The 230686-nt window shown below is 64.0% G+C and carries 196 protein-coding genes and 1 pseudogene (1 of these 197 only partly in view); 81 read left to right on the forward strand and 116 right to left on the reverse strand.

Annotation, left to right across the window (positions count from 1 at the left end; translation table 11 throughout):
* From ACZ0AJ_RS13545 to rpsF, 5 genes are all read right to left on the reverse strand, one after another.
* On the reverse strand, window positions 1–1306 hold the 5' portion of the coding sequence (locus tag ACZ0AJ_RS13545) for a replicative DNA helicase (protein ID WP_183555512.1). The gene continues 83 nt to the left of window position 1, outside the view; only the first 1306 of its 1389 coding nucleotides appear in the window; it begins with the start codon at window positions 1304–1306; its stop codon lies beyond the left edge, outside the window.
* Between the two features lie 119 nt (window positions 1307–1425).
* Window positions 1426–1878 (reverse strand): 50S ribosomal protein L9, encoded by a 453-nt coding sequence (gene rplI, locus ACZ0AJ_RS13550; protein WP_183555513.1) that lies wholly within the window; start codon window positions 1876–1878, stop codon window positions 1426–1428.
* A 36-nt stretch (window positions 1879–1914) separates the two neighbouring features.
* The gene (rpsR, locus tag ACZ0AJ_RS13555; protein WP_183555514.1) at window positions 1915–2205 is read right to left on the reverse strand and encodes a 30S ribosomal protein S18; all 291 of its coding nucleotides are present in this window, start codon (window positions 2203–2205) and stop codon (window positions 1915–1917) included.
* 28 nt (window positions 2206–2233) lie between these two features.
* A complete protein-coding gene (gene priB, locus ACZ0AJ_RS13560) occupies window positions 2234–2533 on the reverse strand; it encodes a primosomal replication protein N (RefSeq protein WP_258835148.1) in 300 nt (99 codons plus the stop codon).
* Between the two features lie 37 nt (window positions 2534–2570).
* Window positions 2571–2978, reverse strand: coding sequence for a 30S ribosomal protein S6 (rpsF, locus tag ACZ0AJ_RS13565; RefSeq protein WP_183555516.1), 408 nt, complete (start codon window positions 2976–2978; stop codon window positions 2571–2573).
* 294 nt (window positions 2979–3272) lie between these two features.
* On the opposite strand from rpsF, the gene lexA reads away from it, so the two are divergent.
* On the forward strand, window positions 3273–3902 hold the full coding sequence (lexA, locus tag ACZ0AJ_RS13570; RefSeq protein ID WP_183555517.1) for a transcriptional repressor LexA: 630 nt from the start codon (window positions 3273–3275) through the stop codon (window positions 3900–3902).
* Window positions 3903–3965: 63 nt separating this feature from the next.
* Here lexA and ACZ0AJ_RS13575 read toward each other — a convergent pair whose 3' ends face one another.
* From ACZ0AJ_RS13575 to ACZ0AJ_RS13670, 20 genes are all read right to left on the reverse strand, one after another.
* Entirely contained in the window at window positions 3966–4670 is a 705-nt protein-coding gene (locus tag ACZ0AJ_RS13575) for a tetratricopeptide repeat protein (RefSeq protein ID WP_499455034.1), read from the reverse strand.
* Window positions 4671–4846: 176 nt separating this feature from the next.
* Window positions 4847–6088, reverse strand: a complete 1242-nt coding sequence (locus tag ACZ0AJ_RS13580; protein WP_499455035.1) for a cystathionine gamma-synthase family protein — start codon at window positions 6086–6088, stop codon at window positions 4847–4849.
* A gap of 2 nt (window positions 6089–6090) precedes the next feature.
* Window positions 6091–7611, reverse strand: coding sequence for an amidophosphoribosyltransferase (gene purF / locus ACZ0AJ_RS13585; protein ID WP_183555519.1), 1521 nt, complete (start codon window positions 7609–7611; stop codon window positions 6091–6093).
* A 76-nt stretch (window positions 7612–7687) separates the two neighbouring features.
* Window positions 7688–8176 (reverse strand): CvpA family protein, encoded by a 489-nt coding sequence (locus tag ACZ0AJ_RS13590; RefSeq protein WP_183555520.1) that lies wholly within the window; start codon window positions 8174–8176, stop codon window positions 7688–7690.
* 13 nt (window positions 8177–8189) lie between these two features.
* A complete protein-coding gene (locus tag ACZ0AJ_RS13595; RefSeq protein ID WP_499455036.1) occupies window positions 8190–9203 on the reverse strand; it encodes an SPOR domain-containing protein in 1014 nt (337 codons plus the stop codon).
* A 12-nt stretch (window positions 9204–9215) separates the two neighbouring features.
* Window positions 9216–10514, reverse strand: coding sequence for a bifunctional tetrahydrofolate synthase/dihydrofolate synthase (gene folC, locus ACZ0AJ_RS13600; RefSeq protein ID WP_499455037.1), 1299 nt, complete (start codon window positions 10512–10514; stop codon window positions 9216–9218).
* 139 nt (window positions 10515–10653) lie between these two features.
* Window positions 10654–11526 (reverse strand): acetyl-CoA carboxylase, carboxyltransferase subunit beta, encoded by an 873-nt coding sequence (gene accD / locus ACZ0AJ_RS13605; protein ID WP_332531550.1) that lies wholly within the window; start codon window positions 11524–11526, stop codon window positions 10654–10656.
* Window positions 11527–11912: 386 nt separating this feature from the next.
* Complete coding sequence (locus ACZ0AJ_RS13610; RefSeq protein WP_499455038.1) at window positions 11913–12197, reverse strand: hypothetical protein; 285 nt, start codon at window positions 12195–12197, stop codon at window positions 11913–11915.
* Between the two features lie 321 nt (window positions 12198–12518).
* Entirely contained in the window at window positions 12519–13319 is an 801-nt protein-coding gene (gene trpA, locus ACZ0AJ_RS13615; protein ID WP_499455039.1) for a tryptophan synthase subunit alpha, read from the reverse strand.
* 75 nt (window positions 13320–13394) lie between these two features.
* On the reverse strand, window positions 13395–14648 hold the full coding sequence (gene trpB / locus ACZ0AJ_RS13620) for a tryptophan synthase subunit beta (RefSeq protein WP_482899646.1): 1254 nt from the start codon (window positions 14646–14648) through the stop codon (window positions 13395–13397).
* On the reverse strand, window positions 14617–15324 hold the full coding sequence (locus ACZ0AJ_RS13625) for a phosphoribosylanthranilate isomerase (RefSeq protein ID WP_499455040.1): 708 nt from the start codon (window positions 15322–15324) through the stop codon (window positions 14617–14619). Before ACZ0AJ_RS13625 ends, trpB begins: the two co-directional genes overlap by 32 nt.
* Window positions 15325–15332: 8 nt before the next feature.
* The gene (gene truA / locus ACZ0AJ_RS13630) at window positions 15333–16133 is read right to left on the reverse strand and encodes a tRNA pseudouridine(38-40) synthase TruA (protein ID WP_499455041.1); all 801 of its coding nucleotides are present in this window, start codon (window positions 16131–16133) and stop codon (window positions 15333–15335) included.
* A complete protein-coding gene (locus ACZ0AJ_RS13635; RefSeq protein ID WP_499455095.1) occupies window positions 16130–19195 on the reverse strand; it encodes a motility hub landmark protein FimV in 3066 nt (1021 codons plus the stop codon). The genes truA and ACZ0AJ_RS13635 overlap by 4 nt, the downstream gene beginning before the upstream one ends.
* 298 nt (window positions 19196–19493) lie before the next feature.
* On the reverse strand, window positions 19494–20621 hold the full coding sequence (gene asd / locus ACZ0AJ_RS13640) for an aspartate-semialdehyde dehydrogenase (RefSeq protein WP_499455044.1): 1128 nt from the start codon (window positions 20619–20621) through the stop codon (window positions 19494–19496).
* Between the two features lie 26 nt (window positions 20622–20647).
* A complete protein-coding gene (gene leuB / locus ACZ0AJ_RS13645; RefSeq protein WP_499455045.1) occupies window positions 20648–21718 on the reverse strand; it encodes a 3-isopropylmalate dehydrogenase in 1071 nt (356 codons plus the stop codon).
* Window positions 21719–21772: 54 nt separating this feature from the next.
* Window positions 21773–22420, reverse strand: a complete 648-nt coding sequence (gene leuD, locus ACZ0AJ_RS13650; protein ID WP_499455047.1) for a 3-isopropylmalate dehydratase small subunit — start codon at window positions 22418–22420, stop codon at window positions 21773–21775.
* Window positions 22421–22430: 10 nt separating this feature from the next.
* Entirely contained in the window at window positions 22431–22553 is a 123-nt protein-coding gene (locus ACZ0AJ_RS13655) for a hypothetical protein (RefSeq protein WP_258835162.1), read from the reverse strand.
* A gap of 66 nt (window positions 22554–22619) precedes the next feature.
* Window positions 22620–24020, reverse strand: coding sequence for a 3-isopropylmalate dehydratase large subunit (leuC, locus tag ACZ0AJ_RS13660; protein ID WP_499455051.1), 1401 nt, complete (start codon window positions 24018–24020; stop codon window positions 22620–22622).
* Between the two features lie 269 nt (window positions 24021–24289).
* Window positions 24290–26200, reverse strand: coding sequence for a chemotaxis protein CheA (locus tag ACZ0AJ_RS13665; RefSeq protein ID WP_499455052.1), 1911 nt, complete (start codon window positions 26198–26200; stop codon window positions 24290–24292).
* Window positions 26200–27093, reverse strand: coding sequence for a protein phosphatase CheZ (locus ACZ0AJ_RS13670; protein WP_499455053.1), 894 nt, complete (start codon window positions 27091–27093; stop codon window positions 26200–26202). Before ACZ0AJ_RS13670 ends, ACZ0AJ_RS13665 begins: the two co-directional genes overlap by 1 nt.
* A 155-nt stretch (window positions 27094–27248) precedes the next feature.
* Here ACZ0AJ_RS13670 and ACZ0AJ_RS13675 point away from each other — a divergent pair, with 155 nt between their 5' ends.
* From ACZ0AJ_RS13675 to ACZ0AJ_RS13690, 4 genes are all read left to right on the forward strand, one after another.
* On the forward strand, window positions 27249–27467 hold the full coding sequence (locus tag ACZ0AJ_RS13675; RefSeq protein WP_183555536.1) for a hypothetical protein: 219 nt from the start codon (window positions 27249–27251) through the stop codon (window positions 27465–27467).
* A gap of 11 nt (window positions 27468–27478) precedes the next feature.
* Complete coding sequence (locus ACZ0AJ_RS13680) at window positions 27479–27943, forward strand: universal stress protein (RefSeq protein ID WP_183555537.1); 465 nt, start codon at window positions 27479–27481, stop codon at window positions 27941–27943.
* A gap of 141 nt (window positions 27944–28084) precedes the next feature.
* Window positions 28085–28729 (forward strand): response regulator, encoded by a 645-nt coding sequence (locus ACZ0AJ_RS13685; protein ID WP_183555538.1) that lies wholly within the window; start codon window positions 28085–28087, stop codon window positions 28727–28729.
* A gap of 424 nt (window positions 28730–29153) precedes the next feature.
* A complete protein-coding gene (locus tag ACZ0AJ_RS13690; RefSeq protein ID WP_258835976.1) occupies window positions 29154–29948 on the forward strand; it encodes a Crp/Fnr family transcriptional regulator in 795 nt (264 codons plus the stop codon).
* Window positions 29949–30017: 69 nt separating this feature from the next.
* Here the strand turns inward: ACZ0AJ_RS13690 and ACZ0AJ_RS13695 are convergent, their stop codons facing one another.
* From ACZ0AJ_RS13695 to ACZ0AJ_RS13800, 22 genes are all read right to left on the reverse strand, one after another.
* On the reverse strand, window positions 30018–30779 hold the full coding sequence (locus ACZ0AJ_RS13695) for a hypothetical protein (RefSeq protein ID WP_499455055.1): 762 nt from the start codon (window positions 30777–30779) through the stop codon (window positions 30018–30020).
* An 83-nt stretch (window positions 30780–30862) separates the two neighbouring features.
* A complete protein-coding gene (pdeM, locus tag ACZ0AJ_RS13700) occupies window positions 30863–31513 on the reverse strand; it encodes a ligase-associated DNA damage response endonuclease PdeM (protein WP_499455057.1) in 651 nt (216 codons plus the stop codon).
* Window positions 31510–33969: a ligase-associated DNA damage response DEXH box helicase gene (locus ACZ0AJ_RS13705; protein WP_499455058.1), complete on the reverse strand. Its 2460-nt coding sequence runs from the start codon at window positions 33967–33969 to the stop codon at window positions 31510–31512. The genes pdeM and ACZ0AJ_RS13705 overlap by 4 nt, the downstream gene beginning before the upstream one ends.
* Window positions 33966–35600: an ATP-dependent DNA ligase gene (locus ACZ0AJ_RS13710; RefSeq protein WP_499455099.1), complete on the reverse strand. Its 1635-nt coding sequence runs from the start codon at window positions 35598–35600 to the stop codon at window positions 33966–33968. The genes ACZ0AJ_RS13705 and ACZ0AJ_RS13710 overlap by 4 nt, the downstream gene beginning before the upstream one ends.
* Window positions 35593–36669, reverse strand: coding sequence for a ligase-associated DNA damage response exonuclease (locus tag ACZ0AJ_RS13715; protein WP_499455059.1), 1077 nt, complete (start codon window positions 36667–36669; stop codon window positions 35593–35595). Before ACZ0AJ_RS13715 ends, ACZ0AJ_RS13710 begins: the two co-directional genes overlap by 8 nt.
* Window positions 36670–36677: 8 nt before the next feature.
* Window positions 36678–38384: a RecQ family ATP-dependent DNA helicase gene (locus ACZ0AJ_RS13720; RefSeq protein WP_499455061.1), complete on the reverse strand. Its 1707-nt coding sequence runs from the start codon at window positions 38382–38384 to the stop codon at window positions 36678–36680.
* Between the two features lie 463 nt (window positions 38385–38847).
* Window positions 38848–40422: an alkyl hydroperoxide reductase subunit F gene (gene ahpF / locus ACZ0AJ_RS13725; protein WP_499455063.1), complete on the reverse strand. Its 1575-nt coding sequence runs from the start codon at window positions 40420–40422 to the stop codon at window positions 38848–38850.
* Window positions 40423–40522: 100 nt separating this feature from the next.
* Window positions 40523–41086 carry an alkyl hydroperoxide reductase subunit C gene (gene ahpC, locus ACZ0AJ_RS13730; protein ID WP_258835175.1) on the reverse strand — a complete coding sequence of 188 codons (564 nt, stop codon included), beginning with the start codon at window positions 41084–41086 and terminating at the stop codon, window positions 40523–40525.
* A gap of 146 nt (window positions 41087–41232) precedes the next feature.
* Complete coding sequence (locus ACZ0AJ_RS13735; RefSeq protein WP_258835176.1) at window positions 41233–42435, reverse strand: hybrid sensor histidine kinase/response regulator; 1203 nt, start codon at window positions 42433–42435, stop codon at window positions 41233–41235.
* Entirely contained in the window at window positions 42432–42593 is a 162-nt protein-coding gene (locus ACZ0AJ_RS13740; protein WP_499455103.1) for a chemotaxis protein CheB, read from the reverse strand. Before ACZ0AJ_RS13740 ends, ACZ0AJ_RS13735 begins: the two co-directional genes overlap by 4 nt.
* 13 nt (window positions 42594–42606) lie before the next feature.
* Window positions 42607–43038, reverse strand: coding sequence for a chemotaxis protein CheB (locus tag ACZ0AJ_RS13745; protein ID WP_499455105.1), 432 nt, complete (start codon window positions 43036–43038; stop codon window positions 42607–42609).
* Entirely contained in the window at window positions 43035–43826 is a 792-nt protein-coding gene (locus tag ACZ0AJ_RS13750) for a CheR family methyltransferase (RefSeq protein ID WP_499456791.1), read from the reverse strand. The genes ACZ0AJ_RS13745 and ACZ0AJ_RS13750 overlap by 4 nt, the downstream gene beginning before the upstream one ends.
* Before the next feature lie 35 nt (window positions 43827–43861).
* Window positions 43862–47380, reverse strand: a complete 3519-nt coding sequence (locus ACZ0AJ_RS13755; RefSeq protein ID WP_499455107.1) for a response regulator — start codon at window positions 47378–47380, stop codon at window positions 43862–43864.
* A gap of 154 nt (window positions 47381–47534) precedes the next feature.
* A complete protein-coding gene (locus ACZ0AJ_RS13760) occupies window positions 47535–50078 on the reverse strand; it encodes an excinuclease ABC subunit UvrA (RefSeq protein WP_499455109.1) in 2544 nt (847 codons plus the stop codon).
* Window positions 50079–50165: 87 nt separating this feature from the next.
* On the reverse strand, window positions 50166–51134 hold the full coding sequence (locus tag ACZ0AJ_RS13765) for an IS1595 family transposase (RefSeq protein WP_499455065.1): 969 nt from the start codon (window positions 51132–51134) through the stop codon (window positions 50166–50168).
* A 116-nt stretch (window positions 51135–51250) separates the two neighbouring features.
* Window positions 51251–52120, reverse strand: a complete 870-nt coding sequence (locus tag ACZ0AJ_RS13770; protein ID WP_499455067.1) for a phytanoyl-CoA dioxygenase family protein — start codon at window positions 52118–52120, stop codon at window positions 51251–51253.
* Entirely contained in the window at window positions 52113–53282 is a 1170-nt protein-coding gene (locus ACZ0AJ_RS13775) for a TIGR03088 family PEP-CTERM/XrtA system glycosyltransferase (RefSeq protein WP_499455068.1), read from the reverse strand. The genes ACZ0AJ_RS13770 and ACZ0AJ_RS13775 overlap by 8 nt, the downstream gene beginning before the upstream one ends.
* Window positions 53269–54495: a glycosyltransferase gene (locus ACZ0AJ_RS13780; protein ID WP_499455069.1), complete on the reverse strand. Its 1227-nt coding sequence runs from the start codon at window positions 54493–54495 to the stop codon at window positions 53269–53271. The genes ACZ0AJ_RS13775 and ACZ0AJ_RS13780 overlap by 14 nt, the downstream gene beginning before the upstream one ends.
* Window positions 54496–54611: 116 nt before the next feature.
* Complete coding sequence (locus ACZ0AJ_RS13785) at window positions 54612–55874, reverse strand: glycosyltransferase (RefSeq protein WP_499455112.1); 1263 nt, start codon at window positions 55872–55874, stop codon at window positions 54612–54614.
* Window positions 55875–55893: 19 nt separating this feature from the next.
* Window positions 55894–56430: a pyridoxamine 5'-phosphate oxidase family protein gene (locus ACZ0AJ_RS13790; RefSeq protein WP_499455073.1), complete on the reverse strand. Its 537-nt coding sequence runs from the start codon at window positions 56428–56430 to the stop codon at window positions 55894–55896.
* A gap of 135 nt (window positions 56431–56565) precedes the next feature.
* Window positions 56566–57048: a cyanophycin metabolism-associated DUF1854 family protein gene (locus tag ACZ0AJ_RS13795; protein ID WP_499455075.1), complete on the reverse strand. Its 483-nt coding sequence runs from the start codon at window positions 57046–57048 to the stop codon at window positions 56566–56568.
* The gene (locus ACZ0AJ_RS13800; protein ID WP_499455076.1) at window positions 57045–59324 is read right to left on the reverse strand and encodes a cyanophycin metabolism-associated ABC transporter; all 2280 of its coding nucleotides are present in this window, start codon (window positions 59322–59324) and stop codon (window positions 57045–57047) included. The genes ACZ0AJ_RS13795 and ACZ0AJ_RS13800 overlap by 4 nt, the downstream gene beginning before the upstream one ends.
* A gap of 300 nt (window positions 59325–59624) precedes the next feature.
* Here ACZ0AJ_RS13800 and ACZ0AJ_RS13805 point away from each other — a divergent pair, with 300 nt between their 5' ends.
* The 5 genes from ACZ0AJ_RS13805 to ACZ0AJ_RS13825 all read left to right on the forward strand — a co-directional run bounded on the left by ACZ0AJ_RS13805 (window position 59625) and on the right by ACZ0AJ_RS13825 (window position 69359).
* A complete protein-coding gene (locus ACZ0AJ_RS13805; protein WP_499455077.1) occupies window positions 59625–61802 on the forward strand; it encodes a cyanophycin synthetase in 2178 nt (725 codons plus the stop codon).
* A gap of 87 nt (window positions 61803–61889) precedes the next feature.
* A complete protein-coding gene (gene cphA / locus ACZ0AJ_RS13810) occupies window positions 61890–64463 on the forward strand; it encodes a cyanophycin synthetase (protein ID WP_499455079.1) in 2574 nt (857 codons plus the stop codon).
* A gap of 120 nt (window positions 64464–64583) precedes the next feature.
* Entirely contained in the window at window positions 64584–65360 is a 777-nt protein-coding gene (locus tag ACZ0AJ_RS13815) for a MaoC/PaaZ C-terminal domain-containing protein (RefSeq protein ID WP_499455116.1), read from the forward strand.
* 364 nt (window positions 65361–65724) lie between these two features.
* Window positions 65725–68394 carry a DNA mismatch repair protein MutS gene (gene mutS / locus ACZ0AJ_RS13820; protein WP_499455118.1) on the forward strand — a complete coding sequence of 890 codons (2670 nt, stop codon included), beginning with the start codon at window positions 65725–65727 and terminating at the stop codon, window positions 68392–68394.
* Complete coding sequence (locus ACZ0AJ_RS13825) at window positions 68394–69359, forward strand: hypothetical protein (protein WP_499455120.1); 966 nt, start codon at window positions 68394–68396, stop codon at window positions 69357–69359. Before mutS ends, ACZ0AJ_RS13825 begins: the two co-directional genes overlap by 1 nt.
* A gap of 55 nt (window positions 69360–69414) precedes the next feature.
* Here ACZ0AJ_RS13825 and ACZ0AJ_RS13830 read toward each other — a convergent pair whose 3' ends face one another.
* A complete protein-coding gene (locus ACZ0AJ_RS13830; RefSeq protein WP_183555563.1) occupies window positions 69415–69948 on the reverse strand; it encodes an FKBP-type peptidyl-prolyl cis-trans isomerase in 534 nt (177 codons plus the stop codon).
* A gap of 77 nt (window positions 69949–70025) precedes the next feature.
* Between ACZ0AJ_RS13830 and ACZ0AJ_RS13835 the strand changes: the two genes are divergently transcribed.
* The 3 genes from ACZ0AJ_RS13835 (at window position 70026) to ACZ0AJ_RS13845 (ending at window position 72201) form a co-directional block, all read left to right on the forward strand.
* Complete coding sequence (locus ACZ0AJ_RS13835) at window positions 70026–71147, forward strand: JmjC domain-containing protein (protein WP_499455088.1); 1122 nt, start codon at window positions 70026–70028, stop codon at window positions 71145–71147.
* 2 nt (window positions 71148–71149) lie between these two features.
* Window positions 71150–71626, forward strand: a complete 477-nt coding sequence (locus ACZ0AJ_RS13840; protein WP_499455090.1) for a DUF7931 domain-containing protein — start codon at window positions 71150–71152, stop codon at window positions 71624–71626.
* Between the two features lie 293 nt (window positions 71627–71919).
* Window positions 71920–72201, forward strand: coding sequence for a hypothetical protein (locus tag ACZ0AJ_RS13845; protein ID WP_183555566.1), 282 nt, complete (start codon window positions 71920–71922; stop codon window positions 72199–72201).
* 255 nt (window positions 72202–72456) lie between these two features.
* Here ACZ0AJ_RS13845 and bamC read toward each other — a convergent pair whose 3' ends face one another.
* The 10 genes from bamC to ACZ0AJ_RS13895 all read right to left on the reverse strand — a co-directional run bounded on the left by bamC (window position 72457) and on the right by ACZ0AJ_RS13895 (window position 81205).
* The gene (gene bamC, locus ACZ0AJ_RS13850) at window positions 72457–73650 is read right to left on the reverse strand and encodes an NlpB/DapX family lipoprotein (protein WP_499455091.1); all 1194 of its coding nucleotides are present in this window, start codon (window positions 73648–73650) and stop codon (window positions 72457–72459) included.
* A 40-nt stretch (window positions 73651–73690) separates the two neighbouring features.
* Window positions 73691–74575 carry a 4-hydroxy-tetrahydrodipicolinate synthase gene (gene dapA / locus ACZ0AJ_RS13855; protein ID WP_183555568.1) on the reverse strand — a complete coding sequence of 295 codons (885 nt, stop codon included), beginning with the start codon at window positions 74573–74575 and terminating at the stop codon, window positions 73691–73693.
* Between the two features lie 55 nt (window positions 74576–74630).
* Entirely contained in the window at window positions 74631–75218 is a 588-nt protein-coding gene (locus ACZ0AJ_RS13860) for a class I SAM-dependent methyltransferase (protein ID WP_499455124.1), read from the reverse strand.
* Window positions 75219–75222: 4 nt separating this feature from the next.
* A complete protein-coding gene (locus ACZ0AJ_RS13865) occupies window positions 75223–75876 on the reverse strand; it encodes a site-2 protease family protein (protein ID WP_183555569.1) in 654 nt (217 codons plus the stop codon).
* An 81-nt stretch (window positions 75877–75957) separates the two neighbouring features.
* A complete protein-coding gene (locus tag ACZ0AJ_RS13870; RefSeq protein WP_183555570.1) occupies window positions 75958–76581 on the reverse strand; it encodes an L-threonylcarbamoyladenylate synthase in 624 nt (207 codons plus the stop codon).
* Window positions 76582–76595: 14 nt separating this feature from the next.
* On the reverse strand, window positions 76596–77477 hold the full coding sequence (gene htpX, locus ACZ0AJ_RS13875) for a protease HtpX (RefSeq protein WP_499455127.1): 882 nt from the start codon (window positions 77475–77477) through the stop codon (window positions 76596–76598).
* A gap of 220 nt (window positions 77478–77697) precedes the next feature.
* Entirely contained in the window at window positions 77698–78861 is a 1164-nt protein-coding gene (locus ACZ0AJ_RS13880; RefSeq protein WP_499455093.1) for an extracellular catalytic domain type 1 short-chain-length polyhydroxyalkanoate depolymerase, read from the reverse strand.
* Between the two features lie 11 nt (window positions 78862–78872).
* Window positions 78873–79289, reverse strand: a complete 417-nt coding sequence (locus ACZ0AJ_RS13885) for a ribbon-helix-helix domain-containing protein (RefSeq protein ID WP_229424778.1) — start codon at window positions 79287–79289, stop codon at window positions 78873–78875.
* Between the two features lie 152 nt (window positions 79290–79441).
* Window positions 79442–80275: a 3',5'-nucleoside bisphosphate phosphatase gene (locus tag ACZ0AJ_RS13890; RefSeq protein ID WP_499455094.1), complete on the reverse strand. Its 834-nt coding sequence runs from the start codon at window positions 80273–80275 to the stop codon at window positions 79442–79444.
* 42 nt (window positions 80276–80317) lie between these two features.
* Window positions 80318–81205, reverse strand: coding sequence for an alpha/beta fold hydrolase (locus tag ACZ0AJ_RS13895; RefSeq protein WP_499455096.1), 888 nt, complete (start codon window positions 81203–81205; stop codon window positions 80318–80320).
* A gap of 163 nt (window positions 81206–81368) precedes the next feature.
* Here ACZ0AJ_RS13895 and ACZ0AJ_RS13900 point away from each other — a divergent pair, with 163 nt between their 5' ends.
* Together ACZ0AJ_RS13900 and hslO are read left to right on the forward strand one after the other, a co-directional pair.
* Window positions 81369–81893, forward strand: coding sequence for a gamma carbonic anhydrase family protein (locus ACZ0AJ_RS13900; protein ID WP_183555575.1), 525 nt, complete (start codon window positions 81369–81371; stop codon window positions 81891–81893).
* 3 nt (window positions 81894–81896) lie between these two features.
* A complete protein-coding gene (gene hslO, locus ACZ0AJ_RS13905) occupies window positions 81897–82877 on the forward strand; it encodes an Hsp33 family molecular chaperone HslO (RefSeq protein ID WP_499455097.1) in 981 nt (326 codons plus the stop codon).
* Window positions 82878–82904: 27 nt separating this feature from the next.
* Here the strand turns inward: hslO and ACZ0AJ_RS13910 are convergent, their stop codons facing one another.
* The gene (locus tag ACZ0AJ_RS13910; protein WP_499455098.1) at window positions 82905–83303 is read right to left on the reverse strand and encodes a VOC family protein; all 399 of its coding nucleotides are present in this window, start codon (window positions 83301–83303) and stop codon (window positions 82905–82907) included.
* A gap of 236 nt (window positions 83304–83539) precedes the next feature.
* Between ACZ0AJ_RS13910 and ACZ0AJ_RS13915 the strand changes: the two genes are divergently transcribed.
* The gene (locus ACZ0AJ_RS13915; protein ID WP_183555578.1) at window positions 83540–84055 is read left to right on the forward strand and encodes a Dps family protein; all 516 of its coding nucleotides are present in this window, start codon (window positions 83540–83542) and stop codon (window positions 84053–84055) included.
* A gap of 188 nt (window positions 84056–84243) precedes the next feature.
* Here the strand turns inward: ACZ0AJ_RS13915 and ACZ0AJ_RS13920 are convergent, their stop codons facing one another.
* The 5 genes from ACZ0AJ_RS13920 to pyrG form a co-directional block, all read right to left on the reverse strand.
* On the reverse strand, window positions 84244–84519 hold the full coding sequence (locus ACZ0AJ_RS13920) for a helix-turn-helix domain-containing transcriptional regulator (protein ID WP_258835204.1): 276 nt from the start codon (window positions 84517–84519) through the stop codon (window positions 84244–84246).
* Between the two features lie 10 nt (window positions 84520–84529).
* Entirely contained in the window at window positions 84530–84889 is a 360-nt protein-coding gene (ftsB, locus tag ACZ0AJ_RS13925; protein WP_258835205.1) for a cell division protein FtsB, read from the reverse strand.
* A gap of 74 nt (window positions 84890–84963) precedes the next feature.
* Window positions 84964–86250, reverse strand: coding sequence for a phosphopyruvate hydratase (gene eno / locus ACZ0AJ_RS13930; protein WP_258835206.1), 1287 nt, complete (start codon window positions 86248–86250; stop codon window positions 84964–84966).
* Window positions 86251–86347: 97 nt separating this feature from the next.
* On the reverse strand, window positions 86348–87202 hold the full coding sequence (gene kdsA / locus ACZ0AJ_RS13935; RefSeq protein WP_183555582.1) for a 3-deoxy-8-phosphooctulonate synthase: 855 nt from the start codon (window positions 87200–87202) through the stop codon (window positions 86348–86350).
* The gene (gene pyrG / locus ACZ0AJ_RS13940) at window positions 87199–88896 is read right to left on the reverse strand and encodes a CTP synthase (RefSeq protein WP_499455100.1); all 1698 of its coding nucleotides are present in this window, start codon (window positions 88894–88896) and stop codon (window positions 87199–87201) included. Before pyrG ends, kdsA begins: the two co-directional genes overlap by 4 nt.
* A 287-nt stretch (window positions 88897–89183) precedes the next feature.
* Here pyrG and ACZ0AJ_RS13945 point away from each other — a divergent pair, with 287 nt between their 5' ends.
* Entirely contained in the window at window positions 89184–90995 is a 1812-nt protein-coding gene (locus tag ACZ0AJ_RS13945) for a methyl-accepting chemotaxis protein (protein WP_499455101.1), read from the forward strand.
* 360 nt (window positions 90996–91355) lie between these two features.
* Window positions 91356–92690, forward strand: a complete 1335-nt coding sequence (locus ACZ0AJ_RS13950; protein ID WP_499455102.1) for an MFS transporter — start codon at window positions 91356–91358, stop codon at window positions 92688–92690.
* 5 nt (window positions 92691–92695) lie between these two features.
* Here the strand turns inward: ACZ0AJ_RS13950 and ACZ0AJ_RS13955 are convergent, their stop codons facing one another.
* Window positions 92696–93379, reverse strand: a complete 684-nt coding sequence (locus ACZ0AJ_RS13955; RefSeq protein WP_499455134.1) for an outer membrane beta-barrel protein — start codon at window positions 93377–93379, stop codon at window positions 92696–92698.
* A 166-nt stretch (window positions 93380–93545) separates the two neighbouring features.
* A complete protein-coding gene (locus ACZ0AJ_RS13960) occupies window positions 93546–94796 on the reverse strand; it encodes a DUF2254 domain-containing protein (protein WP_499456792.1) in 1251 nt (416 codons plus the stop codon).
* Window positions 94797–95001: 205 nt separating this feature from the next.
* Between ACZ0AJ_RS13960 and ACZ0AJ_RS13965 the strand changes: the two genes are divergently transcribed.
* Window positions 95002–96378 (forward strand): MFS transporter, encoded by a 1377-nt coding sequence (locus ACZ0AJ_RS13965; RefSeq protein ID WP_258835211.1) that lies wholly within the window; start codon window positions 95002–95004, stop codon window positions 96376–96378.
* Window positions 96375–98744: a GH36-type glycosyl hydrolase domain-containing protein gene (locus ACZ0AJ_RS13970; protein ID WP_499455106.1), complete on the forward strand. Its 2370-nt coding sequence runs from the start codon at window positions 96375–96377 to the stop codon at window positions 98742–98744. The genes ACZ0AJ_RS13965 and ACZ0AJ_RS13970 overlap by 4 nt, the downstream gene beginning before the upstream one ends.
* A gap of 19 nt (window positions 98745–98763) precedes the next feature.
* Here ACZ0AJ_RS13970 and ACZ0AJ_RS13975 read toward each other — a convergent pair whose 3' ends face one another.
* Both ACZ0AJ_RS13975 and ACZ0AJ_RS13980 read right to left on the reverse strand, forming a co-directional pair.
* A complete protein-coding gene (locus ACZ0AJ_RS13975; protein WP_499455108.1) occupies window positions 98764–100545 on the reverse strand; it encodes a glycoside hydrolase family 16 protein in 1782 nt (593 codons plus the stop codon).
* Window positions 100546–100887: 342 nt separating this feature from the next.
* On the reverse strand, window positions 100888–101400 hold the full coding sequence (locus ACZ0AJ_RS13980; RefSeq protein ID WP_332531443.1) for a gluconokinase: 513 nt from the start codon (window positions 101398–101400) through the stop codon (window positions 100888–100890).
* A gap of 251 nt (window positions 101401–101651) precedes the next feature.
* Between ACZ0AJ_RS13980 and cynS the strand changes: the two genes are divergently transcribed.
* Window positions 101652–102101 (forward strand): cyanase, encoded by a 450-nt coding sequence (gene cynS / locus ACZ0AJ_RS13985; RefSeq protein WP_499455110.1) that lies wholly within the window; start codon window positions 101652–101654, stop codon window positions 102099–102101.
* 6 nt (window positions 102102–102107) lie between these two features.
* On the opposite strand, the gene gntR is transcribed toward cynS, so the two are convergent.
* Together gntR and ACZ0AJ_RS13995 are read right to left on the reverse strand one after the other, a co-directional pair.
* Window positions 102108–103136, reverse strand: coding sequence for an HTH-type transcriptional regulator GntR (gene gntR / locus ACZ0AJ_RS13990; RefSeq protein ID WP_499455111.1), 1029 nt, complete (start codon window positions 103134–103136; stop codon window positions 102108–102110).
* A gap of 288 nt (window positions 103137–103424) precedes the next feature.
* Window positions 103425–106616 (reverse strand): error-prone DNA polymerase, encoded by a 3192-nt coding sequence (locus ACZ0AJ_RS13995; RefSeq protein WP_499455113.1) that lies wholly within the window; start codon window positions 106614–106616, stop codon window positions 103425–103427.
* 208 nt (window positions 106617–106824) lie between these two features.
* Between ACZ0AJ_RS13995 and ACZ0AJ_RS14000 the strand changes: the two genes are divergently transcribed.
* Complete coding sequence (locus ACZ0AJ_RS14000; RefSeq protein ID WP_499455139.1) at window positions 106825–109230, forward strand: TonB-dependent receptor plug domain-containing protein; 2406 nt, start codon at window positions 106825–106827, stop codon at window positions 109228–109230.
* Window positions 109231–109357: 127 nt separating this feature from the next.
* Window positions 109358–110089, forward strand: a complete 732-nt coding sequence (locus tag ACZ0AJ_RS14005) for a hypothetical protein (RefSeq protein ID WP_499455117.1) — start codon at window positions 109358–109360, stop codon at window positions 110087–110089.
* A gap of 92 nt (window positions 110090–110181) precedes the next feature.
* Here the strand turns inward: ACZ0AJ_RS14005 and ACZ0AJ_RS14010 are convergent, their stop codons facing one another.
* Window positions 110182–111312 carry a branched-chain amino acid ABC transporter substrate-binding protein gene (locus ACZ0AJ_RS14010; RefSeq protein ID WP_499455119.1) on the reverse strand — a complete coding sequence of 377 codons (1131 nt, stop codon included), beginning with the start codon at window positions 111310–111312 and terminating at the stop codon, window positions 110182–110184.
* 155 nt (window positions 111313–111467) lie between these two features.
* Here ACZ0AJ_RS14010 and ACZ0AJ_RS14015 point away from each other — a divergent pair, with 155 nt between their 5' ends.
* A complete protein-coding gene (locus ACZ0AJ_RS14015; protein ID WP_499455121.1) occupies window positions 111468–111956 on the forward strand; it encodes a hypothetical protein in 489 nt (162 codons plus the stop codon).
* Here ACZ0AJ_RS14015 and ACZ0AJ_RS14020 read toward each other — a convergent pair.
* From ACZ0AJ_RS14020 to ACZ0AJ_RS14035, 4 genes are all read right to left on the reverse strand, one after another.
* Entirely contained in the window at window positions 111953–113305 is a 1353-nt protein-coding gene (locus ACZ0AJ_RS14020; RefSeq protein ID WP_499455142.1) for an ATP-binding protein, read from the reverse strand. The two genes, ACZ0AJ_RS14015 and ACZ0AJ_RS14020, sit on opposite strands and share 4 nt — an antisense overlap.
* Entirely contained in the window at window positions 113302–113964 is a 663-nt protein-coding gene (locus tag ACZ0AJ_RS14025) for a response regulator (protein ID WP_258835222.1), read from the reverse strand. The genes ACZ0AJ_RS14020 and ACZ0AJ_RS14025 overlap by 4 nt, the downstream gene beginning before the upstream one ends.
* Window positions 113965–114016: 52 nt before the next feature.
* Window positions 114017–115561, reverse strand: coding sequence for a Do family serine endopeptidase (locus ACZ0AJ_RS14030; RefSeq protein ID WP_499455144.1), 1545 nt, complete (start codon window positions 115559–115561; stop codon window positions 114017–114019).
* 228 nt (window positions 115562–115789) lie between these two features.
* Entirely contained in the window at window positions 115790–116260 is a 471-nt protein-coding gene (locus ACZ0AJ_RS14035; RefSeq protein ID WP_183555607.1) for an Hsp20 family protein, read from the reverse strand.
* A 211-nt stretch (window positions 116261–116471) separates the two neighbouring features.
* On the opposite strand from ACZ0AJ_RS14035, the gene ACZ0AJ_RS14040 reads away from it, so the two are divergent.
* The 3 genes from ACZ0AJ_RS14040 (at window position 116472) to ACZ0AJ_RS14050 (ending at window position 120666) form a co-directional block, all read left to right on the forward strand.
* On the forward strand, window positions 116472–118388 hold the full coding sequence (locus ACZ0AJ_RS14040; protein ID WP_499455146.1) for a M61 family metallopeptidase: 1917 nt from the start codon (window positions 116472–116474) through the stop codon (window positions 118386–118388).
* 238 nt (window positions 118389–118626) lie between these two features.
* Window positions 118627–119850, forward strand: coding sequence for a tyrosine--tRNA ligase (tyrS, locus tag ACZ0AJ_RS14045; RefSeq protein ID WP_499455125.1), 1224 nt, complete (start codon window positions 118627–118629; stop codon window positions 119848–119850).
* Window positions 119851–119916: 66 nt separating this feature from the next.
* Entirely contained in the window at window positions 119917–120666 is a 750-nt protein-coding gene (locus ACZ0AJ_RS14050; RefSeq protein WP_499455126.1) for an AAA family ATPase, read from the forward strand.
* Between the two features lie 55 nt (window positions 120667–120721).
* On the opposite strand, the gene ACZ0AJ_RS14055 is transcribed toward ACZ0AJ_RS14050, so the two are convergent.
* The 9 genes from ACZ0AJ_RS14055 to ACZ0AJ_RS14095 all read right to left on the reverse strand — a co-directional run bounded on the left by ACZ0AJ_RS14055 (window position 120722) and on the right by ACZ0AJ_RS14095 (window position 127773).
* Window positions 120722–121084: a hypothetical protein gene (locus ACZ0AJ_RS14055; RefSeq protein WP_499455128.1), complete on the reverse strand. Its 363-nt coding sequence runs from the start codon at window positions 121082–121084 to the stop codon at window positions 120722–120724.
* A gap of 131 nt (window positions 121085–121215) precedes the next feature.
* The gene (locus ACZ0AJ_RS14060; RefSeq protein WP_499455129.1) at window positions 121216–121536 is read right to left on the reverse strand and encodes a monovalent cation/H(+) antiporter subunit G; all 321 of its coding nucleotides are present in this window, start codon (window positions 121534–121536) and stop codon (window positions 121216–121218) included.
* The gene (locus tag ACZ0AJ_RS14065) at window positions 121533–121799 is read right to left on the reverse strand and encodes an MrpF/PhaF family protein (protein WP_499455130.1); all 267 of its coding nucleotides are present in this window, start codon (window positions 121797–121799) and stop codon (window positions 121533–121535) included. Before ACZ0AJ_RS14065 ends, ACZ0AJ_RS14060 begins: the two co-directional genes overlap by 4 nt.
* Entirely contained in the window at window positions 121796–122143 is a 348-nt protein-coding gene (locus ACZ0AJ_RS14070; protein ID WP_499455131.1) for a Na+/H+ antiporter subunit E, read from the reverse strand. The genes ACZ0AJ_RS14065 and ACZ0AJ_RS14070 overlap by 4 nt, the downstream gene beginning before the upstream one ends.
* Window positions 122140–123609 (reverse strand): proton-conducting transporter transmembrane domain-containing protein, encoded by a 1470-nt coding sequence (locus ACZ0AJ_RS14075; RefSeq protein ID WP_499455150.1) that lies wholly within the window; start codon window positions 123607–123609, stop codon window positions 122140–122142. The genes ACZ0AJ_RS14070 and ACZ0AJ_RS14075 overlap by 4 nt, the downstream gene beginning before the upstream one ends.
* The gene (locus ACZ0AJ_RS14080) at window positions 123606–123992 is read right to left on the reverse strand and encodes an NADH-quinone oxidoreductase subunit K (RefSeq protein ID WP_499455135.1); all 387 of its coding nucleotides are present in this window, start codon (window positions 123990–123992) and stop codon (window positions 123606–123608) included. The genes ACZ0AJ_RS14075 and ACZ0AJ_RS14080 overlap by 4 nt, the downstream gene beginning before the upstream one ends.
* A complete protein-coding gene (locus tag ACZ0AJ_RS14085; RefSeq protein WP_499455136.1) occupies window positions 123989–124414 on the reverse strand; it encodes an MnhB domain-containing protein in 426 nt (141 codons plus the stop codon). Before ACZ0AJ_RS14085 ends, ACZ0AJ_RS14080 begins: the two co-directional genes overlap by 4 nt.
* Window positions 124411–126663, reverse strand: a complete 2253-nt coding sequence (gene mbhE, locus ACZ0AJ_RS14090) for a hydrogen gas-evolving membrane-bound hydrogenase subunit E (RefSeq protein ID WP_499455153.1) — start codon at window positions 126661–126663, stop codon at window positions 124411–124413. The genes ACZ0AJ_RS14085 and mbhE overlap by 4 nt, the downstream gene beginning before the upstream one ends.
* Window positions 126664–126672: 9 nt before the next feature.
* A complete protein-coding gene (locus ACZ0AJ_RS14095) occupies window positions 126673–127773 on the reverse strand; it encodes a calcium/sodium antiporter (RefSeq protein WP_499455138.1) in 1101 nt (366 codons plus the stop codon).
* A gap of 187 nt (window positions 127774–127960) precedes the next feature.
* Here ACZ0AJ_RS14095 and ACZ0AJ_RS14100 point away from each other — a divergent pair, with 187 nt between their 5' ends.
* A complete protein-coding gene (locus tag ACZ0AJ_RS14100; RefSeq protein WP_499455140.1) occupies window positions 127961–128137 on the forward strand; it encodes a hypothetical protein in 177 nt (58 codons plus the stop codon).
* Window positions 128138–128153: 16 nt separating this feature from the next.
* Here the strand turns inward: ACZ0AJ_RS14100 and ACZ0AJ_RS14105 are convergent, their stop codons facing one another.
* Complete coding sequence (locus ACZ0AJ_RS14105; RefSeq protein WP_499455141.1) at window positions 128154–129707, reverse strand: Y-family DNA polymerase; 1554 nt, start codon at window positions 129705–129707, stop codon at window positions 128154–128156.
* Window positions 129637–130344, reverse strand: coding sequence for a translesion DNA synthesis-associated protein ImuA (gene imuA, locus ACZ0AJ_RS14110; RefSeq protein WP_183555614.1), 708 nt, complete (start codon window positions 130342–130344; stop codon window positions 129637–129639). Before imuA ends, ACZ0AJ_RS14105 begins: the two co-directional genes overlap by 71 nt.
* Window positions 130345–130557: 213 nt before the next feature.
* Between imuA and hepT the strand changes: the two genes are divergently transcribed.
* The 4 genes from hepT to ACZ0AJ_RS14130 all read left to right on the forward strand — a co-directional run bounded on the left by hepT (window position 130558) and on the right by ACZ0AJ_RS14130 (window position 136439).
* Window positions 130558–131001, forward strand: a complete 444-nt coding sequence (hepT, locus tag ACZ0AJ_RS14115) for a type VII toxin-antitoxin system HepT family RNase toxin (protein ID WP_499455143.1) — start codon at window positions 130558–130560, stop codon at window positions 130999–131001.
* 121 nt (window positions 131002–131122) lie between these two features.
* On the forward strand, window positions 131123–131713 hold the full coding sequence (locus ACZ0AJ_RS14120; protein ID WP_499455145.1) for a DUF2760 domain-containing protein: 591 nt from the start codon (window positions 131123–131125) through the stop codon (window positions 131711–131713).
* Complete coding sequence (locus ACZ0AJ_RS14125) at window positions 131710–133611, forward strand: Hsp70 family protein (RefSeq protein ID WP_499455147.1); 1902 nt, start codon at window positions 131710–131712, stop codon at window positions 133609–133611. The genes ACZ0AJ_RS14120 and ACZ0AJ_RS14125 overlap by 4 nt, the downstream gene beginning before the upstream one ends.
* A complete protein-coding gene (locus ACZ0AJ_RS14130; protein ID WP_499455148.1) occupies window positions 133608–136439 on the forward strand; it encodes an Hsp70 family protein in 2832 nt (943 codons plus the stop codon). The genes ACZ0AJ_RS14125 and ACZ0AJ_RS14130 overlap by 4 nt, the downstream gene beginning before the upstream one ends.
* An 18-nt stretch (window positions 136440–136457) precedes the next feature.
* On the opposite strand, the gene ACZ0AJ_RS14135 is transcribed toward ACZ0AJ_RS14130, so the two are convergent.
* A complete protein-coding gene (locus tag ACZ0AJ_RS14135; RefSeq protein WP_499455149.1) occupies window positions 136458–137129 on the reverse strand; it encodes a class I SAM-dependent methyltransferase in 672 nt (223 codons plus the stop codon).
* 122 nt (window positions 137130–137251) lie between these two features.
* Between ACZ0AJ_RS14135 and ACZ0AJ_RS14140 the strand changes: the two genes are divergently transcribed.
* The 3 genes from ACZ0AJ_RS14140 (at window position 137252) to ACZ0AJ_RS14150 (ending at window position 140090) form a co-directional block, all read left to right on the forward strand.
* Window positions 137252–137908 carry a DUF4230 domain-containing protein gene (locus ACZ0AJ_RS14140; protein WP_183555622.1) on the forward strand — a complete coding sequence of 219 codons (657 nt, stop codon included), beginning with the start codon at window positions 137252–137254 and terminating at the stop codon, window positions 137906–137908.
* Between the two features lie 129 nt (window positions 137909–138037).
* Window positions 138038–139015: a Bug family tripartite tricarboxylate transporter substrate binding protein gene (locus ACZ0AJ_RS14145; protein ID WP_258835240.1), complete on the forward strand. Its 978-nt coding sequence runs from the start codon at window positions 138038–138040 to the stop codon at window positions 139013–139015.
* Window positions 139016–139295: 280 nt separating this feature from the next.
* Complete coding sequence (locus ACZ0AJ_RS14150) at window positions 139296–140090, forward strand: DUF8692 domain-containing protein (protein WP_499455151.1); 795 nt, start codon at window positions 139296–139298, stop codon at window positions 140088–140090.
* A 37-nt stretch (window positions 140091–140127) separates the two neighbouring features.
* Here ACZ0AJ_RS14150 and ACZ0AJ_RS14155 read toward each other — a convergent pair whose 3' ends face one another.
* Window positions 140128–140601: a transposase gene (locus tag ACZ0AJ_RS14155; RefSeq protein WP_499455152.1), complete on the reverse strand. Its 474-nt coding sequence runs from the start codon at window positions 140599–140601 to the stop codon at window positions 140128–140130.
* Window positions 140602–140821: 220 nt separating this feature from the next.
* Between ACZ0AJ_RS14155 and ACZ0AJ_RS14160 the strand changes: the two genes are divergently transcribed.
* A complete protein-coding gene (locus ACZ0AJ_RS14160) occupies window positions 140822–141862 on the forward strand; it encodes an SDR family oxidoreductase (protein WP_499455154.1) in 1041 nt (346 codons plus the stop codon).
* Between the two features lie 279 nt (window positions 141863–142141).
* On the opposite strand, the gene ACZ0AJ_RS14165 is transcribed toward ACZ0AJ_RS14160, so the two are convergent.
* A complete protein-coding gene (locus ACZ0AJ_RS14165; RefSeq protein ID WP_499455155.1) occupies window positions 142142–143983 on the reverse strand; it encodes a DEAD/DEAH box helicase in 1842 nt (613 codons plus the stop codon).
* A gap of 230 nt (window positions 143984–144213) precedes the next feature.
* On the opposite strand from ACZ0AJ_RS14165, the gene ACZ0AJ_RS14170 reads away from it, so the two are divergent.
* Entirely contained in the window at window positions 144214–144876 is a 663-nt protein-coding gene (locus ACZ0AJ_RS14170; RefSeq protein WP_499455156.1) for a PRC-barrel domain-containing protein, read from the forward strand.
* 64 nt (window positions 144877–144940) lie between these two features.
* On the opposite strand, the gene hrpA is transcribed toward ACZ0AJ_RS14170, so the two are convergent.
* Window positions 144941–149068 (reverse strand): ATP-dependent RNA helicase HrpA, encoded by a 4128-nt coding sequence (hrpA, locus tag ACZ0AJ_RS14175; RefSeq protein WP_499455157.1) that lies wholly within the window; start codon window positions 149066–149068, stop codon window positions 144941–144943.
* A gap of 54 nt (window positions 149069–149122) precedes the next feature.
* Between hrpA and argA the strand changes: the two genes are divergently transcribed.
* Together argA and ACZ0AJ_RS14185 are read left to right on the forward strand one after the other, a co-directional pair.
* The gene (argA, locus tag ACZ0AJ_RS14180) at window positions 149123–150436 is read left to right on the forward strand and encodes an amino-acid N-acetyltransferase (RefSeq protein ID WP_332531416.1); all 1314 of its coding nucleotides are present in this window, start codon (window positions 149123–149125) and stop codon (window positions 150434–150436) included.
* Between the two features lie 48 nt (window positions 150437–150484).
* The gene (locus ACZ0AJ_RS14185; protein WP_183555634.1) at window positions 150485–150757 is read left to right on the forward strand and encodes an oxidative damage protection protein; all 273 of its coding nucleotides are present in this window, start codon (window positions 150485–150487) and stop codon (window positions 150755–150757) included.
* 75 nt (window positions 150758–150832) lie between these two features.
* Here the strand turns inward: ACZ0AJ_RS14185 and ACZ0AJ_RS14190 are convergent, their stop codons facing one another.
* Entirely contained in the window at window positions 150833–151159 is a 327-nt protein-coding gene (locus ACZ0AJ_RS14190) for a hypothetical protein (RefSeq protein ID WP_499455158.1), read from the reverse strand.
* A 14-nt stretch (window positions 151160–151173) separates the two neighbouring features.
* Window positions 151174–151851, reverse strand: coding sequence for a ribose-5-phosphate isomerase RpiA (gene rpiA / locus ACZ0AJ_RS14195; RefSeq protein ID WP_332531414.1), 678 nt, complete (start codon window positions 151849–151851; stop codon window positions 151174–151176).
* 280 nt (window positions 151852–152131) lie between these two features.
* Here rpiA and ACZ0AJ_RS14200 point away from each other — a divergent pair, with 280 nt between their 5' ends.
* Genes ACZ0AJ_RS14200 through ACZ0AJ_RS14210 form a run of 3 tightly spaced genes read left to right on the forward strand, consistent with a single transcriptional unit; the run spans window position 152132 to window position 155288 of the window.
* Window positions 152132–153337 carry an efflux RND transporter periplasmic adaptor subunit gene (locus tag ACZ0AJ_RS14200; RefSeq protein WP_499455159.1) on the forward strand — a complete coding sequence of 402 codons (1206 nt, stop codon included), beginning with the start codon at window positions 152132–152134 and terminating at the stop codon, window positions 153335–153337.
* Entirely contained in the window at window positions 153334–154068 is a 735-nt protein-coding gene (locus tag ACZ0AJ_RS14205; protein WP_499455160.1) for an ABC transporter ATP-binding protein, read from the forward strand. Before ACZ0AJ_RS14200 ends, ACZ0AJ_RS14205 begins: the two co-directional genes overlap by 4 nt.
* Window positions 154065–155288 carry an ABC transporter permease gene (locus ACZ0AJ_RS14210; RefSeq protein WP_499455161.1) on the forward strand — a complete coding sequence of 408 codons (1224 nt, stop codon included), beginning with the start codon at window positions 154065–154067 and terminating at the stop codon, window positions 155286–155288. The genes ACZ0AJ_RS14205 and ACZ0AJ_RS14210 overlap by 4 nt, the downstream gene beginning before the upstream one ends.
* A gap of 15 nt (window positions 155289–155303) precedes the next feature.
* On the opposite strand, the gene ACZ0AJ_RS14215 is transcribed toward ACZ0AJ_RS14210, so the two are convergent.
* Window positions 155304–156020, reverse strand: a complete 717-nt coding sequence (locus ACZ0AJ_RS14215) for a helix-turn-helix domain-containing protein (RefSeq protein ID WP_499455162.1) — start codon at window positions 156018–156020, stop codon at window positions 155304–155306.
* A 137-nt stretch (window positions 156021–156157) separates the two neighbouring features.
* Between ACZ0AJ_RS14215 and ACZ0AJ_RS14220 the strand changes: the two genes are divergently transcribed.
* The 9 genes from ACZ0AJ_RS14220 to ACZ0AJ_RS14260 all read left to right on the forward strand — a co-directional run bounded on the left by ACZ0AJ_RS14220 (window position 156158) and on the right by ACZ0AJ_RS14260 (window position 170444).
* Entirely contained in the window at window positions 156158–158206 is a 2049-nt protein-coding gene (locus ACZ0AJ_RS14220) for a serine hydrolase domain-containing protein (RefSeq protein ID WP_499455163.1), read from the forward strand.
* Entirely contained in the window at window positions 158206–159216 is a 1011-nt protein-coding gene (locus ACZ0AJ_RS14225) for a dipeptide epimerase (protein WP_499455379.1), read from the forward strand. Before ACZ0AJ_RS14220 ends, ACZ0AJ_RS14225 begins: the two co-directional genes overlap by 1 nt.
* Entirely contained in the window at window positions 159213–160514 is a 1302-nt protein-coding gene (locus ACZ0AJ_RS14230; RefSeq protein ID WP_499455381.1) for a peptide MFS transporter, read from the forward strand. Before ACZ0AJ_RS14225 ends, ACZ0AJ_RS14230 begins: the two co-directional genes overlap by 4 nt.
* 25 nt (window positions 160515–160539) lie before the next feature.
* The gene (locus ACZ0AJ_RS14235) at window positions 160540–162777 is read left to right on the forward strand and encodes a TonB-dependent receptor (RefSeq protein ID WP_499455383.1); all 2238 of its coding nucleotides are present in this window, start codon (window positions 160540–160542) and stop codon (window positions 162775–162777) included.
* On the forward strand, window positions 162777–163811 hold the full coding sequence (locus ACZ0AJ_RS14240) for an N-acetyltransferase DgcN family protein (protein ID WP_499455165.1): 1035 nt from the start codon (window positions 162777–162779) through the stop codon (window positions 163809–163811). Before ACZ0AJ_RS14235 ends, ACZ0AJ_RS14240 begins: the two co-directional genes overlap by 1 nt.
* Window positions 163808–165385: a serine hydrolase gene (locus tag ACZ0AJ_RS14245; RefSeq protein WP_499455385.1), complete on the forward strand. Its 1578-nt coding sequence runs from the start codon at window positions 163808–163810 to the stop codon at window positions 165383–165385. Before ACZ0AJ_RS14240 ends, ACZ0AJ_RS14245 begins: the two co-directional genes overlap by 4 nt.
* An 8-nt stretch (window positions 165386–165393) precedes the next feature.
* Complete coding sequence (locus ACZ0AJ_RS14250; protein WP_499455167.1) at window positions 165394–166581, forward strand: dipeptidase; 1188 nt, start codon at window positions 165394–165396, stop codon at window positions 166579–166581.
* 271 nt (window positions 166582–166852) lie between these two features.
* A complete protein-coding gene (locus tag ACZ0AJ_RS14255; protein WP_499455168.1) occupies window positions 166853–168529 on the forward strand; it encodes a methyl-accepting chemotaxis protein in 1677 nt (558 codons plus the stop codon).
* A gap of 259 nt (window positions 168530–168788) precedes the next feature.
* Complete coding sequence (locus tag ACZ0AJ_RS14260; RefSeq protein WP_499455169.1) at window positions 168789–170444, forward strand: methyl-accepting chemotaxis protein; 1656 nt, start codon at window positions 168789–168791, stop codon at window positions 170442–170444.
* Between the two features lie 46 nt (window positions 170445–170490).
* Here ACZ0AJ_RS14260 and ACZ0AJ_RS14265 read toward each other — a convergent pair whose 3' ends face one another.
* Window positions 170491–171432 (reverse strand): LysR family transcriptional regulator, encoded by a 942-nt coding sequence (locus tag ACZ0AJ_RS14265; RefSeq protein WP_499455170.1) that lies wholly within the window; start codon window positions 171430–171432, stop codon window positions 170491–170493.
* A gap of 129 nt (window positions 171433–171561) precedes the next feature.
* Here ACZ0AJ_RS14265 and ACZ0AJ_RS14270 point away from each other — a divergent pair, with 129 nt between their 5' ends.
* From ACZ0AJ_RS14270 to ACZ0AJ_RS14285, 4 genes are read left to right on the forward strand one after another with little or no spacing between them, the layout of a single operon-like run.
* A complete protein-coding gene (locus tag ACZ0AJ_RS14270; protein ID WP_499455171.1) occupies window positions 171562–172881 on the forward strand; it encodes a CitMHS family transporter in 1320 nt (439 codons plus the stop codon).
* A 32-nt stretch (window positions 172882–172913) separates the two neighbouring features.
* The gene (locus ACZ0AJ_RS14275; RefSeq protein ID WP_499455172.1) at window positions 172914–174251 is read left to right on the forward strand and encodes an acyclic terpene utilization AtuA family protein; all 1338 of its coding nucleotides are present in this window, start codon (window positions 172914–172916) and stop codon (window positions 174249–174251) included.
* A gap of 1 nt (window position 174252) precedes the next feature.
* Window positions 174253–174555, forward strand: a complete 303-nt coding sequence (locus ACZ0AJ_RS14280; RefSeq protein WP_499455173.1) for an AtuA-related protein — start codon at window positions 174253–174255, stop codon at window positions 174553–174555.
* A 46-nt stretch (window positions 174556–174601) separates the two neighbouring features.
* Window positions 174602–175678 carry a porin gene (locus tag ACZ0AJ_RS14285; protein ID WP_499455174.1) on the forward strand — a complete coding sequence of 359 codons (1077 nt, stop codon included), beginning with the start codon at window positions 174602–174604 and terminating at the stop codon, window positions 175676–175678.
* Between the two features lie 61 nt (window positions 175679–175739).
* Here the strand turns inward: ACZ0AJ_RS14285 and ACZ0AJ_RS14290 are convergent, their stop codons facing one another.
* The 4 genes from ACZ0AJ_RS14290 to edd are packed head-to-tail and all read right to left on the reverse strand — an operon-like array spanning window position 175740 to window position 179510.
* Window positions 175740–176417 carry a penicillin-insensitive murein endopeptidase gene (locus ACZ0AJ_RS14290; RefSeq protein WP_499455391.1) on the reverse strand — a complete coding sequence of 226 codons (678 nt, stop codon included), beginning with the start codon at window positions 176415–176417 and terminating at the stop codon, window positions 175740–175742.
* On the reverse strand, window positions 176414–176950 hold the full coding sequence (locus tag ACZ0AJ_RS14295; protein ID WP_499455176.1) for a Rhs element Vgr protein: 537 nt from the start codon (window positions 176948–176950) through the stop codon (window positions 176414–176416). Before ACZ0AJ_RS14295 ends, ACZ0AJ_RS14290 begins: the two co-directional genes overlap by 4 nt.
* 20 nt (window positions 176951–176970) lie before the next feature.
* Complete coding sequence (gene eda, locus ACZ0AJ_RS14300; protein WP_343025066.1) at window positions 176971–177594, reverse strand: bifunctional 4-hydroxy-2-oxoglutarate aldolase/2-dehydro-3-deoxy-phosphogluconate aldolase; 624 nt, start codon at window positions 177592–177594, stop codon at window positions 176971–176973.
* Window positions 177591–179510 carry a phosphogluconate dehydratase gene (edd, locus tag ACZ0AJ_RS14305; RefSeq protein ID WP_499455393.1) on the reverse strand — a complete coding sequence of 640 codons (1920 nt, stop codon included), beginning with the start codon at window positions 179508–179510 and terminating at the stop codon, window positions 177591–177593. Before edd ends, eda begins: the two co-directional genes overlap by 4 nt.
* Before the next feature lie 230 nt (window positions 179511–179740).
* Here edd and pgi point away from each other — a divergent pair, with 230 nt between their 5' ends.
* Window positions 179741–181384, forward strand: a complete 1644-nt coding sequence (gene pgi, locus ACZ0AJ_RS14310) for a glucose-6-phosphate isomerase (RefSeq protein WP_499455395.1) — start codon at window positions 179741–179743, stop codon at window positions 181382–181384.
* Between the two features lie 24 nt (window positions 181385–181408).
* Window positions 181409–182305 carry an SMP-30/gluconolactonase/LRE family protein gene (locus ACZ0AJ_RS14315; protein ID WP_499455397.1) on the forward strand — a complete coding sequence of 299 codons (897 nt, stop codon included), beginning with the start codon at window positions 181409–181411 and terminating at the stop codon, window positions 182303–182305.
* Between the two features lie 35 nt (window positions 182306–182340).
* Here the strand turns inward: ACZ0AJ_RS14315 and ACZ0AJ_RS14320 are convergent, their stop codons facing one another.
* Together ACZ0AJ_RS14320 and ACZ0AJ_RS14325 are read right to left on the reverse strand one after the other, a co-directional pair.
* Entirely contained in the window at window positions 182341–184749 is a 2409-nt protein-coding gene (locus tag ACZ0AJ_RS14320) for a TonB-dependent receptor plug domain-containing protein (RefSeq protein WP_499455179.1), read from the reverse strand.
* A gap of 154 nt (window positions 184750–184903) precedes the next feature.
* Complete coding sequence (locus ACZ0AJ_RS14325; protein ID WP_499455399.1) at window positions 184904–186337, reverse strand: methyl-accepting chemotaxis protein; 1434 nt, start codon at window positions 186335–186337, stop codon at window positions 184904–184906.
* Between the two features lie 260 nt (window positions 186338–186597).
* Between ACZ0AJ_RS14325 and zwf the strand changes: the two genes are divergently transcribed.
* The 4 genes from zwf to tal are packed head-to-tail and all read left to right on the forward strand — an operon-like array spanning window position 186598 to window position 190413.
* Window positions 186598–188067 (forward strand): glucose-6-phosphate dehydrogenase, encoded by a 1470-nt coding sequence (gene zwf, locus ACZ0AJ_RS14330; RefSeq protein ID WP_499455181.1) that lies wholly within the window; start codon window positions 186598–186600, stop codon window positions 188065–188067.
* 9 nt (window positions 188068–188076) lie between these two features.
* A complete protein-coding gene (locus ACZ0AJ_RS14335; protein ID WP_499455182.1) occupies window positions 188077–188931 on the forward strand; it encodes an SIS domain-containing protein in 855 nt (284 codons plus the stop codon).
* A gap of 35 nt (window positions 188932–188966) precedes the next feature.
* On the forward strand, window positions 188967–189464 hold the full coding sequence (locus ACZ0AJ_RS14340) for a GAF domain-containing protein (RefSeq protein WP_499455402.1): 498 nt from the start codon (window positions 188967–188969) through the stop codon (window positions 189462–189464).
* Window positions 189465–189483: 19 nt separating this feature from the next.
* Window positions 189484–190413, forward strand: a complete 930-nt coding sequence (gene tal, locus ACZ0AJ_RS14345) for a transaldolase (protein ID WP_499455183.1) — start codon at window positions 189484–189486, stop codon at window positions 190411–190413.
* A 320-nt stretch (window positions 190414–190733) separates the two neighbouring features.
* On the opposite strand, the gene ACZ0AJ_RS14350 is transcribed toward tal, so the two are convergent.
* Window positions 190734–191225 carry a TetR family transcriptional regulator C-terminal domain-containing protein gene (locus ACZ0AJ_RS14350; protein WP_499456794.1) on the reverse strand — a complete coding sequence of 164 codons (492 nt, stop codon included), beginning with the start codon at window positions 191223–191225 and terminating at the stop codon, window positions 190734–190736.
* Window positions 191226–191351 (reverse strand): annotated as a pseudogene (locus ACZ0AJ_RS14355) (TetR family transcriptional regulator); the annotation flags it as partial.
* A 163-nt stretch (window positions 191352–191514) separates the two neighbouring features.
* Here ACZ0AJ_RS14355 and ACZ0AJ_RS14360 point away from each other — a divergent pair.
* The 3 genes from ACZ0AJ_RS14360 to ACZ0AJ_RS14370 are packed head-to-tail and all read left to right on the forward strand — an operon-like array spanning window position 191515 to window position 197495.
* The gene (locus ACZ0AJ_RS14360; protein WP_499455185.1) at window positions 191515–192837 is read left to right on the forward strand and encodes an efflux RND transporter periplasmic adaptor subunit; all 1323 of its coding nucleotides are present in this window, start codon (window positions 191515–191517) and stop codon (window positions 192835–192837) included.
* Window positions 192838–192861: 24 nt separating this feature from the next.
* Window positions 192862–196050, forward strand: coding sequence for an efflux RND transporter permease subunit (locus tag ACZ0AJ_RS14365; protein ID WP_499455186.1), 3189 nt, complete (start codon window positions 192862–192864; stop codon window positions 196048–196050).
* A complete protein-coding gene (locus ACZ0AJ_RS14370; protein ID WP_499455187.1) occupies window positions 196047–197495 on the forward strand; it encodes an efflux transporter outer membrane subunit in 1449 nt (482 codons plus the stop codon). The genes ACZ0AJ_RS14365 and ACZ0AJ_RS14370 overlap by 4 nt, the downstream gene beginning before the upstream one ends.
* 102 nt (window positions 197496–197597) lie before the next feature.
* Here the strand turns inward: ACZ0AJ_RS14370 and ACZ0AJ_RS14375 are convergent, their stop codons facing one another.
* The 5 genes from ACZ0AJ_RS14375 to ACZ0AJ_RS14395 form a co-directional block, all read right to left on the reverse strand.
* Entirely contained in the window at window positions 197598–197858 is a 261-nt protein-coding gene (locus tag ACZ0AJ_RS14375) for a PAAR domain-containing protein (protein ID WP_499455406.1), read from the reverse strand.
* Entirely contained in the window at window positions 197851–199233 is a 1383-nt protein-coding gene (locus ACZ0AJ_RS14380) for a T6SS immunity protein Tli4 family protein (protein WP_499455408.1), read from the reverse strand. Before ACZ0AJ_RS14380 ends, ACZ0AJ_RS14375 begins: the two co-directional genes overlap by 8 nt.
* Window positions 199230–200969 (reverse strand): PGAP1-like alpha/beta domain-containing protein, encoded by a 1740-nt coding sequence (locus tag ACZ0AJ_RS14385; RefSeq protein WP_499455190.1) that lies wholly within the window; start codon window positions 200967–200969, stop codon window positions 199230–199232. Before ACZ0AJ_RS14385 ends, ACZ0AJ_RS14380 begins: the two co-directional genes overlap by 4 nt.
* Window positions 200970–201043: 74 nt before the next feature.
* The gene (locus ACZ0AJ_RS14390) at window positions 201044–203776 is read right to left on the reverse strand and encodes a type VI secretion system Vgr family protein (protein WP_499455191.1); all 2733 of its coding nucleotides are present in this window, start codon (window positions 203774–203776) and stop codon (window positions 201044–201046) included.
* Between the two features lie 396 nt (window positions 203777–204172).
* Window positions 204173–204928, reverse strand: a complete 756-nt coding sequence (locus ACZ0AJ_RS14395; protein ID WP_499455411.1) for an NlpC/P60 family protein — start codon at window positions 204926–204928, stop codon at window positions 204173–204175.
* A gap of 369 nt (window positions 204929–205297) precedes the next feature.
* Here ACZ0AJ_RS14395 and ACZ0AJ_RS14400 point away from each other — a divergent pair, with 369 nt between their 5' ends.
* A complete protein-coding gene (locus tag ACZ0AJ_RS14400) occupies window positions 205298–206113 on the forward strand; it encodes a zinc-binding metallopeptidase family protein (RefSeq protein ID WP_499455193.1) in 816 nt (271 codons plus the stop codon).
* Between the two features lie 13 nt (window positions 206114–206126).
* Here the strand turns inward: ACZ0AJ_RS14400 and hemW are convergent, their stop codons facing one another.
* From hemW to ACZ0AJ_RS14425, 5 genes are all read right to left on the reverse strand, one after another.
* Window positions 206127–207377: a radical SAM family heme chaperone HemW gene (gene hemW, locus ACZ0AJ_RS14405; RefSeq protein ID WP_499455194.1), complete on the reverse strand. Its 1251-nt coding sequence runs from the start codon at window positions 207375–207377 to the stop codon at window positions 206127–206129.
* A gap of 1 nt (window position 207378) precedes the next feature.
* Window positions 207379–207969: an RdgB/HAM1 family non-canonical purine NTP pyrophosphatase gene (rdgB, locus tag ACZ0AJ_RS14410; RefSeq protein WP_499456795.1), complete on the reverse strand. Its 591-nt coding sequence runs from the start codon at window positions 207967–207969 to the stop codon at window positions 207379–207381.
* Window positions 207970–208048: 79 nt separating this feature from the next.
* Window positions 208049–208780: a ribonuclease PH gene (rph, locus tag ACZ0AJ_RS14415; RefSeq protein ID WP_499455195.1), complete on the reverse strand. Its 732-nt coding sequence runs from the start codon at window positions 208778–208780 to the stop codon at window positions 208049–208051.
* 11 nt (window positions 208781–208791) lie between these two features.
* Entirely contained in the window at window positions 208792–209721 is a 930-nt protein-coding gene (locus tag ACZ0AJ_RS14420; protein WP_499455196.1) for a PP2C family protein-serine/threonine phosphatase, read from the reverse strand.
* An 8-nt stretch (window positions 209722–209729) separates the two neighbouring features.
* On the reverse strand, window positions 209730–210740 hold the full coding sequence (locus ACZ0AJ_RS14425) for a serine/threonine-protein kinase (RefSeq protein WP_499455415.1): 1011 nt from the start codon (window positions 210738–210740) through the stop codon (window positions 209730–209732).
* Between the two features lie 94 nt (window positions 210741–210834).
* Here ACZ0AJ_RS14425 and ACZ0AJ_RS14430 point away from each other — a divergent pair, with 94 nt between their 5' ends.
* The 4 genes from ACZ0AJ_RS14430 (at window position 210835) to ACZ0AJ_RS14445 (ending at window position 215154) form a co-directional block, all read left to right on the forward strand.
* Complete coding sequence (locus tag ACZ0AJ_RS14430; RefSeq protein ID WP_499455198.1) at window positions 210835–211722, forward strand: YicC/YloC family endoribonuclease; 888 nt, start codon at window positions 210835–210837, stop codon at window positions 211720–211722.
* 171 nt (window positions 211723–211893) lie between these two features.
* Window positions 211894–212541 carry a guanylate kinase gene (gene gmk, locus ACZ0AJ_RS14435; protein ID WP_183555679.1) on the forward strand — a complete coding sequence of 216 codons (648 nt, stop codon included), beginning with the start codon at window positions 211894–211896 and terminating at the stop codon, window positions 212539–212541.
* 78 nt (window positions 212542–212619) lie between these two features.
* Complete coding sequence (rpoZ, locus tag ACZ0AJ_RS14440; RefSeq protein ID WP_019922806.1) at window positions 212620–212823, forward strand: DNA-directed RNA polymerase subunit omega; 204 nt, start codon at window positions 212620–212622, stop codon at window positions 212821–212823.
* A 78-nt stretch (window positions 212824–212901) separates the two neighbouring features.
* Window positions 212902–215154 (forward strand): RelA/SpoT family protein, encoded by a 2253-nt coding sequence (locus tag ACZ0AJ_RS14445; protein ID WP_499455418.1) that lies wholly within the window; start codon window positions 212902–212904, stop codon window positions 215152–215154.
* Window positions 215155–215286: 132 nt separating this feature from the next.
* Here ACZ0AJ_RS14445 and ACZ0AJ_RS14450 read toward each other — a convergent pair whose 3' ends face one another.
* Entirely contained in the window at window positions 215287–215904 is a 618-nt protein-coding gene (locus ACZ0AJ_RS14450) for a biliverdin-producing heme oxygenase (RefSeq protein WP_499455199.1), read from the reverse strand.
* A 28-nt stretch (window positions 215905–215932) separates the two neighbouring features.
* Window positions 215933–216499, reverse strand: a complete 567-nt coding sequence (gene greB / locus ACZ0AJ_RS14455; protein ID WP_183555681.1) for a transcription elongation factor GreB — start codon at window positions 216497–216499, stop codon at window positions 215933–215935.
* Window positions 216500–216546: 47 nt separating this feature from the next.
* Between greB and ACZ0AJ_RS14460 the strand changes: the two genes are divergently transcribed.
* The 11 genes from ACZ0AJ_RS14460 to ACZ0AJ_RS14510 all read left to right on the forward strand — a co-directional run bounded on the left by ACZ0AJ_RS14460 (window position 216547) and on the right by ACZ0AJ_RS14510 (window position 227571).
* Window positions 216547–217239 (forward strand): sensor histidine kinase, encoded by a 693-nt coding sequence (locus ACZ0AJ_RS14460; RefSeq protein ID WP_499455421.1) that lies wholly within the window; start codon window positions 216547–216549, stop codon window positions 217237–217239.
* Entirely contained in the window at window positions 217232–217879 is a 648-nt protein-coding gene (locus tag ACZ0AJ_RS14465; protein ID WP_183555683.1) for a response regulator, read from the forward strand. The genes ACZ0AJ_RS14460 and ACZ0AJ_RS14465 overlap by 8 nt, the downstream gene beginning before the upstream one ends.
* Before the next feature lie 101 nt (window positions 217880–217980).
* The gene (locus ACZ0AJ_RS14470; RefSeq protein WP_499455201.1) at window positions 217981–219579 is read left to right on the forward strand and encodes a GGDEF domain-containing protein; all 1599 of its coding nucleotides are present in this window, start codon (window positions 217981–217983) and stop codon (window positions 219577–219579) included.
* A gap of 192 nt (window positions 219580–219771) precedes the next feature.
* Window positions 219772–221229 carry a flagellin N-terminal helical domain-containing protein gene (locus ACZ0AJ_RS14475; protein ID WP_499455202.1) on the forward strand — a complete coding sequence of 486 codons (1458 nt, stop codon included), beginning with the start codon at window positions 219772–219774 and terminating at the stop codon, window positions 221227–221229.
* 85 nt (window positions 221230–221314) lie between these two features.
* The gene (locus tag ACZ0AJ_RS14480) at window positions 221315–221659 is read left to right on the forward strand and encodes a flagellar protein FlaG (RefSeq protein ID WP_499455203.1); all 345 of its coding nucleotides are present in this window, start codon (window positions 221315–221317) and stop codon (window positions 221657–221659) included.
* A gap of 189 nt (window positions 221660–221848) precedes the next feature.
* A complete protein-coding gene (fliD, locus tag ACZ0AJ_RS14485) occupies window positions 221849–224473 on the forward strand; it encodes a flagellar filament capping protein FliD (RefSeq protein ID WP_499455204.1) in 2625 nt (874 codons plus the stop codon).
* 25 nt (window positions 224474–224498) lie between these two features.
* The gene (gene fliS / locus ACZ0AJ_RS14490) at window positions 224499–224951 is read left to right on the forward strand and encodes a flagellar export chaperone FliS (RefSeq protein WP_499455205.1); all 453 of its coding nucleotides are present in this window, start codon (window positions 224499–224501) and stop codon (window positions 224949–224951) included.
* Between the two features lie 20 nt (window positions 224952–224971).
* The gene (locus ACZ0AJ_RS14495; RefSeq protein ID WP_499455206.1) at window positions 224972–225301 is read left to right on the forward strand and encodes a flagellar protein FliT; all 330 of its coding nucleotides are present in this window, start codon (window positions 224972–224974) and stop codon (window positions 225299–225301) included.
* 22 nt (window positions 225302–225323) lie between these two features.
* The gene (gene fliK / locus ACZ0AJ_RS14500; RefSeq protein ID WP_499455207.1) at window positions 225324–226472 is read left to right on the forward strand and encodes a flagellar hook-length control protein FliK; all 1149 of its coding nucleotides are present in this window, start codon (window positions 225324–225326) and stop codon (window positions 226470–226472) included.
* Entirely contained in the window at window positions 226441–226809 is a 369-nt protein-coding gene (locus ACZ0AJ_RS14505; RefSeq protein WP_499455208.1) for an EscU/YscU/HrcU family type III secretion system export apparatus switch protein, read from the forward strand. The genes fliK and ACZ0AJ_RS14505 overlap by 32 nt, the downstream gene beginning before the upstream one ends.
* 9 nt (window positions 226810–226818) lie before the next feature.
* Window positions 226819–227571, forward strand: coding sequence for a flagellar brake protein (locus tag ACZ0AJ_RS14510; protein ID WP_499455209.1), 753 nt, complete (start codon window positions 226819–226821; stop codon window positions 227569–227571).
* Window positions 227572–227582: 11 nt separating this feature from the next.
* Here the strand turns inward: ACZ0AJ_RS14510 and ACZ0AJ_RS14515 are convergent, their stop codons facing one another.
* Window positions 227583–228392, reverse strand: a complete 810-nt coding sequence (locus ACZ0AJ_RS14515; protein ID WP_499455210.1) for an alpha/beta fold hydrolase — start codon at window positions 228390–228392, stop codon at window positions 227583–227585.
* Between the two features lie 158 nt (window positions 228393–228550).
* Between ACZ0AJ_RS14515 and ACZ0AJ_RS14520 the strand changes: the two genes are divergently transcribed.
* The gene (locus ACZ0AJ_RS14520) at window positions 228551–230080 is read left to right on the forward strand and encodes an HD domain-containing phosphohydrolase (protein WP_499455211.1); all 1530 of its coding nucleotides are present in this window, start codon (window positions 228551–228553) and stop codon (window positions 230078–230080) included.
* Here the strand turns inward: ACZ0AJ_RS14520 and ACZ0AJ_RS14525 are convergent.
* Window positions 230077–230661, reverse strand: a complete 585-nt coding sequence (locus ACZ0AJ_RS14525; RefSeq protein WP_499455212.1) for a PEP-CTERM sorting domain-containing protein — start codon at window positions 230659–230661, stop codon at window positions 230077–230079. The genes ACZ0AJ_RS14520 and ACZ0AJ_RS14525 overlap by 4 nt on opposite strands.
* Window positions 230662–230686: the final 25 nt, after the last annotated feature.

Genomic DNA, 230686 nt, shown 5'->3' on the forward strand with positions numbered 1-230686 from the left:
CAATCGGGCCGTTACGCTGCTTGCCGATAATGATTTCGGCCGTGCCCTTGTCGGGCGAATCGGGATTGTAGACCTCGTCGCGGTACAGGAAGATGATAACGTCGGCATCCTGCTCGATTGCGCCGGATTCGCGCAAGTCGGACATCACGGGGCGCTTGTTCGGCCGTTGTTCCAGCGAGCGGTTCAGCTGCGACAGGGCCACCACCGGGCACTGCAGCTCTTTGGCCAGGCCCTTGAGCGAACGTGAAATTTCCGAGATTTCGGCGGTGCGGTTGTCGCCCGGCTGGCTACCTTGCATCAGCTGCAGGTAGTCGACGATGATCAGGCCGAGCTTGCCGCACTGGCGCGCCAGGCGCCGCGCGCGTGCGCGCATCTCGATCGGGTTCAGCGCCGGCGTTTCGTCGATGTACAGCTGGGCATCGTTCATCTTCTGGATGGCGTGCGTCAGGCGCGGCCAGTCCTCGTCGTTCAGGCGCCCCGTACGCAGGCGGTGCTGGTCGAGCTGGCCGACCGAACCCAGCATACGCATCGCCAGCTGGGTGCCACCCATCTCCATCGAGAAGATCGCGACCGGCAGACCCGCTTCAATGGCAACGTTCTCGCCAATATTGACCGAGAACGCCGTCTTGCCCATCGACGGACGGCCGGCAACGATGACGAGGTCGCCCGGCTGCAGACCCGACGTCATGCGGTCGAGGTCGATGAAGCCGGTTGGCACGCCGGTGATTTCGCCCTGGTTTTCGCGGCTGTAGAGCTCGTCGATGCGCTCGACGACCTGCGTGAGCAGCGGCTGGATCGGATTCCAGCCCTGCTGGCCGCGCGAGCCGGATTCGGCAATCGCAAAGATCTTGGACTCGGCTTCGTCGAGCATCTGCTTGACTTCCTTGCCCTGCGGGTTGAACGCATTGCCCGAGATTTCATCGGCCACCGTGATCAGCTTGCGCAGGATGCCGCGGTCGCGCACGATCTCGGCGTAGCGCCGGATATTCGCGGCGGACGGCGTGTTCTGCGCCATCGCGTTCAGGTACTGCAGGCCGCCCACGTCATCGGCCTTGCCGAGCTGGTTGCAGGCCTCGTAGACAGTGATCACGTCGGCGGGTTTGCCGCCGTTGATCAGGCGCACCATCTGTTCGAAGATGATGCGGTGGTCGTAGCGGTAGAAGTCTTCCGCATTCATGAAGTCGGCGATACGGTCCCACGCGGCGTTATCGCGCAGCAGGCCGCCAATGACGGATTGCTCGGCTTCGATGGAGTGCGGGGGGATGCGCAGGGCGTCGAGTTGCGGATCTGGAGATGCTGCGTTCATGGGCGGGATTATACCTTTTCCAGTCCTGTGACTGACATGGTTGGAAAGCCGAAAAGCAAAAAAGCCGGGCGAACCCGGCTTTTTCAGAACTGCGTGCTCAGCACATGTACAGCGTGTGCTTAGGCAGCTTCGCCCACAACAGCGACGGTGATTTCCGACACGACGTCGGTGTGCAGAGCGACTGCAACCGGGAATTCGCCGGTGGTTTTCAAAGGGCCGGTCGGCAGGCGCACTTGCGACTTCTCGACAGCGAAACCTTGCTTGGTCAGCGCTTCGGCGATGTCGAAGTTGGTGACCGAACCGAACAGACGGCCATCAACGCCGGCCTTCTGGCCGATGGTGACGGTCATGCCGCTCAGCTTGTCGCCTTCAGCCTGGGCAGCCGACAGCTTTTCAGCTGCTGCTTTTTCCAGTTCAGCGCGCTTGGCTTCGAACTCGGCGACGGCGCCGGCGGTAGCGCGGCGGGCCATTTTTTGTGGGATCAGGAAGTTACGTGCGTAACCGTCCTTGACCTTGACGACGTCGCCCAGGTTGCCGACGTTGACTACTTTTTCCAACAGAATGATTTGCATAGTGATCTCCAGATGTCTGACTGTCGTGACCGACGATTAACCGTGGTGCAGGTCGGTGTACGGCAGCAGCGCAAGGTAGCGTGCGCGCTTGATCGCGGTGTCGACCTGACGCTGGTAGTGCGCCTTGGTGCCGGTCAGACGTGCTGGCATGATCTTGCCGTTTTCCTGGACGAAGTCCTTCAGGGTGTCGACGTCCTTGTAGTCCACCTGCTCAACGCCAGCGGCGGTGAAGCGGCAGAATTTCTTGCGCTTGAACAGCGGGTTTTGCTGTTTGCGCTTCTCTTTGAGTTTCGCTTTGTTTTTGTCGAACTTTTTACCGAATGCCATTTGAGGCTCCTGTATCTAAATTGCCGGGTTAAGCGGCACTGAAATCAATGATGTGAAACACCAGGGCTTTGCTGTTGCGATTTTTCCGTGCAAGAAATCCGTTGAACCTGTAGCTGGCGCCCAATTCGGCGCTGGCAAACCTGCCCGAAATCTCGCCCGCGGCGAACGCGGGGACTTCGAACGCGACCGACCTTTCGACTCCGGCCTCTTCCTGCTGCGATTCGTGCATCAGGACGGCTGAAACGATTGGCACACCGGCCGGGGTGTAACGCAGTACGTCGCGCTCGGCGATGGTCGCCATGAGCTGGAGGTGGTTTGCGTTATGCACCCGGTGTTACTGGTTACTACGAATAACTGGGAAAAACTTAAGCAGCAGCAGGCGCTGGCGCAGCGGCTGGAGCGGCTGCTGGCGCAGCGGCTTCGGCACGGTGGCTCTTGGCTGCGTCTTCGCGCTGCACCGATTTCATCATCGGCGACGGTGCGGTTTCAGCTTTTTTCAGCTTGACGGTCAGGTGACGCAGAACCGCATCATTGAACTTGAATGCAGTTTCCAGCTCGACCAGGGTCTCGTTGTCGCATTCGATGTTCAGGCAGATGTAGTGTGCTTTTGGCAGCTTCTGGATCTGGTACGCCATCTGGCGGCGGCCCCAGTCTTCAACGCGATGGATGTTACCGCCGCGGCTGGTCACCGTGGTCTTGTAACGCTCGATCATCGCCGGGACTTGTTCGCTCTGGTCCGGATGGACGATAAAAACGATTTCATAATGACGCATGCATTACTCCTTGAGGACGTTTAACAAATGCCCACCTCGGCGTCAAGACGAGTGTGGGAAGGGAAAGCCGGCAATTATAACCTGAATATCGGTGACTTGGAAACCCCCGATGATGCGTTATCGCCTCGATTGACCTCGCATTTGGCATATCTGACTCGACAATTCCAGGGTTTTGACGGCTGTTTGCACTCTGAATCGCGATTTTCGCGATATTTTTTGCGTTTCCCCTTGCGCGCGCGAGAATACTGTACAAAAATACAGGTTACATACATAACCGGTTGCTGTAACACATTTATGCTAAAGCTCACTGCACGGCAAGAACAGATCCTGAACCTGATCAAGGAAGCGATCGAGAACACCGGTTTCCCCCCAACCCGGGCTGAAATCGCTTCTGAATTGGGTTTCCGCTCGGCCAATGCGGCTGAAGAACATCTGCAAGCACTGGCGCGCAAGGGCGCCATCGAAATTTCGCCCGGCACGTCGCGCGGCATCCGCCTGATCGGCGCGAGCGTCGAGGCGATCCCGATGCCGCCACCATCGTTCATGTCGCTGCCGCTGGTCGGGCGCGTCGCGGCGGGTAATCCAATCCTCGCGCAAGAGCACGTCGAAGCCACCTACAACGTCGACGCGGCCATGTTCGCGGCGCGGCCCGATTTTCTGCTGAAGGTCAAAGGCTGGTCGATGCGCGATGCTGGCATCATGGATGGCGACTTTTTGGCGGTCAAGAAAATCGACAGCGCCAAGAACGGGCAGATCGTCGTTGCGCGCCTGGGCGACGAAGTCACGGTCAAGCGCTATCGCAAGACGGGCGATCTGGTCGAACTGCTGCCGGAGAACCCTGACTTCGACATCATTGCCGTCTCGCCGGACGAAGAGTTCGCGCTCGAAGGCCTGGCTGTCGGCTTGATGCGTAGCTGGAACTGATGTCACGGCGCCGGCCTCCCCGGCCGGCGCCTGCTTTACGCTGCCCTGTCCTGCCTACCCCTCTCAGTTCGACGCCTTCTTCACCACCGCATTGTGCTGGTTGATGAATGCCTCGGTGGCATTGCGCCACGCGGCAAAATCCGCCAGGATCATCTTTGAATTGACCTTCGCGCCTTCCGCGATATTCTGCCGCACCTGTTCCAGGTAGGCTGCCGAGGCGTCCGCCTCCTGCTTGTTCATCAGCTTGGCGATATCGGCCGGAATCTTCTTCGTCAGCGGCGACTGCGCGTTCAAATTCGTCACCATCTTGTTGTAGCAATCCTGCCAGCCAGTCACCAGCTTGTTGACCCGATCGATCTCGTCATTCACCTTCGACACGGCCGGAATGCGCGGTGACGGGCAACGGTATTCGCCCGACTGCAGCTCGGCGCCGTCGTAGCCCTTGATCCAGTAATCGATCTCGGCGCGTTTGGTCACGCGCTGCTGCATGACGACCAGCGATTCGGCCGCGACCTTGTTGCCCTTGGCTGCCGACTTCTCGAACAATGCCCTGGCCGCCGCTTCGTCGACGGTGCCCGCTTCGCCATACCAGTACATCTGGCCCAGTTGCTGCTGCGCCTGCGGATTGCCGGCATTGGCCAGCTTGGTGTACAGCTTGAGCGCGCCCGCGTAATCCTTTTTTTCGAACAGCGCATTGGCGTCTTCCAGCTCGCCCGCATAGGCGGTGCTGGCAATAGTCAGAGAAAGGCAGAGCAGGAAACGTTTCATGGGCATCCGAAGAAAATGACAAGCTGACGATGGGGCATCATAGCCCCCTTTTACAGCGGGACTCAACCGTAAAAATGACAAGGCCGGCATCGCGCCGGCCTTCTTTGCATGGCTTTACGCCGCGCGGTAACGCCACGCGGTAACGCCGCGCGGTTACGCCACGCGGTAACGCCGCCTTACGCGTCCAGCGCCTGGCGGAAGTCCTCGACCAGGTCATCGGTATCCTCGATGCCCACCGACACACGAATCAGCGACTCGGCAATGCCCATGCTGGCGCGGCGCTCGGCGCCCATCTCGAAGAAGATCGTGTGCGCCACCGGGATGACCAGCGTGCGGTTATCACCCAGGTTCGAGGCAGGAATCGCCAGCTGCAGGCGGTTGAGGTAATCGAACGGATCGATGGACTCGTGCAGCTCAAAGCTGAGCAGCGAACCGCCAGCGCGGAACAGCGACGTGACGATACCGTGCTGTGGATGCGACACCAGGCCCGGGTAGTGGACCTTTGCCACACGCTCGTCCGCCTCGAGCATTGTGGCCAGCGCCAGTGCATTGGCGCAGGTACGGGTCATGCGCAGCGCCAGCGTCTCGGCGCCAACAGCGATGTGATGCGCCGCTTCCGGCCCGAGCGACGCGCCGAAGTCGCGCAGCGCTTTCGCGCGCAGCTGCGCCATGCCCTGGGCGTGCGCCGGCTGCTTGCGGAAGTTCGGTGCGATGTTCGGATACGCGCTCCAGTCGAACAGGCCGGTATCGGTCAGCGCGCCGCCCAGCGCGATGCCATGGCCGCCAATCGACTTGGTCAGCGAATTGACCACGAGCCCGGCGCCCACGCTTTTCGGGCGGAACAGCCATGGCGACGTCATCGTGTTGTCGACCACGTACAGGATGCCCCGCTCACGGCACAGCTCGCCGATGCGGGCCAGGTCCGCCACTTGCGTGCGCGGATTGGCGATCGTCTCGACAAACACCATGCGCGTGTTCGGTGTCAGGGCCGCTTCGACTTGCGCCACGTCGGTGGGATCGACAAAGGCAACATCGACGCCCTGCCCCGCCACCGTCTGCCACAGGCTGTTGGTATTGCCAAACAGGAAGCTCGAAGAAACGATGGCGTCGCCTGCTTTGAGCAGCGCCTGGAACAGCGCGCCGATGGCTGCCATGCCGGTGCCGAAGCACAGCGTGGCGACGCCATCTTCCATCTTGCTGACCTTGTCCTCAAGCGCGCTGATGGTGGGATTGCCCTGGCGACCATAACGGAAGCCCGGCTCCTTGCCCTGGAACACGGAGGCCAGCTGACGCGCATCCGTGTAGCCGAACGCGACCGACGTGTGGATCGGCTTGTGCAGCGAACCGTGCTCGATCGGCTTGTGCCGGTCGTTGTGCAGGATCGTCGTGGTAAAGCCGTAGGTCTTTTTCTCGCTCATGCTTACTCGGCTGGAACGGCAGGGTTCAGATTCAGTTGGGTGCGGACCTGGTCTTCATCCTTGGCAGCAGGATTGTGACGCGCGGTTTCCTGGCGATCGAGGTATTCCGGGGTCACGTCGCCCGTCACGTAGATGCCGTCGAAGCACGATGCCTCGAAGTTCTTCAGTGCCGGATTAACGTCCGAAATCGAACGCTTGAGGGCGTCGATGTCCTGGTAGATCACGCGATCGGCCGTGATCTCGCGGCAGACTTCTTCGGTCGTGCGGCCGTACGCGATCAGCTCGTCGCGGGTCGGCATGTCGATGCCGTACACGTTCGGGTACAGCACCGGTGGCGCGGCCGAGGCGAAGTACACCTTGCGCGCGCCGGCTTCACGGGCCATCTGCACGATCTCGCGGCTGGTCGTGCCGCGCACGATCGAGTCGTCGACCAGCAGCACGTTCTTGTCCTTGAATTCGGAAATGATCGCGTTGAGCTTCTGGCGTACCGACTTCTTGCGCATGCCCTGGCCCGGCATGATGAAGGTGCGGCCGATGTAGCGGTTCTTGATGAAGCCTTCACGGTATTCGACGCCCAGTTTCAACGCCAGCTGGATGGCAGCCGGACGCGACGAATCGGGAATCGGCATGACGACGTCGATGTCTTCGACCGGGATTTCACTGAGCACCTTGTCGGCCAGGTATTCACCCATGCGCAGGCGCGTGGCGTAGACCGAGGCGCCGTCGATCACCGAGTCCGGACGGGCCAGGTAGACGAATTCGAACGCGCACGGGTTCAGCGACGGGTTCTCGGCGCACTGGCGCTCGGACAGCTTGCCATCGTTGGTAATGAAGACCGCTTCGCCCGGCGCAATGTCGCGCATGAAGCGGAAGCCCAGGCCCTCGAGGGCAACCGACTCGCTGGCCACCAGGTATTCGTTGCCGTTTTCGGTTTCATTCACGCCCAGGCACAGCGGACGGATGCCGAACGGATCGCGGAAGGCCAGCATGCCATGGCCGGCGATCTGCGCAACGACAGCGTAGGCGCCACGCACGCGGCGGTGCACAACAGCAACCGCCTTGAAGATCGCGTCGGCGTCGAGCGAGAAGCCATCGGCGGCTTCCTGGATTTCGTGGGCCAGCACGTTGAGCAGCACCTCGGAATCGGAGTCGGTGTTGATGTGGCGGCGGTCGTTGCGGAAGAGCTCATCCCTGAGCTGGGCCTGATTGGTCAGGTTGCCGTTGTGCGCGAGCGTGATGCCGAATGGCGCGTTGACGTAGAACGGTTGCGCCTCTTCTTCGCTCGACGAACCTGCGGTCGGATAGCGGCAGTGGCCGATTCCGGTGTTGCCCTGCAGCGAACGCATGTTCCGGGTACGGAAAACGTCACGTACCAGGCCGTTGGCCTTGAACATCGAGAACATGCTGCTGTGATTGGTCGCAATGCCCGCAGCGTCCTGGCCGCGGTGCTGCAGGAGCAGCAATGCATCGTACAGAAGCTGGTTGACGGGAGACTGCGAAACGACGCCGACGATGCCACACATGAGGTGCTCCTAAAAGCTTGGGTGCAAAATGACAGAAAACTGCGAATACAGCGAATACGGGTCTGGTAATACGGATTCAGTAATTAATATGCTCCGCGAAGGCAGCTGGCAAGAATGGTTTGACGGTACGCGCGCCGGTCTCGGCAATGGGTGACAACAGCGCCTCGCGCCAGAATGCCTGCTGCGGAATTGCCGTCATCCCGCACAATATGACGCCGGCCAGCACGATCACAATACCCCGCGCCAGGCCGAACAGGCCGCCCAGGCCCCGGTCCGCCAGCGACAGGCCGGTGGCAGCAACCACCGCACCGATCGCCATCGACAGCAGGCCCATCAGGATTCGTACGCCCAGGAACAGCACGATGAAGGCCGCCATCAGGCGCGCGGACCCGCCCGGAATGACCTCGGGCAACAAGGGTGCGAGCTGGGCGCCGTAGACATTGGCCACCACGAAGGCGACCACCCAGCCCACCAGCGACAGGATTTCCTTCACCAGGCCGCGCAGCGTGCTGATCACGACGGAGGCGATCAGCACGAACAGCACCAGGTAATCGAACATCGTCACGCGGCGGCAAGGATCAGAGTGGCACCATCGAGCCGGACAGACCGATGCCGCTCAGTTTGGCGCGCACTTTCTCTGCTTCTTCCTTGCTGAACGGGCCGACCCGCACGCGGATGAGTTCGCCAGACTTCTGGGTGAACGATGCCACGCCGGCAGCGCGCAGGCGGCTTTGCAACTCGGTGACTTTTTCCTGGCTGGCCAGCGCGGCAACCTGCACCACGAAGCGCGGTGCCGGGCCTTCGGCCTTGACCGTTTTCGGCTCGGGCTTGTCGGCCGGCTTGTCTTCGAGGATCGCGATGGCGCGGGCAGCGTCGTCCGGACGGGCCGGCTTGGTGACGTGCTCGGCTTTCGGATGCGACTCGGCGGCTTTCTCGGCGACCTTGACCGGCTTTTTCTCGGGCTCTGGCTTTTTCTCGGGCTCGGGCTTGCGCTCGGCCTTGACGGGTTCAGGCTTGGTCACCGGCTTGGCTTCGGGTTCTGCCTTTGGCTTGGTTTCAGGCTTCGGCTTGACAGTTTCGACTGGCTTGACGGTCTCGACTGGCTTGGCTGGCTCGAGCATGCGCATCGGTGGCACCTCGCTGGCGGTTGGCGCTGCGGCCACCGCGACCGGCGGCGTGCGCGTGCCGGCCGGCGGCGCCGGGACCGGATCGATGATCTCTTCGTCGCTGTCGACGCTGGCGGTTGGCGCGACCTGCTCGGACGGCACCGGCAGCGGCGCAGCCTTGTCCTTGTCCGGGATGTGGATCGCGATGTCGGTGGCCAGCGGCTTGGGCTCGGAATCGAGCAGCATCGGCAGGGCCACGACGGCGGCCAGGACCAGCGCAATGGCGCCGACCAGGCGGCGGCGCGCGCGTTTTTTCTCGGGCAGGATCGGATCGCCACGGCTGGAGCGGCGACCGCCCTCACCGGCCGAGCTGGCGCGCTTGGAGCGTGCGCGCTCGGTGTAGGCGGCCTCGTCGTCCTTGACGAAGTGACCGCTGTCGCGAACAGTTTCTTGCTTGTTTTTAGTGCCGAACGAGAACAAGCCCATGCGATTGAGGTATCAGTGTAGTGAGGATTTACGGGCCGCCATCACGCCGGCAACCGTGTAGAACGAACCAAAGACCACAATTCTATCATTCTCCTCAACCCGGCTCAGCGCATTCGCGTAAGCGTCGGCGGGCGAATCGAAGACAGTCACTGAAAAATCGCCCGCCTTCGCGCCTGCTGGCTTCAACTGGGCGATCTTCTCGGCCAGCGCCACAGGATCGGCCGAGCGCGGCGAATCGAGGCGCGTGACGCACCAGTGATCGATCACCGAGGCCATTGGCGCGATGACGGCGTCGATGTCCTTGTCGTCCATGATGCCGAACACCGCGTACGTGAATCGGTGAAAGCCCATATTGCCGAGGTTCTGTGCGAGCGTCGCGGCGGCGTGCGGATTGTGGGCCACGTCCAGCACCTGGGTCGGGCGGCCGGCCAGCACCTGGAAGCGCCCCGGCAGCTCGACCAACGCCAGGCCCGCGCGGGTTTCCTGGGCGCCGCACGGCAAGGTCATGCGCAGCGCCTCGAGGGCGGCCAGCGCTGCGGACGCATTGAGCAACTGGTTGGCGCCGCGCAAGGCCGGATAGGCCAGCGAATTGCGGCGGCCAGTGCGGCCGGCAAAGCTCCACTGCTGCTGGTCGCCCTGGTAGTTGAAGTCGCGGCCGAGCAGCCACAGGTCGGCGCCGATGCTGGTCGCGTGGTCGATCAGCGACTGGGGCGGCACCGGGTCGCTGCAGATCGCAGTTTTTCCGGCGCGGAAGATGCCGGCTTTTTCGAAGCCGATTTTCTCGCGCGTGTCGCCCAGATAGGCCGTGTGGTCGATGTCGATGCTGGTGACGATCGACACGTCGGCATCGATCACGTTGACGGCATCGAGTCGCCCGCCCAGACCGACTTCGAGGATGGCAACGTCGATCTCGCGCGTCGACAGAAGGTGCGCGATGGCGAGCGTGGTGAATTCGAAGTACGTGAGGTCCGTGTCCCCGCGCGCGGCTTCCACGGCGTTGAAGGCGGCGATGAGAACGTCATCGGAGGCCATCTCGCCATTGATGCGGGCGCGCTCGTTAAAGTCGAGAAAGTGCGGCTTGATGTAGAGGCCGACGCGGTAACCGGACTGCAGCAACACCGACTCGAGCATTGCGCAGGTCGAGCCCTTGCCGTTGGTGCCGGCCACCATGATCACGGGACACGAGAACGCGAGCTGCAGGCGCTCCTTGACGGCGCGGACGCGGTCCAGGCCCATGTCGATATGGGTTTCGGCATGGCGCGATTCGAGCAGCGCCAGCCAGTCGGGCAAGGTAGTCGGAAGTGGGGACATGGGGCTCAGAAAAGAGGAAATCGGCGGGCGGTGCGGGGAATATAAAAGGCGACCGCAGGGGCCGCCGTCTGGCATGCCCGCGCCGGTCGCCTCTGGCGATCATGCTCGCGGGTTGCCCTCGCGGCGGCCTGTGAATCGATCAGGCCAGGACTTCAGTCGCCTGGTTTTGCAGCAGGGCCAGCAGGCGCGCAATTTCTTCGCGCATCTTGCGGCGGTCGACGATCATGTCGACAGCGCCCTTCTGGACCAGGAACTCGGCGCGCTGGAAGCCTTCCGGCAATTTCTCACGCACCGTGTTCTCGATGACGCGCGGGCCGGCAAAGCCGATCAGGGCCTTCGGCTCGGCGATGACGACGTCGCCCATGAAGGCGAACGAGGCCGAGACACCGCCCATCGTCGGATCGGTCAGCACGCTGATGAACGGCAGCTTCTTTTCGGACAGCTTGGTCAGCATCGCCGTGGTCTTGGCCATCTGCATCAGCGACAGCAAACCCTCTTGCATGCGCGCGCCGCCAGTGGCAGTGATGCAAATGAACGGCACCTTCTGCTCCAGCGCGACTTGCGCGCCACGCACGAAACGCTCACCGACCACCGAGCCCATCGAGCCACCCATGAATTCGAATTCGAAGCAGGCCACGACGACCGGCAAGCTCATGATCGAGCCACCCTGGACGATCAGCGCATCGGTCTCGCCGGTGGCTTCCATCGCAGCCTTGAGACGGTCCGGATACTTCTTGCTGTCCTTGAACTTCAGGGTATCGACTGGCAACGTCTCCTGGCCAATGTCGTAGCGACCGCCCTCATCGAGCAGCGCATCCAGACGCGCACGGGCGCGGATCCGCATGTGATGCGAGCACTTCGGGCACACGTGCAGGTTGGACTCGATATCCGCCCGGTACAGCACCGACTCGCACGACGGACACTTGACCCAGAGGCCCTCGGGCATGGTCTTGCGGTTAGCGGCATCGGAGCGCTGGATCCGAGGGGGCAGCAGTTTTTCCAACCAACTCATATTCTCTCCTTTGCGGCAAATCTTACAGTGGGGCGTAGTGTAGCCGCTCGGAGGCAGCTTGTCGAATCGTAGCAAGCCACCAATATTGCCAACAAAACATCACACGCCGCCAGCACCCTGCGCCCACGGCGACCACCACCAAACAATGAGGGTCAGAGTCGAATTGTTTGACAACTTTCGACAATTTCCCAATAAATAGCACCGATCCTCGGCTGAATGAACGCCGAGTTTGATCTCCGAAGCAAAATGAGGGACAGAGTCAAGCTGATGAGCTAAATAATCAATTTCTCAACAATTAGGGTCAGAGTAGACTTATTGGGCAATTCCTCAAAGTTGTCAAACAATTCGACTCTGACCCTAATTTATTTACGCGGCAATGTTGGCGATTATTTTGCTGGCGACGCGATTTCGTTGACCGTGTATTCAATACCACCGAGGCGGGCAGCGACGACGTTGTATATCCAGGCGCTGAGCATTCCGGACAGGTACCCGATGACGATATACGCAACGGCCACCATAAGGACTACACCGACACCTATGGACGGCATATCCAAGCCCGTCAGGAAGGCAAGGAGAACGATCGCCAAGACGGGTAGCGAGATAACGAAATAAATTGCTGCCAACATTTTCCCAAATTGAGCAACTGCAATATGCTTGACACGCTTTTTCATTGGACACTCCCTCAGATTGCGCTACGGAGAGATCAATTTACTGAGGAAAAATGAAAAAGCTTTAAGCTGGCGCAACTAGCAGGAGAGATTTGGCAATACGCCTGTCAAAAATCCAGCGGCCATAACCATCGGAACCGGACATTGAAAAGATTTACCGGACAATCACGAAAAGTTGTCAAACAATTCGACTCTGACCCTAATTGGATTGCAAGAGCTTGGAGGCAATCGCAATGAGGGGCAGTGTCGAATTAAGTGACAACATTTTCCGAAGAAATTGCTCAATAATTCGACTCTGACCCTAATTGAAATGACGGTGGCGGATTAGCGCGCGTCGAGGGCGGTGCGGATGGTGGTGGTGAAGGCGCGGACGGCGTCGACGGCCTGGTCTGGTGGGCTGTTTTCGATTTCCTGGATGATGCGGCTGCCGATCACGACGGCGTCGGCTACTTCGGCGACGGCTCTCGCCGTGGCGCCGTCGCGGATGCCGAAGCCCACGCCGATCGGCAGTTTGACGTGCTCGCGGATCGCGGCCACGCGGCGGGCGACGTCAGCGGTGTCGATGGTGCCGGCGCCCGTCACGCCTTTCAGCGAGACGTAGTAGCTGAAGCCGCCACCATACTGGGCCACTTGCTTGACGCGCTCCGTGGTCGACGTTGGCGCGAGCAGGAAGATCAGGTCCAGGCCGTTGTCGCGCATCTCGGTCGCGAACGCGGCGCATTCTTCGGGCGGGTAGTCGACGACGATGGCGCCGTCAGCACCCGCCTCTTTTGCGCAGCGGATGAATTCGGTCTGGCCGATGCGCTCGATCGGGTTGGCGTAGCCCATCAGGACAACCGGCGTGTCGGGGTCGTTCTTGCGAAATTCGCGCACGAAGCCAAACACGTCTTTCAGGCCGACATTGAATTTCAATGCACGCTCGCAGGCGCGCTGGATGACCGGGCCTTCGGCCATCGGGTCCGAAAACGGCACGCCCAGTTCGAGGACGTTGGCGCCGCCCTCCACCAGTGCGTGCATCAGCGGGACGGTCAGTTCGGGGCCGGGATCACCTGCCGTGATGAAGGTAACGAGCGCGGTCTTGTTGTCCGCTTTAAGTGCGGTAAAAGTCTGTGCGATGCGGGACATGCTGGGTTCCTCTGAGAATCGGAAAAGGCGACTGCCCCGGCTGACCGGGGCACGATGGAAAGATTGACGCCGGCATCAGCCGAAATCAAGCCCCATCCGCTGCGCCACCGTGTGCATGTCCTTGTCGCCGCGGCCCGACAGGTTGACCAGGATGATCTGGTCCTTCGGCAGCGTTGCCGCCAGCTTCACCGCATACGCGATCGCGTGCGACGATTCCAGCGCCGGAATGATGCCCTCGATGCGGCAGCAATCGTGGAACGCCTGCAGCGCTTCATCGTCCGTGATCGACACGTACTCGGCGCGCAGCGTGTCCTTCAGCCACGCGTGCTCCGGCCCGACGCCCGGATAATCCAGGCCCGCCGACACCGAATGCGTCTCGATGATCTGCCCGTTCTCGTCCTGCAGCAGATAGGTGCGGTTACCGTGCAACACACCTGGCAGGCCGGAGGTCAGCGAGGCGGAGTGCTTGCCCGAGTCCAGGCCCTCCCCCGCCGCTTCGACGCCCACCAGCTTGACGCCAGGCTCGCCGATATACGGATAGAAGATGCCCATCGCGTTCGAGCCGCCACCGATGCAGGCGACGACGTAGTCGGGCTGGCGACCCGTCATCGCAGGCATCTGCACGCGGCACTCTTCGCCGATCACCGCCTGGAAGTCGCGCACCATCATCGGATACGGGTGCGGGCCGGCCACGGTGCCGATGATGTAGAACGTGTTTTCGATGTTCGTGACCCAGTCGCGCATCGCTTCGTTCAGCGCATCCTTGAGCGTTTTGGAGCCCGATTCCACCGGCACTACGGTCGCGCCCAGGAGCTTCATGCGGTACACGTTCTGGGCCTGGCGCTTGACGTCTTCGCTGCCCATGTAGATCACGCATTCCAGGCCGAAGCGCGCGCAGATGGTGGCGGTGGCCACGCCGTGCTGGCCGGCGCCGGTTTCGGCGATGATGCGTGGCTTGCCCATGCGCCGCGCCAGCAGCGCCTGGCCGATCACGTTGTTGATCTTGTGCGCACCGGTGTGGTTCAGGTCTTCGCGCTTCAGGTATACCTGCGCGCCGCCGGCCATCTCGGACCAGCGCCGCGCGTGGTACACGGGCGATGGGCGGCCGACGAAGTGGGCCAGCTCGTAGCGGTACTCTTCGAGAAACTCGGGGTCTTGCGCATACTTTGCGTAGGCTTCGCTCAGCTCGGCCAGCGCGTGGGTCAGCGTCTCGGCGACGAACGAGCCGCCGTAGGGGCCGAAGTGGCCCTGCGCGTTTGGCAGGGCGTAATCAGGGGTCTTGAACAGCGGGGCGGCGTTAGGCGCTGCCTTGAAGGGGGTGTTCTGCATGGTATGTCTCGCTATGAATGGTGGCATCGGCTGCCCGCACGGCCGCGACAAACGCGGCCATCTTGCGGGCGTCCTTGATACCTTTTGCGGCTTCGACACCACTGCTGATGTCGACGGCAAAAGGCCGAACGCGTACGACACCGTCAGTGGTGTTGTGTACGTTCAAGCCACCACTCAAAACGACCCGAGGCGCGAGCTCTTTTGGGATGAGAGACCAATCGAAGACCTTTCCTGCGCCGCCATAAGCGTCTACGTAGGTGTCAAGCAGAAGGCTTGAAAACCATGGACTGGCGGTGCGGTATGCAAGCTCACATTCTAGCAGCGTGCCAGGGATCGTGTCAGGCTTGACCCGAAACGCGCGCATGAACGGGCGCTGGACGGCCGCCGCAATCGCTGCGCACTGCTCGACCGTCTCATCGCCATGGAACTGGATCAGCGCGAGTGGCATCGCCGCCGCGACTTCCTGCACCTCGGCGAGCGTCGGATTGACGAACAGCGCGACGCCGCTGACAAACGGCGGCAAGCCGGCGCACAGGGCGCCGGCGCGCTCTGGCGTCACGTAGCGTGGGCTCTTCGGATAGAACACGAAGCCCAAAGCATCGGCGCCCACGCCAACAGCGGCGCTCAGGTCTTCTTCGCGGGTGATACCGCAGATTTTGATACGGGTGCGTTGCATATGCTTCCTTACAGCCAGGGCAGAGGCGCGACCGCCTCCTGCGGCAGCTTCCAGCTTGGATCGTACTCGATCTTCGCGAAATACAGGCCGTCGGGCATGAAGGTTGGCGCGGCCACGTCGCGCGAGCGGCTCTCGAGCACCTCGTGCATCCAGTCCGGCTCTTGCCGCCCCAGCCCGACATACACGAGCGAGCCGACGATATTGCGCACCATGTGATGCAGAAATGCGCTGGCGCGCAGCGTGAAGACGATGATGTCGCCATGGCGCTCGATGCGCACTTCGTGCATGTCCTTGACCGGGGTCTTGGCCTGACAGCTCGACGCGCGAAACGCCGAAAAGTCGTGCGTGCCGATCAGGTGGCGGGCGGCGTCGATCATGCGCTCGACATCGAGCGGCCGGAACATCCAGCCGGCGCGGTTCGACAGCAGCGCCGATGGCGTCGGATGGTTGTACAGCACGTAGTGATAGGTACGCGAGCGGGCCGAAAAGCGGGCATGGAATTCCAGCCCGTCTTCGCCCAGCGGCACCTCTTTCGCCCAGCGCACGACGATGGAATCGGGCAGGAAGGTATTCACGCCGCGCACCCAGGCTTGCGTCGGGCGCACCAGATCCGTGTCGAAATGGACCACCTGCTCGATCGCGTGCACGCCGGTGTCGGTACGGCCGGCACACGTGGTGGCCAGCGGCGTGCAGGCGAACTTCTCGAGCGCCATTTCAAGACGGTCCTGGACCGTATTGCGCTCCGGCTGTTTTTGGTAGCCGTTCCAACCGGTGCCGATGTACTGGACACCCAGAACAATCCGCGTCACGCCAGCAGCTCTCGCATCGCGCTGGCACGGCCAACCTGCTCGGTGCTGCCGCCCTTGATGACTTCATCGAGCAGTTCGCGCGCGCCTTCCTTGTCGCCGATCTCCTGGTAGGCCACGGCCAGATCGAGCTTGGTTTCCATTTCCATGTGCTCGGGCGAGAGCGGCGCCGGCGCTGCAGCCATGTCGTCGACCGGGTCAGCATCGAACGCCGCTGGCGTCGGCGCATCGGCCGTCGCCGATGCCGGCAGATCCAGATCGAAGTCGAGCGTGTCGAGCGAGTTGCGCTGCAACGTCGGTACATCATTGACCGGGGGCGCAGACAATTCTTCGGGCGCCGGCACGGGTGCCGGGGTATCCGGCAAATCGAACATGTCGAACGGATCGTCCTGACGTGCCGCGAAGTCTTTCGGTTCGGCGCCGCCCGATGCACGTGGCTCGGCCGGCACACCAAAGTCCATCGCGTCCAGATCGAACAGCGGATCTTCAGACACATTCGTGTTCGAGGAAGCACGCACGGCAGGCAGCGGATCGTTCACGGGTGCTGGCGTGGCCGGTGTGACCGGTGCGCCAAAGTCCATCGAGTCAAGGTCGAACAGCGGATCGCTCGGCGCCGCAGTGGCGTCCGCCGATTGCGCCGGGCTGGCCGGCAGCGACGGCAAACCGTCGAAGTCCTTGGCCAGACCCGCCATGTCGACCGGGGTCGCCTGCACTTGCGGCTGTGGCGTCAGGTCAAGCGAGAAGTCATCACGCGCATCGGCCGGAGTGGCTGCAGTAGACTGGACCGGCTGTCCGGCAGGCGGCGCATCGAAGTCCATGTCGAATTCGAGATCATTGACGTCGGTCGACAGCGTGGATTCGGGCTTGCCTGCCGCCGCTGCCGGCGGCAGCATGTCGAAGTCGAGGTCCGGCACGGCCGTCGCATTCGGGTCTGGCCGGCTTGCAGGCGCCGGCGTAGGCTCCGCGCGTTCGGCGTCGGTCACCGGCTCGAACGTCAGCCCGCCAAGGTCGAAGTCGAGCGTGTTGTCGTCGCTGCGTGGCGCGGCCACCGGTTCGGCTTGCGGCGCCGCGGTGCGGTCCGCATCGTCCTTCGACAGCGAGAGCGCAGACGCACCGGCGACGGCGCCGGCAGCGGCCGCGCCGGCGATGGCGCCTGCACTGCTGTCGGTGCCCGCCGCCGGCTCGTCAGCACGCAGCGCATCCTGGTACTGCTGCGACAGGATGGCCTGCTGGCTGCGTTCCTGCGCCGACGGCGTGTGCGCCGGGGCTGGCGCGGCGTTCGCGTACAGCGGGTTTTGCGGATCGATCCCCAGGCCCAGCGCCGCAGCGTGTGCCCAGTCGTCGCCCTGGCCGTTCGTGAGTGCATGCAGCTCGCGCGCCTGCAGTTCGAACGCGCGGGCATCCTTGCGCGTGGCGTAGATTTCGAGCAGCTTTAGACGCACCGGATGACGGTCGGGATGCGTGCGCAGCGCTTCCTTCAGGATTTCCTCGGCCTGCGCGTCGCGCCCGTAGGCGATGTACACGTCGGCTTCGGCGACCGGATCGACTTCATTCGTATCGAGCTGGCTGGCCGATGGCGCGAAGCTCGAATTGAAGACGCTGTTGTTGGTGTCGACGCTCTGGCCACCGCTCTCGGCGAACAGCGACTGGGCGCTGGCGCCCGGTGCGCCCAGCACCGACGGTTCGGTCGGCACGGGCTTTACCGGCGCAGCATTGCGCTTGCGGCGCTGCGCGATGCCGAACAGGATCAAGAGCAGTACCAGCAGCGCTGCGGCGATGTAGAGCATATTGTCCAGCAGCGTGTCGACCAGGCCTTTTTCTGGCTCCGGCGCCGGCACCGGCTTTTTCAGGCGCGGATGCGTGACCGGCTTGGCCGGCGTCGCCACGACGGGCGCTGCGGCGGCGGCCTGCTCGGCTTCGGCGCCCGCGCGGCTCGGCACCGTCATCAGGTTTTCCAGTTCGCCGACGTTCTTTTCAAGTTCCTTGACGCGGGCCTCGGCCTGTTCGAGTTCGCGCTGCTTGGCCAGCGTGTCTTCGACGCTGGCGGTGCCGGTCTGCGGCGTGCCGGCGGCGCCTGCCGTGGCCTTCGACAGGCGCAGCTTGTCCTGCGCCTCGTTGGCGGCGGTCGGTTGTTCTTCGACGCGGGCAGTCACGCGTCCGGTTGCGCTCTGCCCGCCCTGCGGCGCGCTGGCCGGGGTGCTGGCGGCGACCTGCCCGGCAAGCTTGTTGCGGTAGGCGTCGAAGTCCGCCGCATGCGCCACGACCACGCCGCGCGCTTCGCTCTGGCTCGCGCCGCCACGCAGCGCGTCGCTATCGGGCACGCTCAGGATCTGGCCCGACTTCAGGCGGTTCATGTTGTTGCCGATGAAGGCCTCGGGATTGGCGCGGTACAGCGCCACGAGCATCATGTCGAGCGAGATCTCGGCCGGCTTCACGCGGGTCGCGATGCCACTGAGCGTATCGCCGCGACGCACGCGGTAAGTGCTCTCGGCCGCCGCCGCATCGCGCTGCGCGGCCTGGCGCTGGGCGCCTTCGCGCGCGGCGGCGATGCGGGCCCGCTCGGCCGCGTCGGCGCCCGGTGCAGCAGCAGCAGCGGCAGCGGCCGACGCCGCAACGGCCGGCTGCGACGTTGTGCGCGGCGCCGGCGTGCTGGCCACCTGCGCCGGCTGCGTCGTGCGCAGTTCGGCCGGATCGAGCAGGAACGTGTACTCGCGCACCAGGCGTCCGTTATTCCAAGTCAGCTCGAGCAGCATGTCGACGAACGGTTCGTTCAGCGGCTGGCTGGAATTGACCCGGATGATCTGGCGGCCACCGCGCTGCTCGACGGCGAAACGCAGCGACAGCAGCGCCGGATTGAAGTCGATGTTTGCACTGCGGAAGGCTTCGGGCGTGGCCAGCTTGACGGCCATGCTGGCCGGGTCTTCGCCCGCACTGGTCGTCAGTTCGATCTCGGCGCGCAGTGGCTGGCCAAGTGCCGACAACACGGTCAATTTTCCAAGCCCGGCCGCGCTGGCGGCGGAAGTGACGAACACTGCACTGGCAATCGCCGCAGTGAGGGTTTTCAACGCAGGTGCCATGAGCTGAGATTGTTCCGAAAAATGCATAGTGAGCAGCGAGTAAGTTGGCCGAGGGAAAGACGGTTTCCCGGAGTCTCAACATAACATCATGCTCTAGGGCACGCAAGCGATGCGCACGTTTACAGCAGGGGGAACGAGGTGTTTTGTGGCCTGCGAGACATGCCTTTACGGGGTTCGATAACCACCAGACATGGTAGTTGCAAGGAATGCAACCGGCGATGACAAACTGGAAATAACAGGCCGGCTGCGAGGCAGCCGGCCCAAGGTATTGCAACAGCGCAGGGGCTTAACGCTCCAGCACGATGCGCAGCATGCGGCGCAGCGGCTCGGCCGCGCCCCACAGCAGCTGGTCGCCGACCGTGAACGCCGACAGGTAATCGTCACCCATCGACATCTTGCGCAGGCGGCCCACCGGGATGGTCAGCCCACCCGTGACGGCGGCCGGCGACAGGTCGCGCATCGATGCTTCGCGGTTGTTCGGCACAACCTTCGTCCACGCGTTGTGCGAGGCGATGATGTCGCTGATTTCGTCCAGCGGCACGTCGCGGGTCAGCTTGATCGTCAGTGCCTGCGAGTGGCAGCGCATCGCGCCGATGCGCACGCACAGGCCATCGACGGGAATCGGCTTGGTCTCGAAGCCTGCGCCGCGACCGAGGATCTTGTTGGTCTCTGCGCCGGCCTTCCACTCTTCTTTCGACTGGCCGTTGCCCAGATCCTTGTCGATCCACGGGATCAGGTTGCCGGCCAGGGGCACGCCAAACTGCTTCGTTTCGTCGCTTGAGAGACCATGCTGGGTGGCCAGCACGGTGCGGTCGATTTCCAGAATGGCCGATGCCGGGTTGTCCAGCAGTGGCTTGATTGCGCTGTTGATCGTGCCGAACTGCGTGAGCAGTTCGCGCATGTGCTGCGCGCCGCCGCCCGATGCCGCCTGGTAGGTCATCGACGTCATCCACTCGACCAGGCCTGCCTCGAACAGGCCGCCCAGACCGATCAGCATGCACGACACGGTGCAGTTGCCGCCGATGTAGTTCTTCACGCCACGCGACAGCGCGGCGTCGATCACGGCGCGGTTGACCGGGTCGAGCACGATGACCGCGTCATCGTTCATGCGCAGCGTGGACGCGGCGTCGATCCAGTAGCCGTTCCAGCCGGCCGCGCGCAGTTGCGGGAACACTTCGCTCGTGTAGTCGCCGCCCTGGCAGGAAATGATGATCTCGCATTTGGAGAGCTCGGCGATGTCGCTCGCGCTCTTCAGGGTGGTTTCATTCTTCGCCATCGCCGGCGCGGCGCCGCCCGGATTCGACGTCGTGAAGAACACCGGCTCGATGTGGTCGAAATCGCCCTCTTCCTGCATGCGCTGCATCAGGACCGAGCCAACCATGCCGCGCCAACCTACCAGACCAACTAATTTCATCGTCTTCTTTCAGTGTGATTACAGTGTTATCCGAGCGCCGCGACGACCGCGTTGCCCATCTCTTCGGTGCCCACACGGGTGGACCCTGCTTCGTGAATGTCCGGCGTGCGCAGGCCCTGTGCCAGCACGCGCTTGACGGCGTTGTCGATGCGGTCGGCCTGCTCAGAGAGGCCAAAGGTAAAGCGCAGCATCATCGCAGCCGACAGGATCGTCGCCAGCGGATTGGCCACGCCCTGCCCCGCGATGTCCGGCGCCGAACCGTGCGACGGCTCGTACAGGCCCTTGTTGTTCGCGTCGAGCGAAGCCGATGGCAGCATGCCGATCGAACCGGTCAGCATCGCCGCGGCGTCCGACAGGATATCGCCGAACATGTTGCCGGTCACGAGCACATCGAATTTTTTCGGTGCGCGCACCAGTTGCATGGCGGCGTTATCGACGTACATGTGATCGAGTTCGACGCCGGCGTATTCCTTGTGGACGTCGGTGACGATATCGCGCCAGAACTGGCCCGTTTCGAGCACGTTGGCCTTGTCGACGCTGGTCACGCGCTTGTCGCGTTTCAGCGCAGCCTGGAATGCCACGTGGGCGATGCGGCGGATTTCGCCTTCGGCGTAGCGCATCGTGTCGAAGCCTTCGCGCTGCCCCTTGAACGGGCCGTCCGGACATTCGCGCACGCCGCGCGGCTTGCCGAAATAGATGTCGCCCGTCAGTTCGCGGATGATCAGGATATCCAGGCCCGACACCACCTCGGGCTTGAGGGTCGAGGCGCCAGCCAGCTCGGGATACAGGATTGCTGGCCGCAGGTTGGCGAACAGGCCCAGTTCGCGGCGCAGACCAAGAATCGCCTGCTCGGGGCGCAGCGCGCGCTCGAGCGTGTCGTATTTGTAGTCGCCCACGGCGCCGAACAGCACCGCGTCGGCATCCTTGGCCAGCTTGAGCGTGCTGTCGGGCAGCGGGTGGCCGTGCGCGGCGTAGCCGGCGCCGCCCACTTCGGCGGTGTCCATCTCGAACTGCTCACCGAGCGCGTTCAGAACCTTCACCGCCTGGGCAGTGATCTCCGGGCCGATGCCGTCACCCGGCAGGATCGCAATCTTCATGCTCGTCTTTCTTGTCTTGGTTTCTTGTCTTGGTTTCTTGCTTTGGCGCTGCGATCAGATCGCGTTGGCCAGCCATGGCTGGGCCGCGATATGGCGTTGTTCGAAGGCGCGGATCTCGTCCGCATGGCGCAGCGTCAGGCCGATATCGTCCAGGCCATTCAACAGGCAGTACTTGCGGAAGTCGTCAATGGCAAAGCCGAACGACAGACTGCCGTCATGCGTGCCGATGCGCTGCTGCGCAAGGTCGATCGTCAGCTGGAAGCCCGGCTGGCGCTCGACCGCCTGGAACAATGCCTCAACTTCGTCCTCGGTCAACGCGATGGGCAAGAGGCCGATCTTGAAGCAGTTGTTGAAGAAGATGTCGGCAAAACTCGGCGCGACGACGGCGCGAAAACCGAATTGCTGCAGCGCCCACGGCGCGTGCTCGCGCGACGAGCCGCAGCCGAAGTTCTTGCGCGTCAGGAGGATCGAGGCGCCCGCAAACTGCGGCTGGTTCAGCACGAAGTCGGGATTGAGCGGGCGCGCGCTGTTGTCCTGCCCCGGTTCGCCGTGGTCCAGGTAACGCCATTCGTCGAACAGGTTCGGGCCGAAGCCGGTGCGCCGGATCGATTTGAGGAACTGCTTCGGGATGATGGCGTCGGTGTCGACGTTGGCGCGGTCGAGCGGCGCCACCAGGCCTTCGTGTACGGTGAACTTATCCATCGTGTCGGCCTTATTTGCCGCCGGCGCCGGTCACGACCTGGCCGACTTTCGAGACGTCGCGGCCGATGCCCGAGACGGTGTTGCAGCCGGCCAGCAGGATGGCGACGAGGGAGAGTGCGAGAGCTTTTTTCATGATGTCCTGAACGAGAAAATGGTCGTGGAATTGGTCGTGGAACCGATCGCGATACGCCTTAACGCATCAGAGCGCGCGTACGTCGACAAAGTGCCCCGCAATCCCTGCGGCGGCGGCCATTGCCGGCGAGACCAGGTGCGTGCGGCCGCCCTGACCCTGGCGGCCTTCGAAGTTGCGGTTCGACGTCGATGCGCAGCGTTCGCCCGGTTCCAGGCGGTCGGCGTTCATCGCCAGGCACATCGAGCAGCCCGGCTCGCGCCATTCGAAGCCGGCAGCCAGAAAGATCTGGTCGAGGCCTTCGCGCTCGGCCTGTTCCTTGACCAGGCCCGACCCCGGCACCACCATCGCCAGCTTGACGTTCGGCGCGCGCTGGCGGCCACGCACGACATCGGCGGCGGCGCGCAGGTCTTCGATGCGCGAATTCGTGCACGAGCCGATGAACACCTTGTCGATCGCCACTTCGTCGATCGGCGTGCCCGCCGTCAGGTCCATATAGACCAGCGCTTTTTCGATGGCGCCGCGGCGCACCGGATCGTGTTCGTCGAGCGGGTTTGGCACGCGGCCGTCGATCGCAATGACCATCTCGGGCGAGGTGCCCCAGGTGACTTGCGGCTGGATGTCGTGCGCATCGAGTTCGACGACGGTGTCGAACACGGCGCCGTCGTCGCTGTGCAGCGTGCGCCAGTAGGCGACGGCTTGCTCCCACTGATCGGCCGTGGGCGAGAGTGGCCGGTCCTTGACGTAGGCGATCGTGGTGTCGTCGACCGCCACCATGCCGGCGCGCGCGCCCGCTTCGATCGCCATATTACAGACCGTCATGCGGCCTTCCATCGAGAGCGCGCGGATCGTGGCGCCACCGAACTCAATGGCGTAGCCGGTGCCGCCGGCCGTGCCGATGCGGCCGATCACGGCCAGCACGATGTCCTTGGCCGTCACGCCCGGGCGCAGGGCACCCTCGACCTTGACCAGCATCGCTTTGGATTTTTTGGCCAGCAGCGTTTGGGTGGCCAGCACGTGCTCGACTTCCGACGTGCCGATGCCATGGGCCAGGCAGCCGAAGGCGCCGTGGGTCGACGTGTGCGAATCGCCGCAAACGACCGTCATGCCTGGCAGCGTAGCGCCCTGCTCCGGCCCGATCACATGCACGATGCCCTGGCGCCGGTCGTTCATGTTGAAGTACGTGAGGCCGAACGCCTTGGTGTTGGCGTCGAGCGTTTCGACCTGCAGGCGCGAGGTGGGGTCGGCGATGCCCTGGGCGCGGTCGGTGGTGGGCACGTTATGGTCGGCCACGGCCAGCGTGCTCGATGTGCGCCATAGTCCGCGGCCCGCATCGCGCAAGCCATCGAAGGCTTGTGGGCTGGTCACTTCGTGTACCAGATGCCGGTCGATATACAGGACGGTGGTGCCATCGGCGTCGGCACGCACGACATGGGAATCCCAGAGTTTGTCGTAGAGCGTTTTTTGCATGGTCAGTCCATTGATGCGGTGTGAGGGCGCACAGGGGTGCGCGCGGTCGCCGGGACAGGGTGCCCGGCAGCCGGGTTTTCGATTATGCCATAGTTGTGCTGTGGTGCACCATGCCGGGGCAGCGCATGTTTATGCCAAGGACCATAACATGTGGCAAATTAAGTTTGCAAGGGGTTTGCCATGCACAAATAAAAAAAGCCCGGATCAGTGACCCGGGCTTTTCTCTGCGCTTTTGCCGGCGCGTGGCGGTGGCGCTGCGTGATGCGACCTTACGCTGCCAGGCGCACGCTGCTGCGGCAGCCATCCATCAGGAACGACAGGCCCACGACCAGCACCAGCTCACCCTCGGCCGAACGCGCCGTGCCGGTGATGCCTTCCACCGACAATGCGGTCATCGGCTTGATCACCAGGTCGGCCGTGCCATCGACCGCTTCCATCGCCAGGATGTACGGTTGTGGTGCATTGATGACGATGCCGACTTTTTCGGAACCGGCCTCGTAGCCCAGCGCCAGCGCCAGCGAACGCACCGGCAGCGGACGGCCCTGGTCCTTCAGCACCGGAGCGCCGCCGACACAGGCGAATTCGTCCGGCAGCTCGACGACGCGCTCGACGACGGCCATCGGCAGCGCCAGTTGCGCGCCCGACGTCGACACCAGCATCGTCGGCACGATCGACAGTTCGATCGGCAGGCGGATTGCAAAGCGCGTGCCTTTGCCCATCTGCGATTCGATGCGGATGGCGCCGCGGTTCTTCTCCACCGCCGTCTTGACCACGTCCATGCCCACGCCACGGCCCGAGACCGAGGAAGCGACTTCCTTGGTCGAGAAGCCCGGCAGGAACACCAGCTGATAGGCGTCTTCGTCACTCTGCGCGCCGTTTTCGCCGATCAGGCCCTTGTCCATCGCGATCTTGCGCAGGCGGCTCGGGTCCATGCCCTTGCCGTCGTCCTGCAGCACGATCATGACGCTGTTGGCTTCCTGCCAGGCTTTCAGCAGGATGAAGGCCTTGGCCGGCTTGCCGTTGGCGACGCGGTCGGCAGGCGACTCGACACCGTGGTCCAGCGCATTACGCAGCATGTGCACCAGCGGATCGTACAGGCTGTCCACGACGACGCGGTCGACTTCGGTCTCGGCGCCTTCGATGGTCAGTTCGACGTCCTTGCCCAGGTCTTTCGCCAGCTCGCGCACGAGGCGCGGGAATTTCTGGAACAGGCGGCCCACCGGCTGCATGCGCGTTGCCAGCGTGGCGCGCTGCAGTTCGGCCGAATAGCGCGAGGCGCGTTCCAGCGTCTCGGCCAGCGTGGCGATCAGCGTTGCGGCCTGACCTTCGAACTTGAATTGCTGCAGGCGTTCGAGCAGCACGGCGGCCTGGTTCGCAGCCTGGACCGATTCACCCGCCACTTCGAGCAGCGCGTCGAGCTTGACCGCATCGATACGAATGCTTTCGTCCTTGGCCGGTGCGTTGGCGACCGGCTTGGCGTCGTTGCGGCGTTCGGTGCCGTCCCAGCCCTTGCCGCCGGCGACAGGGGCCGTCGTGGTGGCGACTGCCGTGGACGGGGCGGCGGCTGCGGGTGCGGCTTGCGCAGCGGCTGGCGCTGGCGTCGATGTGCTGACGGCAGCAGCAGCAACAGCTGGTGCGCCGGCGATGGCGCTGGCAACCGGGACCACGGTATTGTACATGCCAACCCAGTCCAGACCATCGTCGCCGACGACCGGCGCGACGGCTGCAGCAACCGGCGCGGCTGCGACGGGCGCTGCTACCACCGGTGCGGCGACTGGCGCCGGCGCGCTGTTGCCCTTGCCTTCGATCGCGTCCATCAGGATGCGTTCGAGATCGGCCGGCATCTGCGCCAGGCCTTCCGGCGGCGTGCCGTTGTTCAGGTCATTCAGCTGGTCGGCCACGAAGCCCGATGCCTGCAGCGCTGCTTCGATCGCGATCGGCGTGACCGGCGCGGCGCCGGTGCGCAGCGCATCGAACAGGTTCTCGGTCAGGTGGCAGGCCGCGACGAGCGCGGGCAGGCCCATGAAGCCGGCGCCGCCCTTGATCGTATGGAACGACCGGAACACCGCGTTCAGGGTTTCCTTGTTGTCGGGATCGCGTTCGAGGCGCAGCAGGTGCTCTTCGACGTTGACCGCCAGATCCATCGCCTCGACGACGAAATCCTTCAGCATATCGTCCATTAGAATCCCAGATCGGCAAGAAGATCGTCAACGTTGTCCTGGTTCAGCGCCGCTTGCGGCACTGACGGGCCTTGCATCAGTGGTTCCGGTGTTGCCTGCTTCTGCGCCAGCTTTTCCTTGAGGTCAGGCGGTGCGTTGTCGCGCAGCAGCTGGGCCAGCTCACCCTCGACAGCCTGCGTGATCTTGACCACTTTCTTGATCAGCTGACCGGTGATGTCCTGGAAGTCCTGGGCCATCATGATTTCGAGCAGGCGCGCTTTTTCGGCCTCGGTGGCGGCCGTCACGCTGGTGGCGAACTGGCGCGAATCGCCGGCCAGCGCCTTGAATTCGTCCAGGCTCAGCTTGCCGTCGAACAAGTCGCCCCAGCGCAGTTCCATATCCTTCGACTGCTTCGACAGCACATCCTGCGCTGGCATGCCTTCGTCGAGCGTGTTCAGGACCTTGTTGGCAGCCTGTTCGGTCAGCGTGGCAACATACTCGAGGCGATCCTGTGCATCGACGATCTGCGACGAGGCTTCATTGAGCGCCTTGTCGTAGCCCAGTTCGCGCAGCGAGTCGTGCAGCAGGCGCACGATACCGCCGAGGCGCTCGAACATGCCACCGTTTTCGCTGCCCTCGTCGCCGACAGCGGCGCTCGCCGGTGCTGCTACTGCGACTGCAGCAGGCGCGGCAGGTGCAGCCGGTGCGGCAGCGGCAGCGGGGGCGGCGGATGTGGCGGTAGCGGACACCTGGTCGAACAGCGAATCGAGGTCGTCTTCGTCGTTGCTGGCAGCGGCTGCCGGGGCAGGCGCTGCGGCCACGGGGGCCGCGGAAGCAGGACTTGGCGAAGCGCTGGTGCGCTGCGCCGCCACTTCCTCGAATAGTGCGTCGAAATCGTCAGCGGCGTTGGTCATAATCCCTGCTTCTCCATAATATAAATTCGCAATCAGCTCTGCAATACTGGGGGTGTTGCGTCCACCGGGCCGGTCGTTTCCGCGCCCATCAGTGGGACTAGTGTTGCCTGCGAGTGTATCAGCGTGGTTGCCGTAGGTAAATCTAAGAGAATGCAATGCAACAAAATGGACGTGAAAACTTAGTTCCGCGACAATTAAAACGTGCAATTCCTGATCGTTTTTATATGCTTGGTGTTGTATTTTGTGATCGTGCTGTTGTTTTCCGTGAGAAAGTGTCGCATCCGGACGGTGACCCGACGTTTGAGCGAACTCAACACTTTGCGTTTTCAACACTGGCCATTCGGCATATGGTTGTCAGAATGGAGATGCCCTGAGGAGAATCATCATGTACCGAAAAATTTTGATTACAACCGACGGGTCCGCCGTCTCCCAGCACACCGCTTGCGCGGGCGTCAAGTTTGCCCAGCAGCTGGGCGCCGAAGTCCTGGCCCTGTTCGTCGCGCCTGAATACCAGTATCCGGTGTACGTCGAAATCATCCCGCCCTCCTACCCCAGCGAAGAAGAATACGCCGCCCAGATGCGCCGGATGGGCGAGGAATACATGGGCAGGATCACGCGCTCCTGTGCATCGGCCAATCTTGCGCACCGCTGCCTGACGGCGTTTTCGGATACGGCAGCGCTCAAGATCGTCGAGGTCGCCGAGCAGGAAGGCTGCGACCTGATCTTCATGGGCTCGCATGGTCGCAGCGGCTGGAACCAGTTACTACTGGGCAGTGTTACGAACAAGGTGCTGTCGCATACCGCCAAGCCGGTGCTGGTGCACCGGCTGATCGCCGAACCGGCAGTCTGAACGAGACAAAACCGTCTGCACTTCGTACAAAGTCATCAGGGCAACCCGCAATATTGATAGCAGGACTTACCCCTGGAAAACGTGTTTAACTGAACAACGGTTTTCGGGGGTAGGAAACCTCTTAATGTGTGAGGAATCGATATGGTCAGAATTGTCATCGCGGACGATCACACGATCATGCGCGAAGGTCTCAAACGTATCCTGGAGGGCGCCGAAGAAGTTGACATTGTCGGCGAAGCAACCAATGGGTTCGAGGTGCTGGCGCTGGTGCGCCAGGGTGGCTTCGACCTGTTGCTGCTCGACCTGTCGATGCCCGGGCGCAGCGGTGTCGACCTGATCCGCCAGGTGCGCAGCGAGGCGCCCAAGCTGGCCATTCTCATCCTCACGATGCACGAAGAAGAACAGTACGCCGTGCGCGCGATCCGGGCTGGCGCCCAGGGCTACCTGACCAAGGAGAGCGCGGGCACGCAGTTGGTGGGGGCCATCCGCAAGGTGGCTTCCGGGCGCCCCTATATCAGTACCGAGGTGGCAGAGCAATTGGCCCTGAATATCATGGCGCCAAGCGAGCAATTGCTTCACAAGCAGTTATCCGACCGCGAATTTGAGGTATTTTCCCATCTCGTAGGTGGGAAATCGATTACCGAGATCGCCAACGGCCTGCATCTGTCCGTAAAGACGGTAAGCACCCACAAAACCCGCATCATGCAGAAAATGGGGATGAGTTCGCTCTCGGAAATGGTGCAATACGCCGTGGCGCATCGCCTGCTCTCGCCGATGAAAGCCTGAGTACGGTGGGGTCGTGACCGCATGCCGCCCCCCCAATCCGATGTTGCGCAACAACTGCACGCACGAATTAGTTTGTTCAAAAACAAAGGTGTGACCTTCCTGTTTCACCCCTCCGTCAGTCGGGCAACGCCGCTTGCCAGTAGGAATTGTCCTACAAACCTACCATCTGTCCTACCTACATATTCAGGCAACGCTGATAGTCGTGCCGGGCTCGTGTTGGCATACTGAATTCGCCGCATTTGACTTGCTCGCGATCCAAGTCACAGCGTCAGCCGCTGGCAATCAATGGCATGGCAGATGTACGTCAACTTCGGCTGTGCCGCCGGGGTCGCCTCAAACCCTGAGTTTCTTACCGGAGAAGAGCATGCAGTCTCAGCCACCGTCAGAACCACGCAATGCCAATCAGCCGACCCTGCATTCCCCGATGGAGGCCGGTCGCCAGCGCCAGGGCCGACTCTGGTCCAACCTCAAGGAAGTCTGCGACCTGCTGCGTATCCAGGCCAGCGTCTCGGTTAGCTCCGAAGAACTGTTGTTCCAGCACGTTCAGTTCAAGACCGGCCAGCGCGTCCACACGATCGGGCAAGCCTTCGACACGCTGTACATCGTCAACTCGGGCTTTCTCAAGACCGTGCTGATCGACGAGTTCGGCAACGAGCAGGTGCTCAGCTTCCCGATGAAGGGCGACATGCTCGGCGTCGACGGCATCCATACGCGCCACTATGCGTCCGAGGCGGTGGCCCTGTCCGATTGCGACCTGATCCTGCTGCCCTTCAAGAAGCTGACGGCGCTGGGCCGCGTGCACAACGAACTCGAGAACATGATGTACGGCGTCATGAGCCGCGAGCTGGTGCGTGAACAAACGATGATCGGCATGCTTGGCGCCCTGTCGGCCGAGGCGCGCGTGGCACGCTTTCTCGTGTCGCTGGCCGACCGCTTCGCCGCGATGGGCTACTCGAGTAAACTCTTCAACCTGCGCATGACCCGCCACGAGATCGGCAGCTACCTGGGCCTCACGCTGGAAACCGTCAGCCGTACGCTGTCGGCCTTCAACGAGATCGGCATGATCACCGTCGACCAGCGCACCATCGGCATCAAGGACGCCGAATCGCTCAAGACACTGCGCCGCCTGCCCCCATCGCGTTCACGCACGAAGGCAAGCGCCAAGCAAAAGGCCGAGCTCGATCAATCGGGCGACGATCAGGTGCTGGCCACGGCCTGAAACCCGTTCGCATAACGACCAACGCCCGCCAGCGATGGCGGGCGTTGTCATTGGTGCATACAGTTCGGATTACTCTTGCTTGTCGAGCGTCAGCACACCATCGCTGACGCGCACGCGGTCGCCGGTCCGGTAGCCGGGATTGTTGGCGAACTCCAGCACCTGCGTCGTGTCGGTCGTATTCATGCGCACCGTCACGCGGAAATACTGGCGCGCGGTGGCGTCGCTGGCCAATGGCCGTGGATTGGGCAAGGCACCCTGCACGGTTTCCACCTTCTCGATGATGCCGCAGCTGGTGCAGTAGCGGGCCACGCGCGGGCGCTCGGTCGTGCGCGGGGCTGGCGGTGGCGCAGCACCGGGAGCGGCGGCGGCGATACGCGAATCCTTGGTGGCCAGCTGGCGCGTGTCGTCCGCAGGTGGCGCCACGTCGCTCCGCACGAGCGACTCGCGCAGCACGCTCGTGGCGACCTCGTTCCCCATGCGCAGCTCGGCGGTCACGCGGCTGTCGGCCTTCAGGCGGTCACGCGTGCCGATCACGTACGAACCCGTGTACTGGCCGGGTTCGACTTCGGTCAGATGCAGCGCACGGTTCGCGCCATCGAGATTGAGCGTGGCATTGCCGCCCGGCGTGCCGTACAGGTCGAACTGCAGGCGGACACCCTGGTCGAGTCGTGCGACTTCTTCGACATTGAAACCATTGATTGCTGGCGTGGCTGGCGTGGCGGTGCGGCTTTGCGGCGCAGGCTGCGCCAGGGCAGTGCCGCTGGCGGTCAACAGTACCGTGGCTGGCGCCATGGCGGCGGCGATGGTGCACATCATGAGGCGTAGTTTCATTGGCGTTCTCCTGGCATCAGCGGGTCAATGGCCGACCTTACGCCTGCGAGCGCACCGGGTCGGTACGCTGACGTACGCAGCTGCTAGGCGACGCCGTGCACCATGTCGCCCGAGGTCACGTAGATCCGGTCGCCCGGCCCCGGCTTGACCGCATGGCCGCCCGTGAACGCGCCGAACGATGGCAGCAGCAGGCCCTGCGTACCCACGACAAAGCACGGCAGGCGCAACGCATCGAAGCGCGTGGCCAGCACGTATACCGGATGCACGTGGCCTGCCAGGCCATAGCCCGCCGCATCGACGCCCGGGTGGTGGCAGAACGCAAACGGGCCGATCGCATGCGGCTCGTCGACCAGCTCGATGCCCAACGCATCGGACGGATCGCCCGCGTGCAGGTCGTGATTGCCGCGCACGAGCGTCAAGGTCAGGTCGGGATGGCGCCCGCGCCAGGCCAGCATCGCGAGCTGGGTCGAACTGGCATGGGCGGCGCGCGCATGCAGGAAGTCGCCGAGAAACGCAACGTGGCGCGCGTCGTGCTGCGCGACCAGCGCGTCGAGGCCGGCCAGGTTTTCCGACGTCGTCCCGCGCGGCACCGGCACGCCCAGCGAGCGAAACGCCGCCGCCTTGCCGAAGTGGATGTCGGCGACGATCAGCATGCGCTGGGCGGGCCAGTACACGGCTTTCTCGGGCAGCAGCAGCAGCGTCTCGCCTGCCACCTGGATGGTTGCATGGGTCATGCGGCCGCCTTCTCGAGTTCGCGCACCATGCGCGCGACGCGGTCGCTCAGTTTCTCGGTGCTGACCTTTTCGCGGAAGCGCTCGACCATCAGCGCGAAACCGAACGGCGTGGCGCGCTTGACCTCGCGGTAGGCCACGCGGCGCGCGTGCAATTCGAGCAGCGTGTCGCGCAGGCGCGTCAGCTCCAGCTCCTGCTCCATCACTTCGCGCTCGGCCTGCGTGAGCAGCAGATTGCCGGCGTCGTGCTTGCGAAACACCTCGAAGAACAGCGACGACGATGCCTGCAACTGCCGGTTCGATTTCGGCTGCCCCGGATACCCCTGGAACACGAGCCCCGCGATGCGCGCCACTTCACGAAAGCGCTGCTGCGAGAGCTGCGTCGCGTTCAGGCTGTCGATGACGTCTTCGAGCAGACGCTCGGTATCGAACAGCGCCACGCCCGCCCCGGTGGCTGCGTTAAACATGCCCGCCCAGTCCACCGGCTCGGGCGACATCAGCTCGAAGCCATAGTCGTTGATCGCAATCGAGAACGTGATCGGCTGCACCCGCCCGACGCGAAACGCCATCAGCGAGGCCAGGCCCATGTGCACCGAGCGCCCCGCGAACGGGTACACGAACAGGTGATACCCTTCGCGGCTCTTCATCGATTCGAGCACCAGCGTTTCGCTGGTGGGCAGCGCCGACCAGCGCTGCTGGATCTCGATCAGCGGCGCAATCGCCCGCATCTCGGGGCCGTCGAACACGCCCGCATCGGCCAGCCGGAGTTCTTCCAGCGCCGCGTGCGCCAGTTCGTTCGACATCGGCATCTTGGCGCCCTGCCAGCGCGCGATGGCGCCGCGCGTGCCGGTGGCGCGCCGCACGAACGCCGTCAGCTCATGGACGCGCACGAATTCGAGGATGCGCCCGCCGAACAGGAAACGGTCGCCGGGTTTGAGGCGCGAGATGAACGATTCCTCGACGCTGCCGATGCGCCCGCCCGACATGTACTTCACCTGGATCGTCGCATCGGACATGATGGTGCCGATGCTCATCCGGTGCCGGCGGCCGATGGCGGCATCGGGCACGCGGTACACGCCCTCCTCGTCCGGCAGCACGCGCCGGTATTCGGGATACACGGTCAGGCTCTGGCCACCACGCGCGACAAAGTCGAGCGCCCATTGCCACTCTTCCAGCATCAGGTGCCGGTACGACCAGGCCTGGCGCACTTCGTCATACAGTTCGTCGGCGCGAAAGCCCCCGCCCAGCGCCACCGTCACGATGTGCTGGACCAGCACGTCGAATGGCTTGTTGGGCACGTAGCGGCCCTCGATGCGGCGCGCCGCCACCGCCTTGCGCGCGCCGGCGGCTTCCAGCAATTCAAGGCTGTTGGTCGGCACCAGCGTCACGCGCGAGACGCGCCCCGGCGCGTGGCCGCTGCGGCCCGCACGTTGCAGCAGGCGCGCCACGCCCTTGGCGCTGCCGATCTGCAGCACGCGCTCGACCGGCAAAAAATCCACGCCCAGATCCAGGCTTGCAGTGCAGATGACGGCCTTGAGGATGCCGCTCTTCAGACCCAGTTCGACCCACTCACGCACCTCGCGATCGAGCGAGCCATGGTGCAGCGCGATCACGCCGGCCCAGTCGGGCCGCGCCTCGAGGATGTTCTGGTACCAGATCTCGGACTGCGAACGGGTGTTGGTAAACACGAGTGTCGCCTCGTGTTTTTCAATCTCGTCGATTACGGGCTGCAGCATCTGCAGGCCCAGGTGTCCGCCCCAGGGGAAGCGCGAGACATTTTCGGGAATCAGGCAGTCCACGACGATCTTCTTGCGCGTGTCGCCCTCGACCAGTACGCCGGCATCCGGGCCAAGCAGCACCTGGCGCGCCAGGTCGAGGTTGCCCATCGTCGCCGACACGCCCCAGACCAGGAGCTCGGGCCGCCAGCGCCGCAGCCGCGCCAGCGCCAGTTGTACCTGCACGCCGCGCTTGCTGCCCATCAGTTCGTGCCATTCGTCGACGATGATCATGTCGAGGTTGCGGAACTGTTCGAGCGCCGCCGCATTGCTGATCATCAGCGTCAGGCTTTCGGGCGTCGTCACCAGGGTGGCCGGCATGCTGCGCGTCTGGCGCGCGCGCTCACTGGCTTTCGTGTCGCCCGTGCGCGCGCCGATGCGCCACTCGGGCATCAGCTCGGCGGCGGAGTCTTCGAGCGCGCGTTGTGTATCCGCCGCCAGCGCCCGCATCGGCGTGATCCACAGAACCCGCAGGCCCGCCTTGTTGCGGCCCGACGCCAGCCCCGCGCGCTGCAGCGCCGCGAACCAGACGGCAAACGTCTTGCCGGCGCCGGTATTCGCATGCAGCAGACCGGATTCGCCCTTGAGCGCCGCCTTCCAGACATTGCGCTGGAACGGGAACACCGTCCAGCCACGCCCGGCGAACCACGCGTCGACCCGATCCTTGACTTCGTTGCGACTCATGCGGTGGCCGCCTCCAGCAAACCCTTGAGCGTGTCGAGCGTATCGGCTTCCTCGACCGGTTTGTCGGTGCGCCGGCGCAGGATGCGAGGAAAGCGCACCGCGATGCCAGCCTTGTGGCGCGGTGAGAGCGCGATGCCCTCGAAGCCGATCTCGAACACCATCGTCGGCTTCACCGACCGCACCGGCCCGAATTTCTCGATGGTCGTGCGCCGGATGACGTTGTCGACCTGCCCGATCTCGGCATCGGTCAGGCCCGAATATGCTTTCGCGAACGGCACCAGCTTGCGCTCGTCGCCCTCCCCGTCCCACACGGCGAACGTGTAGTCGGTATACAGCGACGCGCGCCGCCCACTGCCGGGCTGCGCATACAGCAGCACCGCATCGATGGCATACGGATCGATTTTCCACTTCCACCAGGTGCCGACATCCTTCGTGCGTCCGACGCCATACTGCGCCGAGCGCGCCTTGAGCATCATGCCCTCGACGCTGCGCGCACGCGAACCGGCGCGCAGCTCGGCCAGCGCTTCCCAGCTGTCGGCTTCAACCACCGGTGACAGCCGCAACTGGCGCCCATCGAGCTTGGCCACTTCGACTTCGAGCAATGCGCGCCGCTCGTGCTGCGGCAAGGCGCGCAAGTCCACACCATCGAGTTCGAGCAGGTCATAACAGCACAGCACCGCAGGCAGTTCAGCCAGCAGCTTGGCGGACAAGGTCTTGCGGCCGATGCGTTTTTGCAGATCGGCGAACGGCGACGGCATTGCCGCATCAGGCTGCCAGATCAGCACTTCGCCATCGAGCACCATGCCGTCCGGCAGGCGCGCTGCCGCCAGTTCAGGGAACCGCTCGGTGATCAGATCTTCGCCGCGCGACCACAGGAAACTCTGGCCGTCGCGCCGCACCAGTTGCGCGCGGATGCCGTCGTATTTCCATTCAACGATCCAGTCAGACGGTTCGCCCAGGCTCGCCGGTTCGGCCGCCAGCTGGTGCGACAGGAAGAAGGGGTACGGTTGCCCGCCGCGAAGCTTGTGTTCTTCGGCCGACTGCTCGGCGATCAGCTGCAGGAAACCGGCCGCGGTCGGTTTCACGCGCCCGTCGGTCCAGCCCATCAGGCGCTGGGCGATGAGTTTGCTGTCCACTGCCGCAATCGCAGCGAGCGCACGCGTGACCAGCAGGCGCGAGACGCCCACGCGGAAACCACCGCCAATCAGCTTGACGAGCAGGAAGCGTTCGCGCCAGTCGAGCTCGTTCCAGTAGCCGAACAGCGCCTCGCGGATGCGGCCCGGATCGGCGCCGCGCAACGGGCCAATGCGCTGTTCCATCCACTCGGCCAGACCGACGTCGGAGCGTTCGGTCGGTGGTGGCAGGATGTGCGCGATGGTTTCGGCAAAGTCGCCCACGGCTGCATACGACTCGTCGAACAGCCACTCGTCCAGCACCGCGTACTCGATGGCGTACTGGCGCAGCAGTTTGGTCGGCACCGCCTGGCGCGGCTTGCCGCCGGCCAGGAAGTACACGGCCCACGCCGCGTTCTCGGGCGCGGCGTTGGCAAAGTACGCCTGCAGCGCATCGAGCTTGCGGGTGGTCGACGTGGTTTCGTCGAGGTCGGCGTACAGGCGAGCAAATTCACGCATCGGCGGCTCCTGCCGGCTTTTCTGTCGCCACCGGTTCCTCGGGCGCAGCCGTTTCCTTCGGCGCACCATCGGAGGCTGCCTCGCCTGCCTCCTCGTCGCCATACTCGGTCTCGAAACCGGACGCCTCCAGCCCGTTCTGGTTCAGCCAGCGCACGAGCGTGGGAATCGAGCCGTGCGTGACGATCACGCGCTCGGCTTCGGTGGCCTTGATGGCGCTCATCAAGCCAGGCCAGTCGGCGTGATCCGACAGCACGAAGCCGCGATCGACGCCGCGTCGGCGGCGCGCGCCGCGCAGCAACATCCAGCCGCTGGCGAAGGCGTCGCTGTAGTCGCCAAAGCGCTTCATCCAGGTAGAGCCACTGGCAGATGGCGGCGCGATGACCATCGCGCGCCGCAGCAGTGCCTTCTCGACTTCGGTGACGAGCACGGTCGGTGGAATGTCGACACCTTCAGCGCGGTACGCCCGGTTGAGCGGCTCGACGGAGCCGTGGCAGACGATCGTGCCAATGCTCGCGTCGAGCCCCGCCAGGATGCGCTGCGCCTTGCCGAACGAATACGCGAACACGACACTGCAACGGCCCTCGTCCGCGTTCTTGCGCCACCAGGCGTTGATCTCGGCCATCAGCTCGGCCTCGGGCTGCCAGCGATAGATTGGCAGGCCAAAGGTCGATTCGGTGATGAACGTGTCGCAGCGCACCGGTTCGAACGGCGCGCAGGTTTTGTCCGGCTCGACCTTGTAGTCGCCCGATGCGACCCAGACCTCACCGCCAACTTCCATGCGCACCTGCGCCGAGCCCAGTACGTGGCCGGCCGGATGCAGCGAAATCTTCACGCCGTTGTGCGTGACCGACTGGCCGTACTCCATCGCGTCGACGGTGATGTCACCCAGGCGCGACTTGAGTACGCCGATACCGGGCGCGGCGGCCAGATAGTGGCCATGACCGACGCGCGCATGGTCGCCGTGCGCGTGCGTGATCACGGCGCGCGGCACCGGGCGCCATGGATCGATATAGAAATCACCCGGTACGCAGTACAGACCCTCCTTGCGGACAACGACCATGTCTCCCATGGCCATCCTTACGCCGGGGTGAGGAAGTCGACCATGAAGGTCCGGCTTTCTCCATCGGCAAAATCGAGCGTGATCTGGTCGCCGGCGACGGCAGTCACGACACCTTCGCCATACTTGGCCGAGCAGGCGCGCGCGCCGACGGCAAACTTTGGCACGGGCACGTCGGCCACGGGCTCGTGGTCGAACTCGTCGTCACGGATCTCGATGCCTTCGGTCAGCGACAGTGCGGGTGGATTGAGGCAGTTGTCGCACTTGCAGCAGTGTTGGAAGCCGGCCACCTTGTCGTCGAAATAGTCGAGGATCAGCTTCCAGCGGCAGAAGCCGCTGACAGCATAGCTGACCATCTGTTCGAGCGCGTGCTTGTCGTGTTCCTGCTTCTGGACGTAGACGGCAGCGAGCTTGTCGAAGATGCCGGGCTTCGGCTCGGCGCTGGCGGCGGTGTATTCGAGCTTGCGGTTCTGGCGGATCAGCTTGGCATCCTTGAGCAGCTTGATGCAGACCTTGATGCTCGAGTCAGCCAGGTCGGCCAGCGCTTCGTCCAGGCGCGCCGGGGTGACGGGACCGGTATCGCCCAGTCCACGCACGGTGCAATGCACCAGTTGCAGCTCCTGCGCGCACGGGTAGTGCTTCATCAGGAAGAACTGCTGCAGGCGCTTGTCGTCCCGCAGGTACAGCAGCGTGCAGGTGGCGTCCAGACCGTCGCGCCCTGCGCGGCCGGACTCCTGGTAATACGATTCGAGGTTCGGCGGAATCTGCAGGTGGATCACGAAGCGCGTATCGCACTTGTCGATGCCCATGCCGAAGGCATTGGTCGCGACCATCACGCGGCGCTCGCCGTCCATGAACAGGTCCTGATTCTGCTTGCGCTCGCTGGCCGGCAGCTTGCCGTGGTAAATCGTGACCGACTCGCCGGCTTCCTCAAGCACGGCCAGCATGTCCTCTGCCGCCTTGACGGTGGCGGCGTAGACGATGCCGACGCCTTCGGAGGCCTGCACCAGGCGCAGCGCAGCCTGGTATTTCTCGGCCACGCTCGTGACCTGCTGGACCGCGTAGTGCAGGTTCGGACGGTACACGCCGGTGTTAATGACATTGAGCTTGCGGCCCAGCTGCTTGTTGATGTCAGCAACGACTTCATCGGTGGCGGTGGCCGTCAGTGCCAGCACCGGCGGGCGGCCGATCGCTTCGATGGCAGCGCCCAGGCCGATATAGGCCGGACGGAAATCGTGGCCCCACTGCGAGATGCAGTGCGCCTCATCGATGACGACGATGTCGAGCGTGACCTTCTGCAGCGTCGCGATGAACTCGGGCGAGACCATGCGTTCGGGCGTGCAGAACACGATCTCGCAGGTTTCCTGCTCGATGGCTGCGATCGCCGCATGTTCTTCTTCAGCGTTCAGGCAGCTGTTGACCTGCACCGCGCGCGCGCCGATTTCCTCGAGCTTCTCGAGCTGGTCCTTCATCAGCGAAATCAGCGGCGAGACGACGACCGTGATCCCTTCGAGCATCTTGGCCGGTATCTGGTAGCACAGCGATTTGCCGCCACCCGTGGGCATGATCGCCAGCGTGTCCTTGCCATCAAGGACGCTGTCGATCACGCGTTGCTGGCCGTCGCGCAGCTTGGCGATGCCGAAGACACCGTCGAGAAGGCGCTGGATGGAGTTGCGGCGCACGGCCATGAGGCCGCGGTGCATGAGGGTGGGGTCGTGTCGTGTCATGGTGATATCGACTGTAGGTTGACCGCCCCGACTCGACTATAGGACGCCACCTACTTTGGGCGTAGGAGCGCCACCTTCTGAAAATATTGTCGATTAGATCTCAATTGTGCGACACAAATTCTCAAGAAGGTTTAGTCCTACAGCACGACGGAGTATTTACCGATGCCCAGGGCGCAATTGGCGACTTAAGATGTGATCCACATTCACAGTACTGCCACCACCCAGGAGATTCACCATGCGCCGCCACCCAATGACCTGGACTGCCGTCCATCTGGCCCTCGCCAGCGCTGCCACCTGGTTCTTGCTGGAGTCAGGCGCCCTCGCCTCGACGGTGCTGTTCTCGCTGCACTAAATAAAAAAACGCCATCTTCCACTGGGAAGACGGCGTTCATTGTCATTGCGAGCAAGCCTGTCGGCTCGCTCCAAGTTTTTTGCAGGGCAGGCCTCTCGGCCCGCCCTCACATCATGCAGCTTTCTGCTGGTCTTCTTCCAGTTCCACCGGCTGGCGGATCAGGTAGTCAAACGCTGCCAGCGATGCTTTCGCACCCTCACCCACTGCAATCACGATCTGCTTGAACGGCACCGTCGTCACGTCGCCAGCGGCAAACACGCCTGGCATCGAGGTATGGCCACGGGCATCGACTTCGATTTCGCCGTGCGCCGACAGATCGATCGAACCCTTCAGGAATTCCGAGTTCGGGATCAGGCCGATCTGCACGAACACGCCTTCCAGGTCGATCCGGTGGATCGCGCCGGTGTTGCGATCCTTGTAGCTCAGGCCGTTGACGATCTTGCCGTCACCGTGGATCTCGGTCGTCTGCGCCGACTTGATCACTTTCACGTTCGGCAGCGAGGTCAGCTTGCGCTGCAGGACCGCATCAGCGCGCAGCTCATTACCGAATTCGATCAGCGTGACTTCCTTGACGAGGCCGGCCAGGTCGATCGCCGCTTCCACGCCCGAGTTACCGCCACCGATCACCGACACGCGCTTGCCCTTGAACAGCGGACCGTCGCAGTGCGGGCAGTACGCCACGCCGTGGTTCTTGTACTCTTTTTCGCCCGGCACATTGATCTCGCGCCAGCGGGCGCCCGTGGCAATGATGACCGACTTCGATTTCAGGACCGCACCGCTCTCGGTGTGCACTTCGATCAGGCTGCCGCCCACCACCTTGCTGGCGCGCTGCGTGTTCATGATGTCGACGTCGTAATCCTTGACGTGCTCTTCCAGCGCGACGGCGAACTTCGGACCATCGGTTGCCTTGAGCGACACGTAGTTCTCGATCGCCAGCGTATCGAGCACCTGACCGCCGAAACGGTCGGCCAGCACGCCGGTACGGATACCTTTACGGGCGGCGTAGATTGCCGCAGCCGCGCCGGCAGGCCCGCCGCCGACGATCAGCACGTCGAAGGCTTCTTTCTCGCTCAGTGCCGCCGCTTTTTTCGCGCCGCCGCTCACGTCGATCTTCGACAGGATCTCTTCGACGCTGGTGCGGCCCTGGCCGAAATGCTGGCCATTCAGGAACATCATCGGCACGGCAAGGATCTGCTTGCTTTCGACTTCCTGCTTGAAGACACCGCCATCGATCGTCACGACCTTGATGCGCGGGTTAATCACCGACATCGTGTTCAGTGCCTGCACGACTTCCGGGCAGTTGTGGCACGACAGCGAGATGTAGGTTTCAAAGACATAATCACCATCCAGGGCAGCGATCTGGTCGATGACCGCCTGCTCCAGCTTGATGGTGTGGCCACCCACGTGCAGCAGTGCCAGCACGAGGGAGGTAAATTCATGGCCCAGCGGGATACCGGCGAAACGCACGCCGACATCGGTGCCGACGCGGTTGATCGCGAACGACGGGGTGCGCTCATTGGCTTCCTGGCGCACGGTGATCTTGTTGCTCAGCTCTGCGATTTCACGCAGCAGCTCATCCATTTCGCGCGCTTTCGGCGAATCATCCAAGGATGCAACCAGCTCGATCGGCTGCACCACTTTTTCCAGATAGGCTTGCAACTGTTTCTTGAGGGTCGCGTCAAGCATGATGGTTTCCTTAAACTCTTTGAATCAATAAATGGAGGGCGATAAAAGCACCGGGCCGCCGCAGCGGCCCGGTCAGGGGGCTACCAGACTACCGCGTTACTTAGATCTTGCCGACCAGGTCCAGCGACGGGGTCAGGGTCTCAGCGCCTTCGGTCCACTTGGCTGGGCAGACTTCGCCTGGGTGAGCAGCGACGTACTGGGCAGCTTTGACTTTGCGCATCAGTTCCGATGCGTCGCGGCCGATGCCGTTGTCATGCACTTCCATGACCTTGATCTGGCCTTCTGGATTGATGACGAAGGTACCGCGCAGTGCCATGCCTTCTTCTTCGATCATGACTTCAAAGTTGCGCGACAGGGTGCCGGTCGGGTCGCCGATCAGCGGGTAGTTCACTTTCTTGATCGCGTCCGAGGTGTCGTGCCATGCCTTGTGAGCGAAGTGGCTGTCGGTCGAGACGCCGTACACGTTCACGCCCAGCTTTTCGAATTCAGGCTGGAACGAGGCCAGATCTTCCAGTTCGGTTGGGCAGACGAAGGTGAAGTCAGCCGGGTAGAACATCACCACCGACCAAGTGCCCTTGAAGTTTTCTTCGGTCAGGTCGATGAATTTGCCATTCGCGTAGGCGGTGGCTTTGAACGGTTTGATCTGGGTATTGATAAGGGACATGTATTCTCCTGTTTGTGGTGGATGAAACGTATGACAAGCAGTGTACCGCTCAGCTCGTCTTTTGGGAAATTGATTGATTGGATACTGTTGATTGATTTTGACTATGATGCAGACGACAGCATGCCGGTTGGCCCATGGCGATGCCGTCAGGCACAGACCGGCACTGCCGTGCACGGCAGCATCAGGCTGAAGGTCGAGCCTTCACCGGGGCTGCTCGTGACCCGCAACTCGCCGCTGTGCGAGATCGCCAGCTGGCGCGAAATATACAGGCCCAGCCCCAGGCCCTTCGGCTCGCCATTGCGGGCGCCCCGCTCGTACGGCTCGAAGATGCGTTCCAGATCGCCTGGCGCGATGCCCTTGCCGCCGTCGCGCACATCGATGCGCACGCACTCCCCCATCTGCTCGACACTCACTTGCACCGGCTGGCCGCCGCCATAGCGCAGCGCATTGGTCAGCAGGTTGACGATCACCTGCTCGACGCGGAACTCGTCCCAGCAGCCACTGACGGGATCGTGCGGCTGCAAGGTCAGCGAACTGCCCGTCGTGGCCGCCTGCAGCGACAGATCGCTGACGATGCGTTCCAGCAAACTCATCAACTGCACCTGCGTCGGGCGGATCGACAGCTTGCCGCTGCGCATGCGCGAGACGTCCAGCATGTCGTCGATCAGGCGGATCATCGACTTGATCTGGCGCTCGTCGCGCTGGACCATCGCTTCCATCTGCTGCGGCGCGAACGCGGCCGCATTGCCGCGCTTGATCTGCAGGCTGCGCATCTGGGTTTCCAAAAACAGCGTGTTGAGCGGGGTGCGCAATTCGTGCGCGACGAGCGACATGAATTCGTCGCGCATCTTGAGCGATCGCTGCAGCTCCTGCTGGGTCTGGTTCAGCTCGCGCAGCAGCGTCTCCTGCTCTTGCCGGCTGCGCTCGAGCGCCAGCATCTGGCGCCGCGTTTCACGGCGCTGCTGGTCGAGCGCGACGAACACGGCGACCTTGCTGCGCACCGCGCCCGGGTCGATCGGCTTGTACAAAAAGTCGACCGCGCCGTTTTCATAGCCCTTGAAGGCGTAGTCGAGTTCGCGTCCGGCCGCCGAGACAAAGACGATCGGGATATGGCGCGTGCGCGACGTCGAGCGCATCACCTCGGCCAGTTCGAAGCCGTTCATGCCCGGCATCTGCACGTCGAGGATGGCCAGTGCGAATTCGTGCTCCAGCAGCAAGGCCAGCGCGGCGTCGCCGGAATTGGCCTGGTGAATCACGCGCTGGTCGTGGCGCAGCAGCGCCTCGAGGGCCTGCAGGTTCTCGGGCAAGTCGTCGACGATCAGGATTTTGCTTAATTCATGGGCGCTCATGGGGTCTCCAACAGGGGCAGCGCGGCGCGAATATCGGCCAGCGGCAGCACCAGGTGTGGTGCGCAGCGCCGGATGGCTTCTCTCGGCATCGTACTGGCGTGCGCTTCTTCAGGATCCTGGACAATGGTCAGTCCGCCGTGTTCGCGGATACTGCACATCCCTTCGGCGCCATCAAAGTTGGCGCCGGTCGATGAGTATACCGGTCATTGCCGGTCCATACACGCTGGCGGTCGATTCCATCAGGACATCGATCGACGGCCGGGCATACTGGACAGGCGCTTCGCAGCTGAGCGAAAAGCTGCGGTCCTGCTCGATCGACAGATGGTACCCCGAGCCGGCGAAATACACGACGCCCGGCTCGATCGGGGCCTTGTCGCGTGCTTCGCGTACCGGGAGCATCACGCGCGCATCGAACAGTTCGGCCAGCCGGCTTTCACGGTCCCCCGGCACGTGCAGGATGCAGACCACGGCCGGCGTGTAGCCGGGCTGCAGCGACGGCAATAAGCTCAGCAGCGCATCAACGCCGCCGGCCGAGCCGCCAATCAACACCAGCTCGATGCGCCGCTTGCCCAGCGCCGCCGCCACCTGTTCGTTCAGGCTCATGGCACGGCCTTGCGATACACCCGTTCCCGCCGCGCCAGCGGCTCGAAGCGCCCGGCGTAGCTGGAAAAGTCGATGCTTTCCTTGCTGCCCAGACCCAGGAAGCCCCGGTGGCACAGCGATTCATGGAACAGCCCGAACACGCGGTCCTGCAGCGTGCGGTTAAAGTAGATCAGCACATTGCGGCAGCTGACGAAGTGCGTTTCCGAGAACACGGTGTCGGTCGACAGGCTGTGATCGGCAAAGGTCACGTTCTCGATCAGGCTGCGCTCGAACAGCGCGCCGCCGTAGGCCGCCGTGTAATAGTCCGAGAATGCGGCCTTGCCGCCGGACTTCTGGTAATTCTCGGTGTACAGGCGCATGCGGTCGATCGGGTACACGCCGCGCCGCGCCGTCTCGAGCGACTTCGGATTGATGTCGGTCGCGTAGATGATGCTGCGTTCGAGCAGCCCTTCTTCTTTCAGCAGGATCGCCAGCGAATAGACTTCTTCGCCCGTGCTGCAGCCGGCCACCCAGATCTTGAGCGACGGGTAGGTCTTGAGGAACGGCGCCACCTGCTCACGCACGGCCCTGAAGTACTCCGGGTCGCGGAACATTTCGGTGACGGGAATCGTCAGGTATTGCAGCAGCTGGGCAAAGCCGTTCGGATCGTGCAGCACGCGCGACTGCAGCTCCGAGACGGTATTGCACCCCATCTCGCGCATGGCCACCAGCACGCGGCGCTTTTGCGAAGCGCCGGTGTAGTCGCGGAAGTCATAGTTGTATTTCAGGTAGACGGCTTCGACGAGCATCCGCAGCTCGATGTCGAAGTCGCTCGGCGTATGGCTCAAATGCGCTCCAGGGTCGGCATCCAGACCCGCAGCAGGGAGTACAGGCGGGACAGGTCAATCGGCTTGGCCAGGTAATCGTTGGCGCCGGCGGCCAGGCATTGCTCCTGGTCGTCCTTCATCGCCTTGGCCGTGATGGCGATGATCGGGAGGCGGTCGAAGCGGCCGTCGGCGCGAATGCGGCGCGTCGCTTCCATGCCGTCCATCCCCGGCATCATGATGTCCATCAGCACCAGGTCGATGCCCGGTACTTCATCGAGTTTTGCAATCGCTTCAAAGCCGTTGCGGCCCACTTCGACCTTCGCGCCGCGCTGCTCGAGCGCCGCGGTCAGTGCGAACACATTGCGCACGTCGTCGTCCACCAGCAGGATCGTGCGGCCTTCGAACACGCGATCGCGCCCGCGCACGGCCTTGAGCATGCTCTGGCGCTCGGTCGACAGTTCCGATTCGACCTTGTGCAGGAACAGCGTGACTTCGTCGAGCAGGCGCTCGGGCGAACGGGCGCCCTTGATGATGATCGAGCGCGAGTAGCGCAGCAGCTGCGCTTCTTCGTCGCGGGTCAGGTTACGGCCCGTGTAGACGATCACGGGCGGGAACGAGCACAGCTCTTCATGCGACATGCGTTCGAGCAGCTCGCCACCCTGCATGTCGGGCAGCTTCAGGTCGATGACCATGCAGTCGAAGATTTCGGCACGCAGCAGATTGAGCGCTTCGTTGGCCGTGCCCACTGCCGAAATCTGCACATCGTCGTCGGCGATCAGCGCCACGACGCTTTCGCGCTGGCGTTCGTCGTCCTCGACCAGCAGCACGCGCTTGATCTTCTGCGCCGACTTCTCCTGCAGCTTGCGGAACACTTCTTCGAGTTCTTCGCGGCTCGCGGGCTTGAGCGCATAACCGATCGCGCCCAGGTGCAGCGCCTCGCCGCCGTTCTCGATGCTGGAGATGATGTGCACCGGGATGTGGCGCGTGGCCGGGTTGTCCTTCAGTTGCTGCAGCACGGTCAGGCCCGAGCGGTCGGGCAAGCGCACGTCGAGCAGCACGGCGTCGGGCCGCTGGCTGATGGCCAGCGCCAGGCCTTCTTCGGCGCTCATCGCCACCAGACAGCGGTAATCGAGCTCGCGCGCCAGGTCGTACAGGATGCGCGCGAACGCCATCTCGTCCTCGACCACCAGCACGCTGCGGCGGCCATCGGCCGGGCGATCGCGGTCATCCGGGAAGCTTTCGTAATGGTCGGTCACGACCGGCGCGGGTGCGGGCGCCGGTGCAGGCACCGGGGCAGGCGCAGCCGAGCGGACGACCGGGGCTGGCGCGTAGTGCGGCTGCGTGCTGGTCACCACAGGAGCCGACATCGACGAGGCCGAAGGGATCGGCGAATCCGGCAAGCCGCGCGGCAGCGTCAGCGTAAACACACTGCCCTCGTTCGGCGCGCTCGACACGGAAATGCCGCCGCCCAGCAGGCGCGTGAGGTCGCGCGAAATCGACAGGCCCAGGCCCGTGCCGCCGAAGCGCCGGCTCGTGGTGCCGTCGGCCTGGTGGAAGGCATCGAAAATCTTGTCCTGCTGGTCGGGCGCGATGCCGATCCCGCTGTCCTGCACACGGAATGCGACGGCGCCATCGGACGTCGTGAGCACCGACAGCGTGACGGCGCCCGCATCGGTGAACTTGACGGCGTTGGAGAGCAGGTTCTTGAGGATCTGCTCCATGCGCTGGCGGTCGGTGTTGATCGCTGCCGGCACGTCGGGCGCCACGTCGATGCGGAACTCGAGCGACTTCTGGCGCGCGAGCGGCTCGAACGTGCGCGCCAGGCCTTCGACGACGCGCCGCACCGGCACGTCCTCGGGCACCAGTTCGAGCTTGCCCGCTTCGACCTTCGAGATGTCCAGAATGTCGTTGATCAGGTGCAGCAGGTCGTTGCCGGCCGAATAGATGGTTTGTGCGAAGCGCACCTGCTCGTCGCTCAGGTTGCCCGGCGTATTATCGGACAGCAGCTTGGCCAGGATCAGCGAGCTGTTCAGTGGCGTGCGCAGCTCGTGCGACATATTGGCCAGGAACTCGGACTTGTAGCGGCTCGCGCTTTCCAGCTCCACGGCGCGCTGCTGCAACTGCTCCTGCGCCGACTGCAGCGCCGAATTCTTCATGTCCAGGCTCAAGGCCTGTTCGGCCAGCTGGTCGTTGGTGGTGCGCAGCTCGGCCTGCTGATTTTCCAGCGCCGATTGCGATTCTTCGAGTGCGCGCGACTGCTCTTCGAGCTCTTCGTTGGCAGTGCGCAGCTCTTCCTGCTGGACTTGCAGCTCTTCGTTGAGTGTCTGGCTTTCTTCGAGCGAATCCTGCAGGCGCTGGCGATACAGCACGGCCGCCATGGCCGCCCCCACCGCCTGCGCGATGAAGCCGAGGAATTCGCGGTCGCGCAGCTCGACCGGGCGCAGGAAGGCGATCTCGAACACACCCTTGACCTTGCCGTGGTTGTAGAACGGCGCGATGATCAGCGCGCGAGGGGGAGTCTCGCCCAGGCTCGAGCTGACCTTCATGTAGCCGGGTGGCAGTTCGTCCAGCACCATCAGGCGGTTTTCCTGCGCCGCCTGGCTGGCCAGCGACGCGCCAGGCTGGATGAATTCGGCACGTTCGGACGGGGTGTGGTTGAAGCCATACGCGCCAATGCGGCGCAGCACGCCGTCTTCGCTGCGCACATACATGGCGCCCACGACGCCGTCGAGATACTTGACGACATACGGCAGCACCGCATCGGCCAGCGGCTCGAGGTGGTGGATGCCGGCGCTGCGCACGGTCAGTTCGTTCTGGCCGGTGCGCAGCCACTCCTGGTGGCGCAGTTTTTCATTGTGCTCGGCTTCGTGGCCCAGCACTTCGTTATAGGTATTGGACAGCGTCATCAGCTGGCGCCGGCCGAAGATGGCCAGACCGCCGCCCACCAGTGCCGACAGCAGCAGGAATAGCGCCACCGACCAGAAGGTCGTGCTGCGCGCATTGTCGCTGCGCTCCTGCAGCAGCCGGGCTTCGGCAGCTAGCACCAGGTCGAAATTGCGGCGCATCTCGTCGGTGAGCAAGCGGCCGCGGCCGCTTCTGACCGCGTCGATGTAGTTCAGGTCATTGGCCCGGCGCCGCGCGATCATCTCGTCGGCAAACGCTTCCCATTGCTTCTGGACCTGCGAAATGCGCGTGATGCGTTCGGCCTGCGCGCCATTGTCCTTGACCAGCTCACCCAGCGTATCGAGGCTGCTGCCCATCCGCTGCGCCGACAACAGGTACGGCGTCAGGAACTCCTCGTCGCCCGCCAGCAGATAGCCGCGCATGCCGGCTTCCATTTCGGCCGACAGCTTGCGGATCTCGTGCGCATTGCCGATCACCTTCTGGGAATGCTCGACCCAGGTCAGGTTATTGATCAGGTAGGCGATGATGCCAACGAACACGACCGCACTGACAATGCTCATGCCTAACGGCAGCGCGACATTGCGGGAAAGGATGCGGCGAAACGCGCTGTTGTCGATGGTTGGACCGGGCATGCCTGTTGTTCTGTTAGAAAAAAAATATCCCAAGTGTAACGCAAATGTCAAATCGCGCCCACACGAAATGCGCACGGCCGTGCCAAAGCGCGACCGTGCGTAACACCCGCAATCTTAGCAAAATGTATACGCGCCGGGCGCACCGCTTCGCGTGCTACCTGGCTTCGCCCAGATGCGGCTTGAGGTACTGCGCAGTGCGGCTTTTCTTGTTGCGTGCGACATCCTGCGGCGGCCCGGCCACCACGATGTTGCCGCCAAGATCGCCTGCACCGGGACCGACGTCGATCACCCAATCGCTGCCGGCAACCACGCGCATCGTATGCTCGACCACGATGACCGTGTTGCCGGCATCGACCAGCCGGTTCAGCTGCACCATCAGGCGGTCGGCATCGACCGGATGCAGGCCCGTGGTCGGCTCGTCCAGCACGTACAGCGCATTGCCGCGCGTGGCGCGCTGCAGCTCGGACGCCAGCTTGATGCGCTGCGCCTCGCCGCCTGACAGCTCGGTGGCCGGCTGGCCCAGGCGCAGATAATCTAGACCAACCTCGTTCAGCACTTCCAGCGAGCGCTCGACCAGCGCCTCATCCTTGAAGAAGGTGATCGCCTCGCCCACCGTCATGCCCAGCACCTCGGCGATATTCTTGCCCCGATACGTCACTTCGAGCGTCTGCGCGTTGTAGCGCGCGCCGTCGCAGGTCGGGCATGGTGCGTACACGCTTGGCAGGAACAACAGTTCGACCATCACGAAGCCTTCGCCGGCGCAGTGCTCGCAGCGGCCCTTGGCGACGTTGAACGAGAAGCGGCCGGCGTCGAAACGGCGTTTCTTCGCATCCGGCGTGGCCGCGAACAGCTTGCGCACCTGGTCGAACAGGCCTGTGTAGGTGGCCAAATTCGAGCGCGGCGTGCGCCCGATCGGCTTCTGGTCGACCCGTACCAGGCGCCGCACGCCTTCCATGCCGGCCACGATGCGCCCTTCCAGCGGTAAGGCTTCATCGCGTTCGAGATCCGGCTCATCGGACTGCTCTTCGGCCACCGCACTGCCCTGCCCCAGCGCCGCGCCGACCAGTTCGACCAGCACCTGGCTGACGAGACTCGATTTGCCGGAGCCCGACACGCCCGTCACGCTCGTGAGTACGCCGAGCGGGAACGCGACGGCGAGATCCTGCAGATTGTTGCGGCGTACGCCTTCAAGCTTGAGCCAGCCGGTCGGTTCGCGTGGCGTGCGCGGGCCCAAGGCCGCTTCGCCGAACAGGTAGCGCCGCGTTTGCGACGCTTCGATATCGCGCAAGCCGTCCGGCACGCCGCTGTACAGCACCTGGCCACCGCGTTCCCCGGCCAGTGGGCCGACGTCGACGATCCAGTCGGCCTGGCGGATCACGTCCAGCGCGTGCTCGACGACGAACAGCGAGTTGCCGGCCGATTTCAGTTGCGCCAGTGCGTCGAGCAGCGCTTCGGCGTCGGCCGGATGCAGGCCGGCCGACGGTTCATCGAGCACGTAGACGACGCCGAACAGGCTGGAACGCACTTGCGTGGCCAGGCGCAGGCGCTGCAGCTCGCCCGGCGACAGGCTCGGCGTGCTGCGATCGAGTGCCAGATAGCCGAGGCCCAGGGCCAGCAGCACCTCGATGCGCGCCGACAGGTCGTCGGCAATGCGCCGGCGCACGATCAGCTGCTCGGCGTGCAAGCCTTTCTCGACCTTGCTCGTCGCGTGGGTGTACGGCGCCAGCAGCTCGGCCAGGCGCGCCAGCGGCAGGCGCGAGAGTTCGGCGATGTCCATGCCGGCGAACGTCACCGACAGCGACTCGCGCCGCAGGCGCTTGCCTTCGCATTCCGGACACGCGGTGCTGACCATGTAGCGCGCAACGCGCTTTTTCATCGACGCGCTTTCGGTATTGGCAAAGGTCTGCATCACATAGCGGCGCACGCCGGTGAACGTGCCCTGGTAGCTGGGCGTGTCCTTGCGCTTGAGCGCGGCGCGGGTTTCTGCAGGCGTCAGGCCACCGTACACGGGCACGCTCGGGCTTTCCTCGGTATACAGAATCCAGTCGCGGTCTTTCTTCGGCAGGTCGCGCCACGGGGTGTCGACGTCGTAGCCCAGCGTCACCAGAATGTCGCGCAGGTTCTGGCCGTGCCAGGCCGGCGGCCAGGCGGCAATCGCCCGTTCGCGGATCGTCAGGCTGTCGTCCGGGACCATCGATTGCTCGGTCACCTCAAACACGCGCCCCATGCCCGAACAGCGCGGGCACGCGCCCTGCGGCGTATTCGGCGAAAACGATTCGGCGTACAGCAGCTCTTGCCCGGCGGGATAATCGCCGGCACGCGAATACAGCATGCGCAGCGAATTGGACAGCGTGCTGACGCTGCCGACCGACGAGCGGGCCGTGGGCGTGCCGCGCTGCTGCTGCAGCGCGACGGCTGGCGGCAAGCCTTCGATCGTGTCGACCTCGGGCACCGGCATCTGGTGGAACAGGCGCCGCGCGTAGGGCGAAACCGATTCGAGGTAGCGGCGCTGGGCCTCGGCGTACAGCGTGCCGAAGGCGAGCGACGATTTACCCGAGCCCGACACGCCAGTAAATACGACGAGTTGCCCGCGCGGGATATCGAGGCTGACGTTTTTCAGATTGTGTTCGCGGGCGCCGCGGACATGGACGAAGCCGTCTTCGGCAGCGTTCTGGGGGGTGGTTTTCTTGCTGGGCATCTGCCCTCCGGCGTGAATAGCGATCCAGCATTGAACGACGGCGGGCAAACGGTGTCGGTGCGCTTGTCAACAATGGCGCATTCAACGTTAGCTGTTGATGACGCCGATTGCGATAATCAGCAATTGTTCTGCGGAACTAACCCGGCTGCCGTCCAGTGCCCAGCGCCAACCCAGATAATTGGGCAAATAGCGTGACGCAACACCACGAAAGCCCGAAAGCCAGTTCTTGAAGCGCTGGTGATAGGCATTCACGTTCTGTACGTGGATGGCGCGGCTGCCCGAATGGCGGACCCTGACGCCAGCGCGCAGGTTGACCGCCTCGTGCGCGATCCGGTGCTTGCGTGCAAAGGCGCGATAGGCGCGATGGCCGTCGCTGACCAGCAGCGCCTGCGGATCGAGCCGGGGCAGCAGATCGCGCTCGAGTTGGGCCGCGGTCAGTGCACCGCGGCCGGTAACGGCATCGACCGTGCGCCCGTTGCGGTCGCGCGCCACCAGGATGCAGTCGAGCTGCGTTGAAATGCCACGCACGCTGGATCGCCCGCCGCGCCGGCGTGGCGGGCGATCCAGCGTGCGCGATCCTTTTTGTGATTCGAGCAGGAACGTTTCGTCAGCCTCGACGATGCCATTCAGGGATGCAGGCCGGTCGAACTTCACCCAATCGAGGAAGCGGTGACGCCATCGGAAGGCGGTATTGCGATGCACGCCAACCCGATCTGCGCCCTTGCGCACTGACAGTGAGTCAAGCAGCACCTGGGAATACGCGAGCCACTTGGCCTTGAGCCTGAGCCGTGCCAGCGGTGTGCCGCTCAGGTCATTGAATGTGCGCCCACAGGCGCAGCAGCGAAAGCGCTGCAGGTCGTTGGCGAAGCCGTGCCGGTGGCAGCGCCCGTTGCCACAGCGGGGACAGCAGCGGCCAGGCGCTCTGGCCTGGGCGATCAGCGCCACCACCTGATCGAGACCGACCGCAGGATGCAAGGCATCGAGCACTTGCCGGCGCTGCGGCTGATTCAGCGATGGCAGCCTGGCGAACCAGCTCTTGAAACGTGGCGCTTTCATGATCGATTCCTGGTGTTGGGGACAGGGGTTCGACCACCGGGCTGCTCATCAGTTCAAAGTTAACCTCTATTTAACGTTGACTGCGCCTCAACAATTGACGGGCGAATGGCGCGCGATCAGGCCCGTGGCGGCGTGCGCACGGTCGGCAACAGCCGGTGCGCTGCACGCGCGCCGGTGTCTTTCAGCCGCTGCAGGCGCGTCGGCGGCGTTAACCGGTCCAGTCGCCGGGCAAAATGACTGATCCCGGGCAGTTCCACACCGAACAGTTGCTGGCGCTGCGGGGACGCGGCGAACTGCGCCAGATCGGCTGGCGCGGCATTGCGATGCGACTTCATCCAGAAATGTCCGTAGGTATAGATCAGAGAGGTACGTACATGCGGGGACCGGTTGTCCTCGGCCATGTGAAGCACGTGCGTGTTGAACAGCACGGCGTCGCCGGCGCGCGGCACGATACGCGCCACGGCCGCCGATCCGGACAGTGTCGCCCGGTGCGGATTGACGTGGTGCGGCGGAAAGTGCTGGCTGCCGGGGATGAATGCCAGGCAGCCCTGGTCGGGCGTCAAGTCCTCGAAAAACACATGCAGCTTGATCAGTAGATTCGGTGTGTGGGCATGGTTCACGCCGAGCACATTGGCCAGATCGGAATGAAAGGGGCTGGTGAAGGTCGGTCCCGGATAGAACAGCCGCGCACTGGTTTCGTTGAGCGCCAGGTCTTCCCCCACGGTCATGCGCAGCAGCGGCAGCAAGGCCGGCAGATCCACCAGATCGACAAAAACCGGATCGGCATCGAGAATGCTTGGCAGGTCGACAAAACGGGCCCCGTCAGCGCGCTGTTGCTCGATGAATGCGCTGCTGCGCTCGCGCGCGCCGGCGAACGCACCGCGCACGCGTTCGGTCATCGCCGGTGCCAGAAGACCGGGCAGATGAACGAAGCCCTGCGTGTCGAATTGCAGTTTTAAATCAAGAAGATGGTCAGCGCTATACATGGGTCTGGTGTGAAGAAGGAAGCGGCCGTCGGCGCCGGCCATACAGGGTGTCGTACTGCGTCACCATCGTATCGACGCAAAAATGTGCCTGGACACGCGCCCGGCCCGCCGCGCCATGGCGCCCGGCCAGCGCCGGATCGGCGATATAGACGCCGATGGCGCCGGCGAGCGAGTGCGGATCGGCCGGATCGGATAACAGGCCGGTCTGCCCGTCCAGCACCAGCTGCGGCACTCCGCCAACCCTGCTTGCAACCACCGGCAGTCCGGTCGCCATCGCCTCCATGATCGTCACCGGCGTGCCTTCGGACAGCGAAGGCAGCACGAACACGGAAAAGCTGCGCATGATCTGCGCCACATCGTCGCGTGCGCCGGGCAGCCAGACCTGGTGCCCCCACGCCTCGCGGGCGATGCGTTCACGCAGGGCCGGCAGCAGCGGACCGTCGCCGACGATCGCCAGGCGCAGGTTGGCCTGTTGCAGGGGGAATGTGGCCAGCAGCAGGGCAAAAGCGTCGAGCAAACCGTCATGGTTCTTGATGCGGTCGATCCGGCCGACCGTGCCGATCCAGATCGTCGGAGGCGCGCCTGGCTGAACTGCTGACACGGGGCCAGGCGTGAAGTGCGCCGTGTCGACGCCATTGGCGATCAGGCGGATCTTGTGCTGCGGCACACCGACGGTATGACGCAACCAGACGCCCAGGTCGGCCGATACAGGAACGAACGTGTCGACGAACGGCGCGAGCAGGCGCCGGAGCGTGTTGTACTTGCGATGCCTGCCGCTCATTTCAACGCTGTCGCGGCCGTGCTCGGCGTGGATGCGAAGCGGCACGCCGGCCAGCCAGGCGGTCAGGCCATACTCGATCGTACTGATGTTGTAAGTGTGCAGCACGGCGGGATGCAGCCGGCGCAGCAGCGTCCACAATGCGCGGTGCGACGAGAGGCTCTGCCCCGGCTGCTTGTCGAGCGTATGGAACTGGACGTCCGGCCTGTGCACGAGATTGGCGTAGTCCGTATGGCCTGCCAGGCAAATCACCGCGTGCCGGTAGTGCTGCGCCGGCATGCGGTTGATGCATTGCGCCAGCAGCGTCTGCAGCCCGCCGACCTCGAAGCGGTACAGCACATGGACGACGAGCGGGACCGCCGGATCGGCCTCAGTGCAGGTCACGAATGGCATCCGCTTTGCAGGCCGCCGGACGCGCCAGCGGCAATGGGCGCATGGCCGCGTTGTGGAACAACCGGATCTGGCCGCGCGTCGTCTCGTCCCAGCCGAAGTCTTGCGCATAGGCGCGCGTGGCCGCATAGTCCGGGTAACTGGCGCGCAAGCGTCGTACGCCATCGGCCACGCCCTGCGCTGTCAGCGTGTCCATCAGCACGCCGGCCGCCGGCGCGCGTACGACCTCCGGCGTGCCCCAGACGTTGCTGGCGACGACAGGGGTGCCGCACGCCATGGCTTCGAGCAGGACATTGGCCCACCCTTCGCGGCTCGACGCCAGGACGAGCGCGTCCGCCGCACCGTAATACTGACGCAGGACGTCCTGCGTCAGTGGCCCGAGGAAGGTGACCCGCTCGGCAACACCAAGGGCTCTGGCCAGCGCTTCGAGCCTGCCCTGCTCCGGCCCGCTACCGGCGATCATCAGGCGCACGCCGGCCAGTTGCGGCAGCGCCTGGATGACGAGGTGGTGTCCCTTGCGGGGATCGAGGTAACCGACCGACAGCAGGGTGAACCCTTCCATGCCCAGGTCCCGGCGTGTTTCGTCGCGGCTGACGGGCTTGAACAACTGCAGGTCGACGCCATTGCGCAGGGTCGTGATGCGCCGGGCATCGGCACCGCACCTGATCATCTCGGTTCTGAGCGCTTCACAGACGGTGATGACCTCTGCTGCCTGCGCGGCCGCCCACAGGATCATGCGCCGGGGGATGGGATAACGGAGAATCAGATTGATGTCGGTGCCCAGCGCCGAGATGACGACCGGCTTGTTGAAATACTTGCCGAGCAGTGCAGCGGCGACACCGTCGGGATAGAAATAATGGGCATCGATGACATCGAAGTCATACCCTTCGTCGAGCAGACGGCCGATGACGCCTTTGGCCGCGCAGGCAAGACTCATCGGCGCAAGATGCATGCCGATCTTGGGCAGCACGGCAAAACGCGGGTGGTGCACGTCCACGCCAATGCGCGTTTCGGTCTTCGGCGCCCTGGCCAGCACGCTGTAGCCGCCAAACACCTCGCCGCTGAATGGAAACCAGGGAACCGGCGCCACGACCTTCGCGGCGATCTGGCCTGTCTCGAGCTGATGCCGTAACGTCGTTTCGGTAAAAATCCCGTGGTGTGGCTTGGCGGCGTTGGGAAACAATGTGCTGAAGGTCAGGATTTTCATGATCACGTATTCGGCACCAGCGCAGGACGGCTGATGCAACGGCAATCAGGAATTTTCTCACCCGCTTAGAATTGTTTCAATAATTATATTTACTTTTAGAAAAGTTTTTATTGTAACTATCCATGCACGTGGGATGGATGCGACACCAGCGTTTCCAGCGCCGCGCACAAGCCATCGATTCCGGGCCCTTTTGCCTGCGACATTGCGATCTCGGCGCACCGACGGGTGTATCTGTCATTGTCGATCAGTGTCGAGAGTGCATCCCCCATGCGGCGCGCTGTCACCTTCGTCGCATGCAGGCTCACGCCTGCCCCCAGCGCCACCACCCGCGCCGCATTATCGAACTGATCGTGCGCGAGCGGCACCACCAGTTGCGGCGTGCCGGCACGCAGCGCTTCGGCCGTCGTGCCGATGCCGCCGTGGTGCACCAGTGCTGCGACGTGAGGCAGCAAGGCCTTGAGCGGCACATAGTCTTGCCAGCAAATGGATGGTGGCAGCGAGCCGGGCAGCTGCTCGCGGTGGGGCGTGAGGAAAATCGCCCGCAGGCCCAGCTGCGCGACCGCTTGCGCCGCCGCTTCGAAATAGCGCCCTGCCTGCCGGTTACCCGTGCCTGGCGTGAACACGACTGGCGGCGCGCCGGCAGCGAGAAATGTCCGCAGCGTGGCGCTTGGCGCCGCGTCCGGGTCGGGATCGTACAGCGGAAAGCCCGCCTGATACAGCGGCTGCGGCCAGTCCGGCACGGGCGCGGCATACCAGTCGGGAAACAGCGCCAGCGACAGGTCGGGAATGGTCTGGATGTAGTCGATCAGGCTGCGCACGCGGGACAATCCCCGCTCTTCACGCGCCGCGTTCAGGCCGGGCAAGGCGACCGGATCGATGAAGCGTGCGGCAAGCGTGCGCCACAGCCAGCGACGCACGCCATGCGGCACCCAGGTGGGCACCGGCCAGGGCCCCAGCAGCAGCGGATCGTGTACGGTAGGAAGGTTCGACGGCGCCAGCCAGGTCGCTGCAATGCGCAGGCCAGGCCGGTTGTGGCGGCAAATATCTGCTTCGGGCAGGGCCAGCGGATGCACGAGCAGCAAGGTATCCTTGCCGCTGTCGAGCGCCGCCACCATGGCAGGCAGTTGCGCCATTGCCGGTCGCGTTGCGTCCCACACCACGGCCAGGCCACGGGTGGGATGCCACAGGTCGGGATGATCGAGCACGGCCGGATCGGCCGGCAATCCGTGAAAGGTCAGGCCAGCCGCATCGACATACAGCGCATGCAACTCGGGGCCCAGAAAATCAACGCGGTGCCCGCGCTCGCGCAGGGCCCGCCCGATCCACAGGAACGGGAACAGGTCCCCGGCCGAGCCCATCGTCACCAGGATTACATGCATGGGCCCGCCCTTCCTGAAATTAGAAGGTCAGCGTGCCTTCAATGGAATCATCCAGCGTCTTGCCGAGCACGGCGCCGATCGCCATTTTTGCGCCGGCGACGATACCGCCGTGCTTGTTGTCCCAATAGTAACCGGACTTCGGGGTCACCTTGATCACGATGATGCGCGGGTCGTCCTCGCCTTCGGTAAACCACGTTTTCAGCAGCGGCTCCCACAGTTGCTTGATGCGGGCCTTGTCCTGCGAGACTTCGGCGTGGCCGTCGAGTTCGAGAAATGCGGCGTTTTCGCCTGACTGGAAGAACAGTTTGACGGTCGGATTGGCCTGCAGTTCCTGGTTCGTGTGGCTGTCGATCGCGCCCAGGTACCAGATGGCGCCGTTCTCGTCGGTCTCGCGCACGCTCATCGGGCGCACGCCGCGGCTGTCGCCAGTGCCGCCGCCGGTGATGAAGAAGCCGGTTTCGGCATCGTCGATGATGTCCTTGATGCGTTCGATGGCGTCAAGCCCTGCCAGATCGCGGCGGTTTTCTTCGGGCTGGTTGCGGTTGATGGAATCCATGGTCGTCTCCTGTTAGCGAAGGCCGTGTGGCCGATGAGACAACTGTAACGTCATCCGCCGCGGCGGTATGTGGGCCGACGAACGTATGGAAGCACATGTCCCCGCTGACGGGTCAAAGCGGGGACGCCCTGTCCGTCACAGGAAACGGTCAAGGATCTTGCGGCTGTGCTTGTCGATCTTGAACATGTCGCGCACCAAAAAGTTGATGCCGTGGCTGTCGGCCACCAGCAGCGACGCTTCGCCGATACGGCGAATATCTTCGTCGAGCTTGAGCACGAACTCGGTATCGCCCCGGTCGGTCGTCACGTACCACGTGCACGGCGTGGCAAAGCTCGACACATCCTTGATATTGATGATCTCGGGGATGAACTCGCGCCCGCCGATTTCATCGCTGACGAGCGTGCGGATATCCTCGGGCATCGTGGCCAGATCGTCGATCCACGCGACTTCCTTGCCGCCGTCGCGCACGAGCGAAATGCCCCTGGTCGGCGCCTGGATCGGGAAGGCGCGCACGGGCGTGATGCCCACGTATTCTTCGCCGGTCTCTAATGTGATCACCAGCTTGCCGAAGCTGTCGCGGCGCAGCTGGAACGGGGTGGTCGAAACAGTACTCATCATGCGTCCTTGTCGTCCAGGTCCTGGTCCACGTTGCGCGCTTGCGCTTCGTACAGGCGGTGATACGCGCCTTCGCGCGCCATCAGGTCATCGTGGCTGCCCTCTTCCACCACCACGCCACGGTCGAGCACAATCAGGCGGTCGGCGCGGTGCAGCGTCGACAGGCGGTGGGCAATGGCAATGGTCGTGCGGCCCTGCACCAGATTGTCGAGCGCCTTCTGGATTTCTTTCTCGGTTTCCGAGTCCACCGACGAGGTTGCCTCATCCATGATCAGGATCGGCGGATCGATCAAGAGTGCGCGCGCAATCGAAATGCGCTGGCGCTCACCGCCCGACAGGCCCTGGCCGCGCTCGCCAACCATCGAATCGTAGCCCTGCGGCAGGCGCAGGATGAACTCGTGCGCATGCGCTGCCCGGGCCGACGCGATGATGTCTTCGCGCGAGGCATCCGGCTTACCGTAGGCGATGTTCTCGGCAATGGTGCCGAAGAACAGGAACGGTTCCTGCAGCACCAGGCCGATATTGCGGCGGTAATCGGCGACGGCGAACGAACGGATATCCTTGCCGTCGAGCAGGATCGCGCCTTCGGACACATCGTAGAAGCGGCAGATCAGATTGACCAGCGTGCTCTTGCCCGAGCCGCTGTGACCGACCAGGCCGACCATTTCGCCGGCCTTGATGTTCAGCGAAATGCCGCGGTTCACAGCCCGGTTACCGTAGCGGAAACCGACTTCGCGCAGCTCGATATTGCCCTCGACCTTGGTGACCTTCACCGGGTTGACCGGATCGGGCACGCTCGAGACGTGATCGAGAATGTCGAAGATGCGCTTGGCGGCCGAGGCCGACTTTTGCGTGACCGACACGATGCGGCTCATCGAATCGAGACGCACATAGAAGCGCCCACTGTAGGCGATGAATGCGGTCAGCGTACCGACCGTGATGTCGCCGCGCGAGACCTGCCAGATACCGAAGCACCAGATCACCAGCAGGCCCAGCTCGGTCAGGAACGACACGCTCGGCGAGAACAGCGACCATACGCGGTTGAGCTTATCGTTGACGTTCAGATTGTGCCGGTTGGCTTCGCGGAAACGGGCCGCTTCGCGCTTCTCTTGCGCAAAGGCTTTCACGACGCGGATGCCCGGAATCGTATCGGCCAGCACATTGGTCACCTCGCCCCAGACGCGGTCGATCTTTTCAAAGCCGGTGCGCAGTTTGTCGCGCACCAGGTGGATCATCCAGGCGATGAACGGCAGCGGCGCCAGCGTCACGAGGGCCAGCCACGGATTGATCGAGAACAGGATCACACCGGTCATGATGATCATCAGGACGTCGGACAGGAAGTCCAGCAGGTGCAGCGACAGGAACACGCAGATGCGGTCGGAGCCACTGCCGATGCGCGCCATCAGGTCGCCCGTGCGCTTGCCGCCGAAAAATTCGAGCGACAGGCGCATCAGATGCTCGTAGGTAGTCGAGCGCAGGTCGGCGCCGATGCGCTCGGACGCCAGCGCCAGCACATAGGTCTTGGCCCAGCCCAGCGCCCAGGCCAGCACGGCCGAGGCGAGCAAGCCGCCCATATACATATACACGAGGCTCGTGTCGATCTGCTGCCCGTTCTGGTACGGAATCAGGACGTTGTCCATCAGCGGCATCGTCAAATACGGCGGAATCATGTGTGCGCCGGTCGAGCCCAGCATCAGCAGGAAGCCCAGGAACAACTGCCCCTGATACGGTTTGGCGAAACGCCACAGGCGGAACAGCGTCCAGGTCGACGGCGGCGTGTGCAGGACTTTTTCGCAGATCGGGCAATCGTCCTGATCGGCGTCGAGGGGCGCCTTGCAACTTGGACAAGTGTGCTGCTCGGGCGGCTGGATGGCCACGCCCGTCAGCGCGCTTTCCATCTGATCCTGGAACTGGTCAGCCACGCGCACGGCGTGCAGGTTCTGGCCCAGCGTGAAGCGCCAGCTGGCCAGGAGGCCATGCGCATCGGTCAGTTCGAGATGCCCGACGCCGGCGTGGTCGTGATGGCGCAGCGCCAGTCCTTCGCGGTACGGCCAGTCGCGCCACGCCGTTTCGCCCGGCGCGCGCGCCAGCAGACGCCGGTCTGTGACGAGAACTAATCCTTTTGAGAAATGTAATTTCGCATCGAGGTCAACCTCCACGCTGCTTAAAACGTTTTCCCCTGGTGCAAGCTGTTTCGCAACATCATTTTGCCAGTGATCAGGCAAGAAATTGGCGGCTACTGCCAGCGAAGACGGACTGGCAAATTGTTGTGTTGTCATGGTTTGCGCCCGAAACGGGCTTTAATTCGGCAAAGATTCGGTATGGGTAAAGCGTGTGGCTATTGTTTTTATGCCAAGCAGCAAACGCTCTACAGAGCGCTAGAACGTTTTTGGGCTGGGTTTGGATGACACGAAATGTGTTTTGGTGAAAATATTGCGGCTAAGTAAAAGCCGCAACTGGATCAGATCAGCGCGTGATGTGCGCTGCGATTGGCGGCCTTTCGCTAACGTAGTGACACCTCAGGCATACAAGGAAAAGTCGCCGGTGTGGGAGTAGCGCCAGGTGACCAACGTATTTACATGACGAAAAAGAACGACATCAAATTCCTGCGCATCAATTATCTGGCGGGACCAAACATCTGGACCTATCGGCCCGTGATCGAGGCCTGGCTCGACATCGGCGAACTGGAAGACTATCCCTCGAATCTGCTCCCCGGGTTCACGACGCGCCTGACCACCTGGCTGCCGGGCCTGATCGAGCACCACTGCGGCGTCGGCTACCACGGCGGCTTCATCGAGCGCCTGAACGAAGGCACCTGGGCCGGCCACATCCTCGAGCACGTCGTGCTTGAAGTGCAAAGCCTGGCCGGCATGAAGACCGGCTTCGGCAAGACCCGCTCCACCGGCGAGCATGGCGTCTACAAGATGGCCTACCGCACGCGGGACAACGTCGTCGGCCGCGCCGCGCTCGACGTCAGCCATCGCCTGATGATGGCCGCGATCAATGACGAGCCGTTCGACCTGCCCGCCGCCATTGCGCGCCTGACCGACATGGTCGACCGCCTGTGCCTGGGCCCGTCGACTGCGCACATCGTGGACGCCGCCACCGACCGCCGCATCCCGTCGATCCGCCTGACCGACGGCAATCTGGTGCAACTGGGTTACGGCGCCGCGCAGCGCCGCATCTGGACCGCCGAGACCGACCGCACCAGCGCGATTGCCGAAGGCATCGCCAGCGACAAGGACATGACCAAGAACCTGCTCGCCTCGTGCGGCGTGCCGGTGCCCGAAGGCGCCATCGCGCGCAGCGCCGACGCAGCCTGGGAAGAAGCGGCCGACATCGGCCTGCCCGTGGTCGTCAAGCCGATCGACGCCAATCACGGCCGCGGCGTCTCGCTGAACCTGAATACCGAAGCCGAAGTGCGCGCCGCTTACCTGATTGCATCCGAAGAAGGCGACAGCCGCTCGGTGCTGGTCGAGCGCTTCATCACGGGCAGCGAGCACCGCCTGCTGGTCGTCGGCCGCAAAGTGGTTGCCGTCGCGCGCGGCGAATCGCTGTGGGTCACGGGCGACGGCCGCCAGAACGTGGCCGAGCTGTGCGACAGCCAGATCAATATCGACCCGCGCCGCGGCGAAAGCGAAGAATTTCCGCTCAGCCCCGTCGAGCCGCGCAAGAGCGAAGAAAACCAGTTGCAGCTCAAGCGCCAGGGCCTCACGCCCGACACGGTGCCGCCGGCCGGCCAGAAGGTGCTGATCCAGATGAACGGCAACGTCGCCGACGACGTCACCGACCAGCTCCACCCGGAGGTCGCGCACGCCGCAGCGCTGGCCGCCCGCATCGTCGGTCTGGACATCGCCGGCATCGACCTGGTGTGCGAAGACATCAGCCGCCCACTGGCCGAACAACGCGGCGCGATCATCGAAGTGAACGCTAGCCCGGGCCTGCTGGCCCACACCAAGCCGGCCAGCGGCACCGCACGCAACGTCGGCAAGGACATCATCGAGCACCTGTTCGCGCCGGACGACACGGCGCGCATCCCGGTGGTCGGCGTCACGGGCTCGCTCGGCTGCAGCCTGATCACGCGCCTGATCGGCTGCCTGGTCAACATCACCGGCAAAGAGGTCGGCGTGGCCAACGGCGAAGGCCTGTACCTGAATGCGCGCGTGATCTCGAACCGCGACAGTACGGGCGTCGAAGCCGGCCAGCGCATCCTGATCAACCGCAATGTGCAGACGGCGGTGTTCGAATCGAACGCCCGCTCGATCCTGCAGGACGGCCTGCCATACGACCGCTGCACTGTGGGCGTCGTGACCGACATGGCGGGTCTGGCCGACCTGGCAGAATTCCATATCCACGACGACGACGCACTGCGCAACGTGATCCGCACCCAGGTCGACGTGATCCTGCCGGACGGCGTGGCCGTGCTCAACGCTGCCAACGAGCAGGTTGCGGCGCTGGCCGAGTTGTGCGACGGCGGCGTGATCTTCTACGCCTTCGACGAACACCATGCGGTGCTGGCAGCGCACCGCGCGGCGGGCGAGCGCATCGTGTTCGTCCGTGACGGGCGCATCATGCTGGCCGAAGGCGACGCGGAAACGCGCCTGAACACGCTGGACACGATGAAGCCGTCGACCGTGAAGTACCCCGAAAACGTGCTGGCAGCAGTGGCGGCGGCGTGGGCGCTTGGCGTGCCGAGCGACCTGCTGTGCGGCGGCCTGCGCGCCTTCGACGCGACACCAAAACAAACGACACATTGAATGACACTGCCCGGCAATCTGCCGGGCCTGGTGCCCGCCCCCGCGCATGTGCGCGCGGCGCGCGGCCCGCGAAAGGAATGACGGTTTATGGAAGTATCTCGCGTACGGGCCCTGCGTGGCCCCAATCTCTGGAGCCACCACACCTCGGTCGAGGCGATCGTGACGTGCACGCCTGAGGAAGAATCGATCGGCGAGCTGCCCGGTTTCGAATCGCGCCTGCGCGTGCGCTTCCCGCAGATCGGCGGCCTGCAGCCGTTCGGCCACTATGAAACGATCCCGCTGGCCCACGTGCTCGAACTGGTCGCGCTGCACCTGCAGGCCGAAGCCGGCTGCCCGGTGACATTCAGCCGCACCACCGCCACGCTGGAAACCGGCACCTACCAGGTGGTCGTCGAATACAGCGAAGAAGACGTCGGCCGCCAGGCCCTCGAACTGGCGCAGCAACTGATCGAAGCGGCCCGCAACGACACCCCGTTCGACGTGCCCGCCGCGCTGGCGCAACTGCGCGCGACGGACGAAGACGTGCGTCTGGGACCGTCGACCGGCTCGATCGTGCAGGCCGCCGTGGCCCGCAACATCCCGTTTCGCCGCCTGACCGAAGGCAGCATGGTCATGTTCGGCTGGGGCAGCCGCGCGCGCCGCATCCAGGCCGCCGAGATCGACGCCACCGGCGCGATTGCCGAATCGATCGCGCAAGACAAGGAACTGACCAAGAAGCTGCTCGACGCGGCCGGCGTGCCGGTGCCGCAGGGCCGCGGCGTCTCCGACCCCGATGACGCCTGGGCCGCCGCCATGGAAATCGGCCTGCCGGTGGTGATCAAGCCAAAGGACGGCAACCAGGGCAAGGGCGTGACGGTCAACGTCACCACCCGCGAACAACTCGACGCCGGCTTCAAGGCCGCCAGCGAATTCCGCGACGACATCCTGGTCGAACGCTACCTGCCGGGCCACGACTACCGCCTGCTGGTGGTGGGCGACAAGCTGGTGGCCGCCGCGCGCCGCGAACCGCCGCAGGTGGTGGGCGACGGCGAGCGCAGCGTGCGCGAGCTGGTCGAACAGGTCAATCTGGACCCGCGCCGCGGCGACGGCCACGGCACATCGCTGACCAAGATCCGCTTCGACGACATCGCCATCGGCACGCTGGCCCAGAACGGCCTGACGCCGGACTCGGTACCCGCCATCGGCCAGCGCGTCGTCCTGCGCAATAACGCGAACCTGTCCACCGGCGGCTCGGCCACCGACGTCACCGACGACGTGCACCCGGAAGTCGCGGCGCGCGCCGTCGCTGCCGCCCACATGATCGGCCTGGATATCTGCGGCGTCGACCTGGTCTGCGACAGCGTCCTCAAACCGATTGAGGACCAGAACGGCGGCATCGTCGAAGTCAACGCCGCACCGGGCCTGCGCATGCACCTGGCGCCATCGTTCGGCAAACCGCGCCCGATCGGCGAGGCGATCGTCGACACGCTGTTCAAGGACGGCGACGATGGCCGCATCCCGATCGTGGCCGTTACCGGCACGAACGGCAAGACGACCACCGTGCGCCTGATCGCACACCTGCTCACGGCGTCCGGCCTGCGCACCGGCATGACCAACACCGACGGCGTCTACATCGAAGGCCGCCGCATCGAAAGCGGCGACTGCAGCGGCCCGCGCAGCGCGCGCAACGTGCTGCTGCACCCCGACGTCGACGCCGCCGTGTTCGAAACGGCGCGCGGCGGCCTGCTGCGCGAAGGCCTGGCCTACGACAAGTGCCAGGTCGCGGTGGTAACCAATATCGGCTCGGGCGACCACCTTGGCCTGAACTACATCACCACGCTCGAAGACCTGGCGGTGCTCAAGCGTGTGATCGTGCAGAACGTGGCGGTGGGCGGCATGGCGGTACTCAACGCTGCCGATCCGACCGTGGCGGCGATGGCCGAAAGAACGCGCGGCGACGTCACCTTCTTCGCGCAGGACGTGGGCAATCCCGTCATGGCGATGCACCGCGCCCAGGGCCGCCGCGTCGTCTTCGTCGAAGAAGGCTACCTGGTGGCGGCGCAAGAGTCCTTCATCGAACGCATCGACCTGCGGGAAGTGCCGATCACGCGCGGTGGCGTGGTGGGCTTCCAGGTCGAGAACGTGATGGCGTCGGTGGCCGCCGCCTGGGGCGTGGGCACGTCGTGGGATGCGATCCGCCTGGGCCTGAAGACCTTTGTCGGCGAGAGCGACAATGCACCGGGACGCTTCAACGTGTTCGACTACAAGGGCGCGACAGTAATCGCCGACTACGGCCACAACCCGGATGCGATCGCTGCGCTGGTCAATGCGGTCGAGAGCATGCCCGCCAAGCGCCGCTCGGTGGTGATCAGCGGCGCCGGCGACCGGCGCGATCAGGACATCACGCAGCAGACCGAAATCCTGGGCGCGGCGTTCGACGACGTGCTGCTGTACCAGGACCAGTGCCAGCGTGGCCGCGCCGACGGCGAAGTCATTGCACTGCTGCGCGCGGGACTGAGCAACGCGACCCGTACGGGACACGTCGAAGAAATCAATGGCGAATTCGTGGCGATTGATCGGGCGCTCTCGCGCCTGGAAGATGGGGACTTGTGCCTGATCCTGATCGACCAGGTTGACGAGGCGCTGGCGCATATTACGGCGCGGGTCAAGGCAGCGAGCTGAGTATCGGTGCTGTGTTACCGGGGACGGGCGGCGACGCGGTATGCTGCGTCGATGAATAGCCTGTCCCCGTCATCCCTCCCTGCCCTGCCCAGGGCCAGTGCCTGGCCGCTGGTACGGGCATTGTTCAAGCGGCCTGCGCGGCCGTCAGCGCAACCGGTCCAGGCCAGTTATCGGCTGGACCGGCTCGATGCGGATCACGTGCGGCGCTACCGCGATGCGTTCGACTTCCCGCCTGGGCGTGTGCCACTGACCTACCTTTACCTGCTGGCGCAGCGCGCGCAACTGGCGACGATGCTTGATCGGGCGATGCCGTTTCGGATTGTCGGGTTGATTCATGTGTCGAATGATCTCGCAATGCATTGCGAGGTACGCACTGATGCGCCGCTGGTGCTCGTGACGACATTGTCGATGCTGGAACCAGGGGCCAATGGGGCCGTCGAATGCGTGCTGGAGACAGTGGCAAGCGCTGATGGGCAGACGGTCTTCACCTGCACCAGTCGGTACCTGATCAAACGCGGGCAACGCGCCAAGCATGCGCCCGCAACGCCGACGGTCGCACCGGTGGGTGACGTCGTCGGAGAATGGGTCGTAGCTGCCAATGCGGGGCGACGCTATGCGGCCTTGTCCGGCGACTGGAATCCGATTCATCTGTGGCGATGGAGTGCGCGGCTGATGGGGATGCACGCACCAATCATCCATGGCATGGAAACCATGGCACGCGTCTGCGCGGCGTTCGAGCAATCGACCAATCGTCGCGTCACCAGTCTGACCTGCCGCTTCAAGCGCGCCGTGCCGCTGGGTGCTTCGGCAACTTTGCTGGCCTGCGAAGCCCCCGGCAGTTTTGTCGTGCTGTGCAGCGGTCGCGTGGCCGTCGAAGGCACGCTTGACTACGCGTGATGTCGCGCGACCCGCAAAAAGCCGGGGTCAGGTCTGACATTCGGACACGATCTCGACAGTAAAGCAGTCGGAACTAGCTGACACAGCGCCGTGCTGATCAGGAAAATGCACCAATGGAAGTGGCTAAGGCTGAGGTCGTGTCCGAATGTCAGACCTGACCCCGGCTATGACCCCGGCTGTGCCGCGGACACAGCGCCGTGCTGATCAGGAAAATGCACCAATGGAAGTGGCTAAGGCTGAGGTCGTGTCCGAATGTCAGACCTGACCCCGGCTATGACCCCGGCTGTGCCGCGCGCGCAGCATCAATCGCGGTAAAATACGCAGCTCTGGCCAGCCTCTGCCTCGCCGTACCCAATCCGAAGAAATGACCACCGTTCCCACTGAAATCAACGCCGCAGCCGTCAAGAACAGCGCGACCGACAAGCACACCCCGATGATGCAGCAATACCTGCGCATCAAGGCCGACTACCCCGACATGCTGGTGTTCTACCGCATGGGCGACTTCTACGAACTGTTTTTTGACGATGCCGAAAAAGCCTCGCGCGTGCTGGGCATCACGCTGACCGCGCGTGGCAAGTCCGAGGGCAATCCGATCAAGATGGCCGGTGTGCCGTTCCACTCGCTCGATGGCTATCTGGCCAAGCTGGTGAAACTGGGCGAGTCGTGCGCGATCTGCGAGCAGATCGGCGATCCGGCGCTGTCGAAAGGCCCGGTCGAACGCAAGGTGCTGCGCGTCGTCACGCCCGGTACGTTGACCGATTCCGACCTGCTGCCCGAAAAAGCCGAGCGCCCTCTTCTCGCCCTGTGCCTGCAAACCCAGCGCAAGACCGTCACCGCGGGTCTGGCCTGGCTGTCGCTGGCCAGTGGCAATCTGCGCCTGATGGAATTTTCGGGCGACGCGCGCGCCATCGAGGCGCGTCTGGCGCATGAACTCGAGCGCATCGCGCCGGCCGAAATCCTGCGCGCCGATTGCGGCGACATGTTCGACGATGGCGCATCCACCGTACACACCCAGCGCGTGCCGGAGTGGCATTTCGACGTGGTCAAGGGCCACGGCGCGCTGCTCGAACAGTTGAAGGTCGCCACACTGACCGGCTTTGGCGCCGATGGCCTGGGCGCCGCGTTCGGCGCGGCCGGCGCGCTGCTGCGCTACGCCCAGTCCACGCAGGGTCGCGGGCTGCAGCACGTGCGCGGGCTGGCGTGCGAAAACGAGAATGAATACATCGGCCTTGATGCCGCCACGCGCCGCAACCTGGAACTGACCGAGACCATTCGCGGGCAAGAATCGCCAACGCTGTTTTCGCTGCTCGATGGCTGCCGCACGGCGATGGGTTCGCGCATGCTGCGCCACTGGCTGCACCATGCGCGGCGCGACCAGTCGATAGCGCGCAGCCGTCACCAGTCGATCGCCGCGCTGCTGCAGGCGGACGCCATCGACAACCTGTCGCCGACGCTGGCGCAGGTGCCGGACATCGAGCGCATTACCACGCGAGTGGCCTTGCTCAGTGCGCGCCCGCGCGACCTGGCGAGCCTGCGTGATGGCCTCAAGGCCTTGCCGATGCTGCGCGAACTGGTGGCGCGTTGCTTCGTGCCGGGCGATACGTCGCTGCTGCGCGAGCTGCATGACGACCTGGCCACACCCGCCGACTGCCTCGACCTGCTGGTGCGCGCCGTGCTGGAAGAGCCGAGCGCGATGATCCGCGATGGCGGCGTGTTCGCGCGCGGCTACGATGCCGAACTCGATGAGCTGCAGGCGCTGTCCGAGAATGCCGGCCAGTTCCTGGTCGACCTCGAAACACGCGAGCGCGCCCGTACCGGCATCGCCAACTTGCGCGTCGAGTACAACCGCGTGCACGGCTTCTACATCGAAGTGACCAACGGCCAGGCGACCAAGGTGCCGGACGATTACCGCCGCCGCCAGACGCTGAAGAACTGCGAACGCTACATCACACCCGAACTCAAGGCGTACGAAGACAAAGCCCTGTCGGCGCAGGACCGCGCGCTGGCGCGCGAGAAAATCCTGTACGACGACTTGCTGGCCCAGCTTGCGCCGCACATCGGCGTCCTGCAAACCATCGCGCGCGCGATCGCGCAAGTCGACGTGCTGGTAGCGCTGGCCAGCCACGCGCTGCGCCACAGCTGGTGCGCGCCGCAGCTGGTCGATGCGCCGTGCCTGAACATCGTGGAGGGCCGCCATCCGGTGGTCGAAAATCAGATCGAGCGCTTCATCGCCAACGATTGCCGCTTCTCGAACGAGCGCCGCCTGCTCCTGATCACTGGCCCGAACATGGGCGGTAAATCGACCTTCATGCGCCAGGTCGCGCTGATCACGCTGCTGGCCTATGTCGGCAGCTACGTGCCGGCGGCCGAAGCCACGCTGGGCCCAATCGACCGCATCTTCACGCGCATCGGCGCGAGCGACGACCTGGCCAACGGCCGTTCGACCTTCATGGTCGAGATGACCGAATCGGCCGCAATCCTCAACGGCGCCACCGAGCATTCGCTGGTGCTGATGGATGAAGTCGGGCGCGGCACGTCGACCTTCGATGGCCTGGCGCTGGCGTGGGCCATCGCGCGCCACCTGATCGACACGAGCCGCAGCTTCACGCTGTTCGCGACGCACTATTTCGAGCTGACCCAGTTGCCGGAGTCGTACCCGAGCGCGTACAACGTGCACCTGTCGGCGGTCGAGCACAAGGACAGCATCGTGTTCCTGCATGCGGTGCAGGATGGCCCGGCGTCGCAAAGCTACGGCTTGCAGGTGGCGCAACTGGCTGGCGTGCCGCAACCGGTGATCAAGGCCGCGCGCAAGCACCTGGCGCGCCTGGAGGCGCAGGCCGCAGGTGGCACGCCGCAGCGCGACCTGTTCGCCGCGCCCCTGCCCGAGCACGATATCGACGACACCCCGGCGCCAGCCGTGGCGGAAGTCCAGGATGACGGCTTGCGCGACGCACTGGACGCCATCGATCCGGATGCGCTGACGCCGCGCGAAGCGCTCGAGCGGCTGTACGAGCTGAAACGGCTGGCTGCCTGATGACCATCGCGCGCCCTGTCATTGCCTGCGCTGCGCTGCTGGCGACGCTGCTTGCCTGCGCGCCGCTGGCGGGCCAAGCCAAGGATAAGGACAAGGAAGCGCGCCCCACGCACCGCTTCGCCGTGGTCGGCAACGACGCGCGCGCCGACAGCGACGCGCGCCTGAAGCAGGCGCTGGCCGATTCGTCCGAAAAATCGGTGTCGTTCGTGGTCCTCACGGGCATCAAGGGCGAGAACGAAAGCTGCGGCGACAAGCTGTACCTGCAGCGGCGCGACCTGTTCGAGCATGCGAAGCGGCCCGTGATCGTGTCGCTGTCGGGCAGCGACTGGACTGGCTGCCGTAACTCGGCCAAGCGCACCAATGCGATCGAGCGCCTGAACCGCCTGCGCGAACTGCTCTACGGCGAGCCCGAATCGCTTGGCGCGACGAAGATCCATCTGACGCAGCTGTCGGCCAGTCCGCGTTTTCGCAGCTATGCCGAAAACGCGCACTGGAAGGTGGATAAGGTGCTGTACGCCACCATCAATCTGCCGGCCGCCAACAACCATTTCCTGCCGGCGGCGGGCCGCAACAGTGAATACGAAGACCGGGCGGTGGCCAACCGCTTCTGGCTGAACCGCCTGTTCGCAATGGCGCGCAGCGACAAGGCGCAGGCACTGGTGCTGTTCTCGGAAGGCGCCGTGCGCCCGTTCCATCTCGATCAGCCGGCGGGCCTGCGCGGCTTGTTGCGGCGTGCGCCGGTCGAGCGCGACGGGTTCGAGGCAGCGCGGCGCCAGATCCAGGCGCAGGCCGTCAAGTTCGATGGGAAGGTGCTGCTGGTCGACAGTGACGCGCCGGGTGGCCACAAGCCGCAGATCGCATGGAAAGGCAATCTGGGGCAGCTGTCAGTGGGAACCAAGGCGGTCGAGGTGAATGTGATGCTGGGGAAAGATGCGGCGTTCACGGTGGTGGACGCGAAGCAGTAGAACAGAGATTACAAGCGCGGCCACCGCGTGATGCGGTGGCCGCGCACCAACCGGATTACTGCAGCGGCTGGGTACGGAAGTGATCGCCATCATCGCTGTCATCGATCTCGTGATGGTGACCGCCAGCGCCGTGCACGTGGCCGTGCTGGATTTCTTCGGCGGTCGCAGCGCGCACGTCGACCACGGACAGGTCAAAGCGCAGCGCCATGCCGGCCAGTGGATGGTTGCCATCCAGGACGACCTTGTCGTCAGCGATTTCGGTGACGGTGAAAATCACCGGCTCGTCGTCGCCGTTTTCGGCCACGCCTTCGAACTGCATGCCGACTTCGATCGGTTCCGGCAGGCGCGAACGTTCTTCAACCTTGACCAGCTCTGGCTCGTAGTCGCCGAACGCGTCGTCTGGCTCTACCTGGATCGTCGAGGCGTAGCCGGTTTCTTTGCCGTCCAGCTCTTCTTCGATCTTTGGCAGGGTATTCTCGTAGCCGCCGTGCAGGTACACCATCGGCTGGGAGCCCTCCTCGATCAGATTGTTCTGGGCATCCGACAGTTTGTAATTAACCGTCACGACTGTGTCTTTAGCAATCTTCATCGTCCATCCTTTCATTGTGAGCTGCGGATTATACTCTCGATGGGTCTAGGCCCCGCTTCGGCTGGTTATAATGTCGTATGAAAAAATTACCGCTTTTGGGGAATCTTTCCCCTGCTGAATTCCTGCGTGACTACTGGCACAAGAAACCGCTGCTGATCCGTGGCGCCATCCCGGGCTTCAAGCCGCTGCTCAAGTTCGAGAAGCTGGCCGAGCTGGCCGCGCTGAACCACGTCGAATCGCGGCTGGTGTCGCTGCGCGACGGCGAGTGGGACATGCAGCACGGCCCCCTCACCGAATTGCCGGCCCGCAGCGAGCCGAACTGGACGATGCTGGTCCAGGGCGTGAACCTGCATGACGAGCGCGCCGACGAGCTGCTGCGCCAGTTCCGCTTCGTGCCGGATGCCCGTCTGGACGACCTGATGGTGAGCTTTGCCACCGACGGCGCCGGCGTCGGCCCCCATTACGACTCGTACGACGTGTTCCTGCTGCAGGCGCACGGCAAGCGCCGCTGGCGCATCGGCGCGCAGCAGGACCTGACGATCATCGAAGGCTTGCCCCTCAAGATCCTGGCCAATTTCGAGGCCGAAGAAGAGTTCGTGCTCGAGCCGGGCGACATGCTGTACCTGCCGCCCCAGTACGCGCACGACGGCATCGCCGAAGGCGAATGCATGACGTATTCGATCGGTTTTCGCTCGCCGTCGTTCCAGGAGCTGGGCGAATCCTTCCTGCAATTCATGGCCGATTCCATCGACCTGCCGGGCCGCTACGCCGATCCCGAATTGCAAGAAGCAAAGAACCCGGCCGAGATTCCGAAGCACATGCTCGCCACCGTCACCGAAGAACTCAACAAGGTGCGCTGGGACGAAGAAGACGTCACCATCTTCCTCGGCGAGCACATGTCCGAGCCGAAGCACAATGTGTTCTTCACGCCGCCCGCCAAGCCGCTGACCTTCGGGCGCTTCATGGAAACGGCCGCCAAGCGCGGCATCAAATTGTCGAGCAAGACGCTGATGCTGTATCGCGGCAAGAACGTGTTCATCAATGGTGAATCGCTGGCTGCCGGCCGCGCCGACAAGGTGGTGCTCGACGTACTGGCCAACGATCGCCGCATCGATGGCGCCACGCTCGGCAAAGCCACCGACGACGTCACCGAATCGCTGTACGCCTGGTACCAGGACGGCTGGGTCGAGCTGGGCTGACCATGGATGCGCGCGCCATCCCGTTCGACACCCGGCGCGACTGCGAGGCGCGGTTCCTCGCCGTCGTGGCGGCCGCGCAGCACAGTCTGCGCCTGTTCGATCCGGATGGGGCGGTGTTTGCGCTGGGCACGATCCAGGTGGATGCGGCGCTGCGCGCGTTCCTGCAACGGGGCGGCACCTTGCGCCTTGGGCTGCATGAGCCGGGCCACATAGAGCGTCACTGTCCGCGTTTTTTGCGTCTGCTGCGTGACTACGGCCACGCCTGCGAATGCCGCCAGAGCCCGAAAAACCTGCGCCAGCTGACCGATTCGTTCTGCATCGCCGATGATCAGCACGTGGTACGCCGCTTTCACAGCGACCACATGCGCGGTGAAGCCAACTTCGACGATCCACGCGCCGTCGATGTTCCCCACCATCGGTTCGAAGCGATCTGGGAAGCTTCCCGGCCAACGCTGCACCCGACAACGACCGGGTTGTAAAGCCGCCACGAAAGCACGATTAGTTGCCCAAGTGTTAATTCGCAGGTGTTTCGCTATTTGCGTAGCATCTTGTAACAATATGAAGCTTATCAAAGCGGAAAATTCTTACACCAGAGCATGTGTTAGCTATTGCGAAACTGTAAAATTGTCTATAATATCAATCAGGAAGGTTCCGTTGCGCCCGTGGCAGTCTTGCTATTTGTGAAGGCACGAGAATTCCATCGAGAAATAATTACCGGTAATTATTATTCGTATCAAGTAGTTCTACTTTTGTAAATACTAAGGAAAAAACCATGAAAAAATCCCTGCTGATCGCTTCCCTGTTCGCTGTTACCCTGGCTGCTTGCGCTAAGAAAGAAGAAGCACCAGTCGCACCAGTGACCGAAACCCCAGCTGCTGTCGTCGCTCCTGCTGACGCAACCATGCCAGCTGCTGACGCAACCGCTCCAGCTGCTGCTGCTGCTGACGCTGCTGCAACCGACGCAGCTGCTGCTGCTTCGACTGCAACCGACGCTGCTGCCGCTGCTCAGACCTCGGCTACCCAAGCTGCTGACGCTGCTGCTACCACCAAGTAATTCGTTACTCGGTATGAAGAAACCGGCCTGCGGGCCGGTTTTTTTACGCCTGTCGCTTTCGTAGAGTGGACGGCGATGCCGTCCACGCGTTTGAATCAACCAGATCTGGTGGTACATCAACGTTCGTTGAACGCGTGGGCGGGATACCCGCCCACCCTACGCCGGGGCCGTTAGCCGGTTTTTGGGTGAACGGACAACCCGCACGCGCATAAAAAAACCGGCCACTTGGCCGGTTTTTTGTTGCTGCAACGAGGATTACTTGAGCTCGTTGTTCAGCAGCGTCAGGATCTTGGTCGTCGTCGGCGACGTTTCTGCCTTGCCATCGTTGGTCTGCACTGATACTTCGCTCACGTTCGCGCCCTGCGCGGCCTTGACCAGCACGCGGTAGCGCTGCGCTTCTTTCGCGTCGTCTTCCGACTTGCCGAACGTGAACAGGCGCTTGAAGAAGCCATCCTTGGTCTCGCCTGCATCCGGATCGACATAGCGCACGAAGTAGATGCCCTGCACGCGGTCGCGGTCTTCGACGGTGAAGCCGACGCGATCGAGCGCCAGGCCGACACGGCGCCATGCACGGTCGAAGCCTTCATCGACCTCGACCTTGTCACCCACCAGCTTGGCGTGCTGCGGCGCCAGTGGCGCGTTGGCGACCATGGCTTCGGCCGGGGCGACTTCTTTCGCGCCGGTCAGCAGAGCGACGATGCGGCTCAGGTATTGCGATTCCAGGCCCGGATCGTTGGGACGCACGGTCCAGGTCGTGGTTTCGCTTTGCGGGCCGGTGAGGACTTCTTCGGCGCCGCGGTGGCTGACCCAGATCTCGGTCGAGCCATCCGGCAGGCGCTCGAGGCGCGTGCGGAACTTGTCGCGCTCGCCGGTCGAGTAGGCGCTGTCGAACACGCGGCCGATGGCACGGCGCACGAAGTCTTGCGGGATCTTCGAACGGTTCTCGACCCAGGCGGTTTCCATGGTGCCGGTGGTGGCCGATTCGGTTTCGAGCGCGAAGCCCTGCTCTTCCCAGAACTGGCGCAGTTGCGGCCACAGCTGTTCAGGCGTTTGCTTGACCACCAGCCAGCGCTGGTCGCCATTACGTTGCACGCTGACGGCGTCGGTCGAAATCGGGCCGATCGGCTGACCGGATGCCGAGACACCGGCCACTGCAGGCACGCCGCCGGCAGCGGCTGCGGCCTGGCCTTGCTGGAACTCGGATGCGGTGGCGACGCCACGGCCGTCCGGGATCGCGTAGCGGTTGTCGCGCTGCAGCTTGGTCAGGTCGGGCGGCACGTCCAGCGGTGCGGCCTTCTTGGTGCCTTTGTAGTCGACTTTGTCGCCACTGAAAATCGTGGTGCAGGCTGCCAGGCTGAACGCGATGACCGTGAGCGAGAGCACACGGGCGGCGGCAGGAGCGTTGATCAGGGATGCGCCGTTTGAATTCTTAGTATTGCGAATAGTCATGTCGTTCGATATCAGGTCAGTAACCCGAACCCTTGCGGGTTCAGGATGGGGAATGAACGCCGGCTTCCACCAGGGCGGCACGTACGATCTCGTGGTATTGGGAGGACAGCGGCGCGAGCGGCAGGCGCAGGCCCGCCGGCATCTTGCCCATCTCGGCCAGCGCCCATTTGACGGGCACCGGATTCGGTTCGACGAACAACCTGGCGTGCAGGCCGAGCACGCGGTTGTTAATTTCGAGCGCGCGTGCGATGTCGCCGCTCATGGCAGCCACGCACAGCTCGTGCATCGCGCGTGGCGCCACGTTGGCGGTGACCGAAATATTGCCGGCGCCGCCGCAGAACATCAGCGCCATCGCGGTCGGATCATCGCCCGAGTACACGGCGAAGGATTTGTCGACCATCTTGAGCAGTTCGATGCCGCGCCCGATATTGCCGGTGGCGTCCTTGATGCCGACGATGTTCTCGATCGGCGCCAGGCGCGCGACCGTCTCGTTGGCCATGTCGGCCACGGTACGGCCCGGCACGTTGTACAGGATGATCGGCAGGTCGACGGCTTCGGCGATCGTGCGGAAGTGGCGGTACATGCCCTCTTGCGTCGGCCGGTTGTAGTACGGCACGACCTGCAGGGACGCGTCCGCGCCGACGCTCTTCGCGTGACGGGTCAGCGCGATGGCTTCCACGGTCGAATTGCCGCCAGTGCCGGCGATGACAGGGATGCGGCCGGCGACATGGTCGACGGCCAGCTTGACGAGTTCGCAATGCTCTTCCGGCGACAAGGTCGCCGATTCGCCGGTCGTGCCCACTATGACGATCGCGTCGGTACCTTCGGCGATGTGCCAGTCGATCAGCGCGCGCAGGGAATCGCGATCGACGGTGCCATCTTCGAACATCGGGGTGACGATTGCTACGATACTGCCCTTAATCATAATCTTTGGACCGTGCCATTCATTTAAAAATCTGATTGTAGCGGATAGCCCGCCCCTATGGTTCATTCCTGACCACAATATGGTCGAGCCAGGCCTCGGTTTTGCGGTACGCATGGCCGGCGGCGCACAGGCGCTGCACCTGCGCCGGATGGGGCCGCTCAACGTGGCCATCCTCGTACGCCAGCACCTGCAGGCCGCCATCGTGGGCCAGCGACAGCAGTTCGCCAGGTGCGAGCAGGAACGCCGGATTCGACGGTTTCCCATAGACCTCGTTACCTTGCGCGAAGGTTTCGTAGATCAGGATCCCGTCGGGCCGCAGGCTGGCCGCGATCTGCGCAAACAGCGGCCGGTGCAGGTAATTGGTGACGACGATGACGGCAAAGCGCCCCGCTTCGAATGGCCAGCCTGCGCCATCGGCCTCCAGATCCCAGGCCAGTGTCGTCACGCCCTTGCCTGCGCTGGCGGCCAGCGCGGCTGGATTGCGATCGACGGCCAGCACCTGGAAACCTTGCGCCGCGAGCAGGCGCGTGTGGCGCCCGTTGCCGCACGCCAGATCGAGCGCTTCGCCAGGCCGCGCGAGGGGCGCAAAGCGCGCTACCCAGGGCGACGCGGGCAAGGCCGCCATATGTGTGCCGGTGCTCATCGGCTCAGAGCAGGAAGAACGTGAACGGCGTGGCCGCCAGTTGCACCAGATAGCCACCCAGCGCCATCACCGGCGTGAGCCAGTAACCGACGACCCGGAGCATGACCAGCGCCAGCACGATGAAGAAGCCGTATGGCTCGATGCGCGCGAACGCGTAGGCCGCGCGGTGCGGCAACATCGCCGTGACGACCCGGCCACCATCGAGCGGCGGGATCGGCAGCAGGTTGAAGGCCATGATCAACAGATTGGTGACGATGCCGGCCTGCGCCACCTTGTGCGGGAATTCTTCACCGACCTGGAAGAATACGAGCAGCACGCCCAGGATCAGCCACAGGACGGCCATGATGAAGTTGGCAAACGGACCGGCCAGGGCCACCCACGCCATGTCACGCTTCGGGTTGCGCAGGCGGCCGAATTCGACGGGCACCGGCTTGGCGTAGCCGAACACGAAACCGCTGAACAGGAACATCACGATCGGGATCACGATGGTGCCCCAGATATCCACGTGCACCAGCGGGTTGAGGCTCATGCGCCCCTGCGAATAGGCGGTGTTATCGCCAAAATACTTGGCGGCGTAAGCGTGGGCGGCTTCATGCAGCGTAATCGCAAACAGGACCGGCAGCGCATACACCGCGATGGTGCGAATCGTTTCTTCCATGGGGGCTGATTCTATCAGAGCGCGGCGCGTACTTGACCGGTGGAATACTTAAGGCAGCCTTGAAGGCTGCAGCCCGCCTGATTACAGGCCGAACGCCGCCGGGTCGCCCCTGCCCTCGCGAATCAGCACCGGCTCGGGGCCGGTCAGGTCGATCACGGTGGTGGCTTCCAGCATGCCGGCGCCGCCGTCGATGATCAGTTCGATCTGTTTTTCAAGGCGCTCGCGCACTTCATCGGGATCCGACAGCATGTGTTCGTCGCCCGGCAGTTGCAGTGTGGTGCCGATCAGCGGCTCGCCCAGCTCTTCAAGCAGCGCCAGCGTAATGCGGTTTTCAGGGACGCGCAGGCCAATTGTCTTGCGCGACGGATGCGACAGGCGCCGCGGCAGCTCGCGCGTGGCTTCCAGGATCACCGTGTACGGGCCTGGCATCGTCGCCTTGAGCAGGCGGTATTGCGTGTTGTCCACGCGCGCGTACTGCGCCACTTCGGACAGGTCGCGCACCAGCAGCGTCAGATGGTGCTTGTCATCGACGCCACGGATACGGCGCAGCTTCTCGACCGCGTTCTTGTCGTCCAGCCGGCAGACGAGTGCGTATGCGGAATCGGTCGGCAGCGCGACGATGCCGCCGGCGCTGACGATCTGTGCAGCCTGCTTGATCAGGCGCGCTTGCGGGTTTTCAGGGTGAATCTGGAAAAACTGGCCCATGGATGGTGTCCTTGTTATTGGTTAGGCAGCGACTGGAGCGCGGCAATACGCTGCTCCATCGGCGGGTGGGTCGAGAACAGCGCGCCCCAGCCGCCGCCGCTGCCGGAAATGCCCGATGCCGACATCGCTTTCGGCAACGCACCCGGCGCGAAGCCACCCAGGCGGGCCAGCGCGTGCTGCATCGGCACCGGGCTACCCATCAGTTTGGCGGCGCCGGCGTCGGCGCGGAATTCGCGCTGGCGCGAGAACCAGGCCACGATGATCGAGGCGAGCAGGCCGAACAGGACTTCGCAGACCATCACGGTCAGGAAGTAGCCGATGCCGGGCGCGTCGCCCTCTTTACGGAACAGCAGCTTGTCAACGAAGAAGCCGACCACGCGCGCGAAGAACACGACGAAGGTATTGACCACACCCTGGATCAGCGTCAGCGTGACCATGTCGCCATTGGCAATGTGGGCAACCTCGTGACCCAGCACGGCTTCGACTTCATCCTGATTCATGCTCTGCAGCAGGCCGGTAGAGACGGCGACCAGCGCCGAATTCTTGAAGGCACCGGTGGCAAACGCATTCGGCTCGCCATCATAGACGGCGACCTCGGGCATGCCGATGCCGGCACGCTCGGCCAGGCGGCGCACGGTGTCCACCAGCCACTGTTCGGTGGAGCTGGACGGTTGCTCGATCACGCGCGCGCCGGTCGACCATTTGGCCATCGGCTTGCTCATCAGGAGCGAAATGAACGAGCCCGTGAAGCCGATGACGAGCGATGTCACGGCGAGCGTCGTGAAGTTGATGCCCTCCGCCGAGACGGCGCGGCCAAGACCGAACACGTTCATGACCAGCGTCAGCACCAGAACGACGGCAAGATTGGTGGCGAGGAAAAGAACAATGCGCTTCATGGCGGACAACTCCTGAATTAGTGACAGGATGCCAATATTGGGCTTCCTGTCGGAAAATTCAAGGGCGGACTCGCCTGCCCCACGATCTCCAGCACGTCGTTCCCGCGAAGGCGGGAACCCAAGTCCGCTGCGGGCCGATCACATGATGGCGACCACGTACGCTGAACTTGGGTTCCCGCCGGCGCGGGAACGACGTGCGGGTAGCTTGGATGCAGAAACCTCAGCGGCACTCCTTCAGGAAAAACCGCAGCATTTCCTTTGACGCCGACGGCCCTGCCGCATCGGTATGCGATCCTGCCGCATTGCCGCCGGCCCAGGCATGTCCTGCGCCCTGCACGACCCACTGCTCGGCCATCGCCCGGCCCGCGTCATCGCGCCAGACACTGCGGCGGCAACGGCGCCCGCCATGGGCGGCATCGTCGTGACGCACGCTCAGCGGCGTTGCGCGCAGGCCGGCGTGAGCGCCCACATACTGTTGCAGCACGGCGTCGCCATTGGCGGGCGCCACCACGTGATCGGTGCTGCCATGGAACACGATGACGGGCACCGCCTCGCGCAAGGCGCGGCCCTTGGCTGGCTTCTTCATGGCCTGCAAGCCGGTGATCATGTCGCGCCCGCTACCGGCCGGCAGGCCGGAGTGCACGCCCACTGCCGCGAACAGGTCGGGATACTCGGCGCCCAGCACCGCCGCCATCGCCCCGCCCGCCGACATGCCGGCCACAAACACCTGCGTCGGATCGGCGCCGTGCTCCTTGACGATCTGCCGCGTCAGTCCGGCGATGATGCCCGGCTCGCCCGCATCGCGCGCCTGGTGGCCTGACTCGAACCAGTTCCAGCACTGCGTGCGGTTCGACGCGCTGTCCTGCTCGGGGTACAGCACGAGGCAGTTGGCTTCTTCGGCCAAGCGGTTCATGCCGGTACCGAGCGCGAAATCGTCGGGATTCTGCGTGCAGCCGTGCAGCATGACGATCAGCGGGCGCGGCGTGGTCGACGGCTGGGACGGGATGTACAGCTTGTAGCGGCGGCGGCCAGCGGCGTTCGAAAAGACGCCTGCCGTGAAGGTGCCACCGGCGATGTCGTCCATGACCGCCACATCGTCATCTTGAGGCATGCCAATGCCGACACCGACGCCGGCGGCGCGCATGGCCGCCTGGCCCTTGCGCAGCTGGGCTTGCCAATCGGGCGCCGGGTTGATGTCCACAAAAGCCGTTGCGTCCTTGCTGGCGGGCGCGGCGCTCTGCCCCTGTCCATGCCCCTGCCCCGGCATCAGGCCGGCCTGCGCCAGCGCTTGCTGGATCGTGGCGGTGGCCGAGGCCACATCCTTGTTCTGCACGAGGCGGGCAGAGGTCATCATCTTGTTCATGAATTGGTCGAGCGATTTCATAGCGTTCCAGTCTAGGTAAGGGTGCGATCTGCCAGCGCGGCGCGCACGGCAGGTGATGCAACAAAGGCGCCCAGGACCTGGATCGAAGCGATCGCATTCCGGGCAAGTTCAGGTGATACGTTGTCTTCGATGACCGCCAGGCCCAGCACATGGATATCCAGTTGCTGACCCTCTGCCACCAGTTGCTCGAGTTCTTGCACCGAGTAGCGGTACAAGCCCATCACATAGCGCTTGCGCACGATGGTCTGGCGGATCACGTCGGCGTGCTGCGTGAGCAGGTTGCGAATGGCCGTGCGCACCAGGTCGGTACGGTTGGAATAGAACCCTTCCTCGACGAGCAGGTCGACCTGCGCCAGGTCGACCAGGCCGACGTTGACCGTGACCTTGTCGCTGTCAGGGAGTTTCTGTTGGGGTAAAACTGCTTTCATTGTGCTCTCCATACGCTGCATATACTCCAATTGGAGTATAAAACGGCTTTTACAAGAGCTGATGGGCAAATTCTTTATAAAAACAGGAAAGCAACAGGCGTGACGCGGCCAGCCGCAGGAGCGGCGGCCGTACAGGCAGACGCAAGGGAGTGTTAGAACCAGTCGTGCCAGACCGGCGTCACGCCGGATGGCAATGGTGGCAGTTCGGCGAACTCGACCCGCGATTCGCCGGGGGCGTGGAAGTCGGTGCCGCGCGATGCAAGAAAGCCGTAGCGGCGCGCGACTTCGGCGTAGGTGCCGTACTGGTCCGGCGTGTGGCTGCCGGTGACCACCTCGATGGCGGTGCCGCCCAACTGGCGGAACTCATCGAACAGCGCGCCCTGGGCCATATCGCTGAAGCGGTAGCGCCCCGGGTGTGCGATGACGGCGATGCCGCCCGCACCTTGAATCCAGCCCATTGCTTCGCCTAGCGTGGCCCAGCGATGCGGCACATAGCCCGGCTTGCCTTCGGTCAGAAAGCGGCGGAACACGTCGGACGTGGTCGTGCAGACACCGATCTCGCACAGGTAGCGCGCAAAGTGGGTGCGCGACATCAGGTCGGGATTGGCGACGTAGCGCAGCGCGCCTTCATACGGTGTAGGAATGCCGGCCTGCTCCAGCTGCGCCGCCATTTCGCGAGCCCGTTTTTCGCGCCCGTTGCGGGTTGCTGCCAGGCCCGCGATCAGTGCGGGGTTGTTCTCATCGACCTGCAGGCCGACGACATGGACCGTCTCGTTGGCCCAGGTCACCGAAATCTCGACGCCCGCCACGAAACGCATGCCCAGCGCCGTGGCCGCCTGCCGCGCCGCCTTCACGCCGCTGATTTCGTCATGGTCGGTCAGCGCCCATACATTCACGCCGCTCTTGCCGGCGTAAGCGGCAACGTCCGCTGGCGCAAGGACGCCGTCGGAGACATTGGAGTGGCAGTGCAGGTCGACTTTCAGCATGGGATATTCAGCAGGCGGGATGGACGCTGCATTGTACGCGCATCAATCTGCCGGCGCAGCGAGGAAGTCTTCGATCATGCGCGCCAGCAATTCGGGCTGGTCATGGTGCAGCATGTGGCCCGCCTGCGGCACCATGCGCGCTGTGACGTTCTTCAGATAGCCCATGCGGCGGTCGACCTCGGCGCGCGCCTGCTCCTTCGCGCCCATCCAGCGCCACATATCGGTGTCCTCGGCCTCGACCCACAGCACCGGCGCGGTGATGGCCGACCACGCCGCCATCATTTCGTCGACGTGGTATAGCAGCGGCCCCGTCATCTTGTGCGCCGGGTCGCCCAGGATGCGCCACTGGCCGTCGCGGTCCTGCTCGGACCAGTGGGCAGCGAGAAAGCTCGAGCGCTCATACGACAGGCGCGAATTGGTCTTGCGCAGGCGCGCCGCCACTTCGTCCAGGCTGGCATAGCCGCGCATCTCGGGTGGCGCGCGCAGTTCGTCGAGCCAGTTGGCCAGCCGTTTCGGATACTGCGCCGCCTTCGTGCCCGGCAGGCCGAAGCCTTCCAGATTGATCAGCTTGCCCACGCGATGCGGCCGCACGCCCGCGTACAGGCCGGCGATATTGCCGCCCATGCTGTGGCCGAGCAGGTTCACCGCCTCGTCCGGTGCGAAACGGTCGAGCAGCGCATCGAGGTCGGCCACGTAATCCGGGAACCAGTAGGTGTCGGCGCCCGAGCGGTCGCTGTGCCCGAAGCCGCGCCAGTCGGGTGCGATCACGTGCCAGTCGCCCTCCAGGGCATCGACGACGAACTGGAACGAGGCGGCCACGTCCATCCAGCCGTGCAGCATGAACAGCTTGGGCGCGCCCTCGTTCCCCCAATGGCGTACATGAAGACGCAGGCCGCGCACGGTGACAAATTCTGAACGTGAAAGTTTCATGAGGCCTCGAAAAAAGTACGATCGTTCAGGCAATTATATCGCTGGCCCGTTGAATTCGCGCAGCGTGGCCCCATCTGCCGGTTTTCGGGCAATGGCGAAGCCGGCGCTACCCGGGGCATGGGGCGGTAAAATAGCGCCATTCCAACCTTCTGCGAGCGCATCCATGGCCATTTACCAGCTGGGCGAACATGCACCCGAGATCGATCCGTCGGCGTTTGTCGCCGATTCGGCCACGCTGATCGGCAAGGTCACGCTGGCGGCCAATACGTCGGTGTGGTTCGGTGCCACGCTGCGGGGCGACAACGAACGCATCACCATTGGCGAAAACAGCAATGTGCAGGAAGGCACGGTGATGCACACCGATATGGGCTATCCGCTCGACATCGGCCAGGGCGTGACGATCGGCCACCAGGCCATGCTGCACGGTTGCACGGTCGGCGACGGTTCGCTGATCGGCATCGGCGCGGTGATCCTGAACGGCGCCCGCATCGGCAAGGGTTGCCTGGTCGGCGCCGGCGCGCTGGTCACCGAGAACAAGACATTTCCCGATCACTCACTGATCCTGGGTTCGCCCGCGAAAGTGGTGCGGACACTGACACAAGAAGACCTGCTGCGCCTGCAGGGCAATGCCGCGAGCTATGTCGCGCGAGGCCAGCTATTCAATACACAGCTAAAGAGAATCGGATAAAGAATGACGACACCAGACACCACGCTTGACATCACGCGCACCACCGGCGACACGCTGCAAAAATTCATCTTCGACAACGCCGCCGTGCGCGGCGAGCTGGTCGAAATTTCCGACACCTGGCGCGAGATCCAGGCGCGCCACGGCTACCCGAAAGCAGTGCGCTCGGTGCTGGGCGAGATGGTTGCTGCCTGCGCCCTGCTGTCAGCCAACCTCAAGTTCAACGGCTCGATCGTGATGCAGATCCACGGCGACGGCCCGGTGCGCCTGCTCGTGGTCGAATGCGACGCCGATCTGCGCATGCGCGCCACGGCCAAGCTGGCACCGGACGTCGACGTGACCGACGACGCGACGCTCGGCCAGCTGGTCAATGTGCAGGGCACTGGCCGCTTCGTGATCACGCTCGACCCGCTCGAAAAGATGCCGGGCCAGCAGCCTTACCAGGGCATCGTGCCGCTGGACGGTGACGACGTCGCCACGGTCATCGAAAACTACATGCTGCGTTCGGAACAGCTCGACACGCGCCTGTGGGTTGCTGCTGACGACAAGGTCGCGCGCGGCATGCTGCTGCAAAAGCTGCCACGTCACAGCGGCGCTGAAGACCAGACCAAGCAGGCATCCGAAGCGGAAGACCTGGAAACCTGGAACCGCGCCGCAGCGCTGGGCGGCACGCTCAAGCACGAAGAGCTGCTGTCGACCGACATCTCGACGCTGCTGCACCGCCTGTTCTGGGAAGAGACGATCCGCGTGTTCGATCCGATGCACCCGCAGTTTCACTGCAGCTGCAACCGCGAAAAGGTCGGCAACATGCTCAAGATGCTGGGCCAGCAGGAAGTCGAAACGGCGCTGGACGAGCTGGGCGAGCTGGGCATCAACTGCGATTTCTGCGGCAAGCATTATTCGTTCGACAAGGTCGATTGCGCGCAGCTGTTTGCCGTCGATACCGCAGCCCAGACGCTGATTCCGCCGAGCGGCAGCACGCATTAAGGCAATGCCTTGAAGCGCCGCAGCCCATCAGGGCTGCGGCGCTATCCACACCAGATTCCACAGATGACCATCGAGGTCCTCGAATCCCTGGTCGACCATGAAACCATGGTCTTCCAGCGGATGCGGAATACGGGCGCCCGCAGCGCGCGCCCGGGCGATCAAACCGACGAGTTCTTCGCGGCTCTCGCAACTCAGGCAAATAATCACCTCGTTGGCCTGATGCGCCGGCGCCACGGGTTTATCGATCAGCGAAGCGAAGAAGGCCTCGGTCATCAGCATGGCGTGGATGCAGTCGTCGACGATGACCATGTAGGCCGTGCTGTCGCTGCTGTATTGCGGCTTGAAGTGAAAGCCCAGCGCTGAAAAGAATGCCTTGGACCGGTCCAGATCGCTGACTGCAAGGTTCAAGATGACCTGCTTGTTCATGATGCCTCCAGTCTGACAAACGATGGAATCACGCATCCATGCCACGAACCGTGGCGCACTTTCATCGACACACCCCCAAAGGTAGCAGCGTTGCGCGCCCCTGTATTGCCCCGATTTCAGGAATTCATGCGGACTTCGACTTTTTGCGCGAAGTGATAAGCTGATGCTTGTTTGATACTGTTGTATTTTCAGACAGTGGCACCAAATACATCTCACTGACTAATGGAGAAACGCATATGAACATCGATATTGGCATCAACACCGAAGACCGCGCAAAAATCGTCGAATCGCTCTCGACCGTCCTGGCCGACAGCTACATGCTGTACCTCAAGACCCACAACTTCCACTGGAACGTGACCGGTCCGATGTTCCAGACCCTGCACGTGATGTTCCAGGAGCAGTACACCGAGCTGTGGACCGCACTGGACGATATCGCCGAGCGCATCCGCGCCCTGGGCCACTTCGCACCAGGCACCTACAAGCGCTATGTCGAACTGTCGACCATCACTGAAGAAACCGACGTGCCGTCGGCCAAAGAGATGATCCGTCAACTGGTCGAAGGCCAGGAAGCCGTGATCCGCACCGCGCGCGCTGCCGTGCGTATTGCTGACGAAATCGACGATTTCCCGACCGCCGACATGCTGTCGACCCGCATGGAAGTGCACGAGAAAAATGCATGGATGCTGCGCGCATTCCTGGAGCAAGGCGCAGGCCACGAGCAGGGCGACGCATCGTCGCAGTCGAAAGAGTAAGCATTAACGCGGCCTTTGCAGGCCGCTGTAGTCGCGCTCAGTGAGTTAGCGTAGAAACGTCGTTCCAGCGAAGGCTGGAACCCAAGCATGTCGCGCAGCCGGTAACTTTAAAAGTAACTGGTCTGCATGCAAACTTGGGTTCCCGCCTTCGCGGGAACGACGTTTTTTTACGTGCGTGGCGAAGCGTCTTACTTCCCGCCACTCATGTGCAGGTCGACGACCTTCATGATCTCGAGGGTCAGGTCCATATCGAACTCCCCTGCCGTCATCGCTGCCTGCAGCGCGTCGCGCGGCATGCCCACGCTGGCGGCCAGCTCGCCCAGGGCGGGTGCCTGCGCCACTGCCTGCAGGGCTGCCGTAATCACGGCGCCATCGCCATCTTCGAACGCTTCGGCCAGGCAGTCCGCGATCGCATCGAGCGAATCGAGGCTGGCGGGATCGATCGGGGTAGTTTCTTCGGTCATGATGATAGGTTCAGTGTGCGGCAGCGCCGGTCGGCTTGGCACCAGGTTTCGGCGGTGGCGGTGGTGGCGGCACGGTCATCGATTCGACCGGGATTTCATTCTTGCGCAGCACCTGCACGAAAATCTCGTTCTGCTTGATCATGCCCAGGTCGTAGCGCGCACGCTCTTCGACAGCGCCCGTGCCTTCGGTCAGGTCATCGACTTCGGAGTCGAGCTTGCTGTTGCGCGCCGCGAGTTGCTCGGTCTTGATGCGCGTGGTTTCGACCTGGTTCTGCATGTCGGCCACGGACAGCCAGCCGCCCTTGCCAAGCCAGAGGGGATACTGGATCAGCACGAGCAGAACAGCCAGGGCAATGGTGATCAGGCGCATGGTGAAAAACGAAGGAGATGAAAAAGCCGACGCGCGGGTGGGACGATCCCATCCCGCGCGCCGGCCCCAGGGGATTACTTCAGGTTGTAGAACGCGTCACGGCCCGGGTAGCTGGCGATGTCGCCCAGGTCTTCCTCGATGCGCAGCAACTGGTTGTACTTGGCCATGCGGTCCGAACGCGACAGCGAACCGGTCTTGATCTGCAGCGCATTCAGGCCCACGGCGATATCGGCGATGGTCGAATCTTCGGTTTCACCCGAGCGGTGCGAGATCACGGCGGTGTAGCCGGCGCGCTTGGCCATCTCGATGGCGGCAAACGTTTCGGTCAGCGTGCCGATCTGGTTGATCTTGATGAGGATCGAGTTGGCGATGCCCTTCTGGATGCCCTCTTTCAGGATCTTGGTGTTGGTGACGAACAGGTCGTCGCCCACCAGCTGGACCTTCTTGCCCAGTGCGGCGGTCAGCGTGGCCCAGCCTTCCCAGTCGCCTTCGTGCATCGCGTCTTCGATCGAGATGATCGGGTACTTGTCGCACCAGGTCGCGAGCATGTTGGTGAAGTCGGCTGCCGACAGGCTCAGGCCGCCTTCGCCTTCGAGCACGTAACGGCCATCTTTATAGAATTCGCTGGCGGCGCAATCGAGGCCCAGCGCGATGTCCTGGCCGGCAACGTAGCCGGCCTGCTCGATCGCTTCCATGATCAGCTTGATGGCTTCTTCGTGGTTGGCCACCGACGGGGCGAAACCGCCTTCGTCGCCGACTGCGGTGTTCAGGCCGCGTGCGTGCAGGATTTTCTTGAGCGTGTGGAACACCTCGGCGCCGTAGCGGATGGCTTCCTTGAACGACGGAGCGCCGATCGGGATGATCATGAATTCCTGGATGTCCAGGTTGTTGTCGGCGTGCGCGCCGCCGTTGATGACGTTCATCATCGGCACCGGCATCTGCATCGCGCCCGAACCGCCGAAGTAGCGGTACAGCGGCAGGCCCGCTTCTTCGGCAGCGGCCTTGGCCACGGCCATCGACACGGCCAGCATGGCGTTGGCGCCCAGGCGGCTCTTGTTTTCGGTGCCGTCGAGATCGATCAGGGTGCGGTCCAGGAACGCTTGCTCGTTCGCGTCCAGGCCCATGATCGCTTCGGAGATCTCGGTGTTGATATTTTCGCAGGCTTGCAGCACGCCTTTGCCGAAGTAGCGCTTCGGATCGCCGTCACGCAGTTCGATCGCTTCGCGCGAGCCGGTCGATGCGCCCGACGGCACTGCCGCGCGGCCCATCACGCCCGATTCGAGCAGGACGTCGCATTCGACGGTAGGGTTACCGCGGGAATCCAGGATTTCGCGGCCGATGATATCAACGATAGCACTCATGTTTCTCAGTCTCCAGAAGGTAGGTAATCTTGGGGGGACCACCGTGCTCCGGGTCCCCCAGGGATACCCGCAACACGGTGCATCCAAACCTGAACGGTTACTTGAAGTCGAATTCCAGGAACGGCGACTTCTTGACGACGCGGTCGATCTCGACCAGGGTCGTCAGGAGCTCTTTCATGCGCGCCAGCGGCACCGCATTCGGACCATCCGACATCGCATTGGCCGGATCCGGGTGCGTTTCCATGAACAGGCCGGCAATGCCGGACGCCACGGCGGCGCGCGACAGCACGGGAATGTGTTCGCGCTGGCCGCCCGACGACGTGCCCTGCCCGCCCGGCAGCTGCACCGAGTGGGTTGCATCGAACACCACCGGGCAGTTCGATTCGCGCATGATGGCCAGGCCACGCATGTCCGACACCAGGTTGTTGTAGCCGAACGAGGCGCCGCGCTCGCAGGCCATGAAGTTATCTTCTTCGAGGCCGGCGTCGCGCGCAGCGGCGCGCGCTTTGTCGATGACGTTCTTCATGTCGCCCGGGGCCAGGAACTGGCCCTTCTTGATATTGACCGGCTTGCCCGAACGCGCGCAGGCGTTGATGAAGTCGGTCTGGCGGCACAGGAACGCCGGCGTTTGCAGCACGTCGACGATGCTCGCGACATGCGGGATCATCTCGGCGTCATGCACGTCGGTCAGCACCGGCACGCCGATTTCGCGGCGCACATCGGCCAGGATCTCGAGACCCTTCTCGATGCCAGGGCCGCGGAACGATTTGCCCGACGAGCGATTGGCCTTGTCGAACGACGATTTGTAGATGAACGGAATACCCAGTGCCGCGGTGATTTCCTTGAGCGTACCCGCCGTGTCCATCGCCATCTGGCGCGATTCGATCACGCAGGTGCCGGCGATCAAAAAGATCGGGTGCTCGAGGCCGACGTCGAATCCGGCGAGTTTCATGCTGCGTCTCCTTGGAGTGCTGGTGCGGCCAGTTCAACGTTGGCGGCAGGATTGGTGTTCGATGCCTGGTGCGCCAGGGCGGCCTTGATGAACGACGTGAACAGCGGGTGACCGTTGCGCGGCGTCGACTTGAACTCGGGGTGGAACTGCACGCCCATATACCATGGGTGCGAGTTCGCGCCGGTGCGTGGCAACTCCATGATTTCGCAGAGGTCTTCGTTCGGCGTACGCGCCGACACGGTCAGGCCGGCAGCCTCGACCTTTGGCAGGTAGTGGTTGTTGCCTTCGTAGCGGTGACGGTGACGCTCGGTGACGACGTTACCGTAGATTTCGGCGGCCAGCGTGCCCGGGTTGACGGCGCAGGTCTGCGCGCCCAGGCGCATCGTGCCCCCCAGGTTCGAGTTGGTGTCGCGCTTTTCGACCTTGCCGTCGTGGTTCTGCCACTCGGTGATCAGGGCGACGACCGGCTGGTCGGTTTCAGGATCGAACTCGGTCGAGTTGGCGTTGGCCAGGCCCGCCATATTGCGTGCGTACTCGATCAGCGCGACCTGCATGCCCAGGCAAATGCCCAGGTACGGGATCTTGTTTTCGCGGGCGTAGCGGGCAGCGGCGATCTTGCCTTCGACGCCGCGCTTGCCGAAGCCGCCCGGCACCAGGATCGCATCGTACTTGGCCAGGTGGTCGCAGCCACGGGTTTCGATTTCTTCGGAATCGAGGTACTCGATATTGACGCGGCTTTCGGTGTGGATGCCGGCGTGGCGCAGCGCTTCGGTCAGCGACTTGTACGACTCGATCAGGTCGACATACTTGCCGACCATGCCGATCGTGACTTCGTGCTTCGGATTCTCGAGCGTGTGAATCAGCTTGGTCCACATCGACAGGTCGGCTTTTGGTGCGTCCAGGCCAAGCGCTTCGAGGATGATGTCATCCAGGCCCTGGTCGCACAGCACTTGCGGCACCTTGTAGATGGTGTCGACGTCCCACACCGAAATAACAGCCTGCTCTTCGACGTTGGCGAACAGCGAAATCTTGGCGCGTTCGTCGTCCGGGATCGGGCGGTCGGCGCGGCACAGCAGCGCGTTGGGCGAGATACCGATTTCGCGCAACTTCTGCACGCTGTGCTGGGTCGGCTTGGTCTTGAGTTCGCCGGCCGAGGCGATGAACGGCACGAGCGTCAGGTGCACGAATGCGGCGCCCTTGCGGCCCGAACGCAGCGACAGCTGGCGCGCCGCTTCGAGGAACGGCAGCGACTCGATGTCGCCGACGGTGCCGCCGATTTCGACCAGCGCCACGTCGACGCCTTCGGCGCCGCGACGGATGTAATCCTGGATCTCGTTGGTGATGTGCGGGATCACCTGCACGGTCTTGCCGAGGTATTCGCCACGACGTTCCTTGCGGATCACCGATTCATAGATCTGGCCCGTGGTGAAATTATTCACCTTTTTCATGCGGGTGCTGATGAAACGCTCGTAGTGGCCAAGGTCGAGGTCAGTCTCGGCGCCGTCGTCGGTGACGAACACTTCGCCGTGCTGGGTTGGACTCATGGTGCCCGGATCGACGTTGATGTACGGATCGAGCTTGAGCATGGTGACTTTGAGACCGCGGCTCTCGAGGATTGCGGCGAGGGAGGCGGCTGCAATCCCTTTGCCCAGGGAAGAGACGACGCCGCCAGTGACGAATACGAATTTGGTCATTGTGCTGATGGTGCCGAACGGCACACGCGGGAAATAGAAATTATACCTTAAAGCGGCAAATATCGCCTCATATCAAGGCGTTAACTTCTCTGGCAACACTGTCGCTGGCCGATCACAAAACCACAAATTACCACCCATTCTCAGTGCATTTTCGTTTCAACTGGGCAATAATTGGGGCAGCAAGTTCAGACTTCAAATTAATTACAACACCAGTCGAGACAGTCGGCAGCTCCCGCAGTCCCCGGTTCCGGACCGCGCCGCACTTAGACATTTCACCTAGAGCACACATGGGCAACTTTATCAAACTCAATATCGGAACGCGACTGGCAGCAGGATTCGCGCTGACCCTCATGATGACGGTCATTATCGCGACCGTTGGCGTCTGGCGGCTGAATCAGGTTGCGCAGGAAACGCAGATCATCCTGGCCGAGCCGCTCGCGAAAGAACGCATGATCGCGGAGTGGTACACGCAGATTTTTGCCGCCGTGCGCCGTACCGCCGCCATCGTCAAGAGCAGCGATGGCTCGCTGACCGCCTACTTCAAGGAAGATGCGGCCGCCACCGGCAAGCTGTCGGCCGATCTGGTCAAGAAGATCGAACCGTTGATCAGCGGTGACGAGGAAACCGCCCTGTTCAAGTCGGTGATGGAACACCGCGCCGCCTACAGCAAGGCACGCGACGGCGCCGTCAAGGCCAAGGCCGAGGGCAATACCGAACTGGCCGAGCAAATCCTGACCCAGCAATTCACGCCGGCCGCCAAAGCTTACGAAGGGCGTGTCCACGATCTGGTCAAGCTGCAGCAACAGCACATCAGCGACAGCGCCGCAATGATTGCCGGCACCGCGTCACGTGGCAAGGTCGTCATCGGCTCGCTGGCCGGCGGTGCCCTGCTGCTGGGCGGCGTCTTCGCCTGGCTGCTGACCCGCTCGATCACGCAGCCGCTGCGCCGCGCCGTGCAGGCTGCCGAACAAGTTGCGGCCGGCGACCTGACCGTGCGCATCGACAGCAGCGCCAGCGATGAAACCGGCGCCCTGCTGCGCGCGCTGGGCAATATGAATGCCAGCCTGGCCAAGATCGTCGACGAAGTGCGCACCGGCACCCAGACCATCAGCGGCGCGTCGGGCGAGATCGCCGCCGGCAGCTTCGACCTGTCGAGCCGCACCGAACAGCAGGCCGCAGCACTGGAAGAAACCGCCGCCTCGATGGAAGAACTGACGGGCACCGTGCGCCAGAACGCCGACAATGCGCGCCAGGCCAACCAGCTGGCCATTGCCGCGTCGAGCGTCGCGACGCAGGCCGGCGCCTCGGTCGACCAGGTCGTCGCCACGATGGGCTCGATCAACGAGTCGTCGCGCAAGATCGTCGACATCATCAGCGTCATCGACGGCATCGCGTTCCAGACCAATATCCTGGCCCTGAACGCTGCTGTCGAAGCAGCGCGCGCCGGCGAGCAGGGCCGTGGCTTTGCCGTCGTCGCATCCGAAGTGCGGACGCTGGCGCAGCGTTCGGCGGCGGCCGCCAAGGAAATCAAGGGCCTCATCGGCGACTCGGTCGACAAAGTCGACACCGGCACCAAGCTGGTCGACCAGACGGGCGCGACGATGCGCGAAGTGGTGGACTCGATCCGCCGCGTGACCGACATCATGGGCGAGATCTCGTCGGCCAGCCAGGAGCAGATCACCGGCATCGACCAGGTCAACCAGGCCATGGGCCAGATGGACAACGCGACCCAGCAGAACGCCGCACTGGTCGAAGAAGCCACTGCCGCAACGGCGTCGCTGCAGGATCAGGCCAGGCGCCTGGCGCAGGTGGTCGACGTGTTCAAGCTCGACGCCGCGCACACGACGCCGGTCGTCGCCAGCGCGCCCGTCAAGCGTCCGCCACCGGCGCGCCCGGCGCTGAGCAAGCCTGCGCCGCGTGCGGCAGCCAAGCCTGCTGTGGTGTCTGCTGCTACGTCTGCCGAAGAGCCAGTCAGCAAGTCCGCGAAAAAGCCGGCAGAAAAGCAGGCAGCGAAACCAGTCAGCAAGCCGATCGCCAAACCAGCCAGCAAGCCGGTCGCCACCACCAAGATGAATGAAGCGGAGTGGGAAGAGTTCTAAGCTTCCAGCCGCTGCCAGAAAAAACCGCCGTCCCCGCTTCGGGCACGGCGGTTTTTTACTTCCTGATCGTAACTTTCAACAACGTCGCACATCCGCACGAAATTCACTAACAAGTTAACACATTTGTGCAAATGTGATACTATTTGGAAAGATCAACTCCGGTCTCACGTAATGGCGCGGTCACGTGTCGTTGCTTGCCGTTCCCACGGCATGTCACGGGCATCCTTGCCCTGAGTTCCTCTCCGGAACTGCCCTACCACGCGTCCCCGCTGCGCGCACTTCGCCCCTTCCGGGTTGCCCATCGCGTTCATGAACGCCACGATTTTGCAGGTGCTAATTTTGTCTCCAACCACAAACTGCATGCCAACGGCATCGCCACATCTTCCCTCTTCCCAACCGGGCATCCTCGACAGGCTGTGCGACAAGCTCGGGATTCCCCGCTCACTGCTGTGGGGCTTCGTCGGCCTGCTGATCTTCATGATCGGCGATGGCGTCGAACTCGGCTACCTGGCGCCCTACCTGGCCCAGAAAAACATGGTCGAAGCCGATATCGCGGTCCTGTTTACCGTGTATGGCGTGACGGTAGCGATCGGCTCCTGGTGTGCCGGTGCGCTGTCGAATATCTGGGGTCCGAAGAAAGTCATGCTGATCGGCGCCGGTATCTGGGTCGTGTTCCAGGTGGTGTTCCTGACATTCGGCGTCGGGCAGATGAGCTATCCGATGATGTTGGCCGGCTACGCTCTGCGCGGCTTCGGCTATCCGCTGTTTGCCTACGGCTTCCTGGTCTGGATCGTCGCCGCCACGCCAGCCAAAAAGCTCGGCCTGGCGATGGGCTGGTTCTGGGTGGCGTATGCGGCCGGCCTGCCGACCCTCGGCGCGCTGGTGGCGAGCTTCTCGGTACCGCTGATTGGCGCGCTGGCCACGTTCTGGCTCTCGCTGGTCCTGGTGATTGGCGGCGCCGCGCTGGCTCTGCTGTGCGTGAAGGATGCCGCCGGCACCAAGCGCCTGGCGCCAGTTGGCGAAAAGCCGCTGACGTCACTGATGGGCAGCGTCTCGATCATGTGGGAGGAGCCGAAGACCTCGCTCAGCGGCGTGGTGCGCACCATCAACACGGCGTCGATGTTTGGCTTCTTCATCGTGTTGCCGGGCTTCTTCATGGACGTCATCGGCTTCACGCTGGAGCAGTGGCTGCGCCTGGTGACGGTGATTTTTGTCGCCAATATTGCCGGCAACATCATCTCGAGCCGCCTGGCCACCCGCTTTGGCCTGCGCAACACGGTGATCTGGATGGGCGCCGTCGGCAGCGCCATCACGACGCCGCTGTTCTTCTACATGCCGCAGCTGTTTATCGGCAACTTCTACATCGCCGCACTGTTCGGTGCGATGTACGGCATGACGCTGGGCGGCTTCGTGCCCCTGTCGGCATTGATGCCGCTGCTGGTGCCGAAAAATCGCGCCGCCGCGCTGTCAGTGCTGAGCCTGGGCGCGGGTGCATCGACCTGGGTCGGGCCGGCGATCGTTGCCATCTTCAGCGCGTCGCTGGGCGTGGCGGGCATCATCTGGATCTTTGCCGGTCTGTATGCGCTCAGTGCGTTCCTGATGATTCCGCTGCGCGATCCGGAAGAACTGCGTGACGACAAGGTGGCAAAGCGTGCTTCCGCGCCGGTCGCAGCGGCACCCGCCGCCGCGCACTGACGGGATCAGAAGCCCAACTGCATATTGCCCTTGATGCCGTCCCTGATGACACGGCCAAGTTTATTGGCTGTGTCGCCATGCCGCGAGAACTCGGCGTTGACCGATGTTGATTTGTCGAGCTTGAGCTTGGCACCAGCGCCCGTATACAGCCCTGTATCGGACCCGGAATCGATTTCTGGACCAGCGCCGTTGTGAACCCACGTATCGGGCCCGGCATTGATGCTGCGCTTGATTTCGCTGTAGGCGATCCCCGCCTTGGCATACGCCGACAGGCGCGCATCCTCGGGCGTCGATAGCTTGACGGCCAGATGGTTGCTCGAGCCTTTCTCGCCAAGCCCCTGCGATGCACCCTCGGCCCTGCCCTGCTCTTCCCGATACAGGCCGCGGTCGGGCAGGTTGACGTAACCGGCCTCGAGCGCGACATGCGGGGCGACCTTGACCCCGGCGATCAGCCGCGGATCGCGCCGGAAGCCCTTGAAGATGTGGTCATTGGGTTGTGCAGCAACGTTCGCGCCATACACGCGGGACGCAGGTGTGCGCGTTCCGGCAAACGGATCAGGTGCGTGCAGCTCATCGGCCTTGAGTGCCGCCGGCCCGGCCGGCGTCTGGATTGGCAGCAGTTCCTGCGCCTGCACCGCGCACGCGGCGAGCGTGCCAACGGCCAGCGCCATGATCCGGGTCATCGTCATCTTCATCCCTCCAATGGACAGACCTGAAGCTTACGCTGGAAAGCGTCTGGCGCGGCATGCGCATTGCATGGTTTGGTAACAAGTTGTCGCGGCAGCCTGCATGCAGGACGATAGGCGTGGGAATGAGCGCTCATGCCAGCGCCGTCTGACCCGGCAGACATGCCGGTTACCAGTAATCAGCATGCCTGCGGCGCAGTTGCGCCAGGTCCGGCGCGAAATCCAGGGCGGCTGCCGAGCGTGCCAGGGCCTCGTCGGCCTGGCGCTGCGCCACGGCGCGCAGGTGCGGATCGCCGCAGCGACCCAGCTCGCCGCACACCCACTGCAGGTGCAGCGCGATTTCCAGCACACCCGCGCCATCGCGGGCCAGCGGCGGGAAGATATCGTTGAACATGTCGTCCAGCGACAGCGGCGGCACTTCGATGCGGTCATGGTCCGGCTCGACGCCGAAATCGGGATGGGTCCATGCATCGAATATCCGGTAGACCGCGTTGAGCACGACAATGGCAGTGCCGGGATCGTTGATGCCGGGGGATAGCGCGCGGCTGCCGATCTCGGTCAGCACGACCAGCCCGAAGCCCGGGTCTTCGTCGAACTGGCGCAGTGGGCCAATGGTAAATGAATTGGCGATCAGGTCCGGTTCGATCGTGCCGGCGTCTTGCCCATCGGGCAGCACGTAGCCGATGGGGCGCGAGCAGACGATCAGCGCGCCGGGCGCAACGGCCAGCGTGATGCGCAGCTTGCGCTCGGCGGCGATGCGCTGCAGGGCATCCATGTCCACCCGCTGCAGATAGCCACTCGCCTGGCTGTGAAAGGCCAGGCCGGCCGGTGGCCCGTAGGCCACCATGCCGCCCATGCAGGGCACCCGGGTGCGGCGCGCCATCGCTTCGGCGGCCGCCCGTTCGACCCGGGCAATCACCGCGCCCAGGCGGCCCAGACGCGCGATGCTGTCGACCCAGCGCACGAACACGAGCACGACGATCACCAGCGTGAGCAGGGTCAGCACGAACAGGGTGAAGCGACCCGGCTTGCCGAAATAGTCGTTGGTCGTCGCGCTCAGGCCGATGATGGCGAAAATGAAGGCGCCAACAAAGATCGACAGCGCGTTCTGCGAGACGTCGTCGGCAATCACGAGCGGAAACGCGCGCTCGGTGGCCGACTGTCCGGTCGACGCATACGCGGCCACCATCGACGCGACGGCAAACGTCGCGACGCCCAGCATGCTGGCGGCGATCACCTTGAGCAGGTCGACGATCGAGCCTTGCGCGATTTCCGGCACCTTCCAGTCGATCGGGATGCTGTCGACCAGGTGCGCCAGCGCCACGCCGGCAACGGATAAAACGCAGGCGATCATGGGCTTGACCCACAGGCGCTCGCGCAGGCGGTTCATCAGGAAGTGCATTCGGGCCGGCAGGATCATGGTGGTCAATCGACTCCTCTAGTCAAAACGTGTCGTCGCAGGCTGCCCCGGCAGTGTAAAGCAATGATCAAAACGACCATATCTCAATACGGCTCGTCGGCACGCCGCGGTGTGTTGACACGCCATCCTGGCAGCGCCATACTTGCCCGATGTTAGCGTTATCAGTGAATGCTGGCATTACCATAAAAATATCTGGAGACAATCAATGTTCAAGCGCGGGCCTGAGACACCTGTGGCGACGGGCGGCAACCTCGCCTGGCGAGAAAAGATCAGCTATGGCGTAGCCGACATGGGCTTCAATTTTTATTGGGCCAATATCGCCACCTTCCTGCTGATCTTTTATACCGACACATTCGGCATTTCGGCGGCGCAGGCGGCCACCCTGCTTGCTTCGATCAAGCTGATCAACGCCTTTACCGACCCCGTGATCGGCGCCTTTGCCGACCGCACCAATACCCGCTTCGGCAAGTTCCGGCCCTACCTGATCTGGATGTCGATCCCCCTTGGCGCGGCCGCCGTGCTCACCTACACCACGCCCGACCTGGACGCCAACGGCAAGCTGCTGTGGGCCTACGGCAGTTATCTGGCGATGATGGTCTGCTACACCTGCGTGAACATTCCCTACAACGCGCTCTCCGGCGTGATCTCGAACGACCCGCAGGAACGCTCGACGATCAACGGCCTGCGCTTCATCTTTGCCTTCGCCGGCAGCACGCTCGTCACAGCCGCCACACCGGCGATGGTGGCATGGCTCGGCGCCGGTGACGACGTGCGCGGCTGGCAGTTGACGATGCTCGCGTGGAGCGTGGCGGCATCGGTCATGTTCCTGATTACGTTCCTCAATACGCGTGAACGCGTGCTGCCCCCGCCCGGCCAGAAGAACGACGTCTGGCGCGACATCCGCGACCTGGCGTCCAACCGGCCCTGGGTCGTGCTGTTCGTGCTGGCCCTGGTCATCATGGTGACGATCACGCTGCGCACCACGACCTCGGCCTACTACTTCAAGTACGTCGTTGGCCGCCCCGAACTGATGGCGACCTTCGTGCCGACCTATATGGTGTTTGCCGCCGTCGGCGCGGCCTGCACGCCGCTGCTCACGCGCTTCATCGACAAGAAGCTGCTGATGATCCTCTTGATGAGCTGCACCGCCGTGCTGTCGTCGCTGTTCTTCCTGATTCCGGCCGACCGGATCGACCTGATGTTCGTGCTGCAGGCAGGCCTGGGCTTCGTGCTCGGGCCCAAGTCGCCGCTGGCGTTTTCGATGTATGCCGACACCGCCGACTACAACGAATGGCGCACCGGCCGGCGCGCCACCGCGATGACCTTCGCTGCCGCGACCTTTTCGCAAAAGCTCGGCACCGCGGTGGCGGTCAGCGTCATCGGCGCCGTCTTCACCTGGCTCGGCTACGTGCCCAACGCGGCGCAGAGCGTCGGCTCGCAGGCCGGCATCGTCTGGCTGATGTCGTTCGTGCCGGCCGCCTTTGCGCTGGTGGCCGTGCTGGTGATGTGCTTGTACAACCTCGACGCCAAGGCCCTGGCGCGCATGGGCGCCGAACTGGCCGCGCGCAAGGCGGCGCCATGATTCCAATGGAGATTGCCCCGATGCTGTACCCGCAAGACGACCGCTATGTGCTCACCAGCCCGACCGCCATGCCGCAGGCGGGCGGCTTCCTGTGGAACCGCAGGATGATGATCCAGACCACCTGCCGCGGCTACGCCACCGCGCAGTTCATGCAGCCCGAACCCGGCAAGTACTCGCACGGCCCGAACATGGAAGCAAAATCGTTCATGCAGCCGGAGCAGAATTACTACGCCCACCATCCGGGCCGCTTCGTGTACGTGAAGGACGAAGACACGGGCGAGCTGTTTTCGGCGCCGTATGAACCGGTGCGCGGTGGGCTCGATCGCTATGCGTTCTCGGTCGGGCGCACCGACCTGCAATGGACGATCGAAAAGCTCGGCATCCGCATCGACCTGACGCTCGCGCTGCCGGTCGACGACGTGGCCGAACTGTGGACGATAGCCGTCACCAATCTGACGGAGCGCCCGCGCCGCATCAGCATCTACCCGTACTTCACGGTCGGCTACATGTCGTGGATGAACCAGTCGGCCGAGTACCGGCACGACCTGGGCGGCATCGTCGCAACCTGCATCACGCCGTACCAGAAGCTGGATGACTTCTTCAAGAACCGCCTGCTGAAAGACCGCACCGTGCTGCTGTGCGAGCAAGCACCGGACGCCTGGGAAACCGGGCAAAAGGTGTTCGAAGGCGAAGGCGGCCTGCATGCGCCATCGACGCTAACGCCCGCGCTGCTGCCCTGCGGCGACGCGCGCTACGAAACGCCAGCCGCCGTCGTCCAGTACCGCCTGGCCCTGGCGCCCGGCGAGGCCGCCACCCGCCGCCTGCTGTTCGGCCCTGCGTTCGACGATGCCGAGATCACCCTGCTGCGCCAGCGCTACCTGAGCGAAGAAGGCTTCGCCGCCGCCGCCCGCGACTACGCCGCCTACATCGCCGAGGGCGATGGCGTGCTGCAGATCGTCACGCCCGACCCCGAGCTGGATAATTTCGTCAACACGTGGCTGGCGCGCCAGGTGTATTACCACGGCGACGTCAATCGTCTCAGCACCGACCCGCAGACCCGCAACTACCTGCAGGACAATATGGGCATGGTGTTCGTCAAGCCGGCCGCTGCCCGCGCCGCCTTCCTGCATGCGCTGAGCCAGCAGGAAGAAAATGGAGCCATGCCGGACGGGATCCTGCTGTTCGAAGGCGCCGAACTCAAATACATCAACCAGATCCCGCACACCGACCACTGCGTCTGGCTGCCCGTGTGCCTGCAAGCCTATCTCGATGAAACAGGCGATGCAGCCATCCTCGACGTGCCGGTCAGCGCGCACGGCGGCGACGTCAAATCTGCGTTCGAGCGCATCTGCCTGGCGATGGACTGGCTCTTGCTGCGGCGCGATGCACGGGGCCTCTCCTACATCGAACAGGGCGACTGGTGCGATCCGATGAACATGGTCGGCTACAAGGGCCGCGGCGTCTCGGGCTGGCTGACCGTGGCGGCCGCCTACGCGCTGAACCTGTGGGCCGACGTCTGCGCCGCGCGCGGCGACGAAGCGATGCAGGCGCGCTACCGCGACGGCGCCGCCGCCATGAACGCCTCTGCCAACGCGCACCTGTGGGATGGCAGCTGGTTCGCACGCGGCATCACCGACGACGACGTCAAGTTCGGCGTGGCGGCCGATACCGAAGGCCGCATCTACCTGAACCCGCAAAGCTGGGCATTCCTCTCGGGCGCCGCAAACGATGCACAGCGCGCGCAGATGCTGCCCGAGATCGACGCGCAATTGAAGACACCCTACGGCGTGCAGATGTTCGCCCCGCCCTACAGCGCCATGCGCGAAGACATCGGCCGCGTCACGCAAAAGCATCCCGGCTCGGCCGAGAATGGCGCGGTCTACAACCACGCCGCCGTGTTCTACATCTTCAGCCTGTACACGATTGGCGAGGCCGACCGCGCCTTCGACGCGCTGCGCAAGATGATTCCGGGTCCGGACCTGGCCGACTACCTGCAGCGCGGCCAGCTGCCCGTATTCATTCCCAACTACTACCGCGGCGCGTACCACGAGTACCCGCGCACGGCCGGGCGCTCGAGCCAGTTGTTCAACACGGGCACCGTGGCCTGGGTCTATCGCTGCCTGATCGAAGGCCTGTGTGGCCTGAAAGGGGATGCGGACGGCTTGACGGTCAATCCGCAACTGCCGTCCGGCTGGCCCGGCATGACGGTCACGCGGCGCTTCCGCGGCGCGACGTTCGAGGTGGATATCCGGCGCGGCGCGGTCGAGCGCACGGTGGTGATCTGCGACGGTATCGAACTGGCTGCGGCCCACGTCGACAACATCGACGCGGGCCGCACGTATCGCTTGCAGGTGACCGTCCGCTAGGCGGCCCGGCCGGCAAGGCTTATTTCATGGTGAACGTCTGTGGCGCCGTGTCGACTGCAAAGTTACGCGCGGTGTCCCAGTACGTGAAGGTATAGCGCACGACATCGCCCGCCTTGAGTCCACCGGCCGTGAAGGTGTTCACGCCGCTGCGCAGCAACATGCGCACGTTCTCCTGCGCGCCGCCATTGACGGTGTAATGCACGTCGGCCCAGCCTTTGGTCATGGTGCGAAATTCCAGCGTCGTGGCCCCCGCCTGGCTTGCCGACGTCGTTGCGACTTGCGTCAGCATCCTGGTGGCCACATTGCCGCCCGCCTTCCACACGATATCGTCGATCGCGAACTGGAAACTGGAGGACGGCAGGCTGCCATCGATACTGGAGATCATGAAGACATCGAAGATCGACTGCGCCGCCACCAGGGGACCGAGCAGCGTCGAGACGGGGATCGAGGCCTGCGCCCATTGCCCGTTGCGCACCAGGCCATACGCGGTGGTATTGGCCGGGAAGTTGACCCAGTTCTGGTTGGTGTAGGTGTCGCCCACGCCAATCCGGAAGCCCACGTTGGCCGGAATCTTGATGCGGAAATTGACGACGCCATTGGCCCGGTACGCACTCAGGTTGCGCGCCTGACGCGCCTGGATGCCGCCACCGAACCACTGGCCCGGCGAGGTGTAGTTCCAGGCGATGACGTTGCTGCCTTCATATGGCGCCGTGTTGCCAGCGCCGGTGGAGGCGGTATTCCACAGGTAGATGTCGGCGTTCGAGCCAGGCACCAGCTTGGCGTCGACCGCCGTGTTGTCGGTGAACACGCCGAACTTGCCGGCGACTTCGGGCGCGGTCTGGTCGCCCAGCTTGACCTGCCCCTTGCCATCGAGCTGGTACACGCGCACGTAGTCGACATACATCGTACCCGGCAGCGGCGCCGTGACCTGGCTGGCATTGGCAGCATCGGTGAAATTGCCGCCCACGGCCATGTTCAGCAGCAGGTAGAACGGCGCCTGCAGCGCGCTCGAATTGACCGCCAGCGGCGCGTTGTACAGATCGTGCTCCACGCCGTTGTCGACGACCGAGAAGCGCATCTGGCTCTCGGTCCAGTAGAACCGGTAGGTAACGAAGCGGTTTGCCAGCGACGTGGCCGACACGTGCCAGTTATCGGTCTGCCACGCGGTCGATGCGGCGCAGCTCTCGTTGCCGGGCACGCAGGCGGCCTGCTGCCAGGTGATCACGTTCGCGCCGACGAAATGGTTGGACGACGGCGCCCCACCCTCGGCCCGCACCGCGGCCTTGTGCCCCATCTCCATGATATCGATCTCGCCGTTGCGCGGCCAGGTCTGGGGACTCACGCCCAGCATCCAGGCGGCCGGCCACAGGCCGGTGCCCAGGTTCGGCGTGGCCATGCGCACCTCGATCATCCCGTACTGCACCTGCACCTTGTTGCGGGTATCGAGCCGCGCCGACGTGAACAGATTGCTGCCCACCGTCTGGCTGCGCGCCTGGATCGCCAGCGCGCGCGTGCCCGATTCGAACGGCACGTTGGCAATGCTGGCGTTGTTCGGGCTGTAGGTCTGCAGTTCGGCATTGCCGTAGCCGCACAAGCCGATCTGGCAACCGTTCCCATCCTGCAGGTTCCAGACGCCGGTATTCACGCTGGCGCCATTGAATTCTTCGGACCACAGCAGCTGGCCGATGACCGGGTTGGTGACGCTGGCGGTGGCTTGCGCGCTCCAGGCCAGCGCGAGGCCGGCGGCAAGCAGCTGGAAGGGCTTCCATTTGGAGCGATATTGCTGGGATAGGTGACTCACGTTGACTCCTCTTTTCTCACGACAAGAAAATGTGGCCGTGCCGGATTGCCGTGCCACACGCCGCCAACTTTGCGTTGGTCTCGAATGGTTTTAGTGCACAACACTGGATTGGAAACGTTTCCAAAACGATATGAAAAATATAGTCCGATTTTCGGAAGGCGTCAAACACATCTGCATTTGGCGTACCGATTACCCGACACGCATAGGGGGGATACCATTGTCAGCCGGACGACGACGGACATTCTGCTGATGGGAGATGCGTAGCGATGCCTTGCCCCGCTACGTCAGGGGGATCAGCGCGCTGACGTGGCGCCGGTCGTGAACGAGCCTGGGGCTGTTTGCCTAGGCGCGCGCGAGAATCTGCGCCACCAGCTGCGCCGGCGTGTCGCGGATGTCGAGTGTGATGCCCGCTTCGTCCGGCTGCAGCGGTTCGAGCGTTGCCAGCTGGCTGTCGAGAAGTGACGGCGGCATGTAGTGGCCGGGGCGATTGCTGACACGTTCGGCCAGCAGGCTGCGCTCGCCGGCCAGGTGCACGAAGCGCACGTCGCCGCCGGCGCCCCGCAGCAGGTCGCGGTAGCTGCGCTTGAGCGACGAGCATGACAGCACCGCCCCGCCCTCGCGCCGCGCCAGCAGGTCACGCAGCGTCACGAGCCAGTCGTGGCGGTCGTCGTCGGTCAGCGGCGTACCAGCCGACATGCGGGCGATGTTCACGTCGGAGTGATAGGCATCGCCCTCGATGAATTCCACGCCGAGCTGGTTGCCCAGGCGCGCGCCGATCTGGCTCTTGCCGCAGCCGCTCACGCCCATGATGACCCAGGCCGTTCCCTTGTTATCGCTCGTTGGTTCTGTCGTCATTGCCTTATGTTACCGCTAACAAATATACCGCGATTGTGCGCTCGCGGCCTGGAAATGTAAACCCGCCGACCGTGCACCCATTTCGGGCGGCTGCGCCCGCGCGGTGCGCATCCCGCAGGCTTCGTGGTGGCCTTTTGCCTGGCTTGGCGGCCTGGTCCATCTACGTCGCCTTCGACCTCCTGCATGGCACGCGCCTTGCTGAGGTAAAGCGTGACCACGTAGATCCCCACCACTTTCTGGAGCAGCCAAACATGATTTCATGCCGTGAAGATGTCACCAAACTGATCGTATCCGCGAAAGTCCGCAAGGGCATCAAATGGCGCGACGTGACCGAGGCCACGGGCCTGTCGAAGGAATGGACCACCGCCGCCTGCCTGGGCCAGATGACGCTGACCAAACCCCAGGCCGAAGCGGTCGGCAAAATGTTCGATCTGTCCGATGAAGCGATCGCCTGGCTGCAGATCGTGCCGTACAAAGGCTCGCTGCCGACGGCCGTGCCGACCGACCCACTGATCTACCGCTGGTATGAACTGGTCAGCGTGTACGGCACCACGATCAAGGAACTGATCCACGAAGAATTCGGCGATGGCATCATGAGCGCCATCGATTTTTCGATGGACATCCAGCGCACCGAAGACCCGAAAGGCGACCGCGTGAACGTGGTCTTGTCGGGCAAATTCCTGCCCTACAAAACCTACTGATCCCGCTCAGGCGCTCTCGCGGTCGCGCAGCGTGAAGCCAAGGTCGATGCGCCGCTCGGCCGGCTCTTCGCCCTTGATCACCTGCAGCAGCAGGCCCGCGGCTTCGAAGCCGATCTGGTAGCGCGGCGTGTCGACCGTCGTCAGTGACGGCATCATCCAGGCCGATGCGGGCAAGTCATTGAAGCCGCATACCGCGATGTCCTGCGGGATGCGGATGCCTTGCCGCTGGCAGTGGAACACGGCGCCGTGTGCCAGGTCGTCGTTGCAGCAAAAGACGGCGTCGCAGTCGGGCCGCAGCGCCATCAGCTGCGCCATCAGGCCGGCGCCAAGCGCGATCGTCGAGCGTTCGGGCACCATCAACTCCAGGCCAGGATCGGCCAGGCCCGCCGCCGCCATCGCGGCGCGGTAGCCATCGGCGCGGCGCAGCGTGCGCTCGTCGAGCTGGGCGCCGATGAAGCCGATGCGTGTGTAACCCTTGGCGATCAGGTGGCGCGTCATGGCCATGCCGGCCTCGTACTGCGAAAAGCCGACCGACAGCACGGCCGGATCATCGGACAGGTCCATCATGGCCACCGCCGGCACCTTCGATGCCGCCAGCATCTTGGCCACGGCGGGGCTGCGCACCTGGCTCGAGAACAGGATGCCGTCGGGGTTCGACTGCAGATAGGTGCGCAGCAGCTTTTCTTCTTCAAGCTGCGAATAATAGGTATTGCCGATCAGGAGCTGGTACTGGCCGGGGGCGACGGCGTCGTGGATGCCCTCGAGGACGGCAGTGAACACGGCGTTCGACAACGACGGCACCAGCACCACGATCACATGCGACTGCGACGAGGCCAGCGCCCGCGCGGCGCGATTGGGTACGTAACCCAGTTCGGCCACGGCCTGCTCGACCTTGCTGCGCGTGGCCTCGGACACCAGCTTCGGCTGGCTCAGTGCGCGCGAGGCCGTCATGATCGACACCCCGGCCATGCCCGCGACCTGCTCGAGCGTCGCACGCCCCGTCCCCCTGCCCCGGCTTCGGCTTGTCTTGTCCATGCTGTTCCCGTGATATTTACGCAATGACCATTCTATCAATGCGGCGGCCTGCCGCCACAGGAAAGTTGGCGACCAGAAGAAAAGCCAGGGTCAGGTCTGACATTCGGACACGAGCTCGACAGTCGAGCAGTCGGAACTAGCTGGCACAGAGCCATGGCCATACTGGGCAAGACACTTTTGGAAGGCGAAGGCTGAGGTTGTGTCCGAATGTCAGACCTGACCCCGGCTGTTTGGAAGTGGCTAAGGCTGGGGTCGTGTCCGAATGTCAGACCTGACCCCGGCTGTGCGTCAGCAGAAATCCCTGCTGCGCGTATCGAGCCCGCCGAGCAGGTGCGACAGATCCACCAGCCGCTTGGCGACCAGGTGGCGTACCTCGCCCTCGCGCTGCCAGACGCCGTAGACGCCGAGCAGCGGCGCGCTTAGCACCTCGCGCCGCTGCTGCTCTACCAGCGATGGCCACACGATCACGTTGACGTTGCCGGTTTCGTCTTCCAGCGTCAAAAACAGCACGCCCTTGGCCGTGCCGGGGCGCTGGCGCACCGTCACCAGGCCGCAGCCGCGCGCCAGCTGGCCGTTCTGGAAATCCATCAGCGTCGACGCGGGCAGGAAGCGCTGCGCCAGCAGGCGCTCGCGCAGCAGCGCCAGCGGATGGCGGCCCAGCGTGAGGCCCTGCGCGCGGTAGTCGCCCACGATCTCTTCGCCTTCGCTCGGCGCCGCCAGCACGGGCGCTTCTTCGCGCGGCACGGTCGGGCGCAGCAGATCCTTGTCGGGCGCCGCGCCGGAGGCTTCCCACAACGCCTCGCGCCGGTGCCCGGCCAGCGATTGCAGCGCGCCGGCCGCCGCCAGCACCTGCAGGTCGCTGCGGTCCAGGCCCGCGCGGCGCGCCAGGTCGGCCACATCGGCAAACGGCCGCACGGCGCGCGCCTGCTCGATGCGCTCGGCCGCGTCGACCTTCATCCCGCGCTGCAGCGACAGGCCGAGGCGCACCGCCGGCTGGCGCGTGCGCTCGTGCAGATCGTATTCTTCGAGCGCCGAATCCCAGCCGCTGACGGCGACATCCACTGGCCGCACCTCGATGCCATGGCGGCGCGCGTCCTGCACCAGTTGCGATGGGCTGTAAAAGCCCATCGGCTGGCTGTTGAGCAGCGCGCATAAAAACGCGGCCGGCTCGTGGCACTTGAGCCATGAACTGGCGTACGCCAGCAAGGCGAAGCTGGCCGCGTGCGACTCGGGAAAACCGTATTCGCCGAAGCCCTGGATCTGGCTGAAGATCGCTTCGGCAAACTCAAGCGTGTAGCCGCGTTCGAGCATGCCCGTCGTGATGCGCTCGTAATAGTGTTCCAGCCCGCCCTTGCGCTTCCAGGCCGCCATCGCGCGGCGCAGCTGGTCGGCCTCGCCAGGCGTGAAGCCCGCGCCCAGGATCGCCACCTGCATCACCTGTTCCTGGAAGATCGGCACGCCCAGTGTGCGCTCGAGCGCCACTTTCATCTCGGCGCTCGGATACACGACCGGCTCGAAGCCCTGGCGCCGTCGCAGATAGGGATGGACCATGCCGCCCTGGATCGGGCCGGGGCGCACCACGGCCACCTCGATCACCAGGTCATAGAAGACGCGCGGGCGCATCCGCGGCAGCATGCTCATTTGCGCGCGCGACTCGATCTGGAACACGCCCACCGTATCGGCCTGGCAGATCATGTCGTAGGTGGCCGTATCGTCGGCCGGGATGTCCTGCATCTCGAACACGTTGCCGTAGCGCTGGCCGACCAGCTCCAGCCCGCGCCGCATCATCGACAGCATGCCCAGCGCCAGCACGTCGACCTTCATCAGGCCCAGTTCCTCAAGGTCGTTCTTGTCCCACTGAATGACGCTGCGGTCGGCCATCGCCGCGTTCTCGATCGGCACCAGACGCGAGAGCTTGCCGCGCGCGATGACGAAGCCGCCCGGGTGCTGCGACAAATGGCGCGGGAAGTTCAGCAGCGACTGCGCGAGCGTGGCCCACTGGCGCGACAGCGGCGCCTCGGGATCCAGGCCGCTCTCGGCCAGGCGCCCCAGCAGGTCGGCGCGGCTGTCGAACCAGTGGTGGGTCTTGGCCACCTTCTCGACGATGCCAAGGTCGATCCCCAGCGCGCGGCCGCTGTCCCGCAGCGCGCTCTTGGGGCGGTAGCTGATCACCACCGCCGCCAGCGCCGCGCGATCGCGCCCGTATTTGTTGTAGATGTACTGGATGACTTCTTCGCGCCGCTGGTGCTCGAAGTCGACATCGATGTCGGGCGGCTCGTTGCGCTCGCGCGAGATGAAGCGCTCGAACAGCAGGCTGGCGCGGGCCGGATCGACCTCGGTGATGCCCAGGCAATAGCAGACGGCCGAATTGGCCGCCGAACCGCGGCCCTGGCACAGGATGTGCTGCGAGCGGGCGAAGCGCACGATGTCGTACACCGTCAAGAAGTAGTGCTCGTAACGCATCTCGGAAATCAGCGCCAGCTCGTGCTCGATCTGCGCCTGCACCTTGGCTGGGATGCCGTCGCGAAAACGCCGGTGCGCGCCGATCCAGGTTTCGGCGCGCAAAAAGCTCGCTGCCGTGTGGCCAGGCGGTACGACTTCGTCCGGGTATTCGTAGCGCAGCTCGTCGAGCGAGAATGTGCACAGGCGCGCCACGCGCACCGTTTCGGCCAGCACCTGGGGCGTGTACAGATTGGCCAGGCGCAGGCGCGAGCGCAGGTGCTGCTCGGCGTTCTGCGCCAGCCCGTAGCCGCAGTCGGCCACCGCCTTGTTCAGGCGCGTGGCGGTGAGCGTGTCCTGCAGTGGTTTGCGCGAGCGCACGTGCATGCACACGTGGCCCAGTGCCACGATCGGCAAGCCGTGCTGCCAGCCGACTTCTTCGACCGTGGCGCGGTGCGCATCGTCGAACGCGCGGTGCAGCGATGTCAGGCCCAGCCAGGCGCGGCCCGGGAAGGTCGTCGCCATCCACGCCGCCTGCGCGTGCAGGCGATCGACGTCCTGCGCCTCGTGCCCCGGATACGGCGGCAGCAGGATCGCCAAGCAATCGGGCATGTGGCGCAGGTGCGCGTTCTCCGGCGCCGGGTCGGCCAGGTCATCGGGCATCAACAGGTAGGTGCCCTTCTCGGCCCGCGTGCGCCCGAGCGTGATGAACTCGGACAGGTTGCCATAGCCCTCGCGGTTCTGCGCCAGCAGGATCAGTGACGGCGCCGGGCTGCCATCGGGGTTCTGCAAATGAAAATGCGCGCCGATGATGAGCGGCAGGCCGGCCTCCTTGGCCTCGGCATGTGCGCGCACGACGCCAGCCAGCGAGCATTCGTCAGTGATCCCCAGCGCGAAGTACCCGAGCTGCACCGCGCGCAGGACCAGTTCCTCGGCATGCGACGCCCCTTGCAGGAACGAGAAGTTCGACAGGCAGAACAACTCGGCATAGGGCGGCAGGGTTGTGGCTGCGGGGGGCTGGTTGGTCGGAGGCTGTATCACGCCGGGCTCATGTCAAATGACAAATACTGTATAAAAACACAGTATAGCCGACCTTTTTGACGGCAAGCGCGTTATTTACCGCAGGTAATTAATTATGCAAGCGACTTGATAATACAAAGTTATACAATCAGAACGTTGTGTTAATGCCACATTGCAACGGTAATCGAAGGATCCATTGATAGTATCCGAACATCCTTCGGAGAAACCAGTGCTCAAACTCAAAATCATGCCCCGTTCCGTGTTGGCCAGTCTGTATGGCAGCACCATTCTTGCTTCCCTTGCCCTCGCCCCTGGCGCAGTCCAGGCGCAAACCGCACCCGCCATCACCACCGACGCCGTCGTGCCGAGCGTGAGCGTCGTCGGCTCGCGCCGCGTTGGCGCTGCCTCCAGCACCGACACCCCAGTGGCCATCGACTTCATCCCGATGACCAAGGCGGCCGAACAAAGCGGCCAGTTCGACCTCGCGCAGGTGCTGAGCAACCTGTCGCCGTCGTTCAACTCGACGCGCCAGACCGGCGCCGACGGCGCCGACCTGATCGACTCGGCCGCCCTGCGCGGCCTGGGCTCAGACCAGACCCTGGTGCTCGTCAACGGCAAGCGCCGCCACACGGTCGCGCTGGTGAACCTGTTCGGCGCGCGCAACCGCGGCAACACCGGCACCGACATGAACGGCATTCCCGTGATGGCGATCCGCGAAGTGCAGGTGCTGCGCGATGGCGCCGCCGCCCAATACGGCTCGGACGCGATTGCCGGCGTGATCAACATCGACCTGAAGAAAAGCCTGGGCTGCGAATCGGTAGCCGGCTACGGCCAGTACACCGAGGGCGACGGCGAGAACTGGCAGGCATCGGCCTACTGCGGCGTGGCCCTCGGCGGCGGCGTGCTGGGCATCACCGGCGAATACTCGGACCGCGGCCGCTCCAACCGTTCCGAGCCCGGCAACCCGCGCATCATCGGCGACACCAAAGCCGACAACCAGACCATTTACCTGAACGGCGAATTCCCGGCCGGCGCGGGCGGCAAGTTCTACTTCACCGCCGGCGTGCAGCAGCGCGACGCGTCGTCGGCCGCCTTCGGCCGCGAAGGCCTGGGCTCCGAAGACATCCCGTCGCGCAATTCGGCCGCGATGTACCCGGACGGCTTCGTGCCGTTCATCAATGGCAAGGTCGATGACCGCTGGGGCACCGTCGGCTACCGCTGGACGGCAGGCGAATGGAATGCCGACCTGTCGCAAACCTACGGCTACAACCGCCTGAAGTACAACATCTCCAACACGCTCAACGCCTCGATCGCCAATCTGGATCTGCTGACCGGCGGCCAGGGCCGCAGCGCCGACCGCTTCTACGCGGGCGCGTTCTCGTTCCGCCAGGCGACCACCAACGCCGACATCAGCCGCTTCTACAGCGACGTATTCAAGGGCATGAACGTCGCGTTCGGCCTGGAGCACCGCCGCGAGAACTACAAGATCTTCGCCGGCGAAGTCGGTTCGTGGATCGACGCCGATGGTGTGGGCTTGGGGGGCAACGCCGGTAGTCAGGGCTTCCCGGGCTTCCAGCCGGGCGACGAAACCGATACCGACCGTCACAGCAACGCGGCCTACGTCGACATCGAAACCGACCTGACCGACCGCCTCAAGATCCAGACCGCGCTGCGCTACGAGCGCTACTCGGACTTCGGCTCGACTACCACCGGCAAGCTCGCCGCCGCCTATCGCCTGGCACCGGACCTGCTGCTGCGCGGCTCGGCCAGCACGGGCTTCCGCGCGCCGTCGCTGCAGCAGGCGTACTTCTCGTCGACCTTCACCGACTTCGTCAGCGGCCAGCCGCTGGACGTCGTTCTGGCGCCGAATGGTGGCCGCGTGGCCGCTGCCGCTGGCATCCCGCAACTGAAGGACGAAGAATCGAAGAGCTACACGCTGGGTCTGACCTGGTCGCCAACGCAGGCACTGTCGGTCACGGCCGACCTGTACCGCATCGACATCGATGACCGCATCGTGCTGTCGGGCCGCTTTGACGCCGACAATTACCCGGCGCTGGGCGCGACGCTGCAGCAGCTGGGCGTGGGCCAGGCGCAGTTCTTCGTCAACTCGGTCGACACCAAGACGCAGGGCCTGGACCTGACGGTCTCGCACCGCGCCAACGTGGCCGCGGGCCGCCTGACGACGTTCCTGGCCGCCAACTTCAGCAAGACCGAAGTGCAGCGCGTGAAAGCGCCAGCCGCACTGGCAGGCTTCGAAGACGTGCTGCTGTCCGAGCGCGAGCGCCTGTTCATCGAAGAAGGCGCGCCGCGCCGCAAGGCCACGCTGGGCTTCGACTACGTTCAGGGCAAGCTGGAAACCGCGCTGCGCGTGATCCACTTCGGTCCGCAAACGCTGGGCACGTTCTCGGGTCCACCGGTGCCGAACCAGAAGTACGAAGCCAAGACGTCGGCCGACCTGGCCTTCACGTGGGCCTTCACCGAGAAGACCCGCCTGACGGTGGGCGGCACCAACATCTTCGACGTCAAGCCAACCGTGCAGGATGCGAACGAGACCGACAACGGCTTCAAGTACGAGAGCGTGCAGTTCGGCCTGAATGGCGCGGCGCTGTTCGCGCGCCTGGCGCACCGGTTCTGATCTAATCTGGCTGCGCGGTGAAACAACGGCCTGCAAGCGATTGCAGGCCGTTTTTTATTGGCGCCGGCCGGGCGGGCACGCTGTGTCAGAATGGCGCCTGTCGTCCAAGCCCCTACCTGAAAGCACCATGCACAAACTGATTGCCGAATTGATGCGGCTGTATCTTCCCGCCGATGTGCTGCCGTCCGACATCCTCGCACTGCCGGTCAGCCTGACGGGCGGCGACGGCCAGACGCGCGCCATGATGATCCCGTTTCGCAAGACCAGGGGTGCCGACAGCGAAGCGCACTGGACGCGGCTGTGCGAAGTGGCCAATGCGCTGCAGACGACGCTCAAGCTGCCCGCGCCCGCAGTGAGCATCTCGGGCGGCGATGCGTATTATTTGTGGCTGTCGCTCGCGACGCCGGTGCCGGCCGAGCGCGCGCAGGCTTTTCTCGAGCGCCTGCGTGATGCGTATTTCCCCGAGGTCGAGCTGGCGCCGGACGCGGTGCGCGCGCCGGTCGCCCTGCCACCCTGCCTGCACCCGCGCACCGGCAAGTGGGCCGCCTTCATCCACCCGGGCATGGGCGCGTCATTTGCCGACGAACCGGGGCTGGACATGCAGCCGCCGCCGAACGGGCAGGTTGGATTCCTGGAGGGGTTGGAGAGTATCGATGCGGAGCAGTTCGAGCATGCGTGGCGGCTGCTCGAACCGACCGCGGTGAGTGCGCAGGTAGCTGCGCCCGCGCCCGTGCCTGCGGCTGCGTCTACACCTGCGCCGCCGGCAGGCTTGCTGCTGAAAGACGCGACGCTGGAAGACATCGTGCGCCACCTGCACGCGAAGAATATCGAGCCGACTTTCCGGCATTTAGTGGCGTAGGGTGGACGGGTTTCCCGTCCACGCGTTCAAACAGTCATCGCGATGTGGCTACGCCGGCTTGGTTTGAACGCGTGGACGGCGAGCCGTCCACCCTACTTGGTCACCGTGATCAAGGAGCGCTTGCCGCCCTTGAACCCATACAAGGTGATCGTCCCGTCACGCACATCGCCGCGCGCATCGAACGCCACCGGCCCGGTCACGCCCTTGTAATTGGCTTTGGCCAGGAATGGCAGGTATTTCGCCGGGACGGCCGATCCGGCCTTGACCATCGCGTCGGCCATGACCATCGTCGCGTCGTACGCATACGGCGCGTTGATCTGCACATCGATGCCGAAACGCTTCTTGTAGTCGGCGCGGAACTTGTCCATGCCGGCTTTGCCTTCACCGCGCACGCCGCCCGCTTCCGCGCACACGACCTGGCCGTCGACCATGGTGCCGCCGGAGAGCTTGAAGATCTCGTCCGAGCAGATGCCGTCGCCGCCCATCATGCGCACGTTCATGCCCAGCTGCTTCATCTGGCGCAGCATCGGGCCGGCCGTGGCGCTCAGGCCACCGAAGAAGACCATGTCCGGCTTGGTGGCGCGGATGCGGGTGACGATGGCGCTGAAGTCGGTCGCCTTGTCGTTGGTGAATTCGCGCGCGACGATCGTGCCGCCCTGCTGTTGCAGACTCCTGGAAAACTCCATCACCAGGCCCTGGCCGTAGGCCGTGCGGTCATCGACGACGGCCACGCGGCGCACCTTCATGGCGCCGGTCGCGTAACGGCCCAGGGCCTGGCCCAGCTGCACGTCGTTGGCAATCGTGCGAAACGCCGTATTGAAGCCCTGCTGCGTGTATTTCGGGCTGGTGCTCGATGGCGAAATCTGCGGGATGCCGCCGGTGTGATAGATCTTCGACGCAGGAATCGTGGTGCCCGACGTCTGGTGCCCGATCACGCCATTGACCTTGGCGTCGACCAGCTTCTGCGCCACGCTGGTGGCCTGTTTCGGGTCGCCCGCGTCGTCTTCGGCCACCAGCTGGAACGTCACCTTACGACCGGCGATCGTGGTGCCGCGCGCGTTGAGGTGTTCGATCGCCATGCGCGTGGCGTTTTCGGTGTCCTTGCCAAAGTAGGCCACCGGCCCGGTGATCCCGGCCACGTGGCCGATCTTGACGATGTCCTGGCTTGACGCCAGACCGGCCGTTGCCGCCAGTACGCTGGCGACCAATATGTTTTTGTTCATGGGTTTCCCGGTATGCAAACAGGCGGACAAAAAGCCGCCAAACCGGTTATTTTACCGTGAGTATGCACACCGCGCCGGCGTGACAATTGACGCTATTTTGGCCTTGCCCGCTGCGGTATCCTGCCTGGCTTAACAGCAAGGCGGCGGCAGACACCATGTACACCATCCCATTCAGAATCAACACTGCCATCGCTGGCACGCTGTTGTTGTTACTTGCGTTGCTGCCCGCACATGCGCAGTTGCCGGCGCCCAGCCGCACGATCTACAAATGCGAGGTGGCCGGCAAGATCGCCTATACCGACGTACCCTGCCTCGGTGCGAAGCGGCTCGACGTGGTGCCCGCGCGCGGTGTCGACAAGCTGTCGGGCACGTCACGCGTTGGCGCGACAGTCGCGCGTGAATATCACCAGGAGAACATGGCCCGTATCTGGAAACCCCTCCTAGGCATGAACGAGCAGCAGTACGCCACAGCGGTGCGGCGTCAAGCGCTGGATGCGAGAGCACAGCGCGAATGCCGTGTACTCGAAGCGGCCATCGTCGACCACGAACGCATCGAGCAGCACGGACTGGCGCGCGCATCAAGGGAGACGCTGGCGCAGGACACCCTCAGCCTGCGCCAGCGTTATCACGAGCTGCGCTGCTAGACGCTTGTCTGTACCGGTGTCTTGAACGTGACGGTCGCCATCAACCCACCCAGCCGCTCGGACGAACCCAGCGTCAGCACCGCGCCATGGCGCTCGGCGATTGCCTTGATGATGGCCAGGCCCAGGCCACTGCCGGCGGCTTCGCTGCCGGCCACGCGGTAGAAGCGGTCGAACACGCGTTCGCGTTCGTCCGGCGGGATGCCCGGGCCGCTGTCTTCCACTTGCACCGCCACCGTGCCGGCGCCGCTGAGTACCGAGATGTCGACGGTGCCCCCGCCCGGGGTGTACTTGACCGCGTTGTCGACCAGGTTGCGCAGCAGGATCTGCAGCGCGTCGGGCTGACCGTCGACGCTGGCCGGGTCAGCTTGTTGCAGGCCCAGGTCGACGCCCTTGGCAGCGGCCACGGCCGCCAGGTCGGCGGCCGTGCGGCGCGCCAGGTCGGCCAGGTCCACCGGCCGGGTTTTGGCAGACGTGCCTTCGGCGGCGGTGGCCTCCTGCCGCGCCAGGATCAGGAGCTGCTCGACCAAACGCGTGGCGCGGTCGATGCCGGCCGTCAGGCGGCTCACTGCCACCTGGCGCGCCTCGGGCGTGTCGGCGCGGTCCAGGCTTTGCGCCTGCAGGCGCAAAGCCGCGAGCGGCGTGCGCAGTTCATGCGCGGCGTCGGCCACGAAGTTCTGCTGGGCTTCGAACGCGGTGCGCACGCGGCCAAACAGCAGGTTCAGTTCTTGCACCAGCGGGCGCACTTCGTCGGGCAAGCCGGTATCGGAGACCGGCGACAGATCGTCGGCCTGGCGCGACGCCACCTGCGAGCGCACGCGCGCCACCGGTTGCAGCGAGCCACTGACGACCCACCAAACGACCAGCATCAGGATTGGCATCATGACCGCGATGGGGCCCAGTGTGCGCAGGGCCAGGTTGCCGGCCATATTGCGGCGCACGGCCAGGTCCTGCGCGACCTGCACGGTTTGATTCGAGGTCTGGATCGAGAACACACGGTAGGTCGTGCTGTTGGCGCGCACGTTCGAAAAGCCCAGCACCGCGCGCTGCGGCAGGCGCGCACGCGAAACGCTGTGGAACATCTGGGCGCCGTCGGGGGACCACATCTGCACCACCATGTCGTCGTTGCCGCCAGCGCTTTCGGCTTCTTGCCGCGCGCGCGCTTCGTCGTTCGACAGCGGTGTGCTCGAGCGCAGCGACAAGGCCATCTGCTGCATGTGGTAGTCAAAGATCTGGTCGGCGTCGTGCAGCGCGGTGCGGTAGGCGATCGTCGCCTGCGCCACCGCCGCGATCGTGATCGCCGCGAGCAGGAACCAGAGCAGGCGCCCGCGCAGCGAGTGCGTCATTTTCATGCTTTGGGCACCATGTAGCCGACGCCGCGCACGTTCTGGATCAGGTCACTGCCCAGTTTCTTGCGCAGGCCGTGGATATACACTTCCACCGCATTGCTCGAGACTTCATCGCGCCAGCTGTACAGCTTTTCTTCGAGCTGCGCGCGCGAGAGCACGGCGCCGGGCCGCGCCACCAGCGCTTCGAGCACGGCCCATTCGCGCGCCGACAGCGACACCTGGGTGCCGTCGACCATGATTTCGCGCGTGACCGGATTGATCGTGATGTTGCGGTATTCAAAAATCGGCTCGGCGCGGCCGGCAGCACGGCGCAGCAGCGCGCGCAGGCGTGCCAGCAGTTCGTCGAGATCATAGGGTTTGAGAACGTAGTCGTCAGCGCCGGCATCCAGGCCCGCGATGCGCTGGGCGACCGAGTCGCGCGCGGTGGCAACCAGCACCGGGGTGCGGTCCTTGCGCGCGCGCATAGAGCGCAGTACTTCGAGGCCGTCCTTGCGCGGCAGCCCCAGGTCGAGCAGCACCAGATCGTAGTTCTGGTTCTGCAGCAGGGCCGTGTCGGCCATTTCGCCGTCCTTGACCCAATCGACTGCGTAGTGCTCGGCCCTGAGCAGGTCGAGCACCACTTCGCCGATCATCGTATCGTCTTCCACCAGCAATAGCCGCATACATCCCCCGTTGTAAAAGTGCGACCCGAGGACGCTACGCTATCTTAACCAATTAACCGATCCGCACCGGGATGAAGATCTTGTCGCTGCCGCGCTGGATCAGCAGGGCCACCGACTTGCTGGCCTTGCCCACCATCTCGCGCACCTGCGCCACCGAGTTCACCGGCCGGCCGTTGACCGAGATGAGCACGTCGCCCGGTTCGATGCCCGCAATCTCGGCGGCGCCCGAGGCATCTTCGATCAGCAGGCCAGTGGCGATGCCACTCTGGCGACGCTCGATCGGCTCCAGGGGCCGCAACGACAAGCCCAGCTTGGCGCTGTTGTCGACGACGCCGGCCACGTCTTCCGCCTGGCCGCGGCGTGGTTTGTCGGCAGCGTCGGCCAGCGTCGCATCGATGCGCACCAGCTTGCCGTCGCGCCAGACGTCCATGGCGATCTTGTCGCCCGGCTTGGCCATCGTCATCATGGCCGGCAGGTCGCCCGACGAGACGATCGGCGTGCCGTTGGCCGTGCGAATCACGTCGCCGGACTTCAGACCTGCACGTTCGGCCGGGCTGCCACGCTCGACATTGCTCACCAGCGCACCTTCAACCGATTCGAGCTTGAACGAATCGGCAAAGCTCTGGCCGACTTCCTGCACGCCCACACCGAGCTTGGCATGCTGCACCTTGCCGGTAGCGACGATCTGGTCCTTGATGCGCACCGCAAGATCGATCGGGATCGAGAACGAGAGGCCCTGGTAACCGCCGGTCTGGCTGTAGATCTGCGAATTGATGCCGACCACTTCACCGCGGGTGTTGAACAGCGGGCCACCCGAGTTGCCTGGGTTGACCGCAACGTCGGTCTGAATGAACGGCACGCTGCCGTCCGAAATGGAACGACCGGTGGCGCTGACCACGCCGGCGGTGACGGTGCTTTCGAGGCCGTACGGCGAACCGATGGCCAGCACCCACTCGCCCACCAGGACCGACTTCGATTTACCGATCGGCGCCACGGGCAAGCCCTTGGCATCGATTTTCAACACAGCCACGTCGGTGCGCGGGTCGGAGCCCAGGACCTTGGCGCGAAACTCGCGGCGATCCTGCAGCTTGACCGTGACTTCGTCAGCGCCCTGCACGACGTGTGCGTTGGTAAGGATGACGCCGTCCGGGCTTACGATGAAGCCCGATCCAGCGCCGAAAACGGGCGCTTCACGACCACCGCGCTCGCCACCGGAGCGCGGGTCCTGAAACTGCTTGAAAAACTCATACAACGGATGGCCCGGGTCGAGGCTTGGCATGCCGCCGGCACCGCCACGGGCAGCCGTCTTGGTGCCGCCAACGACGCGGATATTGACCACTGCCTTGCCCTGCTGCGCGGCGATGCGCGTGAAGTCGGGCAGCGCCACGGTCGACGACGGTGCGCCCACGGCAGCAGCTGGCGCAGCGCCAGGGGCGGCCGCGACGACAGCCGGCACGCTTGGCGCGGCGGCATTGGCAGTGGCGTTATTGTGATTGACAGCGATGGCACCGACCGCGCCGCCGATGACGCCCGCGGCACACAGGGCCAGCGTCAGGCGTTTGGCAGTGATGGCAGTAACGGCACTTGGGTTCGACATGGATGTGCTCCTGATGAAAATTCGGTGAATCGGTGATCGAGATTCGATGAAGCTAGTGTCGCGCAGCCGTCTTAGACCATACTTAAGTTGACAGGCAACACCCCTTAGACACGGCTTAATGCACACAGCTTGCGGTTGCGCAGACACAAGGCCCGCCAGATAGGACAAGGGCGCCCCGATGCTGCAGGCGCCCTCCGTTCAAACCGTTACTGCATTACGTGTGCCAACTCAGGCAGCGCGCTGTTCCAGTGCCTGGACGTTGTCGCCGCTGATCGTGGTGCCGGCAGCATCGCCGATGGCGATCTTGCGTGGCTTGAGCGCCTCGGGCACTTCACGCACCAGTTCGATGGTGAGCATGCCGTTGTCGAACGACGCCGTGGTGACCTTCACGTGGTTGGCCAGCTGGAAGCGTTGCTCGAAATCGCGCGCTGCGATGCCACGGTGCAGGAAGGTGCGCTGGGCGTCATCCTTCTGCTTGCGGCCGGTGACGTGCAGGCTGTCACGCTCGGTGATGATCTCGACTTCGTCGCGGGTGAAGCCGGCCAGCGCCATCACGATGCGGTATTGGTCTTCGCTCACCAGTTCGATGTTGTACGGTGGATAGCTTGGCTGCGACTCGGCGCGTTGCTCGAGCAGGCTGGCCAGGCGATCGAAACCGATGGCGGAACGGTAGAGAGGGGTCAGGTCGTAAGTACGCATGATAGTTATCCTTGTAAAGTTAAGCGATAAAGGTGCGGACCTCAGTTGAGCATCCGCTGGTACCAATCTAATGCCATCCATCGCGAAATCAAGACAAGCAAAATACGGAATTTTAAATATTTTTCCAAATTTTGTTTGCATCATGTATCAGCGAAAATACCGCGTTACGCGCGGTGCTACACTGCCCGGCTTCCCTTCCCTGCCTTTTCCCATGACCGCATCCCGCACCTTCTTCGCACGCGCTGCCCGTCCGGCGAGCGCTTTGGTTCTTGCCCTGGCGCTGGCCCTGCCTGCCGCAGCCCAGCTTCCCGCCGTCGGCGACGCGCCGTATCCCGGCACGATCGCGCTGCATGTCGACGCGAGCAATCTGTCGCAGCAGGTCTTCAGGATGCGCCTGTCGATGCCCGTGCAGGCTGGCCCGATGACGCTGCTGTATCCGCAGTGGGCGCCGGGGAACCACGGCCCGAACATCCCGCTGACCCAGCTCGCCGGCCTGAAATTCCGCGCCGGCGGCAAGCCAGTGGAATGGAAGCGCGACCCGGTCAACGTGTATGCGTTCCACGTCGTGGTGCCGGAAGGCGCAACCACGCTGGAAGCCGAATACCAGTTCCTGTCGCCGCTCGATACGACGCAGGGCCGCATCACGATGACCGACGATATCCTCGGCGTGCAGTGGCAGTCGGTGGCGCTGTACCCGGCCGGCTACCAGGCGCGCCGCATCACCGTGCAGCCGACGCTGCGCCTGCCCGCCGGCTGGCAGTTCGCCAGCTCGCTGGCGGTCGAAGAACGCACCGGCGACGAAGTGCGCTTCAAGCCGCATGATCTCGACACGCTGGTCGATTCGCCCCTGTTCGCGGGCCGCTACTTCAAGCGCATCGACCTGGCGCCGGGCGCGAAGCAGCCGGTGATGCTCAATGTGGTCGCCGACAATCCCGAAAACCTCGAGGCCAAGCCAGACCAGATCAAGCTGCACCGCGCGATGGTCGATCAGGCGCTCAAGCTGTTCGGTTCGCACCACTATCGCCAGTATGATTTTCTGTTTGCGATCTCGGACGAATTCGGCGGCATCGGCCGCGAGCACCAGCAGTCGAGCGAGAACGGCGTCAAGCTCGGCTATTTCACCGAGTGGAACCGCAACGAGGCCGGGCGCGAACTGCTGCCGCACGAATTCGTCCACTCGTGGAACGGCAAGTTCCGCCGGCCCGCGGGCCAGGATGTCGCCAACTTCAACACGCCGCTGCAGAACGAGCTGCTGTGGCTGTACGAAGGCCAGACCCAGTTCTGGGGCAAGGTGCTCGCCGCGCGTTCGGGCCTGGTGTCGCAAACCCACGCGCGCGATGCGCTGGCGGCCGACGCGGCGCGCTACGACGCCACGCAAGGCCGCGACTGGCGCGCCGTGCAGGACACCGTCAACGATCCGATCATCAACGGCCGCCGTCCGATCGGCTGGGGCAACTGGCAGCGCAGCGAGGATTACTACACCGAGGGCATGCTGATCTGGCTCGACGTCGACACGAAGATCCGCGAGATGTCGGGCGAGCAGCGCGGCCTGCAGGACTTCGCGCGCGCCTTCTTCGGCATCGACAACGGCAGCACCCAGACCACCTACTACACGTTCGACGACGTGGTGGCCGCCCTGAACAAGGTGCAGAAATACGACTGGGCGCCGTTCCTGCGCGCGCGCCTGGACGGCCACGGCCCGGGCGCCCCGCTCGATGGCCTCAAGCGCGCGGGCTGGAAGCTGGTCTACGGCGACACGCCGAGCGACGCGGCGCGTGGCGCAGAAGATCGCAACAAGACCACCGACTTCACGTATTCGCTGGGCTTCCAGGTGCGCGCCGATGGCGGCATTACCGGCGTGATCTGGGACGGTGTGGGCTTCCGCGCTGGCCTGGCGGCCAACACGACGATCGTCGCGGTCAACAACCGCGTCTACAAGGGCGACGTGCTCAAGGCAGCAGTGCGCGCGGCCAAGGATGGCAAGGCGCCGCTCGAACTGCTGGTACGCAAGGGGAACAACCTGCGCACGATCTCGCTCGATTACCGCGACGGCCTGCGCTATCCGCGCCTGGAACGCATACCGGGCACGAAGGACCGGCTTGAGGTGCTGTTCAAGGCGCTGAAGTAAGCGCTGCAGCACGCACTGAAGGAAGCACTGAAGCAAGCGCCGCGGCACTGCCCCGGCGCTTGACGCATGCGCCGGCATGCGGCTAAGATCGATCCATGACTTTCATCGTGACTTCCCCAGCCAGCTATTACGCCTACCGCACCTCGCAGCGGTAGGGGCTTTCACGCAACCCGGTCCGCCTCAGGCGGACATGTACGGGTAACCGGTCTTCCTGGGCGTTCCATCTCCAGGAGACTGTATGTCCATCCCGATCGACCTGCTCGACGTTCTGCAAGAACGCGGCTTCATCCACCAGTGCACCGACGTCGCTGGCCTGCGCCACGCCATGGCCACGCCCATCACCGCCTACCTGGGCTTTGACGCGACCGCCGACAGCCTCCATGTCGGCCACCTGCAAGGCCTCATGCTGATGCGCTGGCTGCAGCGCGCGGGCCATCGTCCCCTGCTGCTCATTGGCGGGGCCACCACACGCATTGGCGACCCGAGTTTTCGCGACACCACGCGCCCGGTGCTGGACGGCCCGGCCATCGACGCGAACATCGCCGGCATCGGCCGCGCCTTCGCACGCTATCTCGGCCCGGACGTGCCGGTGGTCGACAACGCTGCATGGCTCGATGGCCTGGGCTACCTCGACTTTTTGGGCCAGGTGGGGCGGCATTTCAGCGTCAACCGGATGCTCACGTTCGACGCGATCCGCTCGCGCCTCGAATACTCGCTGTCATTCCTGGAATTTGGCTACACGCTGTTGCAGGCGTACGACTTCACCGAACTGGCGCGCCGTCATGGCTGCACGCTGCAGATCGGCGGGGCCGACCAGTGGGCCAACATCATCAACGGCATCGATCTGGGCCGGCGCCAGTCGGGCCTGGACCTGTATGGCCTGACCATGCCGCTGCTGGCCACGAGCGACGGCAAGAAGATGGGCAAGTCGGCGGGCGGCGCCGTGTGGCTCAACGCCGACCGCCTGTCGCCCTACGGCTTCTGGCAGTTCTGGCGCAATGTCGACGACCGCGACGTGGCGCGCTTCCTGGCGCTGTTTACCGAACTGCCGATGACCGAGGTGCGGCGCCTGGGCGCGTTGCAGGGCGCGGCGCTGAACGATGCGAAGATCGTGCTGGCCAATGAAGCGACGCGGCTGGCGCACGGGCAGGACGCGCTCGATGCGGCGCTGCGCGCTGCAGCGGCGGCCTTTGGCGACGCCCGGCGCGACGACATGCCAACGTTCGCGCTCGATGCCACGCGCTTCGCGGCCGGGATCACGCTGGCTGAACTTGCCGTCGATGCCGGCCTGGCGGGCTCGCGCAGTGCGGCGCGGCGCCTGGCGGCGGGCGGCGGCTTGCGGCTCGATGGCGTGGCGGTGAACGAGGCCGATATGGTGCTTCCCGCCGGCAGTGACGAGTGGCTTCTTTCGGCCGGGCGCAAGCAGCATGTGCGCATCGTGCTCGCAGAGCGCGGAGAGTAACGCTGCGAGGCCGGCGGGCGCAGGCTGTGGCACACTGGCGGCACTGCCGATTCCTGAATCTTCACCATGCATCGCTTCAGCGCCAAGCCTTACTTGCAACGCGTGTGGGCCGACTTCGGCAACGAGGTCGGCTTCGATGACTTCCCGTTCAACATTCCTGCCGTGCGCGAACTGCAATCGATCGAGTTCCACGCCGACGTGACCTTCTTCGTTGGCGAAAATGGCAGCGGCAAGTCGACCATTCTTGAAGCGATCGCACTGGCGCTGGGCTTTGGCATCGAAGGCGGCACGCTGAACAACCGCTTGCTGAACACGTCCGGCGAGCACACCCGGCTGGCGGATCACATTCGGATGTCGCGCAGCACGCGCAGGCCAAAAGACGGCTATTTTCTTCGGGCCGAGAGCTTCTACAATCTCGCGACCTACCTCGACCAGATGCCGGAGACCACTGCCCTTGGCGGCTATGGCGGCAAGAAGCTGCATGCGCGCTCGCATGGCGAAGCATTCATGAGTGTGCTGCTCGACAAATTCAGGGGCAATGGCCTGTACCTGCTCGATGAACCCGAGGCGGCGCTCTCGCCCAATCGCCAGCTGGCAGCGTTGCGGGCGATGCATCAACTGGCGCAGGATCAGTCGCAGTTCATCATCGTGACGCATTCGCCGATTCTGCTTGCCTATCCTAACGCGAAGATCCTGGCATTTGACGGCGCCGGCATTGCCGAGATCGCGTATGAGGACACGGAACATTACGCCGTGACGCGCGACTTTTTGAATCACTATCCGCGCCGGCTGGAACAGTTGCTGGCGCCGGATTGAGCATGGTGATTTAACCGGGCGACGCTATTCTCGGTTCATCGAGTGCGGGCCAGGACTACTTCCATTCGCCCCGCTGGTTCACCAGCGTTTTCTTGCCTTCAGTGACCACCAGCCGGCCATCGGCGAACACGGTGTAGCTCACGCGGCCCGAGCGAAACACGTAGCCCTGGAAGGCGCCGGGCGTGACGCCATCGGCTGCCATCGAGTGCATGGTCTTGCCACGCAGCTTGATTGCCTTGCCGGTTTTCTTGCTGGTACCGGTGTAGCGCACGTCGTCGCAGGTGACGTTGCCCTCTTCGCACTGCTGCACGATCTTGACGGTAAAGCCGGAAGTTTCCAGCGTCTGCTGCGTAGCGGCGTGGGTCGCGCCAGCGAATGTCATTGCGGCCAGAGCAGCGAGGTGGATGGATCGTTTCATGGGTTCCCCTGTCGAGTGTGGACAGCGCAATGATGCCCGATCGGGCTAACCGTACCGTTCGCTGGCGCGCTTTGGGGGCGCAGAGTTTCTTTGAACAATCCATGCAGCGCCGTTGATGACGGCGTCGCGGATCAGTCCGGCGCTGAAGCATCCGGTGTTGAAGCATCCGACCTTGAGGCGTCCGGCCGGGACGCCGCGGCGCGCGCCAGCGCGTGCGACGCAATCGGCACGGTTGCGGCGAGTACCGTCACCAGCGCGCCGATCTTGATCCACCAGGCCGATCCCGGCTGCAGCACGGCGAGGCCGGCCAGCATGAGGCCAAGCGCCAACGTCGCCGCCTTGGTTGCCGCATGCTGCCGCGACAGGGCGTCCGGCAGCCTGTGCAGGCCCAGCGCCGCCACTGCGAGCAGTGCTGCGCCGACAATCATGAGCGTCCAACCCAGGGCCGTCATGGCGCGTCCCGGCCGGGCGCCCCGGCGCGCAGCGCGTTGGCCCAGCAAACGGTAGCGAGAAACGCGATCAGGGCGAAGCCGAGCGCAACGTCCAGGAAAGCCGTATGCCCGGTACGCGCAGCAGCCAGTATGCATGCCGCAAGGGCGCAGGCGCTGAGAACATCGATGGCCACCAGCCGGTTTGCAGCTCCGGGCAGGCGGCGCAAGGCCGCCAGGACCAGCCACAGCGCCAGGCCAAGAAACACCTCGACCAGTATTGTCATGACATCTCCTCTTGAGCAAAGAGCACGCGCACGGCAACTTCAAACAGATGACGGATTTCCTGCAGCGCCGCCTCATCGGCGCCGTTACCGGTGTCGAGCATATGCAGGCGGATTCGTCCGGCGGCGGCGTCGACGTCCACCGCCGTGGTCCCTGGCGTGAGGCAGATCAGGCAGGCCAGTACGGTCGTTGCCCAAGGTTGCATCGGCTGGAACCGGTAGTCGACGAAACCGGGGGCAAAATCATGCGGACCACGCAGGATGCGCCACGAAATTTGCCAACCTGAACGCGCAATGGAGGCAAACAGGTGCCACACGATCAGGAGGCCGGCGGCGATGCGTTTCATGGTGCAGGCCTGGCCCCCGGTGGCGCCATCGTGCCGGCGGCCGCCACCAGGAAATCGATGAGCGGCCCCGGCATCAGGCCCATGCCCAGGGCCAGCAACGACAGCGCGCCGCAACTGGCCCACGCGCCCGTGGGAAAGGGTGCACCCGGCGTGGTGAGTGGCGCCGGGTGCGGTTTCCAGAACGCCTCGATCCAGATCTTGGCCATCGACAGCAGGGTCAGCCCCCCGGTGCATACGGCCACCGCCATCCACAGGTAATGTTCCTGGGCAAACCCTTCACGCAGGATCAGCAGCTTGGCCCAGAAGCCGGACAGCGGCGGCATCCCGACCAGCGCCACCGCGTTCAGCGCAAACAGGCCGGCGAGCGCTCGGTCACTGCGCGCCAGGGCGCCGATTTTGCGCAGGTCGTAGTGCCCTGCCCTGCGGGCAATCATGCCTGCAACCAGGTACAGGTTGGCCTTGACCAGGATGTGGTGAATGCTGAAGAACAGCGCCGCAACGATCCCGGCAGCGCCGCCAAGCGCCGCCGCCAACAGGATATAGCCCATCTGGCTCACGCTATGGAAGGCCAGAATGCGGCGCAGGTCGTAGTGATACACCGCGCCCATTACGCCCGCAATCATGGTGGCACAGGCAAGCCAGCCCAGGACTGGGGTGTAGGCTGGCGCACCGGCCGGGAAGACTTCATGGAGAACGCGCAGTAAGGCGTAGGCCCCGACCTTGGTGGTCAAAGCCGTAAACAGCGCCAGTACCGGCGGCGACAGCACCGGGTAGGCGGCCGGCAACCAGAACAAAAAGGGGAAAGCGCTGGCCTTGATGAGCAGCGCAATGATCAACAGCGCGCCCAGCAGCAATGCCAGCGGATCGTCACCGCGCCCGGCCAGCGCCATCCCGAGTGCGTGGTAGCCGAGCTGGCCGGTCAGGCCGTACAGGCCCGCCACCGCGGCCAGCAGGACAACCGTGCCGAACAGGTTCAGGACCAGGTATTTCAGACCAGCCTCCAGCTGCGCCGGTGTGCGGCCGGCAACGATCAGTCCGAGGGCCGCGATCAGCATCACCTCGAACCAGACGTACAGGTTGAACAGGTCAGCCGTGGCATAGGCCCCGCACGCGCCGGCCAGCAAGCCATGCACCAGCGGCGGGCCGAACGGCGTGGCCAGTGCGCTGCCCCGGCTGGGCCAGACCAGCACGGCCACGGCCAGCACGGCATTGATGGTCAGCATGAGGGCGGCGGCGCGGTCGATACGAAAGACGATCGCGAAAGGCGCGGCCCAGGCGCCGAATTGCGTTACCACCACCGCGCCGCCGGCAGCGCCATCCAGCAATGCCGCGCAGCACAGCAGCAGGATCAGCGCCCCGCCCAGGCTGGCGGCACGCTGGCGACGCGGGCGCCGGGCCAGCCCAACCGTCAGCGCTGCCGTGAACAGCGGCACCAGCACCGGCGCGGCCGCCAATGCGCCACTCATGGCAGTTCCCCGGGGTCACCGTCAGGCCTCGGGGGTGGTTCGGCTTGTTCGAGTGCATCGGCATCGGCGCGGTCGTCGTGAGCGGCCAGCGCCAGGGCCAGGGCGATGCCGAAACAGGCAAAGGTGAAACCGATCACGATGGCCGTCAGCACCAGTGCCTGCGGTACCGGGTTGGCCACCGCCGCCAGGGGCGCAACCGCGCCTGGCGCAATTAACGGCGGCGCTGCCTGGCCAAGGCGGCCGGCTGCGAACACGAACAGGTTCACCGCTGCACCGAGCAAGGCCAGCCCCACCGAGATGGCCACCAGGTCGCGCGAGCTCGCCAGGTACAGGCCGGCGGCAGCCACCAGGGTCACGCTCGCCGCCATCACCCACTCGATCATCGCATGCTCTCCAAGAGCCGCAGGCAGAATCCGCTCAGCGCCCCCCACACGCACAGCGCCACGCCAAGGTCGAACAGCATCACCGTAGAGAGCTTGAGCGCCACGGCGCCGGCGCCGAGTTCACCCCACAAGTGGGTGAGGAAAGGCTGGCCGAGCGCCAGCGCCAGCAGGCCGCTGGCTGCGGCCAGCGCCAGGCCGAGGGCGCTCAGGCTCAGTGGTCCGAGCGGTAGCCGCGCGCGGGCGGCCGCCGTGCCCCGCACGAGCGCGTGGGCGACCGTCGCCGCCACCGCCACCAGCGCGGCGACGAAGCCGCCGCCGGGCGCATTGTGCCCGCGCAGCAGCAGCCATACGGCGGCGGCCAGCATGATCCAGTAAAGGAAGGACACCGTGGTCTCCAGCACGATCGAGCGCCCGGCATTCATCGGCTTGTTCTCCTGGCAGGCAGCGGGCGTGCCAGCGGCCACGTCGCCAGCGCCGCAAGCATGACCACGGCAATCTCGCCAAGCGTGTCAAGGGCGCGAAAGTCGACGATGATGACGTTGACCACGTTGCGTCCGTGCGCATTGGGTACGCTCTGCGCGAGGAAATAATCGGCCATGGCGGCGTCGAACGGCCGGCCGGACAGCGCCAGCAGCACGGCGCCGAGCAGCAGGCCGAACGCCAGTGCAACGCCGGCCCGCCAGGCATCGGCACGTTCTACGCCCGCCCCGGCGCCCTGCCGCTGGCGGTAGCGGCACAATGCCACCGCTGCCACCACCACGAAGACGGTTTCCACGGCAAGCTGGGTCAGGGCCAGGTCGGGCGCGCCCCGGAACAGGAACACGATCGCGCTGCCGGTGCCAACGGCGCCCGCGCCGAGCAATCGGCCGAGCGTGTCCCGGACCCGCACGGCCAGCGCGGCCCCAAGAATAGCGGTAGCGCACCCGATCAGTACGCCGGCAGCATCGACGCCGATCACCACGGGCGGCGCAAAGTCCAGGCCGAATGCCCAGGGCATGCAGAGCAGCACCGTGGCGGCAACCGTGGCGACCAGGTAGCGGCTCAGGCGGCGCGCCTGCAGGGCGCGCGCCAGCACGCCTGCCACGTGTTTCAGGCCGCGCAGCGCGGCGCCATACGCGGCAGCAGGACCGGCGCGATCGAGGAAGCGCAGCCGCTCAAGGATTCGGTACAGCCGGTTCCAGCCGGCGTACACGAACGCGCCGACCGCCCAGACGATGGCAAAGCTCTCGATGCGAAGCAGCCATTCGGTGGCCAGCGAGGCGTCGGCGCGTGTCAGCGTGGGAGAGATCAGCCGGGCAGCATCGATCAGCAGCGGTTCGGCCAGCGCAGGAAACATGCCGAGCGTGATGCCAATACCGGCCAGCACCAGCGGCGGAAGTGTGAGCGGCCAGCCGCCCTCATGTGGCGCACGGTCCGCTGGATGGGCTGGCGCGCCAAAGAAGATGCGCAAGGCCGCCACGCTGGCGATGGCCACGCCGACCGTGCTCACCAGCAGGCTGGCGCCTTCGACCACCCACAGCACGTCGCTTACCTCCTTGGCGGCCTTCATGCTGTCCTTGGCAACGAAGCCAACTGTGGTGGGCAAGCCGGCCATCGACAGCCCGGCCAGCAGCGCCACCAGCGCCGTGACCGGCATGGCGTGGCGCATGCCGCTCAGCCGGTCGATCAGGCGCGTGCCGGTCGCATGGTCGATATTGCCGGCCACAAAGAACAGGGGAGCCTTGTACAGCGCATGGGCCAGCAGGAAGGCGACAAACGCCAGCGCGCCCAGCTCGTTGGGCAAGCCGATGAGCACAGTCAGCATGCCCAGCGCGGAAACGGTCGACCATGCCAGGATGCGTTTCAGGTCGCGTTCGCGGGGCGCCTGCATGGCGCCCCGCAAGGCGGTAAGCGTGCCGATCGACAGAAGTGTGCCCTCCCACCACGCAACCGCGCCCATCGCTTCGTCGAAGCGGGCCATCACATACACGCCGAGATTGACCATCGTCGCCGAGTGCAGATAGGCCGAGACCGGCGTCGGCGCAGCCATCGCCCCCGGCAGCCAGAAGTGAAACGGAAACTGGGCCGACTTGGTCATGGCCCCAGCGAGCACGAGCGCCACGCCCGCCTGGAAGCGCGGCTGGGCCAGCACGGCGGGATCGAGCTGCGCCAGGTCGCTCAGCCGCAACCCGGGCGCGGCCAGCAGGATCAGGACGAACCCGGCCAGCAGCGCCAGCCCGCCGGCACCCGTGACCAGCAGCGCCTGACGCGCACTGTCACGGCTGTCAGGACTGTCGCGCTCGAAGCCCACCAGCAGGAAGGACAACACGCTCGTCGCTTCCCAGAACAACAGCAGCAGCAGCAGGTCGTCGGCGAGGATCGCCCCGATCATGGCCAGCGTGAATGCGATGAGCAGGCCCATCAATTGGCCAAGCCGGACATGGCCGTGCAGATAGCCGGGCGTATACGCAAGCACCGCCGCGCCGACAACGCACACGAGCAGCAGGAACAGGCGCGCCAGGCCATCGGCGGCAAACCCCAGGTGGATGCCGAGCGGCGCCACCCACGACACCGACCAGCTTGCCGGATCGGCCGGCAGGGCGGCCACCGCCGGCAGCAATGCCAGCGGCAACAGCCACGCCCAGCGAAGCCAGGCTGCCTGCGATGCCACCGGAAGCGCTGTGTGCACCATGGCGGGCGCCTAGCGGGATGAACTGTCCAGATTCACGCGCCGCCCCCGCCACTCGCGCCAGGCAACGAGCGCCAGCGTCAGGGCGACGAGCGGCAATACGGCCATCACCATGACGGCGCTATAGGGCTGCAAGGCATCGTGCTGCTGGGCCGCCAGCAGCACGTACGCCATGTAGGCCGCGTACAGCCCGAAGAACAGCGCCCCTTCCCAGCGGGCAATCAGGTTCCCGGTGAAGAAGATGGGCAGGCAGGCGATGGCCACGGCGATCATGACTGGCAAATCGAATGCCAGCACCGATGGGGCAACCCCGATGCCCGCCGGCGTCACCAGCGACGACAGCCCCAGCACGCCGAGGATATTGAAGACATTGCTGCCCACCACGTTGCCCACCGCAATATCGCGCTGGCCCCGCAACGCTGCAATGATCGAGGTGGCCACTTCGGGCAGCGAGGTGCCTGCGGCAACGATGGTCAGGCCAATGACGAGTTCGCTGACGCCGAGGTACTGCGCGAAGCGGACGGCCGAGTCCACCAGCCAGGTCGCGCCCAGCACCAGCAGGCCCAGTCCGGCGACGATGAGCAGCAGTTGCACCGCCGGATGTCTGTCCCAGCCCGCAGACGCGCCGGGCATGTCATCGGGAAGGCCGGCGTCGCCCTGCTGATGCTGGCGCCGCGACTGCACCACCAGAAACACGGTATACCCGGCCAGCAGGACCAGCAGCAGGGCCCCGTCGCCACGGCCAACACGCCCGTCCAGCGCCAGCACGAGCAGCAGCAGCGAGACACCGATCATGACCGGGACTTCCTGGCGCACGACCTGGCGCGCCACCAGCAACGGCACGATCAGCGCCGATAGACCGAGGATGAACAGGACGTTGAAGATATTGCTGCCCACAACATTACCAAGCGCAAGATCGGCGCTGCCGGAGACGGCCGATTGCAGGCTGACGGCCAGCTCGGGGGCACTGGTACCGAACGCAACGACGGTGAGCCCGATCACGAGAGGCGACATGCCCACCGACAGTGCGAGAAGCGAAGCACCGCGCACCAGCGCCTCGGCGCCGGCGACCAGGAAGACGAGTCCGAATACGAACAAGAGTATGTCCATCATTGGCGGCCCTTCTCATGCAAAACCTGCGATGCTGTCGGCAATGCTGCTGGCAATTCACTGGCAATGTCGCCTGCGACCCGACGTCGCCGGGCCAGCTCGCTGACTCGCCTGTGGCAGCGTTGTCGTCAATTATAAGACGCTTTAAAACAGGAAGAAACACCTGATCGGCGCAAATGCAGAACCGGCAATGCGGCCATTGCACACGTGCCGCGCCAGCGCAGAAGGCCTGATCGCGACAGGGTTGCAGCCGGTATATCAGCCCTCCGGCACGGATGCTGCCGACAAGCATTTCCCGCCTGTCGCGCAGCAGGCATGCCGCATGATCGCCGCGCAGAATGCCAGCAAGCCAGGCCAACGCACCTGATTGGCAGGCACGGTCTTTACCCGAACAAGCCATGCAGGAACCAGCGCGGCGCAGCATCCTCGCCCGAGCCGTTGATGCGTTCGCGGTAGATCCAGTACAGCGCGTGGTCCTTGCCTTCGGCGATGAAATAATCGCGCGTTTGCGTCTGGCTCCACCACCCTGCTTCGATGCGCTCGGGATTGGATGCCACCCGCAACGGCGAGCCATAGAACGGCCGGTGGTCGCGCATCAGCAGCGCGAGCGGCTTGGCCAGCAGCCAGCTTGGCCGGGGCAGGCTTTGCACGTCGGGCGGCATCTGCGCGGCGCGCGCCGACGCGCTGACTTTTTCGTGCACCGGCACCCAGGCGTTGGCGATCTCGGGCCGGTAATCGGCATGCGGCAGCGCCTGCAGCACATTGTCGGTGCCCAGGCGCGCGACCAAGAGTTCGATCATGCGCATGCGGTCTTCTTCGCTGCCACCGGGATCGGGAAACAGCGAGTCGGTCGGCGGCGCCATTGCCTGCAATTGCTGGGCTTCGAGCCGGATGCCGATCACGGGCGCGACGAGTTCGAGCTTGGCCAGGCGCTCGCGCAGCAGCCGCATCAGGTGTTCGTCGCGCCACGTGGGTTCGGCCAGCGCCACTTCGACCGCCGTGGGCGGACAGGCCACCCTGCCCCGCTCGTGCTCGAGCAGCAGCAGGATGCGTTCGACCGCCAACTGGCGCGCGCACAGCCAGCCCGTCATTTGCAGCACCAGGTGGTGGGCGCCAGCCAGCAGCAGGTCGGCGTGTTCGAGCCGGTCGAACAGTTCGAGCCGGGCCTGGAAGCGTTCGGGCGGCTCGATCCATTGCAACAATTCGGGACTGTGGCCATACGCGGCGTCGAGCATGTCGAGCAGCGCGCGCCCGCAGCGCCGCTGCAGGCCGGGCCGGGGCAGGCGCTGCAATTCGTCCAGCCGGCGGCAGCCCAGGCCATCGAACCAGGCTGCGAACGGCCGCGCCGGTGGCAACAGGCTCACCGGCAGGCGGTTGAGCCGCCGCACGAGCGACTCCATCTTGACCGCGCGCCCGGCATTGCGGCGCGCCAGCAGCCAGGCGCCGCGCGCGGTGGGCGCGCAGGCAATGCACACCGTAAAGCCGAGCGTGCGCAGGTTGGCGCGCACCCGCTCGCACAACTGCCGGATGCCGCCAAACAGGCGCAGGCTGGCGCCGATGTCGAGCAGCAGCGTGGCTTCTTCGGCCAGTGCCACTTGCGGCGTGTACTGTAGCATCGCCATCGCCACTGCCTGCAAGGCCTCGGCTTCGCGCTCGTGGCTGCGCTGGACGATGCGCGCGTTGGGCATGAGCATCAGCACGCCGCCACGCCGCATGCCGGGCAGCACGCCTTCGATGTGCGCTGCCTTCGACAACGCCATGACCCGCTCCTGTTCCAGAACCACGATGCCGGGATCACCCGCAGCAGCAGCCACAGCAGCAGCGTCGGCAACATCGGCGCCATCGGCACCGCCGCCATTGCTACCGCTATTGCACCAGCGTGGGCTGAAGACTTCTAGCGGTAGCTGGGGCAAATACAGGCCGATCCAGAGGCGCATGGCGTTGCAGTAGTGAAGAACCAAGGGGCAGGAACAGCGGCGCGTCGCGCTGCGGTCCCCGGCGTTTGATGAAGTCGACCGTCATGCCGCCGGCGGCCGGGCGCAGCGCAAGGCGCAGCGGCGCGGGCGACGCATCTTGCGCGGCAGACAGGGGACGGAGCATGAAGAACAGGGTTTCGCCACCCTGCGCCGCCAGGTGCAGGCGGCGCAGGCTGTCGCTGCGCACGTGGTTGGCCCAGAACAGCAGCGCGCCGCAACTGCCGCTACGCAAGACCTGTTCGGCCGCCCACAGGGCATCGGCGCTGCGCGTCGAGCGCAGCCACAGCAATTGGGATGGATCGAGGCCCAGCGCGGCCAGCGCCAGCGCCTGGGGTGGATGGGGTGGCTGCAGCAGTACGATACGGCGCGATGCGCAGGCGGCCAGCGCCGGGCGCAGCAGCCGCATTTCGCCGATGCCGGGTTGTTGCAGCAACAGGTCGACCAGGGTGCCGCCGGGCCAGCCACCACCCGGCAACTGGCCCGACAAGGTGGCGTGGCCCGTGTCGATGCAGCGCGTGTCGGCATGCGCCAGCTGCGAGGCACGCCACAGCGATGGGTGCAATGCCTCTGGTGCAGCAAAGATGGAAGAAGGATTCATGATAGTGATAACAATGCAAGTACTGTATAAACGTACAGTACTCGGTGAAACAGGGCTTGGCAAGAGCTTTTCATTTTGTCTACATCAAGCTGCTCACCTGAATTTATGGAGATTAAATGCCGTCCAAAGCGCTCTACGCCCGTAGCAGCACCTTGTAGACCGGCTTTCTGACGCCATATATATTTTTCGTGCGCCCCGACCATGGAGTTGTCAATGAGCAACGCAATGAGCACCAGTACCGATCTTCTGCTGAAGAAAGCCGGCATCATCGAACGCTGCTGCAACCGCGCCCGCGAAGAATACGAGCGCGACCCCACGACGTTCACCGACGACATCACGCGCCAGGATGCGGCCACGCTCAATGTGATCCGCGCCTGGGAAGCGGCGATCGAGATGGGTGACTACGTGATCGGCTGCGCGCGCCTGGGGCCAGCGCAGGACGAGCGCGAGGTCATCACCCTGCTGGCCGGGCATGGCTGGATCGCCCCGGTCGTGGCCGAAAACCTCAAGCGCACCGGTGAATTCTGCCGCGCCGAATGGGATTACCAGGCCGCGCCCCTGCCCGCCCTCGTCACGATCATCAAGCGCGGCCTTGGCGATTTCACCGATTACGCCGCAGCGCTGACGAGCGGCGCGCGCGCTGTCGGCCAACCCTGACCATGTCTTGTCAGTGCGCCAACGGTGCGCCTGCTGGTATCATGCGCCTCTTTTGGGAGCGGCATTCCCTGGCGCCGGATGCGCCGGGTCGCCGCTTTCGCACTGACCAATCAAAACAACCATGACCCAACAGACCAATTTACCCGGCTTCTTCAGCCGCTTGTCGATCGCCTTCGGCGCCCTGTTCAAATCGCTCGGCGACGCCGAATTTGCCGCGCGCGTGCGCGATGACGGCGTCGGCCCGACCGCCGCTCCGGCACCAGTGCCAGCCCCGGCAGCGGCACCTGCACCTGTCGTGAAACCAGCGCCAGCGCCGACGCCCCTGCGCGCGCCGACGCCGGATTCGGCCCTGCAACTGCTGAGCCTCTTCCAGCGCGAAGCACGCCTGATCGACTTCGCCCACGAAAATCTCACCAGCTATTCGGATGCCGACATCGGCGCCGCTGCGCGCGTCGTGCACGAAGGCTGCGCGCGCGTGCTGCGCGAGCACTTCACGATCGAACCGGTGCGCAGCGAGGCTGAAGGCGCCCGCATCACGCTGAACGAAGGCTTCGATGCCGCCAGCGTGCGCCTGACCGGCAACGTGGTCGGCACGGCGCCGTTCAACGGCACCCTGAGCCACCGCGGCTGGCGTGCTGCCAGCGTCACGCTGCCGCAACTGGCCGAGCGCCACGATGCGCGCGTGCTGGCCCCGGCGGAGGTGGAACTGTGAACGACATCGTGAACGACCCATCGAGCGAATCGCTGAACCATGCGGCCGAGCCGCGCTACGCCATTGGCATCGACCTGGGCACGACCCACAGCGCCCTGTCGTATGTCGACCTGCAGGCCAGCGACGGCGAACAGGCCGTCGACGCCGTGCTGCCGATCCCGCAACTGACCGCGCCCGGCACGATCGAAGCGCTGCCGCTGCTGCCATCGTTCCTGTACCTGCCGCACCCGGACGAACTGCCGGCCGGCGAACGCGCGCTGCCATGGAGCGACACCGAAGCGACTACCATGTCGGCGATCGCCGGCGAAATGGCGCGCAACCGCGGCGCGACCACGCCGATCCGCCTGGTCTCGTCGGCCAAGAGCTGGCTGTGCCACCCGGGCGTGGACCGCCGCGCCGCCATCCTGCCAACAGACGCGCCGGACGAAGTCACCCGTGTATCGCCACTGGATGCATCGACCCACTACCTGCGCCACCTGCGCCAGGCCTGGAACGCTGCGCACCCCGAAGCGCCGTTCGACCAGCAATCGGTCACGGTCACCATCCCTGCCTCGTTCGATCCGGGCGCGCGCGAGCTGACGCTGGACGCCGCGCGCCTGGCCGGCTTCACGCCGACCCTGCTCGAAGAGCCGCAAGCAGCGCTGTACAGCTGGATCCAGGGCAGCGGCGGCCGCTGGCGCAAGCAGGTCGCACCGGGCGACATCATCCTGGTGGTCGACGTCGGCGGCGGCACCAGCGACTTTTCGCTGATCGCGATCCTCGAACGCGACGGCAAGCTCGAACCGCACCGCGTCGCCGTGGGCGACCACATCCTGCTGGGCGGCGACAATATGGACCTGGCGCTGGCCCACTTCGTGGCCCGCAAACTCTCGGCCAACGGCACGCAGCTCGACGCCTGGCAGATGCGTGCGCTGACCTACGGCTGCCGCAGCGCCAAGGAAGCGCTGCTGGCCGACGCCAACGCGACGACGCACCCGATCGTGGTGCCAAGCCGCGGCTCGAAACTCATCGGCGGCTCGATCCGCACCGAACTCACACGCGACGAAGTCACTGCCTTCATCACCGACGGCTTCTTCCCGCGCGTGGAAGCCTCGGCGCGGCCGACCGTGCGCGCCCGCGCCGGCCTGACCCAGCTTGGCCTGCCGTATGCGCAGGATGCCGCGATCACGCGCCACCTGGCCGCGTTCCTCGCGCGCCAGGCCGGCGCCACCGCCGAACTCGAAGGTTTCACTGGCCGCGTCACGGCCGACCACACGTTCCTGCATCCGAGCGCAGTGCTTTTCAATGGCGGCGTGTTCAAGTCGGGCATCCTGGCCCAGCGCGTGATGGACACCATCAACGACTGGCTGTACATGGAAGGCGCCGAACCGGCGCGCATGCTCGAAGGCGCCGATCTCGATCTGGCTGTCGCGCGTGGCGCGGGCTACTTCAGCTACGCGCGGCGTGGCGGTGGCGTGCGCATTCGCGGCGGCACGGCGCGCTCGTACTACGTTGGCGTGGAGTCGTCGATGCCGGCCATCCCAGGCATGGAGCCACCACTCGAAGCCCTGTGCGTGGCGCCATTCGGCATGGAAGAAGGCAGCGAACTCGAACTGCCTGGCCAGGAATTCGGCCTGGTGATCGGTGAGCCGGTCACGTTCCGCTTCTTCGGTTCCACCACGCGCCGCCAGGACCGCATCGGCGACGTGCTCGAATTCTGGGGCCCGGACGAGCTGCATGAAATGAACGAGATCCAGGCCACGCTGCCGGCCGATGGCCGCGCGGCAGGTGATGTCGTGCAGGTGAAACTGCATGCGCTGGCGACGGACGCTGGCACGCTCGAACTGCTGGCAGTGGCCCGTGACGGCCAGCGCTGGAAGATCGAGTTCGACGTGCGTACGGCGGCCGGGGTCCAGTGACCTGGCTCGTCGGCATCGATCTGGGCACCACGAACACGGTGCTGGCCTACGGCCGCAATGGCCCGGGCGGCATCGAGCTATTCCAGATCGATCAGTTGGTGGCGCCCGGCGAAGTGGCCGGCGCACCGCTGCTGCCGTCGATGCGTTACCACCCGGGGCCGGACGAACTGGCGCCGGGCGCCCTGCAACTGCCCTGGCAGCAGCCGGATGTTGCCGGCGTCGAGCACGTCGCGCTGGGACGCCTGGCGCGCGTGCTCGGTGCGGCCACGCCGGGCCGGCTTGTCTCGAGCGCCAAGAGCTGGCTGTCGCACGACGGCGTCGACCGCATGGCGCCGATCCTGCCGTGGGGTGTCGACAGCGACGTGCCCAAGGTCTCGCCGGTGGCTGCCAGCGCCAGCTATCTTGCGCACCTGCGCGCCGCATGGAATGCACGCTTTCCCAAACAACCCCTCGAACGCCAGCAGATCGTGCTCACGGTGCCGGCGTCGTTCGACGAAGGCGCCCGCGCGCTGACGCTCGAAGCGGCCAGGCTGGCCGGCCTGCCACAGGTCTCGCTGCTGGAAGAACCACAAGCCGCGCTGTACGACTGGCTGTACCGCCATCGCGCCAGCCTGGCCGACGATCTGGACGATGCGCGCCTGGTGCTGGTGGCCGACGTGGGCGGTGGCACCACTGACTTCAGCCTGGTCAAGGTCGATACCAGGGACGGTGAGCCGCACCTGACGCGCATCGGCGTGGGCAACCACCTGATCCTGGGTGGCGACAATATGGACCTGGCGCTGGCCCACCTGATCGAAGCGCGCATGGCCGGCCAATCTGGCGACGACAATGACAATGCGCGCACGCGCCTGTCGGCCGCGCGCCTGGCCCAGCTCACGGAACGCTGCCGCGCCGCCAAGGAACAACTCCTGGCCATTGATGCGCCCGAGTCGGTCACTGTTACGCTGCTCGGCACCGGCAGCCGCCTGATTGGCTCCGCTCGCAAGGCAGACCTGCTGCGCAGCGACATCGAGCGCATCGTGCTCGACGGCTTTTTACCACTCAACGCCGCGCAGGACGAACCGACGCGCGCGCGTGCCGGCATCGTCGAATTCGGTCTGCCGTATGCAAGCGACCCGGCCATCACGCGGCATCTGGCGAGCTTCTTGCGCCAGCATGCAGCGGCGTCGCGCGAGGCGCTCGGCCTGAATGGCGGCGCGATCCCGATTCCGGATACGGTGCTGCTCAACGGCGGCGTGTTCAGGGGCGCCGCGCTGGCCAGGCGCCTGGTCGACACGTTGAGCGGCTGGCGCAATGCGCCATTACGCGTGCTGCACAACGAAAATCCCGATATCGCCGTCGCCCGTGGCGGTGTCGCCTACGCGCTGGCGCGCCAGGGCCTGGCGCCGGCGATCGACAGCGGCGCGGCCCGCAACTATTACCTGCTCCTGGACGGTGAAGCGCGCGCTGGCCTGCTGCGCGCCGTCTGCCTGCTGCCACGCGGCACGCCGGCTGCCACGGACGTCACGCTGGCAAACCGCAGCTTCGCGCTGCGCGTCGGCCGGCCGGTGCGCTTTCACCTGGTCTCGACGATTGCCGATGCCGGCGCGGCGCCACAGGCCGGTGACCTGGTCGATCTCGACCTGGCCGACGTGGTGCGCCTGCCGCCGATTGCGACGGTGCTGCGCGCCTCAAGGTCCAGCACCACGGCCGAGATTCCCGTGCACCTGGTAACGACGCTGAGCGAAACCGGTTCGCTCGAAGTGCATTGCGTCGCCGAAGACGGCGGCGGGCGCTGGCAACTGGCGTTCCAGCTGCGTGGCAATAGCGATGATGACGGCGATATCGACGCGCCGGACGAGGCCCTGCCCGCGAACCTGGACGCGGCAATCGACAAGATCGAACGCGTGTTCGGCGCCCGCTCGAAACAGGTCGAGCCGAAGGAAGTCAAGCAACTGCGCGCTGGCCTGGAACACCTGCTCGGCCCACGCGAAAGCTGGACCACGCCGCTGCTGCGTCGCCTGTTCGACGCCCTGATGGCGCGCGCGAAAGGCCGGCGCCGCTCGGTCGAGCACGAGCGCGCCTGGCTGAACCTGGCCGGCTACAGCCTGCGCCCCGGCTTCGGCCACCCGCTCGACGAGTGGCGCATGGAAGGGCTGTGGGCTTTGTTCGAAGCGGGCGTGCAGCACCACAAGGACAGCCAGGTGCGCGCCGAATGGTGGACGCTGTGGCGTCGCGTGGCCGGCGGCCTGTCGCTCGATGCGCAACTGCGCGTGCTGGACGATTTCGCCTTCAACCTGCAGGCCGATGCCGCCGAGCGTGGCCGGCGGCCCGTCACCCTCGTCGACGGCAGCGAAGAAGACCTGCTGCGCGTGGGCGCGTCGCTCGAACGCATCCCGTCGGCCTACAAGGCCGAGATCGGGGAATGGCTGTTCAAGCAGATCGCCGATATCCCCGCCAGCGGCAAGCTCGATGCCCGCGCCAGCGCGCGCTACGGGCGCTATCTGTGGGCACTGGGCCGCGTGGGTGCGCGCCAGTCGTTCCAGTCGAGCGCGCACGAAGTGGCGCCGCCCGACGTGGCCGAGGGCTGGCTGCGCCAGCTCCTGCTGCTCGACTGGCGCAAAGTGGAGCCGGCCGGCTTTGCCGCCGCCCACATCGCGCGCATGACGGGCGACCGCTCGCGCGACATCGATGACGCAGTGCGCGGCGACGTGCTGCGCCGCCTGGCGGCCAGCGGCGCGCCAGCGGCATGGACGGCGATGGTGCGCGAGGTCGTGGAACTGGATCAGGCCAGCGAAGCGCGCATGCTGGGCGATGCGCTGCCGCCGGGGCTCAAGCTGCTGCGCTAAGCGCGGTCGACCGACGCATCACGCTTCCAGCTGCCCGATCAGGATCAGTGAGACCGGCTTGCCGGTACGCGGATGCAGCGGCTCGCGCATGGCGGTAACCCGCAGCCCATTTGCTGCGAACAGCGCGACCCAGCTCGCGATTGTGCGGAAGTACCACGGCGGCGCATCGGCGAAGTCGCTGGAAAAGCCCGCCCAGCTGCCGGCGCGCCAGCCGTCGACATACGGCGCATCGCCGCACGCCATGAGCGGATGCACCGTCTGCACGACCAGCGAGCCGCCCTCGCGCAGATAGGTCGGCGCCGCGCGCAGCAGGCCATCGACCGCCTCGTTGCCGATCAACGAGAAATTGCAGACCGCGACATCGACTGCCAGCGCCAGCCGGCCCTGCGCGATCTGCTCGAACGACAGCACGCAAAAGTCGCCGCCGCCAGCGGCATTGGCTTTCTCGACCAGCGCGGCAATCGCATCGACACCGACCATTGCCACGCCGGGCAAAGCGCGTACCAGCCAGCCTTCGCCGCAACCGAGATCGATGCCGGTGGCTGGCTCAAGGCTGCGCACTGCATCGACGATGGCGGCATTGGTAACCAGCGTGCGGGTTTCAATTTCACCGCCGCGCACGGCGGTGGTCCAGGGGTCGACGTTGCGCGACCACGCGTCGAGAACAGCAGCATCGGTAAGACCTGGCATGGGCTCCTCCTGTCATGACACCATTATGCCGCAGGCAGTCATGGCACACGGTGAACGACAGCCATCCACAGGATCGGATAGACTGGCCGCCGACTCCGCCAACGCACCCGCCCCTGCCGCCCATGAAACCATCGCAACACCTGCCCATCCTGCTCGTCGCCGTCCTCGCTGCCGCCATTACCTTCGCGCTCATCAAGCGCCCGGCCGACGAAGCGCCCGCACCGCCGCCGCTGGTGTCGCTCGAGAAGATGGGGCATCTGGTGTCGCTCAAGATGAATTATTCGGACGTGATCGAATTCACGCAGCCGAATGCCGTGGACATCCCGTGGTCGCAATGGGAAGTCCGGCTTGGCAGCACCCGCGTGCTGCTGGTGGCGCGCGGCGATTGCACGCTGGCCACCGACCTGCGCCAGGCCCGCTACGAAGACATCGACAACACGGCGCGCACGCTGACGGTCGTGCTGCCGGCGCCCTCGCCGCTGCAGGCGCGCATCAACCACGAACCGCGCGACAAGGGCGGCTCGTACTTCTATGCGATCACCGACCAGGGCTTGCAGGCGTTCATTCCGTCGGCGCAAACGCGCACCACGGCCATGAACAACGTGCTGGCCACGGCGCAGAAAGCGGTGCAGGCCGCGTGCAGTCAGCCAACAATACTGAATACCGCGAGGGACAACGCGGCCACCGTGATGCAGGCCACGCTGCTGGCCACCGGCTGGACGCCGACCGTCGTGTGGGAAGCAAGCACCGGTCAGGCAAAGCCCGTCACGACGCCATAATCTGTTGTAAAAAATTCCCACTTAGAAACAAAAGATTACACCTGCGATGACGCAACCGGCCTGACCCTTCGTGTAAAATCGCCTCAGCAGGTTATCGGAACAAATCAACTATATAGAGGTGACAACACCATGCGCGTCTTCCCATCCAGCGGAAAAACCCTTGTCTTTGCTCTCGCGGCAACCGTTCTTTCCACCAGCGTCTTCGCCCAAACCTGGCCAAGCGACACCGTGACCGTCGTCGTGCCATGGCCGGCAGGCGGGCCGTCGGACATCGCGGCGCGCCCGCTGGCCAAAGGCTTGACGACCGCACTGGGCAAGTCGTTCGTCATCGATAACCGCGGCGGCGGCGGCGGCAATATCGGTTCGGCAGCGGTCACCCGCGCCAAGGCCGATGGCCAGACCATGCTGATCACCTCGAGCGCACCGATCGTGATCAACCCGAGCCTGTACAAGAAAATGGCGTTCAACCCGGCGACCGACCTGATCCCGGTCACCAACCTGCTGCGCGCGCCGCTGGTCCTGGTTGCCCACCCATCGGTCCCGGCCAAGAACGTCAAGGAACTGTTGGCCCTGATCAAGTCGAAGAACGGCCAGTTCTCGTACGCGTCGGCCGGTAACGGTACCCCGCAACACCTGACCGGTGAAATCTTCCGCGGCGTGACCAAGCTCGACATGGTCCACGTGCCATACAAGGGTTCGGCGCCGGCGATTTCCGACCTGCTGGGCGGCCACATCCCGATCATGTTCGACAGCACCATCGCGATCATGCCGCACATCAAGAGCGGCAAGGTCAAGCCAATCGCCATTTCGGGCAACAAGCGTTCGCCGCTGCTGCCGGATGTACCAACCTTCGCCGAAGCCGGCCTGCCAATCGAATCGTATGCGTGGTACGGCATGTTCGTGCCAGCCAAGACGCCAAAGGCCGTGGTCGACAAGATCAATGCCGAAACGCAGAAGGTCATGAAGTCGCCTGACTTCCAGCGCGTGCTGGCCGACACCGGCACCGAGTACGTGGGCGACACGCCGGAGAACTTCGCCAAGTTTGTCCAGGCTGAGACCACCAAATGGTCGAAAGTCGTGAAAGACAGCGGCGCAACCGTCGACTGATTGTCAGCGTTTGGTAGTGCCCTTAAAACGGGTGACGCGGCTTTGCCGGGTCACCCGTTTTTTTGTGTCAGCATTTTGCTTGCCGCAGCAATCACCGTGCCCTGGCGACTCGGTCCGGAAGTTGGCCCACATGATGTCTTTACATACCAAAAATCTAACGTTTACGATGTCTAATTATTAAGGTAACCTCCGCCTTATCGCTGTCATCATCTTGTCACAACACTGTGCGGTTCCTGTTATTCGACAGAAATTCCTTTGGCGATCATTTTGGAGAAACAACATGCCCGCCTATCGCCTTTCAGGAAGCCCCCGCTCGATTGCCTACGTCCTGGCCATGATCATCGTCTGTCTGCTGTGCGCGCATGCAACAGGCCTCATCATGCGTCTGGGGTTGGGTCACACTTCCGTCTACGGGCTAGTCCCTCTATTCGACGTCAATGTCGAAGGCAATATTCCGACGTTTTTCTCGGTTTGCCTTGGACTGTGCAACGCCACCCTGTTTGCCTTGATTGCGCTGGACGCAAAAAACCGCGGTGACCGGAACGCCGTCTACTGGACCGTTCTGGCGGTCGGTTTCCTGTTCCTGTCTTACGACGAATGCTTCCAGGTGCATGAAAAAATGACCGGGCCGATGCGTGCGATGCTGGGAGGTTCCGATCCGGCAAATGGCGCACAACTCGGACTGATGTATTACAGCTGGGTCGTGCCGGGCTTGATTGGCGCGCTCACGGTCTCCCTGTTTTTCCTCAAATTCATGCTGCGATTGCCTGTTGCTACCCGCCATCGAATGATCCTGGCGGCAAGCCTGTTTCTCGGTGGTTGCCTCGGTATGGAACTGATCAATGGCAGTGTTATGGAAAGCCAGGGCGACAGTCTGCTCTACAACGTGCTTGTCATGATCGAGGAAGGACTCGAAATGACCGGTATGGCAACCCTGATTTATGCCATGACCAGCCATATCGCTGCGAGTTGCGACAGACTTGAAGTCAATCTGCATGCCGGTCACATGGCAACGGTGCGGCAAGCGACTCCGGCGCAGTGCACTGGCGCCGCTGCCCGAACAACGTCTTCATGACGCATGCACCGGGATTCCCGGGCTGCCGTGGCGAACTTCATTGCTTCATAGTGGCATTTTTTAGTGTGCGGCGAACTTTGTCGGTGGGCCACAACCGTTCTTTATCAGTCTCATCCAGAAAACGATGCCGCCAGCGCAGCGCGGTATTGCTGTGCACGCCCACCTGCGCCGCCGCCGCCCGAACCGATCTGGCCTCGCGCAGCATGACGATGTAATCGAGCCACTTCTCGCGCAGCCTGAGCCGCGCCAGCGGCGTGCCGGTCAGGTCGTTGAATGTACGCAGGCACTGGCGGCAGCGAAAGCGCTGGCGGTTATTGGCCTGGCCATGCCGGTTCAGTTGTCGGCAAGCGCAATGCGGGCAGCAGCGCTCCGTCGACCTGCTGTCTGCAATGAGGGCCGCGAGCCGGTCAAGGCTCCCCTGCGGCTGCGGGACCGTCATTGCCCTGACCGGCCGGGGATAGTTGAACAACACACGCTGCGGAGCTGATTTAATCAACCTGAAGGATGTCACGGTGCCCTCCTTTGTCAAAGTTGGAGTTCGACACCTGCCTGGCGCTCCGGTTCAATCTTCCTCATCGCGATGAACATCAGCCCTCTCCAGGCACCATCAACTTGACTCACAAGACATTGCTCCACCGCTACCGAACACCATGGCTTTTCGATAACGACTAACATCTTTATCAACGTCGTGACCGCTATCGGAACCCTGCCACTACATCCAAGGAGCAAGCATGCATTCGGAAGACAAGAAGGTCGAGAACCAGACCACGCAAGACATGGCGCCATCGCGCCGCCGGTTCGTCGGCACCGTGGCCGCCGGCGTCGCCGCCTCGGCCGCCGCCGTGCCAGCCCTGGCCCAGCAAGCCGCGAGCGGCAACCAGCCGGCCGCCGGCGCCGCGCGCGAAGCGGCCAAGCGCTATCCGCGCCCACCGTTCCCGAATCAGGATCAGCCATGGCCGGCCCTGGCCAGCAAGATGACACCGCGCCCTGACCATGGCGAAACCACCTATCGTGGCAGTGGCCGTCTGGCCGGCCGCAAGGCGCTGATCACGGGCGGCGACTCGGGCATCGGCCGCGCTGCGGCGATCGCGTATGCGCGTGAAGGCGCGGACGTGGCGATCGGCTACCTGCCGGCCGAAGAGCCGGATGCACGTGAAGTAATGCAATTGATCCGCGACGCCGGCCGCAAGGCCGTGGCTGTGCCGGGCGATATCCGCGACGAGGCGTTCTGCAAGAAGATGGTGGAAACTGCCGTGCGTGAACTCGGTGGCCTGGACATCCTGGTCAACAATGCCGCGCGCCAGCAGAACCACGATTCGATCCTCGACATCACCAGCGAACAGTTCGACTGGACGATCAAGACCAATGTGTATGCGGTGTTCTGGATCACCAAGGCGGCGATTCCGCACATGAAGCCTGGCAGCGTGATCATCAACACGTCGTCGCAGACGGCCTACGATCCGCCGGAGAAACTGCTCGACTATGCGTCGACCAAGGCGTTCGAGGTGGCGTTCACCAAGTCGCTGGCCAAGCAGATGGCCTCAAAAGGGATTCGGGTCAATGCGGTGGCACCGGGCCCGGTATGGACGCCGCTGCAACTGGCGGGCGGCAATTCACCGGAGGGTCGTGCAAAGTTCGGGGAAGACACGCCGATGAAGCGTCCAGGCCAGCCAGCAGAACTGGCGGCGACCTACGTCACGCTGGCGTCGGATGAATCGAGCTACACCACCGGCCATGTGTATGGCGTGGCGGGTGGTGGCGGGCAGCCGTAAGCGCCCACTAGTATGTCCGCCCGGTCTTGCCGGGTGGACTAGTCAACCTGCGCGCTCAGCGGCGACGCAGCAGGCGCACCAGCAGCGCCGCGAACGGGCGGGTCGGGATCCGGCGGCCCAGCGGTCCGGCGTTGTTGCAGCGTGAGGTGACGGTCATGATTGTTCTCCAAAGTACTGCTTTGCAGATTAACCATTGCCATTCAGCTCTTCTGTACGCTGGTTCGCATAGTCTTACCTGCTGGCATCAGGTCACTCCATAGCCGTGCGATTACGCAACACTCACATTGTTTCCAGCACCGTCATTGCGCGTTTGAGCTTGTCGGTATGGGGTGTGATGCCATCGCAGGTCATTACCAACTCATGCGTGGCGCGGGTCATGGCCACATACAGCAGGCGCGCTTCGTCTTCGACGATGTCTTCTTCCTTAAACTCGGCGCCAAGGCCGGGAATGCCCACCAGTGAAAACTCCAGCCCCTTGCTGCTGTGCATGGTGATCACTTTGACGCTGTCGTGTACCGGCGAAAATGCCGCGCCTTTTACCTGCGGCCACTGAAACGGAATGTCGCGGCGCTTCAGCACCTCGGCCAGCACTTTACCGACGCCATAACGCCGATAGATCAGCGCCATCTCGCCCCATGACGTGCCAGTCTTGCTGGCCGCAACGAGTTTATCGGCCAGAAATTCGGCTTCTTTCTGCAGACTTGGCAGTTGCACCAGAATCGGTTTCGGGCCATGCCGGCCCGTGCTCATCGGTTGGACCGTGGGCGCTTCGTCGTCCTCGGTATTGTGTGCGGTGAGCAGCTCGGCGGCAAAGGCGCGCGCCACCGCCAGGATTTCGGCCGTGTTCCGATAATTGAGTTTCAGGATGGTGGTGCGCCCCGCTGCCTGCACGCCGACACTCGAGAACGAGAATTTCAGCTTCTTTGCCGTGTGATAAATCGACTGTGCATCGTCGTACAAGACCAGCAGCGACTTGGTTTCAGGATTGACCATCTGAACGATCAGCTTGAACCAGGCCGGTTTGAAGTCATGTCCCTCGTCGATCAGTACGGCGTCGTACTGCCCCCGGGGAATCAGATCGCTGTCCACGCCCCGAATCACGCTATCGATGCACGCCTCGAAATAAGCATCCAGATCGGCTGATTTGGCGGGCTTGTCGACGTGATAGGTGTCAAGCTGGCGCATGCACCACGCGTGGAAATTGATGGCCACGATTTTATCGCCCAACCCCTTTTGCTCGATCATGGCGGCCAGCTTGGCGGCCAGCGTCTTGTTGTAGCAAAGGATCGCAATCGGTCGCTGGCTGAGCTTTGCGAGGTGCTCGGCGCGATAACCCAGAATCAGCGTTTTGCCCGAACCCGCCACGCCGTGAATCACACGATGCCCCTCACCCAGGCTGCGCGCCAGCTGCTCTTGCTGCAGGTCCATGACACGGATGAGGTCCGGGATTTCCGTACTGATCTGGCCATGTTCTTCGCAAGGATCTGCCTGAACGCCAATACGCACTTCAGGAAACATATGCCAGCGCACACGGTCAATCTGCGGCAACGACAGCTTCATCTTGAACTTGATGGGGAACATCCCCCATAACCGCGCCTGAAACGCTTCGTCATCCACACTCTCCGTCATCTCGTCCTGGCAAATAACGAGGTGCGCCGGAAGAACCTCGCCCAACGCGCCATCGTCAAATTGCTTGCGCGTGATATTGCTCAGAACAACGCCACAACCATAGGGAAAGAAGAACTTTCCTTTCAAACTGCCCGATGGCCAGATCAGCATCGGATCGCCCTCGAGCTTGTTGGTGACCGCATACAGATACTGGCGCGCCTGCTCCAGCGGATTCAAGACCTGCTTGGTACCGGCATCGGTAACGATCACAGCGTGCTGCTTGTCGATACTGACCAGGGTGCCGAGGCGCCAGTCCTTTACTTCCAGCACCAGCAAGCCGCGTGCAGGATGAAACACGATGAAGTCAGGATGCTGGTTGCGCGCGCCGATGCTCACGTCATACCAGCATAGGTAGTCATCTTCGAGTTTGTCTTCGAGGCGCACAGCGAAGCGCCGTTCACCAGAGGTCATGCGCGCCGTGCTGGCACTGAGTGATGGGATGAGAATTGCCATTAACGTATTCCTGTCGATCCATCAATGTAGCCGATCAGTCCAGGGCAAACCGGTAAAAATAGTATTTCCGCAACGCATTAGTATTGTTTGTTGCATTTTGCCGTCGCCAGAGAGTGCACCTGGCGCGCGCGCCCCAATTCAATAGCGTCCTACCATGGGATGACAGGGCGACGGCTGGTCCAGATCGGGTTGGCCGCGGGCACTGTTCACAACGTTACATGGAGGAACATATGGGCTACGCAGATCGCGACAAATATGGCATGTACAAGGACAGCTCCATCGCAGGTCCGGGACCATCGCTGATGGGGGCTGACACCTTGATTGGCGAAAATGTTGTCAATGCCAACGAAGAAGACCTTGGTGAGATCAAGGAAATCATGCTCGACATGCAGACCGGTCAGGTTGCTTACGCCGTGCTGGCTTTCGGCGGCTTTTTGGGCATGGGCGAGAAACTGTTCGCCGTGCCATGGCAGGCACTGCACCTCGACACGGTCAACAAGCGCTTCGTGCTGGGCGTCGAAAAAGACCGCCTCAAATCCGCGCCCGGTTTCGACAAGGATGCCTGGCCCGACATGGCTGACTCGATCTGGGCCGGCGACGTCCACGATTTCTACGGCACCGACCCGCAGCGTTCGGGCGCACCGACCATGGGTCCGGGTGTGCCAACGGCTGGCATGGGCGGCGCGGCCACCGGTAGCAGCACCTACGCCGGCGGCGCAATGGGCTCGAGCATGGGCGCAGGCTCGGCGGGTTCGGCCAGCGTGGCCGGATCGGGCAGCAGCATGAGCGACTCGTCGCTCAATCAGGGCTCGGGCGCGAGTCTGGATCCACGCGCCGGCAACCTGGGCGACGACGATGATCTGAGCCGGATCCGGGGCAGCAATATCGGCTGATTAAACGGCGATTTTCCAATGGCTGGCGCTAGGCTATCAACCAAGCCGCCGGCCATCACCACACTTACCGCTGCATCGACTCCCACACCTTCTGCAAGCGCTTGGCCGACACCGGCATCGGCGTTCTCAGCTCCTGCGCGAACAGCGACACTCGCAGTTCTTCCAGCATCCAGCGGAACTCGATCATGCGCGGATCGTTGTTCTTCGAGCCCATATTCTTGAGCGTGCGCTGGAACTGCGCCGCTGCCGACTGCCACTCCGCCATCAGCTGCGCATCGCGCGTCGGATTACCGCGCAGCTTCTCCAGCCGCACGTTGATCCCTTTCAGGTAGCGCGGGAAGTGCGCCAGCTGGCTGTAGTCGTTGTCCGCGATAAAGCGCTTGTGCACGAGCGCCTGCAACTGCCCCATGATGTCTGCCGACACCGCCTGCGGCAGCGTTTGCACGCGCTTGGGCATCCCGTGGAATTCGGCCAGCACCTGGCCCGCCAGGCGCGCCACCTCGTTGATCAACAGGCCAATGCGGCCCTTGCCCTGGTCACGGCGCGCGTTGAACTGCGCTGCATTGAGCGGCAGCGGATCCTGCAGGCAGGCGATGTCGATCGCCTTGGCCACGATCTGGTCGCGCAGGTCTTCCTGCGAACCCAGGCTCATGAATTGCATGCCCATTCCCTGCAGGCCGGGGATGTTTTTCTCGGCGAACTTGAGCTGCTCCTTGAACTGCAGCGCAAACAGGCGGCGCAGGCCCACGCGGTGCGTGCGCGCAGCCACGTTCGGGTCGTCGAACACTTCCAGATCGCAGTGCGTGATCTTGTCGACCAGCGCAGGGAAGCCAATCAGCGTCAGCTTGCCCTGGTTGATCTCCAGGAGTTCCGGCAAGTCGCCGAACGTCCACGCGGTCAGGCCGGTGTGCTGGCTGCTGGCAGACGCACCTTTGGCGGAGGCCACCGCCGGCGCGGCCGGCTGGGCGCCCTTGCCCTTGGCCGCTGGCGCCGCGGCGGGTGCAGCAGTAGCAGTAGCCGCTGCGCCGGAACCGACTGCGCCAGGCCGCGCCAAGCGCGCGAGCGAACCGCTTGACGCCGGCGCCGACTCGGCCATCTTCTGGAAACTCTCGCGCGCCTGCCCGCCCAGTTCGGCCTGCAGCGTGGCCAGGTTGCGGCCCATGTCCAGCTGGCGACTGTGTTCGTCGATCACCTTGAAATTCATGAACATGTGCGCCGGCAGCGTCTCAATCTTGAAGTCGGCCGTCAGCACCAGCGTGCCGGTCTGCGCGCGCACGTCCGCGATCAGCACGTCGATCAGGTCGCCCCGTCCGAACGTGCCAGCCGCGTGGATGCGCTCGACGAACTTGGCCGCGTAATCCGGCAGCGGCACGCAGTGGCGGCGTAGCTTTTGCGGCAACGACTTGAGCAGCAGGTGCACCTTTTCCTTGATCATGCCCGGCACCAGCCACGCCGCGCGCTCTTGCGGGATCTGGTTCAGCGCGAACAGCGGCACGGCCAGAGTGACGCCATCGCGCACGCTGCCCGGCTCGAAGTGGTACGACAGCCCCATCTCGATGCCGGTGACGGTCATCGTCTTCGGGAACAACTCGGTGGTGATGCCGGCCGCTTCGTGCCGCATCAGTTCTTCGCGGTTCAGGTACAGCAGCTTCGGATTCTCGCGCGCGACGTCCTTGTACCACTTCTCGAAACCGGCGCCATTGACGATGTCGCGCGGGATCTCGCTGTCGTAAAAGGCCGCAATCAGCTGGTCGTCCACCAGCACGTCCTGGCGGCGCGACTTGTGCTCGAGGTTCTCGATGTCCTTCACCAGCTTGTGGTTGTGGATGTAGAACGGCAGGCGCGTTTCATAGTCGCCCGCGACCAGTGCGTCGCGAATGAAAATCTCGCGCGCTTCGGTTGGATTGCGCTGGCCGTAGTTGATGCGGCGCGCGCCGTAGATGACGATGCCGTGCAGCGTCGCGCGTTCGAGCGCCGTGACCTGCGCCTGCTTTTTCTCCCAGCGCGGCTCGCCCCAGGATTTTTTCAAGAGGTGCGCGCCGACCTTCTCGACCCACTCCGGCTGGATCTGCGCGATCGTGCGCGCATACAGGCGCGTCGTTTCGACCAGTTCGGCCGCCATAATCCAGCGCCCTGCCTTCTTGCCCAGCGTCGAGCCGGGCCAGATGTGGAACTTGATGCCGCGTGCGCCCAGGTAGATACCGGCCTGCTCGTCCTCGGCCTTGAAGCCGATATTGCCAAGTAAACCCGTGAGCAGCGAGATATGCAGCTGTTCGTAGGTCGCCGGCGACTCGTTCAGGCGCCAGCCCTGCTCGCGCACGATGGTGAGCAACTGCGAGTGCACATCGCGCCACTCGCGCAGGCGCACCTGCGACAGGAAGTTGGCGCGGCAGTTTTCCTGCAACTGGCGATTGGTTTTCTTGTGCTCGATCGCGTCTTCGAACCAGGCCCAGATCTTCAGGTAGCTGAGGAACTCCGAGCGCTCGTCGGCGAACTTCTTGTGCTTCTCGTCCGCCTGCTGCTGGTACTCGATGGGGCGATCGCGCGGGTCCTGCGTCGACAGGGCCGAGGCCACGATCAGCATCTCGGTCAGGCAGCCGTTGTCGAGCGCCGCGAGGATCATGCGGCCCACGCGCGGGTCGAGCGGCAGCTTGGCAAGCTTGCGGCCCAAGGGCGTGAGTTCATTGGTGTCGTCGACCGCGCCGACTTCTTGCAGCAGCTGGTAGCCGTCGGCGATCGCGCGGCCTTGCGGCGCCTCGATGAACGGGAACGTCTCCACGTCCGTCAGGCGCAGCGCCTTCATGCGCAGGATGACGGCGGCCAGCGACGAGCGCAGGATTTCGGGCTCGGTAAATTTGGGGCGCTTGAGGAAATCGTCTTCTTCGAACAGGCGGATGCAGACGCCATCGGCCACGCGGCCGCAACGGCCCGCGCGCTGGTTGGCGGCCGACTGCGCGATCGGCTCGACCTGCAACTGCTCGACCTTGTTCCTGAAGCTGTAGCGCTTCACGCGCGCCAGGCCGGTGTCGACCACGTAGCGGATGCCCGGCACCGTCAGCGACGTCTCGGCCACGTTGGTCGACAACACGATGCGGCGCGCATTCGTCGTGCGGAACACGCGATCCTGCTCTTCGACCGACAGGCGCGCGAACAGCGGCAGGATCTCGACATGCGGTGGATGGTGCTTGCGCAGCGCCTCGGCGCAATCGCGGATCTCGCGCTCACCCGGCAGAAACACGAGCACGTCGCCCTGCCCCAGACGGCACACTTCATCGACGCCGTCGACCACCGCATCCATCAGGTCGCGCTTGTCGCGCGCGGCTTGCGCCCTCGGCGCGAGGTTCGGTGCAGCATCTGAGGCCTGCGCAGGCTTGGGCGTATTGACGCCCGCGACCGGATCACGATCGACCGCGCGATAACGCACCTCGACCGCGTACAGGCGGCCCGACACCTCGATCACCGGCGCCGGTTTCAGGTCGGCGCCATCGCCCTTGCCGAAGTGGCGCGCAAAGCGCTCGGCGTCGATCGTCGCCGACGTGATGATGATCTTCAGGTCCGGCCGGCGCGGCATCAGCTGCTTCAGGTAGCCGAGCAAAAAGTCGATGTTCAGGCTGCGCTCGTGCGCCTCGTCGATGATGATCGTGTCGTAGTTGCGCAGCAGCGGATCGGTCTGCGTCTCGGCAAGCAGGATACCGTCGGTCATCAGCTTGACCGACGCGCCCTTTTGCAGCGTGTCGTTGAAACGCACCTTGAAGCCCACGTGCTCGCCAAGCGGGGTGCCCAGTTCCTGCGCGATGCGCTTGGCGGTGGACGACGCGGCGATCCGGCGCGGCTGCGTGTGGCCGATCAGCCCCTTGCTGCCACGGCCCAGTTCCAGACAGATCTTCGGCAACTGGGTCGTCTTGCCCGAACCGGTTTCGCCCGAGACGATGACGACCTGGTTCTCCTGGATCGCTTTGGCGATTTCGGCACGCCGGCCCGAGACCGGCAAGTCTTCGGGGAAGGTAATCGGCGGCAGCGGATTGCGCTCGCGGGGAACGTCCTCGCGGGGCGGGCGCTCTTGGCGTGGCTGCCCCTCGCCACGCGCGCGGCGTGGACGTGGCTGGGCAGGTGCAGGAGCCGCACTGGCGTTGGAGGTGGCGTCTACGGCGCGCGCCGGTCGTTGCGAAGGCTTGTTACTCTGTTCAGACATTGATTTTTACAAGGTTTTGGTGCGCACATCGCGCAGCGAATTATAATGCGGCAAATGGAAACTCCTACCCAATTCGTCCAGTGGCTGCGCTCGGTCGCGCCGTACATTCACGCATTCGGCGGCAAGACCTTCGTGGTCGCCTTCCCCGGCGAGCTCGTTGCCGCCGGCGCGCTACCGGTACTGGCGCAGGACTTGTCACTACTGGTTGGCCTGGGCATCCGGATCGTGCTGGTGCACGGCTCGCGTCCACAGGTGGCCGAACAGCTCGAGCTGCGTAACGTCGAGGGGCGCTTTCATAACGGCGTGCGTGTCACCGACACCGCCGCCCTCGAATGCGCGAAAGAAGCCGCCGGCGAACTGCGTCTCGATATCGAAGCCGCCTTCAGCCAGGGCCTGCCCAACACGCCGATGTCCAACGCCCAGATCAGCATCGTCTCGGGCAACTTCGTCGTCGCCCGCCCGCTTGGCGTGATCGACGGCGTCGACTTCGAACTCACGGGCGTCACGCGCAAGATCGCCGCCGAGAAAATCCATCCGATCCTGCAGACCGAAGACAATCTGGTGCTGCTCTCGCCGCTGGGTTTCTCGCCCACCGGTGAAATCTTCAACCTGACGCTGGAAGACGTCGCCGCGTCGGCCGCCATTGCGCTGCACGCCGACAAGCTGATCTTCATTACCGAAACGCCGATGATCGTCGACGCGGCTGGCACCGAGATCCGCGAGCTGTCGTCGCACATGGCCGAAGCCGTGCTGCAGGCGGGCTTTTTATCCGACTCGGCCGCGTTCTACATGGAGCATGCGATCAAGGCCTGCAACGCCGGCGTCGATCGCGCCCACATCATTCCGTTCGAGATGGACGGCTCGGCGCTGCTCGAGGTCTTCACGCACGATGGCGTGGGCACCATGATCAGCCACGAGAACCTCGAAAGCCTGCGTCAGGCCACAATTGAGGACGTTGGCGGAATTATCAAGCTCATCGAGCCACTCGAAGCCGACGGCACGCTGGTGTATCGCGGCCGCGAGCTGATCGAACGCGAGATCGACCAGTTCTCGGTGATCGACCACGATGGCGTGATCTTCGGCTGCGCCGCGCTGTATCCGTTCCCCGAATCGAAGATGGGCGAGATGGCCTGCCTGACCGTGAGCCAGGACGCGCAGACGCAGGGCGACGGTGAACGCATCCTCAAGCACATGGAAAACCGCGCCCGCGCGGCTGGCCTCACCAAGCTGTTCGTGCTGACCACGCGCACGTCGCACTGGTTCAAGAAGCGCGGCTTCGTGCCGGCCACGGTGGACGACCTGCCGAAAGACAGGCAGCACATGTACAACTGGCAGCGCCGCTCACAGGTCTTGATCAAGACTTTATAATACGCGTCTTACATGACCGAATCACCGAACGAATAACAGGAGTACTCGATGGCCCGCACCGTCCACTGCATCAAACTGAACAAGGAAGCCGAAGGCCTGGATTACCCACCGGTCCCTGGCGAAATGGGCAAGAAACTGTACCTGCAGGTCTCGAAAGAGGCCTGGCAGGCATGGCTCAAGCACCAGACCATGCTGATCAACGAAAACCGCCTGAACCTGGCCGATGACCGCGCGCGCAAATACCTGGCGACGCAGCTGGAGAAGCACTTCTTCGGCGAAGGCGCCGACCAGGCCATGGGCTACGTGCCGCCACCGGTGTAAGCACGCCGCGCGCTGTACGTAAAAAAATCCCGCTCGGGGCACTGGCCGCGAGCGGGATTTTTTACGCCTGCTGTCTTACATCTTTTTGCACTGGCGCAGCTCGCAGCGCGCCATGAATACCTGGCCATTCTGGCACTGCATCCGGTAGACCTCGATCGGCCCCGGCTCGGTCACCAGCCCCGCGCCCTGCGTGCTGGTGCAGGCCTGCGCCTTGGCCAGCTTCTCGACCGTGTGCGAAGATTCCCCGACCTTGAACGGCGTGCGCTGGATCGCCGTCACGTCGGTCGATGCCGCCGGCGCCACAACGGCAGGCTCGGACAAATCGATCGAACTGCCAAAGACAGAACAACCTGCCAGCAAGGCAGCGAGCGAAGGAGCAGACAGCAGCAGCGCACGATTCATGGTCGGGTTTCCGGTTACAGCGACAGGGTCTTGACGCCGTCCGCCGTGCCGAGCAGGCAGACATCGGCGCCGGCTTTGGCGAACAGGCCAACGGCGATCACGCCGACGATCTGGTTGATTTTCTCTTCCAGCGCCACCGGATCGGTGATCTTGAGGCCTGCCACGTCGATCAGTTCACCGCCGTTGTCGGTGATGAACGCCTGATCGGTACCAGCCTTGAGGCGCAGCTTCGGCTGGCCACCCAACGCCGCCAGCTGGCGCATCACCGAAGCGCGCGCCATCGGGATCACTTCGACCGGCAGCGCGAATGCGCCCAGCGTCTCGACCAGCTTGGAGCCGTCGGCGATGCAGACGAACTTCTTTGCCACCGACGCGACGATTTTTTCGCGCGTGAGCGCTGCGCCGCCGCCCTTGATCATCGCGCCCTGCGCGTTGATTTCATCGGCGCCGTCGATGTAGACGGCCATCGATTCGACGTCGTTCAGGTCGAACACGGGGATGCCGTGGCCGCGCAGGCGACTGGCCGTGGCTTCAGACGACGCGACGGTGCCCTTGATGCGGTCCTTGATCTTGGCCAGTTCGTCGATGAAGAAGTTGGCGGTCGAGCCGGTGCCCACGCCGATGATTTCACCCTCGACCACGTAATCGATGGCGGCGCGCGCTACGGCTTGTTTCAGTTCGTCTTGAGTCATGATGCTTCGGTAAAAAAGGAATACGCCATTCTAGCGGATCGGCGCCGCCTTACTTTCAAAAATGGCCGCCATCGGCGTTCAAAATCCGGCCCGCCCATGCATCATGCATTGCCAATCCAGTGCCGCTGTATCAAACTCGTCGCTTATCCGTCGGTAGGGTGGGCGGCTATGCCTTCCACGCGTTCAAATCAATCGGGATTCGTGGCGCGCCATGGTTCGTTGAACGCGTGGGCGGGAAACCCGCCCACCCTACCACTTAGTATCTCTCTGGCATACATACATGAACATCTTCACCAGGAAGCGGGTTGTCATCGCCGTTACCGTCCTCGCCGCTGTCGCCGTTGCCGTTGCTGTCGTCAAGCGCAAGGACGACACCGTACCGCCATCAAAATACCGCAGCACCGTCGTCGATCGCGGCGCCATCAACCAGACCGTGACCGCCACCGGCACGATCAATCCGGTCGCGCTGATCAACGTCGGCTCGCAGGTGTCGGGCACCGTGGCCGAACTGAATGCCGACTTTAACGACCGCGTGAAAAAAGGCCAGGTGCTGCTCAAGCTCGAGCCGACCATCTTCAATGCCCAGGTGCGCCAGGCCGAAGCCAACATCGCGTCGGCGCGTGCCAGCCTGCGCCTGGCCCAGGCCACGTTCGAGCGCAACGAGCAGCTGGTGGCGCAGAACTTCCTGTCCGGCCTCGCGCTCGACCAGTCCAAGCGCGAGATGCAGGTCGCCCAGGCCAACCTGACACTGGCACAGGCGCAGCACGACCGCGCCAGGGCGGACCTGAACAACAGCGTGATCCGCTCGCCGATCGACGGCGTCGTGATCAAGCGCACGATCGACCTGGGCCAGACCGTGGCGGCGTCGTTCAACACCCCGAACCTGTTCCAGATCGCGCAGGACCTGACCAAGATGCAGATCGATACCAGCGTATCCGAAGCCGACGTCGGCCAGCTCAAGGATGGCCTGCCGGCGCGCTTCGTCGTCGATGCCTATCCCGACCGCGAATTTGCCGCCACCATGCGCCAGTTCCGCCTCGCGCCGAACGTCGTGCAGAACGTCGTCACGTACAACGTGGTGCTCGACGTCGACAACGTCGACGAACTGCTCAAGCCCGGCATGACGGCGCAGGTGCGGCTGGTGGTGGCGAACCGCCCGGACGTGCTGCGCATCCCGACCACCGCGCTGCGCTTCCGGCTGTCGGAAGAAGAGCAGGAGGCCGAGCGCAAGCGCAACAAGGACGCCAAGCCGGCCGCCGTTGCCGCCACGCCTGCACCCGTCAAAGACGACGACATCGCATTTCGCAACGCGAGCGACACCACGCGCATGTTCAAGATTTACAAGCTCGACGCGATGAACCACCCGCAACCGGTCGATATCCGCGCCGGCCTGTCGAACTTCCGCTATACCGAAGTGGTATCGGGCGACCTGAAGCCGGGCGACCGCGTCGTCACCCGCTCGCTGGCCACGCCGGAAAATCCATGACCGGGCCGCTGATCGACATCCGCGGCGTGGTCAAGACCTACCTGAGCGGCGCGGTCGAAACCCCGGTGCTGCACGGCGTAGACCTGCGCGTGGAGCACGGCGACTTCGTCTCGGTCATGGGCCAGTCGGGTTCCGGCAAGTCGACACTGATGAACATCCTCGGGTGCCTCGACCAGGCCACCGGCGGCACCTACCTGCTCAATGGCGTCGACACGCGCACGCTCGGGCGCGCCGAACTGGCCGACATCCGCAACCGCACGATCGGCTTCGTGTTCCAGAGCTTCAATCTCATCAAGCGCATGAGCGTGGCGGAGAACGTCGCCCTGCCCCTGATCTATGGCGGCATGGGCCGCGCAAAGGCACAGGCGCGCGCGGTGCAGGAGCTCGAGCGCGTGGGCCTGGGCGAATTTGCCAAACGCACCCCCAGCCAGCTGTCGGGCGGCCAGCAGCAGCGCGTGGCGATCGCACGCGCACTGGTGACCGATCCGCCGCTGCTGCTGGCCGATGAACCCACCGGCAACCTCGACACCCACACGAGCGACGACATCATGACCAGCTTCGGCACCCTGAACCGCGAGCGCGGCATCACGATCGTGCTGGTGACGCACGAACCCGACGTCGCCGCCTACAGCCGGCGCCTGGTGCGCCTGAAGGATGGCCGCGTGCTGTACGACGGCCCGGCGGCCGAAGGCCTGCAACTGGCGAACAGCCACGCGGGAGTGGCGCGATGAATCTGGTCCAGGTCCTGATCGAGTCATTCCGTTCGATGGCGGCCAACCGGCTGCGCACTGCGCTGACGATGCTGGGCATCGTGATCGGCATCGCGTCGGTCGTGCTGCTGCTGGCACTGGGCGACAGCATGCAGCGCTTCATCGGCAAGCAGTTGCAGATGCTGGGCACGAACATGGTCTACGTGATGCCGGGGGGCGATCGCACGGCCGCCCAGCGCGCCCGCGAAGGCAAGGTCGCGGTGCTCACGCAGGGCGATGCCGAAGCACTTAACGCGCTGCCCAGCCTGACCGGCGCCGCGCCAGCGCTGCAGGGCAGCTTCAAGGTCACGGCCGGCAACGAAAACGCCAGCAGCATGGTCATGGGCGTGACGCCGGCGATGTTCACCATCCGTAACTGGAAGGTCGACCAGGGCACGCTGTTCAGCGAAAGCGACGTGCGCGCCAGCGCGCGCCTGGTGGTGATCGGCCAGAAGGTGGCGGACCAGTTCTTTTACCGCGCCGATCCGCTCGGCCAGTTCCTGCGCATCGAGAACGTCGCGTTCCAGGTGGTGGGCGTGCTGGCCGGCGAAGGCCGCCAGACCGACGGCACCGACCTTGCCGAACAGATCCTGGTGCCGATCACGGCGGCCAGCGCCAACCTGGTCAAGTCGCCGTTTCCGCAGAATGTCCACTACATCAATGCGCAGGGCCGGCCTGGGGTGGCGATGACGGACGCCATCGAAGACATCAAGGAAGTCATCCGCAGCCGGCACCGGATCCGCGTCGACGATCCCGACGACTTCCGGGTGCAGAACCTGAATACCATCGCCGAGACGGCCAACAAGATCACGGCCGGCGTGGCGCTGCTGCTTGGCCTGATCGGCGCGATCTCGCTGCTGGTCGGCGGCATCGGCATCATGAACATCATGCTGGTGTCGGTGACCGAGCGCACGCGCGAAATCGGCATCCGCATGGCCATCGGCGCGCGGCCCAACGACGTGCTGATGCAGTTCCTGGCCGAGGCGGTGGTGATCTGCCTGGCCGGTGGCCTGGTCGGCATTGCCATTGCCGCCGGCGGCGCGGCGCTGATCACGAAGTTTGCCGACTTTGAGGTCTATCTCACCATCAGCGCGGTCATGGTGGCGTGCGGGTTTGCCACGGCGGTGGGCGTGTTCTTCGGCTTTTATCCGGCCCGGCGCGCCTCGCGCCTGCTGCCGGTGGATTGCCTGCGCTACGAATGAGCGCAGCGCAGCAGGCTACCCATCCTGCCTGCTGCGCTTGCGGGGCTTGACCGGCTTTGGCTCTACCGGAGGCTCGCCGTCGGCCGTCGCGTGCGCGGGCGTGTGCGTATTCTCATGCGTGTGCGACGACATGATCGCCTGCATCTGCTCCTCATCCTCACTCGACATCACGGTCAGCACCTCGGCCTCGTCGCAGCCTTCCGGCGCCAGGTACGCGTGCCCCATGCTCGAATCGAAGTAGATTGACTGCCCTTCCCTGAGCACCACCGGATCGTAGAACTCGCTGTGCAGCACGACCGCGCCCTTGAGCACGTACGTGAATTCTTCGCCCGAGTGATGCACCAGCTGCCCGAACTGCTTGACCGACTTGGCGCGGATGCGCGCGATCACGGGAATCATCCGCTTGCGGCGCAGCTCTGCGCACAGGTAGTGGTAGTCGTAGTTGGGCGTCTCCACGCGCACCGCACTGGCCAGATCGCCGATGCTGCGCCGCGCCGTCACCGGCGTGTCTGCGCCCTTGTCTTCTTCGGCAAACAACTCGGACATGCGCATCCCGAGCTTTTGGCTCAGCTGGTACAGCTTGTCGTAGCTGAGCGTCAGCTGGCCGTGCTCCACCTTCGACAGCGTGGAGACCGGGATGCCGCTGTTTGCGCTCATTTCTTTCAGCGTCCACCCCTTGCGGCTGCGCAGGCCGCGGATCAACGCGCCAAGGGTCGGGGATTCAGAGGTCATGGACGGCATTCATAAAGTGTTGACATAGTTTCCGATTGGGTAGATATTTCTCTAATCAGAGAAAAATACTCGGATCAAGCTTTATTTTATAGGCTGGCCCGATCGACCGCAATCAACCGTATTGATAGGGAGCCTTGATGAGATTTCTGAAGATGGTCTTGATGAGCGTTGTCTGCTGGAGCGCCGGCGCCGCCGCGCAGCAGGCGCCCCAGGCCCCGGCCGTGCCGCCCTCGCCTGCAGGCACCAAGCCGGCGGCGACGCCGCCATCCGGGCCGCCGCCAACGCTGGTTGCGGCGCCCCGCGCCAGCAATGGCAAAACGCTCGACAAGACGGACGTCGACACCTGGCTCGACGGCTACATGCCGTTCGCGCTGAACAAGAGCGACATCCCCGGCGCGGTGGTTGTCGTGGTCAAGGACGGCCAGATCCTCACCGCGCGCGGCTTCGGTTACGCCGACGTCGACAAGCGCACGCCGGTCGACCCCGAGCGCACGCTGTTTCGTCCCGGCTCGGTCTCCAAGCTCGTGACCTGGACCGCCGTCATGCAACTGGTCGAACAGGGTAAGTTGGACCTGGATGCCGACATCAACGGGTACCTCGATTTCAAGATCGCCCCGCGTGCCGGCAAGCCCGTCACGATGCGCCAGATCATGACGCACACGGCAGGCTTCGAAGAGTCGGTGAAATACCTGATCGTCTACGACAAGGCGGATATCCGCCCGCTCGGCGAACTGCTCAAGGAGCGTGTCCCGGCGCGCATCTTTGACGCCGGCACCACGCCCGCCTACTCCAACTACGCCACGTCGCTGGCCGGCTACATCGTCGGGCGCATCGCCGGCATGTCGTTCGACGACTATGTGGAGCAGCGCATCTTCGCACCGCTGAACATGCGCACCGCGAGCTTCCGCCAGCCACTGCCGCCTGCACTGGCGCCGCTGGCGGCCACCGGCTACAGCAAGCCGGGCCAGCCGTCGCTGGGCTTCGAAGTCGTCAACTCGGCGCCGGCCGGCGGCCTGTCGGCCAGCGGCACCGACATGGCCAACTTCATGATCGCGCACCTGCAGAAAGGCCAGTTCAACGGCGCGCGCGTCCTGTCCGAAGCCACCGCCAACGCGATGCACAGCAGTTCGCTGGACAAGATCAACCCCGCGTCTCTGCTGCCACCGCTCAACCGCATGGAACTGGGCTTTTTTGAAACCAACGTCAATGGCCGCAGCGTGATCGCCCACCTGGGCGACACCGAAGCGTTCCACACGTCGCTGCACCTGTACATGGACGATGGCGTCGGCCTGTACCTGTCGGTCAACAGCAGCGGGCGCGAAGGCGCCTCCAACCCGCTGCGCAGCGCCCTGTTCCAGGACTTCTCGGACCGTTACCTCCCCTCCACGCTGCCGCCGGATGGCCGCGTCGACGCCAAGCTCGCCGCGCAACACGCGCAGATGATGACCGGCTCGTGGGAAAGCAGCCGACGCGCCGAGACCAACTTCTTCGCCGTGTTCGACCTGCTCGGCCAGGTCAAGGTGGCCGTTGACGACAAGGGCGCGCTCGTCATCCCGGCCATGGTGGGGACCAATGGCCGGCCCCGCGAATGGGTCGAGATCGCACCGTTCGTCTGGCGCGACCGCAATGGCGAAGACCGCCTCGCGGCGCACGTCGTCAACGATCGCGTGGTCCGCTGGAGCATGGACTTCATGTCGCCGTTCATGGTCATGGAACCCGTCCCGGCCGGGAAGAACGGCGCCTGGCTGCTGCCGGCCGTTGGCGCGGCGCTGGCCGTGTTCGTGTTCGCGGTGCTGGCCATGCCGGCCGGCTGGATCGTGCGCCGCCGCTTCAAGCTGCAGCATGTGTTGACCGGCCCGGCGCGCAGCGCGGCGCTGGCCACGCGCATTGCGGCGGCTGCCTGCCTGGCGGTGCTGGCGGGCTGGGTGGGCATCGTGTCGATGTTCGATATCAGCCTCAAATACGCCACTGTCTCGCTCGATCCGTGGTTGTGGCTCCTGCAGATCGGCGGCTTGCTGGCCTTCGTGGCGGCGCTGCTGGCCGGCGCGCGCAATCTGCAACTGGCGTTCGCGCCTGGCCAGGGTCGCCTGCGCCGCGTGTGGAGCGTGCTGTTCCTGGCGTCGGCGCTGCTGATCGCTTATGTCTGCCTGCGCTTCGGTCTGCTGTCCATGACGGTGGCCTACTGATGGCCCGCCTCACCATGACGGTCGCCGTCGAGAAACTGCGTTTGAGCACGCCGTTTCGCATTTCGGGCTACCTGTTCGACGCGTTCAACGTCGTCGTCGTGACGCTCGGCGATGGCCGCCACAGCGGGCGCGGCGAAGGCGGCGGCGTGTACTACCTGGGCGACGATGTGCCGCACATGCTGGCACAGCTCGACGGCGCCAGCGCGGCAATCGCCGCCGGCCCGACGCGGGATGAACTGCGCTCGATCCTGCCGCCCGGCGGCGCGCGCAATGCCGTCGACTGCGCGCTGTGGGAGTTGGAGGCGGCGCGCGCCGGCGTGCCGGTCTGGCAGCTGGCCGGCAAATCGGCGCCCCGCCCGCTGCGCACGACCTTCACGCTGGGCGCCGACACGCCGCCGGCGATGGCCGCCACCGCGCAGCGCCACGCGCAGGCACGCTCGATCAAGATCAAGCTGACGGGCGATCTGGCACTCGACCTGGCGCGCGTGGCGGCGATCCGCGCCGCGCGGCCCGAGGTCTGGCTGGGCGTCGACGGCAACCAGGGTTTTACGGCCGACCAGCTCGATGCGCTGATTGCCGGCCTCGTGGAACAGGACGTCGCCCTGCTCGAACAGCCACTGGCGCGCGGCCAGGAGGCCAGCCTGGAAGGCCTGCGTTCGCCGATTCCGCTCGCGGGGGATGAAAGTATCCAGTCGCTGGACGATATCGCCGCCAGCGTCGGGCGCTACGACATCGTCAACATCAAACTCGACAAATGCGGCGGCCTGACCGAGGGCCTGCTGATGGCGCAGGAAGCACGGCGCCTGGGCCTGCAGGTCATGGTCGGCAATATGGGCGGCTCGAGCCTGGCCATGGCACCGAGCTTCGTGCTGGGCCAGGAATGCGACATCGTCGACCTGGATGGCCCGATCTTCCTGGCCGCCGATCGCCGTCCTGGCGTCGAGTATTTTGCCGGCAATGTCTGGTCGGGCCCCGCCGTCTGGGGCGGCGCGGCGAAGGCCACGGCATGACCGGCACGATGCAGATGCAGCCCACGTGGTTCGGCCATCCGCGCGGCCTGACGGTACTGTTCCTGACGAATATGTGGGAACAGTTCTCGTACTACGGCATGCGTGCGCTGCTGGTCTACTTCATGACCAAGGAACTGCTGTTCGGCCAGGCCCACGCCTCGTTCATCTACGGCGCCTATACGGCCGCTGCCTATTTCACGCCGATCCTCGGCGGCATGCTGGCCGACCGTGTTCTCGGCAAGCGGCGCGCCATCATCATCGGCGCCTCGGTCATGGCGGCGGGCCACTTCATGATGACCTTCGACGCCCTGTTCTACCTGGCGCTGGCCACCATCGCGCTCGGTAACGGCCTGTTCTTGCCCACACTGCCAAGCCAGGTCGGCGACCTGTATGCGCGCGGCGATGCCCGCCGCGGCTGGGCCTTCAATGTGTATTACGTCGGGATCAATATCGGCGGCTTCCTCGCGCCCCTGATCTGCGGCACGGTGGGCGAGCTGTATGGCTGGCATTACGGCTTCGGCCTGGCCGGTATCGGCATGCTGCTCGGCCTTGCCATCTATGTCAGCGGGGCGCGCTACCTGCCGCCCGAGACCCTGCCCGCCAGGTCCACCGTGACGACCGACGCGCCGCGTGGCCTGGGCCGCGAAACGATTCTGGTGCTGATCGGGATCGGCCTGGCCGTCACGGTGTTTCGCGCCGCCTACGAGCAGGTCGGCAACACGGTCGCGCTGTGGGCCGACAGCGGCGTCGATCGTGCGGCCGGGGGCTTTCTGATTCCGATGACCTGGTTCCAGTCGCTTAATCCGCTGTTCGTGATGCTGCTCACGCCGCCGCTGCTCGCCTACTGGCACCGCCGGGCGGCGGCCGGTATCGACCAGGCGCCGCTGCGGCGCATGGCGGTCGGGGCGCTGATCGTGGCGCTGGCCTATCTGCTGCTGGCGGCAGTCGGCTGGACCGCGAATGGCCAGGTCACGGGCTGGATCTGGCTCGTGCTGTTCTTTTTAGTGCTGACGATCGGCGAGCTGTTCATCCTGCCGACCGGCCTGGGCCTGTTTGCCCGCCTGGCGCCGCGCCATCTGGGCAGCACGACGGTGGCGGCGTGGTTCCTCGTCACCTTCGCGGGCAGCCTGGCGGCCGGCCTGGTGGGCAGCCTGTGGAGCCGCTTTGCCCCGGGCGCGTTCTTCGCCCTGCTCGCACTGCTGTCGGCGATCGCCGCCGGCCTGCTGTGGCGCCTGCACCAGCCGATGCAGGCAGCAGACCGGCTGCACGCGATGACGCCCGCACCATCCGCACCCTAATCACAACGACTACCGGGAGAAATTCATGGCAACAGTAGCAGGCCGCATCGCAGTGACTTCCATGGCGCTGGCCATATCGAGTGCCTTATCGGACGCATTCGCAGCAGACCAGGCCGCGCCGCAGGAAGACGTCCAGCAAGTCGTCGTGACCGCGCAAAAGCGCGCGCAGACGATGGTCGATGTGCCGCAGTCGATGTCGGTGGTGGGTGGCGACACGCTCGACAAGCATCAGGCCACCGGCTTTGCCGATTACCTGAAACTCGTACCCAGCCTGCAACTGGTGCAAAGCACACCGGGCGAAGGCCGGCTGGTGCTGCGCGGGCTGGACACGGGCGGCGTAGCGTCCACCGTGGCAGTCTACCTCGACGAAACGCCGTTCGGTTCGAGCAGCGGCCTGGCCAATGGCGCGATCCTGGCGGGCGACTTCGACACGTTCGACCTGGCCCGCATCGAGGTCTTGCGGGGGCCGCAGGGCGCGCTGTACGGCGCCAGCTCGCTCGGTGGCCTGGTCAAGTTCGTGACCAATGCACCGGAACTGGACCGCTTCGCCATGCGCGCGCGGCTGGGCGCGGCGACGGTCGACGGCGGCAAGGTGTCGTACCGCTCGAACCTGGTGGTCAACACGCCGCTCAGCGACACGGTGGCGCTGCGCATGTCCGGCTCGTACCAGAAGGAGCCTGGCTTCATCGATTCGATCGGCACCGCCGGCTCGGACATCGAACGCAATATCAACGGCGCCCGCAACTACGGGGGCCGCGCGTCGCTGCTGTACAAGCCGAGTACCACATTCGACCTGCGCCTGAGCGCCGTGGCGCAGAACATCGCCACCGATGCACCCGGCACCGTGGAGAGCGACCCGGACACGCTCGAGACGCTGTATGGCCGCCCGACGCAATCGCAGTTCGTCCCGCACATGCGCGACATCCACTACCGCGTCTTCAATGGCACCGCCAACTGGAACCTGGGCGCAGCCAGCCTGACCTCGTCAACCAGCTACAGCACGCAAAAGCAGTTCGCGCGTGAAGACGTCAGCTTCAACCTGACCGGCATCGTCGAAGACAATTTCGGCGTGCGCAGTGAACTGTATCTGGGCCAGGAAACCGAACTGAAAAAATTCACGCAGGAGCTGCGCCTGAGTTCCAACGCCGGCAAGCGGTTCGACTGGCTGGCCGGCCTGTACTACACCGATGAACAAGGCGCCATCGCGCAGCGCTACCACGCCGTCGTGCCAGGCTCGATGACACCGGCAACCGGCCTGCCGCTGCTGGCCGACATCCGCCTGCGCTCGAACTACCGCGAGGTGGCGGCGTTTGCCAACACGACCATTCACCTCACGCCGGTGTACGACCTCGATGTCGGCGGGCGCTATAGCCACAACAAGCAGGATGCCCGCCAGACCGGCGACGGCGCCCTGGCCGGCGGCCCGGCCGACGACAGCGCCGATTCGTCCGAAGGCGTGTTTACCTATGCCGTGGCGCTCAAGCGCAAGTTCAGCGAACGCAGCGCCGTGTATGCGCGCGCGGCCAAGGGCTTCCGGCCCGGCGGGCCAAACGTGCTGCCGCCCAACCCCGGACCGGGCACGCCCGCCACCTATGATTCGGACAGTGTGATGAGCTATGAGGCCGGCATCAAGACCCAGACGGTGGACGGCATGTGGTCCCTCGACCTGTCGGCCTTTCACATCAAATGGAAGGACATCCAGCTGCTGGCGGTGGTCAACGGGTTTGGCGTGAACACCAACGGCGCCGGCGCCACCGCCGACGGCGTCGAGATCAGCGCGGGCTTCCGGCCGATGCGGGGCCTGCGCCTGTCGGCCAACGGCGCCTGGAACAAGGCGCGCCTTGACGGTGCAACCGATCCGCTGGTGGGTGGCTTCAAGGGCGACCGCCTGCCCTTCTCGCCGAAGTACACGGCCGCGCTGCTGGCCGACTATCGCTGGACGATCCGCGACACCACGCCCGCCTACGCCGGCGTCTCGGTGCGCCGCATCGCGGGGCAGTTCGCGTCATTCGACTTCGACTACCGCACGGCCAATGGCCGCCAGCGCGAGATCCCGTCGTACAACGTGTTCGATGCCCATGCCGGTGTCGAACTGGGCACCTGGACGGTTGAACTGTACGGCAAGAACCTGGGCAACAGCGACGGCAGGACGTCCACCGCATCGTTGCTGGCCAACGGCGGCTTCGTCCATCCGAATGGCGCGCTCGGCACCGGCGTGATCGCGCCGCGCACGCTCGGCTTCACGCTGACGAAGGAGTATTGATGGTGCCCGCACCGAACGACACACGCGCCGTCGGCCGCTGCCTGCTGTTTCTCGGCGACGTGACCGAATCCGGTTTCGCCAAGACCGCCTTTGGCCTGCGCGACTGGGCCGGCGAGCGCTGCGTGGGCGAACTGCGCCTGCCGGGCGCCACGGTGACCACCGGCCTGCCCGGCCTCACCGCCAGACAAGCTGCGGCGAAAGGAGCAACCGCCATCGTCATCGGCGTGGCCGCGCCGGGCGGCACGATCCCCGCGAGCTGGGTGCCGGCGCTGGCCGAGGCGCTGGCGGCGGGCCTGGACATCGTCTCTGGCATGCACGTGCGCCTCGACCAGTTCGCCGTGCTGAAGGACGCCGCGGCGCGCCACGGCCGGCGCCTGATCGACGTACGCACGCCACCCGCCGACATCCCCATCGCCAGCGGCCGGCCGCGCGCGGGCCGGCGCATCCTCACGGTCGGCACCGACTGCGCACTGGGCAAGAAATACACGGCGCTCGCGCTTAGTCGCGGCCTCGCCGCGCGTGGCCTGGACGTGACCTTTCGCGCCACCGGCCAGACCGGCATCATGATCGCCGGCAGCGGCATGCCGATCGACGCTGTGGTGTCGGACTTCGTGGCCGGCGCGGCCGAGATGCTCAGTCCAGCGGCGGCGCCCGGGCACATCGACGTGATCGAGGGCCAGGGCTCGCTGTTTCATCCCGCGTTTGCCGGTGTCTCGCTCGGCCTGCTGCATGGCAGCCAGCCCGACATGTTCGTGGTCTGCCACGACCCCGCGCGCAGCCATCAGCTCGGGTATCCGGGTTCGCCCTTGCCGTCGATCGAGACCGTCATCGAACAGACGATCGTGCTCGGACGCGTGACCAATCCGGCGATCCGCTGCATCGGCATCGCGCTCAATACCGGCGGCATGGATGCCGCAGCCGCGCAGGCCGCCATCGACGCACATGCCCGCCGTTTGCCGTACCCTGTTGCCGACCCGATGCGCGGCGGCGCCGATTTCGCGCGCCTGCTCGATGCTTGCCTGGAGATACCATGAACTGCCCTCGTCTTGTTCCTTCCATCCTGCTGGCGCTTGCCTGCGCCCCTGCGCTGGCCGCGCCGCCGGCCGGCTTCGAGGCCCGCGTCGAGACGCTGCGCCAGCGTGTGGGCACGCCGGGCCTGGCCATTGCCATCGTCGAAGACGGCAAGACAACGCTGGCGCGCGGCTTCGGCGTGCGCCAGCTGGGCGCGCCGGCGCCGGTTGACGGCGACACGCTGTTCCCGATCGGCTCGACCACCAAGGCGATGACGGCGGCCGCACTGGCCACGCTGGTCGATGCCGGCAAGCTCACGTGGGACGACAGGGTGACCGACCACCTGCCCGCCTTCCAGATGTACGACCCGTGGGTCACGCGCGAACTCACGATCCGCGACCTGCTGACGCACCGCGCCGGCCTGGGCTACGGCGCGGGCGACCTGCTGTTCGTGCCGCGCACGAACCTGTCGCGCGCCGAGACCGTGCGCCGCGTACGCTACCTGAAGCCGGCCACCAGCTTTCGCAGCACCTACGCGTATTCGAACCTGATGTATGTGGTGGCGGGCCAGCTGATCGAGCAAGTAAGCGGCCAGCCGTGGGAGGCTTACGCGCGCGAGCATGTGCTGCGCCCGAGCGGCATGCGGTTGTCCACCACCGACAACGTCGACAATTTCGCCACCGCCAACCGCGCCTTCCCGCATGCGCGCATGGACGGCGGGCTGCGTGGCGCCGGCACCCAGGTGCGCCTGGACGAACGCGATGACCTGGGGCGCAACGCGGCGCCCGCCGGCGGCGTGGCCAGCAGCGCCAACGACCTGGCGGCGTGGCTGCACACGCAGTTGTCCGGCGGCGTCGCGCCAGGTGGCAAGCGTGTCTTCAGCAAAGCCACGCACGCGCAGATGTGGGCGCCATCGATGACCGTGCCGCTCGACGAGATGCCGCCGGAGTTGAAACTCATTGAATCGACGTTCGCCAACTATGGCCTGGGCTGGGACCTGGTGGACTACCGCGGCGCGCGCATGGTCTGGCATGGCGGCGCGGTGCTGGGCTTCGGCACGGCCGTCGTGATGCTGCCCGAGCAGAAGGTGGGCTTTGCGATTGCGATCAACAGCGAAGACGGCGAGCTGGTGCGGGGCCTGATGTACGAGCTGGCCGACCATTACCTGGCCAAGCCGAAGGCCGACTGGCCGGCCACGTTCGAAGTCTACAAGGCAAAGAAGATCGCGGAAGGCGTCGCGCTGCTCAAAAGCAGCGCCGCCAAACCAGTGCGTTCAACGCCACTGGTGGCGCCGGCGGCGTTGGCCGGGACGTATGCCGATCCGTGGTATGGCAAGATCACGATCGCGGCGGCGAAGAATGGTTTGCGGGTCGACTTCGGCTCGACGCCGCGCATGGCGGGCCCGCTCGTGCACTGGCAGTACGATACCTGGATCGCACGCTTCGACGACGAGACCATCGAGCCTGCGTACCTGAGCTTTGCATTCGACCAGGACGGCAAGGTTGAACGCATCAGCCTCAAGCCCGTCTCGCCCATTGCCGATTTCAGCTGGGATTACGCGGACCTGAACTTCACCCCGATCAAGGCGCCCGAATGAACCGCACCATGAAGTCCACCATGGTACTGGCCTGCGCACTGCTGGCCGGCTGCGCCACGCCGGCGCCGGCGCCGACGCCGAACCCCGTGGATCCGACACACCGCAAGCTGCTGACGCTCGACGCGCACCTCGACACGCCCGTGCATTTCGGCCGCGCCGGCTGGGATTTTGGCGCCCGTCACGATCCGGCCACCGAGATCGCGCAACTCGACCTGCCCCGCATGGCCGACGGCAGCCTCGATGGCGGTTTCTTCGTGATCTACACCGAGCAGGGGCCGCTGACGGCGGACGGCTTTGCCGCCGCGCGCCGTCACGCGCTGGCACGCTCGGCGCTGATCGACACCACGCTCGCGCGCCATGCGGACCGCATCGGCGTGGCCACCAGCGCGCACGACGCGCGCCGCCTCGATGCGGCCGGCAAGCTGGTGGCATTCAAGAGCATCGAGAACAGCTATCCGCTCGGCGAGAGCGTGTCTGCGCTGGCGCAATTCCAGGGCCAGGGCGTGCGCCTGGTGGGCGTGGTGCATAGCCTGAACAACCAGTTTGCCGACTCGTCAACCGACACGCCGCGCTGGAACGGCCTGAGTCCACTGGGGCGCGACTGGGTGGCCGAGATGAACCGGCTCGGGATGGTGATCGACGCGAGCCATGCGTCCGACGCTGTCGTCGATCAGTTGCTGGACCTGTCGCGCGCCCCGCTGCTGCTGTCGCACACCAGTTCGCGCACGAGCTTCGACCATCCGCGCAACCTGGACGATGCGCGCATCCGCCGCATCGCCGCGGCCGGCGGCGCGGTCTGCGCGTCGACCATCTACCTGGGCGACATGCGCATGGGTCCACGCCGCAGCGAATTGTTCGACCAGATCGACCACATCGGCGCTATGACCCCGGCGCAGCAGACGTCGCTGGGTAAGGAGTGGCTGGCGCTCGAAGCGGCCACGCCGATGTGGAGCACGAGCTTCGACCAATACATGGCCTCGCTGCAGCACCTGATCGACGTTGCCGGCATCGATCACGTGTGCATGGGTGCGGACTTCGACGGGGGCGGCGGTTTCCCGGGGCTGGCCGATGTGTCGCTACTACCGCGCATCACGGCGCGGCTCAAGGCGGGCGGCATGTCGGACACGGATCTTGGCAAGCTGTGGAGCGGCAATCTGCTGCGTGTACTGGACGCGGCGGCCAAGGCGGCGCAGTGAACAGATCGCCCTGCCATAGCCCCGCGTTATGGCCGGCCCATCCATCGGCATTGGTTCGCCGACAAGTCAGATATGCAATCGCTATCAGGTGATGCCAAGCACGTATCATATTGTTTCGCAAAAGCAACAATTATCGATATTGCCGGATTTATTGATGTCCAATCGGCGTGCCTGCGTTTACGCTTGCCGCTGTGCACATGCGTTCCCGGCACGATGCACACCCCGGCTTCACCAGGTTGCCGGGGCATCACTTGCTACCTGAACGGATACTATGAAAATCAACGATCTTAAAATCGGCGTTCGCCTTGGCGGCGCTTTCGCCGCCGTGCTCGCCCTGATGGTCCTGATGCTGGGCGTCGCCTTCTGGCAGCTCGAGCGGATCGCCGACGCCAAGCAGACCATGGCGAAAACGTCCTACCGCGCCAAGCTGGCCAAGGAGTGGAGCCAGGGCACCGTCACCAACAGCGTCAGCACAATTGCCAAGTATAAAAGTGTCGATCCGGTCGACGAGAAGTACCACGATGCGCAGATGAAAGTCATCAGCGACAGGGCCGGCAAGCTGCAGAAAGAACTCGAATCGCTGGTCCAGAGCGCACAGGGGAAGGCGCTGCTGGCGGAAATCGCGACCGAACGCGCCAAGTATTCGGCAATGCGCAACGAGGGCTTCAAGATGAAGAGCGCACTCGGTGCGGACAGCGCCGAGGTCAAGGCGTTCTTCGAGGCCAAGGTCATCCCTGAAATGCGCATTTACGTCGCCACCATCGAAAAACTCGCAGCCTACCAGGAGCAATTGTTTACCAATGCGGACACCAGCATCGACGCCATCGTCGTGTCGGCAACGCGGATCCTGATCGGCCTGGGCATCGTGGCGCTGGCCATCGGTGCTGCCTGCGGCTGGCTGCTTACGCGCAGCATCACGCGTCCGCTGGCGCATGCAGTGGGACTGGCGCGCCAGGTAGCCTCGGGCGACCTCACGGCGGATATCCGCGCCGAATCGCGCGATGAGGTAGGTGACCTGGTGCTGGCGCTCAAGACCATGAACGACAACCTGCTCAAGACCGTGACCGAAGTACGGGCCGGCACCGAGACCATCGTCACCGCATCGCAGCAGATCGCCTCGGGCAATCTCGACCTGTCGTCGCGCACCGAGCAGCAAGCCAGCTCGCTCGAAGAGACGGCGTCGTCGATGGAAGAACTGACCAGCACCGTGCGCCAGAACGCCGACAATGCACGCCAGGCCAATGTGCTGGCCAAGAATGCCTCGCAGATCGCGGCGCATGGCGGTGAAGTCGTGTCGCAGGTGGTGGCCACGATGGCCTCGATCAACGCATCGTCGAAGAAGATCGGCGACATCATCGCCGTCATCGACGGTATCGCGTTCCAGACCAATATCCTGGCCCTGAATGCAGCGGTCGAAGCGGCGCGCGCCGGTGAACAGGGGCGCGGCTTTGCCGTGGTGGCGAGCGAAGTGCGCAACCTCGCGCAGCGCTCGGCCGCAGCGGCCAAGGAGATCCGCGGCCTGATCAGCGACTCGGTCACGAAGGTCGAGGCCGGTGGCCGCCTGGTGGATGAAGCCGGTGTGACGATGCAGGAGATCGTGCAGGGCATCGGGCGCGTGACCGACATCATGGCGGACATCACGTCAGCCAGCGCCGAACAGTCGACGGGTATCGAGCAGGTCAACGAAGCCATCACGCAGATGGATGGCGTGACGCAGCAGAATGCGGCGCTGGTAGAAGAAGCGGCAGCGGCCGCCGCATCGCTGCAGGAGCAGGCGACGACGCTGGCGCAGTTGGTCAGCGTGTTCAATGTCGGTCATGGCAGGCCAGGTGCTATGCGCCAGGCTGCGCAGCCGGCAGTGGCCGGGCGTTCGCTGGCCGTACGCAGCGCAACACCATCGCGCACCAATGTCGAGCGGGTCGAGGACGAAGAAGACGCCATCGCCTGATGCTGTCTGCCACAACGGGCCGCCCTGGCCCGTTGTGGCGCCTGAAATAACCATCTTTACAACGTTATTATGCGTGTTACCTGCCCAAGGTAATGTTCACATATTATTTCGTTTACTCTCAGCAACACATTCAACGAATTTTTCATTCCCGCTGTCAATACGCCTCGATCAGGGATTATTCTGAAACAAGGATTGCCTGTAAGTACAATTATCTGAAGGCATCCACGATCGTCTCCCTATTGTCAGGAATGGAATAGAAATGAACATCAAGGACCTCAAGATTGGCACCCGCCTGGGTGCGACGCTCGCCATTATCGTGGCTCTCATGGCCCTCATGGCAGGCAACGCACTATGGCAACTCTTCCAGATTTCAAATGCGAAGACAGAGATGTCGGAGGCCTCTGAAAAATTCATGCTGGCCACGGAATGGCGCCAGGGTGTGGCGGTCAACCGGGTCAGCACCATCGCCCGCTTCAAGAGCACGTCCCTAGATGACGAGACCTACCACGAGAAGGAAATGAAGGCGGTCAGCGCCAACGTGAGCAAGGTACAGGACGAGCTGGAATCGTTAATAGACAGTGACGAAGGCAAGGCATTGATCGCCACCGTGGCAACCCGCCGCACTGCCTACATTGACGCGCGCAACACGGCTTACAAGCTCAAGCGGGAACTGGGCCTGGACAATCCGCAGGTCCAGTCACACTTTGAACAAAAAGTGATGCCGGCGATGCTCGCCTACACCGAGAGCGTCAATAAAGTCGCGGCCTTCCAGCAGATGCTGTTCACGTCTGCCAATGATCACATCGAGGTTCTCGACCAGTCTGCAAGGCGCTCGCTGATCGTACTAAGTCTGATCGCGCTGATCGTCAGTATCGTGCTCGGGATGATGCTGGCGCGCAGCATCACCACGCCACTCAAACGCGCCGTGAGCCTGGCGCGCCAGGTTGCTTCCGGCGACCTGACCACCGAAATCCGCACCGAGTCCCGTGATGAAGTTGGTGACCTGCTGGACGCCCTCAAGACGATGAGTACGAGCCTGCACAAGACCGTGACCGAAGTACGCGCTGGTACGGAAACCATTGTCACTGCATCGCGCCAGATCGCGTCGGGCAATATGGACCTGTCGTCGCGCACCGAGCAGCAGGCCAGCTCGCTGGAGGAAACGGCGTCGTCGATGGAGGAAATCACCAGCACCGTGCGCCAGAACGCCGACAATGCGCGTCAGGCCAATGTGCTGGCCAAGAACGCGTCGCAGATCGCGCTGCATGGCGGCGACGTGGTGTCGCAGGTGGTGTCCACGATGGCGTCGATCAACGCGTCATCGAAAAAGATTGGTGACATCATCGCCGTCATCGACGGCATCGCGTTCCAGACCAATATCCTCGCGCTGAATGCCGCCGTGGAAGCGGCGCGCGCCGGTGAACAGGGTCGCGGTTTCGCGGTTGTGGCCAGCGAAGTGCGCAACCTTGCGCAGCGCTCGGCTGCTGCGGCGAAGGAAATCCGGGGCCTGATCAGCGACTCGGTCGCCAAGGTCGATGCCGGTGGCCGCCTGGTCGGAGAAGCAGGCACGACGATGCAGGAAATCGTGCAGGGCATCGGGCGCGTGACCGACATCATGGCCGAGATCGCGTCGGCCAGCGCCGAGCAAACGACCGGCATCGAGCAGGTCAACGAAGCGATCACGCAGATGGATGGCGTGACGCAACAGAATGCGGGGCTGGTCGAGGAAGCGGCAGCCGCAGCGGCGGCGCTGCAGGAGCAGGCGACAGCGCTGGCAGAGCTGGTCAGCGTGTTCAATCTGGGTCACGGCGACGCACCGCGTGTTGGCGCCAGCCGCTCGCTGGCGCTGCGTGCACCGGCGCCGGCACGCGCCGGTGCCAGGATGATCAAGGAACACGAAGGCGCCATCGCCTGATGGTGTCTGCCGCGGCAGGCCGCCCTGGCTTGCTGCAGCGCGTTGGCTAGATGCCCAACCCCGCATCAACCGGCTTCGCACCACGCTGCCTGCCATTGGCCGACAGCCGCGCCTCGATCAATTCGAGCATGCCCTGCGCGGCGTGCGATAACGCCCGGTCCTTGCGCTGGACGATCAGGATCGGGCGCACCACGGCCGCCGCATCGAGCGGAATGGCGATCAGGTCGAGGCTGCGGAACTGGAACAGCGTCAGCTCCGGCACCAGGCTCACCCCGAGTCCCTGCCCGATCAAACCCGCCACCGTGGCCAGGTGCTCGACCTCAAGACCGGAATGGCGCACATCCAGACCGCGCGTCAGCTGGTCGACGTGCTGGCGCACGCTGGTCGACGGTGCAAGATGAATCAGTTCGCAGCCCGCCAGATCCGGCATCCGGATCTTGCGCTTGCGCGCGAGTGGATGGTCGCGCCGGCAGACGAAGAAAAACGGATCGCTGCACAGGGTGCGGGTTGAAAATTCAGCCAGATTCGCACCGGGCGCCGTCAGCGCCAGATCGACCCTGCCCTGGCGCAGCAGGTGCAGGCATTGGTCCGACAGCGCGTCGAACAGCTGCACCGTGATGCCGGGATAGGTGGCCTTGTAGTGCGCGATGACCTCGGGTATGCCGTTGGCCGCCAGCGACGGCAGCACGGCCAGCGCCACCCTGCCCTTGCGCCGCGCGATGAAGTCGCCCATGTCGGTGAAGGCTGCGTCGAGGTCGGCCAGCAAGGCGCGCGCCACTTCCACAAACAGTTCGCCTTCGGTGGTCAGGGTGACGTTGCGCGTGTCGCGCTGGACCAGCTTGGCGCCGACGGTCGCCTCGAGCTTCTGGATCACCGCGCTGAACGCCGATTGCGACAGGTGACAGCGCTCGGCGGCCTGGGTGAAATGCCGATGCTGCTCAAGGGCCAGGAACGCCTGCAACTGCTTGGTGGAGATATTCGGAAGCATCGCACCTGCCACTCATCGAAAAAGCCGCACAATTAATCGGAAAAATCCATTTTACAACAAAAAGCAAGGCCCCCCAGAATGGGCTCAAGTGCTGCATCGATCAGCACATACAATAAATTGGAGACTTTCATGCTGGCCTTCCTCGGCTTTCTTACTATTTTCGCCCTGCTGTTCGTTATCCTTGGCAGGAAGATGTCTGCGCTTGTCGCGCTGATTGCGATCCCTGCACTGACTGCACTGATTGGCGGCTTCGGCGCCGAGATCGGCACCTTTATCACCGACGGCATCAAGGCGATCGCGCCGGTGGCCGGCATGCTGCTGTTTGCCATTCTGTTCTTCGGGATCCTGACCGACGCCGGCATGCTCGACCCGATCGTCAACCGCATCCTGAAAATCGTCGGCACCCACCCGGCCCGCATCACCCTTGGCACTGCGGTGCTGGCGGCGATCGTCCACCTCGACGGTTCCGGCGCGGTCACCTTTCTCGTCACCGTACCGGCGATGCTGCCGTTGTATATCAAGCTGAAGATGGACAAGCGCATCCTGGCCTGCATCGTCGCCATGTCGGCTGGTGTGGCCAATGCCCTGCCATGGGGCGGCCCGACGCTGCGCGCGTCGGCCGCGCTGCATATTCCGATGACCGAGCTGTATCTGCCGATGGTGCCGGTGCAGATCGCCGGGATGCTGTTCGTGTTTGCCTGCGCCTGGATGATGGGCGTGCGGGAGCAGCGTCGTCTGGGCCTGACCGGGGCCGCGCTTGCCGGCGCCAGTGGCAGCATGGGAAGCCACCACGTGCCCGAGATCGACGAGGCACAACAAAAGCTGCGCCGGCCCGGGCGCTTCATCCCCAACCTGCTGCTGGTGGTGATCGTGCTGGCAACGATGATCAGCAATGTACTCAATCCGGTCGCCTGCTTCATGTTCGGCACCGTGCTGGCCCTGATGATGAACTACCCGGATGTCGCCGAACAGCGCGCCCGCGTCGATGCGCATGCCAAGGCCGCCCTGATGATGGCGAGCATCCTGTTTGCCGCCGGTGTCTTCACCGGCATCATGAAAGGCAGCGGCATGCTGACCGCGATGGCCCAGGTGCTCGCGGCCAGTATCCCGGTCAGCCTGGCGAGCCACCTGCCGTTCGTCACCGGCCTGGTGTCCATGCCGCTCAGTTTGGTGTTCGATCCCGATTCGTTCTATTTCGGCGTACTGCCAGTGCTGGCCGAGGCCGGCAATACCCTCGGCGTGCCGCAGGTGCAGCTGGCCCAGGCCGCGCTGCTTGGCCAGATGACAACCGGCTTTGCCGTCAGCCCGCTGACCCCGGCCACCTTCCTGCTGGTCGGACTGGTGGGCATCGACCTGGGCGAACACCAGCGCTTCACGATTCCGTACCTGCTCGCCACCACGGTATTCATGACCTGCGTCGCCGCGCTGATCGGGCTGTTCCCGTTCTGACGCACCCATTGACCCTTTCGAAAGACTGCACCATGAAAACCCTACGCATCGGCTGCGGCGCCGGCTATTCGGGCGACCGCATCGAACCGGCGCTCGAACTGGCCGAGCATGGCGACCTCGATTACCTCGTGTTCGAATGCCTGGCTGAACGCACCATCGCCCTGGCCCAGCAAGCCCGGATGAAGGATCCTGCGCTCGGTTACGACCCGCTGCTCGAAGCGCGCATGCTGGCAGTGCTGAAGCCCTGCGCCGACAGGGGCATCAAGATCATCACGAACATGGGCGCGGCGAACCCGCTCGCGGCGGCCGCCAAAACCAGACAGATCGCCGTCTCGCTCGGCCTTGGCCACCTGAAGATCGCCGCCATCACGGGCGACGACGTCCTCGAGCAGCTGCGCCAGGGCGACTACCTCGACGACACCGGCGAACCGGTGGCGGCAATGGGCAGCCGGCTGCTGTCGGCCAACGCCTATCTGGGCGCACAGCCGCTGGTCGACGCGCTGGCGCAAGGCGCCGACATCGTCATCACCGGCCGTATCGCCGACCCGGCACTGGTGCTCGCACCGGCCATCCACGCCTTCGGCTGGGCGATGGACGACTGGCAGCGCCTGGGCCAGGGCACGCTGGCCGGGCACCTGCTCGAATGCGCCGGCCAGGTGTGCGGCGGCTACTTCGCCGACCCCGGCGTCAAGGACGTACCAAGCCTGGCGCGACTGGGTTTCCCGCTCGCCGTGATCGGCGAGGACGGCAGCGTCGAGATCACCAAGGTGGCCGGTTCGGGCGGCTACGTGACCCGCGCCACCTGCACCGAGCAGCTGCTGTACGAAATCCACGACCCGGCTGCCTACCAGACGCCGGACGTTGTGGCCGATTTTTCGGCGGTGACGATGACCGAGTGCGCACCGGACCGCGTCACGCTGCAGGGCGCCAGCGGCCATCCGCGCAGCGGCATGCTGAAAGTATCGATCGGCTACATCGACAGCTACATCGGCGAGGGCCAGATCTCGTACGCGGGACCCGGCGCACTGGCGCGCGCCCAACTGGCGCAGGCAATCGTCGCCGAACGGTTCGCACTGACGGGCGTCGCACTGACCGAGGTGCGCTATGACCTGATCGGCGTGAATGCGCTGCATGGCGACCGTGACGTGCCGGGCGAGGCCGAACCGCGCGAGGTGCGGCTGCGCGTCATCGGCCGCACCACAAGCCTGCAAGAAGCGATCCGCATCGGCAACGAAGTGGAAACCCTGTACACCTGCGGACCGGCGGGCGGTGGCGGCGCCACCCGTTCGGCGCGCGAGGTGATCGCGATCCGCTCTACCCTGCTGCCTGCCGCGCAGGTCAGCCCAGTGATCCATTTCGAGGAAACCTGACATGAAACTTCGCGACATCGCGCATTCGCGCGCCGGCGACAAGGGCGACATTTCCAACCTGTCGTTAATCGCGTTTCACGCGGCCGATTACGCGCTGCTGGAACAGCAGGTCACCGCCGAACGGGTGCGCCTGCACTTTGCCGGCATCGTGCACGGCGAGGTAACCCGCTATCTGCTGCCGCAACTGGGCGCAATGAACTTCGTCATGCACCAGGCGCTGGGCGGCGGCGTGACGCGCTCGCTGGCCCTGGACGCCCATGGCAAATCGCTCAGCTCGATGCTGCTCGATATGGAACTCGACTGAGTCGACATTCCATCACGCTGTACCCCATAAAAACACGGAGACAAACATGAAATTATCACCGGCGATTCCGATCGTCATGCTTCTTGCCGCCAGCGGCGCAGCCACGGCGCAATCCAATATCACGATCTATGGCATTGCCGACGCCGGTATCGTCAACGAACGCGGGGGCGCAGCCGGCAACGTCACCAAAGTCAGTAGCGGCGTCGCATCCGCCTCGCGCCTGGGATTCAAGGGATCGGAAGAACTGGGTGCCGGCGTCTCGGCACTGTTCGTGCTCGAGGCCGGGATCTCGATCGACACCGGTGCGCTGGCCTCGTCCGGCCAGGCATTCAACCGCCAGTCTTTCGTAGGGCTGGCCAGCAAGGACGCCGGCAGTCTGACGGTCGGGCGCCAGTACACCCTGACCTACAATGCCCTCGGTCAGGTGGGCGATCCATTCGGCAGCGGTCTGTCGGGCAGCGCCAAGAACTTGTTCCCGGTCGCGGGTGCCAATCTGCGCGCGAACAACTCGATCGTCTACACGACGCCCGTGAAGAATGGCTTCAGCGCAGGACTGCTTTACTCGCTGGGCGAGACCGCCGGCGACAGCCAGGCCGGCAGCCAGTACAACGTCAGCATCAACTATGCCAAGGGGCCGGTCAACGCCCGGCTGGCGCACAACCATCGCAACAACGACAGCGCCACCCTCACCGGTACCGACAGCGGTCGCAACACCCTGTTCGTGGCGAATGTCGACTTCAAGGTGGTCAAGGTCTTCTTCGCCTACAGCAACGATAAAGGGCTCAACAGTGCACCGCTGAACAATGCAACGCCACTACCGTACGGCAAGGTGTTCCGACCGAGCCTGCGCGGCGACGACACGCTGGTCGGCGTCACCATCCCGGTCAGCCCGGCGGGCACCATCATGACCTCGTACATCCGCAAGAATGACAAGACCGCGCTGAACCAGGACGCCGCCCAGTATGCGGTGGGCTACGTGCATGCGCTGTCCAAGCGGACCAGTGCGTACACCTCGTACGGCATGATCGACAACCGGAACGGGGCTGGCTATACGGTGGGTAACAATGCCGAGACCGGTTCGGGCGACCGGGCTTTCAATATCGGTTTGCGTCATACGTTCTGAACGAGGCAGGCTGGCGAGCGGTTCGATAGCGCAACTGGCCACGGTAGTTGCCGCCGCCGGTCTACCCGGCGCACTTGACCGCGAAATCGACGTGGTAATGCTCGTCGTGCCGAACCCAGGGCCTGGTCTTCATGAACGGCAGCGATTTGATGTTCTGGCCTACCGGTGTGGCAAGTACCTTCGGAATGTACTCTGGTGCCAGAATGACGCGCGCAATACCGAACCCATGGCGCCGTGCTTCCAGATCCAGCTGCGCCAGGTGCGCGGCAATTGCGGCGAAGTCGATGCGCAAATCCGCAAGCTTGCCTGCGTCATCGAATTCCAGATCGTACCCAAAGTGGTTTTGCGCGGTACGTGGCAACTGCGCCGGCCGGCCATCCCGGCCGCGCACTGGCACCATGAAGTCCACCGATGTCCCGTTCTCATGCGTGCGATGGGGCGGCATCGGGCCGCCGGTGCGCAGGCCCGTCTCGCCATAGACGTACTGCACGTCTGGCGCGCTGCGGGACAGTGTCGAATACGCGCCCAGCACGACGTCGCGTACCTGCGCATGAACGTAAGTGCGGCCAAGCTTGAGACCGAGTTCCGAGTAGGCCGCGAAGTTGGCGCCCGCAAGCGGCAGGGCGACCGCGCCTTCGATGCGCCCGCTCCCGCTATTACCAAAGCAGGTGCTGGCCAGCGCCGGTGCGCACAGGACTGTGGCGGCCAGCATCGCGCCCATGGAAAACGGGCGCATCATGCCGCCAGCCAGCGCGCCGGCCCACGGGGCAAACTGGTGCGGCTGGCAGGATCGGTCAGAAACAGCGCCAGCACCTTCTCATACAACGCCAGGCTGTCGCGATAGCGCTGCTGCCGCATGGCCTCCGGCCGCCGCAAGTGCTTGAGCACGAAGTAATCCGCCAGTAAATCGCCCTGCGCTTCCATATTGAAGTCCTCCAGCGTCGAATCTTCGGTCAGCGTGTAGCCATAGGATAGCCCGATCCGGAACGCGCCGCGCAGCCGCACCGGATATCCGAGCTGATGCTGCCAGACGTGCACCATCTCGTGCATGAACCAGTGGATCGCTGGCGGATCGCCGCGTGCATAGTCGGGGAGAAAACAGGAGCGGTGAAAATACATGCTGCCGTTGGGCGTCATGCAGCAGTTCCGTGGCTGGAACGGCATGTAGCGGCGGTTGTGGATCCGCACGCGCGAATAATCGATGGCGTCGCCGAACAGCAGCGACGCCAACCTGATTTCACCTTCGCTCAGGGGGCGAAAGTACGAGCGCACGATACGTCGCCCGCCGCCAGTCAGCTGGCGCGCAGCGCTGCGGCGGCTTTGGCCAGCGCGGTGATGTGGGCCCAGTCGCCGGCCTCGATCGCGTCCTTCGGCGTGAGCCACGAACCGCCGACGCAGGCGACGTTCTTGCAAGCCAGGAAGGCCGGTGCGGTCTCGATCGTGATGCCGCCGGTCGGGCAGAACGTCATGTCCGACAGCGGGCCGCGGATCGCATTGAGCATGCCCACGCCGCCTGCCTGCATGGCCGGGAACAGCTTGACCTGGCGGAAGCCCGCTTCGCGCGCGGCCATCACTTCGGATGGCGTCATCACGCCCGGCAGCAGCGGCAGGCCGCTCGACTTGGCGGCGGCGATCAGCGCCGGCGTCAGGCCCGGCGAGACGCCGAACACGGCGCCGGCGTCGCGCGAGGCGACGAATTCTTCGGGCGACGTCAGGGTGCCGACGCCGACGATGGCGCCTTCGACTTCGCTCATGGCGCGGATCGCGCCCAGGCCGTGCTCCGTACGCAGCGTGACTTCAAGCACGCGGATGCCGCCGGCAACCAGCGCCCTGGCCAATGGCACGGCGTGCGCCGGATCGTCGATGGCGATGACAGGGATCACGCTCGCCGAGCGCATAATTTCAAGTAAGGTCATTTCTGCGTCCTAAAGAGAAAGTCTTCGTCTGAACCCGGCACGACCTCATTGGCGTCCAGGCCTTCGTGCAGCGGCACGATGGTGGGGATCGGCGACGGCAGCGGGAACGTCGCCGCGCCCTGCTCCGCGGCGCTGATCGAGGCGCGGAACATCGTAAACAGTTCGCGGCCCATGCCGATGTGGCTCTTGCTCAGGTCGGTCGTGGCCTGCTTGCGTGCGGCCCATTCTTCGGCCGGCACGAGTGCCTGCAGCGTGCCGGTGGTGGCGTCGACGCGGATGATGTCGCCGTCGCGCACGAGGCCCAGCGGGCCGCCGGCCAGGATTTCAGGCGACACGTGGATCGCCGCCGGCACCTTGCCCGACGCGCCCGACATGCGGCCATCGGTCACCATCGCCACCTTGAAGCCGGCATCCTGCAGGTTCGACAGCGCTGGCGTCAGGGCGTGCAGTTCGGGCATGCCGTTGGCGCGCGGACCCTGGAAGCGCACCACCGCCACGAAATCGCGATTGAGCTGGCCGGCCTTGTAGGCGCCCATGAAGTCTTCCTGCGAATCGAATGTAATTGCTGGCGCTTCGATCACGTGGTAATCGTGCTTGACGGCCGAGATCTTCATCACGGCGCGGCCCAGGTTACCCTGCACCAGCACCATGCCGCCGTTGGGGCTGAACGGGTTCGACGCCGGGCGCAGCACGGTTTCGTCGCCGCTCTGGAGCGGCGTATCGCGCCAGATGGTCTTGCCATCTTCGCCCAGGAACGGCTCCTTGCAGTGGGCGCGCAGGCCGTGGCCCAGCACCGTGTTGACGTCTTCGTGCGCCAAGCCAGCATCCAGCAGTTCGCGGATGATGAAGCCCGGGCCGCCGGCGGCCTGGAAGTGGTTCACGTCGGCTTCGCCGTTCGGGTAGATGCGTGTGAGCAGCGGCACGACCTTCGACAGCTGGTCGAAGTCGTCCCAGTCGATCACGATGCCGGCCGCGCGCGCGATTGCCACCAGGTGCAGCGTGTGGTTGGTCGAGCCGCCCGTCGCGTGCAGCGCGGCGATGGCGTTGACGATGCATTTCTCGTCGACGATGCGGCCGATCGGCATATAGGTGCCGCCCTGCTGCGAGATCGCCACTGCCTGGCGCGCTGCGCTTTTGGTCAGCGCGTCGCGCAGTTCGGTGCCCGGCGTGATGAACGCGGCGCCCGGCAGATGCAGGCCCATCACTTCCATCAGCATCTGGTTGCTGTTGGCGGTGCCGTAGAAGGTACAGGTGCCGGCGTCATGGTACGACGCTGCTTCGCATTCCATCAGCTCTTCGCGCGTGGCCTTGCCCTGCGCGTAGAGCTGGCGCACGCGCGCTTTCTCTTTGTTCGACAGGCCCGACGTCATCGGGCCGCCCGGCACGAAGATGCCCGGGATGTGGCCGAAGTGCAGCGCGCCGATCAGGAGGCCCGGCACGATCTTGTCGCAGATGCCCAGGTACAGGCTGGCGTCGAACATATTGTGCGACAGGCCAACGGCCGTGGCCATGGCGATGGTGTCGCGCGAGAACAGCGACAGTTCCATGCCCGGCTGGCCCTGCGTAACGCCATCGCACATGGCGGGCACGCCGCCGGCAAACTGGGCCACGGCGCCGATTTCGCGCACGGCGTCCTTGATGATCTTCGGATAGCCCTCGAACGGCTGGTGCGCCGACAGCATGTCGTTGTAGGAAGAAACGATGGCCACCGATGGCTGCTTGACTTCACGCAGCTTCAGTTTGTCGTTGGCCGGGAACGCGGCGAACCCGTGGGCGAGGTTCGTGCACGACAGCGCGCCGCGCTGCACGCCCTGGATGCGGGCGGCCTCGAGGTGCGCCAGATAGGCAGCGCGCGACGGGCCGCTGCGCTTGATGATGCGGTTGGTAACCTGTTCGACTACGGGGTGGAGCGCCATGTTCGTTCCTTCCTGAATTTAGTATCTGAAATTTTACTACAATTTGGGTCGGTGCGCTCTTCCGCGACTCCCGATGCTGTATGGATGAGCGTAAAGGCGCGTGCCGAAAAGCGCCGGTCGTCGGTGTCCTGGCGGCGCACACGCGCTTTTATGTAGTGAATTTACGCGCAGATAATTGTATTATTCGATAATCTGTTAACGACAATATTGTGCCACGCACCCCGGACCCCATGCGCCAGCCATCCTTGACCAGTACCGCCAGCTTCCAGGCCCTCGCCCAGCACGCCGACATCGCCACCACGTGGCAGATGCGCGATCTGTTTGCCGCCGACCCGCAGCGCTTCGAGCGATTCAGTGACGAGGCTGCAGGCCTGTTCCTAGACTATTCAAAAAATCGCCTCGACGGGCGCACGCTTGAACTGCTGATGCAGCTGGCGCGCGAACGCGGTGTCGAAGCGCGGCGCGATGCAATGTTTTTGGGCGCGCGCATCAACAACACCGAAGGCCGCGCCGTGCTGCACACCGCCCTGCGCGCCCCGCGCGGCGCGTCGCACGTGGTCGACGGCGTGGACATCAACGCCGACATCCACGCCGTGCTCGATCGTATCAAGACCTTTACCGACGCGGTACGCAGCGGCGAATGGCTGGGCCACACCGGCAAGCCGATCACGGACATCGTCAATATCGGCATCGGCGGCTCGGATCTTGGCCCGAAGATGGTCGTGCTGGCCCTGCGCCACTACGCGCATCCGCGCCTGCGCATGCATTTTGTCTCGAACGTCGATGGCCATGACATGGACGCCGCCTTGGGCCAGGTCGATCCCGAAACGACGCTCTTCATCGTTGCTTCCAAGACCTTCACCACCACCGAGACGATGATGAACGCGCAGACCGCGCGCCGCTGGTTCCTGGCGCACGCGCCAGAAGAGGCATTGGCGAAGCACTTCGTCGCCGCATCGACCAACCTTGATGCCATCAAGGCCTTCGGCATCGACCCGGCCAATATGTTCCCGTTCTGGGACTGGGTCGGCGGGCGCTATTCGGTCTGGTCGGCGATCGGCCTGCCGGTCGCGCTGGCCGTGGGCTTTGGCTACTTCAAGGACTTCCTGGCCGGCGCCCACGACATGGATGAACACTTCCGCAGCGCGCCGCTCGAGCAGAACCTGCCTGCGCTACTGGGCCTGATCGGCTTCTGGAACCGCCAGTTCCTCGAGTGCAGCTCGGTCTCGATCGCGCCATACCACCAGGATCTGAACCGCTTCCCGGCCTACCTGCAGCAGCTCGACATGGAAAGTAACGGCAAGCGCGTCACGCGCGACGGCCAGCCCGTCGACACGCCAACCTGCCCGGCAATCTGGGGCGAGTGCGGCACCAACGGCCAGCACGCCTACTTCCAGCTGCTGCACCAGGGCACCGACGTGACGCCGATGGATTTCATCGCCGCCCTGCGCCCGGCGCACGAGATGGACCACCACCACACTGCCCTGCTGGCGAACTGCTTTGCGCAGTCGGAAGCCTTCATGAAGGGCAAGACCGCCGACGAAGTGCGCGCCGACCTGACGGCGCAAGGCTTGCCGGCAGACGAAGTCGAGCGCCTCACGCCGCACAAGACCTTCCCCGGCAACCGCCCGAGCAACACGATCCTGATGGAGCGCCTGACGCCCACCACGCTGGGCGCCCTGATCGCGCTGTACGAACACAAGACGTTTGTCCAGGGCGTGCTGTGGGACGTGAACAGTTTTGATCAGTGGGGCGTCGAGCTGGGCAAGGTATTGGCCAAGAAGATCGAGGCCGAGCTGGCAGGTGAGCCAGCGCCGGGCCTGCACGACAGTTCCACCAACGGCCTGATCGCGCGCGCGAAAGCCGCGGTCTGATCCCGAACTCTTGAGACCGAGACTATGGCAACCGAAAAATTTGAAGTGGTACACGATGCGCCGATGCTGGTGGGCGAATCGGCGATCTGGCACGAAGTCGAATCGGCCCTGTACTGGGTCGATATCGAAGGCCTGACCGTCAACCGCCTGCACGCGGCCAGCGGCAAATTCAGCTCATGGAAGATGGGGTCGAACCCCTCGGCGCTGGCCATCGACGACAACAATTTCCTGGTCGTGGCCACGCGCGAGCGCCTGCTACGCCTGAACACGACCGACGGTGCGGAAACCCCGATCGCCGACGCGCCCTACGATACGTCGAAGGTGCGCTTCAACGATGGCCGCGTCGACCCGGCGGGCCGGTTCTGGATCGGCACCATGTACGAGCCGCGCGACCAGCCGGCCGCCGAGATGTACGTGCTCGCACGCGACAACCTGCGCTGCGCCTGGCGCGGCGGCATGACCAACTCGAACGGCCTGGCCTGGAGCCTGGATGGCCGCACGATGTTCCATGCCGATACCACCACGCACCGCATCGACTGCTACGATTTCGACGTGGCCACTGGTGAGCACAGCAACCGCCGCACGATTCTCACCTTCCCGACCGATAAAACGGCGCCGCACTACGGCGGCCGGCCCGATGGCGCGACGATCGACTCTGAAGGCATGTACTGGGTCGCGATGTTCGAAGGCGGGCGCGTGCTGCGCATTTCGCCAGCGGGCGAGATCCTGCGCGAGATTAAACTGCCGGTGCGCTGCCCGACGTCGGTCTGCTTCGGCGGGCCCGACCTGCGCACGCTGTACATCACCAGCGCCAGCCAGGGTCGGTCAAGTGAAGAGATCGCGCAGTATCCGCATACCGGCAAGGTGCTGTCGGTACGGCTCGATGTCGCGGGCCGCGAAGAGCCCGAGTACGCGATCTGAAGCCCGGGTCGCGCTGACCCCGGGCCCGCACCTGCTTACCAGGTGTAGCCGGCCTTCACATAGAAATAGCGGCCATTGAAGCCGTTCGGCGCCCACACGCTGTACGGCTGGGTGCCGTTCACGTTCAGGTTGGCCCGCGACGTGACCTGCGCAGGATAGCGGTTGGTCACGTTATCGATGCCAGCCGTCAGGCGCCACTGATTCAGGCGCACGCTCGCTGCCAGATCAAGCACCCACTGCGGGTCGTAGTTCTGGTCCAGCGCCGGATCGTTCTGCGGCACCGTGAATTCGCCGTAACGCGTCACGACGGCGCGGCCATTCCACGCACCCTGCGTAAAGTCACCCGTCAGACCGAGCTTGTCCTTCGGCGAGCCGACCGTCAGGCGGTTGATGCTCTGGCGGTCCACCAGCGACAATCCCTGCCCCGACAGCACCGCTGGCGACGCCGCCACACCCTGCACCTCGTTGTCGTTATGGTTGTAGGCCAGCGTCAGGTCGGCGCGTGCGCCCTGCGCGAAGTTCAAGCGGTACGTGCTGACCACGTCGACACCCTTGGTGCGCGTGTCGACCGCGTTGGTGAAGTAGCGCGCCGCGCCGACGAACACACCCTGGGCCGCGAGCGCGCGTGACAGCGCCGGCGCATTGGCCAGTTGCAGGTTCGACGAGAACACGATGCGGTCGTCGATATCGATGCGGTACAAATCGACCGTCGTGGTCCAGTTGCGCGTTGGCTGCCACTGCGCACCGATGCTCAGGTTGCGCGCCTTTTCGGCCTTGAGCGGCTGCGCGCCCAGTGCACGGGCGGCGGCGCTGCCGACCGGGAACGTGCCCGTCTCCACCAGCGCGCTGGCGCCGTTGACGAGCAGCGTGTTGGTGGTGGTGATCGTGTAGAACGACTGGGCCAGCGACGGCGCGCGGAAACCGTTCGAGGCCGTGCCACGCAGCGCGAACGTTGGCGTGAATGCATAGCGCGCCGACGCCTTGGCCGAGTTCGTGCTGCCAAAGTCGCTGTAGCGTTCATGGCGCAGCGCCAGGGCGCCCGACAATGCGCTCGTGATGTCGCCTTCCAGGTTCAGGTACACCGATTTGTTGTTGCGGCTGTTTTCGCCTGCGTTCTCGGGCCGGAAGCCCGAATAACCCTGCGCGCCGGAACCGAAGTACGAACCGGCTTCGCCCGCGCCGATCTCGTAGGACTCATGGCGCACTTCCAGGCCCAGGGCCACCGTCAGCGGACCGCTCATGAACGACACGGGAATCTCGCGCGCCACGTCCAGGTTGGCCAGGCTTTGCTTTGAGGTCAGTTCGCCCGCATAGAAGCTGGTCGGGCTGGCCGCGCCCAGGCTGTAGTTGACCGTGTCGTTGACGTCGAGCGTGAAGCGGTTGCGGCCATGGTTCAGGCTCGCATCCCAGCGCCAGCCGGCGGCCACGCCGCGCAGGCCTGTCACGATCGAGGCATCGACCGAGGTGCTGCCCAGCAGCGGCTGGAAGCCTTCCGGATACAGGGGCGAGCGCAGCGTGGTGCGGTTGTTGTCGGTGAACGCGGTGCGGAAGGTCGCCGCCGACGAGGTGTCACGCTCGCCGTAGCTCGCAAAGGCGTACCAGTCGACGTCGTCGTTGATGCGCACTTCGCTGTTGACGAACAGCGTGCGCGGGCGGCTGTCCGGATCACCGTAACGCTGGGTGGTCAAGCCCTGGCGTGGGCCGGCGGACGGGCGCGGGTCGGCAAACGAACGATTGGTGGCGTTGCGCTCGGCCGCTTCGACGGCGATGCGCACCCAGCCATCCTGGCCCAGGTTGAAGCCCGCCGAGCCGCGCACGGTGCCCTGCTCGCCGTCGCCCGCGTCATACTGGCCATACACCACTTCCGCTTCGCCGCCCTTGGCGCCGCGCTTGAGGATGATGTTGACCACACCGGCAATGGCGTCCGAGCCGTATTGGGCGGCGGCGCCGTCGCGCAGCACTTCGATGCGCTCGATCGCCGCCAGCGGAATCGCGTTCAGATCGACCGGGGCCGAACCGCGGCCCAGCGTACCGTTGACATTGACGACGGCCGACGTGTGACGGCGCTTGCCGTTGACCAGCACCAGCGTCTGGTCGGGCGACAGGCCGCGCAGCTGCGCCGGACGCACCGCGTCGCTGGCGTCGGCGCCGCTCGGACGCGGGAAATTCATCGATGGCAGCAGGCGCGACAGCACGGTGGCCAGCTCGCCCGAGCCGGTGCTGAGCAGTTCCTTGTTGCCGATGACATCGACGGGCGACTCCGAATCGAGCGTGCGGCGGTTCAGTGAACGGGTGCCGGTGACGACGATCGTCTGCACGTCCTGGGCGACCGGCGCCGGTGGCGGCGTATCCTGGGCCAGCGCAGCGGTCGGGGCCAGGGTTGCGATCAGGCTCAGGATCAGGACCGCGCGATGCGGATTGGCGTGATGGTGCTTGCAGCTCATGGGGGCTTCTCTTCTTCTGGTCGGTGACGGCGGTACCTCGACCGCCGAAGGGACGCGAAGCTTAACAGGCCTCCAATTGCGTTGCCAATACCGATTTTGCCTATGCTTATATCGGGAACCGGCAGACAGGAGCAGATGACAGCAGATGCGCCGCTCAGCCCATCATCCGGGCCGAATCGTAGCCGATGCGCACCGCGCCCCAGTGCTTCCCGTCGATCACGATGGGCATCGACAGATCGTTGATCACCTCACCGGTATCGCGCAGATAGGTCTGCAACAGGAACGGCTCGCGGTTCTTCGCCAGTCGGATGCCCACCGGGTCGTCGAAAATCCGCTTGTTGCGGCAATACACCAGGTCGTGCTCGCGCTGCCCGTTAGGCGGGCGCGAGAACTTGGTGTTGTGGGTCGGCGCGAAGCCGCGGTTGTCCACGGCCAGCGCGTAGGCGGCGCCCGGCAAATCGGTCAGCACGCGGTCGAACAGGATCTGCAGGTCGCGCTCGACGATGCGGTCGTACGACGTGGTAAAGCGCGGCGGATCGGACTGCGCGATCGGCTGGTAATTCTGGTCGAACACGTTGGCGCCACTCCCGGCGTGGCGGCGCAGGCAAGCCAGCACCTCTTCGCGCAGCACGGTGGTCGCGTCGACCAGCGCGTCGAACGGCGTGCCGCCGGTGCGAAACCCCGCCAGCACGCCTTGCAGCTCCTCGGTGGCCAGCCGCACCTCGTCCACCCGGCGCGACGCATCCTGCATCGTTGCCGCCGCCCCGGATGCATTGCTCGCCACCTCGCCGACGCGCGCGCCAATCTGCTGGTTGACACCATCGAGCGACTGCATCGCCAGTGCCATCTGGTCGACGGTCGCGGTCATGCGCTCAAAATCCGCCACGAACCTCGTCAGGTGGCTCGCCGCGCTGCCGGCTTCACGCGCCGAGACGTTCACGCCATCGAGGATATTGGCCGTCGCGCTGGAGGTCGATGCCACCAGCCCGCGCATTGCACTGCTGGCGGTAGCGATCTTCACGGCTTCCGTGTTGACCACCTGCGACAGGCGCCGCACTTCGGACGCCACCACGGCAAACCCGCGCCCGGCCGGGCCGGCGCGCGCCGCCTCGATCGCAGCATTGATCGCCAGCAGATTGGTCTGGTTGGCGACGTTTTCGATGACGGTGCCGAATTCGCCGATCTCGTGCAGGTGTCCGACCAGTTGCGAGACGGTATCGGAAAACCCATGCACCTGCGCCTCGATGGTGCGCATGCGCGCTTCGAGGCGCGTCAGTTCATCCATCGACTCGCGCGCCGTGTGCAGGTTGCGCTGGGCGGTGTCGGCGATGCGCAGCGTACCCGCATTGACATCGGCCGACAGGTCGGTGACTTCACGCGCTGCGGCAGCCAGCGCGCCGGCCGCCTGGTGCTGGCGCGCGGCCTGGGCCTGCGCCTGGTCGACTTCCTTGCGCAGGCGCGCGGCATTGATCGCCGTGCGGATGCTGCCATCGCGGGCCTTGACCACCAGCGCGCGCATGCTGCCGCTCACGGCCCCGCCACCGAGCGGCGACAGCACCCGTCCCCAACTTTGCATCCAGCCCATCATGTCTCCCTCGTCTTCGCAGCTCGCGTGGCTACGATATTTACGTACGGAAACTATAGTCCTGATCCCCTGCCCTGTCATGTCCCAATGTCCGGTCGTCGCATTCCCACCACTTGGTGGCGCGCCGGTGCGTCCTCAACTATGTCAACATACACTGCGGCACCGGCCTTTCGTAGTAGATTTTCTTGTAAGGTGCCAGTTTATGTAGTAAATTTACATACAATCTCTCCCTGTTTTCATTCTCTTCACGTACCCAGCTCATCATGGCGATTCCCGATTTCGACCTCGTATTCTTTGGCGGCAGTGGCGACCTTGCGATGCGCAAGCTGTTGCCTGCCATGTTCGCGCGCGACGTGGCCGGCGACTTTCCGGCCAGCGCCCGCATCATCTGCGTCGGGCGCGACGACGCCACGCAGGAAGAATTCCTGCACATGGTCGAGACCAACTCGAAGCCGCACATCAAGGAAGCGCCGTCTGGCGCCAACTGGGACAAATTCATCGGCCGCATCACCTATGTGGCGCTGAACGCCACTGATGCCGGCACCTACGGCGACCTGGTCGCGGCCCTGCGCGCAGATGACTCGCTCACGCGCGTGTACTACCTCGCTACGCCGCCGCAGATCTTCGCCAAGATCTGCGACAATCTGGCCGCCACGGGCCTGGCCACGCCGAATTCGCGCGTGGTGCTTGAGAAGCCGCTGGGCCGTGACCTGGCCTCGGCCAAGCAGATCAACTTGGACGTCGGCAAGGTCTTCGCCGAGTCGCAGATCTACCGCATCGACCACTACCTGGGCAAGGAGACCGTGCAGAACCTGCTGGCCCTGCGCTTCGGGAATATCCTGTTCGAGCCGCTGTGGCGCCGCGAATGGATTTCGGACGTGCAGATCACCATCGCCGAAAAGATCGGCGTGGGCAACCGCATGGGCTACTACGACAATTCAGGCGCGCTGCGCGACATGCTGCAGAACCACCTGCTGCAACTGCTGTGCATCGTGGCGATGGAGCCGCCGGCCTCGATCGCGCCGGACGCCGTGCGCGACGCCAAGCTGCAGGTGCTGCGGTCGCTGAAACGCTTCACGCCGACGACGCTGACGCACAATATCGTGCGCGGCCAGTACCGCTCGGGCTATATCGATGGCCAGCCGGTGCCCGGCTACCGCGATGAACCGGATGCGCCAAAGAGTTCGCGCACCGAGACCTTCGTGGCGATGAAGGCCGAAATCGACACCTGGCGCTGGGCCGGCGTGCCGTTCTATCTGCGCACCGGCAAGCGCATGTCCGACCGCCTGGCCGAAATCGTCGTGCGCTTCAAGCCGATCCCGCATTCGATCTTCAACCAGCCGACGTCGAGCTTCCAGCCCAACAGCCTCGTGATCCGCCTGCAGCCCGACGAAGGGCTGTCGATGAACCTGATGGCCAAGACGCCGGGCGACTCGATGCGCCTGAAACAGGCCGAACTCGAACTCGATTTCCGCGAGCAGTTCACGTCGCCGCGCATGGAAGCGTACGAGCGCCTGCTGCTCGACGTGCTGCGCGGCCAGCTGACGCTGTTCATGCGCGGCGACGAGCTGGAAGCGGCGTGGGAATGGGTCGAGCCGATCCTGGAACACTGGGAACAGGACGACACCTCGCCCGCCCCGTACACGTCCGGCACCTGGGGGCCGGCTGCGGCCAGCGCCCTGATCGGGCGCGACGGCTTGCAGTGGCGCGAAGAATCGCTGCCCGAAGACTAAGGCCAACCCATGCTGCTCGACTCGATCCGCACCCAGCTCGACACGCTCTCCAAATCGGAGCGCAAGGTGGCGCTCGCGGTACTGGCCGCGCCATCGGGTACCGTGAGCCAGAACATCACGGCGCTCGCGCGTAACGCGGGCGTGTCGGAACCGACCGTCGTGCGCTTTTGCCGCACGCTCGGTTACGACGGCTGGCACGAGTTCAAGCTGAAGCTGGCGCAAGGCCTGGCGCTGGCCCTGCCCGGCGCCAACGAGGCGCCGCACCAGGACGACCTGGCGTCGGACCTGATCAACAAGATCTGCAGCCGCTCGATCAACACGCTGCTTGACCTGCGCAACAACCTCAAGCCGGAGCTGGTCCAGCAGGCGCTTGAAATCCTGGCGCGCGCCAACAAGATCGAGTTCTACGGCCAGGGCACGTCCGGCTTCGTGGCGGCCGATGCGCAGCACAAGTTCTTCCGCTCGGGCGTACCGACGGTGGCCTACACCGACCCGGCAATCCATTCGATCGCCGCAGCCCTGCTGCGCGAAGGCGATGCGGTGGTGGCCATTTCGCAGCGCGGCAACAACCCCGCGCTGACCCGTTCGGCCAAGCTGGCCAAGGCCGGGGGCGCGCACGTGATCGTGCTGGCGCCATCGGGCACGCCGCTGGCCGAGATGGCCACGCTCCTGATCCCGATCGACCTGGTATTTGCAACCGACCCGTACACGCCGATCTCGGCGCGCCTGGCCTACCTGGTCGTGATCGACGTGCTGGCGGTGGGCCTGGCGCTGCGGCGCGGGCCGGAATTTCGCAAGAAAATGCAGAACGCGCAGAAGGCGCTGCAGGAGTTCGACATGCAGTTCGATTCGTTCATCGGCTAAAATAGTTTTTTTATTGACCGCCAAATGGCAACGCCATGCACATCAATCCAGAACGCAGCGACCGCCCCGATTACGACCTGCTGGTACGCCAGGTCACGAGCATCCTCGAAGGTGAACGCGACCTGACGGCCAATGCGTCGCAGTTCTCGGCCCTTGTCTACGACACCATCGCCGACCTGAACTGGGCTGGCTTCTACTTCACCGTGCCATCCAAAAAAGGCGAAGGCAACGATCTGCTGGTCGGCCCATTTCAGGGCAAGCCCGCCTGCGCGCGCATCCCGTTCGGGCGCGGTGTGTGCGGTGCCACCGCCGTCAAGCGCGAGACCATCGTGGTCGCCGACGTGCATGCGTTCCCGGGCCATATCGCCTGCGATTCGGCGTCGGCGTCCGAGATCGTGATCCCGGTGCTCAAGGACGACCGGCTGATCGGCGTGTTCGATATCGACAGCCCGAAGCCCGATCGCTTCAGCGACGAAGACCGCGCCGGCCTGGAAGCCATGCTGGCCGCGTTTGTTGCGGGCACCGATTTCTAAGAACATTCAAGAGACCACCATGAACCAACTCGAACAGCTCAAGCAATTCACCACCGTCGTTGCCGACACCGGCGACTTCCAGTCGATCAAGGCATACACGCCGCAGGACGCGACCACCAACCCGTCGCTGATCCTGAAGGCCGTGCAGAAGCCCGAATACCGCCCGCTGCTCGAAAAAGCCATCGCCAATGCGCCCGACGCGTCGATCGACGGCATCATCGACAGCCTGTTGATCGCCTTCGGCGTGGAAATCCTCAAGTTCGTGCCGGGCCGCGTGTCGACCGAGATCGATGCGGCGCTGTCGTTCGATACCGAGGCCACGGTGGCCAAGGGCCGCGAACTGATCGCGCTGTATGAAGCAGCCGGCTTGTCGCGCGAGCGCGTGCTGATCAAGATTGCCTCGACCTGGGAAGGCATCCGCGCCGCCGAGATCCTGGAAAAGGACGGCATCCACTGCAATCTGACGCTGCTGTTCTCGCTGTGCCAGGCGGTGGCCTGCGCCGAAGCGGGCGTCAAGCTGATTTCGCCGTTCGTCGGCCGCATCTACGACTGGTACAAGAAGTCGACCGGCACCGAGTACCAGGGCGCCGACGATCCGGGCGTGCAGTCGGTCAAGGGCATCTACCAGTACTACCGCAAGTTCGGCTACGCCACCGAAGTGATGGGCGCGAGCTTCCGCAACACGTCGCAGATCCTCGAGCTGGCCGGTTGCGACCTGCTCACGATCTCGCCGGACCTGCTGCAAAAGCTGGCCGACAGCGACGCGCCATTCGAGCGCAAGCTGGTCAAGGACGACAGCGCCGATATCGAGAAGATCGCGATCGACGAAAAGACATTCCGCTTCATGCTCAATGAAGATGCGATGGCGACCGAAAAGCTGGCCGAAGGCATCCGCGCGTTCGTGGCCGATTCGATCAAGCTGAAAGTAATGATCGAAGGCATGCGTTAAGTACACCAATTGCATAAACGACAAACCCGGCCGCGGCCGGGTTTTTTGTTGTTTTTACATCTGTATAACCACGCGTCTCACGGCCGGGGTCAGGTCTGACATTCAGACACGATCTCGACAGTCGGGTAGCCGCGTCTCACAGCCGGGGTCAGGTCTGACATTCAGACACGACCTCAGCCTTGACGACTTCCAACGGTGTCTTGCTGAGTCTAAAAGCATTGGCATGGCCTGGTATCAGACAGTTCCGGTTGCCCGACTGTCGAGATCGTGTCCGAATGTCAGACCTGACCCCGGCTGTTTTACATGTGTAGAACCAGGGGTTAGCGTGCGCGCAAGCCTGCGATGTACGTGTCGATCAGATCGGCGCCCAGATCGACCAGCTCGAATGCGCCCGGCTCGAAGATCCAGTTGCGGATCAGGCCGTCGAGCATCACCCAGACCGACATCGACGCCTTGCGTGGATCGACCGTGGCCGGCAGCGTGCCGTCGGCCATGGCTTGCGTGAACTGCTCCTGCAGCCGCCCGCGCCAGCGCGCAACCGATTCGCGCTTGTGCGCGCGCGCCGAATCGACCTCGTCGGTAAATTCAGTCTTGAGCGTGGCGATCTCGAACACGCGGCGCGCCTTCTCGTCGCCTTCCACAATCTGCAGCACCGCCAGCATTTCGTTGCGCAGGCTTTGCAGCGGATCGGTGTCTGCGCGTTCGCCTGCCAGCTTCACGGCGGCATCCATCGGCATCGTGGCGCGTTCCATCATGGCGCTGAACACGGCGCCCTTGTCGACAAAATGCCAATAAATTGCGCCGCGCGTCACGCCCGCCGCGGTAGCGATATGCTGTAAAGTCGTTCTTGAAACGCCATTTTTTGCGAACAAAATTTCTGCTGCGTCAAGGATGCTATCGCGTGTTGCGGCGGCTTCTTCTTTCGTCCTGCGGACCATATTCGGGGGGTACTCCAAAATTACAGGGGGGCAAACATTTTACATACAGTCGTGATAGTATATAAAACTATTTGCAAAAGCCAGTGTTGATATCACCCTTCGCCATGTTTTCCTGAGCGCCGGGTGACGTCAACGCGTTACTAACTAGAAGGAAGCACACGTAATGCGCCCTGCCCAATCCTCGTCCCCGTCCCTGACCCGGGTCGCTGCCGCCACTCTGGCAGCCCTGGTTCTGTTGTGCGCCTGCGGCAAGAAAGATGCAGCCCCAGCCGGCGCCGCCCCTGGCGGCCAGCAAGCTCCAGCCGTCCAGGCCGGTGTCATCACCACCAAGATCGAAACCGTCGCATTGCAGACCGAGCTGCCAGCCCGCGTCGAGGCAATCCGCACCGCCCAGGTTCGTGCCCGCGTCGATGGCAATGTCCAGAAACGCCTGTTCACCGAGGGCAGCATGGTCAAGCAGGGCCAGGCGCTGTATCAGATCGACGCTGCGCCGTACCAGGCCCAGGTCGCTTCCGCCCAGGCTGACCTGGCACGCGCCCAGGCCAATCTGGTCGCGGCCAAGTCGATTGCCGATCGCTACAAGCCGTTGGTCGAAGCCGCTGCTGTCAGCAAACAGGAATTCGACAACGCTGTCGCGGCGCAACGCCAGGGCGAGGCCGAAGTAGCCGCCGCCCGCGCGCAGGTCCGCGTGGCGCAGATCAATCTGGGCTACACCAACGTCAATGCGCCGATCTCCGGCCGCATCGGCCGTTCGCTGGTGACCGAGGGTGCACTGGTCTCGGCGACCCAGTCGACCGAGCTGGCCCTGATCCAGCAGACCGACCGCATGTACCTGAACATCACCCAGTCGGCCAACGATCTGCAGCGCCTGCGCAAGCAGGCCGGCGGCAAGATCGATGCCGAGCTGCCCGTCACGGTCGTGCTCGACGACGGTACTGTGCTGCCTCGCAAGGGCAAGCTGCTGTTCTCGGACGTGACTGTCGATGAAACGAGCGGCCAGGTCACGCTGCGCGCTGCCATCGACAATCCGGACAACGCCCTGCTGCCAGGCCAGTACGCACGCGTGCGCCTGTCGCAGTCGGAAACGCGCGGCATCCTGGTGCCACAGCAAGCGGTCACCCGTGGCGGCCAGAACGGCGATACCGTGATGGTCATCGGCGCCGACAACAAGCCAGTGTCCCGCACGGTCAAGATCGCGTCGCAGCAAGGCGAGAGCTGGATCGTCATTGACGGCCTGAAAGAAGGCGAACAAGTGATGGTCGACGGCTTCCAGAAGCTGCAGATGCTGCCGCCAGGTACCCCGGTCAAGCCGGTGCAATGGACCCCGGCCGGCACCCAGGCGCCGGCCCAGGCAGGCGCTCCGGCGGCTCAGCCAAATGCTGCCGGTGCTCAGGCCGCCGCTGGTGCGAATGCTTCCGGTGCACGCACCCCGAGTTCCGGTTCGCCGGCTGCGGGTGCAACGACCCCGGCCAACAGCAGCCGCTAAGAATAAAACGAACAGGACTTTTCAATGGCACGTTTTTTTATTGACCGCCCAATTTTTGCATGGGTGATCGCGCTGTTCATCATGGTGCTGGGTACTGTTGCGATCAAGCAGTTGCCGATCGCCCAATACCCATCCGTGGCGCCACCCGCGATCGTCGTCAACGTCACCTACCCGGGTGCGTCGGCGCAGACTCTGGAGGATTCCGTCATCTCGATTATCGAACGCGAGATGAACGGTGCCCAGGGCATGATCTACATGGAATCGACCAGCCAGGCCAACGGCACTGGCTCGATTACCATTTCCTTCGAGACCGGCACTGATCCGGAACTGGCCCAGGTTGACGTTCAGAACCGCCTGTCGCGCGCGACTCCGCGTCTGCCGCCGGCGGTGACGCAGCAAGGTGTGCGCGTCGACAAGTCGCGCTCGAACTTCCTGCTGTTTACGATCCTGTCGTCGGATGACCCGAAGATGGACAATATTGCGCTGGGCGACTACGCCTCGCGCAATGTGCTGCCTGAAATCCAGCGCATTACCGGCGTTGGCCAGGCCCAGCTGTTCGGTACCGAGAAGGCAATGCGGATCTGGATCGATCCGACCAAACTGGTCGGATTCAACCTGTCGCCCGCTGATGTCACAAGCGCGATCTCGCAGCAGAATGCCCAGGTCGCATCGGGCACGATCGGTGACTTGCCAATTGCGCAAGGCCAGCAGATCAGCGCCACCGTCATCGTGACGGGCCAGCTGTCGAACGTCGAGCAGTTTGGCAACATCGTGCTGCGCGCCAACCAGGATGGCTCGACCGTGCGCCTGAAGGATGTCGCACGCATCGAAGTCGGCGGCCAGTCGTACAGCACCACGGCGCGCCTGAACGGCAAGCCATCGGCAGGTATCGGCGTGCAGCTGGCGCCATCCGGTAACGCCCTGGAAACCGCAGAACTGATCAAGGCCCGCATGGCAGAGCTGCAGAAGCTCTTCCCGAACGGTATCAAGTACTCGATTCCTTACGACTCCACCACCTTCATCTCGATTTCGATCGAGCAAGTGGTCCACACGCTGATCGAAGCGATCGTGCTGGTGTTCCTGGTGATGTACCTGTTCCTGCAGAACTTCCGCTACACGCTGATTCCGACCATCGTGGTGCCAATCGCACTGCTGGGCTCGTTCGCCTGCCTGCTGGCGATGGGCTTCTCGATCAACGTGCTGACCATGTTCGGCATGGTGCTGGTGATTGGTATCGTCGTCGATGATGCCATTGTGGTGGTTGAGAACGTCGAGCGCATCATGAGCGAAGAAGGCTTGCCGCCGCTGGAAGCCACGCGCAAGGCAATGGGCCAGATTTCGGGCGCCATCATCGGCGTGACCGTGGTCCTGATCGCCGTGTTCGTCCCGCTGGCATTCTTCGCCGGCGCGGTCGGTAACATTTATCGCCAGTTCTCGGTCGTGATGGTCACCTCGATCGCCTTCTCGGCATTCCTGGCACTGTCGCTGACCCCGGCGCTGTGCGCGCACCTGTTGAAACCCGTCGAAGCCGGTCACCACAATGACAAGAAGGGCTTCTTCGGCTGGTTCAACCGCAAGTTCACCACCGGCGCCAAGAAATATGAAGGCTTCGTCGGCGCCCTGATGAAGCGTGCCGGCCGCTGGATGGTCGTGTTTGCCGTGCTGGTCGTCGTGGTCGGCGTGCTGTTCACGCGCCTGCCGAATTCGTTCCTGCCGAACGAAGACCAGGGCTACGTGATCGCCAACGTCCAGCTGCCGCCAGGCGCGACTGCCGAGCGTACCGGCGCCGTCCTGCGTTCGATGGAAGAGTTCGTGATGAAGCAGCCGGAAACGGCCAACATCGTGGCCATTACCGGCTTCTCGTTCTCGGGCCAGGGCCAGAACATGGGTCTGGCGTTCATCCCGATGAAGGCATGGGACGAGCGCAAAGGCGACGGCCAGGACGCGCAATCGTTCGCCGGCCGCATTACCGGTCACATGGGCGCGCTGCGCGACTCGTTCATCTTCGTGGTGAGCCCGCCGCCGATCCCCGAACTGGGTACCGGTACCGGCTTCTCATTCCGCCTGCAGGATCGTGCCGGCAATGGCCACGCTGCCCTGCTGGCCGCGCGTAACCAGATGCTGGGCATGGCGTCGCAGAGCAAGATCCTGACGGGCATGCGTCCTGAAGGTCTGGAAGATGCACCGCAGCTCAAGCTGAACATCGACCGCGACAAGGCGCAAGCCCTGGGCGTGACCTTCGCCGCGATCAACACGGCACTGTCGACATCGATGGGTTCGTCGTACGTCAACGACTTCCCGAACGGTGGCCGCCTGCAGCGCGTGATCGTGCAGGCCGATGCGCCCCAGCGTATGCAGCCGGACGATTTGCTGCGCATCAATGCGATGAATACCCAGGGCCAGCCGGTGCCGATGTCGTCGTTTGCGACGACCGAATGGACCACCGGCCCGATGCAGACCAACCGCTATAACGGCTACCCTGCCATGAAGCTGACCGGTGAACCGGCGCCTGGTTACTCGAGCGGCGAGGCGCTGGACGAAATGCAGCGCCTGGCCGAGCGCCTGCCGCCTGGCTTCTCGTATGAGTGGACCGGCCAGTCGCGCGAAGAGCTGCTGTCGGGTTCGACCGTGTTCATCCTGATCGGCTTCGCGCTGCTCGCGGTGTTCCTGGCCCTGGCCGCATTGTATGAAAGCTGGACGATCCCGGTGGCGGTCATGCTTGTGGTGCCGCTGGGTATTCTCGGCTCGCTGCTGGCAGCCAATATGCGGGGCTTGTCCAACGACGTCTACTTCAAGGTCGGCTTGATTACCATTATTGGTCTGGCGGCGAAGAACGCGATTCTGATTGTCGAATTTGCCAAGGACCTGCAAGCCGAAGGCAAGTCGCCGTTCGATGCGGCGCTCGAAGCGGCCCACCTGCGCTTCCGTCCGATCATCATGACCTCGCTCGCCTTCATCCTGGGTGTGCTGCCACTGGTGATCGCCAGCGGCGCCGGTTCGGCATCGCAGCGCGCCATCGGTACCGGCGTGATGGGCGGTATGATTACGGCAACCGTGCTGGGCGTGATCTTCGTGCCCGTGTTCTTCGTCGTTGTCCGTACGCTCTTCAAGGGCAGCGAGCGCCAGAACAAGATGTATGCCCATGCGCAGGAAAAACAGCATGAGCTCGAGAAACAGGAACGCCAGGCCGCAGAACAAGGGAAACAAGTATGATTAAACACATCAAACTGATCGTCACGCCATTGGCGCTGTCGATGGCACTCGCCGGCTGCATGTCGCTGGCGCCGGACTATGAGCGCCCTGCTGCTCCGGTGGCAAGCGCCTTCCCGGCTGTGCCGCAAGCGGCCACGGCATCGACCAGCCCGGTGATCAACCAGGCACCGGCAGCCGTGGCGTGGCAGCAGTTCTTTGCCGATGCGCGCCTGCGTCAGCTGATCGACCAGGCACTGGTGAATAACCGTGACCTGCGCATCGCGATTGCCAACATCGAGCAGGCGCGTGCCCAGTACCGCATCACGCGCGCCGATCGCCTGCCATCGGTGGGCCTGGGTGTCAGTGGCAACCGCCGGACGGTGGGCGAAGACCAGCCGATCGAAAGCACCTATCAGGCAGGCCTGCAGGTGACGTCGTTCGAGCTCGACCTGTTCGGCCGGGTGCGCAACCTGAGCGAAGCCGCGCTGGCGCAATACCTGGCCACCGAAGAAGCGCGCAAGACCACGCAGATCAGCCTGATCGCGTCGGTTGCCAACGCGTATCTGCAACTGCTGGCCGACGAAGAGCTGCTGCGCATCACGCAGGACACGCTCAAGACGCGCCAGGATTCGGATCGCCTGACGCAGCTGCGTTTCGAGAACGGCGTCGCATCGCGCCTGGATATCCAGCAATCGCGTTCGCTCGTTGAAACGGCCCTGGCCACGCTGGCGCAGCAACAGCGCTTCCGCGCCCAGGACATCAACTTGCTGACGCTGCTGGTCGGCCAGCCGCTGCCGGCGGACGTCTCAAGCGGCGCCACGCTGGCCAAGACCGAGCTGCCCGACCTGCCGGCCGGCCTGCCATCGGACCTGCTCGTCAACCGTCCGGACATCCGTGCGGCCGAGCAAGAGCTGATCGGAGCCAACGCCAACATCGGCGCGGCGCGCGCGAACTTCTTCCCGCGCATCTCGCTGACGGGCAGCGCCGGCAGCGCCAGCACCGAGCTGTCGGGCCTGTTCGAGAGCGGCACCTGGGGCTGGTCGTTCGCACCGCAGGCGATCCTGCCGATCTTCGACTACGGCCGCAACACCGCCACGCTAGGCGCCGCCCGTGCCCAGCGCGACATCGCCGTGGCGCGCTACGAGCAATCGATCCAGACCGCGTTCCGCGAAGTGGCGGATGCCCTGGCCGGCCAGGCGACGTACAGCGAACAGCTGCGTGCGCAAGCGGCCGTGACCGAAGCCGAAGCCGACCGCTTCAACCTGTCCGACCTGCGCTTCCGCAGCGGCGCCGCCAGCCAGCTCGACCTGCTCGACGCACAGCGCTCGCTGTTCCAGTCGCAGCAGTTGTCGGTGCAGGCCAATCTGCTGCGTTTGCAGAACCAGGTCGCGTTGTATCGCGTGCTGGGCGGCGGTTGGGTGGAACCAGCGGCGCAAGCTGGCGGGACGCCGGTGGCGGCGAGGTAAGTTGCGACGCTGCTGCTGAAGTGAATGAGAACCGGGCCTGTGTGGCCCGGTTTTTTTTTGCATGTGAAGGTCGGCTTGGAAGGCCCGGACGCGTGGCTCGCCCTAGCTGTGGGTGAATGTCGCGATGGTCGAGATTAACATAGCGCCGCAGCTGGTCTTATGGCCGTTATAAGCAACCGGCTTGCCATTTATCGTTTGCATAGGCTTGCCCTCCACAATAGTGCCGTCACCGTGGATCGGGCATGCACATGTGTCGCCAATGCAGGCGACGGCGATACCGCCAACGGTGAAATGGGTTGCGGCGACGGCAATGACCTTGCCGCCGTGGCTTGTAGGATCGTGCAGGCGGATGACGTTAGGCATGGCTATCTTTTGATTTGTGGATATCTTCGCAAAGACCATCGATTTCCTCTGCGATAGAAGACGGTGGGGAATAGGCTACCAATTGCCATTCAGTTTGAGCAATACGGTAAACGTCACCGATAAGTGTCCTTAGAAGACTCTTATGGCCCGCCACAATCACTGGTGGGATTTTCTCCCCTTCGCAGAATATACGAGATCGCTCCCCCTCGATTCTTCGCTTGTCAGTGCATTGCCATTGCCCCGCTTGCGGACATACGTTGCCTGATTGAATTGTAGTTCCTAGCGGTGCTTTTTGACTTAGCTTTTTGGCCACGGTTGCATCGCTTGGCTGGCGTATGTCGATAGACGGCAGCAATCTGTCCCACAGGGCCAAGGCTACGTCATCTGTAAGGGTGGGTTTGACCTTGGCTTTCGCGTCATCCTTTACGCCAGAATCGAGTCGAATATCCAGCAAAGGATGCAGCGAGTTGTTTGCCTCACCAACGCTGAAGAACCGGAATTCATGTGCATCTGTATCATTCTTGTAAGCCGGTCGCCTGGTGAGAATTTCTTCACCATGCCAGACTCCCAGTTGACGGGGTCCTTCTCTTAGCATTTTTATACTGGAGAAAAAGTTTCCTAATCCAAGATTGGCAGCATGTTCTTTCGCTTGTTGCCGCAGCCGCCCCGGAGCACTATCCTCTTGCAAATAATCATGGTTTCTACGTGCTTCGATAGAAATTCGGACATCTGGAATTTCTTTTAGATAAATACCTATAGCACTATTTTCGTATTCTGCATCAACTTCCAGAAAACCCCCTTCAACGCACATTCCCATTTCTGCAGGAATTTCATTCTCAGAGCGGGATCTGAGCTGACCAGCAATTTTATTTATCAATGAAACATTGTCCTCACTGGGCATTGCACTGCTGATGTAGTGAATAAAAAGGTCATTTTTCATTGGAATATAAGAATGAATCGAATAACTTACTGAACTTTTCGCCCCGAAGATAATTTTCTGACCTGGGATAATACCATCGACGACTTCTCCAATTTTTGGCAGCTTGGCGAGTGAGTAATCTGCCAAGTAGCTTTTTTCCACTTTGATTTCTTGCAAACGTGAATTTACCAGTGTAGAGATATTCGAGGATTGGTCGGGGTAAAACTGTATATTTCCATCAACTGAAATAGGCCCGTAGATGACAGATGCGTCCTTTGGAATTTTTACGCGCAATCGTCCAAAACATACCATACGTGTATGCTCAAATATTTTATCTATTTTCTTAGACGCCGGCATCAGCTTACCCTCTCTTCCGTTGACGATTATAATAACTAACAATATCGCCAGTATAAAAATCAACCATGCAAAAAAATGAGAAATAAGCCTTCTCATCATTTATTCCATTTCATTGTTGAAATTATTTTAAATAGACAATATAAAGTTGATGCCAATACAACAGGATTCGAGTAACTCCCCTGATGCTCGTAGCCTTGCTGTCGGAATACACCTTTAAATTTTCTACTTAAAAGCTGTGCATCTGCTGAATGAGACGGCACGGTTTGATCGCCAGGGGCATCTGGACCAAGCATCTCGACACTTAAAAAATTAACCTTTCTGACATCTTCTGGTGCTTTCAGATCGACCAGACTAAGACTTCCTTTTCGATTGTCTTCGACAATCTTTAACGAATCAATATTTTTTGAATCGACCACATCATCAACCTTCCAAGTCACTTTGTGCCAAGCCTTTCTATCAGGATCGACCCCATAGTGAGCGTAACTTTGATCGTGATAAGTATTCTCAATTTTAGCGTGGAAGCTCTTAGCGTCGTCCAATAAATTCAAAGTCTTTTGAATTCCAACTCCTATCGCATTTGCCGGATTAATCCATCGTTCTCGGAACAGACTAAACCACTTCGCTCTTACTTTATAAATTTCCTCGTATGGACACTGCGCAGGCCAGCTTTTCAATATTTTCTTCTCATCTCGAAATTCCAGCCAATGAGCCCCGTAAAACTGATTTGGAAGCAGCTCTAAGGCACCCTGAGCATTCGCGAGTACTGCAGTTACGTCTTGTGCGTTATCTCCCAAAACCCCTGCTGTTATTCTTTCTGTCGGTGCTGTCCATTCGCCCTCAACGCCACAACGCATTCGCTTGTAGGCTGCCCCTGCACCCATCGCAGGCATAACTCCGTGAACGACTCCTAAGATTTTATCGTTTGCGTTTCCAATCGCAGGATGTATAACCGCGCGTGCGACTATCCCTCCCATCGAATGTGTTATAAGAATTACTTTTTCACATTCAAAGCCTTCACTTTTATACTTATCAATCAAAGTATTAATTTTTTTTGCAATAACAACACCAGATTCAAAATTTCCTTTAAGCCAGTTATAACCCATTGCATGTACTGGGAACCAACACCCTTTAACGGCGTCTCGCATAGAACTCTCATCAAGGGGGAGCATAAGAATGCTCGGATCTGCCTGCCACTTTTTTGGGTCGATTTTTAGAATATTGGTCTGCAAATATAGATCCATTGCGCCGCCTGAAAATGCAGAATTGAGCTTACTCTCACAGACCTCAAGAACTTTTTGATAACTTCCAAAATAAATTTCCCCCCAGCCTCGCTCCCGAGCTTTTTGGTCCTGATTACGGCGATTTTTAGTCCCCGGCAAATCTGGCTGTAGTAAGGGCCCATCGAGGCTGTTCCAACCTCTATATCCTCGGGTATACGTTACACTTTGATTGCGTGAGTCCGAACTTTCTTCAAGGTTTCCGGTCGGGTTTTTCAAAGGATCGTAGGTGTCAACTTCAGTGTTTTCTGGATCCAGACGCAATTGCCTCTCGATTGGACTATCGTTGTATTGCGCCACAGTCACGCTGGAATTATCTGGCCGCCAGGATATATTATGCGCCCCATTAATCTCTTTCTGGCGGGCTTCCGTCATTCTCAGATTTGACCCCATAATTCCCGGTATAAAAACGATTGGCAACACCCGCTTAGGCGGAATTTTTTGAACTTGTGGATTTTTGTCTTGTTTAGGCGTGACGAAACCTTGAGAAATTTTTCCTTGTTTTTTCTCTGGATTGATTGGCAGCTTGTATCCATTTTTCTTTGGAATAATCTTCATCGCATACCTTTCTTGATTCTTACTGCTGATAGCATCAATGTGACATCTAATACTGATTTTCACCTTTACTATAGTTAGTCGTCGATGGCTTCAATCCTATATTGGGCAAATGGGATATCAGACGAGAAGTGCTGAGTCACTCCATCTGCATTTGTACGCCCTTCCAATACCTGACCATCTTCAACAGTCACTCGATAACGTTGCTCCGCTAATGGCTCACCGGTAGACAAATCAACCAGTCGAACATGCTGATCGTATTCAACATCACTTTCATACATTTGCAACGAAAGCATCCCTCCATCCCCTGCACCTGAAAATTCTGCTTTAGCCGACTTAACCATAAAACTCCCGGTACACTGATGCGTAATCGCTCCATCCCCAAATGCCGCCTGCGCGCCCTGCGTCACCACTGACACTTTCGGGGCCTGCAAGACGATCTCCTCCGTCGCCGTCAGAACAATCCTTTTCGCTGACGTGATCTCGACGTTGTCATCCTGAGCAACAATCTCCACCTTCCCGCTCGCCGCAACAAGTTTGGTTCCGAGGGAGTGCGCGAACATGCTGATTCCCTGGAGCGCATGCAGCATCAGTTTGCGACCAGCAGATAGCTGGGTATTCCCAACACTGACCAGATCCACATGCGTCTGCGCCCCGATCGTGACGCCAGCCTGACTGCCAATGATCACCCCCGCCGGTGCCTCGATGGCGACAATGGGCGCACCAGTCCCTGCTGCAGCTTGCCCTGCCGTGTTGCTGCCCTGTTCCCACTGTTGCAGATGCGACTTCACCTGCGACAACGACTCGCCTTCTACTGCATCTGTTTCATGGGCCTCGGCCAGCTCGGCCAGCTGCTTTTGTACGGTCGATAGCGCCTCGGCCAGTCCAGTCAAGCCATCCCGATCCAGCTGCCGTCCCGCCGCTCGCAACGACGCATCCGCGCTGATCAGGACGCCTTGACCACCGCGCAATGCCAGTGCTGCGTCTGTCCGCAATTCAGCGCCTTCGCCACGTGGTACGGCGGCACCATTACAGCGTGGCTGCGTGAGATAACCCAGGTTGAGTTGACTGTGATCGTGCTCGCTCCCGACCTGTGCGCTGATTTGCCCCGGCGTATCGTCCATGCGCAGTTGATTCGCGCGTCCCCCCTCGTCCTCCCGGCTTACGATTCCTGATAAGTGCCTATCCCCGGGCAGGACGCTGGTGCCGCTGAAAGACGGGGGCGGTGTCCGGTATCCATGGACGCTGCCAATCACGAGCGGCTTGTCCGGGTCGCCGCCCAAAAATACGACGACAACTTCATCGCCTGCGCGCGGCAGCGAGATCGCGCCATATCGGTTGCCTGCCCAACCGGTCGCAACACGCACCCACGCCGAATCCCGGTCGCTGTCCGATGTTCCTGCGCCGGTGGCATGCTCATGGTCTTGTGCGCGACACGCTGGAAATCGCAGCTTGATTCTCCCCAGCGCGTCGCAAAAAATCTCTTGATTTGCAGGGCCGACAACGATGGCGGTTTGCGGCGCCGTACGCGGCAGATCGATGCGTGGATCGAAGGCAGGAATGATTGGAATGCCGCGCCGTACGCAAGTAAATCGGTTGGTATAACGTACGCCCCGCTCGGCGCTGGCGCGCACCAGTTCGCCGCTCCAGCGATTCAGTGCGAATAACCGGTCAGCGCGTTCATTCAGGGTCGTGGGCAGGTTGTTTTCAGCCTCCACCCGCAATTCGGTGCAGACAAACTCACGCTGCGCTTCCGGATGCGAATCGATTTCGCGGTGCCCGCGTATGCTGCGCCACTGCCCGACGCGCATGTCGCGGTCGCCACTTTCTCCCTCGAAGAATTTGGCCTCATACTCTTTGCGCTGGATGCGCGCAAGGCCAAGGTAGCGGTAGTCGTCCGAATTGTCGCCGGCGTGCGGCGAGTCGATCAGGTAGTCATCAAGAGTGGATGCGAACCGATTGCCTGACTGGCCCTGATTCGCCAGGCTCGTATCCTGGCTGCTCATCGACCATGCAAACCGATAGTTCCAGCTTTGGCGTTCCACTCGACCGGCAGTCAGCTTGCGTACGGCATGCCAGGCAGTGATGCTATCGCGTTGCTCGGTAGCGTGGTCGCGGTGGTAGCGCGCCGGGCCAGCTGGGTTCTGTTCCAGCGCGTTTGGCTGGTCAAACAGCACAAGCGTATGAACAGGCGTGTCGTCGCTCCCCCGTTCATTCGACGCACCGGCGCGGATAAACCACGCAATGCCGCGCCGTTTCCATAGACGGCGCAGAAAGGCGGCATTGGATTCGTTGTATTGCATGGTGAATTCGCGGGCCGGATATGTCTTCAGTCCGCTGAGGTCGAAGCGAAATGCGGCGCTGACAATGGGATTGGATTGGCACCACTCGCGCAGCATGATATTGGTGATGTCGACCTCGCTGCGATTGCGAAATACCCGCGTGTTGCAGGTTTCCTCCAACAAAGAAATCGCGTCCCGGACGATCAACTGGTAGGTCGCCAGACCGCCATCGCTCTGCCCCTCCGTCGCGCCTCCGACAATCCCGCAGACCGTGCGCAGCGATCCGGTATCGGTCACGAACTGCAGCTCCACCGGATTGGCGATGAAGTCCTTCAGTGCCAGCCCGGCCCTGAGACATACACATTGCAGCGCATATTCGATCCCGCCACACATCGTCTCAACCCCGCTCACATACTTCACGAGCAGCAGGTCGTCCACAATGCCGTTGGCACCCGATAGGCGAAGCCGTATGGCGCGTTTCGCATCCGACAACCCCATGACACTCGCAGCAAGTTGATCGAGTTTCATTGTCTTTGCCTTTGGATGACCGCCGCAGAGCACACGGCAACGCCCGATCTTAGCGATGCAAAACTGTGGCGAAATTGACGAAGCGCAACGTGCCGACGGTCATCGTTCCCGCTGTGGCATCCACGCCGCACGCCGTTGTAGCGCGGCATTGCCTTCCCTGGTGCCGCCGATATTGGCGGGATTGGCTACACTGGCTGCATCGATCGTCGACGACGCGCTGCACGGCGCCGTGTGACGCCATGAGACATTTCTTCAGATCACACTGGAAAGTCATCCTCGCGATGTTGCTTGCGATGCTACCGTCGGCACCCGAGTGAATAAAAAACGGGCCTACGTGGCCCGGTTTTTTTGTGCACGTGACCTCTGGCAGGTTACGTGCACACCTTCCTGCCCTTGTCAGTGCGGTGGATGCAGGCCCGCACTGGTATTCGCAAACACCCTGTTGCCACTTGCTGCCAGGTCGGCTGCGCGGTCAAACATCCGCGCAGATGCAAAGCCCTCCAACGGTGCGGCCGTAGCAGGCCAGAGCGCCGCCTTGAAGCGCGTCTTGGATACCCACTGATAGCAGACACTGTTGCTTTGGTTGCCGCCGAGAATACGATAAGCATCGTCGTCCTCGCCGGTATAAAAGCCGACATGCCCTTTACCGCTATGTTCACTGATACGCCAGAAGACCATGATGGCGCCGTAACGAGGTGAAATGTCGTTGCCAAAATTTTTCCACGCAAGCGCGCTCAATAAGTTTGTCGGCAAGGTTTCTTCCGGCAGCGTACCGTTGATGCAGTGCCCGACGAACAAACCACACCACGGTACCTCATCACCGGGATAATGGATATCGAGGTCATCGGCCCAGTCAAGGATGACAGGATTGTCGCGGTCGCCCAAAAACTCCCTCGTATTGATCAATCTCGTCGCTTCGGCCATCCAGGGCAGCTCGCCGGGAATGCTGTGCTGGTCATCTGCCACGCCCTCGAACAAGGCTTTCAGCGACTTCGGCCCAAGAATGCCATCGACCTGCAGCCCTTTCGACTCCTGAAAGGCGCGCAATGCCGCGATCGTACGTCGCCCCCATATGCCATCCATTGGGCCCGGATCGAAGCCCAGTTTCAGCAGCTGCGTTTGCACTTCCAGAATATCGATATTTATGGCCATGTCCGCTCCTAAGTTGCTGATGACAACGTCGCGCCATTGCGACGAACAGGCCAGGGAACAAGATTCTTCCGCCTTGCAGACCCAGCCGCTAACCGAAGGAAATCAGAAAATACTAACCAAGAGTACATCAAAGTCCATGCAATATTCATAAGTCGATGTGCAAAAAATATCAATCACATCCGAAATATGATCTGGCTTTTTGCTATGCCACAGCCGTAACGTCGTTCTGGCGCAAAGCAGACTTGACGGATTGTGGGTACCTCGTTGTAGCGCGGCATTGCCCTCCCCTGGCACCGCAGATATTGGCGGGATTGGCTACACTGGTTGCATCGATTGCCGACGACGCGCCGCAAGGCGCCGTGTGACGCCATGAGACATTTCTTCAGATCGCACTGGAAAGTCATCCTCGCGATATTGCTTGCGATCGTGCTGGCAACGCTGACCGTCGAGACGCGGTCCGACGCCACGCCTTTGGCGGCGCGCCTGCAAGCCCATGCCCGGGCTCTGGCGCCGGACGCACGAGGCAGCCCGATGCAGTACGTCGACACATCGCTGCAGCGCTATGGCTATGCACTGCACCGGCAGCGGATCGGCAGCGACAGCACCCGCCACGCCGCCCACAGCATCGAAGCAACGCTTGCAAACGTGACGCCAGGCGCCCTGCCAGAACGCACGTTCGTGATCGGCGCCCGCGTCGGGCCGGGCGGTGATGTCGGCGCGGCTGCCGTGCTTGAACTGGCGCGCGCCGTCAAGGATCTGCGGCCCGCACCCGGGACGGAGATCCGTTTCGTGTTCTTCACAGAGGCTGGGGAGTCAGGCGCGGAGGACACGGACGCCGGCAACTTCATCGCGTTCATCGGCACGCCCGATGGGGCGCAGCGCGTGCGCCAGGCGTTTGCAGCACTGCGCAGCGACCCGCAACTGATGCACCACGGGCTGACGACCTCGGCCCACGTGATGGGCTTGACGCTTTCACGCCATGGCGATGGCGATGGCAGCCCCGCCACGACGACCCTCTTGATCACCGGCAGCGACTTTCTGGGCTACCATTATTTCTACACCGCGCCATTGAATGCCGATGAAACCGACAAGGCGCAGCAGCACGGCGAATTCGACGGCCTGGCGCGCGTAGTGGCTGGTCTGACGCGCACGCTCAGCGCGATGGCAGGCGTCATGCAGGCCTGAAAAACCGAGACGCTTACTCGGCCAAGAACATTTCCTGCAAATCGTTCAGAAAACGCTGGCCCAGTTCCGTCGGCTTGATCAGCTTGTGATCGCGGTAGATCAGCCCCTTGGCCTCGGCCTCGTTGAGCGACTTGGTGATCGTGTTGATGCTCATCCCGGTGCGCTCGCCGAACAGGTTCGGATCGAAGCCACCGGTCAGGCGCAGCGTGTTGAGCATGAATTCGAAGCCCATGTCGTTGCGGCCGATCTCGTGCTCTTCCTGCACCGGATTGCCGCGCTTGGCTGCTTCGATGAACGACACCGGCTGCTTGTAGCGGGCCTGGCGCAGGATGCGGTGCGGGAACGAGATCTTCGAATGCGCGCCGGCGCCGATGCCCAGGTAGTCGCCGAACTGCCAGTAATTCAGATTGTGGCGCGCGCGCCGGCCGGCCTTGGCATAGGCCGAGACTTCGTAGTGATCGTAGCCTGCGGCGCCCGTCACTTCGGCAATCATGTCCTGCATGTCGGCGCTCAGGTCGTCGTCCGGCAGTGATGGCGGGTACTTCGCGAAGACCGTGTTCGGCTCCATCGTCAGGTGGTACAGCGACAGGTGCGGCGGCGCGAACGCAAGCGCCGTTTCCAGGTCGTGGCGCGCTTCGGCCAGCGTCTGTGACGGCAGCGCGTACATCAGGTCGAGATTGAAGTTGTCGAACGTGTTTTTCGCGATCTCGACTGCGCGCAGCGCTTCGTCGCCGTCGTGGATGCGGCCCAGCGCCTTCAGGTGCGCCGGGTTGAAACTCTGGATGCCGATCGACAGGCGGTTGATGCCGCTCTCGCGATAACTCTTGAAGCGCTCGGCCTCGAAGGTGCCGGGGTTGGCTTCCATGGTGATCTCGGCGTCCAGTTCCAGCGGCAGCAGCGTGCGCAGGTCGGACATCAGGCGATCCAGCCCCGCAGCCGATATCAGGCTCGGCGTGCCGCCGCCGATGAACACGGTGTGGATCTTGCGGCCCCAGATCAGCGGCAGCGACTGTTCCAGGTCGAGGCGCAGCGCGTCGAGGTAATCCTTCTCGGGCAGCTCGCCCTTGCCTTCGTGCGAATTGAAATCGCAGTACGGACACTTGCGCACGCACCATGGCCAGTGCACGTACAGCGACAGCGGCGGCAGCGCCGTCAGGTTCAGCGCGCCCGGCTGCAGGTATTGCAGCGCGGCCGTCGCGGGCGAACGGGGCTCGCCGGCCAACGGTTGGGCTACGTTCTCGCCGACGAATTTAATGGGGATCATGTCAGGTGTTTTTCAGTTTCTCGACCAGCACGCGCAGCGCCTGGCCACGGTGCGACAGCGCATTCTTTTCGTCCGGCGCCAGTTCGGCCGTGGTCTTGCCCAGCGACGGGATCAAGAAGTACGGGTCGTAACCGAAGCCGTTCTCACCGCGCGGCGTGGCGATGATTTCGCCATTCCAGCGGCCGTCGGCGATGATCGGCTGCGGGTCTTCCGGGTGGCGCACGTAGACCAGCACGCAGTAGTAATAGGCCGACTTGTCGCTGAGCGTGGCCAGATCGGCGACGAGCTTGCGGCTGTTGTTGGCGTCGGACTTCGGTTCTCCAGCGTAGCGGGCCGAATACACACCGGGGGCGCCGCCAAGGGCATTGACGCATACGCCGGAATCGTCGGCCAGCGCCGGCAAGCCGGTCAGGCGCGACGCATGGCGCGCCTTGGCCAGCGCGTTTTCAACGAAGGTGCCGAACGGCTCTTCTGCTTCCGGGACGTCAAATTCGCCCTGCGGATGCAGGTCGAGGCCGATGGGGCCGAGCAGCTGGGCGAACTCCTTGAGTTTGCCGGCGTTGTTGGAGGCGAGGATCAGGCGCTGGGTCATGGTGGTCACGGTGCTGGTGAGGAAACCGGTCATTTTACCGGCTTCGCGCACCTGCTGCGCAGGAACTGGGCAACCGCAGTCAGCCCATCCGCAGCGCCTGCTTCTGCAAATGAATCAGGTCGGCGATGCCTGCCTGCGCCAGGTCGAGCAGGCGGTCCATGGCGGCGCGGTCGAATGCAGCGCCTTCGGCCGTGCCCTGCACTTCGATGAAATGGCCCTGGTCGTTCATCACGACGTTCATGTCGGTGTCGCAGTTCGCGTCCTCGGGATAGTCCAGGTCGAGCAGCGGCACGCCGTTCACCATGCCGACCGACACGGCCGCGACGAAATGCCGGACCGGCAGCGCCGTGATCGCGCACGATGACAGAAGCGTGCTGAAGGCGTCGTGCGCGGCCACCATCGCGCCCGTGATGGCGGCGGTGCGGGTGCCGCCGTCGGCCTGGATCACGTCGCAATCCAGATGCAGCGTGCGCTCGCCAAACGCGTGCAGGTTGAACGCGGCGCGCAGCGAGCGGCCGATCAGGCGCTGGATTTCCTGCGTGCGCCCGCTCTGCTTGCCGCGCGCGGCTTCGCGGTCCATGCGCTTGTGGGTCGAGCGCGGCAGCATCCCGTATTCGGCGGTCAGCCAGCCCTGGCCCTTCCCTTTCAGGAAGGCCGGCACCTTGTCCTCGATGCTGGCCGTGCAGATTACTTTGGTGTCGCCGAACTCGATCAGCACCGAGCCTTCGGCGTGCCGCGTGTAGTTGCGGGTGATGACGATCGGGCGCAGCTGGTCTGGCGCGCGGCCGCTCGGGCGCGGTGGGTAGGTCATGGGGTCGGTCCTTACTTGAGCAGCTGGGAGGATTTTTCGATCGCTTCGCGGATCTCGGCGATGGCTTTTTCGATATCGTCTTCGTCGAACGCGTCGCTGCCTTCGGGCAGAGGATCGCCCGCAACGATGGTGGAACTCACGGCATCTTCGGCCAGCATCTGGGTCGAGATCACATTCAGGGCATCGGCATCGATCGTGCCGGCCGCGCCCTGCCAGGCGATGGCCAGCGCGGTCGTGTTGTCGGCCTGTGGCCCGCCGATGGCGGCGGCCATCTGCACCAGTTCGGGCACCGCCTGCACGACGCCGCTCGTGGCCAGGCGATGCACGATTTCGGTTTCGGGCAGCACGGACCACAAACCGTCGGAGCACAGCAGCAGCATGTCGCCATGCTGCAGGCTGTGCTGCTGCGACAGCTCGATCTTCGGCGGGCTCGACGCGCCCAGGCAGTTGTAGAGCTTGTTGCGGTCGGGGTGCGTGTTGCGCTCGGACGGATCGGCCCGGCCGCGCTCGAGCAGGTACTCGAAATGCGAGTGGTCGCGCGTGCAGGCCAGGACCTGCTTGCGGCGCACCCAGTACAGGCGCGAGTCGCCGACGTGCGCCCAGACGGCGCAGTTGTGCTGGATCAGGCAGGCGACGACCGTGGTGCGCGGGATTTCGGGCAGGCCGTGCGTGGCGGCGTAGGCCTGGATGTCGTGGTGCGCCTGCAGCAGTGCTTCTTCAAGGAAGCGCTCGGGCTTTTTCACGTACGGCCGCGCCTGCAGACGGAACATCGCCGACACCGTCTGCAGCGCGATGGTCGCGGCGATCTCGCCGCCCAGGTGCCCGCCCATGCCATCGGCCAGCAACAGCAGCAAGGCGTCACGCGTGTAGCAGTAGCCCATCCGGTCCTGGTTGACCTTGCGCCCGCCAATATGGCTTTGTTGATAGACCGAGAATTGCATGACTTCCTTTAATCGCGCCGGAATGCGCCGAGACGGTCGACCAGGCCGCGCCAGCCGCCGCGTGCTTCATGTGCGTCCACCGCCGCGTCGGCTCCGGCTGCCATCGCAGCCGTGGCCCGCGCCGGGGGCGGCGCAGCCGGCGCTGCCTGCAGCACCTTCTGTATCTCGAACACGCTTTGCGGCCGCATCAGGGGATCGAGCGCCAGGCACCCGGCCACCAGTTTGACCAGCTCCGGTGAATAATAGCCTGCCAGGCGCGCCAGGTGGCGCGGCACGTGATCGTCCATGCGGCGTGCATCGACCGGCGGCGGCGTCGACCGGCTCATGCAGGCGAGCATGGCCGCGCCCAGGCTGTAGATATCGGTCCAGGGGCCGAGCGCCGCGCCGCGTGTATACAAATCGGGCGCAGCGAAGCCCGGCGTGTACATCGGCGCGAGCATCGGGGCGTCGGTGTGCAGCGTCTGGCGCGCGGCGCCGAAGTCGAGCAGCAGCGGCGAGCCGTCGGTACGCAGGTAGATGTTGGCGGGCTTGAGGTCGAGGTGCAGCAGCTTGTTGGCGTGGACTTCGCGCAGGCCGCTACAGACGCCATGGAACACCTGGCGCACGAAGTTTTCGCTCAGGCCATTGCCTTTGGCGGCAGCGCGCGCGATGTGTTCCTGCAGCGAGTGGCCGGACTCGTAGGCCATGACCATGTATACAGTCTCATGGGCGCGGAAGAAATTGAGTACGCGCACCACGTTCGGGTGCACGATGCGCGCCAGGGCGCGGCCTTCTTCGAAAAAACACTTCAGGCCGATGCGAAATACCGCCAGGTGCGGCTTGGCCACCACGGGGATCAATTGACCAGGCTGGCGCAGCGCCAGCGCGCTTGGCAGGTACTCCTTGATGGCCACTGCATTGCCCTCGCTGTCATAGGCAAGATAAACAATACTGAACCCGCCGGACGCAATTTTCTTTACAATGCGGTATCCGGCAATTTCGAGTCCTGCGGGCAGAGGAGCGTTATTCTGTGCAGCCATCCAATTGGGTTTCCTTGCTAAACAGCGCGATTGTGTGGATAAATGTCGGCTTTGTAAAGAATAAAAACCGGGGATCCCATTGAGCATTTCAAGCATGACAGGTTATGCGGTCGCCACCAGCGAAGGCGCTGCCGGAACCCTCACGATCGAAATCAAGAGCGTCAACTCACGCTTCCTCGATTTGCAGTTCCGCATCAATGACGATTTGCGCGCGCTGGAACCCGATCTGCGGACGGCCATCATGGCCGCAATTCAGCGTGGCAAAGTCGAAGTGCGCGTCTCGTTTGGCCGGAAGGTCAGTGGCGGCGCCGCAGCGCTCAATCAAACGTTGCTGGCCGACCTGGCCCGCCTGCAAAGCGAAGTAGCGCGTCACTTCGCCGAAGCTACACCCATGACCGTGGCCGAGCTGCTGCGCTGGCCAGGCGTCATCGAAGAATCGACCATCGGCCAGGAATCGCTCCAGGCCGACGTCGCCGCACTGACGGTCACCACCATCGCCGCGTTCGTCGACAGCCGCCGGCGCGAAGGCGCTGCGCTCGAAACGATGCTGCAATCGCGCATCGAATCGATGGAAGCGATCGTCAAGCGCATCACGCCGCTGATCCCGCAAGTCATTTCGCAATTCCAGAACAAGGCTATCGACCGCATGCAGGATGCGCTCGGCCTGGCTGGTCACGGCAATCCGTCGACGCTCACGCGCCAGGAAGTGCTGGAGCGGATCCGTCAGGAAGTGACCCTGTACGGCATCCGGATCGACGTGTCCGAAGAATTGTCGCGCCTGTCGGCGCACCTGAACGAAACGCGTCACATCCTCAAAAAGGGTGGCCAGGTCGGCAAGCGCCTCGACTTCATGATGCAGGAGCTCAATCGCGAAGCCAACACGCTGGGCGCCAAGGCGTCGGTGAAGGAACTGGCCGATGCATCGATGGAGCTCAAGCTGCTCATCGAGCAGATGCGTGAACAGGTGCAGAACCTGGAATAAGTTGTAGATGTAATCGTCGGCTGCACCAAGGCCGGTTGAACGCGTGGACGGGGAACCCGTCCACCCTACCTGCGTAGGGTGGGCGGCTGTGCCGTCCACGCGTTCGACGTTAACATGAACACCTGCGGCACCCTACCCGCACACTCACCGTACTGACAAAGGACCCCCGCCATGCTCCCACAAGCCTTTTCCGGCAGCCTGTTCGTCGTCGCCGCGCCATCCGGCGCCGGCAAATCGACCCTGGTCAACGCCCTGCTGGCGAACGAACCTGGCATCAAGCTGTCCATCTCCACCACCACCCGCGCACCGCGCCCGGGCGAAGTGGATGGCCGCGAATACCACTTCACGAGCGCCGAGGATTTCGTCACGCGCGCCGATCGGGGCGAGTTTCTCGAGTGGGCCGAAGTGCACGGCAATTACTACGGCACGAGCCGCCTGTCGGTCGAGCAGGAGATGAAAAACGGCACGGATATCCTGCTCGAAATCGACTGGCAAGGCGCGCGCCAGGTGCGCAAGCTGTTCCCGGACGCGGCCGGCATTTTCATTTTGCCCCCATCGATCGAAGCGCTGGAAGAACGCCTGCACAAACGTGGCACCGACGAGCCGCACATCATCACCCGGCGCCTGCTGGCGGCGGGCGGCGAGATCGCTCACGCACCCGACTTCGAGTATGCTATCATCAACGAAGAGTTTAACGTCGCCCTGGCTGAGCTGCAGGCGATTGTCAAAGCGACACGTTGCCGATTTGCCCAACAAGCTGCCCGCAACGCTACGCTGTTTGCCCAGCTGGGAATCCACGCGAATCAACCACAATCTTGACGAGCGCGCCGTTGCAGGCGCGCCGCACGCGTTGTTTTCACTCATTGTCACCTTACATTCAGCAACCCAGGAGCACACATGGCCCGCATTACCATCGAAGACTGCCTCAAGAACATCCCGAACCGTTTCCAGCTGACCCTGGCAGCAACGTATCGTGCGCGCCAGCTGCTGCAAGGCCACACCCCGAAGGTCGAAGCCAAGGACAAGCCAACCGTCGTCGCCCTGCGCGAGATCGCCGCTGGTAAAGTCGGCATCGAAATGCTGAAAAAAGTACCGATGTAATCACGTTCGGGGTTGCCTGAATTTGCGTTATCCCGTCTTCTGTTATTCTGATCTCACCGCAGCCAGACGATTAACGTAATGAACCTGTTACCTCCAGATTCTCCCGCTTCACGCAACCCCGCTCCGCGCGAGCGGCGGGCAGACAATCGTCCGCCCGATTTCATCGAGCCCGCCGGCCCTATCGTGCCCGGCGTGGCCTCGGTGACGCAGCTGATCACCAAGCTGTCCGAATACCTCACCCCCGCCGAGCTTAAAAAAGTCAAGGAAGCCTACCGCTTCTCTGACGAGATGCACCTGGGCCAGGTCCGCAAGTCGGGCGAGCCCTATATCTCTCATCCGATTGCCGTTGCCGAAATCTGCGCCGAGTGGAAACTCGATGCGCAAGCCATCATGGCCGCGCTGCTGCATGACGTGATCGAAGACCAGGACGTCAAGAAGGATGAGCTGATCGAGCGCTTCGGCGCCCAGGTCGCCAACCTCGTCGACGGCCTGTCCAAGCTCGAGAAAATCGAATTCCAGAGTCAGCTCGAAGCGCAGGCCGAAAACTTCCGCAAGATGCTGCTGGCAATGGCGTCGGACGTGCGCGTCATCCTGATCAAGCTGGCCGACCGCCTGCACAATATGCGCACGCTCGGCTTCATGATTCCGGCCAAAAAACGCCGTATCGCCGGCGAGACGATGGAAGTGTATGTGCCGATCGCGCACCGCCTCGGCCTGAACAACATCTACCGCGAGTTGCAGGACCTGTCGTTCTCGCACCTGTATCCGGTGCGCTACCAGACGCTGTCCAAGGCGATCAAGTCGGCGCGCGGCAACCGGCGCGAAGTGGTCAAGAAAATCCTCGAAGCGGTCAAGAACCAGCTCGAGGCCAGCGGCCTGAAAGCCGAAGTGCACGGCCGCGAAAAGACCCTGTACGGCATCTACAAAAAGATGCGCAACAAGCACCTGTCGTTCTCGCAAGTGCTTGACGTGTATGGTTTCCGCGTCGTCGTTGACAGCGTGCCCAATTGCTATGTCGCGCTGGGCACCCTGCACGCGCTGTACAAGCCGATGCCGGGCAAGTTCAAGGACTACATCGCCATCGGCAAGATCAACGGCTACCAGTCGCTGCACACGACGTTGATCGGCCCGTACGGCACGCCCGTCGAATTCCAGATCCGCACGCAGGACATGCACCGCACCGCCGAAAGCGGCGTGGCGGCGCACTGGCTGTACAAGACGGGCGAATCGAATATGTCCGACCTGCAGCAGCGCACCCATGCGTGGCTGCAGTCGCTGCTCGACATCCAGCAGCAAACGGGCGACTCGGCCGAGTTCCTCGAACACGTCAAGGTCGACCTGTTCCCCGATTCGGTGTATGTGTTTACGCCCAAGTCGAAGATCATCGCCCTGCCCCGCGGCGCGACGGCGCTCGACTTTGCCTACTCGATCCACACGGGCATCGGCGACCATACGGTGGGCGTGAAGATCAACCACGAAGAGCAACCGCTGCGCACCGAGCTGCACAACGGCGACATCGTCGAGATCATCACGCAACCCGATTCGCGCCCGAGCCCTACCTGGCTGACGTTTGTCCGCACCGGCAAGGCGCGCTCGGCGATTCGCCATCACCTGCGCCTGGTCGACGTCAACGAGTCGGCCGAACTGGGCCTCGAACTGCTGACCCAGGCGCTGGCGGTACGCAACATCAAGCCGGATCTGCCAGCCAGCGTCGTCGAACGCCTGCTGGCCGAGTCGTCGGCCAATTCGATGGAAGAAGTGTATGCCGACATCGGCATCGGCAAGCGCATGCCGACGCTGGTGGCGCGCCAGATTTTCGGCCTGATGGAAGGCGACCCCGATCTGCTGCCATCGAGCAAACCGCTGCCGGCCAGCGACATCGCACCGGTGACGATCTACGGCAGCGAAGGCGTGGCGGTCCAGCTGGCGCCGTGCTGCATGCCGATCCCGGGCGACCAGATCACGGGGCAGCTGCGCCGCGACCAGGCGCTGGTGGTTCACACCTGCGATTGCCAGACGGCCAAGCGCCTGCTGGCGAAAGAACCCGACCGCTGGATCGCCGTGAAGTGGGGCGACGATCTCAACCGCCGTTTCGACTGCCGTATCCGCCTGCTGATCAACAATGAAAAAGGCATCCTCGCCCGCGTGGCTGCCGAGATCGGCGAGTCCGACGCCAACATCACGTATGTGGGCATGGACGAGGACGACGAAAACATGATGACGCAGCTGCGCTTCACGATCCAGATCGCCGACCGGGTGCATCTGGCGCAACTGATTCGCAATCTGCGCCGCGTGGCCGGGGTGAATCGGGTGGAGAGGGAACGGACGTAATTTCCGTTGTCCCAGGAGGTTGCCGTAGGGTGGGCGGCTATGCCGTCCACGCGTTCAAACCAAATTCGCTCCGTGGTAAGCGGAGGCCGGTTGAACGCGTGGGCGGGAAACCCGCCCACCCTACCGTTTTGATCAGCCATTTTTGTCCAGGCTCAGCCTGAGAATACTGTCAAACGCCGCGCATGCACCCTCGCAGGCGTCGGCAATCTCGTCCTTTGACCTCACGTGTTCTTTCAGCGCCAGCATGAACGCGCGCCAGCGCGGACCGGGCCCGGCGTCACTCCCCTTCAGATAGCGCAGCGGATGCGGCGCCAGCGTACCGGCCAGTTTCCCGTACAGCACCTTGCCGCCCAGCTGCGAGCCTTCGATCACATAGCACACGCCCCAACGGTACGCCGCGCTGGCGTCGCGCGGCCACGTGTCCGCAGACGCGGGGGCACGCAGCGGGGGCATGCCGGGTTCGTTCAGGTCGGCTTCGATCAGCGCCAGGCGTTCGACCGGCGGCAAGACCAGCTGTGGCCCGTCCGGGAATGATTCAAGCCAGGGCAGCAGCGACGCGAGCCAGTCGCGCACCATCGTCAGGTGCGCCGCATAATCGTGGAGATCGGGCGCGGGGCCGGACAGCGGCAGGCCGCTGTCGAGCCGGTCGTGCTGTTCGTTGGTGGCGGCGCGCAGCGCTGCCAGGGGATCTGCCGGTTGGTGCATCGTCGTGTGGGCCGATTCGTGCGCCGCTTCATGAGGTCGGTTCATGCGCACATAGTAGCACCGGGCCGCAAGCTCAGTCGGCGACCGGCTCGGGATAGTCGACCGAGATGATCTCGAGCTCGTCCATGCCCAGCGGCGTGTGCAGTTGCGCGACGTCGCCTTCGCGGCACTTGGTCAGCGCGCGTGCCACGGGCGAGACCCAGCTGATCTTGCCGTGCAGCGGATCGAGCTCGTCGATGCCGACGATGGTGATGGTGTGCTCTTCGCCGGCCCCGTTGACATAGCGGACCGTGGCGCCGAAGAACACCTGGTCGTTGCCGTGCTGGATGCTCGGGTCGACGACGAACGCCGAATCCATGCGCTTGGTAAGAAAGCGGATGCGGCGGTCGATCTCGCGCAGGCGGCGTTTGCCATAGATATAGTCGCCGTTCTCAGAGCGGTCGCCGTTCGACGCGGCCCAGTGCACGATGCGCACGACTTCGGGCCGGTCGACGTCGATCAGCTGCAGCAGCTCATCCTTGATGCGCTGGTAGCCGGCCGGGGTGATGTAGTTCTTGGCGCCGTCAGGAATCGCCTGCGCCAGCACCAGGGCTTCATCATCGTCGTCGTTGTCCGACTCTTTTACAAATGCCTTGTTCATGGACGCATTGTAGCGAGACTTGCGCGCCCTTGTCGTATCATTCGACCATGTCCCAACCTGCCCTGCTCCAGCACGACCGCGACGCTGCCGCCCGCCAGGCCGAGCGCACCCGTATCGCGCGCGAACTGCACGATGACCTGGGCGGCAACCTCATCGCCATCAAGATGGCGCTGGCGCGGCTGGCGGCGCGCGTGCCCGCCGACCAGCCCGGTCTGGCCGGCCAGGCCGAGTACATCGACGAGCTCGTCGATCGCACGATCGACACGGTGCATCGCATTTCGTTCGGCCTGCGCGCCAGCGCGCTCGACTTGGGCCTTGCGGGCGCGCTTGCATGGCAGGCGAACGAGTTCGCACGCCAGACCGGCGTCACCGTGATCACGCACTGCCCAGCCACACTCATACCGGAGCCGGCGCCGGAGCACGCCGCCGCCCTGTTTCACATCGCCCAGGAAGCGCTGACCAATGTTGCCAGGCATGCACGGGCGACGCAGGTCACGCTGACGCTGGACCACGACGGCGGCGAACTCACGCTGGCCATCTGCGACAACGGCTGCGGCATCGACCCGGCCGCGCGCGCGCGCCCGCACGCGTTCGGCCTGCGCGGCATGCACGAACGGGCCAGCGCGCTTGGCGGCGTGCTGTCCTTGTCGCCGGCGCCCGGAGGTGGCACGATGTTGACCGTCAAGACCAGGCTGGCGCCGTCCGTGGCCCCGGCACAGAACAAGAAGCAGAATGAGTGAAAAAGTAACCATCCGGGTATGCATCGCCGATGACCATGCCATCGTGCGCGAAGGACTCAAGCAGATCCTCGCCGACGAGCGCGACATCGTTGTCGCCGGCGAGGCCGAGGATGGCCACGATGCGGTGCGCCTGGCGGGCAAGACGCGCTGCCACGTGATGCTGCTCGATATCTCGCTGCCTGACCGCAATGGCATCGATGTGCTCAAGCAGATCAAGAAGGACAAGCCCGAGCTGTCGGTGCTGATGCTGTCGATGCACCGCGAAGACCAGTACGCAATCCGCGCGCTCAAGGCCGGCGCCGCCGGCTACATCACCAAGCAGAGCGCGCCGCGCGAACTGGTCACGGCCATCCGGCTGGTGGCGGGCGGCCAGAAGTATGTCAGCGCCGCGCTCGCGCAAACGCTGGCCAGCGCGATCGGCGAAGACCATGAAAGCGCTGCCCATGAAGGCTTGTCCGACCGCGAATACCAGACACTGACGATGATCGCGTCGGGCATGACCGTCACGCAGATCGCGGGCGAACTGTCGCTGTCGGTCAAGACGATCAGCGAATACCGTGCGCGCCTGTTAGTAAAAATGAAACTTCGGAGCAGTGCCGAGCTGACCACGTATGCGATCCGCAACGGCCTGGTCGACTGACACACCATCACGTGCCTCGGCGCTGAATATTTATTGATGCGAGGCAAATAAACTGCCTATCATGTCGTCAATCCCGCAAACTCGGCACCGCGCTGCAATCCATGTCCACTCCGTCCACACCCGTCCCTGCTGCAGCCGGCCCTGGCGCCACTGCCGCGCCCGCAGCGAATCCGGCCGACATCGCACGCGAGGCGTTCCGTCGTCTGGCCACGCGCCGTATCGCGCCGACGCCGGACGCTTACCGCGCTATCTATGATGAGATCGCCGGCACCCCACCGCCGCCGCCCGCGCCGGCCCCGGATGCTGGCGCCATCGAGGTACTGAACGGGTTCGCGCGCCGCATGCTCGATACGCCGGGCGAGCTGGCCGACTACGGCCGGCGCATGACGCGCGCCGTCAAGACGGGTGACTGGAGCAGCTACACCCAGGCCCTTGGCCAGTTGAGCGAGCGCCATCTGCGGCGCAATACGCCGGTGATGGCGATGGGCGACGAAGAACCCCAAACGCGCCTGCTGCGCGACATGCTGGCGCGCACGCTGTCGTTCGCCTGTGCCTCGCTGCTGAGCGACAACCCGGAACAGGTCAAGGAAGCCGAAGCGCTTGGCGCCCTGGTCAAGACGGCGGTCGGCGAAAGCGAACTGCAGGACATCGAGGCGCGCCTGAAGCAGCTGTGTTTCCAGATCGAGCTGCGCAAGGATGACAGCGCGGGCCAGCAGGAACTGCTGCTGCGGCTGTTCCGTCTGCTGCTCGACAATATCGAAGGCTTGCTCGAGGACGACAACTATATGCGCGGCCAGGTCGTGGCAGTGCAGGAACTGATTGCCGGCCCCGTGGACACGCGCGCGCTGGAAGACGCCACGCGCAGCCTGAAAGACGTGATCATCAAGCAAAGTCATCTGAAACATGGCATCGCCGATGTGCGTGCGACGATGAAGAACATGATGATGACGTTCGTCGAGCGCCTGGGCTCGGTGGCCGCCGCGACCGGCGACTACCATGCCAAGCTGGGCGACTTTTCCGAGCGCATCGGCGGCGCGACCGACATCAACGAACTCAATACCCTGCTGAATGACGTGCTGCGCGAGACGCGCCATGCGCAGGACGAAGCACTGGCCTCACGCGACCGCATGGTGAGCGCGCACCGTGAGGTGCAGGAAGCCGAGCAGCGCATCCGCGAACTCGAAGCCGAGTTGCAGCATATGAGTGAGCTGGTGCGCGAAGACCAGCTGACCGGCAGCCTGAACCGCCGCGGCCTGGACGACGTGTTCGAGCGCGAAAGCGCGCGCGCCGACCGCCGCAACACGCCGCTGTGCGTGGCGCTGCTGGACCTCGACAACTTCAAGCGCCTGAACGACACCTACGGGCACATGGCGGGCGACGCCGCGCTCAAGCACCTGGTCAAGGTCGTGCGCGAGACGCTGCGCGCGATGGACGTGATCGCGCGCTTCGGCGGCGAGGAATTTTTGATCCTGCTGCCCGAGACAACCGTCGACGCGGCGGCGGCCGCCATGGTGCGGGTGCAGCGCGAGCTGACCCGACACTTCTTCTTGCACGATAACGAGAAGATGCTCATCACCTTCTCGTGCGGGGTGGCGCTTCGGGTGCAGAACGAGGAGCAGGCATCGCTGATGGCGCGGGCCGATAAAGCGATGTATCAGGCCAAGAGCAGCGGCAAGAACCGGGTAGTCGTGGCGGAATGACAAGTGTTGAACGCGTGTTTTTCCAGACAGGTAAAAAAAACGATTTATTTTGCGTCCGGCCCTAAACTTTTTCCACAGGGCACCGTTACCAGCAACAACAGCGGTTTGAACGTCACTGAATAACGCGACGGACCAAAGTGAACAGCAGCACGGTCGCTGCACCCCTAGTAAGACCTAGTCTGGAGAATCACCATGGCATCAGTAATCAACACCAACGTCGCATCCCTGAACTCGCAGCGTAACCTGGCGACCTCGCAGTCGCAGCTGAATACCTCGATCCAACGCCTGTCGTCGGGTATGCGCATCAACAGCGCGAAGGATGACGCCGCTGGTCTGGCGATTTCGGACCGCATGAATTCGCAAATCAAGGGTATGACGCAAGCTACCCGTAACGCCAACGATGGCGTGTCGATGGCGCAAACCGCTGAAGGCGCTCTGTCGAGCTCGGGCGACATCCTGCAACGTGTCCGCGAACTGGCTGTCCAGTCGTCGAACTCGTCGAACTCGGCCAGCGACCGCAAAGCACTGCAAACTGAAGTCACCCAGCTGACCTCGGAACTGAACCGTATCGCCAACACCACCGAATTCAACGGCCAGAAGCTGATGGACGGTTCGATGGGCACCGCGAACTTCCAGGTTGGCGCCAATGCCGGCCAGCTGATCTCGATGACCGGCTCGAACTTCACCACGTCGACCTACGGTAACAACCGTCTGGACGCGAGCTCGCTGCAAGCTGCAGGCGCCGCATCGAACGGCGTTGCTGCTGGCACCATGACGATCAACGGTTCGTCGGGTTCGAAAGACGTCGCCGTTGTCGCGAATGGCACGGCCAAGTCGACCGTCGCCGCCATCAACAAGGTCAGCGGCGACACCGGTGTGACCGCCACGGCAAAAAGCGAAGCCAACCTGGTTGCCACTGCCGGCAAGTCGTTCACCTTCGAAGTCAAGGGTGACAACGCCGACGCCGTCAAAGTGTCGTTCTCGATCGGCACCGATGATGCAAACGGCCACGCCGCTGCGATCAGCGCCTTCAATGCCCAATCGGCCAAGACCGGCATCACCGCATCGTACGACGATGCTGGCGGCCTGAAGCTGACCCACGCCGATGGCGCTGACATCAACGTGAAAAACGTGTCGACCGACACGACGGCAACGGCAACGCTTGGTGCCTACGATGCGGACGGCGCTGCCATCGCAACCCCGATCGCTACCGAAACCACTGGCGCTACCGTCGCCGGCCGCATCATCCTGGACTCGGAAAACAGCTTCTCGGTTGCCGATGCCAGCGGTTTCAATCTGGACGGTGGCGGTACCACCGGTTCGTCGGCCCTGAAGTCGGTTGCTGACCTCGACATCAGCACCTTCGAAGGCGCCCAGCTGGCCATCAAGACCGCCGACGCAGCACTCGCATCGGTCAACAGCCAGCGCGCTGAATACGGCGCACTGCAATCGCGCTTCGAATCGGCGATCTCGAACCTGTCGTCGTCGACCGAGAACCTGTCGGCATCGCGCAGCCGTATCGTCGATACCGACTTCGCAGCTGAAACCGCAAAGATGACCCGCGGTCAGATCCTGCAGCAGGCTGGTACGTCGATGCTGGCCCAGGCCAACTCGCTGCCGAACGGTGTTCTGTCGCTCCTGCGTGGCTAATCGCTAACGCGTAGTAACAGCACCACTTGGTAAGCGGTTCCCCGGCTGAAGAAATTTGGCTGGGGAATTTTCGTTAGGATACGCCATGCAAATTCCATCCATTGCAACGTCGCCACTCGCCAAACTGGATGAATGTCCAGCCGTCGCGAGCGGACCGGCTGCCCCGGCACCACGGGCAGCACCGGAGAAAGCTGAAACCAAGCCGGACCGGGACGAGGTGTCGTCCGCCGTGAAGAAACTCAACGAAGCGCTGCCGCAATCGGCGCAGAGCCTTGAGTTCGAGATCGACGAAGAGAGCAAGGACCTCGTGGTCAAGATCATCGACCGCGATACGAAGGAAGTCGTCCGGCAGATGCCGACCAAGGAGGCGCTGGAAATGGCCAAATCGATCGACAAGATGGTCGGACGCCTGCTGAATCAACATGCCTGATTCACCCTGACGCACTCTGCTGCTCACCCAAAGCGCCGCACCCGACCAGGTGCGGCGCTTTTTACATGGCGCTGCGACATCATTCCTGACGATCCGGCCAAAATAAAAAGAGAGCCGGCTTTACCGCTCTTAAGTACGGTTTGTTTCTGCCGATAATGACTTACATTATTGTTTTCACCGGAGAAACACTTGGCCAACCTCGACATCGATGGCATTGTAGCGAAGCTGATGCAGGCTGAATCCAGGCCGCTCGACAACTACGCCAAGAAAACGGCCGCGTTGCAGCAGAAGAACAGCGCCCTGAACCAGGTCAGCGCCGCGGTGGGCGCTTTCCAGGGCGCCCTGACGTCGCTGAACCAGTCGAACACGTTCCAGGGCCTGAGCGCAACGCCGTCCAACAAGGATGTGTTCTCGGGCTCGGCTACCACCGGCGCCGTGCCGGGCAAGTACAAGGTCAATGTCACCCAGCTGGCCCAGTCGCAAAGCCTCAAGACGAGCGGGATGGCCAGCACCACCAGCACCATCGGCTCCGGCGCCCCCACCAACCTCACGTTCCAGTTCGGTACCGTCAGCGGCGGCACCTTCGGCGCGACCGGTACCGCGCTGGGCCTGGCATCGGCTGCAGGCGGCATCGCCAACGGCTCGCTGAGCCTGAACGGCGTCGCGATCAGCACCGGCCCGACCACCCGCAGCGCCCGCGCGCTGGCCGAAGCCATCAATGCGCAGAGCGGCAAGACCGGAGTCGTTGCCACCGCCGGCAGCACCGAGACCGCCGCCGACCTGTTCGCCGGTTTCGGCCAGGTGAGCGTCGATACCGGTTCGAGCTATGCCCTGTCGGTCGGCGGCGTGCAGCTGGCCAACCTGAACACCGGCAGCGCGCCACTGACCGGCGCCGCGCTCGATACGTCCCTGGCCAGCGCCGGCACGCGCAATGCCCTGGCCGCCGCCAACATCACCGTCAGCGGCAGCGCCGCCGATGGCACGCTGCAATTCACGGCGGCCGACGGCAATACCATCGACGTGACCGAAACCGTCACCGGCACCGTGCGCGGCGGCATCAAGCACGCCGACAATGCCGTCAATGCGGGCGCGACCACCACGGCCACCGCCGGCGTCACGCTGCGCTCGAACGACGGCAACCAGATCCTGGTCGCCGGTAACAACCCGGCAGCAGCGGGCTTTACCGCCGGCAGCGTCGGCGCGCACATGGACTCGGATTTCTCGCTGAATGGCGCGCTCAACAGCAAGACGATCACGCTGGCGGCCGGCGACCAGACGCTGCAAGGGATTCGTGACGCCATCAACAAGGGCGACATGGGCGTGACCGCCACCATCGTCTCGGACGGCAGCAACAAGCCGTATCACCTGGTGCTCACGTCGAACAAGACCGGCGAAGCGACCTCGATGAAGGTCAGCGTGGCCGGCGAGGACGGCGCAGCGGCCGACCCAGCGCTGGCGGCCCTGCTCGGCTACGATCCGGCCGGTGCGCAAGGCATGACGCAGACCGCCGGCGCCCAGAGCACGCTGCTGAACATGAACGGCATCGAGATCAAGAGCGACAGCACCACCGTCAAGGATGCGATCCAGGGCGTCACGCTCGAGATCAACGGCCTGGGCAGCAGCACGATGACGGTCTCGAAGGATACCGCCGCGATCAGCACTGCCGTGAACGAGTTCGTCAAGGCCTACAACGCGCTGAACACGACAATGAGCGGCCTGACCAAGTACAACGCCGAGACGAAAAAAGGCGGCGTGCTGCAGGGCGACGCCAGCGTGCGCTCGATCCAGACCCAGATGCGGCGCCAGATCAGCGAAGTCATGGAAGGCACGGGCGGCAAGCTGACGTCGCTGAGCCAGATCGGCATCGCGTTCCAGCAGGACGGCAGCCTGAAGCTGGACTCGACCAAACTGAACAAGGCAATCACCGAGAACGCGGCCGACTTCGGCGGCCTGTTCGCCGCCATGGGCTCGACCACCGATGGCCTGGTCAAGTTCGACAAGTCGACCGCCGCGACCAAGGCCGGGACCTATGGCGTGAACATCACCAGCCTGGCCACCCAGGGCACGCTGGCCAGCAGCGCCGCACTGGGCGCGAGCACGACAATTGCCCCGAATACCGTCTGGCGCGTCACGCTGAACCAGACCGAGCCGGCTACCGAAAGCAAGACCCAGGAAGTCAAGCTGCCGGCTGGCACCTACAACAAGGACGATCTGGCCGCACTGCTGCGTTCGGCGATCAACGGCAATGCGACGTTCGCCGGCGCCGGCGACACGGTCGAATCGAAGATCGGCGACGATGGCCTGCTGACGCTGTCGTCGAGCAAATATGGCGCGGCCTCGAATATTGCGCTGACCAGCATGAGCGGCAGCTCGATCGATTCGATTTTCGGCAGCGCCACGCCCAGCAAGGGCGCCGACGTGGTCGGCACCATCGGCGGCGTGGCCGCCACCGGCAACGGTCAGTCCCTGACGGCTGCGGCCGGCTCGAGCGCCACTGGCATTCAGGTATCGATCACGGGCGGCGCGCTCGGGGACCGCGGCACGGTCACGTTCTCGCAGGGCTTCGCCTTCCAGCTCAACAATCTGGCCACCGGTTTCGTCGGCAAGGATAGCCTGATCAAGAGCAAAACCGATGGCCTGAACACATCGATCAAGACCATCGCCGACCAGGCTGCGCGCTTTGAAACGCGCCTGGACAGCATCGAAAAACGTTACCGCGCCCAGTTCGTCGCACTCGATGCCACGCTGTCATCGATGCAGTCGACGTCGGATTACCTTACCCAGCAGTTGGCGAGCCTGTCGGCCAACCGATAATTTCTGCATCACCGGAGAATCTCATATGTTTGGAACCCCAAAACGCGGCGTCGGCGCCTATGCAACGGTTGGTCTGGAGACCGGCGTTGCTGCCGCCTCGCCACAGAAGCTGGTGGTGATGCTGTACGACGGCGTGATCGTCGCCCTGCTCAGCGCGATCAACCACATCAAGTCGTCGAACGTGGCCGCCAAGGGCGCCTCGATTTCGAAGGCCATCACGATCATCGACAATGGCCTGCGCGCCTCGCTCGACCAGAAAGCCGGCGGCGAGATCGCACAGAATCTCGATGCGTTGTACGATTACATGAGCCGCCGCCTGCTGCAGGCCAATATGAAGAACGATATCGCGATCATCGAAGAAGTGCACGGCCTGATGTCCGACCTGCGCGAAGCCTGGGTCCAGATCGGCGAAAAGAGCGATACGGCCGAGCAGGCCGTGCCGGCCATCCAGCGTGCCCCTACCCTGATGAGCGCATAAGGTTGACGATGACGATGACGATGACAATGAGCTGTCAGGAAGTGGTGTCGGTCTACGAAACGATGGTCGGCATCACCGAGCGCATGCTCGACGCGGCCACCGCCAGCGAATGGGATCGCCTGGCCGAACTCGAGCAGGAATGCGCCGCCCATGCGCGCCGCCTCAAAGCCAATGAAGGCGTGGCCCCGCTGGCCGGCCAGGAACGCGTGCGCAAGGTCAATGCGATCCGCCGCATGCTCGACGCCGACCGCCGCATCCGTGACCTGACCAGCCCATGGATGGCGCACCTGTCGTCCCTGATCAACAGCAAGTCGACCGAACGCCGCGTCGCGCGCGCCTACGGCGTCTGATGCGCCCGGCGGGGGTTGACTGATGCTGCCCCGCGATCTTGTTGGCGGCGTCACGCGCATCACGCCGGCCCAGGCCGCCGAGCAGGCGGTCGACCCGCGCCAGCAAGCCTTTGCGCGCGCTGTAGCGCCACTGCTGGGCAAGGCGATCCACGGCGAAATCCAGGCCAAACTGACTGACGGCACCTTCATCGTCAAGTTCGCCGATACCCAGGCGCGCATGCAACTGCCCCCCGGCGCGCTGGTCGGCGCCGACGTGCCGCTTACGCTGATCGGCCTGCATCCCCGCCCTACCTTCCAGGTCGGCACCCAGACCACTGCCACGGGCTTCGCTGAAGCCGGCCCCGCACCGCAAGCCGAAACAGACGCTCCCGGCGCGCCACTGGGCTACCGCGAAGGCGCCGCCCTCGGCCGCGCCGGCGCCCTGCTGGCCTCCAGCGCCGGACTGGGCGCGCAGGCGTTTGCCGGCGGCACCGAAGCGAAAAACACCACGCTCAGTCCCACCGCCCAGGCCCTGGCCGGCGTGCTGGCGGCTGCCCAGAAAGCCGAAACGGTGCTCACCGCCGTCACCGGCAGTGCGCCGCTGGTGGCCACGCCGGACGCCGATCCGGCGGCGCTGGCCGCCGGCCTCAAACAAGCGTTCGGCAAGAGTGGCCTGTTCTACGAATCGCACGTGGCCGAATGGGCGCAGGGTTCGCGCGCGCTGGCCGAACTGGCGAACGAGCCGCAGCAGCAGGCTGCGCAGGCCGGCGCGCGCCCGAACCCGCAGGATCCCGCCACCGCGCAGTTCATCAGCATGCAGCTGGCAGCGCAGGAGCAATCGCAACTGGCGTGGAAAGGCCAGCTCTGGCCCGGCCAGCCGATGGAATGGGATGTGCAGCGCGAAGCCCACGGCGGCGGCGGCGGCGATGAGCAGGCGATCTGGAACAGCCGCCTGCGCCTGCGCTTCCCCGAACTGGGCGAACTCGATGTACAGCTGCGGATGGTGGGCGGCGCCTTGCAGATCGGGCTCGCGACCGGCGACGACGCCACCGCTGCCCTGCTGCGCCAGCACGCGCCGAACCTGGCCGGCGCGCTCGAGTCGGTGGGCACGCCGCTGGCGGGGTTCGACGCGCGCGCGCGGGCCGCGGCGGCGCCCAAGCATGATGATGATGATGATGGCGCCCATGAATAAGCTCGCCAACCAGCGCATCAAGAGCGCAGTGGCGATGGCCTACAGCGCCGGCGAGAAGGCGCCGACGGTCGTGGCCAAAGGCTCGGGCATGATCGCCGAACAGATCATCCAGCGCGCCCAGGATGCAGGCGTGTTCGTGCATGAATCGAAAGAACTCGTCTCGCTGCTCATGCAGGTCGATCTCGACCGCGAAATTCCCCCAACGCTGTATCGAGCAATTGCGGAACTGTTGGCATGGCTATATCATATTGAGTCGGCTAAAAAGAACGGTGAGTCACTCCCCACCGCACCTGATCCGACGCCTCACCTTCCCCCGGAACAAGCGTCAAGGACATAAAGCCTAGCAATGGATGAAGCAGAACTGGAAGACTGGCACGACTACGAAGTCGCATCGCGCCGCGAGATCGTCTCGCTGCTGCGCCAGATCGGCGAACACAACCAGCTGATCCGTCTGTTGATCAGGGGCGAGGCCGATGTCTGCGTGACCTCGATCCTGGCCGTGGACGAAGACAGCAACACGCTCGTGCTCGATCGCTCAATCGATCCGGCGCAGAACCAGCGCATGGCGGGCGCGGCGCGCGCGAAGTGCGAAACCACGCTCGACAAGATCCGCATCCTGTTCGGCGCTGCCAACCTGGCCCCGACGGTCTGGCGCGGCGAACCGGCACTGCGCGCCGACATTCCGCCGACCCTGATCCGCCTGCAGCGGCGCGAGTACTACCGCATGGCCACGCCCGTGACCAACCCAGTGCGCGCACTGATTCCGGTGCCGATGGATGGCGGCACGGGCGGCATGAGCGTCTTCGCGCTGCATGACATCAGCGTCGGCGGCATTGCCCTTCTCGACAGCAAGCTGCAGCTCGACACCACGGTCGGGCGCGTGATCGCCAACTGCCGCATCGAACTGCCCGAGATCGGGCCGATCGCCACCTCGCTCGAGATCCGCAACTCGCTCGACCTCACCCTGCTGAACCACAAGACGACGCGCCGCATCGGCTGCCAGTTCGTCGACATCTCGCGCAGCGGCCTGGCGGCGGTGCAGCGCTACATCACCAAGCTCGAGCGCGAGCGCAACGCGAAGCTGGCCGGGCTGGCCTGACCAGTGTGCGGTCAGCCTTGCTTGCTGGCCGCCACTGCTTCCAGGATCACCTTTGCCACATCGGCCGGGCGCGATTGCTGCGGCACGTGGCTCGACGGCAGCACGGTGGTGCGGGCGCCAATCTTCTTCGCCATCGCGCGCTGCTGTTGAGGATCGATCATGCGGTCCTTGCTGCTGACGATGTACCACGACGGTTTGACTTTCCACGCTGCATTGCTGACTTTCTCGCCGAAAGCGCTGCCCTTGATCGGCCCCTGGGTCGCGCTCATCACGGCCGTTTGCGCGGCCGGCACGTCCTGCGCGAAGTCGTCGCGCATCGCCTCCGGCGGCAGCGTCACGAAACCTTCGCTGTCGGCCACCAGCTTGCCGATCCCGGGCGACGGCGCATACCCGTGACCCAGTTCGGCGCTGGCCTGGCCGGCATCCGGCGCAAACGCCGCCACATACACCAGCGCCGCGACCTTGTCGTGGGCGCCGGCTTCGGTGATCACGGTGCCACCCCATGAGTGCCCGACCAGCACCACCTTGCCGGTCTGCGCATCGAGCACGCGCCGGGTGACAGCGACATCATCCTTCAGCGACGTGAGGGGATTCTGGATCGCGGTGACTTTCACACCCTTCGCCTGCAGCAACGGAATCACTTTGGCCCAGTCGGACCCGTCGGCAAAGGCGCCGTGGACGATGACGACGGACGTTACTGCAGGCGCCGATGCGGCCGCCGGTGCTGCCGGTGCTGCTGCCGGTTTTGCTGCGTGAGCCGCGCCGCTGACGACGGCAGCTGCGATGGCGATGGTGCGAAGCGTGGTGGTGAGTGTGGTCATGAAGTTCTCCTGGTGGGTGGTTGCTACGGTGAACCCAGTATAGAAAGCGGCTTGCCAATCCGGTATCGGTCGATCGACCGATGCAGGCCGAACTGGCTATACTATCGGCGCCATCCAGCACGCAGGTGCGTCACCTGCCCATCCCGCATAAAGGTTTCATGGACACGCTTACCCAGGCAACCACGCCATCGCTCTCGCCTGCCAGCGTCAGCCTGCGCGGCCACGATACGGTGACGCTGGCGCAGGCCATGGGACTGCTTGCGATCGTCGGTGACCTGAGCATGGGCCAGCCCATCGATGCGTCAAGGCGCGCCGCGCGGCTTGCCGCACGCATCGCGCTGGCCGCCGGCTGCGACGTTACCGCGGCTGCCCACGCGCGCATGGTGGCCCAGCTGCGCTGGTCGGGCTGCACCGCCAATGCCGCCGGCTTTGCCACGCTGCTGGGCGACGACGTTGGCGGCCGCCACGCGATGCTGGGCCGCACCCTCACTGCGCAGCAAGCCGCGCGCCTGGACCCGCATGGGGGTCATATCACGCCGCTGGCCGAAATCCACTGCGAAGTCGCGGGCGACATCGCCGCCATGATGGGCTTGCCCGCCCCGGTCGAGCACGGCCTGCGCCATGTGTTCGAACAATACGATGGCAGCGGCCTGCCCTATGGCCTGGAAGGCGGCGCGGTGCCGGCCGTCGTGTACCACGTGGCGCTGGCCGGCGACATCGAAATCCTCGCACGCGTGCACGGGTTGACCGTGGCGCTGGCCATGGTCGAGCGCCTGGGCAACGTCAAGTATCCGGCGGCGCTGGTGGCGCAGGTACTACCGCATGCGCAGGCCTGGCTCGAAGCACTCGACAGCGCCGAAGAGCCGGCAGCGTCGAATGACTTCCTGCCGCTGTCGGTGCCGTTGACGCTGGTAGCCGACATGATCGAACTGAAGCTGCCATGGCTGGCCGGCTATTCACGCCGCGTGGCGCTGCTGGTGCAAGGGGCCGCGCAAGGGGCCGGCCTGCCGGACGCCGGCCAGCGCAGCCTGGCGCGCGCGGCGCTGCTGCACGGGATCGGGCGCGTGGCCGTGTCGAACACCATCTGGGAACGCAAGGGAAAGCCGAGCGCAGCCGACTGGGAAGCCATTCGCCTCGTGCCCTACTGGACCGCACGCGCCGGCAGCCGGATTGACGGCATGGCAGCCGACGCGCAACTGGCCTCGCACGTGTATGAACGGCTCGATGGCAGCGGCTACTTTCGCAGTCTCGATGCCGGCTCGCTCGGCCTGCCGCAACGCCTGCTGGCCGCGGCGGCCGTGTATGTCGCCCTGCGCTCGCCGCGGCCGTGGCGCGCCGCGCACGAACCGGCGGCGACGCTGACGCTGCTCGAAGCCCAGGTAACGGGCGGACGCCTCGATCGCGCCGCCGTGGATGCCGTGCTGGCCGCCGCCGCTGGCCGCGGCGCGCCGGCCACCGGCACGGCATCGGCCACCACGCCGGCATCGGCAGCGCGCCAGATCTTGTCGGCGCGCGAGGTCGACGTCCTGCAGCGCATCAGCCTGGGCGAGACCAACAAGGAAGCCGCGCGCGCAATGCGGATCAGTCCCAGCACCGTGCGCACGCATGTCGAAAGCATCTTTCGCAAGCTCGGATGCTCGACCCGCGCCGCCGCGACCTTGCGCGCGCTGACGCTGGGGCTGATTTAAGACTGCGTGCGGCGAAGGCGCAACACGCCGGCCATGCCCAGGCCCGCCAGCAGCAGCGCCAGCGAACCCGGTTCCGGCACCTCGGTCACACTGGCAAAGCTGAAGTCATCCATCGCATACGAACCCTGCGCGCCGCTGGAGACGACGACCGTATCGATCGCGCCATCCCAGCCGGCGTCCAGGAACGCGGCCACGCCGGACAGTTGTAGCGCCGACGTACTGGCGACCAGCAGACCCTGGAAGTACAGGTCAAAGCGCACGCTGCTGTCCTCGTAGCCGGAGAACCAGGCGCCCTCGAACACCGTGGGCGCCAGGAAGCGGATCGTGCTGGCGACCGGCCCGCCATCGGTCCAGTCGGTGGTGACACGGCCCGCGCCGGAATGGGCAGCGAACGGCTCTTGCTCGCTCGTGAAGACATTCAGGCCGGCGCCCGACCAGTCGAGGCCACCGTAGTTGGCAGCGACGGCAGCGTAGCCGTCGGGACCGACGATGTCGTCGAAATCGAGCACGGTGGCCGAGGCGAATGGGGCGCACAGCGCGAAGGCAACGGCCGCAGCGGCGTTACGAAGCATGGGATGCATGGAATTCCTGTTGGTGGTGATGGAA

The organism is Telluria sp. AC161 (genome assembly GCF_979258535.1).

Bases quoted from the DNA above. Each gene is read 5' to 3' on its own strand.
- ACZ0AJ_RS14150 (WP_499455151.1), top strand. From the start codon at position 139,296: ATGCCCGCCTATCGCCTTTCAGGAAGCCCCCGCTCGATTGCCTACGTC.
- ACZ0AJ_RS13780 (WP_499455069.1), bottom strand. From the start codon at position 54,495: ATGAAAATCCTGACCTTCAGCACATTGTTTCCCAACGCCGCCAAGCCA.
- ACZ0AJ_RS13885 (WP_229424778.1), bottom strand. From the start codon at position 79,289: ATGAAAGCAGTTTTACCCCAACAGAAACTCCCTGACAGCGACAAGGTC.
- ACZ0AJ_RS14135 (WP_499455149.1), bottom strand. From the start codon at position 137,129: ATGCCAGGTCTTACCGATGCTGCTGTTCTCGACGCGTGGTCGCGCAAC.
- bamC (WP_499455091.1), bottom strand. From the start codon at position 73,650: ATGACTATTCGCAATACTAAGAATTCAAACGGCGCATCCCTGATCAAC.
- hrpA (WP_499455157.1), bottom strand. From the start codon at position 149,068: ATGTCTGAACAGAGTAACAAGCCTTCGCAACGACCGGCGCGCGCCGTA.
- ACZ0AJ_RS14050 (WP_499455126.1), top strand. From the start codon at position 119,917: ATGCATCGCTTCAGCGCCAAGCCTTACTTGCAACGCGTGTGGGCCGAC.
- ACZ0AJ_RS13795 (WP_499455075.1), bottom strand. From the start codon at position 57,048: ATGATGAGTACTGTTTCGACCACCCCGTTCCAGCTGCGCCGCGACAGC.
- ACZ0AJ_RS13745 (WP_499455105.1), bottom strand. From the start codon at position 43,038: ATGAGCCTGAACGAACAGGTGGCGGCGGCGCTGGGCAAGCGGCGCATC.
- ftsB (WP_258835205.1), bottom strand. From the start codon at position 84,889: ATGCGCCTGATCACCATTGCCCTGGCTGTTCTGCTCGTGCTGATCCAG.
- ACZ0AJ_RS14145 (WP_258835240.1), top strand. From the start codon at position 138,038: ATGCGCGTCTTCCCATCCAGCGGAAAAACCCTTGTCTTTGCTCTCGCG.
- ACZ0AJ_RS14235 (WP_499455383.1), top strand. From the start codon at position 160,540: ATGGCAACAGTAGCAGGCCGCATCGCAGTGACTTCCATGGCGCTGGCC.
- ACZ0AJ_RS13705 (WP_499455058.1), bottom strand. From the start codon at position 33,969: ATGAGTCGCAACGAAGTCAAGGATCGGGTCGACGCGTGGTTCGCCGGG.
- mutS (WP_499455118.1), top strand. From the start codon at position 65,725: ATGACCACCGTTCCCACTGAAATCAACGCCGCAGCCGTCAAGAACAGC.
- ACZ0AJ_RS14375 (WP_499455406.1), bottom strand. From the start codon at position 197,858: ATGCCTAACGTCATCCGCCTGCACGATCCTACAAGCCACGGCGGCAAG.
- ACZ0AJ_RS14085 (WP_499455136.1), bottom strand. From the start codon at position 124,414: ATGAATGCCGGGCGCTCGATCGTGCTGGAGACCACGGTGTCCTTCCTT.
- ahpC (WP_258835175.1), bottom strand. From the start codon at position 41,086: ATGTCCCTTATCAATACCCAGATCAAACCGTTCAAAGCCACCGCCTAC.
- ACZ0AJ_RS14190 (WP_499455158.1), bottom strand. From the start codon at position 151,159: ATGAATCGTGCGCTGCTGCTGTCTGCTCCTTCGCTCGCTGCCTTGCTG.
- asd (WP_499455044.1), bottom strand. From the start codon at position 20,621: ATGAAATTAGTTGGTCTGGTAGGTTGGCGCGGCATGGTTGGCTCGGTC.
- ACZ0AJ_RS13900 (WP_183555575.1), top strand. From the start codon at position 81,369: ATGGCCATTTACCAGCTGGGCGAACATGCACCCGAGATCGATCCGTCG.
- ACZ0AJ_RS14420 (WP_499455196.1), bottom strand. From the start codon at position 209,721: ATGCAATTCTCGGTCTATCAACAAAGCCATATTGGCGGGCGCAAGGTC.
- ACZ0AJ_RS14280 (WP_499455173.1), top strand. From the start codon at position 174,253: ATGAAACTTCGCGACATCGCGCATTCGCGCGCCGGCGACAAGGGCGAC.
- ACZ0AJ_RS13830 (WP_183555563.1), bottom strand. From the start codon at position 69,948: ATGAAGATTGCTAAAGACACAGTCGTGACGGTTAATTACAAACTGTCG.
- ACZ0AJ_RS14445 (WP_499455418.1), top strand. From the start codon at position 212,902: ATGAACCTGTTACCTCCAGATTCTCCCGCTTCACGCAACCCCGCTCCG.
- rplI (WP_183555513.1), bottom strand. From the start codon at position 1,878: ATGCAAATCATTCTGTTGGAAAAAGTAGTCAACGTCGGCAACCTGGGC.
- ACZ0AJ_RS13910 (WP_499455098.1), bottom strand. From the start codon at position 83,303: ATGAACAAGCAGGTCATCTTGAACCTTGCAGTCAGCGATCTGGACCGG.
- folC (WP_499455037.1), bottom strand. From the start codon at position 10,514: ATGTCCCCACTTCCGACTACCTTGCCCGACTGGCTGGCGCTGCTCGAA.
- ACZ0AJ_RS14360 (WP_499455185.1), top strand. From the start codon at position 191,515: ATGCGCCCTGCCCAATCCTCGTCCCCGTCCCTGACCCGGGTCGCTGCC.
- ACZ0AJ_RS14220 (WP_499455163.1), top strand. From the start codon at position 156,158: ATGAGATTTCTGAAGATGGTCTTGATGAGCGTTGTCTGCTGGAGCGCC.
- ACZ0AJ_RS14400 (WP_499455193.1), top strand. From the start codon at position 205,298: ATGAGACATTTCTTCAGATCGCACTGGAAAGTCATCCTCGCGATATTG.
- ACZ0AJ_RS13895 (WP_499455096.1), bottom strand. From the start codon at position 81,205: ATGAAACTTTCACGTTCAGAATTTGTCACCGTGCGCGGCCTGCGTCTT.
- ACZ0AJ_RS14160 (WP_499455154.1), top strand. From the start codon at position 140,822: ATGCATTCGGAAGACAAGAAGGTCGAGAACCAGACCACGCAAGACATG.
- ACZ0AJ_RS13715 (WP_499455059.1), bottom strand. From the start codon at position 36,669: ATGGGAGACATGGTCGTTGTCCGCAAGGAGGGTCTGTACTGCGTACCG.
- accD (WP_332531550.1), bottom strand. From the start codon at position 11,526: ATGAGTTGGTTGGAAAAACTGCTGCCCCCTCGGATCCAGCGCTCCGAT.
- ACZ0AJ_RS13915 (WP_183555578.1), top strand. From the start codon at position 83,540: ATGAACATCGATATTGGCATCAACACCGAAGACCGCGCAAAAATCGTC.
- ACZ0AJ_RS14140 (WP_183555622.1), top strand. From the start codon at position 137,252: ATGAAACCATCGCAACACCTGCCCATCCTGCTCGTCGCCGTCCTCGCT.
- ACZ0AJ_RS13750 (WP_499456791.1), bottom strand. From the start codon at position 43,826: ATGCTCGTCGAAGCCGTCTACCTGAAATACAACTATGACTTCCGCGAC.
- ACZ0AJ_RS13835 (WP_499455088.1), top strand. From the start codon at position 70,026: ATGAAAAAATTACCGCTTTTGGGGAATCTTTCCCCTGCTGAATTCCTG.
- hepT (WP_499455143.1), top strand. From the start codon at position 130,558: ATGAGCAACGCAATGAGCACCAGTACCGATCTTCTGCTGAAGAAAGCC.
- ACZ0AJ_RS14120 (WP_499455145.1), top strand. From the start codon at position 131,123: ATGACCCAACAGACCAATTTACCCGGCTTCTTCAGCCGCTTGTCGATC.
- ACZ0AJ_RS13740 (WP_499455103.1), bottom strand. From the start codon at position 42,593: ATGTGCAGTATCCGCGAACACGGCGGACTGACCATTGTCCAGGATCCT.
- purF (WP_183555519.1), bottom strand. From the start codon at position 7,611: ATGTGTGGCATCGTCGGCGTCGTTTCGCAGTCTCCCGTCAACCAGCTT.
- mbhE (WP_499455153.1), bottom strand. From the start codon at position 126,663: ATGGTGCACACAGCGCTTCCGGTGGCATCGCAGGCAGCCTGGCTTCGC.
- rpsF (WP_183555516.1), bottom strand. From the start codon at position 2,978: ATGCGTCATTATGAAATCGTTTTTATCGTCCATCCGGACCAGAGCGAA.
- ACZ0AJ_RS13625 (WP_499455040.1), bottom strand. From the start codon at position 15,324: ATGCAACGCACCCGTATCAAAATCTGCGGTATCACCCGCGAAGAAGAC.
- eda (WP_343025066.1), bottom strand. From the start codon at position 177,594: ATGACCTTACTTGAAATTATGCGCTCGGCGAGCGTGATCCCTGTCATC.
- trpA (WP_499455039.1), bottom strand. From the start codon at position 13,319: ATGTCCCGCATCGCACAGACTTTTACCGCACTTAAAGCGGACAACAAG.
- kdsA (WP_183555582.1), bottom strand. From the start codon at position 87,202: ATGAAACTCGCCGGATTCGACGTCGGCCTCGAGCACCCGATCTTTTTG.
- leuB (WP_499455045.1), bottom strand. From the start codon at position 21,718: ATGAAGATTGCGATCCTGCCGGGTGACGGCATCGGCCCGGAGATCACT.
- tal (WP_499455183.1), top strand. From the start codon at position 189,484: ATGAACCAACTCGAACAGCTCAAGCAATTCACCACCGTCGTTGCCGAC.
- ACZ0AJ_RS14030 (WP_499455144.1), bottom strand. From the start codon at position 115,561: ATGTCGAACCCAAGTGCCGTTACTGCCATCACTGCCAAACGCCTGACG.
- ACZ0AJ_RS13770 (WP_499455067.1), bottom strand. From the start codon at position 52,120: ATGTATAGCGCTGACCATCTTCTTGATTTAAAACTGCAATTCGACACG.
- ACZ0AJ_RS14430 (WP_499455198.1), top strand. From the start codon at position 210,835: ATGACAGGTTATGCGGTCGCCACCAGCGAAGGCGCTGCCGGAACCCTC.
- tyrS (WP_499455125.1), top strand. From the start codon at position 118,627: ATGTCCATCCCGATCGACCTGCTCGACGTTCTGCAAGAACGCGGCTTC.
- ACZ0AJ_RS14505 (WP_499455208.1), top strand. From the start codon at position 226,441: ATGATGATGATGATGATGGCGCCCATGAATAAGCTCGCCAACCAGCGC.
- rpiA (WP_332531414.1), bottom strand. From the start codon at position 151,851: ATGACTCAAGACGAACTGAAACAAGCCGTAGCGCGCGCCGCCATCGAT.
- ACZ0AJ_RS13950 (WP_499455102.1), top strand. From the start codon at position 91,356: ATGCCAACGGCATCGCCACATCTTCCCTCTTCCCAACCGGGCATCCTC.
- ACZ0AJ_RS13805 (WP_499455077.1), top strand. From the start codon at position 59,625: ATGACGAAAAAGAACGACATCAAATTCCTGCGCATCAATTATCTGGCG.
- ACZ0AJ_RS14260 (WP_499455169.1), top strand. From the start codon at position 168,789: ATGAACATCAAGGACCTCAAGATTGGCACCCGCCTGGGTGCGACGCTC.
- ACZ0AJ_RS14060 (WP_499455129.1), bottom strand. From the start codon at position 121,536: ATGACGGCCCTGGGTTGGACGCTCATGATTGTCGGCGCAGCACTGCTC.
- ACZ0AJ_RS13710 (WP_499455099.1), bottom strand. From the start codon at position 35,600: ATGCGTGAATTTGCTCGCCTGTACGCCGACCTCGACGAAACCACGTCG.
- ACZ0AJ_RS14015 (WP_499455121.1), top strand. From the start codon at position 111,468: ATGTACACCATCCCATTCAGAATCAACACTGCCATCGCTGGCACGCTG.
- ACZ0AJ_RS14250 (WP_499455167.1), top strand. From the start codon at position 165,394: ATGAAGTCCACCATGGTACTGGCCTGCGCACTGCTGGCCGGCTGCGCC.
- fliK (WP_499455207.1), top strand. From the start codon at position 225,324: ATGCTGCCCCGCGATCTTGTTGGCGGCGTCACGCGCATCACGCCGGCC.
- pgi (WP_499455395.1), top strand. From the start codon at position 179,741: ATGCGCCAGCCATCCTTGACCAGTACCGCCAGCTTCCAGGCCCTCGCC.
- ACZ0AJ_RS13970 (WP_499455106.1), top strand. From the start codon at position 96,375: ATGATTCCAATGGAGATTGCCCCGATGCTGTACCCGCAAGACGACCGC.
- greB (WP_183555681.1), bottom strand. From the start codon at position 216,499: ATGAACAAGGCATTTGTAAAAGAGTCGGACAACGACGACGATGATGAA.
- ACZ0AJ_RS13840 (WP_499455090.1), top strand. From the start codon at position 71,150: ATGGATGCGCGCGCCATCCCGTTCGACACCCGGCGCGACTGCGAGGCG.
- ACZ0AJ_RS14335 (WP_499455182.1), top strand. From the start codon at position 188,077: ATGCTGCTCGACTCGATCCGCACCCAGCTCGACACGCTCTCCAAATCG.
- ACZ0AJ_RS14275 (WP_499455172.1), top strand. From the start codon at position 172,914: ATGAAAACCCTACGCATCGGCTGCGGCGCCGGCTATTCGGGCGACCGC.
- ACZ0AJ_RS14450 (WP_499455199.1), bottom strand. From the start codon at position 215,904: ATGAACCGACCTCATGAAGCGGCGCACGAATCGGCCCACACGACGATG.
- ACZ0AJ_RS14285 (WP_499455174.1), top strand. From the start codon at position 174,602: ATGAAATTATCACCGGCGATTCCGATCGTCATGCTTCTTGCCGCCAGC.
- ACZ0AJ_RS14395 (WP_499455411.1), bottom strand. From the start codon at position 204,928: ATGGCCATAAATATCGATATTCTGGAAGTGCAAACGCAGCTGCTGAAA.
- ACZ0AJ_RS14315 (WP_499455397.1), top strand. From the start codon at position 181,409: ATGGCAACCGAAAAATTTGAAGTGGTACACGATGCGCCGATGCTGGTG.
- pdeM (WP_499455057.1), bottom strand. From the start codon at position 31,513: ATGACCCATGCAACCATCCAGGTGGCAGGCGAGACGCTGCTGCTGCTG.
- rdgB (WP_499456795.1), bottom strand. From the start codon at position 207,969: ATGACCCAGCGCCTGATCCTCGCCTCCAACAACGCCGGCAAACTCAAG.
- hslO (WP_499455097.1), top strand. From the start codon at position 81,897: ATGACGACACCAGACACCACGCTTGACATCACGCGCACCACCGGCGAC.
- ACZ0AJ_RS14425 (WP_499455415.1), bottom strand. From the start codon at position 210,740: ATGGCTGCACAGAATAACGCTCCTCTGCCCGCAGGACTCGAAATTGCC.
- gntR (WP_499455111.1), bottom strand. From the start codon at position 103,136: ATGGACAAGACAAGCCGAAGCCGGGGCAGGGGGACGGGGCGTGCGACG.
- ACZ0AJ_RS14020 (WP_499455142.1), bottom strand. From the start codon at position 113,305: ATGAAAATGACGCACTCGCTGCGCGGGCGCCTGCTCTGGTTCCTGCTC.
- ACZ0AJ_RS14465 (WP_183555683.1), top strand. From the start codon at position 217,232: ATGAGTGAAAAAGTAACCATCCGGGTATGCATCGCCGATGACCATGCC.
- ACZ0AJ_RS14025 (WP_258835222.1), bottom strand. From the start codon at position 113,964: ATGCGGCTATTGCTGGTGGAAGACGATACGATGATCGGCGAAGTGGTG.
- ACZ0AJ_RS13865 (WP_183555569.1), bottom strand. From the start codon at position 75,876: ATGGAAGAAACGATTCGCACCATCGCGGTGTATGCGCTGCCGGTCCTG.
- ACZ0AJ_RS13665 (WP_499455052.1), bottom strand. From the start codon at position 26,200: ATGGACGATATGCTGAAGGATTTCGTCGTCGAGGCGATGGATCTGGCG.
- argA (WP_332531416.1), top strand. From the start codon at position 149,123: ATGGAAACTCCTACCCAATTCGTCCAGTGGCTGCGCTCGGTCGCGCCG.
- ACZ0AJ_RS14525 (WP_499455212.1), bottom strand. From the start codon at position 230,661: ATGCATCCCATGCTTCGTAACGCCGCTGCGGCCGTTGCCTTCGCGCTG.
- ACZ0AJ_RS14165 (WP_499455155.1), bottom strand. From the start codon at position 143,983: ATGGCAATTCTCATCCCATCACTCAGTGCCAGCACGGCGCGCATGACC.
- ACZ0AJ_RS14065 (WP_499455130.1), bottom strand. From the start codon at position 121,799: ATGACAATACTGGTCGAGGTGTTTCTTGGCCTGGCGCTGTGGCTGGTC.
- ACZ0AJ_RS14475 (WP_499455202.1), top strand. From the start codon at position 219,772: ATGGCATCAGTAATCAACACCAACGTCGCATCCCTGAACTCGCAGCGT.
- ACZ0AJ_RS13790 (WP_499455073.1), bottom strand. From the start codon at position 56,430: ATGGATTCCATCAACCGCAACCAGCCCGAAGAAAACCGCCGCGATCTG.
- ACZ0AJ_RS13980 (WP_332531443.1), bottom strand. From the start codon at position 101,400: ATGACGACAGAACCAACGAGCGATAACAAGGGAACGGCCTGGGTCATC.
- ACZ0AJ_RS14040 (WP_499455146.1), top strand. From the start codon at position 116,472: ATGACCGCATCCCGCACCTTCTTCGCACGCGCTGCCCGTCCGGCGAGC.
- ACZ0AJ_RS13575 (WP_499455034.1), bottom strand. From the start codon at position 4,670: ATGAAACGTTTCCTGCTCTGCCTTTCTCTGACTATTGCCAGCACCGCC.
- ACZ0AJ_RS14095 (WP_499455138.1), bottom strand. From the start codon at position 127,773: ATGATGGACATACTCTTGTTCGTATTCGGACTCGTCTTCCTGGTCGCC.
- ACZ0AJ_RS14515 (WP_499455210.1), bottom strand. From the start codon at position 228,392: ATGACCACACTCACCACCACGCTTCGCACCATCGCCATCGCAGCTGCC.
- ACZ0AJ_RS13765 (WP_499455065.1), bottom strand. From the start codon at position 51,134: ATGAAAGCGCCACGTTTCAAGAGCTGGTTCGCCAGGCTGCCATCGCTG.
- ACZ0AJ_RS14510 (WP_499455209.1), top strand. From the start codon at position 226,819: ATGGATGAAGCAGAACTGGAAGACTGGCACGACTACGAAGTCGCATCG.
- ACZ0AJ_RS14365 (WP_499455186.1), top strand. From the start codon at position 192,862: ATGGCACGTTTTTTTATTGACCGCCCAATTTTTGCATGGGTGATCGCG.
- pyrG (WP_499455100.1), bottom strand. From the start codon at position 88,896: ATGACCAAATTCGTATTCGTCACTGGCGGCGTCGTCTCTTCCCTGGGC.
- ACZ0AJ_RS13860 (WP_499455124.1), bottom strand. From the start codon at position 75,218: ATGAGCACCGGCACACATATGGCGGCCTTGCCCGCGTCGCCCTGGGTA.
- ACZ0AJ_RS13690 (WP_258835976.1), top strand. From the start codon at position 29,154: ATGGAGGCCGGTCGCCAGCGCCAGGGCCGACTCTGGTCCAACCTCAAG.
- ACZ0AJ_RS14390 (WP_499455191.1), bottom strand. From the start codon at position 203,776: ATGAAACTCGATCAACTTGCTGCGAGTGTCATGGGGTTGTCGGATGCG.
- ACZ0AJ_RS14290 (WP_499455391.1), bottom strand. From the start codon at position 176,417: ATGATGCGCCCGTTTTCCATGGGCGCGATGCTGGCCGCCACAGTCCTG.
- ACZ0AJ_RS13685 (WP_183555538.1), top strand. From the start codon at position 28,085: ATGGTCAGAATTGTCATCGCGGACGATCACACGATCATGCGCGAAGGT.
- ACZ0AJ_RS14010 (WP_499455119.1), bottom strand. From the start codon at position 111,312: ATGAACAAAAACATATTGGTCGCCAGCGTACTGGCGGCAACGGCCGGT.
- ACZ0AJ_RS14170 (WP_499455156.1), top strand. From the start codon at position 144,214: ATGGGCTACGCAGATCGCGACAAATATGGCATGTACAAGGACAGCTCC.
- leuC (WP_499455051.1), bottom strand. From the start codon at position 24,020: ATGCAAAAAACGCTCTACGACAAACTCTGGGATTCCCATGTCGTGCGT.
- ACZ0AJ_RS13610 (WP_499455038.1), bottom strand. From the start codon at position 12,197: ATGAAAAAGCGTGTCAAGCATATTGCAGTTGCTCAATTTGGGAAAATG.
- ACZ0AJ_RS14340 (WP_499455402.1), top strand. From the start codon at position 188,967: ATGCACATCAATCCAGAACGCAGCGACCGCCCCGATTACGACCTGCTG.
- ACZ0AJ_RS14205 (WP_499455160.1), top strand. From the start codon at position 153,334: ATGACCGGGCCGCTGATCGACATCCGCGGCGTGGTCAAGACCTACCTG.
- dapA (WP_183555568.1), bottom strand. From the start codon at position 74,575: ATGATTAAGGGCAGTATCGTAGCAATCGTCACCCCGATGTTCGAAGAT.
- ACZ0AJ_RS14325 (WP_499455399.1), bottom strand. From the start codon at position 186,337: ATGATGGGCTGGATGCAAAGTTGGGGACGGGTGCTGTCGCCGCTCGGT.
- ACZ0AJ_RS14385 (WP_499455190.1), bottom strand. From the start codon at position 200,969: ATGAAGATTATTCCAAAGAAAAATGGATACAAGCTGCCAATCAATCCA.
- lexA (WP_183555517.1), top strand. From the start codon at position 3,273: ATGCTAAAGCTCACTGCACGGCAAGAACAGATCCTGAACCTGATCAAG.
- ACZ0AJ_RS13845 (WP_183555566.1), top strand. From the start codon at position 71,920: ATGAAAAAATCCCTGCTGATCGCTTCCCTGTTCGCTGTTACCCTGGCT.
- ACZ0AJ_RS14080 (WP_499455135.1), bottom strand. From the start codon at position 123,992: ATGATCGAGTGGGTGATGGCGGCGAGCGTGACCCTGGTGGCTGCCGCC.
- ACZ0AJ_RS14255 (WP_499455168.1), top strand. From the start codon at position 166,853: ATGAAAATCAACGATCTTAAAATCGGCGTTCGCCTTGGCGGCGCTTTC.
- ACZ0AJ_RS14075 (WP_499455150.1), bottom strand. From the start codon at position 123,609: ATGAGTGGCGCATTGGCGGCCGCGCCGGTGCTGGTGCCGCTGTTCACG.
- ACZ0AJ_RS14370 (WP_499455187.1), top strand. From the start codon at position 196,047: ATGATTAAACACATCAAACTGATCGTCACGCCATTGGCGCTGTCGATG.
- rpsR (WP_183555514.1), bottom strand. From the start codon at position 2,205: ATGGCATTCGGTAAAAAGTTCGACAAAAACAAAGCGAAACTCAAAGAG.
- ACZ0AJ_RS14380 (WP_499455408.1), bottom strand. From the start codon at position 199,233: ATGATGAGAAGGCTTATTTCTCATTTTTTTGCATGGTTGATTTTTATA.
- ACZ0AJ_RS14070 (WP_499455131.1), bottom strand. From the start codon at position 122,143: ATGAAACGCATCGCCGCCGGCCTCCTGATCGTGTGGCACCTGTTTGCC.
- ACZ0AJ_RS14185 (WP_183555634.1), top strand. From the start codon at position 150,485: ATGGCCCGCACCGTCCACTGCATCAAACTGAACAAGGAAGCCGAAGGC.
- ACZ0AJ_RS13760 (WP_499455109.1), bottom strand. From the start codon at position 50,078: ATGCCCAGCAAGAAAACCACCCCCCAGAACGCTGCCGAAGACGGCTTC.
- ACZ0AJ_RS13800 (WP_499455076.1), bottom strand. From the start codon at position 59,324: ATGACAACACAACAATTTGCCAGTCCGTCTTCGCTGGCAGTAGCCGCC.
- ACZ0AJ_RS13755 (WP_499455107.1), bottom strand. From the start codon at position 47,380: ATGCCCGGTCCAACCATCGACAACAGCGCGTTTCGCCGCATCCTTTCC.
- ACZ0AJ_RS14055 (WP_499455128.1), bottom strand. From the start codon at position 121,084: ATGAAACGATCCATCCACCTCGCTGCTCTGGCCGCAATGACATTCGCT.
- ACZ0AJ_RS14470 (WP_499455201.1), top strand. From the start codon at position 217,981: ATGTCCACTCCGTCCACACCCGTCCCTGCTGCAGCCGGCCCTGGCGCC.
- ACZ0AJ_RS14200 (WP_499455159.1), top strand. From the start codon at position 152,132: ATGAACATCTTCACCAGGAAGCGGGTTGTCATCGCCGTTACCGTCCTC.
- ACZ0AJ_RS13720 (WP_499455061.1), bottom strand. From the start codon at position 38,384: ATGACACGACACGACCCCACCCTCATGCACCGCGGCCTCATGGCCGTG.
- ACZ0AJ_RS14240 (WP_499455165.1), top strand. From the start codon at position 162,777: ATGGTGCCCGCACCGAACGACACACGCGCCGTCGGCCGCTGCCTGCTG.
- ACZ0AJ_RS13870 (WP_183555570.1), bottom strand. From the start codon at position 76,581: ATGGGCCAGTTTTTCCAGATTCACCCTGAAAACCCGCAAGCGCGCCTG.
- ahpF (WP_499455063.1), bottom strand. From the start codon at position 40,422: ATGCTTGACGCGACCCTCAAGAAACAGTTGCAAGCCTATCTGGAAAAA.
- rpoZ (WP_019922806.1), top strand. From the start codon at position 212,620: ATGGCCCGCATTACCATCGAAGACTGCCTCAAGAACATCCCGAACCGT.
- ACZ0AJ_RS14245 (WP_499455385.1), top strand. From the start codon at position 163,808: ATGAACTGCCCTCGTCTTGTTCCTTCCATCCTGCTGGCGCTTGCCTGC.
- ACZ0AJ_RS14210 (WP_499455161.1), top strand. From the start codon at position 154,065: ATGAATCTGGTCCAGGTCCTGATCGAGTCATTCCGTTCGATGGCGGCC.
- imuA (WP_183555614.1), bottom strand. From the start codon at position 130,344: ATGAATCCTTCTTCCATCTTTGCTGCACCAGAGGCATTGCACCCATCG.
- ACZ0AJ_RS13735 (WP_258835176.1), bottom strand. From the start codon at position 42,435: ATGAGCGCCCATGAATTAAGCAAAATCCTGATCGTCGACGACTTGCCC.
- ACZ0AJ_RS14225 (WP_499455379.1), top strand. From the start codon at position 158,206: ATGGCCCGCCTCACCATGACGGTCGCCGTCGAGAAACTGCGTTTGAGC.
- ACZ0AJ_RS13670 (WP_499455053.1), bottom strand. From the start codon at position 27,093: ATGACCAACGCCGCTGACGATTTCGACGCACTATTCGAGGAAGTGGCG.
- ACZ0AJ_RS13695 (WP_499455055.1), bottom strand. From the start codon at position 30,779: ATGAAACTACGCCTCATGATGTGCACCATCGCCGCCGCCATGGCGCCA.
- zwf (WP_499455181.1), top strand. From the start codon at position 186,598: ATGGCGATTCCCGATTTCGACCTCGTATTCTTTGGCGGCAGTGGCGAC.
- ACZ0AJ_RS13955 (WP_499455134.1), bottom strand. From the start codon at position 93,379: ATGACGATGACCCGGATCATGGCGCTGGCCGTTGGCACGCTCGCCGCG.
- ACZ0AJ_RS13945 (WP_499455101.1), top strand. From the start codon at position 89,184: ATGGGCAACTTTATCAAACTCAATATCGGAACGCGACTGGCAGCAGGA.
- ACZ0AJ_RS13680 (WP_183555537.1), top strand. From the start codon at position 27,479: ATGTACCGAAAAATTTTGATTACAACCGACGGGTCCGCCGTCTCCCAG.
- ACZ0AJ_RS13825 (WP_499455120.1), top strand. From the start codon at position 68,394: ATGACCATCGCGCGCCCTGTCATTGCCTGCGCTGCGCTGCTGGCGACG.
- cynS (WP_499455110.1), top strand. From the start codon at position 101,652: ATGATTTCATGCCGTGAAGATGTCACCAAACTGATCGTATCCGCGAAA.
- cphA (WP_499455079.1), top strand. From the start codon at position 61,890: ATGGAAGTATCTCGCGTACGGGCCCTGCGTGGCCCCAATCTCTGGAGC.
- ACZ0AJ_RS13960 (WP_499456792.1), bottom strand. From the start codon at position 94,796: ATGATCCTGCCGGCCCGAATGCACTTCCTGATGAACCGCCTGCGCGAG.
- gmk (WP_183555679.1), top strand. From the start codon at position 211,894: ATGCTCCCACAAGCCTTTTCCGGCAGCCTGTTCGTCGTCGCCGCGCCA.
- fliS (WP_499455205.1), top strand. From the start codon at position 224,499: ATGTTTGGAACCCCAAAACGCGGCGTCGGCGCCTATGCAACGGTTGGT.
- rph (WP_499455195.1), bottom strand. From the start codon at position 208,780: ATGACCTACCCACCGCGCCCGAGCGGCCGCGCGCCAGACCAGCTGCGC.
- ACZ0AJ_RS14270 (WP_499455171.1), top strand. From the start codon at position 171,562: ATGCTGGCCTTCCTCGGCTTTCTTACTATTTTCGCCCTGCTGTTCGTT.
- hemW (WP_499455194.1), bottom strand. From the start codon at position 207,377: ATGATCCCCATTAAATTCGTCGGCGAGAACGTAGCCCAACCGTTGGCC.
- trpB (WP_482899646.1), bottom strand. From the start codon at position 14,648: ATGCAGAACACCCCCTTCAAGGCAGCGCCTAACGCCGCCCCGCTGTTC.
- ACZ0AJ_RS14520 (WP_499455211.1), top strand. From the start codon at position 228,551: ATGGACACGCTTACCCAGGCAACCACGCCATCGCTCTCGCCTGCCAGC.
- ACZ0AJ_RS13580 (WP_499455035.1), bottom strand. From the start codon at position 6,088: ATGAGCGAGAAAAAGACCTACGGCTTTACCACGACGATCCTGCACAAC.
- ACZ0AJ_RS13785 (WP_499455112.1), bottom strand. From the start codon at position 55,874: ATGCATGTAATCCTGGTGACGATGGGCTCGGCCGGGGACCTGTTCCCG.
- ACZ0AJ_RS14100 (WP_499455140.1), top strand. From the start codon at position 127,961: ATGCGGCCATTGCACACGTGCCGCGCCAGCGCAGAAGGCCTGATCGCG.
- leuD (WP_499455047.1), bottom strand. From the start codon at position 22,420: ATGGATAAGTTCACCGTACACGAAGGCCTGGTGGCGCCGCTCGACCGC.
- ACZ0AJ_RS13595 (WP_499455036.1), bottom strand. From the start codon at position 9,203: ATGGGCTTGTTCTCGTTCGGCACTAAAAACAAGCAAGAAACTGTTCGC.
- ACZ0AJ_RS14495 (WP_499455206.1), top strand. From the start codon at position 224,972: ATGACAATGAGCTGTCAGGAAGTGGTGTCGGTCTACGAAACGATGGTC.
- htpX (WP_499455127.1), bottom strand. From the start codon at position 77,477: ATGAAGCGCATTGTTCTTTTCCTCGCCACCAATCTTGCCGTCGTTCTG.
- ACZ0AJ_RS14460 (WP_499455421.1), top strand. From the start codon at position 216,547: ATGTCCCAACCTGCCCTGCTCCAGCACGACCGCGACGCTGCCGCCCGC.
- ACZ0AJ_RS14480 (WP_499455203.1), top strand. From the start codon at position 221,315: ATGCAAATTCCATCCATTGCAACGTCGCCACTCGCCAAACTGGATGAA.
- ACZ0AJ_RS14035 (WP_183555607.1), bottom strand. From the start codon at position 116,260: ATGCGTACTTACGACCTGACCCCTCTCTACCGTTCCGCCATCGGTTTC.
- ACZ0AJ_RS14105 (WP_499455141.1), bottom strand. From the start codon at position 129,707: ATGCGCCTCTGGATCGGCCTGTATTTGCCCCAGCTACCGCTAGAAGTC.
- ACZ0AJ_RS13880 (WP_499455093.1), bottom strand. From the start codon at position 78,861: ATGAAATCGCTCGACCAATTCATGAACAAGATGATGACCTCTGCCCGC.
- ACZ0AJ_RS14230 (WP_499455381.1), top strand. From the start codon at position 159,213: ATGACCGGCACGATGCAGATGCAGCCCACGTGGTTCGGCCATCCGCGC.
- ACZ0AJ_RS14265 (WP_499455170.1), bottom strand. From the start codon at position 171,432: ATGCTTCCGAATATCTCCACCAAGCAGTTGCAGGCGTTCCTGGCCCTT.
- ACZ0AJ_RS13965 (WP_258835211.1), top strand. From the start codon at position 95,002: ATGTTCAAGCGCGGGCCTGAGACACCTGTGGCGACGGGCGGCAACCTC.
- eno (WP_258835206.1), bottom strand. From the start codon at position 86,250: ATGAGTGCTATCGTTGATATCATCGGCCGCGAAATCCTGGATTCCCGC.
- ACZ0AJ_RS13920 (WP_258835204.1), bottom strand. From the start codon at position 84,519: ATGACCGAAGAAACTACCCCGATCGATCCCGCCAGCCTCGATTCGCTC.
- ACZ0AJ_RS13655 (WP_258835162.1), bottom strand. From the start codon at position 22,553: ATGAAAAAAGCTCTCGCACTCTCCCTCGTCGCCATCCTGCTGGCCGGC.
- ACZ0AJ_RS14320 (WP_499455179.1), bottom strand. From the start codon at position 184,749: ATGAGCTGCAAGCACCATCACGCCAATCCGCATCGCGCGGTCCTGATC.
- ACZ0AJ_RS14215 (WP_499455162.1), bottom strand. From the start codon at position 156,020: ATGACCTCTGAATCCCCGACCCTTGGCGCGTTGATCCGCGGCCTGCGC.
- ACZ0AJ_RS13890 (WP_499455094.1), bottom strand. From the start codon at position 80,275: ATGCTGAAAGTCGACCTGCACTGCCACTCCAATGTCTCCGACGGCGTC.
- edd (WP_499455393.1), bottom strand. From the start codon at position 179,510: ATGGCGCTCCACCCCGTAGTCGAACAGGTTACCAACCGCATCATCAAG.
- ACZ0AJ_RS14005 (WP_499455117.1), top strand. From the start codon at position 109,358: ATGCACAAACTGATTGCCGAATTGATGCGGCTGTATCTTCCCGCCGAT.
- ACZ0AJ_RS13675 (WP_183555536.1), top strand. From the start codon at position 27,249: ATGCAACAAAATGGACGTGAAAACTTAGTTCCGCGACAATTAAAACGT.